At 71.8% G+C, this 173340-nt stretch carries 146 protein-coding genes, 1 pseudogene and 1 riboswitch (1 of these 148 running past the window's edge); of the genes and pseudogenes, 62 read left to right on the top strand and 85 right to left on the bottom strand.

Features of this window, described 5'->3' with window-relative positions:
* Positions 1-2276: diguanylate cyclase domain-containing protein (locus ACZ4YL_RS07850; RefSeq protein ID WP_468114582.1), on the bottom strand; the 2276-nt coding region annotated here is incomplete at its 3' end.
* 282 nt (positions 2277-2558) lie between these two features.
* The gene (locus ACZ4YL_RS07845) at positions 2559-3506 is read right to left on the bottom strand and encodes a 2-hydroxyacid dehydrogenase (protein WP_468114580.1); all 948 of its coding nucleotides are present in this window, start codon (positions 3504-3506) and stop codon (positions 2559-2561) included.
* Positions 3507-3579: 73 nt separating this feature from the next.
* Here ACZ4YL_RS07845 and ACZ4YL_RS07840 point away from each other — a divergent pair, with 73 nt between their 5' ends.
* The 3 genes from ACZ4YL_RS07840 to ACZ4YL_RS07830 all read left to right on the top strand — a co-directional run bounded on the left by ACZ4YL_RS07840 (position 3580) and on the right by ACZ4YL_RS07830 (position 6192).
* Positions 3580-4587 (top strand): aldo/keto reductase, encoded by a 1008-nt coding sequence (locus ACZ4YL_RS07840; protein WP_468114578.1) that lies wholly within the window; start codon positions 3580-3582, stop codon positions 4585-4587.
* Positions 4588-4734: 147 nt separating this feature from the next.
* On the top strand, positions 4735-5970 hold the full coding sequence (locus ACZ4YL_RS07835) for a PQQ-dependent sugar dehydrogenase (RefSeq protein WP_468114576.1): 1236 nt from the start codon (positions 4735-4737) through the stop codon (positions 5968-5970).
* Positions 5971-6003: 33 nt separating this feature from the next.
* Entirely contained in the window at positions 6004-6192 is a 189-nt protein-coding gene (locus ACZ4YL_RS07830) for a DUF6191 domain-containing protein (RefSeq protein WP_468114574.1), read from the top strand.
* Here the strand turns inward: ACZ4YL_RS07830 and ACZ4YL_RS07825 are convergent.
* The 6 genes from ACZ4YL_RS07825 to ACZ4YL_RS07800 all read right to left on the bottom strand — a co-directional run bounded on the left by ACZ4YL_RS07825 (position 6155) and on the right by ACZ4YL_RS07800 (position 13811).
* Positions 6155-9223 (bottom strand): helix-turn-helix transcriptional regulator, encoded by a 3069-nt coding sequence (locus tag ACZ4YL_RS07825; RefSeq protein ID WP_468114837.1) that lies wholly within the window; start codon positions 9221-9223, stop codon positions 6155-6157. The genes ACZ4YL_RS07830 and ACZ4YL_RS07825 overlap by 38 nt on opposite strands.
* Positions 9224-9282: 59 nt before the next feature.
* Positions 9283-9522 carry a hypothetical protein gene (locus ACZ4YL_RS07820; RefSeq protein ID WP_468114572.1) on the bottom strand — a complete coding sequence of 80 codons (240 nt, stop codon included), beginning with the start codon at positions 9520-9522 and terminating at the stop codon, positions 9283-9285.
* A gap of 136 nt (positions 9523-9658) precedes the next feature.
* Positions 9659-10243 carry a hypothetical protein gene (locus ACZ4YL_RS07815; RefSeq protein ID WP_468114570.1) on the bottom strand — a complete coding sequence of 195 codons (585 nt, stop codon included), beginning with the start codon at positions 10241-10243 and terminating at the stop codon, positions 9659-9661.
* Between the two features lie 121 nt (positions 10244-10364).
* A complete protein-coding gene (locus tag ACZ4YL_RS07810) occupies positions 10365-10919 on the bottom strand; it encodes a GNAT family N-acetyltransferase (RefSeq protein WP_468114568.1) in 555 nt (184 codons plus the stop codon).
* A 39-nt stretch (positions 10920-10958) separates the two neighbouring features.
* The gene (locus tag ACZ4YL_RS07805; RefSeq protein WP_468114566.1) at positions 10959-13208 is read right to left on the bottom strand and encodes an MMPL family transporter; all 2250 of its coding nucleotides are present in this window, start codon (positions 13206-13208) and stop codon (positions 10959-10961) included.
* 204 nt (positions 13209-13412) lie between these two features.
* Entirely contained in the window at positions 13413-13811 is a 399-nt protein-coding gene (locus ACZ4YL_RS07800; RefSeq protein ID WP_468114564.1) for a cupin domain-containing protein, read from the bottom strand.
* Positions 13812-13865: 54 nt separating this feature from the next.
* Here ACZ4YL_RS07800 and ACZ4YL_RS07795 point away from each other — a divergent pair, with 54 nt between their 5' ends.
* From ACZ4YL_RS07795 to ACZ4YL_RS07785, 3 genes are all read left to right on the top strand, one after another.
* On the top strand, positions 13866-14669 hold the full coding sequence (locus ACZ4YL_RS07795; protein ID WP_468114562.1) for a GNAT family N-acetyltransferase: 804 nt from the start codon (positions 13866-13868) through the stop codon (positions 14667-14669).
* 55 nt (positions 14670-14724) lie between these two features.
* Positions 14725-15225 carry a DinB family protein gene (locus tag ACZ4YL_RS07790; RefSeq protein ID WP_468114560.1) on the top strand — a complete coding sequence of 167 codons (501 nt, stop codon included), beginning with the start codon at positions 14725-14727 and terminating at the stop codon, positions 15223-15225.
* Positions 15226-15432: 207 nt separating this feature from the next.
* Entirely contained in the window at positions 15433-15705 is a 273-nt protein-coding gene (locus ACZ4YL_RS07785; RefSeq protein WP_373041210.1) for a hypothetical protein, read from the top strand.
* A gap of 120 nt (positions 15706-15825) precedes the next feature.
* Here ACZ4YL_RS07785 and ACZ4YL_RS07780 read toward each other — a convergent pair whose 3' ends face one another.
* Entirely contained in the window at positions 15826-16560 is a 735-nt protein-coding gene (locus ACZ4YL_RS07780; protein ID WP_468114558.1) for a siderophore-interacting protein, read from the bottom strand.
* Between the two features lie 214 nt (positions 16561-16774).
* Between ACZ4YL_RS07780 and ACZ4YL_RS07775 the strand changes: the two genes are divergently transcribed.
* The 4 genes from ACZ4YL_RS07775 to ACZ4YL_RS07760 all read left to right on the top strand — a co-directional run bounded on the left by ACZ4YL_RS07775 (position 16775) and on the right by ACZ4YL_RS07760 (position 22511).
* Positions 16775-18889, top strand: coding sequence for a penicillin acylase family protein (locus tag ACZ4YL_RS07775; protein ID WP_468114835.1), 2115 nt, complete (start codon positions 16775-16777; stop codon positions 18887-18889).
* A complete protein-coding gene (locus ACZ4YL_RS07770; RefSeq protein ID WP_468114556.1) occupies positions 18886-19497 on the top strand; it encodes a GNAT family N-acetyltransferase in 612 nt (203 codons plus the stop codon). The genes ACZ4YL_RS07775 and ACZ4YL_RS07770 overlap by 4 nt, the downstream gene beginning before the upstream one ends.
* Before the next feature lie 254 nt (positions 19498-19751).
* A complete protein-coding gene (locus ACZ4YL_RS07765; RefSeq protein WP_468114554.1) occupies positions 19752-21704 on the top strand; it encodes a protein kinase domain-containing protein in 1953 nt (650 codons plus the stop codon).
* A gap of 141 nt (positions 21705-21845) precedes the next feature.
* Positions 21846-22511, top strand: a complete 666-nt coding sequence (locus tag ACZ4YL_RS07760) for a DUF6461 domain-containing protein (protein ID WP_468114552.1) — start codon at positions 21846-21848, stop codon at positions 22509-22511.
* A gap of 7 nt (positions 22512-22518) precedes the next feature.
* On the opposite strand, the gene ACZ4YL_RS07755 is transcribed toward ACZ4YL_RS07760, so the two are convergent.
* From ACZ4YL_RS07755 to ACZ4YL_RS07700, 12 genes are all read right to left on the bottom strand, one after another.
* Positions 22519-23034: a hypothetical protein gene (locus ACZ4YL_RS07755; protein WP_468114550.1), complete on the bottom strand. Its 516-nt coding sequence runs from the start codon at positions 23032-23034 to the stop codon at positions 22519-22521.
* A 122-nt stretch (positions 23035-23156) separates the two neighbouring features.
* Positions 23157-24668 carry an Asp-tRNA(Asn)/Glu-tRNA(Gln) amidotransferase subunit GatB gene (gene gatB / locus ACZ4YL_RS07750; RefSeq protein WP_468114548.1) on the bottom strand — a complete coding sequence of 504 codons (1512 nt, stop codon included), beginning with the start codon at positions 24666-24668 and terminating at the stop codon, positions 23157-23159.
* A 16-nt stretch (positions 24669-24684) separates the two neighbouring features.
* A complete protein-coding gene (locus ACZ4YL_RS07745) occupies positions 24685-24930 on the bottom strand; it encodes a hypothetical protein (protein ID WP_468114546.1) in 246 nt (81 codons plus the stop codon).
* Complete coding sequence (gatA, locus tag ACZ4YL_RS07740) at positions 24927-26420, bottom strand: Asp-tRNA(Asn)/Glu-tRNA(Gln) amidotransferase subunit GatA (protein ID WP_266379515.1); 1494 nt, start codon at positions 26418-26420, stop codon at positions 24927-24929. The genes ACZ4YL_RS07745 and gatA overlap by 4 nt, the downstream gene beginning before the upstream one ends.
* 5 nt (positions 26421-26425) lie before the next feature.
* Positions 26426-26722 carry an Asp-tRNA(Asn)/Glu-tRNA(Gln) amidotransferase subunit GatC gene (gatC, locus tag ACZ4YL_RS07735; RefSeq protein ID WP_030010586.1) on the bottom strand — a complete coding sequence of 99 codons (297 nt, stop codon included), beginning with the start codon at positions 26720-26722 and terminating at the stop codon, positions 26426-26428.
* A 235-nt stretch (positions 26723-26957) separates the two neighbouring features.
* Complete coding sequence (locus tag ACZ4YL_RS07730; protein ID WP_468114544.1) at positions 26958-29147, bottom strand: putative bifunctional diguanylate cyclase/phosphodiesterase; 2190 nt, start codon at positions 29145-29147, stop codon at positions 26958-26960.
* Between the two features lie 387 nt (positions 29148-29534).
* Positions 29535-31736: an NAD-dependent DNA ligase LigA gene (gene ligA / locus ACZ4YL_RS07725; RefSeq protein ID WP_468114542.1), complete on the bottom strand. Its 2202-nt coding sequence runs from the start codon at positions 31734-31736 to the stop codon at positions 29535-29537.
* Positions 31737-31767: 31 nt separating this feature from the next.
* A complete protein-coding gene (locus tag ACZ4YL_RS07720) occupies positions 31768-32751 on the bottom strand; it encodes a methionine synthase (RefSeq protein ID WP_468114540.1) in 984 nt (327 codons plus the stop codon).
* Positions 32748-33437, bottom strand: coding sequence for an SDR family oxidoreductase (locus tag ACZ4YL_RS07715; protein ID WP_468114538.1), 690 nt, complete (start codon positions 33435-33437; stop codon positions 32748-32750). The genes ACZ4YL_RS07720 and ACZ4YL_RS07715 overlap by 4 nt, the downstream gene beginning before the upstream one ends.
* A gap of 123 nt (positions 33438-33560) precedes the next feature.
* Positions 33561-34517, bottom strand: coding sequence for a hypothetical protein (locus ACZ4YL_RS07710; RefSeq protein WP_468114536.1), 957 nt, complete (start codon positions 34515-34517; stop codon positions 33561-33563).
* Positions 34517-34861, bottom strand: coding sequence for a DUF1330 domain-containing protein (locus ACZ4YL_RS07705; protein ID WP_468114534.1), 345 nt, complete (start codon positions 34859-34861; stop codon positions 34517-34519). The genes ACZ4YL_RS07710 and ACZ4YL_RS07705 overlap by 1 nt, the downstream gene beginning before the upstream one ends.
* A gap of 89 nt (positions 34862-34950) precedes the next feature.
* Positions 34951-35916 (bottom strand): GlxA family transcriptional regulator, encoded by a 966-nt coding sequence (locus ACZ4YL_RS07700; protein ID WP_468114532.1) that lies wholly within the window; start codon positions 35914-35916, stop codon positions 34951-34953.
* A gap of 116 nt (positions 35917-36032) precedes the next feature.
* Here ACZ4YL_RS07700 and ACZ4YL_RS07695 point away from each other — a divergent pair, with 116 nt between their 5' ends.
* Positions 36033-36956, top strand: coding sequence for an NADP-dependent oxidoreductase (locus ACZ4YL_RS07695; RefSeq protein WP_468114531.1), 924 nt, complete (start codon positions 36033-36035; stop codon positions 36954-36956).
* Positions 36957-37100: 144 nt separating this feature from the next.
* Positions 37101-37397, top strand: coding sequence for a hypothetical protein (locus ACZ4YL_RS07690; protein ID WP_468114529.1), 297 nt, complete (start codon positions 37101-37103; stop codon positions 37395-37397).
* Here ACZ4YL_RS07690 and ACZ4YL_RS07685 read toward each other — a convergent pair.
* Positions 37383-39944 carry a helix-turn-helix transcriptional regulator gene (locus tag ACZ4YL_RS07685; protein WP_468114527.1) on the bottom strand — a complete coding sequence of 854 codons (2562 nt, stop codon included), beginning with the start codon at positions 39942-39944 and terminating at the stop codon, positions 37383-37385. The genes ACZ4YL_RS07690 and ACZ4YL_RS07685 overlap by 15 nt on opposite strands.
* Before the next feature lie 201 nt (positions 39945-40145).
* On the opposite strand from ACZ4YL_RS07685, the gene ACZ4YL_RS07680 reads away from it, so the two are divergent.
* Positions 40146-40919, top strand: a complete 774-nt coding sequence (locus ACZ4YL_RS07680; protein ID WP_468114525.1) for a PE-PPE domain-containing protein — start codon at positions 40146-40148, stop codon at positions 40917-40919.
* Between the two features lie 69 nt (positions 40920-40988).
* Here ACZ4YL_RS07680 and mnmA read toward each other — a convergent pair whose 3' ends face one another.
* Positions 40989-42122 (bottom strand): tRNA 2-thiouridine(34) synthase MnmA, encoded by a 1134-nt coding sequence (gene mnmA / locus ACZ4YL_RS07675; protein ID WP_030725384.1) that lies wholly within the window; start codon positions 42120-42122, stop codon positions 40989-40991.
* Positions 42123-42183: 61 nt separating this feature from the next.
* On the opposite strand from mnmA, the gene ACZ4YL_RS07670 reads away from it, so the two are divergent.
* Positions 42184-42858 (top strand): N-acetylmuramoyl-L-alanine amidase, encoded by a 675-nt coding sequence (locus tag ACZ4YL_RS07670; RefSeq protein ID WP_468114523.1) that lies wholly within the window; start codon positions 42184-42186, stop codon positions 42856-42858.
* Here ACZ4YL_RS07670 and ACZ4YL_RS07665 read toward each other — a convergent pair.
* From ACZ4YL_RS07665 to ACZ4YL_RS07615, 11 genes are all read right to left on the bottom strand, one after another.
* Entirely contained in the window at positions 42851-44014 is a 1164-nt protein-coding gene (locus ACZ4YL_RS07665; protein ID WP_468114521.1) for a cysteine desulfurase family protein, read from the bottom strand. The two genes, ACZ4YL_RS07670 and ACZ4YL_RS07665, sit on opposite strands and share 8 nt — an antisense overlap.
* 145 nt (positions 44015-44159) lie before the next feature.
* On the bottom strand, positions 44160-45017 hold the full coding sequence (locus ACZ4YL_RS07660; protein ID WP_189742916.1) for a thioesterase family protein: 858 nt from the start codon (positions 45015-45017) through the stop codon (positions 44160-44162).
* Positions 45018-45064: 47 nt separating this feature from the next.
* A complete protein-coding gene (locus ACZ4YL_RS07655) occupies positions 45065-45721 on the bottom strand; it encodes a trimeric intracellular cation channel family protein (protein WP_468114520.1) in 657 nt (218 codons plus the stop codon).
* A 249-nt stretch (positions 45722-45970) separates the two neighbouring features.
* The gene (locus ACZ4YL_RS07650; protein ID WP_468114519.1) at positions 45971-47083 is read right to left on the bottom strand and encodes an ABC transporter ATP-binding protein; all 1113 of its coding nucleotides are present in this window, start codon (positions 47081-47083) and stop codon (positions 45971-45973) included.
* Positions 47080-48144, bottom strand: a complete 1065-nt coding sequence (locus ACZ4YL_RS07645; protein WP_468114834.1) for an ABC transporter ATP-binding protein — start codon at positions 48142-48144, stop codon at positions 47080-47082. The genes ACZ4YL_RS07650 and ACZ4YL_RS07645 overlap by 4 nt, the downstream gene beginning before the upstream one ends.
* Positions 48145-48227: 83 nt before the next feature.
* The gene (locus ACZ4YL_RS07640) at positions 48228-49235 is read right to left on the bottom strand and encodes an ABC transporter permease (RefSeq protein WP_327737522.1); all 1008 of its coding nucleotides are present in this window, start codon (positions 49233-49235) and stop codon (positions 48228-48230) included.
* Between the two features lie 152 nt (positions 49236-49387).
* The gene (locus ACZ4YL_RS07635; RefSeq protein ID WP_382545891.1) at positions 49388-51136 is read right to left on the bottom strand and encodes an ABC transporter substrate-binding protein; all 1749 of its coding nucleotides are present in this window, start codon (positions 51134-51136) and stop codon (positions 49388-49390) included.
* Positions 51137-51214: 78 nt separating this feature from the next.
* A complete protein-coding gene (locus ACZ4YL_RS07630; protein ID WP_468114517.1) occupies positions 51215-52210 on the bottom strand; it encodes an ABC transporter permease in 996 nt (331 codons plus the stop codon).
* 420 nt (positions 52211-52630) lie between these two features.
* The gene (locus ACZ4YL_RS07625; protein WP_468114515.1) at positions 52631-53371 is read right to left on the bottom strand and encodes an enhanced serine sensitivity protein SseB C-terminal domain-containing protein; all 741 of its coding nucleotides are present in this window, start codon (positions 53369-53371) and stop codon (positions 52631-52633) included.
* Between the two features lie 94 nt (positions 53372-53465).
* Positions 53466-54200 carry an enhanced serine sensitivity protein SseB gene (locus ACZ4YL_RS07620; RefSeq protein WP_468114514.1) on the bottom strand — a complete coding sequence of 245 codons (735 nt, stop codon included), beginning with the start codon at positions 54198-54200 and terminating at the stop codon, positions 53466-53468.
* Positions 54201-54467: 267 nt separating this feature from the next.
* Positions 54468-55124, bottom strand: a complete 657-nt coding sequence (locus tag ACZ4YL_RS07615) for an AAA family ATPase (protein WP_468114512.1) — start codon at positions 55122-55124, stop codon at positions 54468-54470.
* Positions 55125-55330: 206 nt separating this feature from the next.
* Positions 55331-55434, top strand: a riboswitch (glycine riboswitch).
* A gap of 175 nt (positions 55435-55609) precedes the next feature.
* Between ACZ4YL_RS07615 and gcvT the strand changes: the two genes are divergently transcribed.
* The 5 genes from gcvT (at position 55610) to ACZ4YL_RS07590 (ending at position 60891) form a co-directional block, all read left to right on the top strand.
* Positions 55610-56725: a glycine cleavage system aminomethyltransferase GcvT gene (gene gcvT, locus ACZ4YL_RS07610; protein WP_468114510.1), complete on the top strand. Its 1116-nt coding sequence runs from the start codon at positions 55610-55612 to the stop codon at positions 56723-56725.
* Between the two features lie 101 nt (positions 56726-56826).
* Complete coding sequence (gene gcvH, locus ACZ4YL_RS07605; RefSeq protein WP_468114508.1) at positions 56827-57210, top strand: glycine cleavage system protein GcvH; 384 nt, start codon at positions 56827-56829, stop codon at positions 57208-57210.
* Between the two features lie 17 nt (positions 57211-57227).
* Positions 57228-58484 (top strand): serine hydroxymethyltransferase, encoded by a 1257-nt coding sequence (gene glyA / locus ACZ4YL_RS07600; protein ID WP_468114506.1) that lies wholly within the window; start codon positions 57228-57230, stop codon positions 58482-58484.
* A gap of 358 nt (positions 58485-58842) precedes the next feature.
* Entirely contained in the window at positions 58843-60225 is a 1383-nt protein-coding gene (locus ACZ4YL_RS07595; RefSeq protein ID WP_468114504.1) for an L-serine ammonia-lyase, read from the top strand.
* A gap of 165 nt (positions 60226-60390) precedes the next feature.
* Positions 60391-60891, top strand: coding sequence for an AMIN-like domain-containing (lipo)protein (locus tag ACZ4YL_RS07590; RefSeq protein WP_468114832.1), 501 nt, complete (start codon positions 60391-60393; stop codon positions 60889-60891).
* A gap of 621 nt (positions 60892-61512) precedes the next feature.
* Here ACZ4YL_RS07590 and ACZ4YL_RS07585 read toward each other — a convergent pair.
* Positions 61513-62157 (bottom strand): dihydrofolate reductase family protein, encoded by a 645-nt coding sequence (locus ACZ4YL_RS07585; RefSeq protein WP_468114502.1) that lies wholly within the window; start codon positions 62155-62157, stop codon positions 61513-61515.
* Between the two features lie 99 nt (positions 62158-62256).
* Positions 62257-62970 carry a flavodoxin family protein gene (locus ACZ4YL_RS07580; RefSeq protein ID WP_468114500.1) on the bottom strand — a complete coding sequence of 238 codons (714 nt, stop codon included), beginning with the start codon at positions 62968-62970 and terminating at the stop codon, positions 62257-62259.
* A gap of 112 nt (positions 62971-63082) precedes the next feature.
* On the opposite strand from ACZ4YL_RS07580, the gene ACZ4YL_RS07575 reads away from it, so the two are divergent.
* Positions 63083-63631 (top strand): PadR family transcriptional regulator, encoded by a 549-nt coding sequence (locus ACZ4YL_RS07575; RefSeq protein ID WP_314244189.1) that lies wholly within the window; start codon positions 63083-63085, stop codon positions 63629-63631.
* Positions 63632-63718: 87 nt separating this feature from the next.
* On the opposite strand, the gene ACZ4YL_RS07570 is transcribed toward ACZ4YL_RS07575, so the two are convergent.
* Positions 63719-63931, bottom strand: a complete 213-nt coding sequence (locus ACZ4YL_RS07570) for an EF-hand domain-containing protein (RefSeq protein WP_030763906.1) — start codon at positions 63929-63931, stop codon at positions 63719-63721.
* 256 nt (positions 63932-64187) lie between these two features.
* Here ACZ4YL_RS07570 and ACZ4YL_RS07565 point away from each other — a divergent pair, with 256 nt between their 5' ends.
* Together ACZ4YL_RS07565 and ACZ4YL_RS07560 are read left to right on the top strand one after the other, a co-directional pair.
* The gene (locus ACZ4YL_RS07565; RefSeq protein WP_468114497.1) at positions 64188-64946 is read left to right on the top strand and encodes a tRNA-dependent cyclodipeptide synthase; all 759 of its coding nucleotides are present in this window, start codon (positions 64188-64190) and stop codon (positions 64944-64946) included.
* Positions 64927-66165, top strand: coding sequence for a cytochrome P450 (locus ACZ4YL_RS07560; RefSeq protein ID WP_468114495.1), 1239 nt, complete (start codon positions 64927-64929; stop codon positions 66163-66165). Before ACZ4YL_RS07565 ends, ACZ4YL_RS07560 begins: the two co-directional genes overlap by 20 nt.
* Positions 66166-66246: 81 nt before the next feature.
* On the opposite strand, the gene ACZ4YL_RS07555 is transcribed toward ACZ4YL_RS07560, so the two are convergent.
* From ACZ4YL_RS07555 to ACZ4YL_RS07525, 7 genes are all read right to left on the bottom strand, one after another.
* Positions 66247-67434, bottom strand: a complete 1188-nt coding sequence (locus ACZ4YL_RS07555; RefSeq protein ID WP_468114493.1) for a YncE family protein — start codon at positions 67432-67434, stop codon at positions 66247-66249.
* A complete protein-coding gene (locus tag ACZ4YL_RS07550) occupies positions 67431-68243 on the bottom strand; it encodes a polysaccharide deacetylase family protein (protein ID WP_468114491.1) in 813 nt (270 codons plus the stop codon). The genes ACZ4YL_RS07555 and ACZ4YL_RS07550 overlap by 4 nt, the downstream gene beginning before the upstream one ends.
* A 414-nt stretch (positions 68244-68657) precedes the next feature.
* Positions 68658-69170, bottom strand: coding sequence for an ATP-binding protein (locus ACZ4YL_RS07545; RefSeq protein WP_301366375.1), 513 nt, complete (start codon positions 69168-69170; stop codon positions 68658-68660).
* A gap of 255 nt (positions 69171-69425) precedes the next feature.
* A complete protein-coding gene (locus ACZ4YL_RS07540; RefSeq protein WP_030009108.1) occupies positions 69426-70193 on the bottom strand; it encodes an enoyl-CoA hydratase/isomerase family protein in 768 nt (255 codons plus the stop codon).
* Positions 70194-70276: 83 nt separating this feature from the next.
* Positions 70277-71503, bottom strand: a complete 1227-nt coding sequence (locus ACZ4YL_RS07535; protein WP_382537676.1) for a L,D-transpeptidase — start codon at positions 71501-71503, stop codon at positions 70277-70279.
* Positions 71504-71699: 196 nt separating this feature from the next.
* Positions 71700-72884, bottom strand: a complete 1185-nt coding sequence (locus ACZ4YL_RS07530) for an MSCRAMM family protein (RefSeq protein WP_468114489.1) — start codon at positions 72882-72884, stop codon at positions 71700-71702.
* Positions 72885-73219: 335 nt separating this feature from the next.
* Positions 73220-74407, bottom strand: coding sequence for a L,D-transpeptidase (locus ACZ4YL_RS07525; protein ID WP_468114487.1), 1188 nt, complete (start codon positions 74405-74407; stop codon positions 73220-73222).
* Positions 74408-74622: 215 nt separating this feature from the next.
* Here ACZ4YL_RS07525 and glgX point away from each other — a divergent pair, with 215 nt between their 5' ends.
* Both glgX and ACZ4YL_RS07515 read left to right on the top strand, forming a co-directional pair.
* Positions 74623-76932 (top strand): glycogen debranching protein GlgX, encoded by a 2310-nt coding sequence (glgX, locus tag ACZ4YL_RS07520; protein ID WP_468114485.1) that lies wholly within the window; start codon positions 74623-74625, stop codon positions 76930-76932.
* Positions 76933-77047: 115 nt separating this feature from the next.
* Positions 77048-77770 (top strand): CDP-alcohol phosphatidyltransferase family protein, encoded by a 723-nt coding sequence (locus ACZ4YL_RS07515; protein ID WP_468114483.1) that lies wholly within the window; start codon positions 77048-77050, stop codon positions 77768-77770.
* Here the strand turns inward: ACZ4YL_RS07515 and ACZ4YL_RS07510 are convergent.
* The gene (locus ACZ4YL_RS07510) at positions 77751-78239 is read right to left on the bottom strand and encodes an FAD synthase family protein (protein WP_109781589.1); all 489 of its coding nucleotides are present in this window, start codon (positions 78237-78239) and stop codon (positions 77751-77753) included. The two genes, ACZ4YL_RS07515 and ACZ4YL_RS07510, sit on opposite strands and share 20 nt — an antisense overlap.
* A gap of 165 nt (positions 78240-78404) precedes the next feature.
* Here ACZ4YL_RS07510 and ACZ4YL_RS07505 point away from each other — a divergent pair, with 165 nt between their 5' ends.
* The 3 genes from ACZ4YL_RS07505 to ACZ4YL_RS07495 are packed head-to-tail and all read left to right on the top strand — an operon-like array spanning position 78405 to position 82629.
* Entirely contained in the window at positions 78405-79616 is a 1212-nt protein-coding gene (locus ACZ4YL_RS07505; protein WP_301374474.1) for a glycosyltransferase, read from the top strand.
* The gene (locus tag ACZ4YL_RS07500) at positions 79613-81379 is read left to right on the top strand and encodes a lipopolysaccharide biosynthesis protein (protein WP_468114481.1); all 1767 of its coding nucleotides are present in this window, start codon (positions 79613-79615) and stop codon (positions 81377-81379) included. The genes ACZ4YL_RS07505 and ACZ4YL_RS07500 overlap by 4 nt, the downstream gene beginning before the upstream one ends.
* Entirely contained in the window at positions 81376-82629 is a 1254-nt protein-coding gene (locus ACZ4YL_RS07495; RefSeq protein ID WP_468114479.1) for an MATE family efflux transporter, read from the top strand. Before ACZ4YL_RS07500 ends, ACZ4YL_RS07495 begins: the two co-directional genes overlap by 4 nt.
* Positions 82630-82851: 222 nt before the next feature.
* Here the strand turns inward: ACZ4YL_RS07495 and ACZ4YL_RS07490 are convergent, their stop codons facing one another.
* A complete protein-coding gene (locus tag ACZ4YL_RS07490) occupies positions 82852-84375 on the bottom strand; it encodes a hypothetical protein (protein ID WP_468114477.1) in 1524 nt (507 codons plus the stop codon).
* 123 nt (positions 84376-84498) lie between these two features.
* Between ACZ4YL_RS07490 and ACZ4YL_RS07485 the strand changes: the two genes are divergently transcribed.
* The gene (locus tag ACZ4YL_RS07485; protein WP_468114475.1) at positions 84499-85038 is read left to right on the top strand and encodes a WcaF family extracellular polysaccharide biosynthesis acetyltransferase; all 540 of its coding nucleotides are present in this window, start codon (positions 84499-84501) and stop codon (positions 85036-85038) included.
* A gap of 8 nt (positions 85039-85046) precedes the next feature.
* Entirely contained in the window at positions 85047-86162 is a 1116-nt protein-coding gene (locus ACZ4YL_RS07480; RefSeq protein WP_468114473.1) for a glycosyltransferase, read from the top strand.
* A 74-nt stretch (positions 86163-86236) separates the two neighbouring features.
* On the opposite strand, the gene ACZ4YL_RS07475 is transcribed toward ACZ4YL_RS07480, so the two are convergent.
* The 5 genes from ACZ4YL_RS07475 to gmd all read right to left on the bottom strand — a co-directional run bounded on the left by ACZ4YL_RS07475 (position 86237) and on the right by gmd (position 92809).
* The gene (locus tag ACZ4YL_RS07475) at positions 86237-87286 is read right to left on the bottom strand and encodes a hypothetical protein (protein ID WP_468114471.1); all 1050 of its coding nucleotides are present in this window, start codon (positions 87284-87286) and stop codon (positions 86237-86239) included.
* 383 nt (positions 87287-87669) lie between these two features.
* Positions 87670-87888 (bottom strand): DUF6458 family protein, encoded by a 219-nt coding sequence (locus tag ACZ4YL_RS07470; RefSeq protein WP_301366384.1) that lies wholly within the window; start codon positions 87886-87888, stop codon positions 87670-87672.
* 109 nt (positions 87889-87997) lie between these two features.
* Complete coding sequence (locus tag ACZ4YL_RS07465) at positions 87998-88669, bottom strand: hypothetical protein (protein ID WP_468114469.1); 672 nt, start codon at positions 88667-88669, stop codon at positions 87998-88000.
* Between the two features lie 96 nt (positions 88670-88765).
* Positions 88766-91549, bottom strand: coding sequence for a DNRLRE domain-containing protein (locus tag ACZ4YL_RS07460; RefSeq protein WP_468114467.1), 2784 nt, complete (start codon positions 91547-91549; stop codon positions 88766-88768).
* A 246-nt stretch (positions 91550-91795) separates the two neighbouring features.
* The gene (gene gmd, locus ACZ4YL_RS07455; RefSeq protein ID WP_189742990.1) at positions 91796-92809 is read right to left on the bottom strand and encodes a GDP-mannose 4,6-dehydratase; all 1014 of its coding nucleotides are present in this window, start codon (positions 92807-92809) and stop codon (positions 91796-91798) included.
* A 410-nt stretch (positions 92810-93219) separates the two neighbouring features.
* On the opposite strand from gmd, the gene ACZ4YL_RS07450 reads away from it, so the two are divergent.
* The gene (locus ACZ4YL_RS07450) at positions 93220-94164 is read left to right on the top strand and encodes a GDP-L-fucose synthase family protein (RefSeq protein ID WP_373041159.1); all 945 of its coding nucleotides are present in this window, start codon (positions 93220-93222) and stop codon (positions 94162-94164) included.
* A 22-nt stretch (positions 94165-94186) separates the two neighbouring features.
* On the opposite strand, the gene ACZ4YL_RS07445 is transcribed toward ACZ4YL_RS07450, so the two are convergent.
* Positions 94187-95662, bottom strand: a complete 1476-nt coding sequence (locus ACZ4YL_RS07445) for a sugar transferase (RefSeq protein WP_468114464.1) — start codon at positions 95660-95662, stop codon at positions 94187-94189.
* A gap of 382 nt (positions 95663-96044) precedes the next feature.
* Here ACZ4YL_RS07445 and ACZ4YL_RS07440 point away from each other — a divergent pair, with 382 nt between their 5' ends.
* Positions 96045-98315, top strand: a complete 2271-nt coding sequence (locus ACZ4YL_RS07440; RefSeq protein WP_468114462.1) for a M4 family metallopeptidase — start codon at positions 96045-96047, stop codon at positions 98313-98315.
* A 120-nt stretch (positions 98316-98435) separates the two neighbouring features.
* On the opposite strand, the gene ACZ4YL_RS07435 is transcribed toward ACZ4YL_RS07440, so the two are convergent.
* On the bottom strand, positions 98436-99089 hold the full coding sequence (locus ACZ4YL_RS07435; RefSeq protein WP_468114461.1) for a hypothetical protein: 654 nt from the start codon (positions 99087-99089) through the stop codon (positions 98436-98438).
* Positions 99090-99256: 167 nt separating this feature from the next.
* On the bottom strand, positions 99257-100807 hold the full coding sequence (locus tag ACZ4YL_RS07430) for an MFS transporter (protein WP_468114459.1): 1551 nt from the start codon (positions 100805-100807) through the stop codon (positions 99257-99259).
* A 146-nt stretch (positions 100808-100953) separates the two neighbouring features.
* On the opposite strand from ACZ4YL_RS07430, the gene ACZ4YL_RS07425 reads away from it, so the two are divergent.
* Positions 100954-101955 carry an Lrp/AsnC family transcriptional regulator gene (locus tag ACZ4YL_RS07425; RefSeq protein ID WP_468114457.1) on the top strand — a complete coding sequence of 334 codons (1002 nt, stop codon included), beginning with the start codon at positions 100954-100956 and terminating at the stop codon, positions 101953-101955.
* 19 nt (positions 101956-101974) lie between these two features.
* On the opposite strand, the gene glgP is transcribed toward ACZ4YL_RS07425, so the two are convergent.
* Positions 101975-104611, bottom strand: a complete 2637-nt coding sequence (gene glgP, locus ACZ4YL_RS07420) for an alpha-glucan family phosphorylase (protein WP_468114455.1) — start codon at positions 104609-104611, stop codon at positions 101975-101977.
* Between the two features lie 120 nt (positions 104612-104731).
* Positions 104732-105601 (bottom strand): hypothetical protein, encoded by an 870-nt coding sequence (locus ACZ4YL_RS07415; RefSeq protein WP_468114453.1) that lies wholly within the window; start codon positions 105599-105601, stop codon positions 104732-104734.
* Positions 105602-105618: 17 nt separating this feature from the next.
* Between ACZ4YL_RS07415 and ACZ4YL_RS07410 the strand changes: the two genes are divergently transcribed.
* A complete protein-coding gene (locus ACZ4YL_RS07410) occupies positions 105619-106527 on the top strand; it encodes an ADP-ribosylglycohydrolase family protein (RefSeq protein ID WP_468114451.1) in 909 nt (302 codons plus the stop codon).
* 84 nt (positions 106528-106611) lie between these two features.
* Here the strand turns inward: ACZ4YL_RS07410 and ACZ4YL_RS07405 are convergent.
* Positions 106612-106818: pseudogene (locus ACZ4YL_RS07405) on the bottom strand (helix-turn-helix transcriptional regulator); the annotation flags it as partial.
* Positions 106819-107315: 497 nt separating this feature from the next.
* Here ACZ4YL_RS07405 and ACZ4YL_RS07400 point away from each other — a divergent pair.
* From ACZ4YL_RS07400 to glgB, 4 genes are all read left to right on the top strand, one after another.
* Complete coding sequence (locus ACZ4YL_RS07400) at positions 107316-109310, top strand: alpha-1,4-glucan--maltose-1-phosphate maltosyltransferase (protein ID WP_468114450.1); 1995 nt, start codon at positions 107316-107318, stop codon at positions 109308-109310.
* Positions 109307-111025: a maltose alpha-D-glucosyltransferase gene (gene treS / locus ACZ4YL_RS07395; protein ID WP_468114448.1), complete on the top strand. Its 1719-nt coding sequence runs from the start codon at positions 109307-109309 to the stop codon at positions 111023-111025. Before ACZ4YL_RS07400 ends, treS begins: the two co-directional genes overlap by 4 nt.
* A 235-nt stretch (positions 111026-111260) precedes the next feature.
* On the top strand, positions 111261-112712 hold the full coding sequence (locus ACZ4YL_RS07390; protein ID WP_468114446.1) for a maltokinase N-terminal cap-like domain-containing protein: 1452 nt from the start codon (positions 111261-111263) through the stop codon (positions 112710-112712).
* Entirely contained in the window at positions 112709-115018 is a 2310-nt protein-coding gene (glgB, locus tag ACZ4YL_RS07385) for a 1,4-alpha-glucan branching enzyme (protein ID WP_468114444.1), read from the top strand. Before ACZ4YL_RS07390 ends, glgB begins: the two co-directional genes overlap by 4 nt.
* Positions 115019-115231: 213 nt before the next feature.
* Here the strand turns inward: glgB and ACZ4YL_RS07380 are convergent, their stop codons facing one another.
* Together ACZ4YL_RS07380 and ACZ4YL_RS07375 are read right to left on the bottom strand one after the other, a co-directional pair.
* Positions 115232-115573 (bottom strand): thioredoxin family protein, encoded by a 342-nt coding sequence (locus tag ACZ4YL_RS07380; protein WP_468114443.1) that lies wholly within the window; start codon positions 115571-115573, stop codon positions 115232-115234.
* Positions 115574-115598: 25 nt separating this feature from the next.
* Complete coding sequence (locus tag ACZ4YL_RS07375; RefSeq protein WP_328788661.1) at positions 115599-115991, bottom strand: MerR family transcriptional regulator; 393 nt, start codon at positions 115989-115991, stop codon at positions 115599-115601.
* A 333-nt stretch (positions 115992-116324) separates the two neighbouring features.
* Between ACZ4YL_RS07375 and ACZ4YL_RS07370 the strand changes: the two genes are divergently transcribed.
* Complete coding sequence (locus ACZ4YL_RS07370; RefSeq protein ID WP_468114441.1) at positions 116325-117008, top strand: helix-turn-helix domain-containing protein; 684 nt, start codon at positions 116325-116327, stop codon at positions 117006-117008.
* Positions 117009-117154: 146 nt separating this feature from the next.
* Here the strand turns inward: ACZ4YL_RS07370 and ACZ4YL_RS07365 are convergent, their stop codons facing one another.
* Complete coding sequence (locus tag ACZ4YL_RS07365) at positions 117155-118180, bottom strand: ATP-dependent 6-phosphofructokinase (protein WP_468114440.1); 1026 nt, start codon at positions 118178-118180, stop codon at positions 117155-117157.
* 224 nt (positions 118181-118404) lie between these two features.
* Between ACZ4YL_RS07365 and pta the strand changes: the two genes are divergently transcribed.
* The 5 genes from pta to ACZ4YL_RS07340 all read left to right on the top strand — a co-directional run bounded on the left by pta (position 118405) and on the right by ACZ4YL_RS07340 (position 127744).
* Positions 118405-120495 carry a phosphate acetyltransferase gene (gene pta / locus ACZ4YL_RS07360; RefSeq protein WP_468114438.1) on the top strand — a complete coding sequence of 697 codons (2091 nt, stop codon included), beginning with the start codon at positions 118405-118407 and terminating at the stop codon, positions 120493-120495.
* 59 nt (positions 120496-120554) lie between these two features.
* Positions 120555-121769, top strand: a complete 1215-nt coding sequence (locus ACZ4YL_RS07355) for an acetate kinase (protein ID WP_468114436.1) — start codon at positions 120555-120557, stop codon at positions 121767-121769.
* Positions 121770-121830: 61 nt separating this feature from the next.
* The gene (pyk, locus tag ACZ4YL_RS07350; RefSeq protein WP_468114434.1) at positions 121831-123261 is read left to right on the top strand and encodes a pyruvate kinase; all 1431 of its coding nucleotides are present in this window, start codon (positions 121831-121833) and stop codon (positions 123259-123261) included.
* A 303-nt stretch (positions 123262-123564) separates the two neighbouring features.
* On the top strand, positions 123565-127413 hold the full coding sequence (locus ACZ4YL_RS07345) for a hypothetical protein (RefSeq protein WP_468114432.1): 3849 nt from the start codon (positions 123565-123567) through the stop codon (positions 127411-127413).
* Positions 127406-127744, top strand: a complete 339-nt coding sequence (locus ACZ4YL_RS07340; RefSeq protein WP_468114430.1) for a hypothetical protein — start codon at positions 127406-127408, stop codon at positions 127742-127744. The genes ACZ4YL_RS07345 and ACZ4YL_RS07340 overlap by 8 nt, the downstream gene beginning before the upstream one ends.
* 63 nt (positions 127745-127807) lie before the next feature.
* Here ACZ4YL_RS07340 and ACZ4YL_RS07335 read toward each other — a convergent pair whose 3' ends face one another.
* From ACZ4YL_RS07335 to ACZ4YL_RS07320, 4 genes are all read right to left on the bottom strand, one after another.
* Positions 127808-129139 (bottom strand): RNA polymerase sigma factor, encoded by a 1332-nt coding sequence (locus tag ACZ4YL_RS07335; RefSeq protein WP_468114428.1) that lies wholly within the window; start codon positions 129137-129139, stop codon positions 127808-127810.
* Complete coding sequence (locus ACZ4YL_RS07330; protein ID WP_468114426.1) at positions 129129-129710, bottom strand: DUF6114 domain-containing protein; 582 nt, start codon at positions 129708-129710, stop codon at positions 129129-129131. The genes ACZ4YL_RS07335 and ACZ4YL_RS07330 overlap by 11 nt, the downstream gene beginning before the upstream one ends.
* Before the next feature lie 107 nt (positions 129711-129817).
* Positions 129818-130465 (bottom strand): DUF6230 family protein, encoded by a 648-nt coding sequence (locus ACZ4YL_RS07325; RefSeq protein WP_468114424.1) that lies wholly within the window; start codon positions 130463-130465, stop codon positions 129818-129820.
* Between the two features lie 628 nt (positions 130466-131093).
* Positions 131094-132098 carry a tetratricopeptide repeat protein gene (locus tag ACZ4YL_RS07320; protein ID WP_468114422.1) on the bottom strand — a complete coding sequence of 335 codons (1005 nt, stop codon included), beginning with the start codon at positions 132096-132098 and terminating at the stop codon, positions 131094-131096.
* Between the two features lie 249 nt (positions 132099-132347).
* Here ACZ4YL_RS07320 and ACZ4YL_RS07315 point away from each other — a divergent pair, with 249 nt between their 5' ends.
* Entirely contained in the window at positions 132348-132968 is a 621-nt protein-coding gene (locus ACZ4YL_RS07315) for a TetR/AcrR family transcriptional regulator (protein ID WP_030014167.1), read from the top strand.
* A gap of 10 nt (positions 132969-132978) precedes the next feature.
* Here the strand turns inward: ACZ4YL_RS07315 and ACZ4YL_RS07310 are convergent, their stop codons facing one another.
* The 5 genes from ACZ4YL_RS07310 to ACZ4YL_RS07290 all read right to left on the bottom strand — a co-directional run bounded on the left by ACZ4YL_RS07310 (position 132979) and on the right by ACZ4YL_RS07290 (position 137430).
* Entirely contained in the window at positions 132979-133380 is a 402-nt protein-coding gene (locus ACZ4YL_RS07310; protein ID WP_468114420.1) for a hypothetical protein, read from the bottom strand.
* Positions 133381-133435: 55 nt separating this feature from the next.
* The gene (locus ACZ4YL_RS07305; protein WP_030011144.1) at positions 133436-135136 is read right to left on the bottom strand and encodes an acyl-CoA mutase large subunit family protein; all 1701 of its coding nucleotides are present in this window, start codon (positions 135134-135136) and stop codon (positions 133436-133438) included.
* Between the two features lie 98 nt (positions 135137-135234).
* Positions 135235-135564: a DUF3817 domain-containing protein gene (locus ACZ4YL_RS07300; protein WP_301366410.1), complete on the bottom strand. Its 330-nt coding sequence runs from the start codon at positions 135562-135564 to the stop codon at positions 135235-135237.
* 81 nt (positions 135565-135645) lie between these two features.
* Complete coding sequence (locus ACZ4YL_RS07295; RefSeq protein ID WP_301366411.1) at positions 135646-136152, bottom strand: MarR family winged helix-turn-helix transcriptional regulator; 507 nt, start codon at positions 136150-136152, stop codon at positions 135646-135648.
* Positions 136153-136173: 21 nt separating this feature from the next.
* Positions 136174-137430 (bottom strand): MFS transporter, encoded by a 1257-nt coding sequence (locus ACZ4YL_RS07290; RefSeq protein ID WP_468114417.1) that lies wholly within the window; start codon positions 137428-137430, stop codon positions 136174-136176.
* 113 nt (positions 137431-137543) lie between these two features.
* Between ACZ4YL_RS07290 and ACZ4YL_RS07285 the strand changes: the two genes are divergently transcribed.
* Complete coding sequence (locus ACZ4YL_RS07285; RefSeq protein WP_468114416.1) at positions 137544-138542, top strand: ArsR/SmtB family transcription factor; 999 nt, start codon at positions 137544-137546, stop codon at positions 138540-138542.
* A gap of 157 nt (positions 138543-138699) precedes the next feature.
* On the top strand, positions 138700-139740 hold the full coding sequence (locus ACZ4YL_RS07280; RefSeq protein ID WP_468114414.1) for a glycoside hydrolase family 6 protein: 1041 nt from the start codon (positions 138700-138702) through the stop codon (positions 139738-139740).
* Between the two features lie 17 nt (positions 139741-139757).
* On the opposite strand, the gene glxA is transcribed toward ACZ4YL_RS07280, so the two are convergent.
* The 7 genes from glxA to ACZ4YL_RS07245 form a co-directional block, all read right to left on the bottom strand.
* A complete protein-coding gene (gene glxA, locus ACZ4YL_RS07275; RefSeq protein WP_468114412.1) occupies positions 139758-141734 on the bottom strand; it encodes a radical copper oxidase GlxA in 1977 nt (658 codons plus the stop codon).
* A gap of 2 nt (positions 141735-141736) precedes the next feature.
* Positions 141737-143500: a glycosyltransferase family 2 protein gene (locus ACZ4YL_RS07270; RefSeq protein ID WP_468114410.1), complete on the bottom strand. Its 1764-nt coding sequence runs from the start codon at positions 143498-143500 to the stop codon at positions 141737-141739.
* A gap of 172 nt (positions 143501-143672) precedes the next feature.
* Positions 143673-144302, bottom strand: coding sequence for a TetR/AcrR family transcriptional regulator (locus tag ACZ4YL_RS07265; protein ID WP_468114408.1), 630 nt, complete (start codon positions 144300-144302; stop codon positions 143673-143675).
* A complete protein-coding gene (locus ACZ4YL_RS07260) occupies positions 144299-144988 on the bottom strand; it encodes a DUF4166 domain-containing protein (RefSeq protein ID WP_468114406.1) in 690 nt (229 codons plus the stop codon). Before ACZ4YL_RS07260 ends, ACZ4YL_RS07265 begins: the two co-directional genes overlap by 4 nt.
* Positions 144985-145683, bottom strand: coding sequence for a hypothetical protein (locus ACZ4YL_RS07255; RefSeq protein WP_468114404.1), 699 nt, complete (start codon positions 145681-145683; stop codon positions 144985-144987). Before ACZ4YL_RS07255 ends, ACZ4YL_RS07260 begins: the two co-directional genes overlap by 4 nt.
* 185 nt (positions 145684-145868) lie before the next feature.
* Positions 145869-146159 carry an MTH1187 family thiamine-binding protein gene (locus tag ACZ4YL_RS07250; RefSeq protein ID WP_351151211.1) on the bottom strand — a complete coding sequence of 97 codons (291 nt, stop codon included), beginning with the start codon at positions 146157-146159 and terminating at the stop codon, positions 145869-145871.
* On the bottom strand, positions 146156-146503 hold the full coding sequence (locus ACZ4YL_RS07245) for a DUF3817 domain-containing protein (RefSeq protein WP_266379808.1): 348 nt from the start codon (positions 146501-146503) through the stop codon (positions 146156-146158). Before ACZ4YL_RS07245 ends, ACZ4YL_RS07250 begins: the two co-directional genes overlap by 4 nt.
* Before the next feature lie 198 nt (positions 146504-146701).
* On the opposite strand from ACZ4YL_RS07245, the gene ACZ4YL_RS07240 reads away from it, so the two are divergent.
* From ACZ4YL_RS07240 to ACZ4YL_RS07220, 5 genes are all read left to right on the top strand, one after another.
* Positions 146702-147340: an AIM24 family protein gene (locus tag ACZ4YL_RS07240; protein ID WP_030009698.1), complete on the top strand. Its 639-nt coding sequence runs from the start codon at positions 146702-146704 to the stop codon at positions 147338-147340.
* On the top strand, positions 147340-147990 hold the full coding sequence (locus tag ACZ4YL_RS07235) for an AIM24 family protein (RefSeq protein ID WP_301366422.1): 651 nt from the start codon (positions 147340-147342) through the stop codon (positions 147988-147990). Before ACZ4YL_RS07240 ends, ACZ4YL_RS07235 begins: the two co-directional genes overlap by 1 nt.
* Before the next feature lie 11 nt (positions 147991-148001).
* Positions 148002-148805 (top strand): AIM24 family protein, encoded by an 804-nt coding sequence (locus ACZ4YL_RS07230; protein ID WP_301374477.1) that lies wholly within the window; start codon positions 148002-148004, stop codon positions 148803-148805.
* Positions 148806-148870: 65 nt separating this feature from the next.
* Positions 148871-149347 (top strand): MarR family winged helix-turn-helix transcriptional regulator, encoded by a 477-nt coding sequence (locus ACZ4YL_RS07225; protein ID WP_468114830.1) that lies wholly within the window; start codon positions 148871-148873, stop codon positions 149345-149347.
* A 130-nt stretch (positions 149348-149477) separates the two neighbouring features.
* Positions 149478-150056: a PepSY domain-containing protein gene (locus tag ACZ4YL_RS07220; protein WP_468114401.1), complete on the top strand. Its 579-nt coding sequence runs from the start codon at positions 149478-149480 to the stop codon at positions 150054-150056.
* Positions 150057-150116: 60 nt separating this feature from the next.
* On the opposite strand, the gene meaB is transcribed toward ACZ4YL_RS07220, so the two are convergent.
* Both meaB and ACZ4YL_RS07210 read right to left on the bottom strand, forming a co-directional pair.
* A complete protein-coding gene (meaB, locus tag ACZ4YL_RS07215; protein ID WP_189743065.1) occupies positions 150117-151079 on the bottom strand; it encodes a methylmalonyl Co-A mutase-associated GTPase MeaB in 963 nt (320 codons plus the stop codon).
* A 104-nt stretch (positions 151080-151183) separates the two neighbouring features.
* Positions 151184-152383, bottom strand: a complete 1200-nt coding sequence (locus ACZ4YL_RS07210) for an acetyl-CoA C-acetyltransferase (protein ID WP_301366425.1) — start codon at positions 152381-152383, stop codon at positions 151184-151186.
* Between the two features lie 134 nt (positions 152384-152517).
* Between ACZ4YL_RS07210 and mce the strand changes: the two genes are divergently transcribed.
* The 7 genes from mce to ACZ4YL_RS07175 all read left to right on the top strand — a co-directional run bounded on the left by mce (position 152518) and on the right by ACZ4YL_RS07175 (position 162821).
* Positions 152518-152946, top strand: coding sequence for a methylmalonyl-CoA epimerase (gene mce, locus ACZ4YL_RS07205; RefSeq protein WP_468114399.1), 429 nt, complete (start codon positions 152518-152520; stop codon positions 152944-152946).
* A 190-nt stretch (positions 152947-153136) separates the two neighbouring features.
* On the top strand, positions 153137-157693 hold the full coding sequence (gene scy, locus ACZ4YL_RS07200) for a polarized growth protein Scy (RefSeq protein WP_468114397.1): 4557 nt from the start codon (positions 153137-153139) through the stop codon (positions 157691-157693).
* A gap of 195 nt (positions 157694-157888) precedes the next feature.
* Positions 157889-158827, top strand: coding sequence for a coiled-coil domain-containing protein (locus ACZ4YL_RS07195; RefSeq protein ID WP_327264487.1), 939 nt, complete (start codon positions 157889-157891; stop codon positions 158825-158827).
* A gap of 102 nt (positions 158828-158929) precedes the next feature.
* The gene (locus tag ACZ4YL_RS07190; protein ID WP_468114395.1) at positions 158930-159925 is read left to right on the top strand and encodes an ABC transporter ATP-binding protein; all 996 of its coding nucleotides are present in this window, start codon (positions 158930-158932) and stop codon (positions 159923-159925) included.
* 2 nt (positions 159926-159927) lie between these two features.
* Positions 159928-160704, top strand: a complete 777-nt coding sequence (locus tag ACZ4YL_RS07185; protein ID WP_393781129.1) for an ABC transporter permease — start codon at positions 159928-159930, stop codon at positions 160702-160704.
* Between the two features lie 153 nt (positions 160705-160857).
* The gene (locus tag ACZ4YL_RS07180) at positions 160858-161988 is read left to right on the top strand and encodes an ABC transporter ATP-binding protein (RefSeq protein WP_468114392.1); all 1131 of its coding nucleotides are present in this window, start codon (positions 160858-160860) and stop codon (positions 161986-161988) included.
* Entirely contained in the window at positions 161985-162821 is an 837-nt protein-coding gene (locus ACZ4YL_RS07175; protein ID WP_468114390.1) for an ABC transporter permease, read from the top strand. Before ACZ4YL_RS07180 ends, ACZ4YL_RS07175 begins: the two co-directional genes overlap by 4 nt.
* An 8-nt stretch (positions 162822-162829) precedes the next feature.
* Here ACZ4YL_RS07175 and ACZ4YL_RS07170 read toward each other — a convergent pair whose 3' ends face one another.
* On the bottom strand, positions 162830-163156 hold the full coding sequence (locus tag ACZ4YL_RS07170) for a hypothetical protein (RefSeq protein ID WP_030009607.1): 327 nt from the start codon (positions 163154-163156) through the stop codon (positions 162830-162832).
* Between the two features lie 229 nt (positions 163157-163385).
* On the opposite strand from ACZ4YL_RS07170, the gene ACZ4YL_RS07165 reads away from it, so the two are divergent.
* A complete protein-coding gene (locus ACZ4YL_RS07165; RefSeq protein ID WP_468114388.1) occupies positions 163386-164417 on the top strand; it encodes an LLM class flavin-dependent oxidoreductase in 1032 nt (343 codons plus the stop codon).
* Positions 164418-164509: 92 nt separating this feature from the next.
* On the opposite strand, the gene ACZ4YL_RS07160 is transcribed toward ACZ4YL_RS07165, so the two are convergent.
* Positions 164510-164902, bottom strand: coding sequence for an SCO5389 family protein (locus ACZ4YL_RS07160; protein ID WP_030009605.1), 393 nt, complete (start codon positions 164900-164902; stop codon positions 164510-164512).
* A gap of 220 nt (positions 164903-165122) precedes the next feature.
* On the opposite strand from ACZ4YL_RS07160, the gene nucS reads away from it, so the two are divergent.
* A complete protein-coding gene (nucS, locus tag ACZ4YL_RS07155; RefSeq protein WP_189743080.1) occupies positions 165123-165794 on the top strand; it encodes an endonuclease NucS in 672 nt (223 codons plus the stop codon).
* Between the two features lie 218 nt (positions 165795-166012).
* Here the strand turns inward: nucS and ACZ4YL_RS07150 are convergent, their stop codons facing one another.
* The 4 genes from ACZ4YL_RS07150 to ACZ4YL_RS07135 form a co-directional block, all read right to left on the bottom strand.
* Entirely contained in the window at positions 166013-168487 is a 2475-nt protein-coding gene (locus tag ACZ4YL_RS07150) for an ATP-binding protein (RefSeq protein WP_468114386.1), read from the bottom strand.
* A 192-nt stretch (positions 168488-168679) separates the two neighbouring features.
* Positions 168680-169003: an STAS domain-containing protein gene (locus ACZ4YL_RS07145; RefSeq protein ID WP_030764081.1), complete on the bottom strand. Its 324-nt coding sequence runs from the start codon at positions 169001-169003 to the stop codon at positions 168680-168682.
* Between the two features lie 175 nt (positions 169004-169178).
* On the bottom strand, positions 169179-170027 hold the full coding sequence (locus tag ACZ4YL_RS07140) for a 3-hydroxyacyl-CoA dehydrogenase family protein (protein ID WP_202199692.1): 849 nt from the start codon (positions 170025-170027) through the stop codon (positions 169179-169181).
* A 156-nt stretch (positions 170028-170183) separates the two neighbouring features.
* Entirely contained in the window at positions 170184-170726 is a 543-nt protein-coding gene (locus ACZ4YL_RS07135; RefSeq protein WP_468114384.1) for a hypothetical protein, read from the bottom strand.
* Between the two features lie 105 nt (positions 170727-170831).
* Between ACZ4YL_RS07135 and ACZ4YL_RS07130 the strand changes: the two genes are divergently transcribed.
* On the top strand, positions 170832-171404 hold the full coding sequence (locus ACZ4YL_RS07130) for a cob(I)yrinic acid a,c-diamide adenosyltransferase (RefSeq protein WP_351151244.1): 573 nt from the start codon (positions 170832-170834) through the stop codon (positions 171402-171404).
* 164 nt (positions 171405-171568) lie between these two features.
* Here ACZ4YL_RS07130 and ACZ4YL_RS07125 read toward each other — a convergent pair whose 3' ends face one another.
* Entirely contained in the window at positions 171569-172153 is a 585-nt protein-coding gene (locus ACZ4YL_RS07125; protein ID WP_468114382.1) for a hypothetical protein, read from the bottom strand.
* A gap of 151 nt (positions 172154-172304) precedes the next feature.
* Between ACZ4YL_RS07125 and ACZ4YL_RS07120 the strand changes: the two genes are divergently transcribed.
* Positions 172305-173340: the 5' portion of a sensor histidine kinase gene (locus ACZ4YL_RS07120; protein ID WP_468114828.1), read on the top strand. It continues 161 nt past the right edge of the window; the window shows 1036 of its 1197 coding nt (coding positions 1-1036); it begins with the start codon at positions 172305-172307; its stop codon lies beyond the right edge, outside the window.

Below are 173340 nucleotides of genomic sequence, written 5' to 3'. Positions count from 1 at the left end.
TTGTGTTGGTGTTCTGTCCCCCTCCATCCTCTCTCCCCCTTCCTTTTCTTTTCTTTTTTTTTTTTTTTTTTTTTTTCTCCCCCCCCCCCCCCCCCCCCCCCCCCCACGACTGCACCGCCCTCGCTGTACTCGGCGACCCGGAGGAACTCCGCCGGGGTGAAGAGGATCCCCTGGGCGGAGCGCCAGCGGGCCTGCGCGGCGACGGCCGACACCTCGCCGGTGGCCAGCGAGACCACGGGCTGGTGCACCAGGCCGAACTCGCCCTCATGCAGCGCCGTCCGCAGCCGGCCGGCCAGCTCGGCCTTGCGTACGACTTCGGCCTGCATCTGGGGGGCGTACATCTCGACGCGGTCCTTGCCGCCGGCCTTGGCCCGGTACATCGCGAGATCCGCGTTGCGCATCAGGTCCGAAGGGGTGATGCCGGGGTCGGCGAAGGCCGCCCCGATGCTCGCGGCGACCCGGACCTCGCTGCCGCCGATCCGGTACGGCTGGGAGAGGGTGGTGCGCAGCCGCTCGGCGATCTCGCGTACCTGGTACTCGCGGGCGCCGGGGTCGCGGTTGCCGTCGCCCAGGATCAGCGCGGCGAACTCGTCGCCGCCGAGGCGGGCCGCGGTGTCCCCGGCCCGGACCGAGTCCTGGAGCCTGCGCGCGGCTTCGACGAGCAGTTCGTCGCCGGCCTGGTGGCCGATGGTGTCGTTGACCGCCTTGAAGCCGTCGAGGTCGATGAAGAGCACGGCGGTGCTGTGGTCGCCCGCGCGCCGGCCGGTCAGGGCCTGGCGCACGCGCCGGGTGAACAGGGCCCGGTTGGGCAGGTCGGTCAGCGGATCGTGTTCGGCGCTGTGCTGGAGCTGGGCCTGGAGCCGGACCCGCTCGGTGACGTCCCGGCTGTTGAGGATGAGCCCGCCCTGGTGACGGTTGACGGTGGACTCCACGTTGAGCCACTCGCCGCCGCCCGATTTGAAGCGGCACTCGATGCGGGTGGTGGGCTCCTCGGTCGGCGGCGCGGCGAGGAAACGGCGTACCTCGTGGACCACCCGGCCGAGGTCGTCGGGGTGGATCAGGGTGGCGAGCTCGGTGCCGACCAGCTCCTCCGCCTCACGGCCGTAGACCCCGGCGGCCGCGGGGCTGACGTAGCGCAGGGTTCCGGTGGGCGCGGCGATCATGATGACGTCGCTGGAGCCCTGGACCAGGGAGCGGAAGTGGTTCTCCTTCTGGGCCAGTTCCTGGGTCAGCGCGATGTTGTCGAGGAGCATGATGCCCTGCCGGATGACGAGGGCGAGCACGACCGTGCAGCCGGTGAAGACGACCATCCGGTCCACCTTCCGGCCGTCCACGACGTTGTAAAGGATGCCCAGGGTGCACACGGCGGCCGCGAGGTAGGGGGTGAGGGCGGGCAGCGAGCCGGTGATCGGGCGGCTGTGCGCCCGGTCCGCGCGCGGGCGCACAGCCGGCTCCGGGCCCGGGTGGAGGCGCCGGGCGCCCCAGGGCGCGTACGCGAGGAGCAGTGAGCCCGCGAACCAGCCGGCGTCGAGCAGCTGTCCGGACTGGTACTCGGCGCTCAGCAGGGGCGAGGTGAACAGGGCGTCGCTGAGCACGGTCAGGGCCAGCGCCGCGATGGCGGTGTTGACGGCGGAGCGGTTGGTCTCGCTGCGCCGGAAGTGCAGGACCAGGACCATCGAGACGAGCGCGATGTCCAGGAGCGGGTAGGCGAGGGAGAGCGCGGCGCGCGGGACGCTGCCGGGGGCGCCGGACTGGGCGGTCCGCGCCGCGTGGGCCAGGGCCAGGCTCCAGGAGAGCGTGAGCAGGGAGCCGCCGATGAGCCAGGAGTCGAGTCCGAGGCACACCCAGCCGGCGCGGGTGACCGGGCGTTTGGCGAGGACGAGCAGGCCCACGATGGCGGGCGGGGCGAAGCAGAGGAAGGCGAAGTCGGCGAGTGAGGGTTTCGGCACTTCCTCGCCCAGGATCACCTCGTACCAGCCCCAGACCGCGTTGCCGCCGGCGCCCATGAGGGAGGAGAAGGCGAAGAGCAGCCAGGCGGGGCGTTCGCGGCTGCCGATCGCCCTCGCGTAGGAGTAGCAGGAGACCGCGGCGAGTAAGCCGGCCGCGCTGAGCCCGAAGTCACCCATGATCTCGGCGACTTCCTCCGAGCCCCAGTTGAGGGCGGCGCCGACGGCGTACCCGCCGCTGACCACCGCGAGGAGCAGCTGCATCGCCAGGCCCTTGCCTCCGCCCGAGACGGACGGCCGGTTCAGGAGCGCCGCCCCCGGGGGACTCACCGGTCCCCCTCGCCGGCTGGTTCCGGTGCAGCCCAGTCTCGGCAGCGTCGCCTCCGGCGGCTGTGCCGCGTCGGATCCTTCGTCCATTGGCCGTACATCGCCCGTCGCCCCCCAAAGTGTCCGATCACTCCCCAGCGCCAGACGTTCGTGGCGCAGCCCCTTCTTCCGGACGATACACCACTTTCGTCACTCAGGGACATAGTCTCTCTACTCTCCGTTACCAATCGGGGAGTTGTGCCCACCCTGCGCATTCGAATGACTGCGGAGCGTGTGCATCACGCGTCACTCGGTGATCAACACCGTGTGCTCCACCGGCTCACCGGCGGCGAACCGGGTGAGCTGGCGAGCCAGCAGGCGCTTGGCCCTGGGCTCGAACGCCGAGCTGCTGCCGCCCACATGAGGTGTGATCAGGACATTCGGAGCATGCCAGAGCGGGTGGCCCGCGGGCAGCGGTTCCGGGTCGGTGACGTCGAGTGCCGCGCGCAGCCGGCCCGACTCCACCTCCGCCAGCAGGGACTTGGTGTCGACGACGGGACCGCGCGCCACGTTCACCAGCAGGGCGCCGTCCTTCATCCGGCTGAGGAAGTCGGCGCCGACCAGCCCCCGGGTGGCGTCGGTCAGCGGTGTCACGAGGATGACCACGTCGGCCCGGGGCAGCAGCCCGGGCAGGTCGGCCAGGGCGTGCACGGGCCCGCGTGCGGCGGTCCGCGCCGTACGCGCCACCCGTGCGACCGGGCCGCATTCGAAGGCCACGAGCCGGTCCTCGATGGCGGAGCCGATCGATCCGTAGCCGATGATCAGAACCGACTTGTCGGCGAGGGCGTCGTAGAACCCGGAACGCCACTCCTCGCGGTCCTGGCCGCGGACCATGCCGGGGATGCCGCGCAGGGAGGCGAGCGTAAGCGCGAGGGCGAGTTCGGCGGTGCTGGCCGTGTGGACCCCGACGGCGTTGCACAGCCGTACGCCGGGACGCAGGTCTCCGAGGCGGCCCAGCACGTCGTCGATGCCGGCGGTCAGCGTCTGGACGACCTGGACCGCGGACATCGCCGCCAGCGGGCGCACGGTGACCTCGGGGGGCTTCATGTAGGGCGTCACGTAGAAGACGCAGTCGGCCGGATCGGCCGGGAACGCGTCCTCGCCGTCCCAGAGGCGGTACCGGAAGGAGTCGGGGAGGCCCTCGATCTCCTCGGCGGGGAACGGGAGCCAGACATCCGGGGTCATTGCAGTCATGATCACGAGGCTATGCCAAGGCATCCGGATCAAGCCGTTAGTTTGAGGGCCGTAGCCGGAGGGGGACGCAGGGGTGGAGCGCAGGTCGATCGGGGCGGGGGCGCTGACGGTGGGCGCCGTCGGCCTCGGCTGTATGCCGATGAGCTGGGCGTACGCGCCTTCGCGGCGGCGGGGGCAGGAGTCGCTGGCCGCCGTGCACACGGCGCTGGACCTGGGGTCGAACCTGCTGGACACGGCCGACGTGTACGGGCCGTTCACCAATGAGCTGCTGCTCGGACGGGTGCTGCGGGAGCGGCGGTCCGAGGCGTTCGTCTCGGCCAAGGTGGGGCTGCGGGCGGGTGACCAGCACGTGGTCGCCGACGGGCGGCCCGGCTACCTGCGGCGGGCCTGCGACGCCTCGCTGCGGCGGCTGCGGACCGATGTCATAGACCTCTACCAGCTGCACCGGGTGGATCCGGACGTGCCCGTGGAGGAGACCTGGGGGGCCATGGCCGAGCTGGTGGGCGCGGGCAAGGTGCGGGCGCTCGGGTACTGCGCGCTGGGCGCCGGTGCCGGTCCCGGGGCCGGGCGGAGCGGGGACCGGGCGTACCGGACGACCTTGCGGCACCTGGAACGGCTGCAGCAGGTGTTCCCGGTGAGCGCGGTGCAGGCGGAGCTGTCGGTGTGGTCGCCGCAGGCGGCGTGGCAACTGCTGCCGTGGTGCGCGGCGCGCGGGGTGGGGTTCCTGGCGGCGATGCCGCTGGGCAGCGGGTTCCTCACGGGGACCCTCACGCCGGGTGAGGGGTTCGAGCCGCAGGACGTGCGGGCCCGGCATCCGCGGTTCACGGCGGAGGCGATGGCGTCGAACCAGGTGCTGCTGGCGGGGATGCGGCAGGTGGCCCGGCGGCACGGCCCCGAGGTCACGGTCGCGCAGGTGGCCCTGGCGTGGGTGCTGGCGCAGGGGCCGCAGGTGGTGCCGGTGCCGGGGGCCGACCGGGCGCCGTGGGCGGCGGAGAACGCGCGGGCGGCGGAGGTCCGGCTCTCGGCCGGGGACCTGGCCGAGATCGCGGCCCTTCCGGTCGAGGTGGGAGCCTGGGACTGATCCGGCACCGGCGCGGGGTGGGGCGGGGTCGATCCGGGGGGCCCGACAACCACTCGATCGAGTGTACGAGTGATGGAACTTCGCGAACTGCCGGAGCTGTTGAGAGGGATGAAGGGCACGATCGGAGGACCGGAAGGGAGCAGGGCGATGCGATACGGAAGTTCTCCCGGGCAGGCGGGATCCGAGGGCGCGGGCGGTCGGCGCCGGGGGGTGCTGGCGGCGCTCGCGCTGGCCGGCTGCGGCGCTCTGCTGGCCGCGGGGTGCTCGCCGGAGAGCGCACCGGGCGCGGGTCCGGGCGGCTCCCCACCGAGCACGGCCCCGGCGGGCTCCGGGTCGCCGGGGCCGTCGGGGAGACCGTCCGTGTCGCCGGAGGCCACCGGCCCACCGGCGAAGGGGGCCGTGACGGTGACCGGCGAGGTGGCCAAGGGGCTGGAGTCGCCGTGGGGCGTGGCCCCGCTGCCGGGCGGGGACCTGCTGGTGGCCTCGCGGGACAAGGGGACGATCAGCAGGGTCGCGACGGGTTCGGGCGCGGTGACCCAGATCGGCAAGGTGCCGGGGGTGGCTCCGGGCGGGGAGGGCGGGCTCATGGGCCTCGCGCTGTCGCCCACCTTCGCGTCGGACCGGCTGGTGTACGTGTACTTCACGACCGAGTCCGACAACCGCATCGCCCGGCTGCGGTACGACGAACAGAGACCTGCCGGGCAGCAACTGGGCGCTCCGGACACGGTGTTCCGGGGCATACCCAAGGGCCTCATCCACAACGGCGGCCGGATCGCCTTCGGCCCGGACAAGATGCTCTACGCCGGGACGGGCGAGACCGGTGACACCGGGCTCGCGCAGGACAAGAAGTCGCTGGGCGGCAAGATCCTGCGGATGACCCCGGACGGGGATCCGGTGCACGGCAATCCTGAGGCGGATTCCGTCGTCTACTCCTACGGGCACCGCAATGTGCAGGGCCTCGCCTGGGACAAGGACAAACGGCTGTGGGCGGCCGAGTTCGGCCAGAACACCTGGGACGAGCTGAATCTGATCGAGCCCGGCGCCAACTACGGGTGGCCCGAGGCCGAGGGGAAGGCGGGAAAGCCCGGCTTCCGGGATCCGGTGGCCGTGTGGAAGACCGACGAGGCCTCGCCGAGCGGGATCGCGTGGGCGGAGGGTTCGGTGTGGATGGCCGGGCTGAAGGGCAAGCGGCTGTGGCGGATCCCGCTGGCCGGCACGGAGCTGGTGGCGGAGCCTGAGCCTTTCCTGGAAGGCGAGTACGGGCGGCTGCGGACGGTGGTGCCCCTCGGTGGGGACCGCATGCTGCTCGTCACCAGCGAGACGGACGGACGCGGGTCCCCGGAAGCGGGCGACGACAGGATCCTGACCCTGACGGTGCGATGACCGGCAAGTCCCCGGCGGGGGACGAAAGGTGCGGTGGGCACGGTGTTCAACATGATCGAGGAGCTGTTCAACCCGGGACGCAAGCACACGGACGAGGAGAAGAAGCGGCTGGAGCTGTCCCGGACCGACGTCAATGACAACGATCCGGGACGGGGTCCGATAGACCTCGACTCCGGCAAGGTGCTCATACGCCTGGACCAGCAGCCTCCGGACGGGGACTGACCGGGACGGGGGCGGCGAAGAGACGCAGACGGTGGGCGAGGGCGGCCGCCTCGCCGCGGCCGGTGACGCCCAGCTTCGCCAGGATGTTCGAGACGTGCACGCTCGCCGTCTTCGGTGAGATGAAGAGCTCCTCGGCGATCTTCCGGTTGGTGCTGCCGGCCGCCACCAGGCGCAGTACGTCCCGCTCGCGGCTGGTCAGCCCGAGCGCCTCGGCCGGGTCGGTCTCCGGGACCGGCGGGGCGGCGGCGCTGTCGGCGCCGGTCAGCGGGAGGCGGGCACGCTGGGCCAGCAGGGCCAGGTCCTCGCGCAGCCTGCGTGAGCCGATCCGCTCGGCGGTGGCGTAGGCCTCGCGGAGCAGGGCGGCCGCGGGCTCCCGGTCACCGGCGGCCAGCAGGGCCTCCGCGAGCCGGTGGCAGGCCCTGGCCAGCAGGTACGGGCGCTCCAGCGGGCGGACGGCCTTCTCGACGGCGGTCCAGTCGGCGAGGGTGTCCCGGGCCTCGGCCCGGCGCAGCTCGGCCCGGACGTACTCGGCGTAGGCGGTCCACACCGGGACCGGGGTGGCGAGGGAGCGGGCGGCGGTGCGCAGCACGTCCAGGGCCGCGTCCCGGCCGGCCTCGGCGGCCGGGAGTCCCCGGGCGTCGGCCTCCGCGGTGGCGGCGGCGAGCAGCAGCGGCCAGGCGTAGCGGTGCTGCCCGAGCGGGAAGCCGTAGGCGGCGGCAGCGGACGTCTCGGCGCGGACGTCGGCGAGCCGGCCCTCCGCCGCAGCCACGCCGATCGCGAGGCGGTAGAGCGGGATCCGGTGCTGGGGTTGGGGCTTGGTCTCGTGGTTGCCGAAGTGGGCGTGGGCGGCGGCCAGCTGGTGGGCGGCTTCGGTCAACTCGCCGCGGGCCAGGGCCAGGTAGGCCAGTCGTGCGGAGGCTGAGCCGCGCGGGGCCGCGCTCTGGCCGACCAGCAGGGTGCGCCGGGCCGCCTCGGCGGCCTCGTCCCAGCGGCCGAGGCTGTAGAGGCTCTCGGCCTTGTTCCCGCAGACCCAGGCCTCGCTGTCCATGAGCCGGGATCTGCGGACCAGTTCGGCCCCTTGTTCGGCCAGTTCCACGGCTTCGCGGGACCGGCCCAGGCTTTCCAACTGAGAGGTGAGATTGATATGAGCACGCCCTGCCAGCATGGTGAGCCCGAGTTTCGTGGCCCGTTCCCGGACCGCGTGCATCTCGGCGAGACCGCCCGGAGCGTCGCCGGAGTCGGTGAGCAGAGCTCCGACCGTGATCCGGGCGTTGAGCTCGGTCTCCTCGGCGCCGACCATCCGCGCGTACTCGACGGCGCGTTCGGCGGCGGCGAGGTTGCCGGGGCCCGGCTTGTGGAGCATGCCCCAGCTCGCGGCCCGGACCAGGACCTCGGCGTGCACCTGGGACGGGGGCAGCCCCCGGACGAGGTCCTGCGCCCTGGCTATCTCCTCCCAGCCGTCGCCGCGCCCGAGGCCGGCGATCAGCCGGGAGCGCTCGGTCCAGAACCAGGCGGCCCGCAGCGGGTCGTTGTCGTCCTCCAGCAGGCGCAGCGCCGTCTTCGTGATCTTCAGGGCGCGGTCGCGCTCGCCGCCGTAGCGCGCCGCCACGGTGGCTTCGGCCAGCAGGTCGAGCCGCTGGAGCGCGGTGGTGGCCGGGTCGCAGCCGCACGGAGGGTACACCTCGGTGTAGTCGGCCGGGCGGAGCGCCTCGCGTACGTCCTCCGGAGCGCTGTCCCACAGGTCCATGGCCCGTTCCAGCAGGCGCAGTTGCTCCGAGTAGGCGTGCCGGCGGCGGGCCGCCACGGAGGCGGCCAGTACGGCGGGCAGCGCCTTGGCGGGATCGTTCGCGTGGTACCAGTAGCTGGCCAGCCGGATGACCCGCTCCTCGGCACGGACCAGCGACCCGTCGGCCTCCATGGCCTCGGCGTAGCGGCGGTTGACGCGGGCCCGCTCCCCGGGCAGCAGGTCGTCGCTGACGGCCTCGCGGACCAGGGAGTGCCGGAAGCGGTAGCCGTCGCCGTCGGGGGTGGCGAGCAGGATGTTGGCCCCGACGGCGGCTCTCAGCGCCTCGATCAGCTCGTCCTCGGTGAGCCCGGCGACGGCGTGCAGCAGCGGGTACTCCACGGTGGAGCCGCCCTCGGCGACGATGCGCACCAACCGCTGGGTCTCGTCGGGGAGCACCTCGACACGGACGAGGAGCAGGTCGCGCAGGGATTCGGTGAGCCCGGTGCGGCAGCCGCTCTCCTTGGAGGCGACGAGTTCCTCGACGAAGAAGGCGTTGCCGTCCGACCGGTCGAAGACGGAGTCCACGAAGTCCTCGTCGGGCTGCGCGGCGAGGATGCCGGCGAGCTGGCGGCGTACCTCGGCCCGGTTGAAGCGGGACAGCTCGATGCGCCGGACGGTGCGGAGCCGGTCGAGTTCGGCGAGGAGCGGGCGCAGCGGGTGGCGCCGGTGCACGTCGTCCGCGCGGTAGGTGGCGACGATGACGAGCCGGCCGCTGGAGAGGGTGCGGAAGAGGTAGGAGAGCAGGTGCCGGGTGGAGGTGTCCGCCCAGTGCAGGTCTTCCAGGACGAGGACGACGGTGCGGTCGGCGGCGAGGCGCTCCAGCATCCGGGCCGTCAGTTCGAAGAGCCGGGCGGTGCTCTCCTCGTCGTGCGGGCCGCGCGGGGTGTCGCCGAGTTCGGGGAGGATGCGGGCGAGTTCGTCCTCCTGGCCGGCGGCAGCGGCGGCCAGTTCCCCGGGCAGCAGCCGGTGCAGGGTGCGCAGGGCCGTCGAGAACGGGGCGAAGGGAAGGCCCTCCGCCCCGATCTCCACACAGCCTCCGACGGCGACGACGGCGCCGCGGCGGTCCGCCTCGCAGAGGAACTCCTCGGTGAGGCGGGTCTTGCCGACTCCGGCCTCTCCCCCGATGAGCATCGCCTGCGGTTCCTGCCCGGCGGCCCGGGTCAGTGCGTCGGTGAGTACGGCCAGTTCATCGGCTCGGCCGACGAACACCGGGCTGACAGATCTGGTCTCCACGCCGCCGAGCATCGCACAGACGTCCTGCCCGGCGGCACTCGCAGCCGGTGCGCTTCTCATCACGTGTCAGTTCACGCGGTGCGCGGCGCGGGGCACGCCGAGCGGGCCAAGCGGGCCGAGCGGGAGAACCGGCTCCGGAACGTTCTCACCCGCCTTTGGTGTTCCTGGTCCGGCGAGGAGGCGCGGTGTGCCTGCCCCGCTGCCCGGGCCGTGCGGTACTCGGCCGCCTCACGGAGGAGGTCGGCGCTGCGGACGGCGGTGGCGATCTCGTACTCGTACATCTCTGCTCCCTGGTCGCGTTGCTCGGGCACCTCGTTCGGTGTGATCCAAGATTCGCGCCCCAGGGGGTACCGGCACATCGGTCGCATGCCGCATCTGCCGGAGGCAGGGGGCCTTAGTCCGGGGCCGGGGAGCCCCGGGCCGGTCCGTGAGGACCTAAGGCACTGCCTAGGCGCCGGCTCCGGCCGCCTTGGGAATGGCGAGGAGGAGGTCGAAGTACATGAGGACGAAGAGCAGTACGCCGAGGGCGCCCAGTCCGATGCCCGCCCAGGAGACGGACCGTACCCAGGTGGGGAGGGTGCGCTCGGGGCTGCTGAAGGCGGGGAGGGCCAGCACGAAGATGGCGATGATCAGGGCGAGGGCGGAGAAGATGCCGTTCACCATCGCGGTGGTGTGCCACGGGTCGACGAACTGGGCGGCGATCTGCGCGTTGGCGTCGGCGGCCTGGGTCAGCTCCAGCCGGGCGGCGATGCTGGCACGCTCGGACACGATGCCCGCGACCCAGCTGCCGCTGAGGGCGACGGCACCGAGACCCGCGGCGACGATCGCGAAGGCCGCGGAGCCGACGTGGCTCGGCTCCCGGTCCTCGGCCAGGTCCTCGGCGAACGCCTCGTCGTCCAGGTCCGCGTCGGTGACCTCGTCGGTGACCGCGGAGTCGGCTTCGGCCGGCTGGGGCGTCTCGGCCTTTTCGAGGTCGGCCGGGGTGGTGTCCGCCTCGGCGGCGTTCGGGGCGGGGGTCTTCGTGGTGTCCATGCGGGGCACCGTAGGCGCCCTGTCTGAGAGTTTTCTGAGAATCCCCGGGTTCCGGCCACGGTGGGCTCCGCGGTCGGCGGAGGCCGTGGCCGGGCGCCCCCGGGCAGGGCCCGGAGGGGGCTCAGGCGGACCGGGTCGCGGCCCACTCGTGGGAGAGGATCGACCAGACCTCGGTGTCCTGGCGGACTCCGCGGTGGAGGTTGTTCTCCCGCATGACGCCGTCGCGGGTCATACCGAGGCGCGCGGCCGCGGCGAGGCTCTTCGTGTTGCCGGTGGCGGCGTGCCACTCGACGCGGTGCATGCCGCGCTCACCGAAGGCATAGTCGATCAGGACCCGGCAGGCCTTCGTGACCAGGCCTCTGCCGGCCGCGTCGGGCTCCAGCCAGCAGCCGATCTCGCAGTTCCCCCGGTCGGCCTCGAACACCCGGAAGAGGACCCCGCCCACCAGAGTGCCGTCGAGTCGGATGCCGAAGAACCGGGGGCCGTCCTGGCCCGCCTTCACCGCGTACTCGGCGAGCAGGGCCCGGGCGGAGTCGAGGTCGGCGGCCCGGTCCGGGAAGCCGATGTAGCGACCGATGAATGCGCGTCCGCGCTCGATGTGCGCGAAGAACTCCTCCGCGTGCCGGGCCTCCAGCGGGAACAGCTGGGCGTCTTCGGCAAGGGCTGTCGAGAACATGCGCGGTCTTCCTTGGGTCTCGGGCGGCGGGTGGCCGGATCACCGGGAGCTGGTGGCGGGCTCGGCGCTGTCCTGGCTCGTGGCAAGGTCTGCGGCGGGCCGCTGCTTCGGAAGTCTCGCATGCGGGTGGCGTTCGGGGGGCTCGATGCTGATCTTGGGCAGACGCCGGTCGAGCCAGGCGGGCAGCCACCAGTTGGCCCCGCCGAGCATGTGCATCAGGGCCGGGACGAGGAGGGTGCGCAGCACGAAGGCGTCGAGGGCGACGGCCGCGGCGAGCGCGATGCCGAACATCGCGATGATCCGGTCGCCGCTGAGTACGAAGGCCAGGAAGACGGAGATCATGATGACGGCGGCCGAGTTGATGACCCGGCTGGTCTCGGCGAGGCCCACGCGCACGGCCCGCCGGTTGTCGCCGGTCTCCAGCCACTCCTCGTACATCCGGCTGACGAGGAAGACCTGATAGTCCATCGACAGTCCGAAGAGGACGGACACCATGATCACGGGCAGGAAGGGTTCGATGGGGCCGGCGCTGCCCAGGCCCAGCAGCTCGCTGCCCCAGCCCCATTGGAAGATCGCGACCACGACGCCGAAGGAAGAGGCGACGGCGGCGACGTTCATGGCCGCCGCCTTGAGCGGGATGCCGATGGACCGGAAGGCCAGCAGCAGGAGCACGCAGCCGAGGGCGATGACCACGCCGACGAAGAGCGGCAGCTTCCCGATGATGACCTCGGCGAAGTCGTCGTAGGCAGCCGTCACACCGCCGACGTGGACCTCCATGGAGTTGCCGTGCCCGGCGGCCGGGATGACGTCCTGGCGGAGTCTGTCGACGAGGTCGCTCGTGGCCCGGGACTGCGGGGCGGAGTCCGGTACGACGGTCAGGACGGCGGTGTCGCCGCTGCGGTTGAGGACGGCGGGGCCGGTGGAGGCGACGCCCTCGGTCGCGCGCAGTGCCTGCGCCAGCTGGTCCACGGCGAGCCGGTCACCGGCGCCGTCCAGCCGGGCGACGACGGTGAGCGGACCGTTGGTGCCGGGGCCGAAGCCCTCCGCCAGCAGGTCGTAGGCCTGCCGGGTGGTGGAGGTGGCGGGGTTGTTGCCCTGGTCGGACGTGCCCAGATGGAGGGAGAGGGTGGGCAGGGCCAGCACCAGCATGACCACGGTGGCGACGACGCCCAGCAGCTTGGGGTGCCGCTCGACGAAGACGGACCAGCGGGCGGCGAAGCCGGAGGTCTGCTCGGGACACGGCCCCTCGGCGGCGAGCTTGCGGCGCTCGCGGCGCGAGAGGGCGCGCACGCCTATGTACGAGAGGAGGGCGGGCAGCAGGGTGACCGAGGCGGCGACCGTCAGGACCACCGTCACGGAGGCCGCTATCGCGACGCCGTTCAGGAAGTTCAGCCGCAGCACCAGCATGCCGAGCAGGGCGATGCAGACGGTGGCACCGGCGAAGACGACGGCCCGGCCGGTGGTGGCGACGGCGTTCGCGGCCGCCTCCTCGACCGCGCTGCCCCGCGCCAGGCCCTTGCGGTGCCGGGTGACGATGAACAGCGCGTAGTCGATGCCCACGCCGAGGCCGATGAGGGTGCCGAGCATCGGGGCGAAGTCGGCGACCGGCATCGCGTGCCCGAGCAGGGTGATGCCGAAATATGCGGTGCCCACGCTGACCAGGGCGGTCGCGATGGGCAGCAGGCTCGCGGCGAGCGAGCCGAAGGCGAGGAAGAGGACCAGGGCCGCGACGGCGACACCGATGACCTCGGCGAGGTGCGCGGTGGGGGCCTCGGTGAGCTGGATGGCGCGGCCGCCCAGTTCGACCTGGAGTCCGCCGGCCTCGGTGGTGGGGTTCTTCGCCGCGTCGACGACCGCTCTGGCCTGGGCCTTGGGTACGGAGTCGGCCTGCTGGTCGAAGGTCACCACCGCGTAGGCGGTGCGCCCGTCGGGGCTGATCCGTGCGGCGCTCTCGGGGGCGGGGTCATAAGGTCCGGCGACCGATCCGACGCCGGGGAGCCCGGCGACGGCCTCCAGTGCCCGGGTCATGCGCTGCTCGATGTCCGGGGTGCGCACGCTCTGCCGGTCCGGGGCCCGCCACACGATGGTGTCGGTGTCGCCGCCCTGGCCGTGGAAGGCCTCGCGCAGGAGGGCGTTCGCCTTGCCGGACTCGGTGCCGGGGACCTCGTAGTTGTTGGAGAACGCCGATCCGGCGGTCGCGGCGGCCGCTGCGGTCCCGCCGAGCGCGAGCAGCCAGATCAGGACGGTGAGGAGGCGGTGGCGCATGCACCAGCGTGCGATTACAGCCAACGGACGTGCTCCCTGGTGGTTCGGATCTTTACCGGGAGGCAGCCCGTCGCAAAGAACGCATGAACGCGTGAAGGCCCGGCCGAGGGGCCCGGGGGATCACCCCGGGAAGGCTCGGCCCAGATGGTCTACACCCTCCACGATCTCAGCGTTTCGTGATCGTTGGCCCCTTTCGTGTGCATCGTCACAGCGCAGGGCGGCGGGGGCCTAGGAGCTGGCTTCCAGCTGGGTTTCGGGCTCGTCCACCCGGTAGCCCGGGATCGAGGGCCACCGGACGGTGAGGACGACGGTGTCCTCCTCCGCGTACCAGGAGTGGTCGACACCACGCCCCCAGAGCACGTAGTCCCCCTGCTCGGCGAGGACGACGGTGCGTCCCGGGAACTCCAGCCGGAAGCGTCCGCTGATCAGCACCAGCAGTGCGGTGCGCTTCTCGGCGGTCGCCCACCGCTCCCGTTCGTCGCCCTTCGGGTGGACACCCCATTTGATCTCCACGTCTTCGCTGTGGCGGGGATCGGAGGGGTCCTTGAAGTGGCCGAGGAGCCAGCCGCGGTCGGCGGCGGCGTCGGGGGTGGCCTTACCGGTGTAGATGGCGGAGTCGTGGTTCACGGGGGTGAGGCTAATGCAGTTGTGGCGCCCGCCCGACACTGGTGAGCTGGGACGATGACGATCGATTTTGATGAACTGATGAAGGTGCGCGCCCGCTTCGACGCCGAAGTGCGCGAGGGTGCGCAGGCGGACCCGCAGGCGAGCGTGGAGCGGGCGGGCGCCGTCGTACGGCACGTCGCGCCCGCGCTCGGGTGGAACGGCGTGCTCTGGTCGGACCTCGGCGAGGGGACGGCGGACGCGGAGATCGCGGCGCAGGTGGCGTTCTTCGCGGGGCGCGGCTGTCCGGAGTTCGAGTGGAAGCTGTACGACTACGACCGGCCCGCCGGCCTCGGGGACCGGCTGCAGGCGGCGGGGTTCGTACCGGAGCCGCCCGAGACCCTGATGGTGGGCCTGGTGTCCGAGCTCGCGAAGCTGCCGGTGGAGCCGCCGGAGGGGATCACCCTGCGGGTGGTGACGGACGAGGCCGGCGTCGACCTGATGATGCAGGTCCACGCGGGCGCCTTCGGGACGGAGCGGCCGCGGATCCGGGAGCAGCTGCTCGGCAAGCTGCGTGAGGAGCCGGAGACGATCGCCGCGGTGCTCGCGATGGCGGGCGACACCCCGGTGAGCGCGGCCCGCATGGAGATGCGGCCGGGTCTGGCCTTCGCGGGTCTGTGGGGCGGCGGCACGATCCCCGAGTGGCGCGGCCGGGGCATCTACCGCCTGCTGGTCGCCCACCGCGCCCGCCTGGCGGCGGAGCTCGGTATCGCCTACCTGCAGGTGGACGCGTCGGACGACAGCCGCCCGATCCTGGAGCGGCTGGGCTTCGGGGTCCTTGGGGTGACGGTGCCGTACATGTGGACCGGCGGCGCCTCGTAGAGCGGGGCGGGACCGGCTCTATGCCGGCCCGCGGGCAGCGGGCAAGATCACTGCCATGGAACGTATCAGCCCGCCCCTGACCGGGGACGAACGCGAGACCCTCCGGACCTTCCTCGACTACCACCGGGCCACTCTCGCCTGGAAGTGCGAGGACCTCACCGACGAGCAGCTGCGGCGCGCGTCGATGCCCCCGTCCACGCTGTCCCTGCTGGGGCTGGTCCGGCACATGGCCGAGGTCGAAAGACACTGGTTCCGCCGCGTCCTCGACGGCGAGGACCTCCCGCACCTGTGGTCGGACACCAACGACTTCCAGGCCGCCTACGACGCCTCCGGCTCCAGCCGCGCCGAGGCGTTCACCGCCTGGCAGGAGGAGGTCGCGCACGCCCGCCGGATCGAGGCCGCGGCCGAGTCCCTGGACGTGACGGCGTACGTGCCGAGCTGGGAGGAGGAGGCCTCGCTGCGTCTGGTGATGCTCCACCTCATCCACGAGTACGCCCGCCACAACGGCCACGCCGACTTCCTCCGCGAGGGGATCGACGGCACCACCGGCGCCTGACCGGGGGAAAGGCGCCTGCGGATGCGTGCGGCAGGGGGCTGCTCTAGCGTCGGACGCAGGAGGGGAATCCCTGCCGAGCCGGTCCGGGCCGGGGACCCGGGCCCTGGTGGCCGGACCCCGGCCGCGGACGCTCGGCCCTGTTCCTGCGCGGATCCGGCACTTCCGGGTACCGGGGCGCGCGACGATCCCGGAGAGCAGGTGCGTCCCATGCGCACGTCGACCCGTATCGCAGGTGTCCTCAGCGGCCTGACCCTCGTGCTCGGTGGCGCGGCCTTCGCGGCCCCCGCCGCCCACGCGGACGTCTCGGCCTGCATCAACCAGGTCGAGCGGGAGCTGCAGGGCGGCGAGGCCCCGGAATCCGTCCGCGCGGCGTGTTCCGCCGGGTACTCCGGCGAGCAGGAGCAGTGCGTGAGCGGGCTGACCAAGGGCGGTGTGACCAACGGGACCGCGGTGAGCGCCTGCAAGGTGTCCGCCCAGTAGCCGGCCCGGGTCGCCGGCCCGGCCAGTCGGCCCTACCGCCTCCGCGGCCCGGCCACCTCGGCGGCCCGGCCGCACCACCGGGTGCCGGACGCGCCGGAAGGCGGCGGGGCGCAGGCCGTCTCAGACCTCCGGCCGCCAGTAGCCCAGCGCGTTCACCCGGTGCTTGGGCAGCGCCAGTTCCTTGCGCAGGTACGCCGTCAGGGCGCGCGTCGTCACCGTGTCGCAGGCCAGCCAGACGTACGCCGTCTCCGGGTCCCCGGCCAGCCCGGGAAGCTCTGCGCGCACCCGGTCGGCCAGGTCCGTACCGTTCCGCCGCACCCGGCGGATGTCGTGCCGGCCCGGTTGCACCCGCATCGGCAGCCGCTCGTCCGAGTCGTGCTGCGTCTCGAACCAGATGGTCGCCGGGGTCTCGGGGTACGTGTCCAGCAGCGAGTTGATCGCCGGGAGGGACGCGGAGTCCCCGATGACGAGCAGCCGCTCCGGGGCCGGTGCCGGGGCCGTGAATCCGGTGCCCTGGACGGTGGCCTCGACCGTGTCGCCCGGCTTGGCGTCGCGCGCCCAGGCACTGGCGACCCCGTCGTGCAGGGCGAACTCGAAGCTGAACGTGCCCGCTTGCGGATCCGGGTCCACCAGTGTGTAGGCCCGCTGGTGCGGCTTGCCCGCGCCCTGGAACCAGACGCGTACCCACATCGTCGGGTGCAGCGATTCACCGGCGGCCGCGAGCAGCCCGCCGTCCGTGAAGCTCACGCGGCGGTAGTGCTCCGTGAGGTCTTCCGCTCCCGTCACCGTGAACGTGAAGTCCTTGCCCCGCATGAGCTTGAGGACCACGCCCTCCCAGCCCTTGCCGACAGCCATGTCCAACCCCTCCCCTGACACCCCTATAGTTAGGTCAGCCTAACCTAAACGCACGTCGGGGAAGAGTGTGAGCAGCGTGAGCAGTGCCAGCAGCGAGAGCGGCGACGCCCGGTCGTACGGAGCGAACCGGGGCGAGCCCCCCGTGGACACCCCTGTGGAGACCCCTGTGGAGACCCCTGTGGAGACCCCTGTGGAGACCCCTGTGGAGACCCCTGTGGAGACCCCGGAATCCTACGGTGTCTTCCGCGACCGATGGGGCATCCCCCACCTGCGCGCATCCGACGAACTCGGCCTCGTCCACGCCCAGGGCCGCGTCACCGCCTTCGACCGCGCCTGGCAGCTGGAGGTCGAACGGCACCGGGCCGAGGGTTCCAGTGCCTCCTTCCTCGGCGCGGACGCCGTGACCTGGGACCGCTTCGCCCGCCAGTCCCGGCTGGCCGACACGGCCCGCCGCTGCTACGAGGCCATGGAGGCCGACGACCCCGGCACCGCCGCCTGGGTGCGCGCGTACGTGGACGGCGTCAACGACGGGCTCGCCGCCGGCGCCGCCCGCGACGAGCGCTTCGCGCGCACGGGTCTGACCCCCACCTCCTGGGAACCGTGGGTACCGCTGGCCATCTGGATCGCCACGCACATCCTGTTCGCCGGTTTCGCCACCAAGCTGTGGCGCGAGCGCGTGGCCCGCGCGCTCGGCGACGAGGCGGTCACCCTCTTCGCGACCGACGGCCCCGGCACGGCCGGCAGCAACGGCTGGCTGGTGCCGGGCGACCGCACCACCACCGGCTCGGCGATCATCGCGGGCGACCCGCACCGCTTCATCGAGGACCCGGGCGTCTACCAGCAGATACGCCTCTCCTGCCCCGACTACGACGTGCTGGGCCTCGCCGTCCCCGGCGTCCCCGGCCTCGGCCACTTCGGGCACACCGGCACCGCCGCCTGGGCGATCACCAACGCGATGTCCGACTACCAGGACCTGTACGTCGAGCAGTTGCGCCGCGGTGACGACGGCGCCGTCGAGGCCCTCGGCGCGGACGGCGCCTGGGAGCCCGTCTCCCGTCACACCGAGACCATCACCGTGGCCGGCGGCGACGACGTCGAGGTGGAGATCCTGGAGACCCCTCGCGGCCCCGTGATCATCCACGCGGACGGCGACCTCGGCGCCGACCCCGACGCCGGGGCGCACGCCGACGGCAGTGCCCGGACCCTCTCCCTGCGCTACCCGCCGCGGGTCCGCCTGGACCTCGGCTTCGCCGCCCTCCCCGCGCTGCTGCGCGCCCGCACCGTCGCCGACATCGACCGTGCCTTCGACGGCTGGGCCGAGCCGGTCAACGTCGTCCACGCCGCCGACTCCGCGGGCGGCCTGCTGCACCGCGTCGCGGGCGCCGTGCCGCTGCGCCACCGCACCAACCGCCTGCGTCCCGTGCCCGCCTGGGACCCGCAGCACGCCTGGCAGGGCTGGGCCCCGACCCCCGCGGAGCCGGTACAGGGCTTCGCCGTGATGGCGAACGCGCGCGGGATCGCCTCCCCGCTCGGCGTGGAGTTCGCGCCCCCGCACCGCGCCAACCGCATCCGCGAGCTGCTCAGCGGGTCCGCGGACTGGTCCCCGAAGGCGATGGCCGACGTACACCGGGACACCCACCTGGCCTCGGCCGCGCCCCTGCTCGCGCTGCTGCCCGGCTTCGAGGACCTGACGCCTGCGGCGCAGGCCCTGCGTACCCGGCTGCTGGCCTGGGACCGGCACATGGCGGCCGACAGCACCGACGCCACCGTCTTCTCGGCCTTCCGTGGCGCGACCGTACGCCGCTTCGCAGCCGACCCCGTCTTCGAGGGTCTGTGGGGGGCGCCCACCGGGCCGGCGGTCTTCCACCCGTGGCTGTACCTGGTCCCGCGGATCGGGTACGCCCTCGAAGGGCTGCTCACCACCTCCCTCGTCCCCGGCCTCGACCGTGCGGCGCACGTCCGGGCCGCCCTGGAGGAGACCGCCGCGGCCGACACCCCCGACACCCCCTGGTCGCAGGTCCACCGCCTGACCCCCTGGCAGGCCGTACCCGACCAGGAGGCCGCGGACTGGCCCGGTCTCGGCGGCGACCACGACTGCGTGAACGCCACCTCCACCGTCCCCGGTTTCACCGACCTCACCGCCCGCGCGTCGGCGGCCCGTTACGTCTGGGACCTCGCCCGCCGTGAGGACAGCCTGTGGGCGGTCCCGCTGGGCGCGGACGGCGTCACCGGCTCGCCCCACCACCGCGACCAGCTGCCCCTGTGGGCGCAGTGCGAACTCGTCCCCGTCGTCACCGACTGGTCCCAGCTCACCAAGGAATCGATATGACCTCCGCCATCTCCGTCGGACAGCCCGTGTTCACCCGGGTCGTCGAGGGCTTCGGCACCGTCACCATCACCCCCGTCGACCCGGCGGCCGACTCCGCGCTGATCCACGGCTGGGTCACGCAGGAGCGGGCCCGCTTCTGGGGCATGGGCGAGGCCAGCCGCGAACTGGTCCAGGAGATCTACGAGGACGTCGACCGCCGCACCACCCACCACGCCTTCATGGTGAGCCGCGACGGCGAGCAGGTCGCACTGTTCCAGACGTACGACTGCGCCGAGGACCGGGTCAGCGAGTGCTACGAGGTCCAGCCCGGTGACGTCGGTGTGCACCTGCTGATCGGCCCCGCCACGGGCGCGGCCGAGCACGGCTTCACCGGCTCCCTGATGACCGCCTTCATCGCGTTCGTCTTCTCCGACGACGCCGCGCGGCGCGTGGTCGTCGAACCGGACGCCCGCAACACCAAGGCCATCTCCCTCATGGAGCGGACCGGCTTCGTGCTCGGACCGGAGGTCGTGCTCCCGGAGATCGACCTGCCCGAGGTCTACCTCCCGGCCAAGCCGGCCCGGCTGGCCTTCTTCACCGCTCCGGAGGACGCGCCGGCGGCAGGCTGACCGGAACCGCCCCTTCGGCCGGGCGCCCGGCGAACGGCAGCCGCCCCTCGGGCGGTTCCGGGAGCCGGGCGCCCGGTGGCATGTCCGGGCACCAGTGCTCGCCACCGTTCGCCGACGGCCCGCCCCGCCCACGGCCGGCCGGCCGACCGACCGGCGGAAGGGTGAACCCGATGGGGATTCCCGATTCCCATTGACCTCGTGCGCCTCCCCGCTGGAAGCTGATGGCCTCTCAAAGCACCTTGAGGTGGGGGACATTGACCAGTCAGAACCTGCACATCGGTCCGGACGCGGCGACCGACCGGTACCGCCTGCTCCGCTCGATCGGGCGCGGCGGGGAGGCCGTGCTCTATCTCGCCGAGATCGAACTCGCCGGCGGATCCGAACCCGTGGTCGTCAAAGTGCTCGACTCCAAGACGACCATCACGCCGGACATCTTCGACCGGATCAGCCAGAAGTGGAACGAGCAGGCCGAGCTGCTGCGGTTCGTCCACCGGCCCGGTGTCGTGGGCGTGCGCGAGCACTTCGAGGGGCCGCCGATCCACCGGCCCGGGGAGTCCTCGACCCTGACCGGGAGGGCGCTCGTCCTCGTCATGAACCACGTCGACGGGCTCGACCTGCGGGACTGGCGGGCCGAACGCACGCTGGCCACCGCCGCCGAGCGGCGCGAGGTGATGCGCACGCTGGAGCAGCTGGCCGACGTACTGGACTGGCTGCACTCGGGCAAGGCCACCCCGTCCGGGCGCCAGGTCGTCCACGGCGACCTCTCCCCCGGCAATGTGATGGTCGACGCGCACGGGCAGGCCACCCTGGTGGACTTCGGCCTCAGCAAGCTGACCGCCGACCACCAGACGGCCGAGGTCTGGTTCACCCCGGGCTACGCGGCACCCGAGGTCTTCGACGGCAAGCGGACCCCGGGCACGGACCGGTACGCCTTCGGGGCGATCGCGTACTTCCTGCTGAGCGGGGAGTCCCCGCCCGCGACACCGGAGCAGCTGGCGCAGGCGCTGACCGCGCTGCCGCAGATCGCCGTGCTGGACGCCGAGCAGCGGGCGCGGATCACCGCGATCTACTCGGCCGACCCGGGGAAGCGGCCGGTGAACCTGGCCGGCTGGATGAAGGACATTCGCCACGCGGTGGTGTCCACGACCACCACCACCTCGCAGCGGGCCGCCCAGGAGACCCCGCCCAGGCCGGCCGCCCCGCCACCGCCGGTGGTCCCGCCGCAGCCCGTCACCCCGCCGCCAGTGGCGGCGGCGCCCGCGTACGCCCCGACGGCGCAACCGGTGCCGCCCGTGCAGCCCGTGCAGCCCGTGCCGCCCGTGCAGCCCGTGCAGTCCGTGCAGCCGGAGCCGGCCACGGCCGCGGCCGCGGTCCCGGTCCCTGAATCCGCGCCCGCCCCCGCCCCCGTCCCCTTCCCGGCACCGCAACCGGAGCCGATGCCGGTGCAGGCGCAGGTGCCCGCCGGGTACGGGCCCACGTACAACCTGACCCCGGCCCCCGCCCCCGCCCCCGAGCCGCCGCGTCCCGCCAAGAAGCGGCGGACCGGGCTGATCCTCGGCTCGGTGGCCGCGGTGCTGGTGCTGGCCTCCCTCGCCGTCATCGGCGTACAGCTCCTGGGCGACAAGGACAAGGGCAAGGACGACACCGCGGGGGGCGGCAAGCCCGGCGGGACGAGCGCGCCGCAGGCGCCGGCGTCGCCTTCCTCGCCGTCTGCGCGGGCGAGCGAGTCCGCCGGCCCCCCGGCCTCCGAGGGCTCTCCTGGGGGATCCGCCACTCCGGAGGGCTCGTCGAGCCCCGGGACGCCGGGTTCGGTGAAGGACGGCAATGTGGCCGATCTGACCGTGCTGTCGTCGGTCGGAGACGTCCGGCACTTCGAGGTGGGCTCCGCCAAGCTGAACACGAAGGAGTACGGAGCCGCCCTCCTCGGCAGCTGCTACTACGGCGCGACGATCGAGTACGACGTGAACCGCGCCTGGTCCACGCTGGAGTTCACCGTGGGCGTCGACGACGGCTCGACCATGGAACAGGCCCGCGTGACCATCTCCGTGGACGACAAGCCCGCCCTCTTCTCCGAGGCGGTCCACCTGGGCAAGCCGGTCACCAAGTCCCTGGACATCAAGGGGGCCCTGCGCCTGCGCCTGAAGGTGGAGGAGGGCTGCCGGGACACCGGCAACGCCGTCATCGCCGCCCCGGTCCTCAAGCGCTGACGAGCGCGGCCCATTCGGCCGGGCGCTCGGCGAACGGAAGGTGCCCGGTGGGCAGTTCCGCGACCCGTGCGCCCGGCAGGGCGTCCCGCTCGGGGCCCGGCGGCTCCCGCGTTGTCGGTCGGACCGGGCAGGATGGCCCTCATGACGGACGGAACGACCTGGCTCGCCGAACCCCAGTCGATCGCCTTCGGCGGCTACTACGTGGTGCTGGCCCGCGGGCTCACCCCGGACGAACTCGTGGGCCGCCTCCCGGAGGCCGTACGCGGCACGACGCCCGGCGAGGTGGCGGTCGGGGAGCACACCTCGGACTCCCTCCTGGAATGGATGGACGACACCTACGGCGACGTGTACGCGGCCATAGGCCTGCGCCTCGGCCGCGTGGGGGACTGGACGTACGCGGTCGCGTACGGGGGCTGGCAGGGCGAGTTCGGCTCTCTGACCCCCCTCTCGCGGGACGGCGCGCACATCTGCGTCCTGGAGTTCGAGGAGGAGAACGGCAAGCCGGTCCCGCCGCAGTTCGAGTACTCGTACGACGGCCGGCTGCTGAGCGCCTGCAATCTGCACCTGGACGGCTCGTGGGGGTACGAGGGGGTCGAGGGCGACCCGGCGACGGCCGGGCGCCTGCAGGAGCTGCTGACCGCCGCCGGGCTCCCGGACGACGAGCTGGACGACCGGGAGGTGCACCGGACCGCGCTGGGCGTCGTCGAGCGGTTCTTCGGGCTCTCGCTGCCGAAGGAGCCGATCGTGCACGGCACCCTGCCGGCCGTCGTACTGGAATCGGGATTCCCGAAGCCGGCCGGGGACTGATCGGGCCTCAGCCCACGCCGAGGTCGGCGCGCATGGCCGCCCGCATCTCCCGGAGCGGGTCCCAGATCCCCTGCTGTGCCTCCACCGCCGACTCCATCGACTCCCCCGCCTCCGGCGTGCCCCGCTCCAGGCGCTTCACCTGCCCGTAGACGGCGGTCAGGGCGTGGTGCACCACCGTCGCGGGCGCGAGGACCGGGTCGGGGGCGATCATCTGGGCCTCGGAGTAGCGGTCGCGGAAGGCGTCCTTCGCGGCGTCGAGCGCGCCCCGGTCGGCGTTCTCGACCCCGCGTTCCCGCATGGTGTGCAGATGCCGGTTGAGGGCGGTGGTGAACTGCCGGGCGTCCCGGTTGAGGTCCGCGTAGCAGGTGCGCCGCAGTGCCCGGTTCTCGCGTTTCTCGTCGTGGGCGCGCACGAGCTCGATCTCACGGCGCTTCGTGCGCTCCGCACCCCGCTGGGTGAGCAGCGCGCCGCCCAGCGTGCCCGCGACACCCGCCACCGCGATGACCATCGAACCGATCTCCACCGGCACATCCCCCCGACTCCACCGACCGCGCGCCCGTCGTACGCGATCACCCCGCACCCAGTCTGAACGACAGCGGCCCCGCGCCGGGAGATCCGGTGCGGGGCCGCTGTGCGTGAAGGGGACTACTCGGAGACGCCCAGGCGCTCCAGGATGAGCTCCTTGACGCGCGCCGCGTCGGCCTGGCCGCGGGTGGTCTTCATGACCGCTCCGACCAGGGCGCCGACGGCGGCGATCTTGCCGCCACGGATCTTGTCCGCGATGGCCGCGTTGCCCGCGATGGCCTCGTCCACGGCCGCGCCGAGCGCGCCCTCGTCCGAGACGACCTTCAGGCCGCGCTTCTCGACGACCTCGTCCGGGCCGCCCTCACCGGCGAGGACGCCTTCGAGGACCTTGCGGGCCAGCTTGTCGTTGAGTGAACCGTCGGCGACCAGGGCCGCGACCCGGGCCACCTGGACCGGGGTGATCGGCAGCTCGTCGACGACGACGCCCTGCTCGTTGGCGTTACGGGCCAGCTCGCCCATCCACCACTTGCGCGCGGCGGCGGAGTCGGCACCGGCCTCGATCGTGGCGACGATGGAGTCCACCGCGCCCGCGTTGAGGATCGACTGCATGTCGTGCTCGGTGACGTCCCACTCCTCGCGGAGCCGGTTGCGGCGCACGCGCGGCATCTCGGGCAGACCGCCGCGCAGCTCCTCGACCCAGTCGCGGGCCGGGGCGACGGGGACCAGGTCGGGCTCCGGGAAGTACCGGTAGTCCTCGGCGTTGTCCTTGATGCGGCCGGCCGTGGTGGAGCCGTCCTCCTCGTGGAAGTGCCGGGTCTCCTGCACGATCGAGCCGCCCGACGAGAGCACCGCCGCGTGGCGCTGGATCTCGAAGCGGGCCGCGCGCTCCACGGAACGCAGGGAGTTGACGTTCTTGGTCTCCGAGCGGGTGCCGAACTCGGACTCGGGGGTCGGGCGCAGCGACAGGTTCACGTCGCAGCGCATCTGGCCCTTGTCCATGCGGGCCTCGGAGACGCCGAGCGCCTTGATGACCTCGCGCAGCTCGGCGACGTACGCCTTGGCGACCTCGGGGGCCCGCTCGCCCGCGCCCTCGATGGGCTTGGTGACGATCTCGATGAGCGGGATGCCGGCGCGGTTGTAGTCCAGCAGGGAGTGGGACGCGCCGTGGATACGGCCGGTGGCGCCGCCGACGTGCAGCGACTTACCGGTGTCCTCCTCCATGTGGGCGCGCTCGATCTCCACGCGGAAGATCTCGCCGTCCTCCAGCTGGACGTCCAGGAAGCCGTTGAAGGCAATGGGCTCGTCGTACTGGGAGGTCTGGAAGTTCTTCGGCATGTCCGGATAGAAGTAGTTCTTCCGGGCGAAGCGGCACCATTCGGCGATCTCGCAGTTCAGCGCGAGGCCGATCTTGATGGCGGACTCGATGCCGATCGCGTTGACGACCGGCAGCGAGCCGGGCAGGCCGAGGCAGGTGGGGCAGGTCTGCGAGTTGGGCTCGGCGCCCAGCTCGGTGGAGCAGCCGCAGAACATCTTGGTCTTGGTGCCGAGCTCGACATGGACCTCAAGGCCCATGACGGGGTCGAACGAGGCGAGAGCGTCCTCGTACGAGAGCAGTTCGGTGAAGGTGGTCACGGTGAAACTTTCCCTCTCAGCCCAGCAGGACGTCGTCGTCGCCCAGGCGCTTCAGCTCGCGGTACAGGATCGCGAGGCCGGTGACGATGGCGGCGGCGGACACGGCGGCGTCGATCAGCTTGAGCGTGTCGTGCTCGCTGCGGGCCTTCTTGACCTGCTTGATCACGCTGATCGCGCCGAAGGCGGTGGTGCCGATCGACAGGTAGGTGCCGGTCTTGGACTTCTTGAAGCCCTTGGCCTTGGTCAGTGCACTGGTGCTCACAGGGACGGTGCCTCCTCAAGCAGCGGGTGACCCCAGCGTGCGACGAAGGCCGCCTCGACGGCGGCACCGACCTTGTAGAGCCGGTCGTCCTTCATCGCCGGGGCGATGATCTGGAGCCCGACCGGGAGACCGTCCTCCGGTGCCAGGCCGCAGGGGAGCGACATGGCGGAGTTGCCGGCCAGGTTGGTCGGGATGGTGCACAGGTCCGCGAGGTACATGGCGAGGGGGTCGTCGGTGCGCTCGCCGATGGGGAAGGCGGTGGTCGGGGTCGTCGGGGAGACGATCACGTCGACCTTCTCGAAGGACTTCTCGAAGTCCTGGGTGATGAGCGTGCGGACCTTCTGGGCGGAGCCGTAGTACGCGTCGTAGTAGCCGGAGCTGAGCGCGTACGTGCCGAGGATGATGCGGCGCTTGACCTCGTCGCCGAAGCCCGCTTCGCGGGTCAGGGCGGTGACGTCCTCGGCGGACTTCGTGCCGTCGTCGCCGACGCGCAGGCCGTAGCGCATGGCGTCGAAGCGGGCCAGGTTGGAGGAGCACTCGGACGGCGCGATCAGGTAGTACGCGGCCATCGCGAGGTCGAAGGAGGGGCAGTCCAGCTCGACGATCTCGGCGCCGAGCTCCTTGAGGAGCTCCACCGACTCGTTGAAGCGCTGGACGACACCGGCCTGGTAGCCCTCACCGGCGAACTGCTTGACCACACCGACGCGCATGCCGGCGACGGAGCCGTTGCGGGCGGCCTCGACGACCGGCGGGACCGGGGCGTCGATGGAGGTGGAGTCGAGCGGGTCGTGCCCGGCGATCACCTCGTGCAGGAGCGCCGCGTCCAGGACCGTACGGGCACAGGGCCCGCCCTGGTCGAGGGAGGAGGAGAAGGCGACCATGCCGTAGCGGGAGACACCGCCGTACGTGGGCTTCACGCCGACCGTGCCGGTGACGGCGGCGGGCTGGCGGATGGAGCCGCCGGTGTCCGTGCCGATCGCGAGCGGGGCCTGGAAGGCGGCGAGGGCCGCCGCGGAGCCGCCGCCGGAGCCGCCGGGGATCCGGGTGAGGTCCCAGGGGTTGCCGGTGGGGCCGTAGGCGCTGTTCTCGGTGGAGGACCCCATGGCGAACTCGTCCATGTTGGTCTTGCCGAGGATGACGACGTCGGCTTCCTTCAGCTTGCGCGTCAGGGTGGCGTCGTAGGGCGGGATCCAGCCTTCGAGGATCTTCGAACCGACGGTCGTCGGGACCCCGACGGTGGTGAAGATGTCCTTGAGGGCGAGGGGTACGCCGGCCAGCGGGCCGAGCTTCTCGCCGGCCTCGCGCTTGGCGTCGACGGCGCGGGCCTGGGCGAGCGCGCCCTCGCGGTCCACGTGCAGGAAGGCGTTGACCTTCTCGTCGGTGGCGTCGATGCGGGCCAGGTGGGCCTCGGTCACCTCGACGGCCGTGAGCTCGCCGGAGGCGATCTTCTCGGCGGTCTGGGCGGCCGTGAGCTTGATGATGTCGACCATGGTTGTTAGTCCTCCCCCAGGATCTGCGGCACCTTGAAACGCTGCTGCTCCTGGGCGGGAGCACCGGAGAGCGCCTGCTCGGGGGTGAGCGACGGACGGACCTCGTCCGCGCGCATGACGTTCGTCAGCGGCAGCGGGTGGGAGGTCGGCGGGACGTCTTGGTCGGCGACCTCGGAAACGCGGGCGACCGCGCCGATGATGTCGCCGAGCTGTCCGGCGAAGTGATCCAGCTCGTTGCTGGACAGCTCAAGGCGCGCCAGCCGAGCGAGGTGGACGACCTCCTCGCGCGTAATGCCAGGCATGCAGCGATCCTCTGGGGGTGGGTGGATGTGTAGTTTCGGTCCCAATCCTATGGGGCCGGGCCCCCGGCCAGCGAAACGGTTTGACCCGGACCGCTCCGCGAGGCCCGCAGGCGCCGCCCGACCCGCGCCTCAATCGCCGGCGAGGCTGTATATCAGCCCCGCCGGCGATTGAGGCGCAGGGGTGCGGGGGCGGAGCCCCCGGCAGCGGCGCCGCGCCCGGCCGGGCCGACGGCGGTCAGACCGCGTCGGCCTCCGCGGCGGCGAGTTCCGCCGTGATGTCCGCCGGGCGGCGCCAGCCGCGCTCGCCGCGCGCCAGCAGCCAGGCGGTGGCCTCCTGCGGCGGCATGGCGGCGGCGACCAGCCAGCCCTGGACGGCGTCGCAGCCCAGGTCCCGCAGCCGCTCCCACGTCTCGTCGTCCTCCACGCCCTCCGCCACGACCAGCAGGCCCAGCGAGTGTGCGAGGTCCACCGTGCAGCGGACGATCTCCGCGTCCTGCGCGTCGACCGCCAGCCGGCCGACGAACGACCGGTCGATCTTCAGCTCGCTGACCGGCAGGCGGCGCAGGTGGACGAGCGAGGAGTAGCCGGTGCCGAAGTCGTCCAGGGACATCTTCACGCCGTGGCCGGTGAGCCCGGCCATGGTGTCGGCCGCCCGCTGCGGGTCCTCCAGCAGGACGTGTTCCGTTATCTCCAGCTGCAGCCCGCTCGCCGGGACCCCGTGGCGCGCCAGCCGCGCGGCGACCGCGCCCGCGAAGCCCGGGGTGTGGACGTCGCGCGGCGACACGTTGACCGCCACCGGGACCTTGAGGCCCTGGGCCCGCCACCGCGCCACCTGGGCGAGGGCCGTCTCCAGTACGTACTCCGTCAGGTGCGGCATCAGCCCGGAGGTCTCGGCGATCGCGATGAACTCGTCCGGGGACACCCGGCCGCGTTCCGGGTGCACCCAGCGCACCAGCGCTTCGAGCCCGGCGACCTGGCCGTCGAAGCGGACCTTCGGCTGGTAGTGGAGTTCCACTTCCCCGGCGTCGAGGGCCCTGCGGAGGTCGCCGAGCAGTCCCAGGCGGTCGGGGGTGTTGCTGTCCCGCTTGGACTCGTACACCTCGACGCCCGTACGGTCGCGCTTCGCCTGGTACATCGCCACGTCCGCGCGCCGCAGCAGCCCCTCCGCGTCGAGCGCGTGGTCGGGGAAGACGGCGAGGCCCGCGCTGGCCTCCAGGACGAGCGTGAGGCCGTCCAGGTCGAGGGGGGAGCTGAGCTCCGCGACCAGGTGGCGGGCGATGCGCTGGGCGCTGGTGGTGGAGTCGGCGAAGGGGAGCAGGACGGCGAACTCGTCGCCGCCGAGCCGGGCCGCCTCGGCGTCCTCGGGCAGCGCCTGGCGCAGCCGTTCGGCGATCTGGAGCAGCAGGCGGTCACCCGCCAGGTGCCCCAGGGTGTCGTTGACCGCCCGGAAGCGGTCCAGGTCGATGAGCACGAGAGCGGCCCGGGTGCCGGAACGTTCGGCCTCGTCCAGGGCGGACCAGGCCCGCTCCAGCAGCCACTGCCGGTTGGGCAGCCCGGTCAGCGGGTCCCGCAGCTGTTCCTCGGCGCGGGCCCGGGCGATCCACAGGGTGGAGTCCAGTGCGATCAGCGGTACGGCGAACAGCGGCAGCAGCACCGGCTGGCTGACGGCGACGACGCAGATCAGGGGGGCGATGCCGAGCAGCGCCACGGCTACTAAGGCCTGCCGGAGCAGAGCGGTGCGGGCGACGGTGGGCAGCCCGTCGCCGCGCGGGGCCAGCGCGATCCAGAGCAGGAACCGGGTGGCGAGCAGATAGGCGACGGCGACGAGGACGATCTCGGGGACCGCCTCCAGCCCCCAGGAGGCCGGGAGCCAGGGGGTCTCCACGGAAGGCGCCTCGCCGAAGGCGGCGAGCACGAGGGCCCCGGCGCCGATGCCGAGGATGTCCACGGAGCCGTGCAGCAGCCCCTGCCGCCAGCGGTGCCGGCGCGCGGCCCCGACCAGGGAGACCACCGCGAGCGAGACCAGTCCGGCGGGGACCCATCCGTAGAGGATGAGCACGCCCAGGGTGAGCGCGGCGCCCGATCCGGTGCCGCCCCACCAGCGGTCGCGGCCGAGGGCGACGAGGTGGCCGACGATGATGCCGGTGAGGAGGGCCAGGGCCCAGCCGACCGGCCCGCCGGGGAACAGCGCATGACGACCGCTCAGCGCGGCGACGATGCCGGCGGTGAGCGCCGTGACGGCGAGGCCCACGACGAGGAAGGGCAGCGCACCGCGCCGCTCCTGCCCGCCCGCACCGGTGTGGACCGGTCGGGTCTCCGGTGTCCTGGCACCCAGGACTCCGGGCCTGCCCGCCCTGCCCGCCCGCATGGACGGGAGTTCCCCGCCGAATTCAGGTGACGGGTCGGCGCTTTCGGTGGGTTTCATGCCCGTACCTCTCACAGCCGGCGATGCCGATGTCACGCGATGGCCCCGATGTCATGCCACCACGGCCGAAATCGCATCCTGCAGCCGTGCACGACAGGCGCACCCCTCAACAGTAGGACGCGCGAGGCTCCCAGGGGCAGCGGTCGGCAGTGGTTGCCCGAATGCGACCCAGCCATCCTCATCAGTACGGTATCCGCCGAACGGGTGAGTTTGGACCGGGACCCCCCTGTCACCCGTCCGATGATCCGACAGCTCACCGCCCTGCGACCAGCCTTGTACCGGCCGTTTACCACCGTTCGCCGCGCCTGGCGTGCGCCCGCCCGTACGGCCGCACGCCACGCATCCGTTCGCCTTCGCTACTCCCCCTCGGCGATTCCCCTGTCGGTACTACTGCGCTTCGCCCTCGCCGTCCACCGGGAGCGCGGCCTCGCGTGCCGCGTCCGGCCCCTGCTCCAGCAGCACGGCGAATCCGGCGTCGTCGAGGACGGCGAGCTTCAACTGCATGGCCTTGTCGTACTTCGAGCCGGGGTTGTCGCCGACCACGACGAAGGAGGTCTTCTTCGACACGGATCCGGTGACCTTGGCGCCGAGGCTCTGCAGGGCCTCTTTCGCGCCGTCCCGCGTGTGGCTCTGCAATGTGCCGGTGACGACGACGGTCAGGCCCTCCAGGGGCCGCGGCCCCTCCTCCTCGGCGGAACCTTCCTCCTCCATCCGGACCCCGGCCTCCCGCCACTTGCGCAGGATCTCCTGGTGCCAGTCGACGGCGAACCACTCCTTGAGCGAGGCGGCGATGATCGCGCCGACGCCCTCGGTGGCGGTCAGCTCCTCCTCGGTGGCCTGCTCGATGCGCTCGATCGACCGGAACTCGCGGGCGAGGGCCTCGGCCGCGACCGGTCCGACGTGACGGATCGACAGGCCGTTGATGATGCGGGCGAGCGGGCGGTCCTTGGCGGCGGCGATGTGCTCCAGCATGGACAGGGCGTTCTTCTTCGGTTCGCCCTTCTGGTTGGCGAAGACCGTGACGATCTTCTCCTCGCCCGTCTTCGGGTCCCGCTTGGGCAGCCCGCTGTCCGGGTCCAGGACGTACGCCTTGATGGGCAGCAGCTGCTCGATGGTCAGGCCGAAGAGGTCGCCCTCGTCCAGCAGCGGCGGCCGGGCCGGCTCCAGCGGGCCGGTCAGCGCGGCCGCCGCCACCATGCCGAAGTTCTCGATGTCCAGGGACTGCCGGCCGCCCAGGTAGAAGAGCCGCTCGCGCAACTGGGCCGGGCAGGTCTGGGCGTTGGGGCACCGGACGTCGATGTCCCCCTCCTTCATCGGCCGCAGCTCCGTCCCGCACGCGGGACAGATCGCCGGCATCACGAACTCCCGCTCGGTGCCGTCGCGCAGGTCCACCACCGGGCCGAGGATCTCGGGGATGACGTCGCCCGCCTTGCGCAGGACCACGGTGTCCCCGATGAGGACGCCCTTGGCCTTGACGACCTCCTGGTTGTGCAGGGTGGCGAACTCGACCTCGGAGCCCGCCACCTTCACCGGCTCCACCTGCGCGTACGGGGTCACGCGGCCGGTGCGGCCGACACCGACCTTGATGTCGATCAGCTTGGTGTTGACCTCTTCGGGCGCGTACTTCCAGGCGATCGCCCAGCGCGGGGCGCGCGCGGTGGAGCCGAGCCGGCCCTGGAGGGCGATCTCGTCGAGCTTGACGACCACGCCGTCGATCTCGTGCTCCACCGAGTGCCGGTTCACGCCGAAGTCCGTGATGAACTCCCGGACCTCGGACAGGGTGGCGACCACCTTGTTGTGCTGTGCGGTCGGCAGACCCCACTCGTGCAGCAGCTCGTACGCCTGCGACTGGCGCTCGATCTCGAAGCCCTCGCGGGCGCCGATGCCGTGCACGACCATGTGCAGCGGGCGGCTCGCCGTGACCTTGGGGTCCTTCTGCCGCAGCGAACCGGCCGCCGCGTTGCGCGGGTTGGCGAAGGGCTTGCCCTCCGCCTGCACCAGCCGCGCGTTGAGCTCCTCGAACTTCTCCATCGGGAAGTAGACCTCGCCGCGGATCTCGACCAGGGCCGGGATCCGGTCTCCCTTGAGCCGGTCCGGGATCTCGGCGATGGTGCGGACGTTGGGCGTGATGTCCTCACCGGTGCGGCCGTCGCCGCGGGTGGCCGCCCGGGTGAGACGGCCGTTCTCGTAGGTGAGGTTGACGGCGAGGCCGTCCACCTTCAGCTCGCACAGGTAGTGGTAGTCCGAGGTGTTCACGTCCCGGGCCACCCGCTCGGCCCAGGCCGCCAGTTCCTCGTCGTCGAAGGCGTTGTCGAGGGAGAGCATGCGCTCCCGGTGTTCGACGGAGGCGAAGTCCGTCTCGTACGCCCCGGCCACCTTCTGGGTGGGCGAGTCGGGCGTACGGAGCTCCGGGTACTGCTCCTCCAGTGCCTCCAGCGAGCGCAGCAGCTGGTCGAACTCGGCGTCGCTGACGACCGGCTGGTCGTTCACGTAGTACCGGAAGCGGTGCTCCTCGACCTGCTCCGCCAGCAGCGCGTGCTGATCACGCACCGCCGTCGGTACTGCCGTGTCCTGCTGTTCGGCTGCCATGCCGTGTCCTCCCGTGGCCCGTCTTCAACCGTCACTCAGGGTTGTCGGCGAGCGACCTCGCCGCCCTGACGCAATGCGCCTGCACCGCGCGGGCGTAGGCGGGCGAGGCGCCCGCCAGACCGCACGACGGGGTGACCACGACGGACTCCGCCAGAGTCCCCGGGGCCAGCCCCAGCCTGCGCCAAAGCTTCCTGACACCCATGACGCTACCGCCCGGGTCCGACAACGGGGCGTCGGTGCCGGGCACCACTCCGGCGAAGAGTTTCGTGCCGCTCTCGACCGCTTCCCCGATGGCGTCGTCCTCGCGCTCGGTGAGCAGAGAGAAATCGAACGACACCCCCGTGGCACCGGCCCTGCGGAGCAGGCCGAAGGGGACCTCGGGCGCGCAGGAGTGCACCACGACCTCCCCGTCGTGGATGGCGAACAGGTCGCGCAGCGCACCCTCGACCACCTGCCGGTCGACGGCGCGGTAGGTGCGGTAGCCGCTCGCCGAGCGGACCCGGCCGAGCAGTACGGCCGTCAGCGAGGGCTCGTCGAGCTGCAGCACGACCTCCGCCCCCGGAATGCGCTTGCGCACGTCGGCCAGGTGCTCGCGCAGGCCCTCGGCCAGCGATCCGGCCAGGTCCCGGCAGGCCCCCGGGTCCTGGAGCATGGCCTCGCCGCCGTGCAGTTCCAGGGCGCCGGCCAGCGTCCACGGTCCGACGGCCTGGACCTTGAGCTTCCCCGTGTACCCCTGGGTGAACTCCTCCAGCGCGTCGAGGTCCTCCCCCAGCCAGGACCGGGCCCGCTTCGAGTCCCGGCCCGGGCGGTCGCTGATCCGCCAGCCGCTGGGCTCGACGTGGGCGTACATGTCGACGAGCAGTCCGAGGGACCGGCCGATCATGTCCGCGCCGGGCCCGCGGGCGGGCAGCTCGGCGAGGTAGGGGAACTCCTCGAAGGACCCGGTGACGGTCTTCGCTGCCTCGCGGGCGTCGCCGCCGGGCAGCGATCCGACGCCGGTGGCGCCGGCGCTCATCGGCCCGGCCGGACGCTCAGGTCGTTGACCTCGGCGTCACGGGGCAGGTCGATGGCCATGACGATCGTGGTCGCCACGGACTCGGGGTCGATCCAGGCGGCCGGGTCGTACTCCTTGCCCTCCTGCGAGTGCACCTTGGCCTGCATGGGGCTGGCGGTGCGGCCCGGGTAGACGGAGGTGACGCGGATGCCGTTGGCCCGCTCCTCGCCGCGCAGCGAGTCGGCGAGCGCCTTGAGCCCGTGCTTGGAGGCGGCGTACGCGCTCCAGTCGGCGTGGGCGGTCAGACCGGCGCCCGAGTTCACGAAGACGACGGTGGCCTTGGAGGCGCGCAGGGTGGGCAGCAGCAGCCGGGTGACCTCGGCGGGGGCGATCAGGTTCACGTTGAGCTGCTGGTGCCAGGTCTTGGGTCGGAGCTCACCGACCGGTCCGAGTTCGACGATCCCGGCGATGTGCAGCAGGGAGTCGATCCGCTCCGGGACGGCCTGCTTGGAGAACGCCCACGACAGCCGGTCGGGGTCGGCGAGGTCGCCGACGAGGGACGTGGCGCCGGGGTAACGGTCGACGAGCTCGCGGGCACGGCCGGCGTCCCGGGCGAGGAGGACGAGGTCGTCGCCGCGGGCGTGCAGCCGGGCCGCGACGGCGGCGCCGATGCCGGAGCCGGCACCGGTGATCAAGTGAGTAGCCATACCGCCCATGCTCGCAGGTCCCGCGTGCCGGGGAGGGCGAAGCCCCGGTGCCGCGGCTCGCCCCGGGACTCCCGGTCCCGGCGGTCCGGCCCGGCGCGGACGGGCCGCCCGCGCGCCGCGCGCTCAGCCGGCTGCGGCGGCCCGCCGGGCCCGCTCGACGACCGCCCGCGCCAGGGCCGCCCGCTGCGCGGTGACGGCGGGCGGGAAGCCGGTGCCGATGACCGTCCGCGGGTGCGCGGCGACGAGCTGCGCCCGCCGGTCGGCACGCGGTTCGGCCCAGCGCTCCAGCGCCTCGTCGCGTACGGCGTCCAGCGCGGCCTCCGGGTCGCCGGTCGGCGGGGTGAACAGGCCGGGGGCCGACCGGGCGTGCTCGCTCCAGCGGTCGGCCCAGAATTCCACGGTCCAGCCGGGCCAGCGGGCGGCCATCCGTCCGGCGTGGGGCACGATTCCGGTCAGCCACCAGCCGACCCTGCGGGCCCCGGGGTCGACGTGGATGCCGGCCTCGGCGCGGCCCGCGTACCCGGCGTGGCCGGGGGCGTCCGAGAGCCGGTCGAGGAGCGCCGCCGGGCCCTCGGCCACGGGATGGTCGTCGATGTGGGCGAGGACGTGGCAGCGGCCGGATCCGACCGTGACGACGGCGGCCATCGGGTCGGGACCGGCCAGTTCCTCGTCGTCGGCCTCCAGTGGCGGGCCGGGGTACAGGGTGTCGCGTTCGTGCCCCGGGTCCAGGCCGAGGTGGGCGCGCAGGCCGCTCTGGCCGTCGTACACCCAGCGGAGCTCCCATCCGGGCCAGGCGAGCCCGAGCAGCCGCCACCAGGCCGCGCGGGTGAGCATGGCCACCGACGGGCCTTCCTGGGCGAAGACCAGGAGCAGTCTGCGGGAGGGGTCGATCAGGGCGCCCGCTTCGCACATGTCGTCGTCGTACCAGGGGCCTGCCTCGAACCGGTGGCCGAGGACGAGGGGCAGGACCGCCTCCGGGCCGCCGAGCAGGTCGAGATCGAGGCCGACGGCGCCGAAGGAGGAGCTCCGGCGCTCGTACCCCTCGGCGCCCACGGTCACGAAGGTGGCCCGGTTGCCCATCAGAGGCCGGCTTCGGCGCGCAGGGCGGCGGCCGTCTTCTTCGCGTCGTAGCCGGCCGGGACGCCGTCGACCAGGATGACCTCGCCGGCGATGTGGTTCGTGCGCAGCGGGAGGATGGCCTGGTAGGCGTCGGAGGCGTACCAGGCGCGCGCCCGCTCGATGCCGGGGAAGCCGATGATGACGACGGTGCCGGGGAACGGGCCCTCCAGGACCTCGACCTCCTTGCCGTGGACGAGGAAGCGGCCGCCGAAGGGATCCATCGTCGACTGGATGGTCTCGATGTACGTGAGGATGTCCTCGTTCATCGTCTCGGGGCGGATGTGGGCGACGGCGTACGCGGTCATGGTCTGCTCCCCTGTCGACCGGCCCGTCGGTCCGGGCCCGTTGATCCGATCCTGTCAGCGCGCGGCCCCGCCGGCGATTACCTCCCGGGTCATGCCGATGCGGGCTGGAAGGTGCGCCGGTAGGCGATCGGCGAGACGCCGAGGGCGGAACGCATGTGCTGGCGCAGGGAGTTGGCCGAGCCGAAGCCGGCGCGGTGGGCCACCAGGTCGACCGGCAGGTCGCTGGACTCCAGCAAGTGGCGGGCCAGTTCGAGGCGTTGCGCGGTGAGCCACTGCACCGGGGTCATGCCGACCTCGTCGCGGAACCGGCGGGTAAAGGTGCGCAGGCTCATCCGGGCGTGCGCGGCCAGCTCGCCGAGCGTGACCGGTTCGGCGAGGCGTTCCAGGGCCCACGCGCGGGTGGCGGTGGTGGTGGCGACGGTCGGCTCGGGGACGGGGCGGTCGATGTACTGGACCTGGCCGCCGTCGCGCCAGGGCGGGACCACGCACAGCCGCGCGGCCCGGTTGGCCACGCCCGTGCCGTGGTCCTGGCGGATCAGGTAGAGGCAGAGGTCGATGCCGGCGGCCACGCCGGCCGAGGTGAGGATGTCGCCGTCGTCGACGAAGAGGACCTCCTCGTCGAGCCGGACGCGCGGGAAGCCCCGCTGGAACTCGGGCGCGTGCAGCCAGTGCGTGGTGGCGGGCCGGCCGTCGAGCAGTCCGGCGGCGGCCAGGACGTACGAGCCGGTGCAGAGGGAGACCAGCCGGGTGCCGGGCCGGATCGCCGCGAGGGCGTCGGTCAGCGGCTGCGGCAGGGGCGCGCCGTGCGCAAGCTCGTCCATGGCGTGGGTGGGCGTGACGATCACGGTGTCGGCGGCGGCGAGGGCCTCGGGGCCCGCCGAGACGCCGACGGTGAAGCCCGCGTCGCTGGTCACGGGCAGGCCGTCGGCGGTGCAGACGGTCACCTCGTAGAGCGGCGCCCCGGCCTCGTCCTGGGCGTTGCCGAAGACGCGGGAGGGGATGCCGAGCTCGAACGGAGGGACCCCTTCGAGTGCGAGTACGGCGATTCGATGCATGGCCAGATCCTGTCACATGGTGGCCGTACGGCCAACACTGCGAGGGCCGGCGAGCGGGGAGAGTGAGGTCATCGGCCGGGACACCGGCCGGCAGGAACCCAGCAAGGAGACATGTCATGCGCGCCGTCGTCATCAGCAAGTGGGGCGGACCCGAGGTCCTCGTCGAGACCGAGGCCGAGCGTCCGGAGCCCGGTATGGGCGAGGTCCTGGTGCGGGTCCACGCCGCCGGGGTCAACCCCGTGGACTGGAAGACGCGCGAGAGCGGCGCCCTGATCCCCTGGGGCCCGGTGCCGGCGGTCGGCTGGGACGTGTCCGGCACCGTCGAGGCCGTGGGACCGGGCGTGACCCTGTACCGGGTGGGCGACGAGGTGTACGGGATGCCCCGCTTCCCGCAGCAGGCCGGCGCGTACGCCGAGTACGTGACGGGCCCCGCCCGGCACTTCGCCCCCAAGCCGGCCACGCTGGACCACGTGCAGGCCGCGGCGCTGCCGCTGGCCGCGCTGACCGCCTGGCAGGCCCTGGTGGACACGGCCGGGGTGAGCGCCGGACAGCGGGTGCTGGTGCACGCGGCGGCCGGCGGGGTGGGCCACCTGGCGGTGCAGATCGCCAAGGCCCGCGGCGCGTACGTGATCGGCACCGCGAGCGCGGGCAAGCACGCGCTGCTGCGCGAGCTCGGCGCCGACGAGGTGATCGACTACCGCACCGCGGACTTCGAGGACGCCGTCGCCGACGTGGACGTCGTGATCGACGCCGTCGGCGGGGACTACACGCGGCGCTCGCTGAAGGTCCTCAAGGCCGGCGGCCACCTGGTGACCCTGCCCGGCCCGGACTCCCTCCCGGCCGACCCGCAGGGGGTGCACGCCTCCTGGGTCCTGGTGGAGCCGGACCTGGGCGGCCTGCGGGAGATCGCGGCGCTCGTCGAGCAGGGCCTGCTGAAGCCGCTGGTCGACACGGTGCTGCCGCTGGAGCAGGCCGCGAAGGCCCACGAGATCGGTGAGCAGGGCCGCACCACCGGCAAGATCGTCCTGACCGTCGCCTGAGGCGCACACCGGCCGCGACCCGTCCGGGCGATCAGCTTCGCCGCAGTCCGCCCGCCGCCCCGGCGTGACCGGGGACGGCGGGCGGCCGGGTCCGTCGGGCCACCCGCCCATCTTCACGTCGACGACCCGGTGCAGACTCGGGCCATGGAGCATTCGCAGCGACACATGTACGAGGTGGTCGACGCGCTCGTCCGGGCAGGCAGCAGCTTCCGCCCACGTCCGCCCGGCTTCGGCGACGATCCGTTCTGGCTGGCCAAGGGCGACCCGCATTGCTACATGGAGACGCCGATCGACTTCGCGGTGGCCAGGTCCGTACCGGGTCATCCCGCGGATCTCGCCTTCGACGAGGACGACGACATCATCTTCTGCAGGCTCTGCTGGACAGCGATCACCGGGCCGAACCACCGCCCGGAGACGGTGTGGGGATCACCGGGCGGGTGACTCTCCGCCCGACACGTCCTGGCCGGTGGGCCCCGCCGGCCGGCCGCGCAGGTGGCGCTGGAGCCGGGCGTGGCGGAACTGGTAGACGGCGCCGACCTGGCGCAGGACGCCACGCCGGTAGGCGTCCTCCAGGAAGGCGACCGTCGCCCAGGGGAGGCGGCCGGTCAGCGGCAGCCAGATCCGGGTCAGGAGCACCCACTGGCCCCAGGCGGTGAACGCCAGCACGTAGGAGAGCGCGCCGGCCACCCCGCCCACGGCGCCGAGCGCGAGCCCGTCGGCCATCGGCCAGGTCAGGGGGCCGACGACGCCCTGGAGCAGCTCGGTCAGGAGCCGGCCGCCGAAGGCGATCACCAGGGTCAGCATCGGCGCGAGGAAGAGTGCCTGGCGCACCACGATGCTGCGGTTGACGGCCAGCAGGTCCGTCGGGGTGGCGGCCCGGCCCAGGTCGATGGGGGTCTCCAGGGTGGCCACGAGCCCGAGTACGAGGCCTCCCGCCAGGGCGAACGTGAGCCCGTACATGAGGCAGTTGACGGCCGTCGCCTCGATCACCGCCGCGTTGACCAGCACCCCGCCGTACGTCAGCTGCGCGCCCACGGTGAAGGCGATCCCGCACCCGAGGCCCATCACGAAGCCGCCCAGCAGCCCCGCCGGGACCAGGGTGGCGAACCTGCGGGAGGACGGTCCGGCGCCCCGCCGGCGGCGGCCGGGCAGCCGCATCCGCACCCGGGACGGCTCGAACGCCCGGATCCCGAGCACGGCCATGAGCCCGTAGACCAGCCCGAAGGCGAGTCCGACGGCGGGGCCGAACAGCACCGCGTCCAGCAGGCCCGCACCCAGGGCGAACGCGGCTCCGCGGCCCGCGGCCAGGTTCTTCGCCGGGAAGACCAGCCAGTCGGCGACGGCGGTGACCAGGGAGCAGGCGAGGACGACGGCCAGGATCCGCGAGGACAGCCGCAGCGAGTCGCGCAGCTGCCACCACGCCAGGTCCTGGCCCGCGCGGCGCCCGGGCCGGTCCAGGTGGTCGGCGAGGTGGCCCAGGTAGTGCCCGGCGCGGTACGGGTCCCAGCTACGGGGCCTGCGCCCGCGGCGGGCACCCGGGACGGCCGGGGGCAGGGGCTGGTAGACGCTCGGCACGAACCCGGCCAGCAGATGCTCCTCGATGGCCTCCGGGTTCGGGAAGCGGGCCTCGTCCAGCAGCCCGGCCGGGTCCTGGGCCGGGGTGTCGCTGTAGGCGGTCCGGGCGAGCAGGACCATGAGCGGGGTGCTCAGTACGGTCCTGAGGCGGGCGCCCGGCCCGTCGTCCGGGTCCGTGCGCAGCCGCTCCAGGACGGGGTCCCACCCGGTGGCGGCCCGGCCGTCCCCGCCGTCCCGGCCGTCCGGTCCCCCGCGGCCGGCCGGCGCGCTCGGGCGCGCGGTGCGGGGCAGGTAGTGGACCAGGTCCTCGGCGTCCAGGTCCAGCAGCTCGATGCCCGCGGTCCGGCGGAGCACCTCGACCCCGACGGCCTCGGCGAACTGCTCGGTGCGGCTGGTCAGGAGCAGCGGCAGCGAGCTCGCGTTGAGTTCGCGCAGGGCGACGCCGAGCAGACCGGTGGCCATCTCGTCGAACCCGTCCAGGACCGGCAGGATCCATCCGGCGTCCACGAGGGCGGCGGCGAGGGTCGAGCCGCCGGGGGCGCGGGCGTCGAGGTTCGGGTGGTCGCGCAGCAGGCGGGCGATCAGCCAGTCGCGCAGGGTGGTGCCGGTCGGGTCCCACGATCCCATGCTGAAGACCACGGGCACGGGCTCGGCGTCGGAGCGCGCGCCCAGGTGGTCGAGGACGAACCGCAGGACGAGGACCGTCTTGCCGGAGCCGGCCCGGCCGAGCACCACCAGGCGCCCGGACCGGACGCGCCGGTAGACGTCGGCGATGTCCGTGAGGCCGCCGTCCAGGGACAGCGGGCCGTGGGCGGCTCCGGGCGCGGTGCCGCGGATGTTGTCCCAGTGGTCCAGCAGGTCGGCGGGGGCCGACCGCCACCGCACGGGCAGCGGGAAGGGGTCGTGGATGCGGCGCTGCTCCTCCTCGCGGATGCAGCGGCCGTAGACGTCGTGGGCGAGCGCCCCGGCGGCCCCGGCCAGGGCGCCCCGGGACGTCGGCAGTGTGCGGTGCGCCGCCGGCCGGGCCGGACGCTGCGGTGCGGACGCCTGCTCCCGCGCCTGCTCCGGCGCCTTCGCCCGGTCCCGCTCCGGCTCCGGCTCCGGCGCCTTCGCCGGCGGCTCCGGCACCGGTACGGGAGCACGTGCGGCGCGCAGGTCCTCCCCGGCGGCGGCTCCGTTGCCGCGGTGGGCGGCCAGCAGGTCCGTCCAGAGCTCGTCCCGGTCGCGCTTCAGCTCGTCGGCCAGCGCGTGCGCGACCTGCTTCACCGTTCCCATCCGGGCGTCGGTGGGTTTGCCGGTCTCCAGCCGGTGGATGGTGCGGACCCCGAGCCGGGACCGCTCGGCCAACTGCTCCTGCGTCATCCCCGCCTCGTGCCGCAACCCGCGGAGCAACGCACCGAACCGGCTGCTCACTTGTCCGCCCTTCCACCCGACGACGACCCTGCCACTTGAGTCCGATGTCCTCCCGGATCCCGGTCAAACCACGGGGCACCACCGACCGGCCACATATGGCCGGTTGCGGGCATGGTCCCCCGACCAGCACGAACACCACGATGAGTGCCGGTCGCCGCACCCGACGCGGTGCCCGCCTTGACCCAAGGGGAGTTGACTCGTATGTCCACCAAGAAGCCGCACAGGCTCGCCCGTCGCCTCAAGTCCGTCGTCGCGTCGACGGTCCTCCTGCTCGCCGGCGCCGTGGCCGCGCCGACCACCGCGCACGCCGCCCCGGCGAACCACTACTACATCGAGATCGGCGGCACCGGGGCGGCCGCGGACGCACCCGGGTGCACCACGAGCTTCGACGCCGCGAACCGGCAGCTGAACGGGGGCATCGCGATTCCGGTCTGCTACGTGGCCAGCGGCGGCCCCTTCGTCGGCAGCCACAACGAACAACCGGCCCCCTTCGCACCGAGCTTCGGCGACAGCGTGAACCAGGGCTACTGGAACGCCCGGGCCGCCCTGGAGGAGGCCTACCGGACCGACCCGACCGCGACCTTCACGATCGCCGGCTACTCCCAGGGCGCCTGGGTCGCCGACCTGCTGCTCCAGACGATCGCCGACAACGGCACCGAGGTGCCGCGCGACCGGGTCGACGGCATGCTCTACTCCGACCCGATGCAGCCCGGAACCGGTTTCTGGCGCCTGGTGCCCCAGGGGGTTCTCATCCCGTTCGTGGCGTACTCCCCCGGCACCGGGCCGGAGGACTTCCCCGGCGTCCCGGTCCAGCGCCACTGCATCAAAACCGACGGGGTCTGTGACGCGACGTCCCTGGACTCCTTCCCCGGCTTCCTGCAGCAGCACCCGCGCTACTTCCGGGAGGGCGAGATCATCGCGACCACCCTCGCCCAGCACGGCGGCAACGGGACCGTCTGGTACCCGGCGGCCTGATCGGGGCAGCACGGCGCCGCGGCCCGCCCGGGGGGACGGGCCGCGGCGTCATGCCGTGAAGGGCGCTGTTCAGACGGTGGCGGCGGCCCGCGTCGTGGTCGCGATGGTGGCCGAGCCGACCACGCGGGTGCCGTCGTAGAGCACGATCGCCTGGCCGGGGGCCACGCCCCGGACCGGTTCGGTGAAGGAGACGCGGAGCTCGCCGTCCACGACCTCGGCGAAGACCTCGGTCTCGCCGCCGTGGGCGCGCAGCTGGGCGGTGTAGGTGCCCGGGGCGGCGGCCACGGCTCCGCACCACCGGGGGCGGATCGCGGTGAGGGCGGTGACGTCGAGGGCCTCGACGGGGCCGACGGTGACGGTGTTGTTCACCGGCGAGATGTCGAGGACGTAGCGCGGCTTGCCGTCGGGAGCGGGGTGGCCGATGCGCAGGCCCTTGCGCTGGCCGATGGTGAAGCCGAAGGCGCCCTCGTGGGTGCCGACCTTCTCGCCGGTCGCCTCGTCGACGATGTCGCCCTCGGCCTTGCCGAGGCGGTTCGCGAGGAAGCCCTGGGTGTCGCCGTCGGCGATGAAGCAGATGTCGTGGCTGTCGGGCTTCTTCGCGACGGCCAGCCCCCGCTCCTCGGCCTCGGCGCGGATCTCTTCCTTGGTGGTGAGGGTGTCACCGAGCGGGAAGAGGGCGTGGGCGAGCTGCTTCTCGTCGAGGACGCCGAGGACGTAGGACTGGTCCTTGGCCATGTCGGAGGCGCGGTGCAGCTCGCGGGAGCCGTCCTCGTTCAGCACGACGGTCGCGTAGTGGCCGGTGCAGACGGCGTCGAAGCCGAGCGCGAGGGCCTTGTCGAGCAGCGCCGCGAACTTGATCTTCTCGTTGCAGCGCAGGCACGGGTTCGGGGTGCGCCCGGCCTCGTACTCGGAGATGAAGTCCTCGACGACGTCCTCGCGGAAGCGCTCGGCGAGGTCCCAGACGTAGAACGGGATGCCGATGACATCGGCGGCCCGGCGGGCGTCGCGGGAGTCCTCGATGGTGCAGCAGCCGCGGGCGCCGGTCCGGAAGGACTGCGGGTTCGCGGAGAGCGCCAGGTGGACGCCGGTCACGTCGTGCCCGGCTTCGACCGCGCGGGCGGCGGCGACGGCGGAGTCCACGCCCCCGGACATGGCGGCCAGGACGCGAAGGGGACGGGCGGTGCGCGGCAGGTTCTCAGTCATAGCACCGTCCAGAGTACGGGGGAACCGAGCGGGGTCACAGCGCGTTATCGGGGTACGGGGGGTGGATCACATCGTCGAGCAGGGGAACAAGGGGAAGAAGTCGCCGGGGCGGACCCGCAGGGCCGTGCTCTTCGGCGGGCTCGGGGTCTTCGCGGTGGCGGCGGTGGCCGGCCGGGAGGAGATGGGCCGTGCCTGGTGGCTGATACCGGGTGTGGACAAGCCACGCAAGGAGGGCGAGCTCGACCACGCGGGCGCGAGCTGGACGTCGGCCTCGCCGGCGAACTGGCGCAAGGCGGACCGCCCGGCCGACTACCGGGTGGACCGGATCGTCGTGCATGTCACACAGGGCGGCTTCGAGTCCTCGGTGGACGCCTTCAAGAACCCGTGGCACAAGGCGTCGGCGCACTACATAGTGCGCGGGGACGGGCACGTGGAGCAGATGGTGCGCGAGCTGGACGTGGCCTTCCACTCGGGGAACCGCTCGATGAACGAGCGCAGTGTCGGCATCGAGCACGTGGGCTTCGTGGACCGCCCGCAGGACTTCACGGACACGATGTACGCGGCTTCGGCCCGGCTGGCGGCCGACGTCTGCCGCCGGTACGGCATACCGGCGGACCGCACGCACATAGTCGGCCACTCCGAGGTGCAGGGCGCCGACCACACCGATCCCGGCCGCCACTGGGACTGGAACCTCTACATAGGCCTGATCCGGGCGGCCCTGGACGCTCCTAGCTGAGGCCCGCCGTGCGGGCGCGCTCCACCGCCGGGCCGATGGCCGCGGCCAGGGCCGCGACGTCCTCCTTGGTGGAGGTGTGGCCGAGGGAGAAGCGCAGGGTGCCGCGGGCCAGCTGCGGGTCCGTGCCCGCGGCCAGCAGGACGTGGCTGGGCTGGGCCACGCCCGCCGTGCACGCGGAGCCGGTGGAGCACTCGATGCCCTGGGCGTCGAGCAGGAGCAGCAGCGAGTCGCCCTCGCAGCCGGGGAAGCTGAAGTGGGCGTTGGCGGGAAGCCGCTCTTCGGGGTCTCCCCCGAGCACGGCGTCGGGCACGGCCGCCCGGACTGCGGCGACCAGCTCGTCGCGCAGGGCGCCGATCTCGGTGGCGAACCGCTCGCGCCGTTCGACGGCGAGGACGGCGGCCACGGCGAAGGCGGCGACGGCCGGCACGTCGAGGGTGCCGGAGCGGACGTGCCGCTCCTGGCCGCCGCCGTGCAGGACGGGTACGGGGCTCTGGTCGCGGCCGAGCAGCAGTGCGCCGATGCCGTAGGGGCCGCCGATCTTGTGGCCGCTGACGGTCATGGCGGCGAGGCCGCTGTCGCCGAAGTGGACGTCGAGCTGACCGAAGGCCTGGACGGCGTCGGAGTGCAGCGGGATCTCGTACTCACGGGCGATGGCGGCCAGTTCGCGGACCGGCATGACGGTCCCGATCTCGTTGTTGGCCCACATGACGGTGGCCAGGGCCACGTCGTCGGGGTTGCGCTCGACGGCCTCGCGGAAGGCGTCGGCGTGGACGCGCCCGTAGCGGTCCACGGGCAGGTACTCGACCTGCGCGCCCTCGTGCTCGGCGAGCCAGTGGACGGCGTCGAGCACGGCGTGGTGCTCGACGGGGCTGGCGATGACCCGGGTCCGGGCGGGGTCGGCGTCGCGCCGGGCCCAGTAGAGGCCCTTGACGGCGAGGTTGTCGGCCTCCGTGCCGCCGGCGGTGAAGACCACCTCGCTGGGGCGGGCGCCGACCGCCTCGGCGAAGGCCTCGCGGGCCTCCTCCACGGTACGGCGGGCCCGGCGGCCGGCGGCGTGCAGGGAGGAGGCGTTCCCCGTGGCGGCGAACTGCGCGGTCATCGCCGCGGCGGCCTCCGGCAGCATCGGGGTGGTGGCGGCGTGGTCGAGGTAGGCCATGATCCCCCGATTCTACGAGCCCGCCGGTGGCGGCTTGCGCCGCGGGACCCCACGATGGCCGGCAAGGCACCCCGGGCGCCGCCGGATCCGTGGAGCCGGGCCCGGACCGGCGTCAGGCCGGAGCCGGGCCGGAGCCGGGCCGGCGTCAGGCCGGGCGCAGGGCGCGGGCCAGTTGGCGGGACTGCGCGACCAGGTGGTCCGAGGAGTCCCAGACCTCGGCGTCCTCCTCCAGGAAGCCGCCGGCCAGGTTGCGGGTGGTGATGGAGACCCGGAGCGGGCCGGGGGCCGGGCGGCGGCGGACGTGGGTGGTGAGTTCCACCGTCGGGGTCCAGGCCACCAGGCCCATGTCGAAGGCGGTCGGCGGCAGCGCGTCGACGGCCAGGAGCATGGAGAGCGGGTCGGCGTCGCGGCCGTCGGCCAGCTCGAACCAGGCCCGCATCTCGCCCTTGCCGGAGGGCGCGCCGACGGCCCATCCGGCGGTCGCCGGGTCCAGCCGGAGCCGGAGCCGGTCCACGATGGCGGAGCTGCCGGGGATCGGGGCCGGGCCGGCCTCGGGGCCGATGCAGTCCTCGTAGGCGGGGATGGCGGGCGGCACGGCGACGGTGCGTACGTCGTCCGGCAGGGCCGCGAGGTCGCCGTAGGAGGCGAGGACGCGGATGCGCTCGATCTCGGCGCCGCTCTCGTCGTACTGGAACAGCGAGGCCTGGCCGGTGGAGAGGGTGCGGCCGACGCGGACGACCTGGGTGCGGATCACGGCGGGGCCGGGCACGGAGGAGGTCAGGTAGTGCGCGGAGACGGTGAACGGGTCCGGGTGCGGGAGGGCCGCCGACAGGGCCCGGCCGACCAGGGCCAGCAGGTAGCCGCCGTTCACGGCGGCGATGATCGTCCAGCCGGCGGAGAGTTCCGCGTCGTACACCCCGGGCTCGCCCGCGCGTGCGGTGATGGCGGTGTCGCGGTCGAACTCACTGTCGCCGATGGATGCCTTGGCAGCTGCGTGTGACATGTAAACGACGGTACACCGGCTTGCTACTAAGCGGTAGCTTTCTTTTGTTACGGCTCTTCGGCCACCGACGACCGCCTGTTCCAGGCCAGCGGCGCCCGCCAGTGGTAGCGCATGGCGAGCAGGCGGAGGACGAAGGTGGTGACGATCGCGAGGCCTGTGGTGATGCCGTTCAGGGCGTGCAGGCTGATGAAGACGGCCACCATCGAGGCGCCGACCAGCGCGGGAACGGCGTACATCTCGCGGTCGCGCAGCAGCGAGGGCACCTCGTTGGCCAGCACGTCGCGCACGACGCCGCCGCCGACGGCCGTGGTCACGCCGAGCGCCGCGGAGGCCGTGAGGCCGAGTCCGTACTCGTAGGCCTTGGTCGTACCCGTCACGCAGAACAGCCCGAGGCCGGCCGCGTCGAAGACGTTGATGGCGCGGTTGATCCGCTGGACCTCGGGGTGCAGGAAGTAGACGATCGCTGCGGCGACCAGCGGGGTCACGAAGAAGCTGAGCTCACCGAAGGCGGCGGGCGGCACGGCACCGATGACGAGGTCCCGGAAGAGACCGCCGCCCAGGGCCGTGACGAGCGCGAGGACGGCGATGCCGAAGACGTCGAAGTTCTTGCGGATGGCGAGCAGGGCGCCTGCGGTGGCGAAGACGAAGATGCCGGCGAGGTCCAGGGCATGCTGGATCCCGGGCGGGAAGAGATCGTGGAGCACCGGGCCATTGTCACCTGCGGCGGGCTCGGCAGAATGCGGGGCTCCGCCGACGCCGGGTGTGCCGTGCGGCTCCCGCCGGGGCCGGTGCAGCTTCAGGACCCGGGGCTCCGCCCCGGACCCCGCGCCTCAAACTCCCCCAGCTACCGCTGGGAGGGGCCCCGGGCGAGGCTGGATTTGCGCCCCGTGGCCCGGTTTGCGCGGCAGGGCCGGGGTCGCGCGAAGCGCGCGGGCCCGGCCCTGCCGCAGCGGTTACTCCGTGACCTTGGCCACCGCGTCCGCCGCGCCCGGCAGGGGCTGGTCGCCCGGTGCCTGGTCGGGGGCGTTCTCCGGGTGGTGGCAGGCCACCTGGTGGCCCGGCTTCAGCGCCAGCAGCGGCGGCTCCTGCGCAGCGCAGATCTGCGTGGCCTTCCAGCACCGGGTGTGGAAGCGGCAGCCGCTCGGCGGCGAGATCGGCGACGGGACGTCGCCCTTGAGCAGGATGCGGCCGCTCTTGGCGCCGCGCCGCCTCGGGTCGGGCACGGGCACGGCCGACATCAGGGCATTGGTGTAGGGGTGCATGGGCGCCCCGTACAGCCCCTTGTTGTCTGCCAGCTCGACCATCTTGCCGAGGTACATCACGGCGATGCGGTCCGAGACGTGCCGGATGACCGACAGGTCGTGCGCGATGATCACGTAGGTGAGGCCGAGCTCGTCCTGGAGGTCGTCCAGCAGGTTCACCACCTGGGCCTGGATCGACACGTCCAGCGCCGAGACGGGCTCGTCCGCGACCACCAGCTTCGGCTTCAGCGCGAGAGCCCGCGCGATGCCGATGCGCTGGCGCTGGCCGCCGGAGAACTCGTGCGGGTAGCGGTTGTAGTGCTCGGGGTTGAGACCCACGAGCGAGAGCAGCCGCTGGACCTCCGCCTTGAGCCCGCCCTCCGGTGCGACCTTCTGGAGCTTGAACGGCGCGCTGACGATGGTGCCCACCGTGTGGCGGGGGTTCAGCGAGCCGTACGGGTCCTGGAAGATCATCTGCACGTCCCGGCGCAGCGGGCGCATGCCCGACACCCCGAGGTGCGTGATGTCCTTGCCCTCGAACTCGATGGAGCCGCCGGTCGGCTCCAGCAGCCGCGTGATCAGCCGGCCCATGGTCGACTTCCCGCAGCCGGACTCACCGACGATGCCGAGGGTCTCCCCGCGCCGGACGTCGAAGTCGAGGCCGTCGACGGCCTTGACCGCGCCCACCTGGCGCCGGATCAGCCCCTTGGTGATCGGGAAGTGCTTCGTCAGGCCGGTGACCTTGAGCAGGACCTCGGGAGAGTCCTTGGCCTGCGCGGGAATGACCACCGTTTCCGGCTTCTTCGTGTCAGGCGTCTCGGTCACAGCTTCGGCGCAATCTCTTCGGTCCAGATCCGGGTCCGCTCGTCCTGCGACATGTGGCAGGCGGACCAGTGGCGGCTGTCGTCCTGGGTGAGCTCGGGCCGGACCGTACGCGTCACGTTGCCCTTGGGCACGTCGGCGTACGGGCAGCGCGGGTTGAAGGCGCAGCCGTCGGGGATGTTGATGAGGCTGGGCGGGGAGCCCTTGACCGGGATGAGGCGCTCGCTCTGCTCGCGGTCGATGCGCGGCATCGAGCCCAGCAGGCCCCAGGTGTAGGGGTGGCGGGGCTCGTAGAAGACCTTCTCGGCGGTGCCCCGCTCGACGCACCGGCCGCCGTACATCACGAGGATCTCGTCGGCCATCTCCGCGACCACGCCGAGGTCGTGCGTGATCATGATGACGGCGGAGCCGAACTCCTTCTGCAGATCGCGGATCAGGTCCAGGATCTGCGCCTGCACGGTGACGTCCAGGGCCGTGGTCGGCTCGTCCGCGATCAGCAGGTCGGGGTTGTTGACCAGCGACATCGCGATCATCGCGCGCTGGCGCATGCCGCCGGAGAACTGGTGCGGATAGTCGTTCACGCGCTTGCCCGGCTCGGGGATGCCCACCCGGTCGAGCATTTCGACGGCCCGCTTGCGCGCCGTCTTCTTGTCCACGTCGTTGTGGACGCGGTACGCCTCCACGATCTGGGAGCCGATCGTGTAGTACGGGTGCAGCGCGCTCAGCGGATCCTGGAAGATCATCGCCATGTCGCGGCCCCGCAGCCGGCGCACCTCCTCGGGATCGGCGGACAGCAGTTCCTTGCCGCCGAGCCAGATCTCGCCCGACATCTCGACGTTGGACCGGTCGGCGTTGCCCGCCCGGTGCAGGCCCATGACGGCCAGTGAGGTGACCGACTTGCCGGAGCCGGACTCGCCCACGATGCCGAGGGTCTGGCCCTTCTCCAGCTGGAAGGAGAGCCCGTCGACGGACTTGACGACGCCGTCGTCGGTGGGGAAGTGGACCTTGAGGTCGCGTACGTCGAGGAAGGCCTCGGAGGGAGGGCCGTCGCCCGGTCCCGCCACGAGCGCCGTGGCGGTTGCGGTGTGCGCGGCACGGTCGGCGGCGGCGGACGCGCCGGCCTCGTTCCCCTTCGGAGTCGGATCGGTCACGACAGCCTCACCCTCGGGTCGATGATGGCGTAGACGAGGTCGACCACCAGGTTGCACAGCACGATGAAGGCTCCGGCGAAGAGGGTCACCCCGAGGATCTTCGGCAGGTCGTTCACCGCGATGGCGTGGTACGCGTACTCACCGATGCCGTGGTACGAGAAGACCGTCTCGGTGACGATGGCGCCGCCGAGGAGCAGCCCGAAGTCCATGCCGAAGATGGTCACGATCGGGGTCAGCGCGGAGCGCAGCCCGTGGCGGGTGATGACCACCCGTTCGCGCAGGCCCTTGGCGCGCGCGGTGCGGATGTAGTCCTCACTCATGGTCTCCAGCATTCCGGCCCGGGTGAGCCGGGCGTAGAGCGCGGAGTAGAGGAAGGCCAGTGTGCTCCAGGGCAGGACCAGCCCCTGGAACCAGGCGGCCGGATCCTCGGAGAAGTCCACGTACACATTGGTGAACACGGGCCAGTTGAAGACGAAGACGGCCAGCGAGAGCGTGCCGGTGAAGAACATCGGCAGCGAGACGCCGGCGAGGGCCACGCCCATCGCGAGCCGGTCGAAGAGCGAGCCCGGGCGCAGGGCCGAGACCACGCCCGTGGTCACACCGGTGATCAGCCAGATGACGGCCGCTCCCAGGGTGAGGGAGGCGGTGATGGGGAGCCGGTTGACGATGTCGGGCCAGACCTCGACGTGGTCCTTGAAGGAGTAGCCGAGGCAGGGGGCGCTGCACTGCGAGGGGTCGGGGCCGTAGTTGAACTCGCGGCCCGCGAAGATGCCCCGCAGGAAGTCCCAGTACTGCGCGTACAGGGGCTGGTCGAAACCGAGGTTCTTCTTGACCGCGGCGATGGACTCGGGCGAGGGGTTCTTGCCCACGTACTGGGTGGCCAGCGAGTCGGCCGTGCCGCCGGCCAGCCGGGGCAGCAGGAAGAAGATCGCGAAGGTGATCGCGCTGACAACGAGCAGCAGGAACACCGCGGCGAACAGCCGCCGGACGATGTACACAAACACGGGGGTCGGCTTCGGCGTCCGCCGGTCCGCCCCGCACCCCGGTCGGGGGCGCGGGACGGACCGGCGCGCGCACTGCTGCCTTCACCTGCCTTCCACGGTTCTGGCAGATCTGGCTGAGAGGGTCGAACTGCCTGAGGACTTGACGTCCGGGGTTACTTCAGGCCGATGTTGAGGTAGTCGTACTGACCGCTCCACGCCGGGTTGGAGACCACGTTGGTGAGCTTGGGCGAGCGGTAGTGCAGGACCTTGAAGTAGGTCAGGGGCACGATGACCGCCTGGTCCATGACCTTCTTGTCGATCTCGCCGTAGACCTTCTCGCGGGCGGCGGAGTCGGTGTTGGCGATGTTGTCGTTCAGCATCTTGTTGATCTCGGGGTCGTTCAGCTGCGACAGGTTGGTGTTGCCCGTCTTGCTGATCGCGTCACCGTGGACGACCTGCTGGAGGAAGCCGAAGCCGCTCGGCCAGTCGGCGCCCCACTGCATCATCATGAGGCCGATCTTGTTGTCCTCGGTGAACTTCGGGACGCCCGCGTAGTCGCTGAAGTACTTGCCGGCCGGGAACTGCTGGATCTTGACCGTGATCCCGATCTTCTTCAGGGACGCCTGGATGGCCGTGGCCATGTCGACCTCGCCGGCGCGGTCGTTGCGCGCGGTGATGGTGGTCTCGAAGCCGTTCGGCTGGCCGCAGGCGGTCAGCGCGGCCTTGGCCTTGGCCTCGTCACCCTTGTCGTCCGGGGTCTTGTAGGTGTTGAAGTCCACGTGACCCGGGATGTCGGTCGGCAGGACGGTGCTGGCGATGGCGCCGCGGATGGGGCCGCCGAAGGCGGTCTGCACCGACACCTTGTCGACCGCGTACTGGACCGCCTTGCGGCACTCGACGTTGTCGAAGGGCGCCACCTTGGTGTTCATCGCCATGTAGACCAGGCGACCACCCTCGGCGTTGTCGGTGTTGGGGTCCTTCGAGGTCAGCAGCTCGGTCTGGGTCTGCTGGGCCACACCGTTACCGACGATGTCGATGTGGGTGTTGCCGGCCTTCAGGTTGGAGTCGATCGTCTCCTGGTTGACCTTCAGCTTGACGACGATCTTCTCCGGGAGCTGCTTGCGCAGCGGGTCCGTGGAGGCGTCCCAGTTGGGGTTGCGGACCAGGACGGCCTGCTTGTCGTGCTCGTAGCTCTCGAACATGTACGAGCCCGAGGAGACGATGTTCTTCACATAGTCCGCGCCGTTGTCCTTGGCCTTCGGCACGGGCGCCGACTGCGGGTTCGCCAGCAGGTAGTCGAACTCGGCGAAGGGCTGCTTCAGCTTGAAGACGATCGTCTGGTCGTCGGGGGTCTCGATGGACTGCAGTCCGGTGTCGGACTTGTCCTTGTACGGGCCCTCGTACGGGGTCTCGTTGTTCTTGAGGTACTGCGCGAGGTAGTTCGGGCCGTTGGAGTGCACGTCACGCGCGAAGTTGCTGCGCTCGACCGCGTACTTGACGTCCTTGGAGGTGACCGCCGAGCCGTCGCTGTACTTGACGCCCTTGCGCAGCTTGTACGTCCAGGTCGCGCCGCCGTCGCTCGGCACGCCGAGGCTCTCGGCGAGGTCCGGGACCACCTTGTTGCCCTCGGCGCCCGGGGCGGGCGCGAAGGTGGTCAGCGGACGGGCGTACAGGCGGCTGAAGTTGAAGACGAAGCCGTAGTACGTGTTGCCGGGGTCGAAGGAGTCGGGGGTGTCGGACGCCTCGTAGACGACCGTCCCGCCCTTCTTGTCCGAAGCGTTGACCACGGCCTTGACGGCGGCGTTGGCGCCGGCCGACTTGTCGTCGCCGCCGGTCTTGTCACCACCATTGCAGGCGGAGGCGGTGAGGGCGACGGTGATGGCGGCGGCAAGCACCGCGGCTGTTCTCGACCTGCTTCTCATGGCGGAGTGATGCCCCCTGATTCGGAGTGATGGTGGGTACTGGCGGAGCCTCGGCCGGGTGCCCGAGGAACGGGAGGGTCAGCGCGAGCTCTTGGGGTCCAGGGCGTCGCGCAAGCCGTCGCCGAGGAGGTTGAAGGCGAGCACGGTGACGAAGATCGCCATGCCCGGGACGACCATGAACATCGGGTCGACCTTGTAGTAGGCCACGGCGGAGCTGAGCATTCCGCCCCATGAGGCCTGCGGCGGCTGGATACCCACGCCGAGGAAGCTCAGGGAGGCCTCGAAGAGGATGTTGGTCGGGATGAGCAGCGTGGAGTAGACGAGGATCGGCGCCATCAGGTTCGGCAGCAGCTCGCGGAAGACGATGAAGGGGCCGCGGGCGCCGAGGCTGCGGGCCGCGTCGACGAACTCCCGCTCACGCAGCGAGAGGGTCTGGCCGCGCACGATGCGTCCGATGTAGGGCCAGCTGAAGAAGCCGATCACGAAGATCAGCACGCTGATGTGCAGCGGCAGCCCTTCGAGGCCGAAGGCCCCGCCCTGGAGGGCGGCCGAGATGGAGATCGCGAAGAGCAGCAGCGGGAAGGCGAGGAAGGTGTCCATCATGCGGCTGATCACCGTGTCGGCCCAGCCTCCGTAGTACCCGGCGATGACGCCCAGCACGGAGCCGATGAACACCGAGAGCACGGTCGATCCGAAGGCGACCAGCAGGGAGACCCAGGAGCCTTCCAGGATGCGGGTGGCGATGTCGCGGCCGAACTTCGGCTCCACGCCCAGCGGGTGCTCCCAGCCGATGCCGCCGAAGGAGCCCACGGGGGTGGCCAGGGAGGGATCGATGAGGTCCTGGTGCAGGGCGTCCGGGTCCAGCCCGAAGATCCACTGGATCGGCTGCGAGAGCATGGCCAGGACCACCAGCAGCAGCACGACCACGCCGCCGGCCATCGCCACCTTGTCGCGCTTGAGTCTGGTCCACGCGATACGGCCGAGCGAACGTCCCTCGATCGCCTTGCGCGGAACCTCGGAGGTGGCCACGGCTGCGGGCTCGGCCGCGCTGGTGTCCTGCAGTGGTGCCGTCATCGTGGTGGGACCCCTCTCGGCCGACATCGGTCGGCCCATGCCCGCCGCTGTGGCGGCTTGGTTCAATCGGCGTCGCTGGTGGTGCGATTGGCACGAAATGTGCCGGAAGTGCACGTGAAGAGCTGGTGTTCGCGAGATGGACCGGCCTTCGGTGGGGTGGAGTCTTCAACGCCCTCTCAAGCGCCCGCCAGACCCCCCGGGGATGTGATGCGCAACCGTGATCTACGCCTACACCTTCCGTTATCCGAACCCCGGGATCTGTTGAGCGGTGAAACACCGCCCGTTCTGTACGGAACGGACATCCGACCCAACTGCCCTTTCGGGCATGGATCTTGGGCGGATTCACCGGATATGCCGAAGGCCGCACCGATGGGATCGGTGCGGCCTTCGCGAAGGATGTCTCGATATTCGGATATCGCGTCAGTACGCCGGCGCCTGGCCCTCACGGTCGTAGAAGGGCCGGGTCTGCGCGCGCAGCCACATGGCGACGGGGTCGTGCTCGTCCCCGAGTGCGACCGTGCACACCGGGACGCCCTCGGGGACCACCCCGACCGACTGCCGCATCATCTCCCGTACGGATTCCAGGGCGGGCGCGGAGGCGTCGTACAGGTCGAGCCCGACCGCGAGGTACGGGGAGCCGAGCGCGGGCTGCACCCACGCGCGGCGCAGCGACCGCACGGCCGGGGTGCGGTGCGCGTGCTGGGTCAGCAGTCCGTAGAACTGCGGGAGCTCGATCGCGGGCTCGGAGAGGCGCAGCGGTCCGGCCGGCATCCGGTCCAGGCCGGTGGCGATCCGGCGCAGGTCGGCCCAGGGCACGCCGAGGCCACCGCCCTGGACGTGCGGGTTGAGCCACAGGCCCCAGCGGTCCGGATACAGCGCGCGGGCGATGTCCCGCCCTGTGACGACCTCGTAGCCCCGGTTCCAGCCGCTGGCGGCCAGCTCCTGGGGGGAGGTGACGCAGGGCGCGTAGCCGAGGCTCTCGACCTCCATACCGCCGTACTGGGCGTCCGGGGAGCCCGGCTGCCCCTGCCAGAGCAGCATCCACAGCCGGCCCTCGGAGAGGGCGTGCAGGAGTGACTCGTAACTCTCGTAGCGCCCGGGAGTCACCTGGCGCATCATGTGCTCGACCTGCCCGGCCGCGGCCGTGCCTGACGCACTCACCCGGAACCCCTCTTCGTCCGCCCGTCGCTCCACGCGTGTCCTCCGAACCGGCAGTCGCGCGTGCGGCCAGGAGATGTAACCAGCTTAAGCGGCCCTACGGCAGGTAGAAGGGGCGTACGCGCTCACGAATCCAGTCCGTGACCGGGTCCTGGACGGCGTCCAGCAGGATCAACTGCACCGGCCACGGCGGCGGGACACGGGTCAGGGCCCGTCCGAGGGCCTCCATCGGCGCGGCCTGCATCTCGGGTTCCCATCCCACCAGGCGGACGCCGACGAACAGCTGGGGTGCCCCGCCCTCGACGCTGGCGAGGCAGCGGTGCGCGGCGGCGACCACTCCGGTGGCCCGGAACTCCTCGGTGGCGGCGGCGAGGAAATCCACCGGATCGTCCTGCCAGTCGGGCTCGAAGAGCCGGACCCGGCCGCCGGTGGCCGGGCCGTCGAGCGGGGTCCGGCCGCTGCGGCAGAGCTCCGCGACGGCGGGCGGGGGGAGCGGTACGCCGACGGCGCCCTCGGGATTGAGGGCGATGCCGAGCTGCGGGGGCAGGCCGCGGGCGAACTCGGCGGCGGGAGCCACCGCGAAGTCCATGCCGGGGCCGACGCAGGCGTGGAACTGGGCCTCGGAGCTGTAGACGGGGACGTACGCCGCCCCGCCGATGTCCATGGTGGGCAGGTCGAGGCCGGCCGCCGTCGGGGCGCCCCCGCCCGGCAGGGGCACCCATACCTGGCTGCGCCCGAGGACCTCCAGGATCCGCCCCCCGGCGTCCGGCTGCCCGAGCGCCGCCCCGAGCACCTGCTCCAGCTCATTCCCCGGCCAGCCGCTGCCCTGCATCCGCCCCTGCCTCTGTCTTGTTTCCCGCGCGTGTCGCCCCGCAGGGTACCGGCTCCGCGCGCGGCCGCGCCGCCGGGGTTCGGCCGGCGCCGAAAGGAGCCGGGGCTCCGCCCCGAACCCCTCGCTCCTCAAACGCCGGCGGGGCTTGATTCGGTCCGGCCTGCGCCCACCGCTGATGCCGGTTGCCGCGCAGTGGCAAATCCAGCCCCTCCGGCGTTTGAGGAGCGGGTCCGGGCAGAGTCCGGCAGCGGCGCCGCACCCGGCGGGTCAGGCGTTGAAGGCTATGCGGGTCACCGTCGCGGCGGAGGCCCGGTCGAGCAGGGTCGCCGAGGCGCAGCCCGCGGGCGGCCGGCCCGCTTCGGCCTCGCGGAGCAGCCGGGTCACCGCGCCGCGGTGGCGGGCGAAGGCGTAGGCGGAGACCCGGCGGCCGCGCGCGGCCTGACCGGAGAGGGCCTCCTCGGGGCTGCTGTCCAGCAGGAGCAGGTGCAGCGCCCGGCCCCGGCGGCGCGCGGCGGCCGCGAGCAGGCCGCGTACCCAGGCCTGCGTACCGCAGTCGTGGACGACGACGGAGGCCCCGGAGCGCAGGATCCGCCACAGCCCCCAGTAGTGCGCGGCGCGCACCAGCGGCCGGTACACCGCGTACGGCAGCGCCGCGGGCATGCGGCGCTCCCAGCGCTCACGGGTGTCCTGGGAGTCCACGGCCCCGCCCTCGGCGGCCGCCCGCTTGATCAGCGTGCTCTTGCCGCCGCCGGGCAGGCCGGACACCACGACGATGTCCCCGTCCGCGAAGCCGAGCCGGTGCGGGGCGCGCGCGGCCGGTCCGCGCAGGTCACGTACGAGGCCGAGGCCGGTGTCGGCCGCCCGCCCGCGCCCGCGCACGCCGCGCTGCGCGGGTACCGCCTCCACCGTTCCCGTCGTCGTCACCACTCCGAATCTCCGCACAGTGTTCGCCTCCCCCGAATCGGGTCACCAGGACCCTTGCCCACTGAGTGTAAAGAGACGGCAATCCGGCGGCCCCGGTTCCGGTCCGGCCCTTCGGAGGGCCGTACGAACTTTCGGACCCCGCCGCCCGATCTCGGGCATGGCGTGCAATGATGTGCGCCATCTGGACCAACTGCATACCGGCCGCTTGAATCCGCGCGGGAGAGTCCCGGCACGCCGCAAGGCCGTGCGCGGGCGCCGAAGGAGCAAGAACCTCCCTTGAATCTCTCAGGCCCCGTACCGCGTGGATGAGGCAGATCTGAAAAGCGAGCTGCTGCGCAGCTCCACCCAAGGTGCAAGTCGATGAGAAGAACCGGCGATCTGCTGATCGGCGGAACTCTCGGCGAACCTCTCAGGTTCCGATGACAGATGGGGAGGAACGTCCTCGTCATGTCATGTCGATGCCCTGGGACCCGGGAGCCACACCCATGAGCACTGCCCCCCGCCTGACCGCCCTCGATGCGCTGCACCGCTCGCTCGGTGCGACCATGACCGATTTCGCGGGCTGGGACATGCCGCTGCGGTACGCCAGCGAGCGCGACGAGCACAACGCCGTACGCACCAAGGCCGGTCTCTTCGACCTGTCCCACATGGGCGAGATCACGCTGACCGGCCCGGAGGCCGTCAAGGCCCTGGACTACGCGCTGGTCGGCAACATCTCCACCGTCGGTGTCGGCCGCGCCCGCTACACGCACATCTGTCAGGAGGACGGCGGGATCGTCGACGACCTGATCGTCTACCGCCTCGGCGAGACCGAGTACATGGTCGTCGCCAACGCCTCCAACGCCCAGGTCGTCCTGGACACCCTGACCGAACGCGCCGCCGGCTTCGACACCGAGGTCCGCGACGACCGCGACGCGTACGCGCTGCTCGCCGTGCAGGGCCCGGAGTCCCCCGGCATCCTGGCGTCCCTGACCGACGCCGACCTGGACGGCCTGAAGTACTACGCCGGCCTGCCGGGCACCGTCGCCGGCGTGCCCGCGCTGATCGCGCGCACCGGCTACACGGGCGAGGACGGCTTCGAGCTGTTCGTCGCCCCCGAGCACGCCGTGGAGCTGTGGCAGGCGCTGACCAAGGCCGGCGAGGGCGTCGGCCTGGTCCCGGCCGGCCTGTCCTGCCGCGACACCCTGCGCCTGGAAGCGGGCATGCCGCTGTACGGGCACGAGCTGACCACCTCCCTCACCCCGTTCGACGCGGGTCTGGGCCGGGTCGTGAAGTTCGAGAAGGAGGGCGACTTCGTCGGCCGCGCCGCGCTGGAGGCCGCCGCCGAGCGCGCCGCCACGAACCCGCCGCGCAAGCTGGTCGGTCTGATCGCCGAGGGCCGCCGCGTCCCGCGCGCCGGGTTCCCGGTCGTCGCCGACGGTCAGGTCATCGGCGAGGTCACCTCCGGCGCCCCGTCGCCGACGCTGGGCAAGCCGATCGCGATGGCGTACGTGGACGCGGCACACGCCGCGCCCGGCACGTCCGGCGTCGGCGTCGACATTCGCGGTACGCATGAGCCGTACGAGGTCGTGGCGCTGCCGTTCTACAAGCGGCAGAAGTAGCCCCACGCACCACGTCCGCCGTCCGGAAACCCGTACGGCGCCGTCTCAGTACCCAAGACCGCAGTTCGTATCCACTCCCCCGCATCCAGGAGAATCAGGTCATGAGCAACCCCCAGCAGCTGCGTTACAGCAAGGAGCACGAGTGGCTGTCGACCGCCGAGGACGGCGTCGCGACGGTCGGCATCACGGAGTTCGCGGCCAACGCGCTCGGTGACGTCGTCTACGCCGACCTCCCCTCGGTCGGCGACACGGTGACCGCGGGCGAGACCTGTGGCGAGCTGGAGTCGACCAAGTCGGTCAGCGACCTGTACTCCCCCGTCACCGGCGAGGTCGTCGAGTTCAACCAGGACGTCGTGGACGACCCGGCGCTCGTCAACACCGCTCCGTTCGAGGGTGGCTGGCTGTTCAAGGTGCGCACCGCGGAGGAGCCGGCCGACCTGCTCTCCGCCGAGGAGTACGCCGCGCTCACCCACTCCGACAACTGACACCCCAGGGGATCCTGATGTCTGTTCTCAACACCCCTCTGCACGAGCTCGACCCGGACGTCGCCGCCGCCGTCGACGCCGAGCTCGTTCGCCAGCAGTCCACCCTCGAAATGATCGCGTCGGAGAACTTCGCTCCGGTCGCCGTCATGGAGGCCCAGGGCTCGGTCCTGACCAACAAGTACGCCGAGGGCTACCCGGGCCGCCGTTACTACGGTGGCTGCGAGCACGTCGACGTCGTCGAGCAGATCGCGATCGACCGCATCAAGGCGCTGTTCGGCGCCGAGGCCGCGAACGTCCAGCCGCACTCCGGTGCGCAGGCCAACGCCGCCGCGATGTTCGCGCTGCTGAAGCCGGGCGACACGATCATGGGCCTCAGCCTGGCCCACGGTGGTCACCTGACCCACGGCATGAAGATCAACTTCTCCGGCAAGCTCTACAACGTGGTTCCGTACCACGTCGACGAGACCGGCGAGGTGGACATGGCCGAGGTCGAGCGCCTCGCCAAGGAGTCCAAGCCGCAGCTGATCGTCGCAGGCTGGTCCGCCTACCCGCGCCAGCTGGACTTCGCCGCCTTCCGCCGCATCGCGGACGAGGTCGGCGCGTACCTGATGGTCGACATGGCGCACTTCGCCGGCCTGGTCGCCGCCGGTCTGCACCCGAACCCGGTGCCGCACGCCCACGTCGTCACCACCACCACGCACAAGACCCTCGGCGGTCCGCGCGGCGGTGTCATCCTGTCGACGCAGGAGCTGGCCAAGAAGATCAACTCCGCGGTCTTCCCGGGTCAGCAGGGTGGCCCGCTGGAGCACGTGATCGCGGCCAAGGCGGTCTCCTTCCTCGTGGCGGCCTCGCCCGAGTTCAAGGAGCGCCAGGAGCGCACCCTGGAGGGTGCGAAGATCCTCGCCGCCCGCCTGGTCCAGGACGACGTCAAGGCCGTGGGCGTGGACGTCCTCACCGGTGGCACCGACGTGCACCTGGTCCTGGTCGACCTGCGCAACTCCGAGCTGGACGGTCAGCAGGCCGAGGACCGCCTCCACGAGGTCGGCATCACGGTCAACCGCAACGCCATCCCGAACGACCCGCGGCCGCCGATGGTCACCTCGGGTCTGCGGATCGGTACGCCGGCCCTGGCCACCCGCGGTTTCGACGCCGAGGCCTTCACCGAGGTCGCCGAGATCATCGCGCAGGCGCTGAAGCCCGCGTACGACAGCGAGGCCCTGAAGGCTCGCGTCTCCGCGCTCGCCGCGAAGTTCCCGCTGTACCCGACGCTCTAACCGGCGTCCGGCCAACGGCCACGGAGGGCCCGGCCTTGTTCCCGCACAGGCCGGGCCCTTCTCATGACCGGCGCCCGACACCCCTCCCCCGGTCGCGGCGGGCGCCCGCCCCCGCCCCTGCGACTCCCGGCAGCCGCGGCGCCCCGCCCCGGCGCACCTCGCCCCGCGGCCCGCGGCCCACACCGGCCCATGGCCCCGGACACCCGGCCGACCTGTCCACGTAATCCTTCCCACCTCGCCCGGCAGCCGAGGCGTTCACTTCGCCGCGTTAAGCTCGTCTGCCGGACAAAATCCGAATAATCCACTTCTCCTCTCCTGCCCCCTCCCACCCCACGAGCAGACAAGGGAGTCCGCCACCGTGGCCATCTCCGTCTTCGATCTCTTCTCCATCGGTATCGGTCCCTCCTCCTCCCACACGGTCGGTCCGATGCGGGCCGCGCGCATGTTCGTGATGCGGCTGAAGAAGGACGGCGTGCTGGCCCAGACCACCTCCGTCCGGGCCGAGCTCTTCGGATCCCTCGGCGCGACCGGCCACGGTCACGGCACCCCCAAGGCGGTGCTGCTCGGTCTGGAGGGCCACTCCCCGCGCACGGTGAACGTCGAGACCGCCGACGACGAGGTCGAGCGCATCCGCAAGAGCGGCCGGCTGCGGCTGCTGGGCGCGGAGATAGGCGATGTCCACGAGATCGCCTTCGACGAGCCGAACCAGCTGATCCTGCACCGCCGGCGCTCCCTGCCGTACCACGCGAACGGCATGACGCTCTTCGCGTACGACAGCGCCGGCACCCCGCTGCTGGAGAAGACCTACTACTCGGTCGGCGGCGGCTTCGTCGTGGACGAGGACGCGGTCGGCGAGGACCGGATCAAGCTCGACGACACGGTGCTGAAGTACCCCTTCCGCTCCGGCGACGAGATGCTGCGCCTCGCGAACGAGACCGGCCTGTCGATCTCCTCGCTGATGCTGGAGAACGAGAAGGCCTGGCGCACGGAGGAGGAGATCCGCGAGGGCCTCCTGGAGATCTGGCGCGTCATGCAGTCCTGCGTCTCGCGCGGCATGTCCCGTGAGGGCATCCTCCCCGGCGGTCTGCGGGTCAAGCGCCGGGCCGCCTCCACGGCGCGCCAGCTGCGCACCGAGGGCGACCCGATGCTGCACCGCAGCGAGTGGGCGACGATCTACGCGATGGCGGTCAACGAGGAGAACGCGGCCGGCGGCCGGGTGGTGACCGCGCCGACCAACGGCGCCGCGGGCGTCCTGCCCGCCGTGCTCCACTACTACATGAACTTCGTGCCGGGCGCGGACGAGGACGGCGTGGTCCGCTTCCTCCTCGCCGCGGGCGCGATCGGCATGCTGTTCAAGGAGAACGCCTCGATCTCCGGCGCCGAGGTCGGCTGCCAGGGCGAGGTGGGCTCCGCCTGCTCGATGGCGGCCGGCGCCCTCGCCGAGGTCCTCGGCGGCACCCCGGAGCAGGTCGAGAACGCGGCCGAGATCGGCATGGAGCACAACCTCGGCCTGACCTGCGACCCGGTCGGCGGCCTGGTGCAGATCCCCTGCATCGAGCGCAACGGCATGGCGGCGGTCAAGGCCGTCACCGCGGCGCGGATGGCGATGCGCGGCGACGGCAGCCACAAGGTGTCCCTCGACAAGGTCATCAAGACCATGAAGGAGACCGGCGCCGACATGAAGGTCAAGTACAAGGAGACCGCCCGCGGCGGCCTCGCGGTCAACGTCATCGAGTGCTGACGCGCACCGCGTGACACGAGAGGGGCCCGGCGCGCGCGCCGGGCCCCTTTTTCCGTCCACGGATCCCGGGACAGGACGCGAACGGAACCGGAACCGTGCGATCCCCGAGGACGTCCTCGGTAGTGCCACCAGTCCCCGTCTCTCGAGAATCGAGGGGACGTCATGATCCACGCCCGTCTCCGGCAGTTCGTGGCCCTGGCAACCGGCGCCCTGCTCGCCGCCTGCCTCTCGTTCGCCGCGCCCGCCTCGGCCTCCACCCACACCGCCGCCACCCAGACCCAGACCCCGCTCGTGGTCAATGCCCGCTGGGGCGGGCACGCCACGTTCGACCGGATCGTCATCGACCTGCAGGGGTACGTCCCCACGGTGATCGTCACTCCCGTCCCGCACCTGGTCTACGACGGGTCCGGGAAGCCCGTGCCGCTGCCCGGGAAGTACTTCCTGGAGATCCGGCTCAACCCCGCCGCCGCGCACAACGATGCGGGGCAGAGCGTCTACCAGGGGCCCAAGCTGCAGAAGATCAACCTCAGCAAGCTCAAGGGCATCGCCCTGACCGGCGACTACGAGGGGTACGTGACCTTCGGCGCCGCCTTCGACACCCTGCCGTACTACCGTGCCTACGCCCTGCACGCGCCGGAGCGGTTCATCGTTGACATCGCGCACTGAACCACTCCTGACCGACGGGCCCGGTGCGTCGCACGCGCCCCGGGCCCCCGCGTCAGCCCGCCGGGCGGATCCGCATCGCGCTCGGGTCGCCGTTGCCGAACCAGTCCTGCGTGCACGCGTACCGGCCCGGCGCGGCCGCGCCGACCAGGCCGAGGCAGGCCGCCATCGCCCGCTGCCCGTGGGCGTTGGGGTGCGTGGACTCCTCCAGCGTGCCCTGCGTGTTGACGTAGTCGAGGAAACGGAACCATTCGTGCTCACGCGGGTCCGGTCCATGTAGTCCGTGCCGCGCGCGCCGGCCACCGCCTTGACCATGCCGCCGATCTGCGGGACGAGCGTGTACGCCGCCCAGTCCGCGTCCCGGTCGTTGAAGGGGCAGCCGTCCTCGAACATCCGGTCCGAGTCGTTCTGGTTCAGCCGGAAGGACTCGCCGCCCGGGATCGGCGACGGGTAGGACTGCAGGACCAGCCGGTTGCCATGCTTCCCCTCGGCCCTGCGGGCCTGGGAGACCCCATGGCACCGGACGCCGCGGGCTCGGCTGACAAGATCCGAAAGAGACGGCCTAGGCGGACGTGCCGGCCCGGAAGGCGTCCGCCACGCCGGCGTCCCGAGGCGGTCCGCCGGTCACCGCCGCCAGAACAGGTGGTGCGTCACACCGCTCGCGCTGGGCACGACGTCGAGGTGGAACCGGTCGAGCAGCTCTTCGGGGGACTCCCAGAGTCGGACCCCGGCTCCGATCTCCACCGGTGCGACCGCCACGTGCAGGGTGTCGACGAGGTCGGCGTCGAGGAACTCGCGGATCGTGGTGGCCCCGCCGCCGAGCCGGACGTCCTTGCCCCGCGCGGCTTCCCGCGCCCGGTCGAGGACCGTGGCCGGATCGGCGTCGACGAAGTGGAAGGTGGTGTCGGAGAGCGTGAACGAGGGACGCGGGTGGTGGGTCATGACGAACACGGGGGTGTGGAACGGGGGCTCCTCACCCCACCAGCCGCGCCACTCGTGGTCGGCCCAGGGCCCGCGCTGGGGAGCGAACTTGTTGCGACCCATGATCTCGGCGCCGATGTTGTGCGTGAAGTCCCGGGTGAAGTAGTCGTCGAGACCCCGGCTCCCTCCGGGGTCGGTGCGGTTGGGCCAGCTCGCGGTGGCTCCGGCCCAGAAGAACAGCTCGCCGGGGTCGGCGTGGCCGAACGGCCGCGCGAGGCTCTGGTGCTCACCGGCACCGAATCCGTCGCGCGAAACGGTGAAGTTCTGGACTCTCAGCAGTTGCTCCACGGGCTTCCTCCAGTCTGGTCGACAACGATGAGACCGTCCGGGGCGGGGAAACTCATCGCTGCGCGGCCACCGGTCCTGCGCACCCTTGCGGGCGCCGGTTCAGCGGTGTTCGGGGTTGGGGAAGTCGGAGCGGCAGCCCGCGTCCCACTGCGCGCGCTGGTTGCCGTGCGGCGGGATGCCGCCCGAGCGCTTGAGCAGGGCGGCCAGGTGCATGAGGTTCCAGGACATGAAGGCGGTGTTGCGGTTGGTGAAGTCGTTCTCGGGGCCGCCCGAGCCGGGGTCCAGGTAGGAGGGTCCGGGCCCGGCCTCGCCGATCCAGCCCGCGTCGGCCTGCGGCGGAATCACGTAGCCGAGGTGCTGGAGGCTGTAGAGGATGTTCATGGCACAGTGCTTGACGCCGTCCTCGTTGCCGGTGATCAGTGCGCCGCCGACCCGCCCGTAGTAGGCGTACTGGCCCCGCTCGTTCAGCAGCGAGGAGCAGGCGTAGAGCCGCTCGATGACCTGCTTCATCACGGAGCTGTTGTCGCCGAGCCAGATGGGGCCGCACAGGACGAGGATGTCGGCGTCCATGAGCTGGCTGTAGAGGACCGGCCACTGGTCGCTCTCCCAGCCGTGCTCGGTCATGTCGGGCCAGACCCCGGTCGCGATGTCGTGGTCGACGGCGCGGATGAGGGAGGTCCGGGTGCCGGCCGATTCCATGACCCTGCGGCTCCGGTCGATCAGGCCCTCGGTGTTGCTGGTCTCGGGTGAGCGTTTGAGCGTGCAGTTCACGTAGAGGGCGGTCAGGTCCGAGTAGTCGTATTCGGCAGCCACACCCCCAGCCTCGCCACGGCGGGCCGGCGCCGCCAGCGGGCCGCGCCCGTCCGGGGACGGCCCTGCGGAGGCGGCGTCGGGGCCGGCGCCGCCGCAAACCTAGGATGGCGCCATGTCGCTGCCGCACGCCATCCTCACCGCCCTGCTGGAGAAGCCCTCGTCCGGGCTGGAGCTGACCCGGCGGTTCGACAAGTCGATCGGGTACTTCTGGTCGGCGACGCACCAGCAGATCTACCGCGAGCTGGGGCGGCTGGAGGAGTCCGGGCTGATCCGGGAGCTGCCGAGCGAGGTGCCCGTGCGCGGGCAGAAGAAGGAGTACGAGGTGCTGCCCGCCGGCGGCGCGGAGCTGGCCCGGTGGGTCGGCGAGAGCCAGGACCCCAAGCCGATGCGCGACCCGCTGCTGCTGCGGATCCGCGCGGCGGGTGTCGTGGGGCCGCAGGGGCTCGGTCCCGAGCTGCGGCGCCATCTGGAGCTGCACCGGCGCCAGCTCGCGCAGTACGAGGCCATCGAGGAGAAGGACTTCCCGCCGGGGCGGGACGCCGTGGAGGACCGGCTGCGGCGGCTCGTGCTGCACGGCGGGATCGCCCTGGAGACGTTCTGGCTGCACTGGCTGGAGGAGGCCCTGGGCGAGGTCGAGGACATGTCCGGACCGCAGGCCTGACACGCCGGGCCCGGTGGCCGGCGTCCGGCGCCGGACGCACGCTGCCGCCCCGCTCCGGCGGTCCGGGGCGGGGCGGCAGCGGAGGGACTACTTGTTCAGGGAGGCCCAGAACTCGTCGAAGCTCAGCAGGCCGTCGCCGTTCGTGTCCTTGGCGGCGATCACGGCGTCCGCGACGGGGCCGGTGACGAACGGGTCGCCCATGGCCGCCATGGCCGCCTTGAACTCGTCGGCCGTGACGAAGCCGTCACCGTTCACGTCGAACTTGCCGAACGTCGTCCGTGCGCTCTCGATGTCCGCCACTGGGTCCACTCCTTCTTGATGCCTTGTTGACCGGCCCAGGGTAGCGGCCGTCCCGGCCCGCGCCCGCCTCGGGTCCCGTTCGAGCGGCAGAAACGATTTCAATTACCGCCCCGTAATACGGAATCGATAATTCCGACCAAACAGATCAAGATTCCACTTGTCACACTCCGGGGCCACGGCATAACGTACTGACATTGCCGCCACACCAGGAGCGCAGGGCTCCCAGGGACAAGTGGCAACAAGGGCGATCAATCAGATGATGATCACAGCTGACGCATCATTCGAAGTTCTGCCCTTCACCCGCACCTGCCGACATATCTGGGAAGACGGCGACCATGTGCTCATCGGCGTGAGTCCCGGAAACAGCTATTTCAGCGCCGACCGCATCGCCGGCCTGGCCCGATGGGCCACGACCCGTTTCGCACAGGTCGACTTCGTCTACGCGGACCTCCACGTGGACCGGATGTTCGCCGCCTTCGGCCACACCCGGGAGCACGCGGAGAAGCGCGCGGCAAAAGAGATCAAGGCGGTCCGCCGGCGGATCCTCAGGGGCGTGACGGAATCAGGACCTCCACAGGTCGAAATCCACGTCCGGGCACTTTCCGAATTCCAGCCGAACCCCGTCTACCAACTACTGCACCGACGTGTCCTGCATTTCTTGGAGACCGACGACGAATTCCGCAAGGGCTGCGAGGAAATGGCCCTGCATTTCGTCGGCTCCAAGTTGCCGGAAGGTGAATCGATCACGGCCGAGCAGTTGCGCGTCTGTTTCGATTACATGGCGGCCGAGCTGCCGTTCTTCGTGGACACCCCGAGCATTCTCGACGTGCCGTCCTCGGTGGCGGCCTACCACGTCAGGATGCCGCTGACCGATGTCCTGTTCGCACGCGGCGGGGGCCTGCGCGCGACCCGCAACCAGGCGTACGCCGTCGTACGGCCCGAGGCCACCGCACCCGGGAGCACCGCGGACCACGCACCGGCCGAAAGGACCGCCGATGAGCGTCGAGCAGCTTGAGGGCCCGGGGACCGCGGAGCGGCCGCTCCTGGACTTCCCGCTCTCCCGGCGCGGTGACGTGCTCCCGCAGGAGTGCGCCTGGCTGCGCGAGAAGGCGCCGGTCGCCCGGGTCCGTACCCTCACCGGGGACCCGGCCTGGCTGGTGAGCAGCTACGCGCTGGCCAAGCAGGTACTGGAGGACGAGCGCTTCAGCCTCAAGGACACGGCGAACGCCGGGGTCCCGCGCCAGTACGCGCTGACGATCCCGCCCGAGGTCGTCGACAACATGGGCAACATCAACAGTGCCGGACTGCGCAACGCCGTGATGAAGGCGCTGAACCCCCGCCAGAAGGGGCTTCGGGACCTGCTGCGCGCCCGGGCCGGCGAGCTCGTCGACGCGCTCGTGGCGGAGGGCGGCCCGGCCGACCTCCGGGCGGGCTTCGCCGACCCGTTCTCGGCGGCGCTGCACTGCCAGGTGCTGGGGGTGCCCTTCGAGGACCGGCTCCGGCTGATGTCGGGCCTGGACGTCGCGTTCATGACCGCGCGCGAGCCGTTCGCCGACTCCGCCCTCAACTGGTACAAGGACGTGGGCTACTTCGCCGACCGGCTGAACGACCAGCTCGCGCTGGCCCCCGAGGAGCGTACGGGGCTCCTCGGCAGGTTCGCCGGGCTGAGGGAGGCGGACCCGGAGTCGGCGCACCTGCCCGACGACATGTTCGCGACGGTCGCCGCCTCCCTCTTCGGTGCGGGCGCGGTCTCCACCTCCGCGTTCCTCACGCTCGCGGTGCTCGCACTGCTCCAGCGGCCCGAGCTGATCGGGTACCTGCGCCGGCACCCGGAGCGCATGGCCGGGGCGGTGGAGGAGCTGCTGCGCTGGAACCTGTCCGTCGGCGACGGCCTCCCGCGCATCGCCCTGGCGGACATCCAGGTCGGGGAGGTGCTGGTGAAGGAGGGTGAGCTCGTCCTCGTCCTCCTGGAGGGGGCCAACTTCGACCCGGAGGCCTTCGAGCGTCCGGACGAGCTGGACCTGGAGCGCGAGAGCGCCAACCCCCACCTCGCCTTCGGCGCCGGCCGGCACTTCTGCCCGGCGTCCGCGCTGGGCCGGGCCCATGCCGAGATCGCGCTGGAGGTGCTGGTCGACCGGCTGCCCGGGCTGCGGCTGGCGGTGCCCTCCGAGAACCTCGTCTGGCGTACGGGCTTCATCAAGCGGCTTCCGGAGCGGCTTCCCATCGCCTGGTAGCCCGTGGTCCGGCGCATGGACTGCGGTGTCCCGGGAGCTGTGCGAGCTTCCGGGGCACCGCTGCGTCCGGCCCTGCGGGGCCTAGCGGAAGATGCCGGTGTGGCCGAGGGAGTAGCGGCCGGGCTGCGGGTACACGGCGAGTCCGTGCGGTCCGCCGCCCACCGGGATCCGGGCGATCTGCTTGCCGGTCTGCGTGTCGAGCGCGTAGACCTCGGAGTTGTAACGGCCCGACAGCCACAGCACCTTGCCGTCGGCGGAGACCCCGCCCATGTCGGGGCTGCCGCCGTCCGGCAGCGTCCACTTCTTGGTGAGCTTGTTCTCGGGGAAGTTGAAGACCGAGACGGTGCCCTCACCCCGGTTGGAGACGTACATCTCCTTGGAGTCGCGGCTCACGTAGAGGCCGTGGCAGCCCTTCCCGGTGGGCAGCAGTTTGGGGGTCTCGAACTTGTCCCCGCTGAGTACCCACATGCCGTGCGCCATCATGTCCGCGACGTAGAAGGTCTTCCCGTCCGGGGAGACCTTGACGTCCTGCGGCATCGCACCCTCGAACGGCAGCTTCTGCTGGCCGACGACCTCCATGCGCTCGGTGTCGACCTTGAGGAGTTCGCCGGAGAACTCGCAGCTCACGATGAAGTAGCGCCCGTCGGCGGAGAAGTCCGCGTGGTTGACCCCGTAGCAGGTCACGGGCACCGTCTTCACCCGGTCCATCGTGTGCGGGTCGCGGAAGACCAGCTCCTTGTCCATCGAGGCCATGACGATGGCGTACTTGCCGTTCGGCGTGAAGTACAGGTTGTACGGGTCGTGCACCTCGACCGGCTTTCCGGCCTCGCCGGTGGCCGGGTTGATCGGGGTGAGGGTGTGACCGCGGTTGTTGTTGACCCACAGGGTCTTCAGGTCCCAGGAGGGGACCACGTGCTGGGGCTGGACCCCGACCGGGATGGTGTCGATGACCCGGTAGGTCGTCGGGTCGATGACGGACACCGTGTTGGAGTTGGTGTTCGGCACGTAGACGCGGGACGGGAAGTCCTTGACCACGGGGGAGAGCTTGTTCGGCCGGTCCGCCGCGTAGACGTCGTTCGGATCGAGCACGGGCGGCATGCCGGGCAGACCGGGCGGGGCGGCCGGCGCCGCCTTGACGGGCTTGGCCGGGCCCTTGGTGCCGAGCGCCTCGGCGGGTTCCTTGCCGGCTGATCCGCAGCCGGCCAGGGCAGCGAGGACCAGACCTGCCAGCAGCACGCCGGCAGTCCGGGGAAGGCGGGTGGTCGTCATGGGGTCAGCAGCTCCGTGGTGGTCACCGCGCGCAGTTCGCGGCGCGCGAGTTCTTCGAGGAGGGGAGGCATCGCGTCGACCGTGTCCGCGTAGCCGAAGTGCAGGCTCACCACCGATCCGGGCCGGATCGTCCCGGTGACGGTGCGGATGACGGCCGCGGCACCGGGCGAGGTGAAGTCGAGGGAGTCCACGTCGTACGAGAGGACGTGCGGGTAGCCCGCCCGCTGGGCCAGTTTCTGGACGAGGGGGGTCGCGTACTGGGTCTGGGAGGGCCGGAACCAGGTACCGATGGAGCCGGTGAGCCGCTTGAGCCGCTGGGCGCAGCCGGTGATCTCGGCGTAGGCCTCCGCCTCGGGCATGCCGTTGATCGCGAGGTGGCGCTGGGTGTGGTTGCCGAGCTCGTGACCGCCGTCGAGGATGCGCCGGGCCAGCTCCGGGTGTGCGTCGAGCCAGGATCCGATGGCCAGTACGGTGACCCGCGCGCCCCCCTTCTCGGCCGCGGCCAGCACCGCCCGGGCGATGGCGGGGTCCCCGTTGCCGTGGAAGGTGAGGGCGACACGGGGGCGGTCGCGCGGACCGTGACCGATCTCGACGGGCTGCCCGGCGAACCGGCGCGGGGCGGCGGCCGGGGCCGCCTGTGCCGGGCGGGCCGGCCGGGCCGGACCCGGCGGCGGCCCGGAGGGCGCGGTGGCGGGCCGACCCGGTCCGCAGGCGGCGGTCAGGCCGGCCGCGGCGGAGCCGGCCGTCCCGAGAGCGGCCGCGCGCAGGGCCGCACGCAGGGCCGCGCGGCGGCCTGGTTGTGAGAGCACCTGCCCATTTAAGAGGTGGATGACCCAGAAGATAACGATTGACCCAATTCAGGACGGTCGCCCAAAGGGGCCAAGCGGGTGGTCGGGTCGCTATGTGATCAACGATTTACACAGAGCAGTCGATATTTATTCATGGATTACGAGGTGAGTGGCTCACCTCACCTAGGATTTAGCTAGAAAGTCTTACTATTTGCCCACTTATGTCCAAGTAGGGACTTTTGGCGTTCGGGCCCTCGTCTGCCATAGTCGGAACCACGACTTCCCATTGACCCGAGCGAAGTCGCCACGCCGAGGATCACACCCCCTTAGATCCTCGGCGCACCCATGAAGCCCCCACACCGCCCCACTCGGCGCACGGGGGCTTCAGGCGTTCCGGGGGGGGCAGGCGTTCCGGGGGGCAGGCGCTCCGGGTCGTCAGGCGTTCTGGCGGTCGGCGACCCGCATCTCGAACCAGGTGATCTTCCCGCGCGGCAGCAGGTCCGCGCCCCAGCGGTCGGACAGCTTGTCGACGAGGAAGAGACCCCGGCCGGTGGTGTCCATCTCGTGGACCGGCATCAGGCAGGGCAGTCCGCGCGAGGGATCGCGCACCTCCACCCGGATCCAGCCGCGGCGCCGCAGCATGCGTAAGCCGAAGGAGCGGGCCCCGGTGTGCCGGACCGCGTTGCCCACGAGCTCCGAGACCAGCAGGACGGCATGCTCGGCGATCTGCGGCGAGAGGCCCCAGAGGCGGACCACCACGCACTGGGTGAGCCGGCGCGCGGTGCTCGCCGACTCCGGCATGGACGGCAGCGTCACTTCGGCCTCGGCCGGATTTCCGTACAACTCCAGCGCTTTGAGACCCTGTTCGTCCTCAACAGCCGCCGTGAGCCGTACCGCCGAAGCGCTGCCGCGCTGCCGCGGCTGTTCCACACCCTCCAGGCCCGCCATGCACCCATCATGGACGGCCGACCCGCCCTCCCGGGCCGTTCCACGGGAAAACACCCCCCGGATTCAACAACTCCAAGGGGGTGTTCTGTCATATGCGGCAGGCAATCGGAGGGCCTCGGCGCATACCTTGACCTGCGGTGACACGCCGCACGGAAGTGATCACAGCGAGTGGATCACTCATTCTCCTTAAGGCTGCCTTAAGGCCTGGCTAATCCACCCACAGGGAGGACCGGGGTCCTCGGCCCAGGCTTCGGCTCAGACGAACTTCGCCTTGCCCGGGCCCTCTTCGACGAAACTGCGCATCCCGCGCTCGCGGTCCTCGGTGGCGAACAGGCCCGCGAACCAGTTGCGTTCGATGGTGAGACCGGTGTCGATGTCGGCCTCCAGACCCGCGTCCACGCACTCCTTGGCGGCGCGCAGCGCGATCGCCGGACCCTGCGCCAGCTTGGCGGCCCAGGCGTGCGCCTGCTCGTACACCTCGGCGGCGGGCACCACCCGGTCGACCAGGCCGAGGGTCAGCGCCTCGTCGGCCTTGACCATGCGCCCGGTGAAGATCAGGTCCTTGGCCTTGGACGGTCCGATCAGCCGGGACAGCCGCTGGGTGCCGCCCGCGCCCGGGATCAGGCCGAGCAGGATCTCGGGCTGGCCGAGCTTGGCGTTGTCGGCGGCGATCCGGTAGTCGGCGCACAGCGCGAGCTCGCACCCGCCGCCCAGCGCGTAGCCGGTGATGGCCGCGACGACGGGCTTGGGGATACGGGCGACGGCGGTGAAGGCGTCCTGGAGCGCGCGGGACCGGGCGACCATCGCCGCGTGGTCCATCGTCTGCATCTCCTTGATGTCCGCGCCCGCCGCGAACACCTTCTCGCCGCCGTAGATGATGACCGCGCGCACGTCCGCCCGGTCGGTCGCCTCCACCGCGAGCTCGCGCAGCCGGTCCTGGGTGGCGATGTCCAGGGCGTTCATGGGCGGCCGGTCCAGGCGGATGGTGCCGACGCCTTCGGAGACTTCGAGAGAGAGGGTCATACGGGCCAGGTTAGCGCCGGTTAACGCGAAGTGGCCCGGTGCTGTGGGTCACAGCACCGGGCCCTCACCGCGTAGGCGGCGTACTACTTGATCCACTCCGCCCACGGCATGTTCCAGCCGTTGAGGCCGTTGTCCGGGGCGATCTGCTTGTCCTTCGAGTTCTTCACGACGACCACGTCGCCGATCAGCGACTCGTTGAAGAACCAGGCCGCCGGGGCGTCGGGGTCGCCGCCGCCGCGCTCGTCACGCAGGCCCACGCAGCCGTGGCTGACGTTCGCCGAGCCGAAGGTGCCGGAGGAGGCCCAGTAGTTGCCGTGGACGAAGGTGCCGGAGTTCGACAGGCGCATGGCGTGCGGGACGTCGGCGATGTCGTACTCGCCGCCGAAGCCGACGGTCGCGCCGTTCATCCGGGTCACCTTGTACTTCTCGCTGATGACCATCTGACCGTTGTACGTGGTCGTCGACGGGGCGCCCGCGGTGATCGGGACGTTCTTGAACACCTGGCCGTCACGGACGACCTCCATCTGCTTGGTGCTCGCGTCGACCGTGGAGACCTGCGAGCGGCCGACGGTGAAGGTGACCGTACGGGTCTGCTTGCCGTAGACGCCGGGGCGGCCTTCGACCCCGTCGAGGGCGAGCTTCACGGTGACCTTGGTGCCCGCGGCCCAGTAGTTCTCGGGGCGGAAGTCGAGGCGGTCGTTGCCGAACCAGTGGCCCTCGACCTGGACGGCCGGCTCGGCGGTGACCGTGATGGCCTTCTCGACGGCCTCCGGGTTGGTGATGCCCCGGGTGAAGTTGATCGAGACCGGCATGCCCACGCCGACGGTGGCGCCGTCCTCGGGCGTGTAGTGGCCCACGAAGGTGTTCGTCGGGGTCAGGGTGGTGAAGGTGGTGTCCTTGGCGGACTCCCGGCCGGCCTCGTCCTTGGCGACCGCGTGCACCTTGTACTCGGTGGCGGAGGCCAGGTGGCGGGCCGGCTCCCAGCTCGCGCCGTCGTCGGCGAGCTTGCCCTCGACCGCGTTGCCCTTGGTGTCCGCCACGGTCACCGTGCTGAGCTTGCCGCCCGTGCTCGATATCTTCAGGACGCCGCTGGTCGCGACCTCCTTCGCCCCGTCGTCGGGCTTGACGCTGACGACCGCCTTGGAGGCCTCGGTACCGGTCTTGCCGCCACCCCCGGCGTTGTCGCCACCGCTGCCGCCGCCGTTACCACCGCCACTGCCACTGCACGCGGTGGTGAACAGCAGGGCCGCCCCCAGCAGAAGGGCCGGCAGGCCGGTGCGGGCGCGGCCGCGTATCGGCTGCAGGTTCACTCGTGTTCTCCCCATGTCCCCCGCGCGCGGACTGTCGCGCGCTTGTTGACAGGTAATCACAGGGAGAGATCACGATGAGCCACGGTCTTGTCACCGTTCCGTCCCAACTGCCCGGAGAAGTGCCGCGGCGGCCGCCCCCGTGACCGGGGGCAGTGTAGGTGATCAGGCCAATCCCGAGGGGGCGGCCGCCGAGGAGTCAGGCCCGGGGGCCCTTGGAGTGCTTGGAGTGCTTCGGGTGCTTGGAGTGCTGGGGGTGCTTCGGGTGCTTGCCCTTCCCGTGGTCACCCTTCGGGTGCTTCGGCTGCTTCGGGTGCTTGCCCTTGCCGTGGTCACCCTTCGGGTGCTTGGGGTGCTTGCCCTTCCCGTGGTCGTTCTTGCCGTGGTCGACCGGCTTGTTCCGCAGCGTGACCACGACGCGCCGGCCGGGGGTGCCGATGTCGAGGCGCAGCGGGCCCGTGACCCGGTCGGCGGGCAGTACGTAGCCAGTGGGGACCGCCGTCTCGACCAGGTGGTACCAGCCCTCGGGGAGCGGGCCGAAGGTGCAGACGCCGGTCCGGTCGGTGGTGCAGCCCGGGGCGACCCGGCGGTCGGCGTTGCTGCCGCGCGTCTGCAGGCCCGGGGTGTTGTTGGTCTCCTGCCACAGCTCGAAGACCGCGCCGCGCAGCGGCTGCTTGGTCCGGGCGTCCTGCTTCACGACCCGGATCGAGCCCTCGTACTCCTCGCTCACCGGGATGTTCGCGACGTCGACGACGATGCCGTCCGCCACGTCACCCCGGTCCAGGTCGAACCGGGTGGCCGGGTCGGCCGGGGTCTCGTACCCGACGGGGGCGGCGGTCTCCCTCCAGTAGTACGTGTGCCCGATCGGCAGCTCCACCGTGCAGGTGCCCCGGGTGTCCGTCACGCAGGCCCCGTCGAGACGGGTGTCGCCGCCCGCCGGGTCCGTCTGGAGGCCGGTGGAGCCATTGCTCTCCCGCCAGAGCTCGAACTGCGCGCCCGACAGCGGGAGGCCGGTGGCCCGGTCGGTCTTGCGCAGCACCACCTGGGCTGCGTCCGGCGGCTCGGGGGTGCGCCGGTTGCCGGCCTCGTACCGGACCCCGGCCGAGGCGTTCGCGGCGGTGAGGGTCAGCTCATGGACGGATTCGTCCAGGTCGTAGCCGGGCGGCGCCCCGGTCTCGCGCCAGTAGTACGTGCCGGGTTCGCTGGTCCGCTCACAGATGCCGGAGGCCGGCGTCGTGCACTCGGCGACGAGGGTGTCGGCGCCCGGAGCGGTGTCCTGCAGGCCGTCCCTCCCGTTCGTCTCCCGCCACAGTTCGAACCGTGCCTCCTGCAGCGCCGCGCCCGTCCCCGCGTCCCGCTTGAGCACCGAGACCGTGCCGGTCACCGGGGCCGGGCCGCCACACTCGGGCAGATCGCCGTTGAAGGGGTAGGAGTGGAACTCCTGACCGCCGCCCCCGGTCGTGCTGCTGCCATGGGTGACGGAGCCGGTGGTGAAGAAGCGCCCGTTGATGCCGGGCAGGGTGACGGTGGTCTCCGAGGACTGCTGCCCTGATGTGCCCTGACAGGCTCGGGGCAGGCTTCGGCGGGGCGCGGCGGGGACACTCTGCGCTACGGCATTTCGATCACAGTGATCACCCTCCCGGGCGGGGCCGCCCGAGGGGGTGTCTCGTCGATCAGGCCGGGCTCGCGGCGCGATCGGCAAGACACCCCCTGGCGTGCTCAGGCGATGGCGGAGCCGGCGACCCAGTCCGCCCAGGACATGTTCCAGCCGCCCAGCCCGTTGTCCGGGGCGACCGTCTTGTCCTGCGAGTTCACGACCTGCACCACGTCCCCGACGAGGGTCCGGTCGAAGAACCAGCCGGCCGGGGTGTCGGAGCCGCCGCCCTTGTCGTCGCGCAGGCCCACGCAGCCGTGGCTCACGTTGGTGGTGCCGAAGGTGTCGGGGCTGGACCAGTAGTTCCCGTGCAGGAAGGTTCCGGAGGAGGTGAGCCGCATGGCGTGCGGGACGTCGGGGATGTCGTACTCGCCGCCGAAGCCGACGGTCTGACCGTTCATGCGGGTGACGTCGAACATCTCCATCACCACCATCTTGCCGTTGTAGGTGGTGGTCTTGGGCGCCCCGGCACTGATCGGCACGGTCGACACCAGCTGCCCGGCCCGGCGGACCTCCATGGTGTGCTCGGCCGCGTCCACGGTGGAGATCTGGGACCGGCCGACGGTGAAGCTGACGGTCTTGTCCTGGATGCCGTACACGCCGGGCGCGCCTTCGATGTCGCGCAGGTCCATCTTCATGGTGACCTTGGTGCCGGACTTCCAGTACTCCTTGGGCCGGAAGTCGAGCCGCTCCCGCCCGAACCAGTGGCCGACGACCTGTACGCCCGGGTCGGAGGTGACGGAAATGGCCCGCTCCACTTCGGCGCGGCGCTCGATCGCCTGGCTGAACCGGAAGGAGACGATCATGCCGGTGCCGACGGTCGAGCGGTTCTCGGGCTTGAAGTAGCCGATGAACCGCTCCTCGGGAACGAAGGTGGTGAAGGTGGTGTGGCGGGCCTGGCGGCGGTCGTGCCCATCGAGGGCGACGGCGTCCACGGTGTACTTGGCCGCGAGCGCAAGCCGTCCGGACGCGGGGTCGGGGCTCCAGCTGAGCCCGTCGTCGGCGATGGCGCCGGGGACCTGTTCCTGCTGCGCGTCCTCCACCTTGGTGACGACGACCCGCTCCAGGCGGCCCTCGGGCACGGTGACCGACAGCCGTCCGTCCGCGGGGACCCCCTTCGCGTTGTCGTCGGGGGTGATGCGGATGGCCTCGTCCGGCGAGCGGGGTTTGCCGGGCAGCTGGATCTCGACCGGGGCCTTGCCGTCCTGGGTGCATCCGGCCAGGCCGCCCAGCAGGCCCGCCCATGCCGCCACGGCGGCCAATCCCGCCCCTGCCCGCCTCGTCAGAAGTGTCACGATCCCTCCAACGACCGGGCGCTGCGGGGGAAACGTGAGCGCGGGCCACGTTCCGGGCAGAACTGTCCGGGCAGAACAGTGTGAAGGACCAGACGGGGGCGGGCCCAGGCCGGGACGCCGGGGCCGCACTCTCCCCTACCCCCGCCGGTACCCAGGAGCCGTGGAGGCGGGCAGTGTCGAGCGCAGCCGAGCAGGAGGCGGTGGAAGCCGTCAGCAATGCCGCGGAAGCGGTGCGGAGCGGCCGGGCCGCGCCCGTACCGCAGATCGACGGCCGACTGAAGGAGCGGCCGAACGGCCAGGTCAGGGGCCAGGTGTTACGGGTGCACGCGCGCCCGGGGGCGCCGGTGTGGCCGGGGTCCTCGCATCCGCTGGGGGCCCGGTTCCATCACGGTCCCGACGGGACCGCGGGCACCAATTTCGCCCTGTGGGCGCAGGGCGCGGAGGCGGTGGAGGTGTGTCTCTTCGACGAGGCCGGCGCCGAGACCCGCTGCACCCTGACGGAGCACACGCACGAGATCTGGCACGGGTTCGTGCCGGGCGTACGCCCCGGGCAGCGGTACGGATTCCGGGTGCACGGCCGATGGGATCCCTGGACGGGCGCCCGCTACAACCCGGCGAAGCTGCTCCTGGACCCGTACGCGCGGGCCGTGGACGGGGACTTCACCCTGCCCCCGGAGGTGTACGCGCACGTCCGGGACTGGCCGCAGCAGTACATCGCGGACACCGTGCGCGACGACCGGGACTCCGCGCCGTTCGTCCCGAAGGGCGTGGTCGTCCACGACGACGACAACTGGGCGGACGACGTCCGGCCGAAGACCCCGTGGGCCGATTCGGTGATCTACGAGCTGCACGTGCGCGGCTTCACGATGCGCCATCCGGGTATTCCCGAGGAACTGCGCGGCACCTACGCGGGCCTGGCCCACCCGGCGGCGATCGAGCACCTGGCGGGGCTGGGGGTGACGGCGGTCGAGCTGCTGCCGGTGCACCAGTTCGCGCACGAGGACCATCTGCTGCGCCGGGGGCTGCGCAACTACTGGGGCTACAACTCGGTCGGCTACTTCGCCCCGCACGCGGCGTACTCGGCGAGCGGTACGGCCGGGCAGCAGGTCGGGGAGTTCAAGCGGATGGTCCGGGCCCTGCACGCGGCCGGGATCGAGGTCATCCTCGACGTGGTCTACAACCACACGGCGGAGGCGGGCGAGCTGGGCCCGACGCTGTCGCTGCGCGGGATCGACAACCGGGGCTACTACCGGCTCCAGTCCGACCAGCGGCGGTACTCCGACTACACGGGCTGCGGGAACACCCTGCACGCGGGGCGCCCGCACGTGCTGCGGCTGATCACCGACTCGCTGCGCTACTGGGTCACCGAGATGGGAGTGGACGGCTTCCGCTTCGACCTGGCGGCGGCGCTGGCCCGGTCGATGCACGACGTGGACATGCTGTCGCCGTTCCTCGCGGTGATCGCCCAGGACCCGGTGCTGCGGCGGGTGAAACTGATCGCCGAGCCGTGGGACGTGGGCTCGGGCGGCTACCAGGTGGGGGCGTTCCCGCCGCTGTGGACGGAGTGGAACGACCGTTACCGGGACGCCGTACGGGACTTCTGGCGGGGTGCGCTGCCCGACGTACGGGATCTCGGCTACCGGCTGTCGGGCTCCAGCGACCTGTACGCGTGGGGCGGGCGGCGGCCGTACGCCTCGGTGAACTTCGTGACCGCGCACGACGGTTTCACCTTGCGCGACCTGGTGTCGTACGAGCGCAAGCACAACGAGGCGAACGGGGAGGCGAACCGGGACGGGACGAATGACAACCGGTCGTGGAACTGCGGGGCGGAGGGCGAGAGCGACGACACCCGGATCGGCGTGCTGCGCCGCCGCCAGCTGCGCAACCTGCTCACCACGCTGCTGCTGTCCACGGGCGTGCCGATGCTGGTGGCCGGGGACGAGTTCGGGCGGACGCAGCACGGCAACAACAACGCGTACTGCCAGGACAACGAGACGGGCTGGGTGGACTGGTCGCTGCTGGAGGATCCGGCCTGGCAGTCGCTCTTCGCCCTGGCCTCCCGGCTGATCGCGCTGCGCCACGCCCATCCGGTGCTGCGGCGGCGGGCGTTCTTCTCCGGGCGTTCGCAGGGCGCGGACGGGCTGCGGGACCTGGCCTGGTTCACCCCGGCGGGCGCGGAGATGACGGAGCGGGACTGGTACGCGCCGGCCTCCTCGCTGGGGATGTACCTGTCGGGGCGGGACATCCCGGGCCGTGACGAGCGGGGCCGGCAGGTGACGGACGACAGCTTCCTCGCCCTGCTGCACACCGGGGACCGGCCGGTGGAATGGGCCTTGCCGGGGGCCCCCTGGGCGGAGGTGTACGAGGTCGTCCTGGACACCTCCCTGGAGGACCAGTCCGATCCTCCCCGGACCCGGCACCGCGGCGGGCAGGCCCTGACGGTCCCGGCGCGGTCGGTGCTGCTGCTGAGGGTGGTGAGCTGAACGGCGGACCGGCCCGGTCCGTGCTGCTGGTTCCGGACGTACCCGACATCCGGAACCAGCTCCCTCGTTCGTACTGCGATGATGTGTTCGACATCGTCTCGGAGGGGGTCCCTGCATGGGCAGAGTCACGACCGCGCTGCAGGAACTGCGCGGGGCGCAGAAGTCGGCGAAGGGGGTGTCGCTCTACTCCCGGTTCGTCAACCGGCCCGCCGGGCGGTACCTGGCCGCCGGTTCGTACGCGCTGGGGCTCACCCCGAACCAGGTGACGCTGATCAGTGCCGCCTTCAGCTTCGCCGCCGTGGCCGCGGTCGCACTGTCCGCCCCCTCGTGGGGGCTGGGGATCGCGGTGTGGGCCGCCCTCGCCGTCGGTTTCGCCTTCGACTCCGCCGACGGGCAGCTCGCCCGGCTGCGCGGCGGCGGCAGCGCGGCCGGCGAATGGCTCGACCACGTCGTGGACGCCGCCAAGCTCACCGCCCTGCACTCCTGCGTGCTGATCGCTTTCTACCGCTTCCCCGACGCGTACGGGACGGGCGCGGACGGCTGGCTTCTGGTGCCGCTGGGCTTCCAGTTCGCCGCGGTGGTGACCTTCTTCGGTGGGCTGCTGACCGAGAAGCTGAAGCCCAAGCCGGCCCCCGGCAGCCCGGCGGCCGCGCCGTCGACCGCGCGCGCGGTGGCCCTGCTGCCCGTGGACTACGGGGTGTTCTGCCTGGTGTTCCTGCTGCTCGGCGGCGGGAAGCTGTTCGTCTGGGCGTACGCGGGACTGGGCGTGGTCGCCGCGCTGTTCCTGCTGGCGTTCCTCGCGAAGTGGTTCCGGGAGCTCAGCGCCGTTCGCCGGTGACCTGGCCCGGCGCCTGGGCCGGTTCCGCGAGCGCGTCCAGTGCCCGGCGCAGCTGGGTGCTGGACGTGTGCACGGTGTAGGGGAAGTACACGACGTCCACGCCGTGGGCGGCGAAGTCCTTCTCCAGCCGGTCGCCCTTGGGCGTGCCGCGCCAGTCGTCGCCCTTGAAGATGACGTCGAAGCGGACCTGCTTCCAGGTCTCCACCTTGTCGGGGACCGTCTCGACGAAGGCGGCGTCGACGTACTTCACGCTGCGCACGATCTCCAGCCGCTCGACGAGCGGAATCATCGGGCGGCGCCCCTTGGCGAGCTCGGCCATCTCGTCCGAGACCACTCCGGCGACCAGGTAGTCGCACTGACTCCGGGCGTGCCGAAGGATGTTGAGATGCCCGATGTGGAACAGATCGTAGGCGCCGGGCGCGTAGCCGACTCGATACGGCCTGCGCGCAGGCGCAGCAAGGTCGGACATGTCGCGCTCCGTCATCATTTACCCCCAGCAGCCACACCCCCCGGTGTAGCGGATTAGCAGACAATAGCGTGCACGTTCCGCACCGCGCGGGTGAACGAATAGGGTGACGTGCGCATCATCCAGGGGAAGAGGGGACGCACGGTGTCCAGATCCGGACAGCGGCGCATGCTGCTGGTTTCCACCAATTACGCTCCGGAGCACGCGGGGATCGGCCCGTACGCCACCCAGATCGCGGAGCACTGGGCGGATCTCGGTCACGAGACGCACGTGCTGGCGGGCATGCCGCACTACCCGGCATGGTCGCTCGAACCCGAGTACAAGGGGGCGTTCCAGCGCACGGAACAGCGCGCGGGTGTCACCGTGCACCGGCGTGCGCACACCGTGCCGCCGCGTCAGACCGCCGTGAAGCGGGCCCTTTTCGAAGGATCGATTCTGCTGCACGGTGCCGTGGCCCCGCCCCGGATGCCCAAGCCCGACGCGGTCCTCGCCCAGATGCCCAGCCTGGCCGGCGGAGTGCTCGCAGCCCGGCTCGCGGCCCGCTGGAAGGTCCCGTACATCCCGGTCGTCCAGGACCTGATGGGCGCCGCCGCCGCGCAGAGCGGGATCAGCGGCGGCGACAAGGCCGCCGCGATCGCCGGCCGCGCCGAGGCCTACGCCCTCAAGCGCGCCACCCTCGTCGGCGTCATCCACGAGACCTTCGTGGACCGGGTCGTCGGCATGGGCGTGGACCCGGACAAGATCCGCCTCGTCCCGAACTGGTCGCACGTGCCGGTGCCCACCAAGCCGCGCGGAGAGACCCGCCACCACCTCGGCTGGGCCCCCGGCGAGACCGTCGTGCTGCACTCCGGGAACATGGGCCTCAAGCAGGGCCTGGAAGTCCTCGTCGGCGCCGCCCGGCTGGATCCGAGCGTCCGGTTCGTCCTGATGGGCGACGGCAGTCAGCGGGCGGCTCTGTCCGATCTCGCATCGGATGTGCCGAATCTGGACATCATCCCCCCTGCCGCCGACGGTGAGTTCCCGGATATCCTCGCGGCGGCGGACGTTCTCGCGGTCACGCAGCACGCCGCCGTGCTGGACATGAGCGTCCCGTCGAAGCTGACCTCGTACTTCCAGACCGGTCGGCCCGTCGTCGCCTCCGTGGCCGCGGAGGGCGGGACCGCGCAGGAAGTGGAACGCTCGGGCGCAGGGGTGCTCGTACCGCCGGAGGACCCCGAGGCCCTGCTGAAGGCCGTACGGGCCCTGGCCGAGGACCCGGAAGGCGCGGACGCACTGGGAGCGGCCGGACCCCGCCACGTGGCGGCCCATCTGAGCCGCGAAGCGGGCCTGGCCCGCATCGACGCACTGATAGACGAAGCACTTGGGGGACCCCGGCCGTGATCGAGACGAACCGCCCTGCAGCGGCACCGGCCGACGACGAACCCGATCTCCTCAGAGACCAGTTCCGGCAGCTCCTGCGCTACCGCAGGCTCATCGGCGCGGGCATCGGGATCGGTCTGCTGGGCGGCGTCTACCTCGGCATCTCCACGGCCGACACCTATGTCGCGACCGCCGACGTCGTCCTGCGCGCACCCACCGACGACCCGTTCAACCCGAGCCTCGCCCCGGACAAGGCGATCAACATCGGCTCGGAGCGCCAGGTCGCGCTCAGCTCCTCCATAGCCAACGAGGCGGCGAAGAAGCTCGGCGTGGGCGCGTCCGGCTTCGCCGCCCTGCGCAGCGGTCTGCAGGTGACCAACCCGCCGCAGACCATGGTCCTGCGCTTCACGTACACGGCGGACTCCCCCAAGGAGGCCGCCAAGCGCGCCAACACGATGACCGAGGCGTACCTGCTGAAACGGCAGGAGGCCCTCGACGCCACCCGCGACAAGATGGTCAAGGGGTACAAGGAGCAGCGCGATCCGATCGCCAAGCAGCTCGACGAGCTGTCGAAGGAGATCGCCCGGATGCCGGCCGGCGCCGGACGCGACGCCGCCAGCTCCTCCAAGACCGACCTGCAGAGCGAGGTCGGCGGCTACAACACCAAGATCACCAAGCTTGAGGCCCTGGACATGACCCCGGGCCGCGTCACCAGCGCGGCGACCGCGCCCACCGCCGCCGACGGCCCCGGCATCGTCATGTCGCTCGCACTCGGTGCGGCCGTCGGACTCGCACTCGGCCTGCTGGCCGCCTGGGTCCGCCTCGTCTTCGATCCGGCCCCGCGCTCCGAGGGCGACGTCGCCCGGGCACTGCGCGCCCCCGTCCTGGGTTACCTGCCCCGGGACCGGACGGGCGGCGGACCGCTGCTCGCCGCCGGCGAGGCCGATCCCCGGCTCGCCGAGGAGTACCGCTCGGTGGCCTTCCGCCTCGCCTACGACTCCCGCTTCGCCGACCGGCGCCGCCTGCTCGTGGTCGCCCCGCGCGGCAGCAGCGAGACCGCCGCCGCCGTGGCCGTGAACCTCGCCGCCTCCTTCGCGGAGACCGGCAAGGACGTCCTCCTCATCGAGGCCGACCTGCGCACCCCGGTCCTGGCCAGCCAGCTGCCGACGGACGCCGGCGGCAGGCCGCGCTGGAGCCAGACCCCGGGCAGCCCGAACCAGGGCGGCCGTCACTCGGACACCGAATGGCCCGACGGACGCCAACTCGTCGTGGACGCCGGGGAGTCCGGAACGTTCGACCTCATCCCGGGCGAGCGGGCGCGCAACGTCCCGCGCTCGCTGACCTCGGCCCGCGCCACCCGGCTGATCTCCGAGGCCGACTCCCCCAACTCCACGGTCGTCGTGCTCGCTCCGCCCGTGCTCTCCTACGCCGACGCCCTGGCCCTCGTCGACCGCGTCGACGGCGTCCTGGTCGTCTGCGACCCGCGTGCGGTGCACCGCACCGACCTGTCGCGGATCCGCGAGCTGATCAGCGGCGCCGGCGGCACCGTCCTCGGCGCGGTGCTGCACGCGCCGCTGCCCGGCGAGAAGCGCGGCCGCGGCAAGGACAAGGCCGGCCCGGCCGCCACCGGCCCCGCCGGGGGTCCCGGGACCTCCTCGAAGCCCGGGCGGTCCGTGCCGCAGCCCCAGCCGATCCCGTACGAAGTGGCCGAGCCCGAACAACACATCCCCGGTGACGGCACCGACACCGTCGCGCTGCGCACCGTCCGCATGGGCCGCAGATGAGCCGACGCGGCCTCGCCGCCGTCGCGTCGGTCCTGGACCAGGCCGCGTCCAGCGCCACGAACATCCTGGTGCTGGTGCTGGCCGCCCGGCTGTCCTCGGCGTCCGGGTTCGCCGACTTCTCCATGGTGTACGTGACCTTCAGCGTGCTCCTCGGACTGAACATGGCCTACGTCGGCCAGAGCCTGGTCCTGGAGAGGGGTCAGGGGGTCCCCCCGGACGAAGTCTGGGGGAGGCTCGGCCCCGAGTGCCGCTCGGCCGTGGGCTTCACCGCGGCCGCGTCGGCCGCCGTGGGCGCGCTGCTGCTGGTGGTGGGCCTCGCGCTCCCCGGGGCCACCGGGACCGCCTTCCTCGCGCTGGGCCTCGTACTGCCGCTGGTGCTCCTCCAGGACGGCCTGCGGTACTGCTTCTCCGCGCTGCGCGCCCCGCAGCGGGCGCTGGCCGCCGACGTGCTGCGGCTGGTGTGCGTGGTCGCGGCGCTGGCCCTGCAGCCCGAAGGGGCCTCGGCGGGGCGGCTGGTGCTCGCGTGGGGGCTCTCCGCGCTGCCGGCGCTGGGCGTGGGGCTCTGGCTGCTGCGGCCGTACGTGCGCGGTGCCCGCGCCGACCTGCGGCCGTACCTGCGGCGGGGTCACCTGGGGCAGCGGTTCGTGGTCGAGTTCGCGGTGGGCAACGGCTCCAGCCAGCTCGCGGTCCTGGGCCTCGGCGTCTTCGCGACGCCGCTGGCCGTCGGCGCGCTGCGGGGTGCGACCACGCTCTTCGGGCCGCTGAACGTGCTGTTCAACTCCGCGAACGCCTTCGGGCCGCCGGTGCTCGGGCGGCTCGGCGGCAATCGGGCCACGGTGCGGGCCACGGCCACGCTGGGACTCGTACTGGCGGCGGTCGGCGCGGGCTGGGCCGCGGCCCTGTACCTGTTGCCGGACCGGCTGGGCCGGGCACTGCTCGGCGACACCTGGGCGGGCGCGTCGGCGCTGCTGCCGGCCACGGGGGCGCAGTACGCCGTGATGGGGCTCGGCACGTGCGCGCTGCTGACCCTGCGGGTGCTCGCGCCGAAGGCCACGCTGTCGTTGCAGGTGGTCTTCTCGCTGCTGTCGGTGGGGCTGCTGCTCGGCGGGTACGCGGTGTGGGGGGTAGCGGGCGCCGCGTGGGGCCTGGCGGCCGGCTCGGCGCTGAAGGCCCTGGCCGCCTGGTGGCGCGTCACCCGCCTCCCGGCCGCCGCCGGCTCGCGCGAGCCCGCGGCTGCGGCTGCGGCCTGATCCCGGGCCCTGCCCGGACCCGCGCCTCAAACGCCGGCGGGGCTGGAGTACCGGGCTCCGCCCGGACCCGGTCCTCAAACGCCGGACGGGCTGAAATACAGCCCCGCCAGGGGGTACCTCCCAGCGGTAGCTGAGGGAGTTTGAGGCGCGGGGTCCGGGGCGGAGCCCCGGGAAGCGGTGGCGCGGACGAGGTGCGGGCGGCACCCCGCACCAGCGCTGCGGCTAGCGCAAAGTGGTGGACTTGTCCGTGCGGTAGGTCGCGACCAGCGCAAGGCAGAGGGCCGCGATCGCCACACGCCCCGACGCCTGCAGGAGCGGTCCGCGCAGCAGGATGAACGAGTAGCCCGCGACCAGCGGGACCACCACCGAGATCAGGCTCCCCGGCGGGCTCCTGCGCGTGGCCCGTTTCGCGTAGCGCCGGTCGACGCGGGCCGAGGCGTACCCCATGCCCAGCAGCCCCGCCCCCATGCCCAGCGGCCCGAAGTCCAGCCACAGCTCCGCCCAGATCGGGGAGGAGAGGTTGGTGTTGACCGTGCCCATCCACTGGCCGACCATCACGCCCGTGTCCCGCGGCTTGCCGGGCCACACCGCGCGCGGCACCGCGAAGAAGACCGATCCCGCGAGCTGGCGTCCGTAGTAGTGGCCGGGGCCGGAGTTCGAGAAGGTGATGGTGTTCGCGAACATGCCGATCTGGTCGTAGTCCTTGAGGGCCATGGGCTCCAGGAAGGACGTGGTCTCGACCGGCCGGTAGTTCTTCTCGTCGTAGCGGAAGCGGTCCGCGAACGGGAAGATGAGGAGCGCGACGACGACGGCCATGGACAACGCGACCCGGTACATCGCCGCGCTCACCGGGAAGACGGTGAACAGCAGCGCGAACATGACCGTCAGGAACCAGTACCGCGGGTTCGAGATCGGGTTGTTGACGATCAGGTTGAGGCCGGCCAGCGCCGCCCACGTGACGATGATCGACACCTTGCGGCGGGCGAACTTCGAGGTGATCAGCCAGCGGGTGTACAGGAGCAGCGCGAGCAGGGCCGGTACGGTGCCGAAGCCGCGCAGCAGGGCCTGGCCCGCCTGGCCGTCGCCGTTGGAGACGCCCGCCTCCTCGATGCCGGCGATGATCTCCTGGCGGCTGGAGAAGAAGACCGCCGGGCCGCCCAGTTTCACGATGAAGACGGCGCTGCAGAGGAACGACAGGATCGTCAGGAGCTGGAGCCGGCGCCGGTGCGCCATGACGGGCTTCGACTCCTTCTGGGAGCCGCCCGCGCGCCCGGCCGGCCGGTGCCGGGCGAGCAGCACGCCGACGTCGAAGGCCGTGCAGCCGAGCAGTACGAGCCCGATGGCGACGGTCAGGTCGGTCCGCGGGCCGACGACCGGGGTGGGGACCTGGCCGAGGACGGCCTGCGCGAGCGGGGCCACACCCATGGCCATGTAGACGAAGAGCCAGAAGGAGCCCTGCAGCAGCTTGCGGCGGCTGGTGAGGACCATCGCGGAGAGCCGGGCGCCCGCGTACATGGTGAGCAGCAGCTGGAGCCAGAAGGCCGCGTCGCGGACGCCGGCGCCGGTCTGGGCGGCGACGAACAGCGGCAGGAAGACGGTGAATCCGAGCGCGAGCGGGACGGACAGCGCGCGCGAGAGGAGCGTGCGCGGGAGGGTGGCCCGGCCCCACAGGCTCTCGTCCTCGAAGGGGGACGGAACGGGCGGCTTCGGCGGCGTTGCGGAGGGCTTGCGTATGTCCGTCGTCACTGCCGCCCCCACCCGATGTGCCTGGTCCGCGGGCAGTCTAGTCTGAGCGGGCCACGCCCTGGGAGGCGGCGGCGCGGGGGTCCCCCCCGGACGGAGTCCGGGGGAGCAGATGGGGGGCGACAGTTGCGGGATCTTCCTTCCTTCACGCTGGCCGGGTACGACAAGGGCCGCGGACTGCTGACGCAGGCGCTCTGGTTCGCCGTGATGAACACGCTGTTCATGAGCTGGTTCTGTCCGGCGCGGGTGCGGGTGGCGCTGCTGCGGGCCTTCGGGGCGAAGATCGGCGAGGGCGTTCTCATCCGGCACCGGGTGCGGGTGCTGTGGCCGTGGAAGCTCGACATCGGGGACCACACCTGGATAGGTGAGGGCGCCTGGCTGCTGAACCTGGAGCCGGTGACCATCGGGGCGAACGTGTGCGTCTCGCAGGAAGCCATGCTGTGCACCGGTTCGCACGACCACCGGGCCGCCGACTTCCGCTACCGCAACGCCCCGATCGTGGTCGAGGACGGCGCGTGGGTGGCGGTACGGGCGACCGTGCTCGCCGGGGTCACGGTGGGCCGCTGCGCGGTCGCGGGCGCCGGTTCGGTGGTCCACAAGGACCTGCCCCAGCTGACCCTGCAGACCCAGGACGGGCACCGCCGCCCGGTGGAGGAGCCCAATTGAGTGCCGCGATGAGAGTCCTGCACGCCGTCACCCTGCACTCCCCCTCCCACGCCTTCGGCGGACCGGTGCGGGTCGCGCTCAACCTGGCGAAGGGACTGCTGGGCCGCGGCCACCAGGCGCGGCTGCTCGCGCTCGGCGAGGGCTTCGACCAGTGGCCGACGTCCGTGGAAGGCGTTCCGGCGCAGCTGTTCCCGGCCCGCCGGCTGCTCCCCCTCGGCTTCAGCGGGATGACCTCGCCCGCCCTGCTGGCCTCGGCCGGCCGCCTGGTGCGGGACGCCGATGTCGTACACGTCCACCTGGCCCGGGACCTGGTGACGCTGCCGGTCGCCCTGGCGGCGCTGCGGGCGGGCAAGCCGCTGGTGCTGCAGACCCACGGCATGGTGGACCCGAGCGAGAAGCTGCTGGCCAAGGTGCTGGACGCGGTGGCGGTACGCCGGCTGCTGCGCGGCGCGGACGCGGTGCTGTACCTGACCCCGCACGAGCGGGAGGGGCTGGACGCGGTGGTCGGCGCGCCGCCCTTGGCGCAGGCGGTCCGCCTGGTCAACGGGACCCCGGCGCAGGAGGAACGGCCCCCGCTGAGCGGCCCGCCGCGCATCCTGTACTCGGCGCGCCTGCAGGCCCGTAAGCGGCCGGTGGACTTCGTGGACGCGGCCCCGGCGGTCCTCGCCGCCCACCCGGACGCGCACTTCGTGGTCGCGGGCCCGGACGAGGGCGAACTGGCCGCCGTACGGGCCCGGATCGGGGCGCTGGGCCTCACCGACCGGTTCACGGTCCCGGGAGCCCTCTCCAGCGCGGAGGTCCTCACCGAACTGCGCCGGGCCCACGTCTACGTACTGCCGTCGGTGGACGAGCCGTTCCCCATGTCGGTACTGGAAGCCCTCTCCGTGGGCGTCCCCACGGTGGTGACCCACTCCAACGGCCTGGCCCGCGACATCGCCCGCACCGGCGCCGGCCACGCGGTCGACCCCGGCCCGGCAGGCGTCTCCGCCGCCGTCCTGGACCTCCTGGACCCGACGGCCAACCACGAGGCCTCCCGGTCGGCCCGCGAACTGGCCGCGGAATCCTTCTCCATGGACGCCGTCCTGGACACCCTCGTCCCGGTCTACGAGGGCATCCGCCGCTGAGAGAGCGGGTCGGGAACTGTCCGGATCCGACAGACCGCGAGCTGTCGTTGGCTTTGCATCAGACGGATGGATGCTCAGGGTGCAGTCAGGTTGAAGTCCTGTGTGGTGTTGTTTTTGGCGCCGGGGCTCTGGATGTTGTTGTTGATGCTGATGTTGTTGAACATCGGGAGGATGCCGCTGAGGTTGATGGGCAGGATCGACCCGCCGCCTCCCCCGTTGTTCCCCTCCTCGTAGGTAATGGTCACCACGGCCGGTCCGGTCGCGGGTGCGGAGGTACCCCCCGTCGGGACGTGGTCCGATCCGCCGCCGCCACCACTGGGCCCCTGCACACCACCGACTTGGAGGGTGTCACAGCCCCCGCCTCCGCCGCCGCCGAACCAGCCGGCTCCGCCGCCGCCGCCTGCGCCGAAGCCGGGTCCGCCGGTGCCGCCGACACCCTCTGCCCCGGAGGTGCCCGGCGTACCGCCGTTGGGACATGTGGCTCCGCCGGAGCCGGCGGTTGTCTGGGTTCCGCCCCCGCCGCCCACGCTCCCCCCGCCGCTGCCGCCGGTCTGACCGGTGTTGCCGGCGTTTCCTCCGGTGGCCCCAGTGGTGGGGGGAAATCCGCTGACGCCGCTTCCCCCGCCGCCTCCGCCGCCCGCGACGATCAGGCGGGGGTCGGTGGCGGCGACGCCGGTCAGGGTGCAGCCGGGGCCGGCCGAGTTGCAGGTGCGGACGTCGCTGGAACCACCGCCCGCAGTCCCCGGTTCGCCGCCCGCACCCCCGCCCGCGGCGACGTTGACGTAGAGCGTAGTGGTGCCCGACGGCAGGGTGATGGTGCCGGTGACGGTGTCGCCGTTCCCGCCCGCGCCTCCGTCAGGTCCGTTCTCGCCTGCGGCGCCGGTGGCGGTGACGGTCAGCTGGGTGACGCCGGACGGGACGTTGAACGGCTGGTTGACGCCGGCGCTGAAGGTAACGGTCACGGGCGCCGCCTCGGCGGGCGTGGCCATGGGGACCACCAGCGCCGCCGGCAGCATCCCCGTGGCGAGCAGGAGAGCAGCACGCAGGGCCGGGCGCAGTGGCCTCTCGGCTGTGGCTGCGGCTCCACCTCGTTGGGATGCTGCATATCGCAGGCTCAGTCTCACGCTCGGGACTCCTCGGGAAGGGATGCCGAAACCAGGGCACCGCGGACAAGGGTTCGATGTTCCGGTCCCTGTGCAGGACCTCCCGACGATCAAGTCACATCCGTCCGTGTCGCCCCTTCAGACACACCGTCACAGCGCGCCGCGATCCACCTTCCAGCCCCTGCCCGTCGCCGGACCGGCCGCGCACGGTGGCGATGTGTGAACGGTGACGAGGGCGAAGAGCCGGTCGACCAGGACGTCGAACCCGAGCCGGAACTGTGCGACCTGTGCGGGACCTCGGCCTCGGACAGCGGGGAGTCCCCTGCCATTGACGGGTGTTCGGGGCGCTGGGCCTCACCGACCGGTTCACGGTCCCGGGGCGCCGTCCTAAACCTCCCGCCGCGTCAGATGACGTCCCGGCGGTGGTCGTCCACCACCGGGATCGCGCCGCCCGTGGTGCGGCGGCGTTTGTAGATGCTCGTGTACACGGCGAGGCCGATTCCGCCGACCGCCATCATGATCAGGCCGACCAGGTCGAGGTTGACGCTCTCCAGCTCCCAGTCACTGGCGAAGGTGAGGATGGCACCCACCACGATCAGGACGATGCATCCGCCGATGCCCATGGATCCGCCTTCCGCTGTCGGGACTGTGACCGCGCGGGTACCCGGGATCGGGGTACGAAAACGCCCCCGGGGGCCGGGAGTCCGGTCCTCGGGGGCGTTGTCGGTTCGGCTACGCGGGGATCCAGGCGTAGCAGCCCGTGGAGTTGAACTCCGCCGTGCCGGCCGGGATCGCCGCCGTGATCTTGTCGCCTGCCTTGGGCGGGGTCTCGGGGCCCGAGGCGAGGGTGGCGCCGTCCTTGCCCTTGGCCTCCCAGGTGCAGTTCGCGGCCTGGGTGAGCGCCCGGTAGTTGCCCGCCGCGGGCGAGGTCCGGGGGCCTTCCGGGAAGCCCTTCTCCGCCGCGGCGAGGATCGGCTTCTGGTCCGGGCACAGCAGGGTGATCGCGTCCTTGGCGCCCGGGATCTCGCCGGTGATGACGGCTCCGGTCGCCGCGTCCTTGTCGTGCTTCGCGGTGCGCTGCACCCGCTGGCAGGCGTCCTGGCCGCCCTGCAGCACGGACGCCGGGTCCACCTTGTCGGGGACCCGCCCGCTCAGGTACTTCTTCTCCTCCGCCGTGAAGCTGCCCGTCTTCGGGGTGAGCTTCGCGTCCGGCAGGACGGGGCCGGTCGGCTTCGCGTTCGGGTCGGTCGACGGCTGCGGAGCATCCGCCGGGTCGGGGGCCGACGAAGAGGCCGGGGGCTTCGGCTTGGCGCCGGAGTCGGCCTTGTCCCCGCCCGAACTGCAGGCGGTCAGCGTCAGGGCGGCGGCCAGCAGGACAGCAGCCGCTGCGGAGCGTCGGTACATCGGATGGCTCCCGTACTCAAGGGGGTGTGCAGCGGGGCCCGGCCACAGAGAGCCGGACCCCGCACGCCGTCAGGCGGTTGTTTCGGTTGTCGTCGCTTACTTCGCGCCGAAGGTGAGGACCAGCTGCGGAGTACCCTCCGCCGCCGTGGCCTCGGAGGACCAGATCCACAGCGGATCGGTGCCCGTGCTCGAAAGGCCCAGGCCGTAACTGGTGCCCAGCGCCGCGGAGACCGTGGCGGTGTCCAGCTCCACGTTGTGGACCGCGGAGCCCTCCGGCACGCCCGCGATGCTGCCGAGCGGGGTGGTGCCGAGGGTGGGCTTGGTGTTGAAGGTGGTACCCGCGCCGGTCCAGTTGCCGGTGACCGGGAGCACCTTCACGGTGTCGGTGGTGCCGGAGTTCGCCTGCGTGCTGGTCTTGATCTGCAGCGAGGCGGACTTCAGGACCTGGCCGGCCGGGGCGGCCGGCAGGTTGAAGCGCATGTACGTCTCGTACAGCGAGCCGCTGCCGCGCACCGCGAGCGAGGTGGACGTGCCGTAGGCGGTGCTCGGGGCGCCCTGGTTGATGTAGGTGTCCTCGGTCGTCCTGACCGCGGAGACCGTGTCGGTGGGCGCCTTGGCCAGGTCGAAGTGGCTCTTGACCTGGGCCTGGGTGAGCGCCGACGGGTAGACGGCGGTCTCGTCGAGCTGACCCGCGAAGAAGTTGCTCGTCGGGCGGGTCGGCCAGTTGGCGAGGTTGTCCCCGCCCACGTGCCAGTAGCCCGCGAAGGTGCTGTTGCTCGTGGCGTTCAGGGAGCCCTTGTTCTGGCCGTCGACGTACAGCGTGATGCCGCCGGGGCCCTGGGTGCCGACCACGTGGTGCCACTGGTTGTCGTTGTACGTCTCGAACAGGCCCGTGGAGACGGTCCGGGCCGAGCCGTTGTAGACGCCGAAGACCAGGCGGCCGGTGTTGGTCATGTACAGCTGGCGGTCGTACGAGCCACTGCTGCGCGCCGTGTTGTTGCCGAAGCCGATGAGCTTGCCGCCGCGGGTGGTGTTCGTCTTGAACCAGGTCTCGATGGTGAACGTGTTGCCGACCGTCTGGCGGCGGTCGCTGTACACCTGCTGGCTGGTCCCGTTGAAGCCCATCGCCGTGCTGCCGGAGACGGCGCCGGGCGACTGCTTCAGGGCAGGGGCGTTGAGCTGGACGCCGCTGCGGTTGCCGGACACCGAGGAGTCGGCGACGTAGGGGCTGACCGCGTCGTCGTAGCGCCAGTAGAGGTCGGCGCCGTCGGTGCGGACCTGGTTCGGGTAGGACTGGACCGAGGTCGGGACGGTCACCGAGGCGACGGCCGACAGGGCGCTGGTGTTACCGGCGGCGTCGGTCGCGGTCACCCGGTAGGTGTAGCTCTGGCCGGCCTTGACCGTGGCGTCGTTCCAGGAGGCCTGGGGGCGCTCCCACTCCAGCGAGCTGGCGGTGACGGTGGCGGCCGGGGTGGCCGAGCCGTTGCGGTAGATGCGGTACGTCAGCTTGCTGTCGTCCGCGTCGTAGCTGGTGCGCCAGCGGACCTGGACCTCGCCGGGCTTGACGCTGGAGGCGCTGGCCACCGGGGTGGTCGGGGCGCCGACGTCACCGGTGGAGGCGAAGCGGGTCAGGCCCCACTGCGGCTTGCCGTTGATGAGGGTGAACTCACCGCCGACCCACATGTACTTGACGTTGTTCTTCTCGGCCACGGCCATGACGCGCGGGCCGATGCCCTCGGTGCCGTCCATGCCGTCGTTGGCCGTGGGGTGCCAGCCCAGCTTGCCGGGGCCGCGCACGAAGCCGTCCACGGGCGCGGGGGCGGCGCCTTCGTGGTTGGTCGGCTGGGCCAGCAGGAAGTTGCGCTTGCCGTCGGGGAACTCCAGCTCGGTGGAGCAGTCGTGCCCGTGCGAGGAGCTGTAGAGCACTCCCTCGTACGGCAGGACGAACTGGGTGGCGCCGAGGCAGCGGTCGCGCCACTTCTCGGTGAAGTCGCTCAGGCGCAGGCCGATGCGGCCGTCGAAGACGCCGCCGCCGGAGCCCTCGTGACCCGTGTAGAAGCCGGTGTCGTCGGTGGAGATGTCCTTGACGACCGAGTTCGACGGGATGTTGCCGTAAGTCTTGGTGACCGCGCCCGTGGTGGCGTTGACGACGGCGAGGGCGTGGCTGTTGGAGCCGTTGACGGTGAAGAAGTCGCCGCCGAGGAGCACGTTCTTGCCGTCGGGGGTGACCTCGACGGCGCGGCCCGGCTCGTCGACGTTGGCGACGAAGGGCTTCAGCGCACCGGAGGAGGCGTCCACGGCGGCGAACCGCTCGCGGGTCTGGCCCTCGACGGTGCCGAAGTCGCCACCCGCGTACAGGGTGTCGTCGGTGACGGCGAGCGCGCGCACGGTGGCGGGGAAGCTCGGGTGGAACGATGCCTTGGGGGTGCAGCTCGCGATGTCGATCGCGGCGAGGCTGGAGACCGGGGTGCCGTTCACGGCGCCGAAGGACCCGCCCGCGTAGAGGGTCTTCTTGTCCTTCGAGACGACCAGCGTGCGAACGGTCGCGGTGCCTTCGCCGATGGTGAAGGCCAGCTTGCAGGAGGTGGGATTGCCGGTCGCGGCGTCGAGCGCCACGAAGTTCACGGCATTCTGCTCCGCGCCGGCCACACCCTCGGGCGGGCGGACGGCCGAGAAGGTACCGCCGGCGAAGACGGTGCCGTTGGCCTGGGCCATCGCCCAGACGACGCCGTTCGTCTGCCAGGTCGGCAGTTCGTCGGCGGTGAATGCCACCGGCGCCGTGATGGCGGACGCCTGAGGCATCAGCACCAGGCCTATACCGGTGCCCGCACCGGCCAGTGACAGGACGAGGGCGGCAGTCAGCCCTCTGGATCTACGCATGAGCCCCCCAGGGCAATTGCCCGGTTTGATGGCTGGAACTATCCGAACAGCCATATGTACTGGCGCAGACTAGGGCTCAGTTAAAGGCCCGGTCACCTCTCTTGACCCATTGCATACCAACTTGGAATCAACAGGTTCAGCATGGAGGGTGCACAAGAGACATACGGCAGGTTTACCCCGGCCGCGCCCCTGCACAGCTGCGGAGCATGGCCGGAACACGGCAAACCGTAGGCGAAATATAAGGCCTCAGCGGTCGATGCGGACCGTCACGCCCGCCAGTTGGTCCTCGACCTGACGGATGTCGGCGTCGACCATGATCTGCGCCAGCTCCGCCACCAGGACCGTCGGCTTCCAGCCAAGCAGGTCATGGGCCTTGGACGCGTCGCCGATGAGGGCGTCGACCTCGCTCGGGCGCTCGTACTTGGGGTCGTAGCGCACGTGGTCGGTCCAGTCGAGACCGGCGTGCGTGAAGGAGGACTCGACGAACTCGCGGACGGTCGCGGCCACTCCGGTGGCGACGACGTAGTCGGTGGGCTCGTCCTGCTGGAGCATCCGCCACATGGCGTCCACGTACTCGGGGGCGTAGCCCCAGTCGCGCACCGCGTCGAGGTTGCCGAGGTAGAGGTGGTCCTGGAGACCGGCCTTGATACGGGCCACCGCGCGGGTGATCTTGCGGGTCACGAAGGTCTCGCCGCGGCGCGGGGACTCGTGGTTGAAGAGGATCCCGTTGACGGCGAACATGTCGTACGCCTCGCGGTAGTTCACCGTGGTCCAGTACGCGAAGACCTTCGCGGCGCCGTACGGGCTGCGCGGGTGGAACGGCGTGGCCTCGTTCTGCGGGGGCGGGGTGGCACCGAACATCTCGGAGGACGAGGCTTGGTAGATGCGGGTGTCGACACCGCTGGCCCGGATGGCTTCCAGCAGCCGCAGCGCGCCGAGACCGGTCACGTCGCCCGTGTAGAGCGGGGCGTCGAAGGAGACGCGGACGTGGGACTGGGCGCCGAGGTTGTAGACCTCGTCGGGGCGTATGTCGCGGAGCAGGTTCACGAGGGCGACGCCGTCGGAGAGGTCGGCATGGTGCAGGACGAAGGACCGGTTGGCGGTCTGCGGGTCCTGGTAGATGTGGTCGACCCGCTCCGTGTTGAAGCTGGAGGACCGCCGCACGAGCCCGTGCACCGTGTAGCCCTTGGAGAGCAGGAGCTCGGCGAGGTACGAGCCGTCCTGTCCGGTGACTCCGGTGATCAGTGCGGTCTTGCCCATGGGGTCCCCTTGTTGGTGGTTTCTGTCGGTCGTGGTGAGGCTGTGCCTCGGGGTGGGTGCGGAGCGGCCGTCAGGCGTCGCACCGAGCGGCCCGGCCGCGGCCCGGGGGCCGGATTGCGTTACCGTACACGGCCGCCCCCGGGCTGCCCCGGCGGGGCGGACGCCCCTGCCCGGAGCGGACGCGGGCCGGGCCGGTCCTGGTTCCGGCGGCCGCCCGGCGGCCGCCCGGCGGCCACCCGGCGGCCACCGCGGCACCGCCGCGGCCCGGGCCGGGGGCCGGCCGACGGGCCGGGGCGGGAACGGCGTCCGGGCCCGAGCGGTCCACCGGGGCGGGCTCCTGCCCGTTGGCCGGAGCCCGCCCCGGTGGACCCCTGCGACCCCCGCGGGAGCCGACTGGCATCATCGGCGTTATGACAAGTTCGCTGCCGCTCCTGCCCCCGAACGCCCGCGTCTTCGTCGCGGGTCACCGCGGCCTCGTGGGGTCCGCGGTCGCCCGGCGGCTCACCGCCGACGGCCATGAGGTGCTCACCCGGGGGCGCGCCGACCTCGACCTGCGCGACGCCGCCGCGACCGCCGCGTACCTGAAGGACGTGCGCCCGGACGCCGTGGTGCTGGCCGCCGCCAAGGTCGGCGGAATCATGGCCAACAGCACCTACCCGGTGCAGTTCCTGGAGGAGAACCTGCAGATCCAGCTCAGCGTGATCGGCGGCGCGCACGCCGCCGGCGTGGGCCGGCTGCTGTTCCTGGGATCGTCCTGCATCTACCCGAAGCTGGCCCCGCAGCCGATCCGCGAGGACGCGCTGCTGACCGGCCCGCTGGAGCCGACGAACGAGGCCTACGCCCTCGCGAAGATCGCCGGGATCGTCCAGGTCCAGTCGTACCGCAAGCAGTACGGGGCCTCGTACATCTCGGCCATGCCGACGAACCTGTACGGCCCGGGCGACAACTTCGACCTGGAGACCTCGCACGTCCTGCCGGCCCTCGTCCGGCGCTTCCACGAGGCCGCCGCCGAGGGCCGTGACGAGGTCACGCTGTGGGGCTCGGGCACCCCGCGCCGGGAGTTCCTGCACGTGGACGACCTGGCCGCGGCCTGCGCCGTGCTGCTGAACACCTACGACGGCGACGAGCCCGTCAACATCGGCTGCGGCGAGGACCTGACCATCAAGGAACTGGCCGAGACGGTCGCCGAGGTGACCGGCTTCCGCGGCCGGCTCGCCTGGGACACGTCCAAGCCGGACGGGACCCCGCGCAAGCTGCTGGACGTGAGCCGCCTGACGTCGCTCGGCTGGAAGCCCGCCGTCCCGCTGCGGGACGGCATCGCCGCCACGTACAAGTGGTGGCGCGAGCAGAGCTGATCGCACAGGCGGCCCAGGCCCCTCAGTACGCTCCGCGACCGTCTACGACGGCGCGGAGCGTGCGGCCCATGACGTCGACATCGCTGGTGAAGGACCAGTTGTCGACGTACTGGAGGTCGAGCTGGATGGTTTCGTCCCAGGACAGGTCGGACCGTCCACTGATCTGCCACAGTCCCGTCATCCCGGGCCGTACGGTGAGCCGGCGCAGCTCGACCTCGTCGTACTTCGCCACCTCCTCCGGAAGCGGCGGGCGCGGGCCGACCAGCGACATGTTGCCGGTCAGTACGTTGAGCAGCTGCGGGAGCTCGTCCAGCGAGGTACGGCGCAGCAGTCGGCCCACCCGGGTCACCCGGGGGTCGCGGCGCATCTTGAACATCAGGCCGTCGTTCTCGTTGGACCCGGACAGTTCGTCCTTCAGGGCGTCGGCGTCCACGACCATCGTGCGGAACTTCCACATGACGAACGGGACCCCGTCGCGGCCGATCCGCCGCTGCCGGTAGAAGGCAGGGCCGCGCGAGCCGAGCCGTATGGCCAGGACGATCCCCAGGAGGACCGGGGAGAGCAGCAGCAGTCCGGCCGCGGCTCCGACCCGGTCCAGGGCGGACTTGAGCAGGGTCTGCACCCCGCGGCTGACGGGCGGCGCCACCCGCAGCACGGCGAGCCCGCCGGCGGAGAGGGTCTCCAGCCGCTTGACGGAAACCTCCACCAGCCCCGGGAAGACGGCGAGTTCGAGCCCTGCGTCGTGCAGGGCCCAGGCGATCCGGCGCAGCCGCTCCCCCGTGATGCGCACGCCGGGGGCCACCAGCACCAGGTCGGCGTGGTGGCTGGCAACGGCGCCGAGCACGGCCGCGGAGTCGCCGTTCGGGACCTCGGAGGACCCTCCGTCGAGCCGCGCCGCCACGGGTACCCCGCTGGCGAGCGGCCCGGCACCGACCGGGACCACGCCGACGACGACGTACGGGTGGTCGGTGCGGGCGGAGAGGTGCGCGATGACGTCCTCGGCCGCGTCGGGCTCGCCGACGACCAGGACCCGGCTGACGGCCTGGGCCTCGCGGCGGGCGGCCGAGAGGTGCCGGTAGGTCAGTTTGTGGACGGCGACGGTGATGAGCAGAGCGGGCAGCAGGGCCCCGAGAGCGGACAGCCGGGGGGTGGCCTCTTCGGTCACCACACGCGCCACGGCCAGCACGCCGATCAGAATCAGCCAGTCGTGTACGACCGGCAGCACACCGCGGGACTCCCCGAGCGTCCGGGTCGCGTAGCGCCGGCGCAGCGCCTGTACCCCGGTCCACGCCACGGCGGCGGCCAGGGCGCAGTAGACGGGCCGGACCTGCTGCGCGGCGTCGAAGACGAGTCCTACCGGGATGGCGGCGCCGAGGAAGTCGGCGGCGATTGCGGCCGGGCGGTACCAACGGGCCTTGTCCCCGAGGCGCCTTGCGGGCGCAAGGGACTCCCTGGCCGCTCTGGCCACTCTTTGCGCAGGAATATGAACATGCCTCATGGGCCCCCCTGGCACGTGGTCTATGACAGTGGCGGGTGCCCATCGCTTCCCCTGGCAACGAACATCTGCCGCACCGGGAAACAGTACGACAAACACCCGTACGGTAAATGCCGTTTGGGTCAACGCAGCCTCTTGTTGCGCAAGTGTTAGCAACCGGTATAAGGCGTTCCGCATGCCGGGCGGCCCAGGAGACTTACGGAGGTAAATGGTCCGGATATCGGATACGCATCTTCGGACAACGGACTGTTTCCGGCCAACCTTTTGACGCGGCCCTGACATTTGTCGCTGCGAGTGGCAATCTTCGACCGTTCATCGCACCAGCCCTGTTCTGCCCGGAGGCCCACCCAGCCATCCGGAACCCCCCTTGCAGAAGGAGTCTGCGTTGAGGTCCACCCCCCAGAGGCGTGCCACCGCGGCCGGCGCGCTCGTTGCCGCGGCAGCCCTGCTCGCCGTAGGCATACAGACCGGCACCGCCACCGCCGACGCCACCGCGTCGCAGGCACCCACGGCCTCCCGGCCCAACCCCGGCGCGGCCAACCGCGCACTCAGCGCCTCGGAGCGTGCGACGCTCCTGGCCGAGGCCAACTCGACCACTGTGCAGGCTGCCAAGGCGCTCGGCCTCGGCAGCGGCGAGAAGCTCGTCGTCCGCGACGTGGTCCAGGACGCGGACGGCACCACGCACACCACCTACGAGCGCACCTACGACGGACTCCCGGTCCTCGGTGGTGACCTCACCGTCCACGCCAAGGACGGCGTCACCAAGAGCGTGACCAAGGCGACCAACCACGAGATCAAGGTCGCCGACACCAGCGCCACCGTCACCCCGGCGGCCGCCGAGAGCCAGGCCGTCTCCGCCGCGAGCGCCGAGGGCTCCAAGGAGGCCAAGGCCTCCAAGGGCGCCCGCAAGGTGATCTGGGCGGCCGAAGGCGCGCCGGTCCTCGCGTTCGAGACCGTCGTCGGCGGCCTCCAGCACGACGGCACGCCGAACGAGCTCCACGTGGTGACCAACGCCAAGACCGGCGCCAAGATCACCGAGTGGCAGGCCATCGAGACCGGCACCGGCAACACGATGTACAGCGGCCAGGTGACCCTCGGGACCACCCAGTCGGGCAGCACCTGGAACCTGACCGACGCCGCGCGCGGCAGCCACAAGACGTACAACCTCAACCGTGGCACCGGCTCCGGCACCGGCACGCTGTTCTCCGGCCCGGACGACATCTGGGGCAACGGTCAGGCGTCCAACCTGGAGACGGCCGGCGGTGACGCCCACTACGGCGCCGCGGTCACGTGGGACTACTACAAGAACGTGCACGGCCGCAACGGCCTGCGCAACGACGGCGTGGCCCCGTACAGCCGGGTCCACTACGGCAACGCCTACGTCAACGCGTTCTGGAGCGACTCCTGCTTCTGCATGACGTACGGCGACGGTGAGGGCAACAACAAGCCGCTCACCTCCACCGACGTGGCCGCGCACGAGATGACCCACGGTCTGACCTCGGTCACCGGCAACATGACCTACAGCGGTGAGCCCGGCGGTCTGAACGAGGCGACCTCCGACATCATGGCGGCGGCCGTCGAGTTCTACGCCAACAACCCGCAGGACGTCGGCGACTACCTGGTCGGCGAGAAGATCGACATCAACGGCGACGGCACCCCGCTGCGCTACATGGACAAGCCGAGCAAGGACGGCGCCTCCAAGGACAGCTGGTACTCGGGCCTCGGCGGCATCGACGTCCACTACTCCTCGGGCCCGGCCAACCACTGGTACTACCTGGCCTCCGAGGGCTCGGGCGCCAAGGTCGTCAACGGCGTGAGCTACAACTCGCCGACCGCGGACGGCCTGCCCGTCACCGCGATCGGCCGTGACGCCGCCTCGAAGATCTGGTTCCGCGCGCTGACGGTGGGCTACTTCAAGTCGAACACCAACTACGCCGACGCCCGCGTCCAGACCCTGAAGGCCGCCGCCGACCTCTACGGCCAGGGCTCGGCCATCTACAACAACGTCGCCAACGCGTGGGCCGGCGTCGCCGTCGGATCCCGCATCTCCAACGGCGTCACGGTCACCCCGATCGCCAACCAGAGCACCGTCACGGGCAGCGCCGTGAGCCTGCAGGTCCAGGCCACGAGCACGAACCCGGGTGCGCTGAGCTACGCGGCGACCGGCCTGCCGGCCGGCCTGTCGATCAACTCCTCCAACGGCTTGATCTCGGGCACGGCCTCCACCGCGGGCACGTCCAACGTGACCGTCACGGTGACCGACTCGCAGAACCAGACCGGTACCGCGGCATTCACCTGGACGGTCGGCACCACACAGCCGAGCGTCTTCGAGAACACCACGGACTACCAGATCGCGGACAACTCGACCGTCGAGTCCCCGATCAACGTGACGCGCTCGGGCAACGCCCCCAGCACGCTCAAGGTGGACGTGAACATCGTCCACACCTACGTCGGTGACCTCAAGGTCGACCTGGTCGCCCCTGACGGCTCGGTGTACAACCTGCGCAACCGCACCGGCGGCAGCGCGGACAACATCGTCCAGTCCTTCACCGTGAACGCCTCCTCCGAGGTCGCGAACGGCACCTGGAAGCTGCGTGTCGCGGACCTCGCGAGCCTCGACACCGGCTACATCAACAGCTGGAAGCTCACCTTCTGACCCCACCGGGGCAGCGTGAACGACAGCTGAGCAGATAGACCACGGGGCCGCCCGGGAGGAATCCTCCCCGGGCGGCCCTGTTCCATGGGCCCGGCTCCGCCGGGACCTGCGCTACCCGTGTCAGCCCAGGGCGCGGAAGAGGGCGGTGAGGAAGTCTTCCTCCTCCTCTTCCTCGTCGTCCCGGTTCTGGTTCTGGTCCTGGTTCTGGTTCTGGTCCTGGTTCTGGTCGGTCTGGTCGTCGCGCGACTGGTCGTCCCGGCCCGGCCCGGTGCCGTTCCCGCCATTGCCTCCGTTGCCGCCGGTCTGGTCCTCGTCGGCCTCGTCGTCCCGCGGCCGGTCGTCCCGGCCCGGCCCGGTGCCGTTCCCGCCGTTCCCGCCGTTGCCGCCGGTGTCGCCCCGGCCCGGGTCCTCCCCGTCCACCGGCTTGAAGTAGACCGAGACGACTTCCACCCGCCTCGCACTCTCCCCCGGCTTCAGCACCTTCTCCGCCTCGCCGTTGCAGCTGCGGTTGTCGAAGAGGACCGCCAGCGACTCCGTCTCGTTGTGCACCTCGATGGCGGGCTCGTCGCGGGAGGTGCGCGTCAGCAGGTAGCAGGTGTCGTTGTCGGCGGGCCGGAGCTGGCCTCTTCTCTCCGAGCCGGCCGCGTCCAGGTACTGGTAGTGCAGCGTGCCGAGGGCGCGTTCGCCGTGGTCGTCGGCCACCGACGGGCCGGCGGTGGGCAGGGCGAGCGCGAGAGCGCCGACGAACACGGCGGCAGTCGAGCGAAGACGCATGGGGGAGTCCGTTCCTCGGGTTCCGCGGATACCGGTCCGGTGGCATCCTCGGGCAGCGTAGGAGCGGAGGAGGCCGCTGAATCGATTCGGCATGCCCAGTACGTTCGAAGGTTCACCCGTGAGGTCCTGGCCGTACGGCCCTCCGCACGGTCTCCCTGCGTATTGCCTCAGTTCCGTACGGCCGGTGCCCCCGCCGGGTCCTCGGCCCCGGTGGACTGCGTGCGGGGCCGCGGGAGCGGAGCTGCGGCGGCCGGCGTCCCGCCACGGAGCAGGAGGAAGACCGCCAGCGCACCGGCCAGCCCCATCGCGGCCGAGACCAGGAACGTCTCGCGCAGACCGCTCGCGAAGGCGGCCTCCACCAGCCCCGTCAGCGCCTCGCGGGCCGCGCCCGCCGGGGCTTCGGCGAGCACCTGCCCGGCGCCGCCGGAGGCCAGCGGCTCCGCCAGCCCCCGGCCGCCGTCACCGAGCCCGGAGCGCAGCCCCGCGTGGAAGACCGCGCCGAGCACGGCGATGCCGAGGGCGGTGCCCAGCTGGCGCGCGGTGTTCAGGGCGCCGCCCGCCATGCCCGCCCGGGCCGGGGCCACGGCCCCCATCGCGGTGGCGGCCAGCGCCGGGGTCGCGGCGCCCACCCCTACGCCGGTCACGAGCAGCCCGGGCACCAGGGCGGTCCAGCCGTCCCCGGCGTCGAGCATCCAGGCCTGGAGCAGCGCGCCGAAGCCGATCAGCAGCAGTCCGCCGCCGATGGTCAGCCGGGGCGGGACCGCGTGCAGCAGCCGTCCGGCCACCGCGGCGACGACGAAGCCGGCCGCGCTGAGCGGCAGCAGCACCAGGCCCGCGCCGACCGGGCTCATCCCCTCGGCGGACTGCAGCCAGAGGGAGACGTACATGAGGTACGAGAACGCGGCGCCCGACAGCAGCAGTCCGGCGGCCATGACGGCGACGAAGGTCCGGCTGCGGAAGAGCGAGAGGTCCAGCATCGGGCGGGTGCTGCGCAGTTCGACGAGGACGAAGGCGGCGAAGGCGGCCACGCCCAGGCCGAGCAGGCCGAGGGTGGTGGGCGAGCCCCAGCCGTTCTCGCCGACGCGGATCACGGCGTAGGTGACGGCCCCGGCGCCCGCGGTGAAGGTGGCCATGCCGGGCAGGTCGAGGCGCCCGGCGTGCGGGTTGCGGGACTCGGCCACCGCCTTGAGGGTGACGAACACGGCCAGCGCGCTGACGGGCAGGTTGATGAAGAAGATCCAGCGCCAGCCGAAGTTCTCGGTGAGCAGCCCTCCGATGATCGGCCCGGCCGCGGCGGCGGCGCCGTTGACCGCGCCCCAGACGCCGAAGGCCACCCCGCGGTCGCGGCCCTGGTAGGACGCGCTGAGCAGGGCCATGGTGGTGGCGAACATGGCGGCTCCGCCGATGCCCTGGACGGCGCGGAAGGCGATCAGCTCGGCCGGGCCGGTGGCCAGCCCGCAGGCGAGCGAGGCGGCGGCGAAGAGCCCGAGCCCGATGAGGTAGACGCGGCGGCGGCCGATCCGGTCGGCGAGCGAGCCCGCTCCCAGCAGCAGGGCGGCCAGGGCGAGGGCGTAGACGTCCATCACCCACTGGAGGCCGGCGAATCGGGTGTGCATGTCGGCGGACATGTCGGGCAGGGCGACGGTCACGATCGTGACGTCGACCAGGAGCATGAATGCCCCGAGGCAGACGGCCGTCAGGGGCAGCCATTTGCGCATGGGAGTTCTCCTCGGGTTTGCGGAGGGGCGGGGTCGCGGGCGGGTCCGCGGTGACCCCAAGGTCCCACTGCCCACCTCCCCTCCCCCATCCAGCGGCCCGCTCCTGCCGGATTTCCTTCATCAAGGCCCCTGCCATGATGGAAACCATGAACGAGCCGCAGCTGGACGCACTCGACCAGTCCCTGGTGCACGCCCTCGTGATCGACGGCCGGGCCTCCTTCAGCCGGCTCGCCGAGGTGCTGGAGGTCTCCGACCAGACCGTCGTACGCCGCTACCGGCGGCTGCGGACCGCCGGTCTGGTCCGGGTGGTCGGGCTGCCGCAGGGCAGCCGCGTCGGCCTGTTCGAGTCCTGGCTGCGGGTGCAGTGCGCCCCCGACGCGGCGCTCCCGGTGGCCGAGGCGCTCGCCCGCCGCCCGGACATCGCGTGGGTGACCCTGAACTCGGGCGGCACGGAGGTCCACTGCATGACCCGGGCCCGTACCCGCAGGGACCGGGACACCCTGCTGCTGGAGAAGCTGCCGCGCACCCGCCGGGTGACCGGCATCAGCGCCCACACCATCCTGCGGAAGTTCTTCGGCGGGCCCGACTCGTGGGCGGGCGTGGACGTGCTGCGCCCGGATCAGATCGCGGCCCTGGAACGGCCCGCGGCCCCGCCCGGGCCGGACCGGTACGCCCTGGACGAGACGGAGTTCGCGCTGCTCGCGGTGCTGGGCCGGGACGGCCGCGCCGGGTATCCGGAACTGGCCCGCGCCACCGGGCTGTCGGAGTCGACCGCCCGCCGGAAGGTGGAACGGCTGCGCGATCTCGGGGCGCTCTTCTTCGACGTGGAGTTCGTCCCCTCGCTCTTCGGCTACGAGGCCGAGGCGACGATGGTGCTGACCGTCCCGCCGGCCCGGCTGGCGGAGGTGGGGGCCGCGCTGGCGAGCCACCGCGAGGTGCCGTTCGCGGCGGCCGTGACCGGGGCGGCCTCCCTGATGGCGGTGGTCGTGTGCCGGGACACCGACGCGCTCTACACGTACCTGACCGAGCGGATCGGCGCGGTGGACGGCGTGGGGCAGGTGGAGGTGATCCCGGCCCTGCGCAGCGTCAAGCGGGCCGGGATGCTCGTGGAGGGCGAGCGGCTGGTGGATCCGCCGCCCGCCCCCTGAACCGGTACCGTCACGGTGCCTACCGCAGGAGTACCCCGCCCCCCGCGTCCGTCTCCACCGGGGCCGCGACCAGGCCCAATTCCGCCGGGGTCGCCAGCAGCGGGTGCGCGGGCAGGATGCGCACCGTGTAGCCGAAGGGCCCCGTACGGTCGAGGGCGAGCGGTCCCTCGTACACCCAGCGGCCCTCCAGGTCGGGCCCCGCGGCCGACTTGAGCGGGAAGCTGCGCCCGTCCCGGATCACGTCCTGCGGGTCCACCCGGCCGGCGAAGGCCTGTACCTCCACGTCCTCGGGGGTGAGCGTGTCCAGCGCCACCTGCACGCGCAGGGTGAGGGTGGCACCCAGTTCGGCGGTGCCGTTGACCGGAGCCGCCGCCAGCGTCTCCACGTGCTCGACGGAGAGCCGCGGCCAGGCCGCCCGGACCCGCCCCTTCCACCAGGCGAGGTCACGCGCCGCACCGGCGTCCAGGGCCCGGTGGGCGAGCGCGGCCGGCGTGTACAGCCGCTCCACGTACTCCCGGACCATCCGTCCGGCGAGCACCTTCGGCCCCAGCGAGACGAGCGTGCGCCGGACCATCTCGATCCACCGCACCGGGAGCCCGCTGCGGTCGGCCCGGTCGTAGAACCGGGGCGCGACCCGGTTCTCGATCAGCTCGTAGAGGGCACTCGCCTCCAGGTGGTCGCGCCGGTCCTCGTCCGCGCCGAGCCCGTCGGCGGTCGGGATGGCCCAGCCGAAGTCCGGCTCGAACCACTCGTCCCACCAGCCGTCCAGCACGGACAGGTTGAGGCAGCCGTTCAGGGCAGCCTTCATCCCGCTCGTGCCGCAGGCCTCCAGGGGGCGCAGCGGATTGTTCAGCCAGACGTCGCAGCCCGGGTAGAGCTTCTGCGCCATGGCCATGCCGTAGTCGGGCAGGAAGACGATCCGGTGCCGTACCCGCGGGTCGTCCGCGAAGCGGACCAGTTCCTGCACGAGCCGCTTCCCGCCGTCGTCGGCCGGGTGCGCCTTGCCCGCCACCACGATCTGCACCGGCCGCTCCGGGTCCAGCAGCAGCCTGCGCAGCCGGTCCGGGTCCCGCAGCATCAGCGTCAGCCGCTTGTACGAGGGCACGCGCCGGGCGAAGCCGATGGTCAGCACGTCGGGGTCGAGTACGGAGTCGACCCAGCCCAGTTCGGCCGCGGCGGCCCCGCGCTGGCGCCACGAGGCGCGCAGCCGGTCCCGTACCTCCTGCACCAGCTGCTCGCGCAGTACCCGGCGCAGGTCCCAGACGTCCTGGTCCGGGATCTCGGCGACCGCGTCCCAGCGCGGGGAGCCGCCGACCGACAGGGCGTCCTCGGTGCGGCCCGGGCCGATCTGGCGGGCGCCGAGCCGGACCACCTCGGGGGCCACCCAGGTGGGGGCGTGCACCCCGTTGGTCACGGAGGTGATGGGCACGTCGGCCGGGTCGAAGCCGGGCCACAGCCCGGCGAACATCTCCCGGCTGACCGCGCCGTGCAGGGTGGACACCCCGTTGGCCCGCTGGGCCAGGCGCAGGCCCATGACGGCCATGTTGAACACGCCGGGGTCGCCGCCGGGATAGGTCTCGGCGCCCAGTTCCAGGATCCGCTCGACCGGTACGCCGGACAGTTCCCCGCCCTCCCCGAAGTGCCGGGCGACCAGTGCGCGCTCGAAGCGGTCGATCCCGGCCGGGACGGGGGTGTGCGTGGTGAACACGGTCCCGGCGCGCACCGCCTCGACGGCGCCGTCGAAGCCGAGGCCCTGCTCCCGCTCCAGTTCCCTTATGCGTTCGAGCCCGAGGAAGCCGGCGTGCCCCTCGTTGGTGTGGAAGACCTCGGGATCGGGATGGCCGGTGATCCGGCAGTACGTGCGCACCGCGCGCACGCCGCCGATGCCGAGCAGCATCTCCTGGAGCAGCCGGTGGTCGCTGCCGCCGCCGTAGAGCCGGTCGGTCACCTCGCGGGCCGCGGCGTCGTTGTCCTCGACGTCGGAGTCCAGGAGCAGCAGCGGCACGCGGCCGACACGGGCCTGCCAGATGTGGGCCTGCAGGGTGCGTCCGCCGGGCAGGGTCAGTGAGACGCGGGCGGGGGTGCCGTCGTCCTGGCGGAGCAGGCCGAGCGGGAGTTCGTTGGGGTCGAGGACGGGATAGTGCTCCTGCTGCCAGCCGTCGCGGGAGAGCGACTGGCGGAAGTAGCCGTGGCGGTAGAGCAGGCCCACCCCGATGAGGGGGACGCCGAGGTCGCTGGCGGCCTTCAGGTGGTCCCCGGCGAGGATGCCGAGGCCGCCGGAGTACTGCGGCAGGGCGGCGGTGATGCCGAATTCGGGGGAGAAATAGGCGATGGCGGCGGGCAGTTCCGCGCCGTTCTCCTGGCTCTGGTACCACCTCCCGCCGTTCACGTAGTCGTCGAGGTCGGCCGCGGCGACGGCGAGCCGGCGCAGGAACCGGCGGTCCGCGGCCAGTTCGGCGAGCCGGGCAGCGGAGACCGCGCCGAGCAGCCGGACGGGGTCGCCGCCGGCGGCCTGCCAGCCCTCGGGGTCGACGGATTGGAAGAGTTCACGGGTCTCGGAATGCCACGACCAGCGCAGATTGCGCGCGAGCTCGGTGAGCTGCAGCAGGGGTTCCGGGAGGACGGGGCGCACGGTGAATCGACGGATAGCCTTCACGTGTTCCACCTTCGCAGGGGATTACGGATCGGAGCGGCCGCACCACGCTGTGCACCCGCGCATCACCCCGGGAAGGCTAGCGGCGCCCGCGGGTTCCGGCCATGGCCCCTCCGGCGGGGCTCACCGGCCGCTGCCGGCCCGGTCCTCCTCCAACAGGTCGTCCAGATACGGCCGCAGCACCTCCGGCAGGGCGGCGCGGTCCATCGTGCGCAGCAGGGCGAACGCCGGTTCCGCCAGGAAGTGGCCCAATGCGAGCAGTGCGTGCAGGTGGGACTCCAGCGCATCGTGGTCCTGCTCCCGCACCGCGGCCCGGGCCAGTGCGCCGCACAGGTAGCGGCCCACCTCGGGCGCCCAGGAGTGCGGCCAGTCCGCGATGGCGTCGGCGGCGGACCACCGGGTCCGGGGGTCGGCCGAGCGCAGGCCCGGTGCGTACTCCCGGGCCCTTGGATCGGCGTCCAGGCGGTCCCACTCGGCCAGCTCCCGCGCACCGGACCCGGACAACAGCACCCGGGCCGTGCAGCCGGGGTCCAGCCGGTCCACGGCCCTGCCGTAGACCTCGATCCGCTCCAGGACGACCCACGCCCCGCCCGGGGTGCGCAGCCCGAGCCCGGAGTGCGGGGCTCCGCGCAGGCAGCGCACGACGACCCGGGTCGCGTCGCCGACGGGTTCCGCGGGCCCGGAGATCTGCAGCCGGGCGGCCCGGACGAGCAGCGCGGCCAGGACCGGGGAGTCGGCGCAGCGGCCGGCGAGGCTGACCAGCGCGGCGTCGCCGAGGGCCGGTTCGACGGCGGGCAGGGCGTCGATCTGTGCTGCCAGGGCGGCCGGGTCGTCCTCGCGGCCGACGGCTTCGGCGAGCGCGGCGGCCAGGTACCGCTCCTGGTCCGGGCCCCAGGCGACGTCCACCGCCCGGCGTGCGGCGGCCTCCCGCCGCCGGGGGTCGGCCGCACGCAGCTGTGCGCCGATCAATTCGTGCAGTGCCTCCGAGTCCATGTGGCATTGTCCCCCGTATGGATGACAGGTCGGGCGCGGCACGGGACAGCCTGGAGGGGCTGGTGCTCGGGGACGCCTTCGGGCAGAGCTGGTTCGTACGGGACGCCGGGGCCGGCGAGCGGTGGCTGGCCGGGCGCGAGCTGCGTCCGGGGCCGTGGAAGTGGACGGACGACGGGGCGATGGGGCTCGTCCTGCACGCGCATCTGGTCCGGTACGGGGAGGTGCGCCCGGCGGAACTGGCCGCGGCCTTCGCCGCCGAGTACGCGCGGGACGCGTACCGCCAGTACGGGGCCTCGATGCACGAGGTGCTGGAGCGGATCGGGGCCGGGGAGGACTGGCGGGCCGTCACCGGCGAGCAGTTCGGCGGCCAGGGCTCGTGGGGCAACGGGGCGGCGATGCGGGTGGCTCCGCTGGGGGCCTTCTTCCACGGTGACATGGACGCGGTGGTGGAGCAGGCGCGGCGTTCGGCGCTGGCCACGCACGCGCACCCGGAGGCCGTGGCCGGTGCGGTGGCGGTGGCGGTGGCGGCCGCGCTGGCGGCCGCGGGCCGGGGCGGGCCTGCGCCGCGGCGCCCGGATTTCCTGCGGGAGGTGGCCGGCCGGGTGCTGCCGGGACAGGTGCGGGACCTGCTGCTGACGGCGGCCGGGCTGCCGGCCGGTACGACCGTACGGGAGGCCGCGGAGCGCCTCGGTTCGGGCTGGCGGATCTCGGCGCCGGACACCGTGCCGTTCGCGCTGTGGTGCGCCGCCGGGGAGCCGGACGACGTGGCCGAGGCGCTGTGGCGCACGGTGGAGGGCTGGGGTGACCGCGACACCACGTGCGCGATCGCCGGCGGTGTGGTGGCCGCCCGCGCGGGCCTGTCCGGCGTCCCGGCCGACTGGTGGTCCCGGGCGGAGCCGGCCCGGATCCCCGGCGGGACCGCGTAGCGGCCCCCGGCGGACCCGTCCCTCAAGGCGTGTCGGGGTGCGGGCGGTCCGCCGCCCGGGCCTGCGCGCGCCGTTCGTGGGGCTGATGCCGTACGCCTCGCGGAAGGCGCGGCTGAAGACAACGGCGCTGCCGAAGCCCCAGCGGGCGGCCACGGCGTGGACGGGCCGGTCGAACAGTTCGGGCCGGACGAGGTCGGCGCGGCAGTGGTCCGGCCGGCGCCGGCGGACGGTGGCCGCGACGCGCTCCCGGGCGGCCGGACCGTGACCGTCGTCCTCGACCGCATCGTTCAAGACCCCCTAATCACCGGTCACTCGCGCCTCTCGGCATGACGGGGCCGTTGTCCCCCGGCACAGCCCTCGCCGGCCCTCCGGGCGGGGTGCGCGGGGCCCGTGGGACAGGTGGTTCCCGCCCCGTCCGCGCCGGGGCTTCGTCAAGTCGGCGGCCTCTACGTCACCTAGTCCCGGCCGACTTGACGGAGCCCCGGCGGATGTCGACCCGGGCCTTGGTATCGGCCGTGCCACTACGTACGAGTAGTTAACCGAGCGCGCGGATTGGGCGGGGTGAGAGTGGGAAGGGCTCCCCGGGTACACGTCGTACACGCACGGCGCACCCGCCCACAAACCCTCTCCCCGCCACCCGAGTGAACGCGGACAGGAGCGGCCATGCCCGCAGCCCAGCCGTCCACTGAGCGGCTAGAAACAGAGCGAACAGAGCGTGCACTACCGGTCGCCTTCGCGGCCGGCCTGTTGTCACCGAGCCCTGCGAACTGCCCCCAGGTGATCCCATCATGATCGGTCGCATTCCCGTGCTGGACGTCCGCCCCGCCGTCGACTGCGGCGCCAGACCCGCAAAGGCGGTCGTGGACGAGGTCTTCGAGATCTCCGCCACCGTGTTCCGCGAAGGACACGACGCTGTCGCCGCCCACCTCGTCCTGCGTGATCCGGGCGGGCGGCTGCGGGCCCCCGTGCCGCTGAGCGAACTCGCCCCCGGCACCGACCGGTGGGGGGCCAAGGTCTCCGTCGAGGTCGAGGGGAGGTGGACGTACACCGTCGAGGCGTGGAGCGATCCGGTGGCCACTTGGCGGGCCCATGCCGCGATCAAGATCCCCGCCGGGATCGACACCGGGCTCATGCTGCTGGAGGGCGCGGAGCTCTACGAGCGGGCCGGGGCCCGGATCCCCAAGCGTGACGGGCGCGAGGCCGTCCTGGCCGCCGCCGGGATCATGCGCGACGAGGACCTGCCCGCTGCCGAACGGTACGAGGCCGCCCTCGACCCGTCCGTGGACGCCGCGTTCGCCAGGCGCCCGTACCGGGAGCTGGTCACCGCCTCCAAGTCCCTGCCGCTGCTGGTGGAGCGCAGGCGGGCCCTCTTCGGTTCCTGGTACGAGATGTTCCCGCGCTCCGAGGGAGCGGTGCTGGAGCCCGGCGAGGCCCCGGTCAGCGGGACGTTCCGGACCGCCGCCGAGCGGCTGACCGCGATCGCGGCGATGGGCTTCGACGTGGTCTACCTGCCGCCCATCCACCCGATCGGGTCCACCTATCGCAAGGGTCCGAACAACACTCTTTCCGCCGGAAGTTGGGACCCGGGCGTGCCGTGGGCCATCGGCTCCACCGAGGGCGGGCACGACGCGGTCCACCCGGAGCTCGGCACGATCGAGGACTTCGACGCCTTCGTCGGGCGCGCCCGCGAGCTGGGCATGGAGATCGCGCTGGACTTCGCGCTGCAGTGCTCCCCCGACCACCCGTGGGTGGAGAAGAACCCGCAGTGGTTCCGCCACCGGGCCGACGGGACGATCGCGTACGCCGAGAACCCGCCGAAGAAGTACCAGGACATCTACCCGATCCACTTCGACACGGACATGGCCGGCATCGTCGAGGAGACCTGCCGGATCCTGCGGCACTGGATGGACCACGGTGTCCGCATCTTCCGGGTCGACAATCCGCACACCAAGCCGGTCGTCTTCTGGCAGAAGGTGATCGCGGACATCAACAAGTCCGACCCGGACGTGATCTTCCTGGCCGAGGCCTTCACCCGGCCCGCGATGATGCGGGCGCTGGCCGCCGTCGGCTTCCAGCAGTCGTACACGTACTTCACCTGGCGCAACACCAAGGCCGAGCTGACCGAGTACCTGACCGAGCTGGCGGACACCCCCTCCGCCTCGGTCATGCGGCCGAACTTCTTCGTCAACACGCCGGACATCCTGCACGAGTACCTGCAGCACGGCGGCCGTCCCGCCTTCGAGGTCCGGGCCGTCCTGGCCGCCACCCTCTCCCCCGCCTGGGGGGTCTACGCCGGCTACGAGCTCTGCGAGAACACCCCGGTGCGGGAGGGCAGCGAGGAGTACCTGAACTCCGAGAAGTACGAGTTCCGGCCGCGCGACTGGGCCGCCGCCGACCGCACCGGCGCCACCATCGCCCCGCTGATCACCGCGCTGAACCGGCTGCGCCGCCGCAACCCCGCGCTCCAGCAGCTGCGCGACATCCACTTCCACTCGACCGACAACGAACAGGTGATCGCCTATTCGAAGCACGCCGGAGCCAATTCCGTACTGGTGGTCGTCAACCTCGATCCGCACCACACCCAGGAGGCGACAGTGTCGTTGGACATGCCGGTACTCGGCCTCGACTGGCACGGGTCCCTCGCGGTGCGCGACGAGCTCACCGGCGAGACCTATCACTGGGGCAGGGCGAACTACGTGCGCCTAGAGCCGGGCCGAACGCCCGCGCACGTACTGGCCGCTCTGCGACCGTCCCCGCCCACCGGAGGGTCACCCACCACATGATGATCAACGATCCCGTCCACGACACCTTCGAGGACACCCCCGCCAAGGACCGCGATCCCGACTGGTTCAAGCGGGCGGTCTTCTACGAGGTCCTCGTCCGCTCCTTCCACGACAGCAACGGCGACGGCGTCGGGGACCTCAAGGGGCTCACCAGCAAACTGGACTACCTCCAGTGGCTCGGTGTCGACTGCCTCTGGCTGCCGCCGTTCTTCGCCTCACCCCTGCGCGACGGGGGTTACGACGTCGCCGACTACACCTCCGTGCTCCCCGAGTTCGGCGACCTCGCCGACTTCGTGGAGTTCGTGGACGCCGCGCACACCCGCGGCATGCGGGTGATCATCGACTTCGTCATGAACCACACCAGCGATCAGCACGAGTGGTTCCAGCAGTCACGCAAGGACCCGGACGGTCCGTACGGCGACTACTACATGTGGGCCGACAACGACAAGCAGTACCAGGACGCCCGCATCATCTTCGTCGACACCGAGACCTCCAACTGGACGTACGACCCCGTACGCAAGCAGTACTACTGGCACAGATTCTTCTCCCACCAGCCGGACCTCAACTACGAGAACCCGGCCGTGGTGGAGGAGATCGTCTCCGCCCTGCGCTTCTGGCTCGACCTCGGCATCGACGGCTTCCGCCTCGACGCCGTGCCCTACCTGTACGCCGAGGAGGGCACCAACTGCGAGAACCTGCCCCGCACCCACCAGCTCCTCAAGCGGGTCCGGGCCGAGATCGACACGCACTACCCGGACACCGTGCTGCTCGCCGAGGCCAACCAGTGGCCCGAGGACGTCGTCGACTACTTCGGCGACTACGAGAAGGGCGGGGACGAGTGCCACATGGCCTTCCACTTCCCCGTCATGCCGCGCATCTTCATGGCCGTCCGAAGAGAGTCCCGCTACCCGGTCTCCGAAATCCTGGCCAAGACCCCGGCGATCCCGGACCGCTGCCAGTGGGGCATCTTCCTGCGCAACCACGACGAGCTCACCCTCGAAATGGTCACGGACGAAGAGCGTGACTACATGTACGCCGAGTACGCCAAGGACCCTCGGATGCGGGCCAACATCGGCATCCGGCGCCGGCTCGCCCCGCTCCTGGACAACGACCGCAAGCAGATGGAGCTGTTCACGGCCCTGCTGCTGTCGCTGCCCGGTTCGCCGGTGCTCTACTACGGCGACGAGATCGGCATGGGCGACAACATCTGGCTGGGCGACCGCGACGGCGTCCGCACGCCGATGCAGTGGACCCCGGACCGCAACGCCGGTTTCTCCTCGTGCGATCCGGGCAGGCTGAACCTGCCGGTCATCATGGACCCCGTCTACGGGTACCGGGTCACCAACGTCGAGGCCGCGATGTCCTCGCCCGCCTCGCTGCTGCACTGGACCCGGCGCCTGATCGAGGTCCGCAAGGCGAACCCGGCCTTCGGACTCGGCTCGTACACCGAACTGCCGTCGTCGAACCCGGCGGTGCTCGCGTTCCTGCGCGAGCACGGGGACGACCTGGTGCTGTGCGTGCACAACTTCTCGCGCTTCGCGCAGCCCACCGAGCTCGATCTGCGGTCGTTCAACGGACGGGTCCCGGTGGAGCTCACGGGTGATGTGCGCTTCCCGCCGATCGGCGAGTGGCCGTACCTGCTGACCCTGGCGGGCCACGGCTTCTACTGGTTCCGGCTGCGGACCGAACGGCGCAGCGAACTGCGCGCCGAATAGCCGGGAGCCGGTCCGGGGGCGAGTGAGCCGAAGGAGCGCGCCCGCGAGCCAGGCTCACGGCGCTCCGGAGGCGAACCGAGCCTTCACACCAGGGGGCGGGCAGCTCGAATGGGTCAATCGCCCGCCCCTGTACGGACCATCCTGACCCGACACTCGCACATGCCGGATAAGCAACTGCCGCGCATCCGGGACACTCTGCGCATTCTGTGACGGCCCGGGGAAAGGACGCGACGCCATGTCGGAGGCTGCATCCGCCCGGAGCCGGCTGACGGCCGACCGGGCCGCCGGGATCGCTCCACTGGAGCCGATGCTCAGGGCCTGGCTGCCCGCTCAGCGCTGGTTCGCGGGCAAGGGCCGCACCATCAGCAGGCTCAGGACCGTCTCGGCGGCTGAACTGCTGCCGCCGGGATCCACCCCCGGCCTGCTGCACCTGCTCCTCGACGTCGACGGGGACTGCTACCAACTGCTGCTGGGCATCCGCCCGTCCCTGCCGCCCGCCCTCGCGCCCACCCTCATCGGCCATGCCGACGACGGTCCGTACGCGGGCCGGGCGGTCTACGAGGCGCTGGGCGATCCCCGGCTCGCGGCCATGCTGCTGGAACGGCTGCGCTCCCCCGGGGTCCTCGGCCCGCTGCGCTTCGACCGGGACCCGGCCACGCCGATCCCGGCGGGGCTCACCCCCCGTCCGCTGTCCGGCGAGCAGACCAACTCCTCGCTCATCTACGGAGATTCGTTCATCCTGAAGGTGTTCCGCCGGGTCGGCCCCGGGGTCAACCCGGACCTGGAACTGCCCAGGGCGCTGGCCGCCGCCGGCTGCACCCGGGTCCCGGCACCCGTCGCCTGGTACGAGGCCGAGCCGCCCGGCAGCGAGCCGCTGACCCTGGGCGTGCTCCAGCCGTACCTGCGCGGCTCCGACGACGGCTGGCAGCTCGCGCTGCGCCGGCTCGGCGCCGGGGCCGACTTCACCTCCGAGGCGCACGCGCTGGGCCGGGCCACCGCCGAGGTGCACAGCGCGCTGGCCGCGGCGCTGCCCACGGTCGCGCTCGGCCCGGAGCAGACCGCCCGGCTCGCGGCGGGGATGACGGCCCGGCTGGCCGCCACCGCCCGGGAGGTACCGGCGCTGCGGCCCTACGAGGCGGGGCTGCGGGGCGCCTTCGACGCGCTGGCGGCCTCCCGGGGGGCGGGGGTGCCTGCCCAGCGGATCCACGGGGACCTCCATCTGGGTCAGACCCTGCGCACCCTCGACGGCAGCTGGTCGTTGATCGACTTCGAGGGCGAGCCGGCCCGGCCGCTGGCCGACCGGCGCCGTCCCGAACCGGCGGTGCGCGACATCGCCGGAATACTGCGCTCCTTCGACTACGCCGCCCGCTCGCACCGGCCGTTCGCCCCCGCCTGGGCGGACGACTGCCGGGCCGCCTTCTGCGAGGGCTACGCCCGCACCACCGGCCGGGACCCCCGCGAGGATCCCGTGCTGCTGCGCGCGTACGAGACCGACAAGGCGGTGTACGAGGCCCGCTACGAGTCCCGGCACCGCCCCGACTGGCTGCACGTCCCGATGGCCGCGATCCGGCGGCTCTCGGAGCCCGTACGGCCCGCCCACCGCGTGCCGCCGACCCCGTCCGCCCCCGGCTCCATCTCCCCCCACCCCCACCCCCACCCGAAGCCCCCGAGGAGGCCGCTCGCGTGAGCGCCGCACGACAGCCGTCACCGACCGTCCGCGACGAAGCCGCACCCGCCCCCGCTCCGGCGGCGGCGGCACCGGCGAAGAAGGCCCGGGCGCCCCGGGCCCGCCGCGCCGCCCCTCCACGCGGCGTCCGGCCGGCACCCGCACTCGGCACGGACGAACGGGCCCGGCTGCTGGAGGGCCGCCACCACGATCCGCACGCGGTGCTGGGGGCCCGTGCCCAGCGGGGCGGGGTGGCCTTCCGGGTGCTGCGCCCCTATGCCAAGGCGGTCACCGTCGTCGCGAAGGGGCTGCGGGCCGAGCTCCTCGACGAGGGCGACGGGCTGTTCTCGGGGCTGCTGCCGCTGACCGGCGTGCCGGAGTACCGGCTGCTGGTCACGTACGACAGCGACGAGATCGAGATCCACGACCCCTACCGGTTCCTGCCCGCCCTCGGCGAGCTGGACCTGCACCTGATCGGCGAGGGCCGCCACGAGCAGCTGTGGAAGGCGCTCGGTGCCGAGCCGATGGAGCACCAGGGCGTGGCCGGGACCCGCTTCACGGTGTGGGCGCCGAACGCCCAGGGGGTCCGGGTCACCGGGGACTTCTCGTACTGGGACTCCGTCGCCTACCCGATGCGCTCGCTCGGCTCGACGGGCGTGTGGGAGCTGTTCCTGCCCGGGGTGGGCGCCGGAACGCTCTACAAGTACGACATCACCCGCCCGGACGGCAGCCACACCCTGCGCGCCGACCCGATGGCCCGGTCGGCGGAGGTCCCCCCGGCGAACGCCTCGGTGGTCACCTCCTCCCGGTACGAGTGGCAGGACGCGGCGTGGATGGCCGGGCGCGGTGCCCGTCCCCCGCACCAGGCCCCCTTCTCGGTGTACGAGCTGCACCTGGCGTCCTGGCGGCCGGGGCTCTCGTACCGGCAGCTCGCCGAGCAGCTGCCCGCGTACGTCAAGGAGCTGGGCTTCACGCACGTGGAGCTGATGCCGGTCGCCGAGCATCCGTTCGGCGGCTCGTGGGGCTACCAGGTCACCGGCTTCTACGCGCCGACCTCGCGGATGGGCACCCCCGACGACTTCCGCCTCCTCGTGGACGCCCTGCACCGGGCCGGGATCGGGGTGATCGTCGACTGGGTGCCCGCGCACTTCCCGCGCGACGACTGGGCCCTCGCGGAGTTCGACGGACGGCCGCTGTACGAGCACCAGGACCCGCGGCGGGCCGCGCACCCGGACTGGGGGACGCTGGAGTTCGACTACGGCCGCAAGGAGGTCCGCAACTTCCTCGTCGCCAACGCCGTGTACTGGTGCGAGGAGTTCCACGTGGACGGCCTGCGCGTGGACGCGGTGGCCTCGATGCTCTACCTCGACTACTCGCGCGGCGAGGGCGAGTGGGCGCCCAACGAGCACGGCGGGCGGGAGAACCTGGACGCGGTCGGCTTCCTCCAGGAGATGAACGCGACCGTGTACCGGCGCTGCCCGGGGGTGGTGACCATCGCGGAGGAGTCCACGGCGTGGACGGGCGTGACCCGGCCGACGGACGGAGGCGGGCTCGGCTTCGGCCTGAAGTGGAACATGGGCTGGATGCACGACACCCTGCGCTACATGTCGAAGGAGCCGGTGCACCGCAAGTACCACCACCACGACATGACCTTCGGGATGATCTACGCCTTCAGCGAGAACTACGTGCTGCCGATCTCGCACGACGAGGTGGTGCACGGCAAGGGTTCGCTGGTGTCGAGGATGCCCGGGGACGACTGGTGGCAGCGGCGAGCCTCGCACCGCGCGTACCTGGGCTTCATGTGGGCCCACCCGGGCAAGCAACTGCTCTTCATGGGGCAGGAGTTCGCACAGGGGTCGGAGTGGTCGGAGGTGTACGGGCCGGACTGGTGGCTGCTGGACTCCTCCTACGCGGCGGCCGGTGACCACCGCGGCGTACGGGACCTGGTGCGCGACCTGAACCGCACGTACACGGGGGCGCCCGCCCTGTGGGAGCGGGACACCGTGCCGGAGGGCTTCGCCTGGGTGGAGGCGGACGCCGCGGAGGACAACGTCTTCGCGTTCCTGCGGTACGCGCAGGACGGCTCGCAGCTCCTGGCGGTGTCGAACTTCTCGCCCGTGGTCCGGCACGGCTACCGGATCGGGGTGCCCGAGGAGGTGCCGCTGTGGCGGGAGGTGCTCAACACCGACCTGGAGGTCTACGGCGGCAGCGGCATCCACCACACCCAGCCGCTGCGGCCGGAGCCGGTTCCGGCGCAGGGCCGTCCGGCGAGCCTGCGCATGACCCTCCCGCCGCTGGCGACGGTCTGGTTCCGGCCACAGGGCTGAGCCCGCGGGGGCTCGGGGCCGGGGCTAGGGGGTGTCTTGTCGATCAGGCCGGATCAGGGAGCGGTGGCGGGTGCCGTGGATCGCAAGGCGGACGAGGGAGGCGACGCGGCGCGTCGCCGACCGAGGACAACGCGGCGCGTCGCCGACCGAGGACAACGCGGCGAGGCGCGGTGCCCGCCACCGCGAGCCCGGCCTGATCGGCAAGACACCCCCCTAGGCCGTGGCGAGCTGCTCCTCCAGTTCCTGGAGCAGCCGGCGCTTGGCCCGGGCCCCGACCATCTGCTGGACGGGCTCGCCGTCACGGAAGACGAGCAGGGTCGGCATGGACAGCACCCCGTACCGGATGACGGCCCCGGGGTTGCTGTCCGCGTCGATCTGCACGACCTTGAGCCGGTCGGCCTCCTCGGCGGCGATCGAGGAGAGTACGGGGGCGAGCTGGCGGCAGGGGCCGCACCAGTCCGCGGTGAACTCCACGAGGACGGGCCGTCCCCGCTCCCCGAGCACCTCGGCCTCGAAATCCGCGTCGGTCACCTGCGCCACACCGTGAGCCTTCATACCACCGTCCCTCTCGTCCATCCGGTCATCCGGTCATCTCGCACTTCGGCACGGCCGCTTCGCCGGCCGCCCGTTCCGCGTCGGCCAACTGCCGCCCGAGCTGCTCGCGCACGTCGGCCAGCTGGCCGATCAGGCCGTCCAGCTCGGCGAGCTTGCGCCGGTAGACGGCGAGCGAGGCGGGGCAGGAGTCCCCGGCCGGATGGCCGGCCCGCAGGCAGTCCACGAAGGGCCGGGTCTCCTCCAGCTCGAAGCCGAAGTCCTGGAGCATGCGGATCTGGCTCAGCAGCCGCAGGTCGTCCTCGTCGTAGGTCCGGTAGCCGTTGCCGGCCCGCCGCGCGGGGAGCAGCCCGCGCGACTCGTAGTACCTGAGCGTCCGGGTGCTGGTCCCCGCCCGCTCCGCCAGTTCGCCGATGCGCATGGAACGACCGTATTCCTTGACGCCGACGTCAAGGCAAGGAAAGGGCGGGGAAGGGGGCGGGGCCCTCGCCACCCCCGTCGGCGAGGGCCCCGGAAAGGATCACGCAGAAAACAGCCGGCCGGTTCGGATTGTGCGAAGACTGTGAGAGGTCTTGCATCGACGGGCGTTGGCTGGAACCGTACATATGGAAAAGATCTTCCGACTCACCGATTACCGGACAGTCGCCCGGAAACCCGGCGAAAGGCCTTGACTTCATAGGACGTTCCTACGAGGTATGGGCTTGTTTGTTTGGTCTGTAGGCGCCGCAGCCTGGCCACTTCTACGGTGTGCGGTGTGCACTCCAGCCCACCTTTCAATGCCCCCGCCGCGCGTCGCCTGCGCGCGGCCCTGGGCATGGCTCCCGGACATGTCGCCTACGGCCTGCGTGCCCAGTACGGACTCGTCGTCGCGCCCGAGACCGTGATGGCCTGGGAGCGTGGCGAGATATCACCTTCCTCCGCCGAGCTCACGGCTCTCGCGGGCGTCCTGTGGTGTGCGCCCGGCGAACTGCTCGCCGAACCGGTCACCCTGCGGGAGCACCGGGTCGCCCGGGGGCTCGCGGCGGACGACCTGGCCCGCCGGATCGGACTGGAGACGAGCTCGTACCAGAAGATGGAGGACACCGGGCGCTGGAAGGGCAACGAACGGCAGTCCGCCGCCCTGGCCACGGTGCTGGGTCTGACGCTGGCCCAGTTCGTGACGGCGACCGGCAAGCACGAGGAGCTCGCCGACCTGCTGCGCAGTGCGGTGACCACGCGCTGGCAGGCGTACGTGAAGCCGCTGGGCAAGCTGCTGCCGATCCCCAAGCACCATCTGGAGGGGGTGCTGGAGCAGCTGCACGGCGACTACCAGTCGCGGATGGTGGCGACGCTCAGCTGGGGCGGCGGCCAGGGCGAGGCCGGCAGCGGGGACGCGGGCCGGGAGTTCCTCGCCGAGATCGTGGACCGGTTCTGGCACCTCGCGGGCGGTGCGGCGTAGGACGAGCGCATCGGGCGGACCACCGGCACCGGCGGACGGCCCCGGACCCGGCGCGGACGCGCGGGGACCGGGGCCGTCCGGCCTCGGAAGCCGGGGAAGCCGGGGAAGCCGGAGAAGCTGGGTCGCAGGTCCCGTCCGGGCCGGCGTCAGAAGACGGATTCGGCCTCGTACATGCGCTTCTCGGGGACGGTCTTCAGCTCGGTGACCGCCTCGGCGAGCGGGGCCATCACGACGTCGGTGCCGCGCAGGGCGGTCATGTTGCCGAAGTCGCCTCGGTGGACGGCCTCGACGGCGTGCCAGCCGAAGCGGGTCGCGAGCACCCGGTCGTAGGCGGTGGGGGTGCCGCCGCGCTGGACGTGGCCGAGGATGACGGGGCGGGCCTCCTTGCCGAGGCGGTGCTCCAGTTCGATCGCGAGGCGGTTGCCGATGCCGGCGAAGCGCTCGTGACCGTACTGGTCGATCGCGCCCTTCTCGTACGGCATGGAGCCCTCGGCCGGGTGCGCGCCCTCGGCCACGCAGATCACGGCGAACTTCTTACCGCGGGCGAACCGTTCCTCCACCATCTTCACCAGGGCGTCCACCTCGAAGGGGCGCTCCGGGAGGCAGATGCCGTGCGCACCGCCGGCCATGCCGGACTCCAGGGCGATCCAGCCCGCGTGGCGGCCCATGACCTCGACGACCATCACGCGCTGGTGCGATTCGGCGGTGGTCTTCAGGCGGTCGATCGCCTCGGTGGCGACCATGACGGCGGTGTCGAAGCCGAAGGTGCGGTCGGTGGAGGAGATGTCGTTGTCGATGGTCTTCGGTACGCCCACGACCGGCACCCCGGCGTCCGACAGCATCCGGGAGGCGGTCAGGGTGCCTTCGCCGCCGATCGGGATGAGGGCGTCGATGCCGTAGCGCGTCGCCAGCTCCTGGGCGTTCTCGGCGGCTTCGTGGAGACGGGCGCGTTCCATGCGCGCCGAACCGAGGATCGTGCCGCCGCGGGCGAGGATGCCACTGACGGCATTGATGTCGAGGGGGCGGAAATGGCCGTCGAGGAGGCCCTTGAAGCCGTCCTCGAACCCGATGACCTCATCTCCGTGCCCGACCAGGGCGCGGTGTACGACCGACCGGATGACAGCGTTGAGGCCCGGACAGTCGCCGCCTGCGGTGAGAACTCCGATACGCATCGTGCTGTGTCTCCTGCCGTACGTATGAAGGGCGTAATGGTGAAGCCTGTCCGATTGTTCCACGGGCCCGGGACGCCGCACGTTTTCGGCGGCCGTGCCCCGAAGGCCTTCCGGCCCTCCCGGCCAGGCCTTTTTCCGGGGGGCGCCCTATCCATTGACAGAGGTATTGTCAAGAGGTCGAGCCAGACCAAAATGACATTCACAGCAAGGGACGGAGAGCGGGCGTGACGCGCAGCGTGTACGTGACCGGTATCGAGCGGGGGGACGGCCGGCAGGTCGTCGAGCTGGGAATCATGGAGCTGCTGACCCGGCAGACGGGCCGGGTCGGCGTCTACCGTCCGCTGCTGCACGACGCACCGGACCAGCTCTTCGACCTCCTCAAGGGCCGCTACCGGATCGATCAGGACGCCGCGGCGGCCTACGGCATGTCCTACCAGGAGGCCTCGGCGATCCTGGCCGAGAAGGGCACCGACGAGCTGGTCTCGCAGCTGGTCGACCGCTACCACCGGGTGGCCCGCGACTACGAGGTCATGCTCGTCCTCGGCACCGACTACGCGGAGACCAACCTCCCCGACGAGCTGGCGCTCAACGCCCGCCTCGCCAACGAGCTGGGCGCGGTCGTCGTGCCCGTGGTGGGCGGCACCAAGCACCACGCCGAGGCCGTGCGCGCCGAGGCCCGCAACGCCTACCGCGCCTACGAGACCCTGGGCTGCCACGTCGTCGCGATGGTCGTGAACCGGGTGGCCGCGGAGGACCGCGACGTCATAGCCGAGCGGCTGGCCGCCCGGCTGCCCGTGCCCTGCTACGTGCTGCCGGACGACAAGTCGCTCTCCGCCCCGACCGTCGCCCAGATCACCCGGGCGCTCGGCGGTGAGGTGCTCCTCGGCGACGAGGCCGGGCTGGCCCGCGACGCCCTGGACTTCGTCTTCGGCGGCGCCATGCTGCCGAACTTCCTGAACGCCCTGACCCCCGGCTGCCTGGTCGTCACCCCGGGGGACCGCTCCGACCTGGTCATCGGCGCGCTGGCCGCGCACACCTCCGGCACCCCGCCGATCGCCGGTGTCCTGCTCACCCTGAACGAGCGCCCGGGCCAGGACATCCTGACGCTGGCCTCGAAGCTGGCGCCGGGCACGCCCGTGGTGTCGGTGGCCGGCAACAGCTTCCCCACCGCCACCGAACTCTTCTCGCTGCAGAGCCGGTTGAACTCCGCGACCCCGCGCAAGCTGGAGACCGCGCTCGGCCTGTTCGAGCGGCACGTGGACACCGGCGAGCTGCGCGGTCTGTTGTCGGTGGCCCGCTCGGAGCGCGTCACCCCGATGATGTTCGAGCACGAGCTGCTGGAGCGGGCCCGCTCGGACCGCCGCCGCGTCGTGCTGCCCGAGGGCGCCGAGGAGCGCGTGCTGCGCGCCGCGGACGTGGTGCTGCGCCGGGGGGTCTGCGACCTGACCCTGCTGGGCGACGAGCAGGCGATCCTGAAGAAGGCCGCCGCCCTCGGCGTCGACATCTCCGGCGCCCAGCTCATCGACCCGGCGACCTCCCCGCTGCGGGAAGGTTTCTCCGAGTACTACGCCCAGGTCCGTGCCCACAAGGGGATGACCGTCGAGCTGGCGGGCGACGTGGTCACCGACGTCAACTACTTCGGCACCCTGATGGTCCAGCGGGGCCTGGCCGACGGCATGGTCTCCGGTTCGGTGCACTCCACCGCGGCGACCATCCGCCCGGCCTTCGAGATCATCAAGACAAAGCCGGAGGCGTCCATCGTCTCCTCGGTCTTCTTCATGTGCCTGGCCGACCGGGTCCTCGTCTACGGCGACTGCGCGGTCAACCCGGACCCGAACGCCGAGCAGCTCGCCGACATCGCCGTCCAGTCGGCCGCCACGGCGGCCGCCTTCGGCGTCGAGCCGCGGATCGCGATGCTCTCGTACTCGACCGGCACCTCGGGCAGCGGGGCGGACGTCGACAAGGTGCGCAAGGCCACCGAGCTCGTCCGCGAGCAGCGCCCGGACCTGCAGATCGAGGGGCCGATCCAGTACGACGCGGCCGTGGAGCCCTCGGTCGCGGCGACCAAGCTGCCCGGGTCCGAGGTGGCCGGCCGCGCGACGGTGCTGATCTTCCCCGACCTCAACACCGGCAACAACACGTACAAGGCCGTGCAGCGTTCGGCGGGCGCGGTGGCGGTCGGCCCGGTCCTCCAGGGTCTGCGCAAGCCGGTCAACGACCTCTCGCGCGGTGCGCTCGTCCAGGACATCGTCACCACCGTGGCCATCACGGCGATCCAGGCGCAGGGCGCGCCGGCGCCCACGGCCACCGCCTGATCCCCCCGCCCTCCCCCACCGCCCTCCCCCACCGCCCGCGACAAGGAAAGACCCTCATCGTGACCGCATCGCGCGTACTCGTCCTCAACTCCGGCTCCTCGTCGGTCAAGTACCAGCTCCTCGACATGGCGGACCGGTCCCGGCTCGCCGCCGGCCTGGTGGAGCGCATCGGCGAGGAGACCTCCCGGCTGGTGCACGAGCCGCTCGCGGGTCCGGGCGCCGCCGCCGGCCGGCGGGAGCGGCTCGGCCCGATCGCGGACCACGGGGCCGCGCTGAAGGCCGTGGCCGCGGAGCTGGCCGCGGACGGGACGGGTCTGGACTCGCCCGAACTGGCGGCGGTGGGGCACCGGGTGGTGCACGGCGGGACGCGGTTCACCCGGCCGACCGTGATCGACGACGAGGTGCTGGCGGAGATCCGGAGCCTGATTCCGCTGGCTCCGCTGCACAACCCGGCGAACGTGACGGGCATCGAGGTGGCGCGCTCGCTGCGCGCGGACCTTCCCCAGATCGCCGTCTTCGACACGGCCTTCCACGCGACGATGCCGGAGCACGTGGCGCGGTACGCGATCGACGCCGCGACCGCCGACGCGTACTCCATCCGGCGGTACGGCTTCCACGGCACTTCCCACGCCTACGTGTCGCGGGCGACGGCCCGGCTGCTCGGCAAGCCGGTGGAGGACGTGAACGTGATCGTGCTGCACCTCGGCAACGGCGCCTCCGCCTCGGCCGTGCGGGGCGGGGTGTGCGTGGAGACGTCCATGGGCCTGACCCCGCTGGAGGGGCTGGTCATGGGGACCCGTTCGGGCGATGTCGATCCGGCGGTCGTCTTCCACCTGGCGCGGGTGGGCGGCTTCTCGGTGGATGAGATCGATTCGCTCCTGAACAAGAAGAGCGGTCTGCTGGGCATGTGCGGCGACAACGACATGCGCGAGGTGCTGCGGCGCGCGGGCGAGGGCGACGAGGCGGCGAGCCTCGCCTTCGCCGCGTACGTCCACCGGCTGAAGAAGTACATCGGGGCCTACACGGCGGTGCTCGGGCGGGTGGACGCGGTGACCTTCACGGCCGGGGTCGGCGAGAACGCCCACCAGGTCCGCGAGGCCGCGATCGACGGCATGGCCGCGCTGGGCCTGGCGCTGGATCCGGAGGCCAACGCCGTGCGCTCGGCAGAACCCCGGCTGGTCTCGGCGGAGCATGCCCGGGTGGCGGTGGCGGTGGTCCCGACGGATGAGGAACTGGAGATCGCCACCCAGGCGTATGCGCTGGTTACCCGCTAGTCACTTGGACTTTCCGCCAGACGGAATATTCCGCTACGAAACAAACCGATAGGATCCAGTCATGCGCCGTTCCAAAATTGTCTGCACGCTGGGCCCCGCCGTCGACTCGTATGAGCAGCTGAAAGCGCTCATCGAGGCAGGTATGAACGTGGCCCGATTCAACTTCAGCCACGGGTCCCAGGCAGAACACCAGGAGCGGTACGACCGCGTCCGGCAGGTCTCCGAGGACACCGGGCGCGCCGTCGGCGTCCTCGCCGACCTCCAGGGCCCGAAGATCCGTCTGGAGACCTTCGCCGAGGGTCCCGTCGAGCTGGTGCGCGGTGACGAGTTCACCATCACCACCGATGACGTCCCGGGTGACAAGTCCATCTGCGGCACCACCTACAAGGGCCTCCCGGGCGATGTCGCCAAGGGTGACCAGATCCTGATCAACGACGGAAACGTCGAGCTCCGGGTGACCGAGGTCGAGGGCTCCCGGGTCCGGACCATCGTCATCGAGGGCGGTGTCATCTCGGACCACAAGGGCATCAACCTGCCGGGTGCCGCCGTGAACGTCCCCGCCCTGTCGGAGAAGGACGTCGACGACCTCCGTTTCGCCCTGCGGATGGGCTGCGACATGGTCGCCCTGTCCTTCGTCCGCGACGCCAACGACGTCAAGGACGTCCACAAGGTGATGGACGAGGAGGGCCGCCGGGTCCCCGTCATCGCCAAGGTGGAGAAGCCGCAGGCCGTCGAGAACATGGCGGCCGTGGTCGACGCCTTCGACGCGGTCATGGTGGCCCGTGGTGACCTCGCCGTCGAGTATCCGCTCGAAAAGGTCCCGATGGTCCAGAAGCGGCTCATCGAGATGTGCCGCCGCAACGCCAAGCCGGTGATCGTCGCGACCCAGATGATGGAGTCGATGATCACCAACTCCCGCCCGACGCGCGCGGAGGCCTCCGACGTCGCCAACGCCATCCTCGACGGCGCGGACGCGGTCATGCTGTCGGCCGAGTCCTCGGTCGGCGCCTACCCGATCGAGACCGTCAAGACGATGTCGAAGATCGTCACGGCGGCCGAGGAGGAGCTCCTCTCCAAGGGCCTCCAGCCGCTGGTCCAGGGCAAGAAGCCCCGTACCCAGGGCGGCTCCGTCGCCCGTGCGGCGTGCGAGATCGCGGACTTCCTCGACGCCCAGTCGCTGATCGCCTTCACCCAGTCCGGCGACACCGCCCGACGCCTGTCGCGCTACCGCGTGACCCAGCCGATCCTGGCCTTCACCACCGACGTCAACACCCGCAACCAGCTCACGCTGAGCTGGGGCGTGGACTCGTACGTCGTCCCGCACGTGGACACCACCGACGCCATGGTCGACCTGGTGGACGGCGAGCTGCTGAAGCTGGGCCGCTACAACGAGGGCGACACCATGATCATCACCGCCGGCTCGCCCCCCGGTGTCCCCGGCACCACCAACATGGTCCGCGTCCACCACCTGGGCGGCGACACCCGCGCCTGACACCACGGGCCCTGCTCGACCTCTGCCGCACAGAGACCGAGGGCGGCACCCCGGATCCACGAAGGATCCGGGGTGCCGCCCTCGGCGTTTGTCCCGGCCCGGCGATCCTGTGGGTTCCCTGTGCGTTTCTTACTTACGAGTAGCGTGTCCGAAAATAAGCTACCGACGGTAAGAGGATCATGAAACTGTCAGTGCACGCCTTGGGGGAAGGCATACCGCTCATCATTCGCGCCTGACCAGCGCATACACGTCCACACGCCTTCCTTCGGGCTGCCCATTTCATTCCGAAGGACAGGCAGACACGTGCAGAGATCCACCCTTTTGCGGGGCAGAAGCCCGGCTGTCCGGGCCGCGCTACGGCGCGGCCTCGCCGGCACCGCCCTGGCCACCAGCGCCGCCCTGCTGGCCGGGCTCATCAACGCCGCCCCGGCCTCCGCGGTCGAGGTACCGCCGGACACCAACCCGCCCTACCTGCCGATCAGCCTGGGCGAGCAGGCCCGCCTCGACCGTTGCGCGGGCGGGTTCGCCCTGCACATCGGCGGCCCGGAGATGAAGAAGGTCGCGGCCAAGGCCCTCACGGGCACGCCCGCGGAGCTCGCCACGGCCACCGACCTGGCCATGGGGATGTACCCGCTGAGCCAGGCGCGGACCAAGGACCGGGACTCGTACGAGGGCTCCCCGGTCGCATCGGCCGAACGGCGCGAGGGCTGGGAGAAGTCGAACTACCCGTACTGGCAGTCCGGCACCGCGGCCGGCATTCCGCAGTACGCCCCGCAGTTCGACAAGGACGTCGTCGCCTTCACCCTGGGCCCCCAGCGCGACCTCTACAACCAGCTGGGCTCCGACGGCCACGCGGTGCCCTCCAAGGCCGCCCTCGACAAGGCGAAGGCACTCGCCGCCGAGCTCAAGGGCAAGGACGAGAACCACGACTTCGTCACGAAGGGCCTGCTGCAAGACGCGGAGAGCAGCAACTACCGCTCCCCCACGGCGAGCGATGTCGGCCGCTACCTGCGGCTCGGCGGCTACATGAAGGAGACGCCGGCCGAGGACTCGGTCGAGTTCCGTCTTGAGGTCGAGGCGCTGAAGGCCGCCTGGAGCGCGTGCGACAGCCGCAATCCGCTCGACTTCTACCGCGTCATGTCTCCGATCGTCGTGACCGCGCACGTGGAGTGGGAGCAGGAGTACGCCGCCCAGAACACGCCGCGCAACGAGATCGTCAACGCCGAGGTCGCCGCGGCCGCGGAGGCCCGCAAGGCCACCGAGGCCATGATCGAGTCACTCGGTCAGGCGTGGCTCGCCGACCAGATCCTGACCTGGCAGAAGTACTGGGGCTCCCAGCCCGCGAACGCGTCGGGTCGACCCGCGGCATCCGTCTTCACCCAGGCCACCAAGGACTTGGGGGCGGCCCGTACCAAGGCCGCCGACCAGGCGAAGATCGCGGCGACCGCCTCGGCCGCCGCCAAGACGGCGGCCGACAAGGCCAACACCTCCCAGAACGCGGCGTGGACCATCGCGGACGCCGCCAAGACCCCCCGCGGCCGCGGCCTGCTGTTCGCGCAGCAGTCCGTCCAGGTCGCGAAGGCCTCGGCCGCCGCCGCCGAGGCCGCCGCCAAGGCCTCGCTGACCGCGTCGAACGCCGCGAAGGCGACCGTCGCGGACAGCAAGACCCTGTACGCACTGGCCCAGACCCAGTCGCACGCGCTGAACACCGAGTTCCGCCGCGTCGCCGCCCAGGAGGCCGCCGCCCAGGCCAAGGCCGCCGCCGCTTCGGCCGCTGCCCAGGCCAAGGAGGCCGCGGACAACGCCACCAAGGCGAAGGCCGCCCAGGCCACCGCCGAGGCTGCGCAGGAGACCGCCCGCAAGGCCGCCGAGACGGCCAAGACCGAGCGGGCGAAGGCCGAGAAGGAGAAGGCCACCGCCGTCAAGGAGCGGCAGACCGCCGCCACCGAACGCGGCAAGGCCCAGGCCGCCGAGAAGCGCGCGGCGACCGAACGTGAGGCCGCGGGCCGGGCCCGTACCGAGGCCGAGGCACAAGCGACGACCGCGCACGACCAATTCGGTCTGGCTCTCGACGCCGAGGGCAAGGCCGCCGAGGCACGTGAGAGGGCCGAGGCCGCCGAGGTCGAGAAGAACGCCACAGCGTCCCGCGCCGCCGCGCTGGAAGCCGCAGCCGCGGCAGCCGTCGGCACGCCCGCGGCCGCGGAGACCCGGGAGGCCGCGACGGCCGCCCGGGCCGCCGCGAACGATGCGGCCGGTGCGGCCGGTCGTGCTCGGACCGAGGCCGAGACCGCGAAGACCGCCTCGGTCAACGCCCGTGCCGCTTCCACCCGCGCCGACGGTGCCGCAGAGCGGTCCCGGGCATCTGCCGACACGGCGTGGTCCGCTTGGGAGACCAGCTTCGCCGCCTCCCTCACGTCACACGCCGCCGCTGCCGACGCCATCGACGCGGCCGAGGCCGCATCGGTCAACGCCACCAAGGCCGAGGCCGCAGCCAAGAAGGCCCAGACCGCTTCGCTCGAAGCCATCAGCAACGCCGCGGCCGCCCGTACCGAGGCCGTCAAGACGGCGGCGTGGTCGGCCGTCACCGCCGGACATGCCTACGCCACCTCCATGGCAGCCACCGCCGCACGCGACTCCGCGGCGCAGGCCGTCCAGCCCGCCAACACCGCCATCGCGATCGGCACGGCCTATCGGGAGACCGACTCGGCGGCCGCTTTCGCCGCGCTGGTCGGTCAGTCCGCCAAGACCCACGCCGAACAGCAGGCGGCAGCCGCCACCGCCAAGGCCGACGAGGCCACCAAGGCCGCGGCGACCGCCAAGGCCCTCGCTGACAAGGCGGCCGGCGATTCCAAGCTCGCCGCCCAGGCGGCGGCCGCGGCGGCAGCCGACACGGCGGCCGCGCTGAAGTCCATGGCAGCCGCCCGCGCCTCGGCGGCGGAGGCCGCTCGGGCCGCCGACGCCGCCAAGAAGGCGGACGACAAGACGAAGGAGTACAGCACCCAGACGGGCACCGACGCCCTCTTCGCGAAGAACGCCGCCAAGGACGCCTCGGACGCGGCGCTCGGCGCCAACGACGAGGCCACCGAGGCGGAGAAGAGCGCGGCGGGCGCCCACGCGTCCGCCGACGCCGCCACCCGCGACGCGAGCGCCGCCGACGCCGCGGCGACCCAGTCCGAGAAGGACGCCGTCGGCGCCGAGAAGGCCGCCGCCAACGCCGTCCAAGACGCGAAGGACGCCGAATCGGCTGCCGACCGCGCCGAGGAGGAGTTCCGCAAGAGGCAGGAGGAAGCGCGCAAGGCAGTGGTCGAGGCTCCCCCGTTCAACACGGGAGGGGACCTCTCGCAGGACGAAGAGGCCCTGCTGCTGGCGAGCTGCGGGCAGTCGTGCGTCGACGAGTTCCGCGAGGCGAAGCGGCTCGCGGGCCAGGACGTACTCAACTGGGTGATCGAGAACGGTGGGCAGATCCTGCTCGACGAACTCGGCTACACGGACGCCAAGAAGTGCTTCGGCCAGCGTGACGTCGAGAGCTGCCTGTGGACCCTGGTCAACGTCGTGATGGTCGGCGTGGCCATATCGAAGATCCCCGCTGTCGCCAAGGTGATCTACCGGGTGGGCAAGGGCGTCAACGCCTTCCTTGACGGCATCGACCGGGCCCGCTTCACCCTGGAGCGGCTGCGCAAGCTCCTCGACACCCTCAAAAAGGGCCAGCCGGCCATCGAGTGCCTCATCGACACGGTGCTGGGCAGCGCCCCGCAGAGCGCTCCCGCCAAGCACTCGTTCCTGAGCGCCGCGGCGGCCCCCTCGGCCGGACCGACCGCTCCGAAGAAGCTCTGCCCGACGAAGTCGTTCAAAGACGACTCGGGTCTGCTCGACATCATGAGGGACTCCGCGAAGGACCAGGACGTGGCCCGGGACTTCAACGCGCTTGAGGCCAAGCTCAGGGACAACCCGCCTTCGGGGCCGATCTCCGAGCTCCCGCCGGGCCTGGGCACCAAATCCCTGGAGGGCGCCAAGGGAGTCCGCTACCTGCGGGCCAGGAACGGCGCGCGGGTCTTCTTCCGCCGGGTCGGAAACACCTACGATATCGTCGGGATGACCAACAAGAAGCACGAATCGACCGTGATCAAGATACTGAAGCAGCAGTATGGCTGAGGATCCCCTCCACATCGTGGAGACGCCCCGGTTCTCCATCACGTACATCCTCGGCGCCGAGGACGATCCCCGGACCGTGGAGAACACCGACGCGCTCGTCACCGCGCCCGACGGCACGCAGTGGAGTGCCACGCTCCTGACCCTCGACGAGGTCGCCCGGGTCATGGACAGCTGGACGACCACCGGTGAGTGCGCCGGCGGTTCCTACCTGCAGGTCAAGGATCTGGTGATCGTCCGCGAACCCGGTGTGGAAGCCATGACCCGCGCGCTGGTGGACATCTTCGACGAGTACGGGATGAAGACCGGGGTCCTGCCCCGGTTCGACCCCTGAGCACCACATGCACGACTGAGGCCCGCTCCCTGTGGGGAGCGGGCCTCAGGTCTGTGCGGACAACTACTCCGGCGGGCCGATGTAGTTCTTCAGGCCCGGAACGGTGAGCGTGCCGCCGAACTGGCCCGCCTGGACGACCTTGACGTTCGTGAAGAACGCGAACGGGACGTTCAGGGGCGGCGGGCTGTTCGGGGTGAACTCGATCGGGATCAGACCGAACAGGTTGCCCTTGAGGCTCTCGGTGTACATCGTCACCGTGCCGCCGCGGATCTTGGACGTGGAGCCCGGACGCGACTTCAGGTGGGCGACGTTCCCCGACTTGCCGACCGTCTGGTACAGGTCCTTGATGTCCAGCGAGTCCGCGGTGAACTTCAGGACCTTCTTGGTCTTGCCGCCGGCCGTCTTCACCTCGACGATGCCGTGGTAGTCCAGGCCGTAGAGGGTCAGCAGGGAGCTGTCGAGGTACCAGGGCTCGTCCGGCAGGAGCGGGACGCCCTGCTCCAGCTCGGCGTCGGCCAGTGCCTTGGCGTCGTAGGTCGGGCACGGGAAGGGCTGCTTCCCGTCCGGGTCCTTCGTCTCCTCGTCCTTGGCCTTGTCCTCGTCCTCGTCCTCGGCCTTGGACTTGTCGTCCTTGGCTTCGTCCTTGGCCTTGTCCTCGCCCGTCTCGTCCTTGGGGTCCTTCTCGGTCTTCTTGACCTCCTCGGACAGCTCCTTGACGTCGACACCGGCCTTCTTCGCCGCTTCGCGGATCGCGTCCGCGGCCGGGTCCGGGGTCGGGGCCGGGGTCGGGGCCGCCGTGGCGGTACCGGAAGGGGTGGGCACGGGCGTCGGGGTGGCCTTCGCCGTCGCGTCCTTGAGGGGCCTGCCGAGCTCGTCGACGAGGTTCTTGAGCGCGTCGCCGACACCCAGCGGGTCCAGCGGGTTCGTGGACTTGGCCTTGTCCGCGTCCTTGTCCGGGGACGGCGTGGCGGCCGGGGCCACCTCGTTCGTCACCGGGGGCTTGGCCGCCGACGGGGAGGTGCTGGGCTTCACCTTCGCGGACGTCGACGCAGACGCCGACGGGGAGGGCGTCGCGCTGGGCGACGTACTCGGCGAAGGTGTCTTCGAGGGCGTGGGCGACGGGGACTTCGACTCGGTCTCCGCCGGTTCGTCGGACCGTGTCACACACGGCCCGGGCGCGAAGGGGATCTCCTTGTCGTCGGCCACCGCAAGCTTCGGCGCCATGCCCATCCCGACGAACACGGCCGTCGGCATCGCCGCGAGCGCCATCGTCTTGCCGACGGGTATCTGGATCTTGTTCAGCAGCGACTTCCTGGGCGCCGCGTGGCGCGGCCCCTTCACTACACGGGACTCTGCGCCAGGGGCCACGCCCCGCTGCGTCTCGTCACCCCGCACTGTTCCTCCCGCCATCGGCGTGGGCAGTCGTCTCGCTCGCGTGTGCCGTTTCCGTCCCACGGGGACCCGGAATGCCCGGGGCGCCCATGTCCGCCGTCGCCTCCGCCTTGCTCAGCCCGACCGTGGCCGGCTGGTCGGACACAGGCCGCCCCTCCTCCACCGGCTGTCCCGGGGCCCAGGCCAGGGCGAGAGCGCCGCCGACCATGGAGAGACTGAAGCCGACGAAGAAACCGCCGAGGTTGGACACCGGGATCGAGACCAGGGCGAGCAGGATCGCGGCCACGCCGGCAAAGACGCGGATGGCCTCCTGGAACCAGAGCGCCAGGCCGAGCGTGATCAGCAGTACACCGATGATCAGTGCGCCCGCGCCGCCCGTGGTGGCCATGGCGAGACTGACGTTGCCCAGCCGGAGGTCCGCGTAAGGGAAGTATGCGATCGGGAAGCCACCGAGGAGCGTGAACAACCCGGCCCAGAAGGGACGGCGGCCGCTCCAGGCATGGAAGTGGTAGTACACCACGGTGGGCCAGGCGTCGTCTTCTGCGCGAACGTAAACCGGGGCCTGGGGGTTCATGGACAACAGCTCCCTGGAAACGGTGGTACTTGAGAACTCTGTGGAGCCCGGACGGGCGGGGGCGACGGCTGCCACCACCCGCCCGTCCGGTCAGACACGGGGACTGATCAGTCCTTGATGTCCTGGTAGCAGGGCTGGTCGCCACCGAGAAGGCGCAGCTTCAGGTTGGGCAGCTTGAAGGTGCCCGCCGTGGTCGCCCACGCCTTCTGCTTCACGTCCGTGAGGATGGCCCGGTCGGCGCGCTGCGAGAACGCGTACGGGCTGGCGACCGTGCCGGCCTGCGGCTTGGTCTTGTGGCTCTCGTCACCGACCGCGACACCGATGTCCAGGTTGGTGAACTCGGCGTCGGTGTCGAGCTCGGCCACATCCAGGTAGATGTTGGTCGCCACGGCCGGGGTGCCCTTGTGACCGGTCCTCAGCTGGAGCGTGATCGGCCCCAGCGGAGTCGGGGTGACCAGGGACTGGCACATGTTGGTGATCTTGGCGTTGCTGAACCCGGAGATGGTGACCGGGTGGGCCTGCGCCTTGCCGTTGGGGTCGAGCTCGTGCCCCTTGGCGATACCGCCGTACTGGATGAGGTTTTCACCGTCGAGCTTGTCGGCCGAGACCTTGAAGTCCTGGCCGGAGACGCTGAAGGACGCCGCGAGGGCACCCTGCGCCAGACCCACACCGACCGCGGCCGTGGCCGCGATGCTCGGCACCATGACGAGCGCGAAGCGCTTCCATCTGGTCCCACCACGAACCTGAGAACTCATTTCGTTCCTCCTTCTCGGACGTACATCTCCGGTCCGGGCCGTGCCCGTCCTGGGATGGGAGAAGTGCTACGTCCTCGGGAAGGAGCGCAGGCGGCCCGGCCGCGGCTGTGCCACGTCCGATACACCGGCGATCACCCCCGAGCGACAACCACTGGGCCACGCGTTCGCGCAACCTGGAGGACAGGCCCCGCCGGAGTGGCAGAGACCCCCCTGTCCCACGGCCGGTGCCACTGCCACCGACCGGCTCGGTGGGGACCCTTCACCGCGGCTCCGAGTGAGCGGCTCTGCGGGAAGGACCGAGCGTCGCCGATCGTGGTCCATTCCAGGCCGGGGCACAAGGGGGTTCGTTACTGGCGGGTAACGGCCAGATAACCTAGGTGCGACCCGCCGCCGTCGGGCAGCAACACAGGGTGTCACCCAGGGCCACGACAGAACGGACGAATGACGAACACACCGGACAGTTCACGGGGTTCGATTTACTGCGAGTAACAGCGGCCGCGATTGCCAAGTTTTGGCAAAGCGCGGCCGCTGTTTATCTACGTGTCAACAAATCGCCGGCGGCCCGGCGATGTACGGGCGGCGCGTGGCGGCGGGCCCGGAGCGGCCGCGAAGCCGGTCCGGAGGCTGCCTAGAAGAGCACCCGCGCGAGCGCCGTACGCGCCGCGGAGACCCGCGGGTCGTCCGCGCCGATGACCTCGAACAGCTCCAGCAGCCGCAGCCGCACAGCGTCCCGGTCCTCACCGAACGTGACGCGGACGGTGTCCACCAGGCGCCCGAAGGCGTCCTCCACGTGGCCGCCGACCAGGTCGAGGTCGGCCGCGGCGATCTGCGCCGCCGGGTCGCGCGGGTTCTCGGCCGCAGCGGCCCGCACCGCCTGCGGGTTCATGTGCTGGACCCGGGCGAGGAGCTCGGCCTGGGCCAGCCCCAGCTTGGCCTCGGTGTTGCCCGGGTCGTCGGCGAGCACGTTCTTGTACGCCTGGACCGCGCCGCCGAGGTCACCGGCGTCGAGCGCGACGACGGCCGCCTCCAGCAGGGCGTCGTACGGGCTGGCCGGGATCTCGTCCTCGGCCGAGGCGGCCGGAGCGGCCCCCTCCGCGTCCGGGTCCACCTCGATGCCGATGATCCCGAAGCGTTCCTCGGCGACCTGGACGAGCTGGGCGAAGGTCTCGCGGATCTGCTGCTCCGGGACCACGCCCTGGAACAGCGGCAGCACCTGACCGGCGACCACGGCGAAGACGGCCGGGATGCCCTGGATCTGGAACTGCTGCATGAGCGTCTGGTTGGCGTCGACGTCGATCTTCGCGAGCACGAGGCGACCGTTGGCCTCGGTGATCAGGCGCTCCAGCAGCGGGCTGAGCTGCTTGCACGGCTGGCACCACTCGGCCCAGAAGTCCAGGACGACCGGAACCTCTGCGGAGAGCTGGAGCACATCGCGTTCGAAACCGGCCTCGTCTACGTCGATGACGAGCGCGGACGGCGGCACGGCACCGGCGGACGGACCCGCCCCGCCGGCCTCGCCGGACCGCTTCGCCGCTTCGGCGCGGGCTTGCTCGGCCTTGGCCTTGGCCTCGCCGGCCGCCTTCACCGCGGCGAGGTCGACGACGCCGCTCATGGACATGTTTCTGGGCTGCATGCGTACATCCTCCCCCGTGTGCGCGCGCCGACGAAAAAGATCGCGTGAATTGGCCGTGCCGCCGTACCGTCGCGATCGTGATGTTGAACGGCGCCGGGTCCCCACCTGGCGCCTGCAGCTCTTCGCGTGGTTGTCGCTCTTACGCTACGAGCCGTAGCGTAACTCCCCCGGCGGCCCGCCGCGCCCCTTCCGGTCCCGTGATCTGAACCACAGCGGCCGGTTCGGCTACCGGCGGGTATGGTCTCGGCCATGCGCAACCCCAGCCCCGGCCGCACCGGTCGTCCCCGCAGTGCCGCCGCGGACGCCGCGATCCTCGCCGCGACCCGGGACGCGCTCGTCGAGCTGGGCTGGTCGAAGCTCACGATGGGTGACGTGTCCGCCCGCGCGGGGGTCGCCAAGACCACCCTCTACCGGCGCTGGGCGGGTAAGAACGAGCTGGTCGTCGACGCGGTCGCGGAGCTCTTCGACGCGCTCGAACTCCCGGACCGGGGCTCCCTCGAAGCGGACATCGAGAACGTGGTGCTGCAGTTCGCGGAGCTGCTGCGTCGCCCGGAGGCCCGTACCGCCCTGATGGCGGTCGTCGCCGAGTCCACCCGGGACGAGGCCCTGCGTGACCGGATCCGGTCGGCGATCGTGGACCGGCAGAAACGTCTCGTCGTACTGGGTCGCGAACGGGCCCAGGCGCGCGGCGAACTCCCGTACGAGGAGGACGAGTCCCTCGCGGGCCGCACCACGGACCTGATCTTCGACGTGATCGCGGGCACGGTGGTGCACCGCGCCCTGGTGAGCTCCGAACCGGTGGACGAACTCTGGGTGGCCACCTTCACGGCGCTCCTGATGCACGGTCTCCGGGGCCCGGCGGCGGCCTGACCTGCCCCGGCTACGCCTGCGGCGTCGGGCGGGGCTTTCCGGGCCAACTCACCGTGATCTGCCGCCCCTGGTTCTCCGGCGGCGGCCCCAGACCGGCGCCCGCGAGGGCGGCCCGGCCCGCGTACAACCCGGCCAACCGGTAGCCGTCGTCCCTGGAGTCGACCTCGTGGAAGCCGCCGTCCGTGACGCGCACCCGGGCAGCCACCCCGCCCAGGCCCTCCCGGATCCCCTCGAACACCGCGGGCAGGAACTCGTGCGGCAGCCGCTCCTCCGGCGCGGTGTGCAGGAACTCCGACTCACCGTCGGCACCGGGCGGTTCGAAGTCGACGACGATGTACGCGTACGGGCCGCAGCCGATCTGCATCACCACGCGGGCGCTGACTCCGGGCACGGAAACGGGAAGGCCGGTCATGGGGCCACCGTAAGGGCGCCATGACCGGCCGTTCCACACCTTTACGGGCGGCGGGTCAGAAGCCCGGCGGCTCCGTGTACGTGCCCCACTCGTCGCGCAGGACGTTGCAGATCTCGCCCATCGTGGCCTCGGCACGCACCGCGTCCAGCATGGCCGGGATCATGTTCGACCCGTCCCGGGCGGCGTCCAGCATCGCCTTCAGCGCCGCGTCGACCTTGGCGTCGTCGCGGCGGGCCTTGCGGGCCGCGAGCTCCCGCACCTGGACGGTCTCGACCTCGTGGCTGACCCGGAGGATCTCCAGGTCCCCGGTGACCGACCCGTGGTGCACGTTGACGCCGACGACGCGCTTGTCGCCCTTCTCCAGCGACCGCTGGTACTGGAAGGCCGACTCGGCGATTTCCCCGGTGAACCAGCCGTCCTCGATGCCGCGCAGGATGCCCGAGGTGATCGGCCCGATCGGGTGCTGCCCGTCGGGGTGGGCGCGCAGGCCGCGCTCCTTGATCTGCTCGAAGATCTTCTCGGCCTCGGCCTCGATGCGGTCGGTGAGCTGCTCCACGAACCAGGAACCGCCCAGCGGGTCCGCCACGTTGGCGACGCCGGTCTCCTCCATCAGCACCTGCTGCGTGCGCAGGGCGATCTCGGCCGCCTGCTCGCTCGGCAGGGCGAGGGTCTCGTCGAGGGCGTTGGTGTGCAGGGAGTTGGTGCCGCCGAGCACGGCCGCGAGGGCCTCCACGGCGGTGCGTACGACGTTGTTGTACGGCTGCTGCGCGGTCAGGGAGACACCGGCGGTCTGGGTGTGGAAGCGCAGCCACATGGACTTCTCGCTCTTCGCCCCGTAGACCTCCTTCATCCAGCGGGCCCAGATCCGGCGCGCGGCACGGAACTTGGCGATCTCCTCGAAGAAGTCGAGGTGCGCGTCGAAGAAGAAGGACAGGCCGGGCGCGAACGCGTCGACGTCCATGCCGCGCGAGAGGCCCAGCTCCACGTAGCCGAAGCCGTCGGCGAGGGTGTACGCGAGCTCCTGCGCGGCCGTGGCCCCGGCCTCACGGATGTGGTAGCCGGAGACGGACAGCGGCTTGTAGGCCGGGATGCCCTTCGTGCAGTACTCCATGAGGTCGCCGATGAGGCGCAGGTGCGGCTCGGGTTCGAAGAGCCACTCCTTCTGGGCGATGTACTCCTTGAAGATGTCGGTCTGGAGCGTGCCGTTGAGGACGGCGGGGTCCACGCCCTGCCGCTCGGCGGCGACCAGGTACATGCAGAAGGCGGGGACGGCCGGACCCGAGATCGTCATCGAGGTCGTGACGTCACCGAGCGGGATGTCCTTGAACAGGACCTCCATGTCGGCGGCGGAGTCGATGGCGACCCCGCAGTGCCCCACCTCTCCGAGGGAGCGGGGGTCGTCGGAGTCGCGCCCCATGAGGGTCGGCATGTCGAAGGCGACGGAGAGCCCGCCGCCGCCGGCGGCCAGGATCATCTTGTAGCGCTCGTTGGTCTGCTCGGCGTTCCCGAACCCGGCGAACTGCCGGATGGTCCAGGTCCGCCCGCGGTATCCGGTGGCGTGGAGCCCGCGGGTGTACGGGTACTCGCCCGGCCACCCGATGCGCTCGAAGCCCTCGTACGCGTCGCCGGGGCGGGGACCGTAGACCGGTTCGACCTCGTCGCCGGAGAGCGTGGTGAAGTCTGCCTCGCGCTTGCGGGCCTTGTCATAGCGGGCCTGCCAGCGACGGCGGCCTTCCTCGATGGCGTCAGCGTCCATACCCATGAATTTACTAGGACGTCCTAGTAAATGTCGATGGCAAACCCCCGGGGACTCGCCCCGGGGGTGGGTGACGCTCGCCTCGTACGCGGAGGCGATCAGGCCTCGGCGGTCGCGACCGAGTCGCTGACCAGCGGCTCGACCTCGGCGCGGACCTTGCGCTCGACGAAGAAGGCGGCCACCGGAATCGTTCCGCTGAGCATGACCCAGAGCATCTTGCCGAAGGGCCACCTGGCCTTGGAGCTCAGGTCGAAGGCGAAGACCAGATAGATCATGAAGAGCACACCGTGGGCCTGCGAGACCACGAAGGTCAGGTCGGCGCCGGTGTCGAAGCCGTACTTCGCCACCATGCAGGCACAGAGGATCAGGAGCATGACCGCGGTCACGTAGGCCATGGCGCGGTAGCGGGTCAGCACGCTTCGTTTCATGCCGACGAGCCTAGCCGTCCGTTTTGCTCGATCTTGACGCGGCCCCGGGCCCCGGCCATGGGTCCCGCCCCCGGCCTCCGGCTACTCCTCGAAGTCCGCCGCGGCCACCCGCAGCGGGCGCAGCAGCGCGAAGATCTCCCCGCACTCCTCCGCGTCGTACGCGCCGAGGCCGAAGTCGACGGCCATCAGGTCCTTCGTGGCGGCCTCGACGACCTCGCGCCCCTTCTCCGTGATGGAGGCGAGGGTGCCGCGGCCGTCGTTCGGGTTGGGCCGCTTGGCGACCAGTCCGGACTTCACCAGCCGGTCCACGGTGTTGGTCACCGACGTCGGGTGGACCATCAGCCGCTCGCCGATCTTGGACATCGGCAGTTCGCCAGCCTTGGAGAAGGTGAGCAGCACCAGCGCCTCGTACCGGGCGAACGTCAGCCCGTACGGCTTGACGACCGCGTCGACCTCACCGAGCAGGATCTGGTGCGCGCGCATGATCGAGGTGATCGCGGCCATCGAGGGCACGGGTCCCCAGCGCTGCTGCCAGAGCTCGTCGGCGCGGGCGATGGGGTCGAAGGGAAGGCTGAGCGGCTTGGGCACGCGTCCGACCCTACCGGGAGGTCACTTCGCCGCGAGGGCCGTCTCATCCCTCAGTCGTTCCTCCTGCCGGGCGGCGGACCGCAGTTCGGCCAGGAGCAGCAGGACGACCCCCGTACCGAGGACCCCGGCGCCGGTGACGACCTCGTGCACCGGGCGGAATTCGGCGGCGAGGCCGGCCAGGGCCATGCCCACCCCCTGGAGGGTCATCAGGCCGGTGCTGAGCAGCGTCATCGCCCGGCCGCGCAGCTCGTCGGGAACGGCGTCGACGTACCACTGGTCCAGCCCGAGGGTGTAGGCGTGGGCCAGCCCGGCGAGCAGCAGGGCGGCGAGGACCACGGGCAGGCCCGGCCGGACCGCGAAGAGCAGGAGCGGCAGCAGCCCGGCGGCGGCGAGCGGCGCCACGATCCGCGAGCGCGTGCGGGCGGTGAGGGCGGAACCGGCCCAGAGTTCCCCGGCGATGGTGCCGACGGGCATGGCGCACATCATCAGGCCCAGCGCCGCGGTGCCGACGCCGACGCCGTCCGCGTACGGGGCGAGCAGCGCCTCGGGGACGACGAGGAAGACGGGCGGCAGCCAGAACAGCAGCATCAGCGCACGCAGCCGGCGCCGGCCGAGGACGGCGCGCAGTCCGGCGAGCGGGGAGGTACGGGCGCTGCTGCGGGCGGGGCGGCTGCGCGTGCCCAGCCGCAGCAGCAGCGCGGAGCCGAGGAAGCCGGCGGCGGTGAGGGCGATGGCCGCGCGCGGCGCGAGCACGGTGAGCAGCAGCCCGCCGAGGCCGAAGCCGATGAGCTGGGCGCTCTGGGCCACCATGCGCAGCAGCGAGCGGCCCAGGACGAAGGCGTCGCCGGTGCCGAGGATGTCGGAGAGGGAGGCGTTGCGCGTGCCCTGGAACAGCGGCGCCACGAAGGCCATCGCGCAGCGCAGTACGAGGAGCACGGCGACGGGCGTGCCCGGGGCCACCATGGCGGCCGCGCAGAGCGCGCAGACGAGGTCGCACGCGACGAGCACCCGGCGGGCGGGGTGGCGGTCGGCGATCCCGGCGAGCAGAGTGCCGCCGAGGACGTACGGGAGGAACCCGAGGGCGAAGGTCAGCGCGCTCATCAGGGGCGAGCCGGTGGTGCGGTAGACGAGGACGGACAGCGAGATCTCGGCGACGACCACGCCGAACACGGACAGCAGGTGGGCGGCGAAGACGGTCCGGAACTCCCGGACCCGGAACACGGAGCGGTAGCCCGGTGGCGGTGCGGACCGCCCGGGCGCCTGGGTGTCGGCTGGCATGGGCCCAGCGTCCCGGGCCCGGGGCCGGCGCCCCAGAGATTCGGCTGTGGCCGAATGTTGAGGCAGAGTCCTTACGTCGGCGGCAGTCTCGGAGAAGGGGAGGGAGCGCCGGGATGGGGTTGCACCACCACTTCGGGCACGAGGACCTGCTGCGGTGCCGGTTCGCGCTGTCGCCCGCGTGGGAGACGCAGGAGGCGGTCCGCACCCTGAACCGCCCGGACCGGCAGGGCTACCATCTGCCCTGGCTGCGGCGGATCCGCGCCGCCGCCGACGGGCTGGACCTGCGGCCGCTGTGGCTGCTGATGCCGCACCGCGGGCACAGTGCGGACTTCATCGGCCCACCGCCGAGCGGACCCGGGGTCTCCTTCGAGGAGGAGATCGCGCTGATCCGCGGCGCGGATCCGGCCACGGCGCGCGAGGACATCCGCAAGTCGCTGGCGTGTACGCCCGGCGCCCTCGACAGCGACCTGGGCCGGGCCCTGCTGGCCGATCCGGCCCGGGCCGTACGCGATCTGGCCGACCTGCTGGAGCGGGCCTGGAGCGTGCTGATCGAGCCGCACTGGCCACGGCTGCGGGCCCTGCTGGAGGCGGACATCCTCTTCCACTCGCGCCGCCTCGCCGCCGGCGGTCTCCAGTCGCTCTTCGACGGGCTGCATCCGAGCCTCGCCTGGGACGCCGCCTCGCTCACCCTGACGATCGAGCGGCCCACCAGTCACCACGAGCGCGTCCTGGGCGGCCAGGGGCTGCTCCTGATGCCGAGCGCCTTCATCTGGCCGGGTATCGCGGGCGGCTTCGACCCGCCCTGGCAGCCCACCATCGTCTACCCGGCCCGCGGTATCGGCGCCCTGTGGACCCCGGCCCAGGAGAACACCCCGGACGCGCTGGCCCGGCTGCTGGGCCGGGCCCGGGCCGAGGTGCTGTGCGCGCTGGAGGAACCGGCCTCCACCACGGCGCTGGCCCACCGGCTCGGTCTGGCCCCGTCCACGGTCTCGGCCCACCTGGGGGTCCTGCAGGCGGCGGGGCTGCTCATGTCCGCCCGCCACGGACACCAGGTCCGCTACGAGCGCACCCCGCTGGCGATCGCGCTCACCACGGGCGACCCCGCCCCCTGAGCCCCGCCCCCTGAACCCGGCCCGCTGAGCCCGGCCCGCTCGGCCTGTCCCGCTCGGCCCCGCCGCCCGGTGTCGCACAGCCATGCCAACTGCCCGACATGTCAACATATCCCGGTATCTCGCTCCGCTGCCCGACCCTTCGTCCCGAGGAAGCCGGATGCCCCCCGCCGCTCGCAGGCCGCGTTTTCGCACCACCGCCCCCGTCCTCGGCCTCCTCGCGCTCCTCGCCGCGGCCCCCGCCTGCGGCGGCGAGCCCGCGCCCGAGCCGGGGACCCCCGCCGCCACCCCCGCGGCGCCCTCCCCCATCGTCGCCGCCGAGGAGTCCCCGTTCTGGGTGGACCCGCAGAGCGACGCCGCCCGGCAGGTGGCCGCCTGGGAGGCGGCGGGCCGCAACAGCGACGCCCAGGTGCTGCGCAGGATCGCGGACCGCCCGCTCACCCTGTGGGGACCGGGCGACGACCCCGGCCCGGAGATCCGCCGGGCCAGGGCGGGAGCCCGGGCCACCGGGCGGACCCTGCTGCTCGCCGCGTACAACATCCCCTACCGGGACTGCGGCCAGCACTCGGCCGGCGGCGCCCCGGACGCCCGGGCCTACCGCAGCTGGATCGGCGCCTTCGCCGACAACATCGAGGACACCAAGGCCGTCGTCGTCCTGGAGCCGGACGCCATCGCGCACATCATCGACGGCTGCACCCGGCCCGAGCACCACGCCGAGCGCTACCGGCTGCTCTCCGAGGCCGTCGACCGGCTGAAGAAGAACCGCAACACCAAGGTCTATCTGGACGCCGGCAACCCGGCCTGGATCCCCAACCCGATGGACCTGGTCGACCCCCTGTTCAAGGCGGGCCTGGACCGCGCCGACGGCTTCGCCCTCAACGTCTCCAACTTCCAGCCCGACGCGGCCGCCCGGGCCTACGGCGCCAGGATCTCCAAGGGCACCAGCGGCAAGCACTTCGTCATCGACACCAGCCGCAACGGCGACGGACCGCTGCCCGGCAACCGCGCCCAGGCCTGGTGCAATCCGCCGGGCCGCGCCCTCGGGGCACCGCCGACCGACCGGACGGGCGACCCGCTCGTCGACGCGTACCTCTGGGTCAAGCGGCCCGGCGAGTCCGACGGGACCTGCCGCGGCGGCCCGTCGGCCGGCACCTGGTGGCCGGACTACGCCCTGGGGCTGGCCCGCCGCGCCAGGGAATGACCGGGAACCGGGAACCCCTACGGCGCCGCCGGCCGCGGGGCCTTGACCTGGAGCCACTTCGCCACCGAGGGCGTCCCGTCGGCGTCGGTCACGAACAGCATGTACCAGCCCGGCGGCACCAGCGTCGGGTCCTGCGGCACCTCGACCGTGACCGAGTCGTCCGTCCGGGTCAGCCCGAGCTCGATCGAGCGCTGCTCCACGTCCGTGGTGTGCGTGACCGCGCTCGGCCGCATCAGGCGGGCCCGCTCGATCCGCTCCGGGTGCGCGGCCGCGAAGGTGGCCCGCCCGTCCGCGCCGGGCTCCTCGGGCCCTTCGCCCAGGACGGGCCGCCGGGCCGGGTCCCGGTAGAGGTACGGGGGCGAGTACACCTCCAGCCGGTGCTCGAACTTGCCGAGCCTGGTGTTGTCCTTGTCGGCGAAGAGCGGGTCCGAGCCGAAGGTCGCCACCCGCCCGTCGGGCAGCAGCAGCGCCTCGGAGTGGTAGTTGCGGCCCACGGCCGGATCGGCGGCGGCCGCGAAGGAGTCGGTGCGCGGGTAGTAGAACTGCGCCTTGTGGATGTCGCTGGCGCTGCGGCCGCGGTAGTCGGCGGAGCCGCCCGTGGTGAAGACCGAGTCGTCCGGCAGCAGCACGCTGCTCAGGTAGCGGGTGGCGCGCGGCAGCCGCGCCGAGGACCGGAAGACCGGGTTCTCCTCCTTCAGGTCCACGATCGCGGTCCGGCTGGACGAGAACCTGGACTCGCCGACCCCGCCGCCGCCGAGGACCATCACCCGCTGGTCCTGGGCGGGCGGCAGCAGGAGCGAGGAGGAGGTCTCCAGCCGGTCCGGCTCGGCGAGCCCGCCCACCTTCTTGAACTCGTTGGTCGCCAGGTCCCACACACCCGGCTCACGCCCCTTGGTCTTCGGGCCGTAGCCCGCGTTGGAGCCGGTGTAGAGGAGTTTGCCGCCCTGCACGAGGAAGAGCGCGGGATAGGTCGGGAAGTAGTGGAAGGGGGCCTTCGACCACTTCTTCGTCCGCGGGTCGTAGTACTCGTTGTCCCCGGGCACCACGTCGCCCACGTCGTTGAGCCCGGAGACCGCGAGCACCCGCCCGTCCTGCAGGGTCACGAGCGTCGGGTACCAGCGGGCGTCGCTCATCGGGTCGACGCGCAGGTACTTCTCCGCCACCGGGTCGAACTCGTACGCCGACTTGATGCCCTGGAAGTCCTGTTTGTCGGCGCTCAGCCGCTCCGCGAGCCCGTAGACGTTGTCGGCGTCCTTGCCGGTCAGCCCGATCACCTCGTACTGCGCGGCTTCCGTCGTCAGCCCCTCGGCGCCGGGCTTCACCGCCTCCACGAAGACCCGCGACTCGGCGGCGACCACGGTGGTCCGCCACGGCATGACCTGCCCGCCGCGCCCGTAGGTGATCTCGAACTTCTTCCTGGCCTTCGGCACGACCACGTCGAACTTCGCCTCGTACTCCACCCCGGACGGAGAGCGGAACCGGGTGCCCTTGCGCAGCTTGACGGCCTTGTCGGGGTTCTCGTTCTTGACCCGCATCCGGCCGCCGGCCCGGGTGACCTTCCCGTGGAGGACCTCGTAGCGGGCGGTGCCTCCCGCCACCAGCAGCCGCCCGTCGGGCAGCTGGCTGTGCCCGGCGCAGAAGAAGTCCTCCGGTGTCGGGATCTTCTTGAAGCTGTCGTCCTCCGGGTCCCACAGGACGGTCTCGAAGGTGCCCTTGTCGAAGTTCTTCTGGTTGTTGCCGCTGCCGGCGATGAGCAGCACCTTGCCCGTGTGCAGCAGGGCCGCGTGCATGGCGTTGATGCGGTACTCCTCGGGGAGCCCGACGAGGCCCCACGACCCGTACTGGATCCGGTAGCTGGTCTGCCCGATCTTGTACGCGTGGTACTTGTCCTCGGCGAAGGAGATCGCGGCGGGCGCGTTGAGCGCGACCAGCACCAGCACGGCGGCGGCGCCCAGGGCGGTCTTCTTGAACTTCTTCGACGGCTGGTAGTCCATGCTCAGCTCCCCCCTCCTGTGGCCCGGACGTACGCCGGCTCCTCGCCCGGCTCGGAGCCTCCGTCCGCCCCGCCCCCGGATCCCGGCCGGCGACGCGTCACGCACCACACGCCGACCGGGGCGAGCGCGATGGCCAGTGCCAGCACCGCCCAGACGCGCATGGCGACGTGGGTGTGGTCGAAGCGGACGGAGGCCAGCAGCGAGACGATCAGGACTGCGGCCCAGAAGAGGTGGGTGCGGAAGGTCATCAGCCGGTCGGGGCTGGCGTCACCGCCCTTGGGGGTGACGACGAAACGGCCCTCGGTGCGCAGCACCGCCGAGCCGAGTGACCTGAGGTAGACGGGCGCGCAGACCGCGGACAGGGCCATGCCCGCCACTCCGCCGGATCCGGCCGGTTCGTGGGGCGAGACGTTGTGGCGGCGGTTCCACAGGTAGAGGCCCACTTGGAGGGCGGCCGCGTCGGCGTAGAGCATCAGCCAGACCTTGGAGGAGACCTGGGTGCCGGAGGCGCCGAACCACAGGAAGAGGGCGCAGCTGAGGACGCCGAGCAGCCAGTTCACGGCGGTCATCGGGTAGTAGACGAGCATGAGCGTGTAGTTGAGCCGGCGCCCGGCGGGCATCGTGAAGAGGCTCTTGCGGTACTGCTTGAACAGGGTCTCGTAGGTGCCCCGCGACCAGCGCAGCTGCTGGGTGAAGAGGTCGGTCCAGGAGGCGGGGCCCTCACCGACGGCCAGCACGTCGGGGGTGTAGACGGACCGCCAGAACCGTCCTGTGGCCGGGTTCCTGCGGCGGTGGAGCTCGAAGCCGGTGGCCATGTCCTCGGTGATGGAGTCGTAGAGTCCGCCGATCTGCCGCAGGGCGCTGATCCGTACGGTGTTGTTGGTGCCGACGAACATGGGGGCGCCGTACCGGTTGCCGGCGCGCTGGATCAGGGCGTGGAAGAGGTACTGCTGGGACTCGGCGGCCTTGGTGACGGCCTCGGTGTAGTTGCCGTAGACCTGCGGGCCGACGACGAAGGCGACGTCGGGGTCGCGGAAGAATCCGAGCATCCGCTCCAGGTAGTTCGCGAGCGGGACGTGGTCGGTGTCGACGGAGGCGAAGAACTCGTAGTCGTCGCCGTGGCGCACCAGCCAGGAGTTGTAGTTGCCGTGCTTGGTCTTCGCCCGGTGGGCGCCCTTCGCCGTGTTCCACTCGGGCACTCCCTTGCGGGTGAAGTGCCGTACCCCGAGCTTCGCGCACAGGGCCCGGGCCTCGGGGTCGTCGCCCTCGTCCAGCAGCCATACGTCCAGCGGCCCGTCGTGGCGGACGCGGCGCGCTCCCTGGAGGGTGGCCCGCACCATGGCGAGGGGCTCCTTGCCGGGGACGTAGGTCGTCAGGAACGCGACGCGGGTGCCGGGCTCGGCCGGTACGGGGACGGGGTCGCGGGCGACCATCGTGGCGTGGGCGATCGACACCACGTTGACCAGCATGAACAGCATGATCAGCGCGATGGAGCAGAGCATCATGGCATCGCAGACGATCAGCCAGCGGGCGGCACCCTCCCGGACGGTCCAGTGGGTGGGCCAGACCAGGTAGAGCAGCAGTCCGGCCGCGGCCACCGGGGCGAGCGTCATGAGGGCGATCGCCCGTATTCGGGTGCGGACCTCCTCGCGCGAGAGCAGGGAGCGGTACTCCACCCGGTGGACGCCGTCGGGGCCGGTGGCCGGCTGCGCGAACGGACCGGCGAGGCGGCTGTGCGTCTCGTAGTCGAAGCCTTCCGGCGCCACGGTCCCTCCCGGTGCTCGATCCCGAGGCCTGTACACACACGAAAGGTGACGAAGTCGGTCGTGTCGAACGGGGATCGGCCGACCGGGCGGTCCTTCCTCAGGTCCGGGGCCACAGGGCCGTACGGGTGACGCGCGCGGCCGGTGCGGGCGGCGCGGCCCGGGACGGCCCAGGTCAGCGGGTGCCGCGCCGCAGGCCGTGCCGCACCACGCGCTGGCTGAGGGAGCCGAGACCTTCCAGCACGGTGGCCAGCCCGGCGAGCTGTTCCAGCGCGGCGAGCGCGCTGCCGGCACCCTGCGGGTCGACCCCTTCGTACAGCTCGATGCCGATGAAGGAGGCGGCCGTGGCCCGGGCCAGCCCGGCCGGGTCGGCGTACCCGTCCAGCGGGGTCGCCGCCAGCAGCCGGGTGAGGGCCTTCTCCAGCTCGTCGATCCACAGCCCGAGCCCGTCGGCGGTGGCGGCGGCCAGGACGGGCGAGGTCTGTCCGGCGGCCAGCAGCTGCCCGAGCAGGGCGACGTTCCCGGCGGCCCGCTCCTCCTCGTGCATGGAGCGGGCGAACTCCAGCAGTTCGGCGAGGCTGCCCAGGGCGGCGAGCCGGTCGCGGTAGCGGGCCACCCGCTGCTCGGCGCCGTACCGGCAGGCCGCGGCGAGCAGCTCGTCCACGGAGCCGAAGTGGTAGAAGATCAGGCCCTGGCCCACCCCGGCGGTGGCCGCGACGGCGCGGGCGGAGGCCTTGGCGATGCCCTGCTCGGCCAGGGTGCGCAGGGCCCCTTCGAGCAGCTTCTCCTTGGTGGCGGCGCTCATGCCCGGACCTCCTCGCGGACCGGCCGCAGGTCGCCGCAGAGCCCGCTCGCCCACCGGTCGCGGGCGTCGACGTACTGCGCGGTGAAGGAGCCCTCGTAGCCGAAGAGCGGTCCGAAGCGGCGGTTGACCACCCGTACCCGGATCCGGAACCGGCCGGTGGTCTCGTCGAAGGATTCGCGGACCTCGGCGTCGCCGCCGATCAGATCGGGGACGCGGACGTCGAGGGGGCCCTCGCGGAAGCGGTGTTCACCGGAGCGGATGAGCAGCGAGCCGTCGGGCTCGGCGCTCATGTGGAGGTCGCTGGCGAGGTGCTGGTGGGTGCCCAGGTAGTCGAGGACGCAGTCGCGCTCGGGGCTGTGGACCATCGTGGCGTCGAAGCGGTGGGCTCCGCCGGGCAGCTGGAAGGTCCGTACGAAGGTGACGGTCTCGCGCCCGAAGGAGTCGAGGTAGGGGAGGTTCTCGATGACGAAGGGGACGTCGCGCCCCTCGCGCGGCACCAGGATGTTCCGCATGCCGCCGATCCGGAGGAAGGGTTTCACATAGCCGGGGCCGTGCCAGATCCGCTCCATGGTGCCGCGGCCGATGCAGCCCTCGCCGCTCGCGAGCCCCACCGAGAAGCGGCGCTGGATCTGCGGGTGCAGACGGTCGAACCCGGCGCCCATGTGGGCCCGGAAGATGGAGGTCATGACGGCTCCAGGGTGCTGAGCAGGCGGGGCGCGGAGGCGGGGGTGCGGCCGGGCGGGGTACGCAGGCAGCGGCGGGCGGCCGGGGTTCCGGGCAGCGGTGGCAGCAGCAGGGCGGCGGCCAGGACGAACAGGGCGGCCGGCAGCGGCACGTACACGAGGGCGGCCACGGAGAGCAGTACGCGCAGGGCGCTCTCGCCGATCGCGCGGGCGAGGGCGAGGCCCGGGGCGGTCCCGCGTTCGCACCACAGCCGCAGCCGGTCGAAGGACCAGGCGGTGGCCCAGCCCATGAGCGGGCGGAACACCAGCCGGTCGGCGAGGGCGCCGAAGCGGCCCCAGCGCGGGCGGTAGTCGTAGCCGGTGAGGAAGCGGATCCCGTCGGGGCCGGGGACGTAGCGCCAGTACCCGCTGCCCTCGGCGAGCAAGGAGAGCGGGTGCTCCGAGGCGAACCGCAGGGCGGAGACCCGGGTGCCGTCGGCCCGGTGGCGTTCCCCGGCGGAGATCCCGGTCCCGTCGACGCAGAGGAACGGCAGCACGCGGGTCGCGTACCGGAACCGCTGGGGTTCGCCCTCGGCGCGCGGGAGGTAGCCGATGGAGGTGAACCGCAGGTCCCACCGCTGGTGCTGCGCCGGGTCCTGACTGCGCTCCCAGAGCTCGTCCATGCCGACCCGGATCCCGGTCTCGACGTACAGGCCCATCCCCACCCCCCGTTTCACGAATTGAGCGATCGCTCAACCGGCACCTTAGGGAAAGTTGAGCGATCGCTCAACACCATGTCCGCCCGGTGCCCGGGGCATGCGAAAGCGCCCGCGGCCTGCAGGCGGGGGCGCTTTCGGAAATACCGGTGGAAGTGGGGCCGGTGAGGGCGGCTCAGCCCACCCCCTTAAGCCAGGTGCCGCTCCACCGTCTCGACCTTGGAGGTGATCCCGTCGTGGACCCCGGGGCGGATGTCGGCCTTCAGGATGAAGGAGACGCGTGGCGCCCGCTCCTCGACGGCCGCCACCGCGCGCCGGACGACGTCCATGACCTGGTCCCACTCCCCTTCCACGGTCGTGAACATCGCATCGGTGCGGTTCGGCAGCCCGGACTCGCGGACCACCCGGACCGCGTCGGCGACGTACTCGCCGACCTCTTCACCGACCCCCAGCGGGGTCACCGAGAACGCGACGATCATGCCTGGGCCGCCTCGCGCGCGACGCGGGCCGCCATCACACTGTCCGCCTCTTCCCGCTTGAGCAGCTTGTCGCCGTAGAGGCCGCCCAGGGGCACCACGGAGAGGACGAAGAAGAACAGGACCTTCTTGAAAGGCCACTTCGCCTTGTACCAGACGTCCAGCAGCAGCACCCCGTAGATCATGAACAGGATCGCGTGCAGAAAGCCCAGCGGCATCAGCAGGTAGTCGATGTCCGAGACCCGACTCAGCAGCGAACCGAAGATCAGCAGGGCCGGGAACGACAGCGCCTCCGGAACGGAGACGAGGCGCAGTCGGTGCAGTGCGGAGGCGGTCTTGATGTCCACGTGGAACCTTCGGGGTGGAGGCCAGGGTCCCTCCCAGTGTCTCAGCCGCTTTACGGGATCTTGACCCGGCCCCTCCCCCGCCGCGGCCTCCGCGGGCGGGCCGGGACGCCCGCCCGGTCGCACCGATATCTCCCGGGTGTGGCATATATCAGCCACGGGGCCCTGTTCGGGGTCGCCCGCTGCCGATAACGTCTCCCCGTGGCTCAGTTCCGACTCCAAGGCAGCAAGGTGCTGGCCGTCGACCTGACCGGGGATGCCGTGAAAGCGAAGAACGGCTCCATGGTCGCGTACGACGGGCAGATGGCCTTCAAGAAGATGACCGGCGGCGGCGAAGGCCTCCGCGGCATGGTGACCCGCCGGCTGACCGGCGAACAGATGACAGTGATGGAAGTGCAGGGGCACGGCACCTGCTTCTTCGCCGACCGCGCGAGCGAGATCAACCTGGTCAACCTGCGCGGTGAGAAGCTCTACGTCGAGTCCAGCAACCTGCTGTGCACCGACGCCGGTCTGCGCACCGGCACCACCTTCACCGGCCTGCGCGGCGCGACGACGGGCAACGGCCTGTTCACCACGACCGTCGAGGGCTCGGGCCAGGCCGCGATCATGTCCGACGGCCCGGCCGTGGTGCTGCGCGTGAGCGCCCAGTACCCGCTGTCCGTCGACCCCGGCGCGTACATCGCGCACACGGGCAACCTCCAGCAGTCCTTCCAGTCCGGTGTGAACTTCCGCACACTCATCGGCGAGGGCTCCGGCGAGGCGTTCCAGATCCGCTTCGAGGGCGAGGGCCTGGTCTACGTGCAGCCCAGCGAGCGCAACACCGTCGGGGGCGACATCTGATGCCGTTCCGCGAGATCAACTCGAAGATGGTCGAGGCCCAGGTGATCCCGGGTCAGAAGATGTACAGCCAGCGCGGCGCCATGCTCGCGTACCGCGGTGAGGTCTCCTTCACCCCGAGCCTGACCGGCGGTCAGGGCGGAGTCATGGGCATGATCGGGCGCCGGGTGGCGAACGAGCAGACCCCGCTGATGGCGGTCGAGGGCAGCGGCACCGTGATGTTCGGCCACGGCGGCCACCACATCCAGGTCATCAACCTGACCGGCGAGACCCTCTACGTCGAGGCCGACCGGCTGCTCGCCTTCGACGGCACCCTCCAGCAGGGCACGATGTTCATGGGCTCCCAGGGCGGGGTCATGGGCATGGTCCGCGGTCAGGTGACCGGCCAGGGCCTCTTCACCACCACCCTCAAGGGCCACGGCTCCGTCGCCGTGATGGCCCACGGCGGGGTCATCGAGCTGCCGATCACCCCGCAGCGCCCGGTCCACGTGGACCCGCAGGCGTACGTCGCCCACCACGGTGACGTGCGCAACAAGCTCTCCACCGCGCTCGGCTGGCGGGACATGGTGGGGCGCGGCTCGGGCGAGGCGTTCCAGCTGGAGCTGTCCGGCCAGGGCGCGGTGTACGTACAGGCCTCCGAGGAGAAGCTGTGAACTTTGGCCCTGTGACCGGCGGACCGGGCGGCCCGACGGTCTTCGACCCGTACACGCTGCCCTCCGACGACAACGTGAACGCGTACACCTTCTGCGTGGAGCTCAAGGGGAGCCAGTGGTTCCTGCAGAAGGGCAAGATGATCTCGTACTACGGGCACATCGAGTTCAACGGGATCGGCAACGGCCGCTTCGACCGCCTGCTGCGCAGCAGCTTCCACTCGCCGCTGCACGCCAGTGACTGGGTGGTCGCCGAGGGCTCGGGCAAGATGCTGCTGGCCGACCGGGCCTTCGACGTGAACTCGTACGACCTGGACAAGGGCAACCTGACGATCCGGTCCGGCAATCTGCTCGCGTACCAGCCCTCGCTCGCCCTGAAGCAGTCGATCGTCCCGGGTTTCCTGACGCTGATCGGAACCGGGAAGTTCGTGGCGGCGTCCAACGGACCGGTGGTGTTCATGGAGCCGCCGCTGCGCGTGGACCCGCAGGCGCTGGTGGGCTGGGCGGACTGCCCCTCGCCGTGCCACCACTACGACCACGGTTACATGACGGGCGTGATGGGCGGACTGCGTTCGCTGACCGGCATCGGCGGCAGCTCGGGCGAGGAGCACCAGTTCGAGTTCGTCGGTGCGGGGACGGTGCTGCTCCAGTCGTCGGAGATGCTGATGGCGGAGCAGGCGATCGGCGCGGTCGGCGCCGGGGCGGCCACGGGCAACGCGCAGGGCGTCCCGGGGGCCGGTCAGGGTCCGATGGGGCAGCTGGGCGTGCCGCGGATGCCGGGACAGCTGGGTGATCTCCAGCGCCGCCTCGGACTGTGATCAGCCTGACCTGAGATTTTTCGTACGCAATTCAACTTTTTAGGTAGAGTTCATTCATGGAGACCATGGAGACCGAGACGGCCACGCGCTGGCTGACCGACGCCGAGCAGTGCGCCTGGCGCACCCACCTGGACGTCAGCAGGCTGCTGATGCACCAGCTGGAAAAGGATCTCCAGCCCTTCGGACTCACCAACAACGACTACGAGATCCTCGTGAACCTCTCGGAGTCGCAGGACCACCGGATGCGGATGAGCGATCTCGCGACCGCCACGCTGCAGTCCAAGAGCCGGCTGTCTCACCAGATCACCCGCATGGAGACGGCCGGCCTGGTCCGCCGGGTGAACTGCGAGTCCGACCGCCGCGGCCTGTACGCGGTGCTCACGGACGAGGGCATGGAGACCATGCGACGCGTCGCCCCGCACCACGTGGCGTCCGTCCGCCAGCACTTCATCGACCTGCTGCCGCCGGAGGCCCTGGCGGCGCTGCGCGCCTCGCTGACCCCGGTCGCGGAGCACCTGCGCGACAACCGCGGCAAGGTCTGAGGCCGGGGCCGTCCGGGCAGCGCGGGCCTTACGGGCTCGTCGCGCCCCGGACGGCCACCGGCCCGACAATGGCTGGGAACGCTCGCTGCCGGCCGTGTGTCCGTCGGGCCGGCCTGAGGAGGTCCAGCCCATGAAGCGCAACGTGTTCGTCTCAGCCGCCGCGTCCGTGGCCCTGCTGGTCGCAGGCCCCGTGGCGACCGCCTCCGCGGTGTCCGCCGACCTGGCGGGAACCGCCCCCGTGGCCGCCGCCCGGGCCGACGTCACGGCTGAGCAGGCCCTCGCGGCCGCTCTGAAGGACTACCCGGGTGTGGTCGAGTCCCTCGACCGGGACGGCACCGTCTGGCACGTGGACGTGATCACCAAGGACGGCAAGGGCCACGCCGAGCTGGAGGTCGACGCCTCCACGGGCAAGGTCTCCCGGGAGAGCGTGGACACCGACGAGAACCCGGGCGAGCACAAGAAGCTGCTGGCGGCCAAGATCACCGCGGCACAGGCCGCCAAGGCCGCCGTGGCCGCCCACCCGGGCACGGCGTGGACCGTCGAATGGGACACCGACGACGACAACGGCCAGGCCCCGTACTGGCACGTCCAGGTCAAGGGCTCCGACGGCAAGACGTGGGACGCCTCCGTGGACCCCACGACCGGCAAGGTCACCGCACAGACCGACTCCGACTCCGACTCGGACTCCGACTCGGACCAGAACTCCTGACGCACCCGGCCGGGCCCGGGCAGCGGCGCCGCACACGCCCTGCCGGGGCCCGGCCCGGGTCTACGCCTCCGTCAGCGTCGTCAGCAGCGCGTCCGCCGCCGCGTACGGGTCCAGCTCGCCCACGGCCACCCTGGCGGCCAGCGCGTCGAGGTGCGCGTCGCCGTGCACGTCCGCCATCCGCGCCCGCAGCGCCGTCACGGCGATCGTCTCGACCTCCCGGGCCGCCCGGGCCGCCCGGCGCTGCGCCAGCACGCCGCGCTCGTCCATCCACGCCCGGTGCTTCTCCAGCGCCTCGACCAGCTCGTCGATGCCCTGGCCGCGGGCCGCGACCGTCTTCACGATCGGCGGCCGCCAGTCGTCCCGGCCCCGGGCCTCGCCCAGGCCCAGCATGTGGTTCAGCTCCCGGGCGGTGGCGTCCGCGCCGTCCCGGTCCGCCTTGTTGACCACGTAGACGTCGCCGATCTCCAGGATGCCCGCCTTGGCGGCCTGGATCCCGTCCCCCATCCCGGGGGCCAGCAGCACCACCGAGGTGTCGGCCTGGGAGGCGATCTCCACCTCCGACTGCCCGACCCCGACCGTCTCGACCAGGATCACCTCGCAGCCGGCCGCGTCCAGCACCCGGATCGCCTGCGGGGCGGCCCAGGCGAGCCCGCCCAAGTGGCCGCGCGTGGCCATGGAGCGGATGTAGACCCCCGGGTCCGAGGCGTGGTCCGACATCCGCACCCGGTCACCGAGCAGAGCCCCGCCCGAGAAGGGCGAGGACGGGTCGACGGCGAGGACGCCGACCCGCTTGCCGGCCTTGCGGTACGCGGACACGAGCGCCGAGGTCGAGGTCGACTTGCCGACGCCGGGCGATCCCGTCAGCCCCACCACGTACGCCCCGCCCGTCAGCGGGGCCAGCGCGGCCATCACCTCGCGCAGCTGCGGGGACGCCCCCTCGACCAGCGAGATCAGCCGGGCCACCGCTCTCGGCCGGCCCTCACGGGCCTGGGCCACCAGCTGGGGGACGTCCACCGCCGTCATCTGTGCTGCGCTCCTCGGTTCTCGTACGGGATGCCTGCGGGCCGCCGGGCCCGGGGAAGGGGGGCCGCCGGCCCCCGCGTCGGGGCCCGGCGGCCTGGCGCCGCCTACTTGGCGACGCGGACGATCAGCGCGTCGCCCTGGCCGCCGCCGCCGCACAGCGCGGCCGCGCCGACGCCGCCGCCACGGCGCTTCAGCTCCAGCGCGAGGTGCAGCACCACGCGGGCTCCGGACATGCCGATCGGGTGCCCCAGGGCAATGGCGCCGCCGTTGACGTTCACCTTTTCCGGGGTCACGCCGAGGTCCTTCATTGACTGCACGGCGACCGCCGCGAAGGCCTCGTTGATCTCGATGAGGTCCAGGTCGGAGACCTGCAGGCCCTCCTTCTTCAGGGCGTGCAGGATCGCGTTCGACGGCTGCGACTGGAGGGAATTGTCCGGACCGGCCACGTTGCCGTGGGCGCCGATCTCGGCGATCCACTCCAGGCCGAGCTCCTCCGCCTTCGCCTTGCTCATCACGACCACGGCGGCGGCGCCGTCGCTGATCTGGGAGGAGGTGCCGGCGGTGATCGTGCCGTCCTTGGCGAAGGCCGGACGCAGCTTGCCGAGGGACTCCACCGTGGTCTCGGGGCGGATGCCCTCGTCGGTCGAGAAGATCACCGGGTCGCCCTTGCGCTGCGGGATCTCCACGGGCACGATCTCGGCCTCGAAGACGCCGTTCTTCTGCGCGGCCGCGGCCCGCTGGTGCGAGGAGGCGGCGAACTCGTCCTGCGGGGCGCGCTCGATGCCCAGGCGGGTGTTGTGCTTCTCGGTGGACTCGCCCATCGCGATGTTCTCGAAGGCGTCGGTGAGGCCGTCGTAGGCCATCGCGTCCAGCATCTCGACGGCGCCGTACTTGAAGCCCTCGCGCGACTTGGACAGCAGGTGCGGGGCGTTGGTCATGGACTCCTGGCCACCCGCGACCACGATGTCGAACTCCCCGGCGCGGATCAGCTGGTCGGCCAGCGCGATCGCGTCCAGGCCCGAGAGGCACACCTTGTTGATCGTGAGCGCGGGCACGTTCATCGGGATGCCGGCCTTGACCGCGGCCTGGCGGGCGGGGATCTGGCCCGCACCGGCCTGCAGCACCTGGCCCATGATCACGTACTGCACCTGGTCGCCGGAGATCCCGGCCCGGTCCAGCGCGGACTTGATGGCGAAGCCGCCGAGGTCGGCACCCGAGAAGGACTTCAGCGAGCCGAGCAGGCGCCCCATGGGCGTGCGGGCCCCGGCGACGATCACAGAAGTGGTGTTGTTCGATCCGGACATGAGGCACAGCCCCTTGGATGAGGAGTGAACGAGGGTTTACGTGAATGTACTGGGCGGTACCGCAGCGGTCACCGGGCTGCCGGTGTGATCGCGCGCACGTTGCGTGACGGCCCCTTCGGCGGTGCACTGTCACCATGCTGACAAGAATCGACCACATCGGGATCGCCTGCTTCGACCTGGACAAGACTGTCGAGTTCTACCGTGCCACGTACGGCTTCGAGGTGTTCCACTCCGAGGTCAACGAGGAGCAGGGTGTCCGAGAGGCCATGCTGAAGATCAACGAGACGTCCGACGGCGGCGCCTCGTACCTCCAGCTCCTGGAGCCCACCCGCGAGGACTCCGCCGTCGGCAAATGGCTGGCCAAGAACGGCGAGGGCGTCCACCACATCGCCTTCGGCACCGAGGACGTCCAGGGGGACTCCGAGGCCATCCGCGGCAAGGGCGTCCGCGTCCTCTACGACGAGCCCCGCACCGGCTCCATGGGCTCCTCCATCACCTTCCTGCACCCCAAGGACTGCCACGGCGTTCTCACCGAACTGGTCACCTCGAACCCCGAGCACTGACGGACCACTGATGGCCCGATTCCCCGGCCGGTAGAGTGGCCATGGCTCGGCCGGGGTTCGGCGCGGAAACGGGGTCGGGGCCTGTGACCCCTGCCCGTATCTGACACCATTCCCCCGGGGGCGTCGTTCAGCGGGCGAGCGATGCTCATTGGGAGTGAGCTTGCGACCAGGGGACGGATGGGACCGCGCTGTGCGGGGCTACGAAAGCCAGGAGAGCCATCAGGCCGAAGCCGACCACCTCTCGCGCTTCGAAGCCGAGATGGAGCGGCTGAAGAAGGAGCGCGGGAAGGCCGTCCAGCACGCCGAGGACCTGGGATACCAGGTCGAGGTGCTGCGCGCCAAGCTGCACGAGGTACGGCGCGCTCTGGCGTCCCGCCCCGCCTACGACGGTGCGGACATGGGATACCAGGCGGAGCAGCTGCTCCGCAATGCCCAGATCCAGGCCGACCAGATGCGCTCGGACGCCGAGCGCGAGCTTCGTGACGCCCGGGCCCAGACCCAGCGCATCCTCCAGGAGCACGCCGAGCACCAGGCGCGCCTGCAGGCCGAGCTGCACGCCGAGGCCGTCAACCGCCGCCAGCGCTTGGACCAGGAGCTGGGCGAGCGGCGCCAGACCGTCGAGGCCCACGTCAACGAGAACGTGGCCTGGGCCGAACAGTTGCGCGCCCGTACGGAGGCCCAGGCGCGCCGCCTCATGGAGGAGTCCCGCGCCGAGGCCGAACAGTCCCTGAACGCCGCCCGCGCCGAAGCCGCCCGGGTCGCCGAGGAGACCCGGCGCCGCATGGCCACGGACGCGGAGACCGCCCGCGCGGAGGCCGAGGCCACCCTGCTGCGTGCCCGCAAGGAGGCCGAGCGGCTGCTGACCGCCGCCTCCTCGCAGGCCCAGGAGGCCAGCGAGCACGCGGAGCGGCTGCGCTCCACCACCACCGCCGAGGCCGAGCACACCCGCCAGCAGACCCTGGATCTGGGCCGGATCGCCGAATCCCGCGTGCAGGAAGCCGATTCCGCGCTGCGCGAGGCCCGTGCCGAGGCGGAGAAGCTCCTCGCGGACGCGAAGGAGAGCGCCACCCGGCAGCTGACGTCGGCGGAGTCCGTCAACGAGCAGCGCACCCGCACCGCCAAGGAGCAGGTCGCCCGGCTGGTCGGCGAGGCCACCAAGGAGGCCGAGGTCCTCAAGGCGGAGGCCGAGCAGGTCCTGGCCGATGCCCGCGCGGACGCCGAGCGGCAGCGCACCGAGGCCGGCGAGCAGGCCCGTACGGCCGCGGCCGAGGACATGGCGGCGCAGCTGGCGAAGGCCGCCCGCACCGCCGAGGACGTACTGAACAAGGCCTCGGAGGACGCCCGGGCCACCACCCGGGCCGCGTCCGAGGAGGCCGAGCGGATCCGCCGCGAGGCCGAGACCGAGGCCGACCGGCTGCGCGTGCAGGCGGCGGCCACGGCCGACGAGCTCAAGGGCGCGGCGAAGGACGACACCGAGGAGTACCGGGCTCGCACGGTCGAGCTCCAGTCGGAGGCCCGGCGGCTGCGCGGTGAGGCCGAGCAGCTGCGCGCCGAGGCCGTCGCCGAGGGCGAGCGGATCCGCGGCGAGGCCCGCCGCGAGGCCGTCCAGCAGATCGAGGAGGCGGCCCGGACCGCCGAGGAGCTGCTCGGCAAGGCCAAGGCGGACGCGGACGAGCTGCGCGGCGGCGCGACCGCCGAGAGCGAGCGGGTGCGCGCCGAGGCCGTGGAGCGGGCCGGCACGCTGCGCAAGCAGGCCGAGGAGACCCTGGAGCGGACCCGCGCCGAGGCCGAGCGGCTGCGCGCCGAGGCCGAGGAACAGGCCGAGGGCGTGCGGGCCGAGGCGGACGCGGCGGCCGCCGCCCGGCGCCAGGAGACCGAGCAGGCGCTGGCCGCCAAGCGGGCGGAGGCCGACGAGGAGCTCGTACGGCTGCACACCGAGGCCGAGACCCGGCTGACGACGGCCGAACAGACGCTGCGTGACGCCCGCGGTGCGGCGGAGAACATCCGCCGGGAGACCGCGGAGGAGAACGACCGGCTGCGCGCCGAGTCGGCGGAGCGGATCCGCACCCTGCAGACGCAGGCGGAGTCCGAGGCCGACCAGCTGCGCACCGACGCGGCGCAGGACGCCGGCCGGGTGCGTGCCGAGGCCGAGCAGTCCGCCGTGCGGCTGCGCGGTGAGGCCGAGGCCGAGGCGGAGCGGGTGCGCTCCGAGGCCCAGGAGACCGCGGACCGGCTGCGCGCGGAGGCGAAGGCCGCCGCCGAGCGGGTCGCCGAGGAGGCCGCGGAGGCGCTGGCCGCCGCGCAGGAGGAGGCCGCCCGGCGCCGCAGGGAGTCCGAGGAGACCCTGGCGTCGGCGCGGACCGACGCGGACAACGAGCGGGCCCAGGCCCGCGAGCAGAGCGAGGAACTGCTGGCGCAGGCCCGCAAGCGCTCCGAGGAGGCGCAGGCCGAGGCGGTCTGGCTGACGGAGGAGGCCGAGCGGCGCGCGTCGGAGGTCGTGTCGGCGGCGGAGGCCACCGCCCAGCAGGTACGGGACTCCGTGGCCGGGCTGCACGAGCAGGCCGAGGAGGAGATCGCCGGGCTGCGCAACGCCGCCGAGCACGCGGCGGAGCGTACGAAGACGGAGGCCGGGGAAGAGGCCGGCCGGGTCCGTGCGGACGCCTACGCGGAACGGGAGCGGGCCACCGAGGACGCCAACCGGGTCCGCAGCGAGGCGCGGGCCGAGACGGACGCGGCGAAGGCACTGGCGGAGCGTACGGTCGGCGAGGCCATCGCCGAGGCGGAGCAGCTGCGCAGCGACACCGCCGAGTACGCGCAGCGGGTGCGTACGGAGGCCACGGACGCGCTGGCCGCCTCCGAGCGGGACGCGGCCCGGACCCGGGCCGACGCCCGGGACGACGCGAACCGCATCCGCGGCGAGGCGGCGGAGTCCCTGGAGTCCGCCCGCGCCGAGGGCGCCCGGATCACGGCCGAGGCGACGGCGGAGGCCGAGCGGCTCACCGAGGAGACCCGCGCCGCGAACGCGGCCACCGTCGGCGACGCCGAGGCCGAGGCCGCGCGGATCACCGCCGAGGCGGCCGAGGCCGCCGAGGCCACCCGCACCGAGGCCGCCAACACCCTGGACGAGGCACGGGCCGAGGGCAACCGGCTGCGTACCGAGGCCGCGGAGCAGGTCGACCGGCTCATCTCCGAGGCCGCGGCGGAGGCCGACCGGCTCACCGACGAGACCCGCGCCGCGAACGCGGCCACCGTCGGCGAGGCGACGCTGGAGGCCGAGCGGCTCACCACCGCGGCGACCCGGCTCAAGGCGCAGGCGGCCGAGACGCTGGCGAGCGCCGAGCGCGACGCCGCGCGGATCATGGTCGACTCGCGTGCCGAGGGCGACCGTCTGATCGACGAGACCCGTGTGGCCAACGAGGCCACCGTCGGCAAGGCCGCGGCGGAGGCCGAACGGGTGCGCGCCGAGGCGGCCCGGGTGCTGGACGAGGCCCGCGCGGAGGGCGGCCGGATCATCGGCGAGGCCACCGCGGAGGCGGAGCGGGTCACGGTCGCGGCGAACGAGACCCTGGCGGGCGCCGAGCGCGACGCCGAGCAGACGCTGGACGAGGCGCGCGCCGAGGCGAACCGGCTGCGCAGCGAGGCGGCCGAGCAGGCGGACCGGCTCGTCACCGAGGCCGTCTCCGAGACGGAGAAGCTCACCGAGCAGACCCGCAAGGACAACGAGCGCACGGTCGGCGAGGCGGCCGGCGAGGCCGAGCGGCTGCGCGCGGACGCGTCGGAGGCGCTGTCGTCGGCGCAGGAGCACGCGACCCGCACCCGGTCGGAGGCCGAGCGGGTCAAGGCGCAGGCGGCGGCCGAGGCGGAGCGCATCCGCGGCGAGGCCCGTACCGGGTCCGAGCGGCTGCTGGACGAGGCCCGCGAGGCGGCCAACAAGCGCCGCAGCGAGGCCGCGGAGCAGGTCGACCGGCTCATCACGGAGGCTTCGGCGGAAGCCGAGAAGCTCACGGCCGATGCGCAGAAGCAGGCCCTCGCCGCCACCACGGCGGCCGAGGAGCAGGCCGACGCGATGGTCGACGCTGCCCGCAAGGAGGCCGTGCGGATCACCTCCGAGGCGACCGTCGAGGGCAACTCCCTGGTGGAGAAGGCCCGTACGGACGCGGACGAGCTGCTGGTCGGCGCGCGCACGGATGCTGCTGCCATAAGGGAACGGGCGGAGGAGCTGCGCGGTCGCGTCGAGGGCGAGGTCGAGGAGCTGCACGAGCGGGCCCGCCGGGAGTCGGCCGAACAGATGAAGTCGGCCGGCGAGCGCGTGGACAAGCTGGTGCGCGCGGCTACGGAGCAGAGCGTCGAGGCCGAGGCGAAGGCCAAGGAGCTGGTGTCGGACGCGAGCAGCGAGGCGAGCAAGGTGCGCATCGCGGCGGTCCGCAAGGCGGAGGCGCTCCTCAAGGAGGCCGAGCAGAAGAAGGCGGAGCTGGCCCGGGAGGCCGAGAGCGCCCTGGCTGAGGCCAAGGCGGAGGCCGAACGCCTCGTCGAGGAGGGCCGCCGCGAGCTGGAGGTCCTGGTCCGTCGGAGGCAGGACATTCAGGGGGAGATCTCCCGTGTCCAGGACGTTCTTGAGGCGTTGGAATCATTCGAGGCGCCTTCGGGTGGCGGAAAGCCCACGGTCGGCGGCCAGGGCTCGGGGGGTGCCAAGGCCGGGGTGACTGCGGGATCCACTCGTTCGGGTGGCAAGGCGTCGGAGGGGTAGCCAAATGCTCTGGGGTGTGTGCACCTGATGAAGGTTCAGGCGAACGGGTGACAAGCATTCTGCCGCCTTGCCACTCAAAAGGGGTGTCATTGTCCAGATCAAACGCGGATTGACTCGATGACACGCCGTCTGGGCGCCTAGGATTCCCCTAACACCTCACGTAGCACCTCATCGGTCTCATTCGACAGGAACCCCATGAGCGACACTTCCTCCCCCTTCGGCTTCGAGCTCGTGCGGCGTGGTTACGACCGTGGTCAGGTGGACGACCGCATTACCAAGCTGGTCTCCGACCGCGACAGCGCCCTTGGACGTATCAACTCTCTGGAAAAGCGGATCGAGGAGTTGCACCTCGAGACGCAGAACGCCCAGGCCCAGGTGAACGACGCCGAGCCGTCGTACGCCGGTCTCGGCGCCCGGGTCGAGAAGATCCTGCGGCTGGCCGAGGAGGAGGCGAAGGACCTGCGCGAGGAGGCCCGTCGCGCGGCCGAGCAGCACCGTGAGCTCGCCGAGTCGGCCGCCCAGCAGGTGCGCAACGACGCCGAGTCGTTCGCCGCCGACCGCAAGTCGAAGGCGGAGGACGAGGGCGTCCGCATCGTCGAGAAGGCCAAGGGCGACGCGTCGACCCTGCGCGCCGAGGCGCAGAAGGACGCGGCCTCCAAGCGCGAGGAGGCCGACGCCCTCTTCGAGGAGACCCGTGCCAAGGCCGCCCAGGCCGCCGCGGACTTCGAGACCAACCTGGCCAAGCGCCGTGAGCAGTCCGAGCGCGACCTGGCCTCCCGCCAGGCCAAGGCCGAGAAGCGTCTCGCGGAGATCGAGCACCGCGCCGAGCAGCTGCGCCTGGAGGCCGAGAAGCTGCGTACGGACGCCGAGCGCCGGGCCCGCCAGACCGTGGAGACCGCGCAGCGCCAGGCCGAGGACATCGTGGCCGACGCCAACGCCAAGGCGGACCGCATCCGCAGCGAGTCCGAGCGCGAGCTCGCGGCGCTCACCAACCGCCGCGACTCGATCAACGCGCAGCTGACCAACGTCCGCGAGATGCTGGCGACGCTGACCGGTGCGGCCGTCGCGGCGGCCACCCCGATCGTGGACGACGAGCCCGTCACCCGCGGCGTGCCGGCGCAGCAGAGCCGCTGATTACCGGCGGGTAGCACGCAGCACCCGTCGTGTGCCCGATCGAGGGCCCTATGTCACCCTTTTGAGGTGGCGTAGGGCCCTCGGGCGTTCTAGCGTGGCCGCATGATCGAGCTTGAGGGCCTTACCAAACGATTCGGTACGACGACTGCCGTGGACCACCTCAGCTTCCAGATCCGACCGGGGGTGGTGACCGGCTTCCTGGGCCCCAACGGCGCGGGCAAGTCCACGACCATGCGCATGATGCTCGACCTCGACAACCCGACGAGCGGCACGGTCCGGGTCTACGGGAAGCACTACCGCGACCTGGCGGAGCCGCTGAAGCACGTGGGGGCGCTGCTGGACGCGAAGGCCATGCACGGTGGCCGAAGTGCATACAACAACCTTCTCTGTCTGGCCGAGTCGAACCGCATCCCTCGGCAGCGGGTCGACGAGGTACTGGATCTGGTCGGCCTGACGGCCGTGGCGAAGAAGAAGTCCAAAGGATTTTCGCTCGGAATGAGCCAACGGCTGGGAATCGCCTCTGCATTGCTGGGCGACCCGGAAATCCTGATGTTCGACGAGCCGGTCAACGGCCTGGATCCCGAAGGAATTCTCTGGATCCGCAATCTGATGAAGGGCCTGGCGGCGGAGGGAAGGACGATCTTCGTCTCCTCCCATCTGATGAGCGAAATGGCGCTGACCGCAGACCATTTGGTGGTGATCGGACAGGGAAAGCTGCTGGCAGACCTGCCTATGGCCGATTTCATCCAGCAGAACTCGCGCAGCTACGTCCGGCTGCGCACACCGCAGCAGGAGCGGCTGAAGGACATCCTGCACGAGGCCGGGATCAACGCAGTCAGCGTTCCCGCCACCGGCACCCTGGAGATCGACGGCGTGAGTGCGGAGCAGCTCGGCGAGCTGGCCGCCCAGCACCAGATCGTGCTGCACGAACTCAGCCCGCAACGGGCTTCACTGGAGGAAGCGTTCATGCGCATGACGGCGGACTCCGTCGAGTACCACGCCCACGCACCGGGCATGGCTGCCGACAACCCGGCCCGGCCGGCCGACGTCCCCGCCTGGGGCGCCGGGTTCACCGCGACGCGCAAGGGCGGTGAGTGAGCATGGCCTTCACCGCCGTCCTGCAGTCCGAGTGGACCAAGATCCGCACGGTCGCCTCCACCAGCTGGACGCTGATCGTCTCACTGGTGGTCACCGTCGGCATCAGCGCCGCGATCTGCGCCTTCATCAACGCGAGCTTCCAGGACATGCCCCCGGCCCAGCAGGCCACCTTCGACCCCACCCAGGCGAGCTTCGCCGGGATGACCCTCGGTCAGCTGGCGATGATCGTCTTCGGGGCGCTGGTGGTCGGCACCGAGTACAGCACCGGCATGATCCGCACCTCGCTGGCCGCCGTACCCCGGCGCGAGTACTTCCTGCTCGGCAAGCTCACGGTGGCGACCGCCCTGGCCCTGGTGGTCGGCCTCCTCACCAGCTTCCTCTCCTTCTTCCTCGGTCAGGCGCTGCTCGGCGACCGCAGTATCGGGATCGGTGCGGAGAACGTGCTGCGGGCGGTGGTCGGCGCGGGCCTCTACATGGCCCTGCTCGCCCTGCTCTCGATGGGGGTGACCGCACTGCTGCGCAGTTCGGTCCTGTCCATGTGCCTCATGATCCCCTTCATCCTGGTGCTCCCGGCCATCCTGTCCATCGCCGAGGCGACCCGAAAGGTGGGCATGTACCTGCCCAATCAAGCCGGATCCAAGATCATGCAGGTCGTGCCGAACGGAATGGACTCCCCGGACACCCCGTACGGACCCTGGGGCGGCCTCGGGATCATGACCCTGTGGACGCTCGCAGCCGTCCTCGGGGGCTACCTCGTCCTCAAGAAGAGGGACGCCTGACGGCCGGCCCCCTGCTGAAGTACTACGGGTGATGCCCGGGTCGGTCTCAGGGGCAGCTCAGGGATCCGGCTCGGGACGGAACCGCAGGAACCTCGTTATCCTCTTAACCCTTACGCGGGCGAAAGTCGTCCCGGCCTGGTAAGGGGCAGCAAGATGATCGAGGCAGTCGGCCTGACCAAGCGCTACGGCGCGAAGACCGCCGTCGACCAGCTGTCCTTCCAGGTCAAGCCGGGTCACGTCACCGGATTCCTGGGGCCCAACGGCTCCGGGAAGTCCACCACCATGCGCATGATCGTGGGCCTGGACCGGCCCACATCCGGCCACGTCACGATCAACGGCCGGCCCTTCCGGGAGCTGCCGAACGCCCAGCGGCACGTCGGGGCCCTGCTCGACGCCAAGGCCGTGCACGGCGGCCGCCGGGCCCGCGCCCACCTGCTGTCCATCGCCCAGCTCTCCGGGATCCCGGAGAAGCGGGTGGACGAGGTGCTGGCCGTGGTCGGCCTCCAGGACGCCGCCCGGCAGCGCACGAAGGGCTTCTCGCTCGGCATGGGCCAGCGGCTCGGCATCGCCACGGCCCTGCTCGGCGACCCGCAGGTGCTCCTGTTCGACGAGCCGGTCAACGGTCTCGACCCCGAGGGCATCCTCTGGGTCCGCAATCTCATGCGCCGCCTCGCCTCCGAGGGCCGCACCGTCCTGGTCTCCTCGCACCTGATGAGCGAGATGGCGCTGACCGCCGACCACCTGATCGTGATCGGCCGGGGGCGGCTGCTGGCCGACATGGGCACCCAGGAGTTCATCGCGCACAACTCGGCCGGATTCGCTCGGGTGCGCGCGGCCGACACTGATCGTCATGGCCGGGAGACGCTGGGTACGACCCTCGCCAAGGCGGGCGGGCGGGTCCTCCAGGAGTCCGACGGAGCACTCCGCGTGACGGGGCTGGAGCTGCCGCAGATCTCGGACCTGGCGCACGCGGCCGGTGTCCGGCTGTGGGAGCTGTCACCGCACCGGGCCTCGCTGGAGGAGGCGTACATGCGGATGACCCAGTCCGCGGTCGAGTACACCTCCACCGAGGACCCGCGGGCCGAGCTGTGGGAGCCGGAACCGCTCTCCCTCCCGGCCTGGGAGGACGAGGCGGAGGCCGCCCCCGAGGTCCCGCAGAACGGTTTCTACGCTCCGCCGCCGCCCGGTGCGGGCGGGCAGCCCTTCCTGATGCCCAGCAAGCCGGGCGAGCTCGCGAGCACCACCAGGAACACCACCCCGCACACCCCCGAGGACACCCGATGACCCCGACGACCACGACGGCGGAGCAGCCCGGGAGCTACAGCTCCCCCCTGGCCACGCCGCGGCCGCACCTGGGGCACGCCCTGGCCTCGGAGTGGACCAAACTGGTCTCGCTCCGCTCCACGCTGTGGACGCTGGGCTCGCTCGTGCTGATCGTGGTCGGCGTCGGCCTGCTCGTCGTCGCGCAGACTGGGGACGAGGACTTCGCGCAGATCAACTTCACCACGCCGGCCCTGATCGGCCTGCTGGTCGGCCAGCTCGCGGTGATCGTCCTCGGCGTGCTGACCATCAGCTCGGAGCACGGCACCGGGCTGGTGCGGACCACCTTCACGGCCGCCCCCGACCGGCACCGGGTGCTCACCGCGAAGTACCTCGTCTTCAGCATGACGGCCTTCGTCACCACCACGCTGTCGGTGTTCGTGGTCGGGGTCTCCGCGGCGGTCGTACGCGGCGGCACCGCGTCCGGCCCGCACGCAGCCGGCGAGTGGTTCGGGGCACTGCTCGGCTGCGGCTACGTCACCCTGCTCGGCGTGCTCGCGCTCGCGATCGGCGCGCTGGTGCGGCACTCGGCCGGGGCGATCTCCGTGATGCTGGGCCTGGTCACGCTGCCGCCGGTGATCGGGGGCATGCTCAGCATGTGGGTGGCCATCGAGCCCATCGGGCGGCTCATCCTGCGGCACAACGTACCGGTGGCGATGATGCAGCTGTTCGGCCTGCCGGAGGGCGGCGACCTCGGCCCGGCGCCGAGCAACTTCGCGCACCTGGCACTGATCGTGCTGATCACCGGCGCCGCGGTGGCCGGCTCGTACGTGGTCGTCGGCCGCCGGGACGTCTAGTACCAGTACTAGTACCTGGGAGCGTTGCGGGACCGCTGCACCTTCGAGGTGCGGCGGTCCTTCGCGTTCCAGCAGGCCTTGTGCCAGTGCCGGCGGTCGTCCACGCCGCCGTACTCGGGCCAGGCCACCAGGTGCGGGGTGCCGGAGGGGATCTCCTGGTCGCAGCCGGGGCAGCGGTAGCGCTTTCCCGCCGCGCTCGCACCGGCCACGTGCCGGACCTTCCAGTCCTCGCCCTGGTACTCCTCCGTGCGCTCCAGCCCGTAGCGGTCGAGGCCGGTGCTGGGGCGTTCGTCCGGGGTCTCGCCGCCCCTGGGGCGGTTGTTGCGCGGTGACACGTATACCTCACGGATGGGCGGACGGCAGTGACTTTCTCCCAGACTACGCGCAGCGAGGCCGGGTACCCGCAGGGTTGCTGAGGAAGGCGGCCGCGCGAAGAGGAATGGCCCGACAATCCCAATAACTTTCGTGTCAGCCCGTGCCTTTGGCACGTGTCAGACGTTGTTGCCATAGGAAGAACCGGTCAACCTGGGGGAGGCCGCGTCAGCCGCGAGGAGGCTAAAGGCGATGCGCGTAGGAGCGTTTGTACTGGCGGCCCAGTTCCCGGGCCAGGGACAGGGAGAGGCACTGCACCGGGCGGTGCGGACCGCCGAGGTGGCCGAGGAGGCCGGGCTCGACTCGGTCTGGCTCGCCGAGCACCACTTCGTGCCGTACGGGGTCTGCCCCTCGGCGGTGACCCTGGCGGCCCTGCTGCTGGGCCGGACCCGCCGGCTGCGGGTGGGCACGGCGGTGAGCGTGCTGCCGAGCACGCACCCGGTGGCGCTCGGGGAACAGGCGGCCCTGCTGCACGTGACCTCGGGCGGCCGGTTCACCCTCGGGGTGGGCCGCGGCGGGCCGTGGGTCGACCTGGAGGTGTTCGGGGGCGGCCTGGACAGTTACGAGAACGGCTTCCCGGAGGCCCTGGACCTGCTGCGGCGCTGGCTGACCCGGGCACGGGTGGGCGCCGCCGGCGAGCGGTACGCATTCCGCGAGGTGGACGTCGTACCGCGGCCCTCGGAGGCCCTGGACGGGGACGCGGCGGGGCCCGAGGTCATCGTGGCCTGCACCTCGCCGGCGTCGGTACGGATGGCCGCGGAGCGGGGGCTGCCGATGCTCCTCGGGATGCACTGCGGGGACGACAGCAAGGCCGAGATGGTCGCGCTGTGGCGCAGCACGGCGCTGGCGGCGGGCCACTCGCGCGAGCACGTGGCCGGCGCGGGACACGTCTCGGCCGGGGTGTGCCAGATCGCGGACCGTACGGCGGACGCACGCGAGACCCTGCTGAAGGCGCTGCCGGGCTGGCTCAAGCAAGGCCTCGACGCGCATGTGACGGTGGACGGCCGGGTGCGTGCGATGCGGGATCCGGTCGCCTACACGGAACTGTTGTGCGACCTGCACCCGGTGGGCACCCCGGAGGTGGCGGCGGACCGGCTGGCGGCCACGTCGGCACGGACGGGCATCACGCGCTTCGCCCTCCTGACGGAGGGCTCGGGCGATCTCGCCGCGACGGAGGAGAACGTACGCCGGCTCGGCGCCGAAGTCCTTCCCCGCCTCGGCTGAGACGGCCCGCCGGCCCCACCTGGGCCGTTTCTTTCGGATCACGCCCGGGCGGCATGATCCGAAAGAGGCGGCCAGGACACGGCTGTCAGGGCCTAGCAGTCGCGCAGCTCCGGCGACTGGTTGAGCAGCTGACCGCGGATCGAAGTGAACTTGGCCAGGCGGTCGTCCACCGAGGGATCCAGCGGGAACACCGCCACCCTGTGACAGTTCTGGAATGCCAGGCGCACTCCGAAGTGCCGCTGCAGCGCACCGCGTATCGCGTCACTCGCGAGGGCGCGCAGCAGCTGCCCCCGCGCCTGCTCGTCCGGGGGCGGCGTCTGGTTGTCGGCGAACTCTCCGCCGTCCACCTTCAGCTGAGCCACCAGCGAGCTGATCATCTCCCAGGCGAAGGGCAGGGAGGTCCGGACGCAGTCGACGAAAGCGGCTTCGTCGACCTCGCCTCGCTCGGCCTGTTCGAGTAGGGCCGGTGAGACGTCGAGCGACATGGGTTCTCCTCTCGCGACCCCGGCTGTTTGGGTTGCCGGAGTCTTACGGGCAGGGAAGGAGGTCGCGACGCAGAGTGCACGCTCGACAACCTCCCGCTCACCACGGTAGGCGTCCCATCGGTGACGCACCAGGAGAATGCGCATACAACGCGCCATCGGCGAACGGGGCTTTCAGGGGCGAATCGCGTGAAGGCCTTCTCGTCGAGTAGCGTTGCCGACCATGCGTCTCGTCATTGCCCGCTGCTCCGTCGACTACGCGGGCCGGCTCACCGCCCATCTGCCCTCGGCACCCCGTCTGATCCTCGTGAAGGCCGACGGCAGTGTCTCGATCCACGCGGACGACCGAGCGTACAAACCGCTCAACTGGATGTCGCCGCCGTGCACCCTCAAGGAGGGGAGCGGGGATGAGGCCAACATCTGGACGGTCATCAACAAGGCGGGCGAGAAGCTCATCATCACCATGGAGGAAGTCCTCCACGACTCCTCCCACGAGCTGGGCACCGACCCGGGGCTCATCAAGGACGGCGTCGAGGCACACCTCCAGGAACTCCTCGCGGACCGCATCGAAACGCTGGGCGAGGGCTACACGCTGATCCGGCGCGAATACATGACGGCGATCGGCCCGGTGGACATCCTGTGCCGGGACGCCTCGGGCGCGACGGTGGCCGTGGAGATCAAGCGCCGCGGCGAGATCGACGGTGTCGAGCAGCTGACCCGTTACCTCGAACTCCTCAACCGCGACCCGCACCTGGCCCCGGTCCGGGGCATCTTCGCGGCCCAGGAGATCAAGCCGCAGGCGAAGGTCCTGGCGACGGACCGCGGCATGGACTGCGTGGTCCTGGACTACAACGCGCTGCGCGGCATCGAGGACGACAAGCTCCGCCTGTTCTGATCCTCCGCTCCTGCCGGCACGACGGCTCCGTCCCGAGGGGGGTGTCTTGCCGATCGGGCCGGATCAGGGAGCGGGGTCCGGTGCCGTGGATCGCAAGGCGGACGAGGGAGGCGACGCGGAGCGTCGCCGACCGAGGACAACGCGGCGAGGCGCGGTGCCGGGCCCCGCGAGCCCGGCCTGATCGGCAAGACACCCCCCAGGGACGGAGCCGTCGTCGTTCACCGGTCGGTGGCCGGTGGGACGGCCGTGCCCGTACCCGTCTGGGTGGTGGTCGTCGGCGACGGCGCGGCGGTCTCCGTCGGGGTGGGCGAGGGCTCCGCGCTCGTCGTCGGCGGCGGCGAAACGGACGTCGCCGGCGGGGACTTCGGCGGCGTCGGGGACGGGCGGCGCGACGGGGTCCGGGCGGGACTGCGGCCCGGGGTCGGGGCGGCGCTCTGCCCGGGCTCCGGGGTTTCCGCCGGCGGGGCCGATACGGGCGGCTCCGGTGCAGGATCGTTCCCGCTGTTGACGGCGGTCGTGGCGGACTCCGTGACCGTGGGGGTGGCGGACACCGCCGGTTCCTGCGCCGGCGGCGCGGTGTCCGAGGAGCTCAGCGCCAGGCTCACGACGGTGCCCAGCGCCACCACCGTCAGCGCGCCCGCGCCGGCCAGCAGCACGAGCCGGCGACGGCCGCGGGCCGGGGCCGGGGCGGCGGCGGGCCGGGGCGGGGCGGGCGGGGCGGGCTTCGGATTCAGCGGGAAGGCGTCTTCGAAGACCTCGGACAGCGTCGTGGGCGCCTCCGAGCGGGCGGTCACCGGCACGACGGGGGTCATCCGGGTCACCGCCTCCGCGGAGACCGGGACGACGGGGGCGACCCGGGCCCCGGGGGTCACGGGAGCCACCTTGGCCGTGGGCGCCTCGGAGGCCGCCGGGGCCGCCGACTTGGGCCCGGGGGCGGCCTTGGGGGCGGGGGCGGCCGGGGTGGCCATCGTGACGGCCTCCGGAGCCGCCGCCGGAGCGGCAGGCGCCTCCAGCCGCAGCGGGGGTGACACGGCCGCCCCGGCCGTCTCCCGGTCGACGACCAGCGCCAGCGCCCGCCGCCCCGCGACCGTGCCCCGCTTGTCCGCCAGGGCGCCCCGCAGCCCGATCGAGGTCTCCAGCTCGGCCCGCGCCCGGTCCAGCCGCTCCTCGCACAGGGCCAGCACACCGAGTTCGTGGTGGAAGTAGGCCTGCTCGGCGACCTCACCGGCCTTGCGCGCGGCCTCGGCCCCCGAGCGCAGCACGCGCTCCCAGGCCTCCCAGTGCAGCGAGGCCGCGAACGCCGGAGCCGCCGTGCGCGCCAGCAGCACGGCCGCGACCACGTCCGCACCGGCCAGCGCCGCCAGCACCGCGTCCGCCTCCGCCGCGACCCGCGCCGGGACCACCGAGGCGTGCCCGGTCCACCAGGCGTAGTGCCGGGCGGCCGTACGGGCCTCCTCCGACGCGGTGTCCCCGTAGCCGACCTCCTCCAGCTGCCGCGCGACGCCCGACGCCAGCCGGTACCGCGTCCCGACGGGCGTCAGCAGCCCGCAGGCCAGCAGCTCCGCCACCGCCGTGTCGGCGTGGGTGTCCCCCACCAGCGCGGGCAGGTGCGCGTGGTGCGGCAGCTCGCCGCCCAGCGCGCAGGCGATCCGCAGGGCCGCGCGCGCCGACTCGCTGACCCGCGAGGCCAGCAGCTCCGCCGGGGCTGCGCCCTCGGCGAGGGTCGGCAGCGGTACGTGCACGGCGTCGCGCGGGCGCTCCTCGAAGACGCCGGGCTCCTCCTCCTCGTCGTCCTCGTCGCTGTGGTTGAGCTCGTCCCGCTGCCGCAGCAGCGCGGCAGCCTGTACGAAGCGCAGGGGCAGCCCCTCGGAGGCGAAGCGCAGGTCCCCCGCCCAGGCGGTCTCCTCGTCCGTCAGCGGCCGTCCGACGCCCGCTTCCAGCAGTTCCAGGCAGTCGGCCTTGCCCAGTCCGGCGAGGAAGACCTCCTCGACGTGCGAGTCGTCGGAGGGGGTCCGGGTGTCCGGGGTCGCGGCCAGCAGGTAGGCGCATTCGGGGGTGGCGCGCATCAGCTCGTCGAGGGCGCTCCCGCCCATCTCCAGGTCGTCCAGGAGGACGACGGCGCCTATCTCCCGTACGCGGGCCAGGAGCTCGGCCCGTCCGGGGCGCTGCTGCTCGGCCTCGTACACGGTCGCGTAGAGGGCGTGGAGCAGTTCCCCGGGCTGCTGGTGCCCGTATCCGCTGAGCCGTACGACGCCGTCGGGCGCGAGGCCCGCGCACCGGTCGGCGACCGCGTCGAGCAGGGCGCTGCGGCCGGATCCCGAGGGACCGGTCAGCCGTACGGACCGGCCCCGGCCCAGCAGGCGCACCAGCCGCTCCCGCTCCTCCTCGCGCTCCAGCAGGGGGCGGGCGGGGACGGCGGAGCCCGGCAGGACGGGCGGCCGTTCGGCGGCGGCGCGGGCCGCGCGGGCGGCCGCGTCGCGCTTGGCGGGCCGGGCCGGCTCGGTGCCGGGGCGCAGCGGTTCGATCTCGCTGCCGTCGACCGGGTTGACGGTGAGGGCGAACTCGCCCGCGGTCAGGCTGACGACCCGGGCGGGCCCGGCCGCCGCGGGTGTCGCGCCCGCGGTGGGCGCCGCGGGCGCGGAGCCGCCCGTGGGCTGCTCGTGCTGCCCGGTCTGCCCCTGTGTACGGTCCATGACCCAGTCCCCCGATCGCGGGCCGCGCGCCTCGCCGTCGTACCGCCCGGCCTTCGCGCACCCGCTGTCGCCACCGGTCCGGTTTCCGCCCGAACCCTAGACCGTGGCCGGTCGTGCGGGAAACCGCAGGGGGGCGATCACCACCGGACCGTTACGTTTGCGCAGGGAATACGGAGGTCAGCGGCCTGCCGGTCAGACGCGGGGCAGGGACTCGGCTTCCAGGCCGCCTTCGATCGCGAGGATCCGGTGCAGCCGGGTCGCGACGAGCAGCCGCTGCATCTGGGGCGGGACGCCGCGCAGGACCAGACGCCGGCCGGTCCGGCCGGCCCGGCGGTGCGCTCCCATGATCACGCCGAGGCCGGTCGCGTCCCAGGAGTCGAGCCCCGTGAGATCGAGGACGAGATCGCCCTGGCCGTCGTCGAGGGCGGAGTGGAGGGCCGTACGGGCGTCCGCCGCGCTGCGCACGTCGAGGCGGCCCCCGACAGCGAGTTCGGCGTGGTCGCCCCTGATGTGCATGTGTACTCCCGGCGGTACTGCGTACGTATGGTCCGACTGGTCCGTGGTCGGCAACTCTCACTGCAACTGACTGCCCCACGGGCAGGGAAGTTGCCGACCGTGAGCGAACCGATACCTAATTCACCCTGGGGGGTGACGGCATTCGAACGGTGGTGCTCCGTGGCAGGGCCAGGCCTCAGTGCTTGTAGAAGCCCTGGCCGCTCTTGCGGCCGATGTCCCCTGCGTCCACCATCCGGCGCATGAGCTCCGGCGGGGCGAACTTCTCGTCCTGGGACTCGGTGTAGATGTTGCTGGTGGCGTGCAGCAGGATGTCGACACCCGTGAGGTCGGCGGTGGCCAGGGGGCCCATCGCGTGCCCGAAGCCGAGCTTGCAGGCGATGTCGATGTCCTCGGCGGAGGCCACGCCCGACTCGTACAGCTTGGCGGCCTCGACGACCAGCGCGGAGATCAGGCGGGTCGTCACGAAGCCGGCGACGTCGCGGTTGACGACGATGCAGGTCTTGCCGACGGACTCGGCGAACGCCCGGGTGGTGGCGAGGGTTTCGTCGCTCGTCTTGTAGCCGCGCACGAGCTCGCACAGCTGCATCATCGGGACGGGCGAGAAGAAGTGGGCGCCGACGACCCGCTCCGGACGCTCCGTCACGGCCGCGATCTTCGTGATCGGGATGGCGGAGGTGTTGGAGGCGAGGATCGCGTCCTCGCGGACGATCTTGTCCAGGGCGCGGAAGATCTCGTGCTTGATCTCGATCTTCTCGAAGGCCGCCTCCACCACGATGTCGACGTCGGCGACCGCGTCGAGGTCCGTGGTGGTGGTGATGCGGGCGAGCGCCGCCTCGGCGTCCTCGGCCGTCAGCCTGCCCTTGGAGACGAACTTGTCGTAGGAGGCCTTGATTCCGTCCGTGCCACGGGTCAGCGCGGCCTCGGTGACGTCGCGGAGTACGACGTCCCAACCCGCCTGAGCGGAGACCTGCGCGATTCCGGAACCCATGAGTCCGGCACCGATGACGGCGAGCTTCCCAGCCACTACACACCCCTCGTTTCCCTACGGCACAGTCACGTAGCCACTCCGGCGGAGACTAGCGCCCGGGCGGTGCGGTGTGACCGTGAAGTAACACGCGTCACGTCTCAGATGACGGACATCACACCGGTACGGCCCAGCAGCCCTGCCCGGCCGCCCAGTTCACCCGCCGTCGGCCCCGGTGCACTTCTCGGCCAGTGCGCGCAGCCTCCTCAGCTCCTTGCGCGCGGCGCCGAGGTGGCCGATCTCTACAGCCATGGCGCCCCGGCCCGCGAGGTAGTGCGCGTCGGCCTTGGCCTGCGCGTCCGCCTGCGGCCGCGCACAGATCTGCCGTTGCAGGAAGCGGAGCTGCCACACGATGTCGCGGGCCGTGGGGAGGTACGCCGGCGCGGGCCCGTGCTCCGCGCGCAGCATGTCCTTCGCGTAGTCCCAGACCCTCGCGTCGTGCTCGGCGGCGCCCGGTTCGCCCGGATGGTGCGGATGGCCCGCCCAGGCGGCGGCGTGCTCGCGCAGGTCGTCCAGGCGGTCGAGGGCCTCCCCCAGGCGCCCGGCGGCCACGGCCGCGCGCCCGGCCCCGGCGCACTCGGCCGGTTCACCGCGGACGTCCGGGTCCCGCTGCCCGTGCCGGGTGGCGAGGAAGCCCGCCAGGAGATCGATCTGCTGGGCGGCCTCGGCCAGGCGCCAGATGTAGTACACGTCGGCCACTTCGCCGCTCCCCCCGTCCCGGGGCCCGCGGCCCCCACCGGACCGTACGCGGGCGGCGGTGACCTCGCCCGGAATTTTCCCGGCGGGCCCGTCTACCCTGGCCGCATGGTGAACCTCACGCGCATCTACACCCGTACCGGCGACAAGGGCACGACCGCCCTGGGCGACATGAGCCGCACCGCCAAGACCGACCTGCGGATCTCCGCGTACGCCGACGCCAACGAGGCCAACGCGGCCATCGGGACGGCGATCGCGCTCGGCGGGCTGTCGGCGGACGTGGTGAAGGTCCTGGTCCGCGTGCAGAACGACCTGTTCGACGTCGGCGCGGACCTGTGCACCCCGGTGGTCGAGAACCCGGAGTACCCGCCGCTGCGCGTGGAGCAGTTCTACGTCGACAAGCTGGAGGCGGACTGCGACCACTTCCTGGAGCAGGTGGAGAAGCTGCGCAGCTTCATCCTCCCCGGCGGCACCCCCGGTGCGGCCCTGCTGCACCAGGCCTGCACGGTGGTCCGGCGTGCCGAGCGCTCGACGTGGGCGGCGCTGGAGGTGCACGGCGAGGTGATGAACCCGCTGACCGCCACCTACCTGAACCGGCTCTCCGACCTCCTGTTCATCCTGGCCCGGGTGGCCAACAAGGAGGTCGGGGACGTTCTGTGGGTGCCGGGCGGCGAGCGCTAGAAGGGGGTGCCTTGTCGGTCGGGCCGGATCAGGGAGCGGTGTCCGGTGCGTGCGATCGCACGGCCGAGGAGGGAGTCGACGCGGAGCGTCGGCGACCGACGAGAACGCGGCGAGCGTGCGTGCCGGACGCCGCGAGCCCGGCCTGACCGGCAAGACACCCCCTTCTAGCGCTGACGCTCGGTCCGGGCGAGCGGCCGCTCCCCGGCGTCGTCCGGGACGGCCGGGGCCTTGCTCGGCCAGATCGTGTACCCCGCGGCGACCAGGGCGTGGATCCCGACCGCCCGCAGGGCGCCGGACTGCCAGCCCTGGAGCGAGCTGACGTCGCCCGCGTCGCCCACGTACCAGATCGCCACCTGCAGCAGCGTCAGGGCGACCGCGGCGGCGATCACCGTACGGACCCAGAGCTTCCACTCGTGCATGGCCCGCGCCTTCCCGTACCCGGGACCCGTCGGCTTCGGTCCCCCGGCCAGCCGGTACGCGGCGTGCCCGTCGAGCCACTTGATCGTGTAGTGGCCGTAGGCGACGGTGTAGCCGATGTACAGGGCGGCGAGTCCGTGCTTCCAGTCCGGCTCGGCGCCGTTTTTGAGGTCGAGCGTGGTGACCACCAGCAGGACCAGCTCCATCAGGGGCTCGCACAGCAGGACCGCCGCCCCCAGCCTGGGCATCTTCGCGAGGTAGCGCAGGGCCAGGCCGGCCGCCAGCAGTACCCAGAAGCCGACCTCACAGGCGATGATCAGCGCGACGATCATGGGACTCTCCGTCCGCTCGGGTTCTCCGTTCCCTCCCAGACTCCCGTCCGGCCGGACCCGATACGTCGTCGCCATTGACCATGTGGGCCTGCATCGTTCGATGTACCCGCACCTCGGCCTCTCCGCCGACGTGCGGGGCCCGCGCACCCTGTTGGATGGGAACGTGACCGAGAAGAGCCTTCGCCCCCACCGTGACGACGTCTTCCTCGCGGTGGTCAGCACGGCCGCGGGCCTGGCCTTCTGGTCGCTCGGGGTCTACAGCAGCCCCGGCCGGGGCTCCCTGCCGGCCTGGGCGGCCCTGGTCCCGCTCGTGGCCCTCGGCTCGATGGAGCTGCTGCGCCGCACCAAGCCGAATCTGACCCTGGCCGTCGGCACCGCCGGGGTGGTCGCCGACCAGTTCACGGTCGGCAGCCTCGCCACCGTCGTGATCTTCACCGACCTGATGTACGCCGCCGTCGTGTACGGAAAACCGGCCATGGCCCGGCGGCTCCCGATCAGCACCGGCCTGATCACCCTCGTGGTCACCATCGCCTCGCTGGCCTGGCTGCGCACCCCGCAGGCCCTGCTGATCGGTGCGATCACCGGCATCGTGAGCTTCGGCCCGGCCCTGACCGGCGCCACCCTGCGCAACCACCGCGAGGCCGCCGAGGCGGCCCGGCTGCGCGCCGAGCAGACCGCGCTGCTGGCCGAGATGGACCGCAGTCAGGCCGTGGCCGCCGAGCGCGCCCGGATGGCCCGGGAGCTGCACGACATGGTGGCCAACCACCTCTCCGCCATCGCCATCCACTCCACCGCCGCGCTCTCCATCGACACGGCCGCGACGAGCCGGGACGCGCTCGGGGTGATCCGCGAGAACAGCGTGCAGGGGCTGGCCGAAATGCGTCGGCTGATCGGGCTGCTGCGGGATGCCGGCGGCGACAAGGAGCCGGTCGCCGTGCCCTCGCTGGACGGCCTGGACGCCCTGCTCGGGCAGGCCAGGACCAACGGCTCGGCGAGCGGGCTGACGTTCGCGCTCCACGACGACCGGACCTCCGGGGAGCCGGCGGCGGCGCCCGTGGAGCTGGCCGCCTACCGGATCGTCCAGGAGTCGCTGACCAATGCCCTCAAGCACGCCGCACCGGGCAGGGTCACGGTCCGCGTGGCGCACACCGACGGACTGCTGACTGTGGCGGTGGACTCGCCCTTCG

It is taken from the genome of Streptomyces sp. NPDC030021, assembly GCF_055574035.1.
The sequence above is the reverse complement of the archived record's forward strand: the minus strand, read 5'-3'. Positions and strand labels throughout refer to the sequence as shown.

What these genes read in the sequence shown, in the direction of transcription:
- treS (WP_468114448.1), top strand. Translation starts at nt 109,307, where the DNA reads ATGATGATCAACGATCCCGTCCACGACACCTTCGAGGACACCCCCGCC.
- pyk (WP_468114434.1), top strand. Translation starts at nt 121,831, where the DNA reads ATGCGCCGTTCCAAAATTGTCTGCACGCTGGGCCCCGCCGTCGACTCG.
- ACZ4YL_RS07310 (WP_468114420.1), bottom strand. Translation starts at nt 133,380, where the DNA reads ATGACCGGCCTTCCCGTTTCCGTGCCCGGAGTCAGCGCCCGCGTGGTG.
- gcvH (WP_468114508.1), top strand. Translation starts at nt 56,827, where the DNA reads ATGAGCAACCCCCAGCAGCTGCGTTACAGCAAGGAGCACGAGTGGCTG.
- glxA (WP_468114412.1), bottom strand. Translation starts at nt 141,734, where the DNA reads ATGGACTACCAGCCGTCGAAGAAGTTCAAGAAGACCGCCCTGGGCGCC.
- ACZ4YL_RS07390 (WP_468114446.1), top strand. Translation starts at nt 111,261, where the DNA reads ATGTCGGAGGCTGCATCCGCCCGGAGCCGGCTGACGGCCGACCGGGCC.
- ACZ4YL_RS07505 (WP_301374474.1), top strand. Translation starts at nt 78,405, where the DNA reads ATGCTGCTGGTTTCCACCAATTACGCTCCGGAGCACGCGGGGATCGGC.
- ACZ4YL_RS07410 (WP_468114451.1), top strand. Translation starts at nt 105,619, where the DNA reads ATGGATGACAGGTCGGGCGCGGCACGGGACAGCCTGGAGGGGCTGGTG.
- ACZ4YL_RS07495 (WP_468114479.1), top strand. Translation starts at nt 81,376, where the DNA reads ATGAGCCGACGCGGCCTCGCCGCCGTCGCGTCGGTCCTGGACCAGGCC.
- ACZ4YL_RS07545 (WP_301366375.1), bottom strand. Translation starts at nt 69,170, where the DNA reads ATGGCGGGCCTGGAGGGTGTGGAACAGCCGCGGCAGCGCGGCAGCGCT.
- ACZ4YL_RS07130 (WP_351151244.1), top strand. Translation starts at nt 170,832, where the DNA reads ATGGTGAACCTCACGCGCATCTACACCCGTACCGGCGACAAGGGCACG.
- ACZ4YL_RS07290 (WP_468114417.1), bottom strand. Translation starts at nt 137,430, where the DNA reads ATGCCAGCCGACACCCAGGCGCCCGGGCGGTCCGCACCGCCACCGGGC.
- ACZ4YL_RS07265 (WP_468114408.1), bottom strand. Translation starts at nt 144,302, where the DNA reads ATGAGCGCCGCCACCAAGGAGAAGCTGCTCGAAGGGGCCCTGCGCACC.
- ACZ4YL_RS07430 (WP_468114459.1), bottom strand. Translation starts at nt 100,807, where the DNA reads ATGCGCAAATGGCTGCCCCTGACGGCCGTCTGCCTCGGGGCATTCATG.
- ACZ4YL_RS07260 (WP_468114406.1), bottom strand. Translation starts at nt 144,988, where the DNA reads ATGACCTCCATCTTCCGGGCCCACATGGGCGCCGGGTTCGACCGTCTG.
- ACZ4YL_RS07795 (WP_468114562.1), top strand. Translation starts at nt 13,866, where the DNA reads ATGACGATCGATTTTGATGAACTGATGAAGGTGCGCGCCCGCTTCGAC.
- ACZ4YL_RS07790 (WP_468114560.1), top strand. Translation starts at nt 14,725, where the DNA reads ATGGAACGTATCAGCCCGCCCCTGACCGGGGACGAACGCGAGACCCTC.
- meaB (WP_189743065.1), bottom strand. Translation starts at nt 151,079, where the DNA reads ATGACGGCGGTGGACGTCCCCCAGCTGGTGGCCCAGGCCCGTGAGGGC.
- ACZ4YL_RS07180 (WP_468114392.1), top strand. Translation starts at nt 160,858, where the DNA reads ATGATCGAGGCAGTCGGCCTGACCAAGCGCTACGGCGCGAAGACCGCC.
- ACZ4YL_RS07250 (WP_351151211.1), bottom strand. Translation starts at nt 146,159, where the DNA reads ATGATCGTCGCGTTCTCGGTGACCCCGCTGGGGGTCGGTGAAGAGGTC.
- ACZ4YL_RS07150 (WP_468114386.1), bottom strand. Translation starts at nt 168,487, where the DNA reads ATGGACCGTACACAGGGGCAGACCGGGCAGCACGAGCAGCCCACGGGC.
- nucS (WP_189743080.1), top strand. Translation starts at nt 165,123, where the DNA reads ATGCGTCTCGTCATTGCCCGCTGCTCCGTCGACTACGCGGGCCGGCTC.
- ACZ4YL_RS07810 (WP_468114568.1), bottom strand. Translation starts at nt 10,919, where the DNA reads ATGTTCTCGACAGCCCTTGCCGAAGACGCCCAGCTGTTCCCGCTGGAG.
- ACZ4YL_RS07165 (WP_468114388.1), top strand. Translation starts at nt 163,386, where the DNA reads ATGCGCGTAGGAGCGTTTGTACTGGCGGCCCAGTTCCCGGGCCAGGGA.
- ACZ4YL_RS07435 (WP_468114461.1), bottom strand. Translation starts at nt 99,089, where the DNA reads ATGCGTCTTCGCTCGACTGCCGCCGTGTTCGTCGGCGCTCTCGCGCTC.
- ACZ4YL_RS07665 (WP_468114521.1), bottom strand. Translation starts at nt 44,014, where the DNA reads ATGGCCTACCTCGACCACGCCGCCACCACCCCGATGCTGCCGGAGGCC.
- ACZ4YL_RS07700 (WP_468114532.1), bottom strand. Translation starts at nt 35,916, where the DNA reads ATGCATCGAATCGCCGTACTCGCACTCGAAGGGGTCCCTCCGTTCGAG.
- ACZ4YL_RS07195 (WP_327264487.1), top strand. Translation starts at nt 157,889, where the DNA reads ATGAGCGACACTTCCTCCCCCTTCGGCTTCGAGCTCGTGCGGCGTGGT.
- ACZ4YL_RS07620 (WP_468114514.1), bottom strand. Translation starts at nt 54,200, where the DNA reads ATGCAGGGCAGCGGCTGGCCGGGGAATGAGCTGGAGCAGGTGCTCGGG.
- ACZ4YL_RS07305 (WP_030011144.1), bottom strand. Translation starts at nt 135,136, where the DNA reads ATGGACGCTGACGCCATCGAGGAAGGCCGCCGTCGCTGGCAGGCCCGC.
- ACZ4YL_RS07660 (WP_189742916.1), bottom strand. Translation starts at nt 45,017, where the DNA reads ATGTCACACGCAGCTGCCAAGGCATCCATCGGCGACAGTGAGTTCGAC.
- ACZ4YL_RS07320 (WP_468114422.1), bottom strand. Translation starts at nt 132,098, where the DNA reads ATGCAGCCCAGAAACATGTCCATGAGCGGCGTCGTCGACCTCGCCGCG.
- ACZ4YL_RS07160 (WP_030009605.1), bottom strand. Translation starts at nt 164,902, where the DNA reads ATGTCGCTCGACGTCTCACCGGCCCTACTCGAACAGGCCGAGCGAGGC.
- ACZ4YL_RS07705 (WP_468114534.1), bottom strand. Translation starts at nt 34,861, where the DNA reads ATGACCGCGTACGCCGTCGCCCACATCCGCCCCGAGACGATGAACGAG.
- ACZ4YL_RS07365 (WP_468114440.1), bottom strand. Translation starts at nt 118,180, where the DNA reads ATGCGTATCGGAGTTCTCACCGCAGGCGGCGACTGTCCGGGCCTCAAC.
- ACZ4YL_RS07235 (WP_301366422.1), top strand. Translation starts at nt 147,340, where the DNA reads ATGCCGTTCCGCGAGATCAACTCGAAGATGGTCGAGGCCCAGGTGATC.
- ACZ4YL_RS07190 (WP_468114395.1), top strand. Translation starts at nt 158,930, where the DNA reads ATGATCGAGCTTGAGGGCCTTACCAAACGATTCGGTACGACGACTGCC.
- ACZ4YL_RS07465 (WP_468114469.1), bottom strand. Translation starts at nt 88,669, where the DNA reads ATGTACCGACGCTCCGCAGCGGCTGCTGTCCTGCTGGCCGCCGCCCTG.
- ACZ4YL_RS07510 (WP_109781589.1), bottom strand. Translation starts at nt 78,239, where the DNA reads ATGTCCGACCTTGCTGCGCCTGCGCGCAGGCCGTATCGAGTCGGCTAC.
- ACZ4YL_RS07560 (WP_468114495.1), top strand. Translation starts at nt 64,927, where the DNA reads ATGAGCGTCGAGCAGCTTGAGGGCCCGGGGACCGCGGAGCGGCCGCTC.
- ACZ4YL_RS07515 (WP_468114483.1), top strand. Translation starts at nt 77,048, where the DNA reads ATGGGCAGAGTCACGACCGCGCTGCAGGAACTGCGCGGGGCGCAGAAG.
- ACZ4YL_RS07540 (WP_030009108.1), bottom strand. Translation starts at nt 70,193, where the DNA reads ATGACCCTCTCTCTCGAAGTCTCCGAAGGCGTCGGCACCATCCGCCTG.
- ACZ4YL_RS07185 (WP_393781129.1), top strand. Translation starts at nt 159,928, where the DNA reads ATGGCCTTCACCGCCGTCCTGCAGTCCGAGTGGACCAAGATCCGCACG.
- ACZ4YL_RS07315 (WP_030014167.1), top strand. Translation starts at nt 132,348, where the DNA reads ATGCGCAACCCCAGCCCCGGCCGCACCGGTCGTCCCCGCAGTGCCGCC.
- ACZ4YL_RS07400 (WP_468114450.1), top strand. Translation starts at nt 107,316, where the DNA reads ATGATCGGTCGCATTCCCGTGCTGGACGTCCGCCCCGCCGTCGACTGC.
- mce (WP_468114399.1), top strand. Translation starts at nt 152,518, where the DNA reads ATGCTGACAAGAATCGACCACATCGGGATCGCCTGCTTCGACCTGGAC.
- ACZ4YL_RS07780 (WP_468114558.1), bottom strand. Translation starts at nt 16,560, where the DNA reads ATGGCTGTCGGCAAGGGCTGGGAGGGCGTGGTCCTCAAGCTCATGCGG.
- ACZ4YL_RS07770 (WP_468114556.1), top strand. Translation starts at nt 18,886, where the DNA reads ATGACCTCCGCCATCTCCGTCGGACAGCCCGTGTTCACCCGGGTCGTC.
- ACZ4YL_RS07145 (WP_030764081.1), bottom strand. Translation starts at nt 169,003, where the DNA reads ATGCACATCAGGGGCGACCACGCCGAACTCGCTGTCGGGGGCCGCCTC.
- ACZ4YL_RS07690 (WP_468114529.1), top strand. Translation starts at nt 37,101, where the DNA reads ATGGAGCATTCGCAGCGACACATGTACGAGGTGGTCGACGCGCTCGTC.
- ACZ4YL_RS07680 (WP_468114525.1), top strand. Translation starts at nt 40,146, where the DNA reads ATGTCCACCAAGAAGCCGCACAGGCTCGCCCGTCGCCTCAAGTCCGTC.
- glyA (WP_468114506.1), top strand. Translation starts at nt 57,228, where the DNA reads ATGTCTGTTCTCAACACCCCTCTGCACGAGCTCGACCCGGACGTCGCC.
- ACZ4YL_RS07785 (WP_373041210.1), top strand. Translation starts at nt 15,433, where the DNA reads ATGCGCACGTCGACCCGTATCGCAGGTGTCCTCAGCGGCCTGACCCTC.
- gcvT (WP_468114510.1), top strand. Translation starts at nt 55,610, where the DNA reads ATGAGCACTGCCCCCCGCCTGACCGCCCTCGATGCGCTGCACCGCTCG.
- ACZ4YL_RS07480 (WP_468114473.1), top strand. Translation starts at nt 85,047, where the DNA reads ATGAGAGTCCTGCACGCCGTCACCCTGCACTCCCCCTCCCACGCCTTC.
- ACZ4YL_RS07300 (WP_301366410.1), bottom strand. Translation starts at nt 135,564, where the DNA reads ATGAAACGAAGCGTGCTGACCCGCTACCGCGCCATGGCCTACGTGACC.
- ACZ4YL_RS07330 (WP_468114426.1), bottom strand. Translation starts at nt 129,710, where the DNA reads ATGAACCCCCAGGCCCCGGTTTACGTTCGCGCAGAAGACGACGCCTGG.
- ACZ4YL_RS07255 (WP_468114404.1), bottom strand. Translation starts at nt 145,683, where the DNA reads ATGGGCCTGTACGTCGAGACCGGGATCCGGGTCGGCATGGACGAGCTC.
- ACZ4YL_RS07285 (WP_468114416.1), top strand. Translation starts at nt 137,544, where the DNA reads ATGGGGTTGCACCACCACTTCGGGCACGAGGACCTGCTGCGGTGCCGG.
- ligA (WP_468114542.1), bottom strand. Translation starts at nt 31,736, where the DNA reads ATGGCAGCCGAACAGCAGGACACGGCAGTACCGACGGCGGTGCGTGAT.
- ACZ4YL_RS07825 (WP_468114837.1), bottom strand. Translation starts at nt 9,223, where the DNA reads ATGCTCGGCGGCGTGGAGACCAGATCTGTCAGCCCGGTGTTCGTCGGC.
- ACZ4YL_RS07380 (WP_468114443.1), bottom strand. Translation starts at nt 115,573, where the DNA reads ATGAAGGCTCACGGTGTGGCGCAGGTGACCGACGCGGATTTCGAGGCC.
- ACZ4YL_RS07835 (WP_468114576.1), top strand. Translation starts at nt 4,735, where the DNA reads ATGCGATACGGAAGTTCTCCCGGGCAGGCGGGATCCGAGGGCGCGGGC.
- ACZ4YL_RS07175 (WP_468114390.1), top strand. Translation starts at nt 161,985, where the DNA reads ATGACCCCGACGACCACGACGGCGGAGCAGCCCGGGAGCTACAGCTCC.
- ACZ4YL_RS07425 (WP_468114457.1), top strand. Translation starts at nt 100,954, where the DNA reads ATGAACGAGCCGCAGCTGGACGCACTCGACCAGTCCCTGGTGCACGCC.
- ACZ4YL_RS07760 (WP_468114552.1), top strand. Translation starts at nt 21,846, where the DNA reads ATGACGGACGGAACGACCTGGCTCGCCGAACCCCAGTCGATCGCCTTC.
- ACZ4YL_RS07375 (WP_328788661.1), bottom strand. Translation starts at nt 115,991, where the DNA reads ATGCGCATCGGCGAACTGGCGGAGCGGGCGGGGACCAGCACCCGGACG.
- ACZ4YL_RS07575 (WP_314244189.1), top strand. Translation starts at nt 63,083, where the DNA reads ATGTCGCTGCCGCACGCCATCCTCACCGCCCTGCTGGAGAAGCCCTCG.
- ACZ4YL_RS07730 (WP_468114544.1), bottom strand. Translation starts at nt 29,147, where the DNA reads ATGAAACCCACCGAAAGCGCCGACCCGTCACCTGAATTCGGCGGGGAA.
- mnmA (WP_030725384.1), bottom strand. Translation starts at nt 42,122, where the DNA reads ATGACTGAGAACCTGCCGCGCACCGCCCGTCCCCTTCGCGTCCTGGCC.
- ACZ4YL_RS07635 (WP_382545891.1), bottom strand. Translation starts at nt 51,136, where the DNA reads ATGAGAAGCAGGTCGAGAACAGCCGCGGTGCTTGCCGCCGCCATCACC.
- ACZ4YL_RS07460 (WP_468114467.1), bottom strand. Translation starts at nt 91,549, where the DNA reads ATGCGTAGATCCAGAGGGCTGACTGCCGCCCTCGTCCTGTCACTGGCC.
- gmd (WP_189742990.1), bottom strand. Translation starts at nt 92,809, where the DNA reads ATGGGCAAGACCGCACTGATCACCGGAGTCACCGGACAGGACGGCTCG.
- ACZ4YL_RS07210 (WP_301366425.1), bottom strand. Translation starts at nt 152,383, where the DNA reads ATGTCCGGATCGAACAACACCACTTCTGTGATCGTCGCCGGGGCCCGC.
- ACZ4YL_RS07450 (WP_373041159.1), top strand. Translation starts at nt 93,220, where the DNA reads ATGACAAGTTCGCTGCCGCTCCTGCCCCCGAACGCCCGCGTCTTCGTC.
- ACZ4YL_RS07280 (WP_468114414.1), top strand. Translation starts at nt 138,700, where the DNA reads ATGCCCCCCGCCGCTCGCAGGCCGCGTTTTCGCACCACCGCCCCCGTC.
- ACZ4YL_RS07630 (WP_468114517.1), bottom strand. Translation starts at nt 52,210, where the DNA reads ATGACGGCACCACTGCAGGACACCAGCGCGGCCGAGCCCGCAGCCGTG.
- ACZ4YL_RS07340 (WP_468114430.1), top strand. Translation starts at nt 127,406, where the DNA reads ATGGCTGAGGATCCCCTCCACATCGTGGAGACGCCCCGGTTCTCCATC.
- ACZ4YL_RS07815 (WP_468114570.1), bottom strand. Translation starts at nt 10,243, where the DNA reads ATGGACACCACGAAGACCCCCGCCCCGAACGCCGCCGAGGCGGACACC.
- ACZ4YL_RS07695 (WP_468114531.1), top strand. Translation starts at nt 36,033, where the DNA reads ATGCGCGCCGTCGTCATCAGCAAGTGGGGCGGACCCGAGGTCCTCGTC.
- ACZ4YL_RS07710 (WP_468114536.1), bottom strand. Translation starts at nt 34,517, where the DNA reads ATGGGCAACCGGGCCACCTTCGTGACCGTGGGCGCCGAGGGGTACGAG.
- ACZ4YL_RS07225 (WP_468114830.1), top strand. Translation starts at nt 148,871, where the DNA reads ATGGAGACCGAGACGGCCACGCGCTGGCTGACCGACGCCGAGCAGTGC.
- ACZ4YL_RS07445 (WP_468114464.1), bottom strand. Translation starts at nt 95,662, where the DNA reads ATGAGGCATGTTCATATTCCTGCGCAAAGAGTGGCCAGAGCGGCCAGG.
- ACZ4YL_RS07470 (WP_301366384.1), bottom strand. Translation starts at nt 87,888, where the DNA reads ATGGGCATCGGCGGATGCATCGTCCTGATCGTGGTGGGTGCCATCCTC.
- ACZ4YL_RS07720 (WP_468114540.1), bottom strand. Translation starts at nt 32,751, where the DNA reads ATGAGCGCCGGCGCCACCGGCGTCGGATCGCTGCCCGGCGGCGACGCC.
- gatC (WP_030010586.1), bottom strand. Translation starts at nt 26,722, where the DNA reads ATGCCTGGCATTACGCGCGAGGAGGTCGTCCACCTCGCTCGGCTGGCG.
- ACZ4YL_RS07555 (WP_468114493.1), bottom strand. Translation starts at nt 67,434, where the DNA reads ATGACGACCACCCGCCTTCCCCGGACTGCCGGCGTGCTGCTGGCAGGT.
- ACZ4YL_RS07325 (WP_468114424.1), bottom strand. Translation starts at nt 130,465, where the DNA reads ATGAGTTCTCAGGTTCGTGGTGGGACCAGATGGAAGCGCTTCGCGCTC.
- gatA (WP_266379515.1), bottom strand. Translation starts at nt 26,420, where the DNA reads ATGGTCGACATCATCAAGCTCACGGCCGCCCAGACCGCCGAGAAGATC.
- ACZ4YL_RS07845 (WP_468114580.1), bottom strand. Translation starts at nt 3,506, where the DNA reads ATGACTGCAATGACCCCGGATGTCTGGCTCCCGTTCCCCGCCGAGGAG.
- ACZ4YL_RS07715 (WP_468114538.1), bottom strand. Translation starts at nt 33,437, where the DNA reads ATGGCTACTCACTTGATCACCGGTGCCGGCTCCGGCATCGGCGCCGCC.
- ACZ4YL_RS07220 (WP_468114401.1), top strand. Translation starts at nt 149,478, where the DNA reads ATGAAGCGCAACGTGTTCGTCTCAGCCGCCGCGTCCGTGGCCCTGCTG.
- ACZ4YL_RS07125 (WP_468114382.1), bottom strand. Translation starts at nt 172,153, where the DNA reads ATGATCGTCGCGCTGATCATCGCCTGTGAGGTCGGCTTCTGGGTACTG.
- ACZ4YL_RS07565 (WP_468114497.1), top strand. Translation starts at nt 64,188, where the DNA reads ATGATGATCACAGCTGACGCATCATTCGAAGTTCTGCCCTTCACCCGC.
- ACZ4YL_RS07415 (WP_468114453.1), bottom strand. Translation starts at nt 105,601, where the DNA reads ATGGACTCGGAGGCACTGCACGAATTGATCGGCGCACAGCTGCGTGCG.